The 230,686-nt window shown below is 63.1% G+C and carries 176 protein-coding genes, 1 tRNA gene, 1 other RNA gene, 43 pseudogenes and 2 other annotated features (2 of these 223 cut by a window edge); of the genes and pseudogenes, 78 read left to right on the forward strand and 143 right to left on the reverse strand.

Translation table 11 applies throughout. The features are described from left to right. The 4 genes and pseudogenes from A2G06_14030 to A2G06_14045 all read right to left on the reverse strand — a co-directional run. Positions 1-429, reverse strand: partial view of an ABC transporter gene (locus A2G06_14030; GenBank protein ID ANA41189.1) — the 5' portion only. It extends 390 nt beyond the left edge of the window; 429 of the gene's 819 nt are visible here — the first part of the coding sequence; it begins with the start codon at positions 427-429; its stop codon lies off the left edge, out of view. Between the two features lie 13 nt (positions 430-442). Then, positions 443-1,195 (reverse strand): ABC transporter ATP-binding protein, encoded by a 753-nt coding sequence (locus tag A2G06_14035; protein ID ANA41190.1) that lies wholly within the window; start codon positions 1,193-1,195, stop codon positions 443-445. Then, positions 1,186-2,144, reverse strand: a pseudogene (locus A2G06_14040) (zinc-binding protein). The gene A2G06_14035 and the pseudogene A2G06_14040 overlap by 10 nt, the downstream one beginning before the upstream one ends. Positions 2,145-2,147: 3 nt before the next feature. Then, complete coding sequence (locus tag A2G06_14045; protein ANA41191.1) at positions 2,148-2,567, reverse strand: transcriptional repressor; 420 nt, start codon at positions 2,565-2,567, stop codon at positions 2,148-2,150. A 178-nt stretch (positions 2,568-2,745) separates the two neighbouring features. Between A2G06_14045 and A2G06_14050 the strand changes: the two genes are divergently transcribed. Together A2G06_14050 and A2G06_14055 are read left to right on the forward strand one after the other, a co-directional pair. Further along, on the forward strand, positions 2,746-3,210 hold the full coding sequence (locus A2G06_14050) for a DNA-binding protein (GenBank protein ID ANA41698.1): 465 nt from the start codon (positions 2,746-2,748) through the stop codon (positions 3,208-3,210). 13 nt (positions 3,211-3,223) lie between these two features. After that, positions 3,224-4,594: a hypothetical protein gene (locus tag A2G06_14055; GenBank protein ANA41192.1), complete on the forward strand. Its 1,371-nt coding sequence runs from the start codon at positions 3,224-3,226 to the stop codon at positions 4,592-4,594. Positions 4,595-4,619: 25 nt separating this feature from the next. Here the strand turns inward: A2G06_14055 and A2G06_14060 are convergent, their stop codons facing one another. The 23 genes and pseudogenes from A2G06_14060 to A2G06_14170 form a co-directional block, all read right to left on the reverse strand. After that, a complete protein-coding gene (locus A2G06_14060) occupies positions 4,620-5,705 on the reverse strand; it encodes a threonine-phosphate decarboxylase (GenBank protein ANA41193.1) in 1,086 nt (361 codons plus the stop codon). After that, positions 5,702-6,664 carry an adenosylcobinamide-phosphate synthase gene (locus A2G06_14065; GenBank protein ANA41194.1) on the reverse strand — a complete coding sequence of 321 codons (963 nt, stop codon included), beginning with the start codon at positions 6,662-6,664 and terminating at the stop codon, positions 5,702-5,704. The genes A2G06_14060 and A2G06_14065 overlap by 4 nt, the downstream gene beginning before the upstream one ends. Then, positions 6,661-8,693, reverse strand: a pseudogene (locus A2G06_14070) (histidine kinase). Before A2G06_14070 ends, A2G06_14065 begins: the two are co-directional and overlap by 4 nt. 24 nt (positions 8,694-8,717) lie before the next feature. After that, positions 8,718-11,087 carry a cobalamin biosynthesis protein CobQ gene (locus tag A2G06_14075; protein ID ANA41195.1) on the reverse strand — a complete coding sequence of 790 codons (2,370 nt, stop codon included), beginning with the start codon at positions 11,085-11,087 and terminating at the stop codon, positions 8,718-8,720. A 13-nt stretch (positions 11,088-11,100) separates the two neighbouring features. Beyond that, positions 11,101-12,155, reverse strand: a pseudogene (locus A2G06_14080) (cobalt-precorrin 5A hydrolase). A gap of 30 nt (positions 12,156-12,185) precedes the next feature. Further along, entirely contained in the window at positions 12,186-12,980 is a 795-nt protein-coding gene (gene cbiF, locus A2G06_14085; GenBank protein ANA41196.1) for a cobalt-precorrin-4 C(11)-methyltransferase, read from the reverse strand. A gap of 30 nt (positions 12,981-13,010) precedes the next feature. Beyond that, positions 13,011-13,721, reverse strand: a complete 711-nt coding sequence (locus A2G06_14090; protein ID ANA41197.1) for a precorrin-2 C(20)-methyltransferase — start codon at positions 13,719-13,721, stop codon at positions 13,011-13,013. Beyond that, positions 13,718-14,935, reverse strand: coding sequence for a precorrin-6Y-methylase (locus tag A2G06_14095; GenBank protein ID ANA41198.1), 1,218 nt, complete (start codon positions 14,933-14,935; stop codon positions 13,718-13,720). The genes A2G06_14090 and A2G06_14095 overlap by 4 nt, the downstream gene beginning before the upstream one ends. A gap of 44 nt (positions 14,936-14,979) precedes the next feature. Beyond that, on the reverse strand, positions 14,980-16,068 hold the full coding sequence (locus A2G06_14100) for a cobalt-precorrin-6A synthase (GenBank protein ID ANA41699.1): 1,089 nt from the start codon (positions 16,066-16,068) through the stop codon (positions 14,980-14,982). A gap of 7 nt (positions 16,069-16,075) precedes the next feature. Next, a pseudogene (locus A2G06_14105) lies at positions 16,076-16,617 on the reverse strand (hypothetical protein). After that, positions 16,617-17,257, reverse strand: a pseudogene (locus tag A2G06_14110) (precorrin-8X methylmutase). Before A2G06_14110 ends, A2G06_14105 begins: the two co-directional pseudogenes overlap by 1 nt. Beyond that, positions 17,257-17,640, reverse strand: a complete 384-nt coding sequence (locus A2G06_14115) for a sirohydrochlorin cobaltochelatase (GenBank protein ID ANA41199.1) — start codon at positions 17,638-17,640, stop codon at positions 17,257-17,259. Before A2G06_14115 ends, A2G06_14110 begins: the two are co-directional and overlap by 1 nt. A 1-nt stretch (position 17,641) precedes the next feature. Next, positions 17,642-18,481 carry a cobalt transporter ATP-binding subunit gene (gene cbiO / locus A2G06_14120; protein ID ANA41200.1) on the reverse strand — a complete coding sequence of 280 codons (840 nt, stop codon included), beginning with the start codon at positions 18,479-18,481 and terminating at the stop codon, positions 17,642-17,644. Beyond that, the gene (locus A2G06_14125; protein ID ANA41201.1) at positions 18,478-19,233 is read right to left on the reverse strand and encodes a cobalt ECF transporter T component CbiQ; all 756 of its coding nucleotides are present in this window, start codon (positions 19,231-19,233) and stop codon (positions 18,478-18,480) included. Before A2G06_14125 ends, cbiO begins: the two co-directional genes overlap by 4 nt. Beyond that, a complete protein-coding gene (locus A2G06_14130; GenBank protein ID ANA41202.1) occupies positions 19,230-19,745 on the reverse strand; it encodes a hypothetical protein in 516 nt (171 codons plus the stop codon). The genes A2G06_14125 and A2G06_14130 overlap by 4 nt, the downstream gene beginning before the upstream one ends. Continuing rightward, complete coding sequence (locus tag A2G06_14135; GenBank protein ID ANA41203.1) at positions 19,732-20,772, reverse strand: cobalamin biosynthesis protein CbiM; 1,041 nt, start codon at positions 20,770-20,772, stop codon at positions 19,732-19,734. The genes A2G06_14130 and A2G06_14135 overlap by 14 nt, the downstream gene beginning before the upstream one ends. Positions 20,773-20,891: 119 nt before the next feature. After that, positions 20,892-21,087 (reverse strand) — a binding site (cobalamin riboswitch). After that, on the reverse strand, positions 21,080-22,387 hold the full coding sequence (locus tag A2G06_14140; GenBank protein ID ANA41204.1) for a thiamine biosynthesis protein ThiC: 1,308 nt from the start codon (positions 22,385-22,387) through the stop codon (positions 21,080-21,082). (Overlaps the previous feature by 8 nt.) After that, positions 22,384-23,778 carry a cobyrinic acid a,c-diamide synthase gene (locus tag A2G06_14145; protein ID ANA41205.1) on the reverse strand — a complete coding sequence of 465 codons (1,395 nt, stop codon included), beginning with the start codon at positions 23,776-23,778 and terminating at the stop codon, positions 22,384-22,386. The genes A2G06_14140 and A2G06_14145 overlap by 4 nt, the downstream gene beginning before the upstream one ends. Positions 23,779-23,781: 3 nt before the next feature. Further along, positions 23,782-24,384, reverse strand: a complete 603-nt coding sequence (locus tag A2G06_14150) for an alpha-ribazole phosphatase (protein ID ANA41206.1) — start codon at positions 24,382-24,384, stop codon at positions 23,782-23,784. A gap of 139 nt (positions 24,385-24,523) precedes the next feature. After that, entirely contained in the window at positions 24,524-25,264 is a 741-nt protein-coding gene (locus tag A2G06_14155; GenBank protein ANA41207.1) for an adenosylcobinamide-GDP ribazoletransferase, read from the reverse strand. After that, positions 25,261-26,317: pseudogene (locus A2G06_14160) on the reverse strand (nicotinate-nucleotide--dimethylbenzimidazole phosphoribosyltransferase). Before A2G06_14160 ends, A2G06_14155 begins: the two are co-directional and overlap by 4 nt. Before the next feature lie 35 nt (positions 26,318-26,352). Then, a complete protein-coding gene (locus A2G06_14165; protein ID ANA41700.1) occupies positions 26,353-26,871 on the reverse strand; it encodes an adenosylcobinamide kinase/adenosylcobinamide phosphate guanyltransferase in 519 nt (172 codons plus the stop codon). An 88-nt stretch (positions 26,872-26,959) separates the two neighbouring features. Continuing rightward, positions 26,960-27,183: a binding site (cobalamin riboswitch), on the reverse strand. A gap of 58 nt (positions 27,184-27,241) precedes the next feature. Continuing rightward, positions 27,242-27,861 (reverse strand): annotated as a pseudogene (locus A2G06_14170) (YihA family ribosome biogenesis GTP-binding protein). Positions 27,862-28,022: 161 nt separating this feature from the next. Between A2G06_14170 and A2G06_14175 the strand changes: the two are divergent. Continuing rightward, complete coding sequence (locus tag A2G06_14175) at positions 28,023-28,877, forward strand: HD family phosphohydrolase (GenBank protein ID ANA41208.1); 855 nt, start codon at positions 28,023-28,025, stop codon at positions 28,875-28,877. A 182-nt stretch (positions 28,878-29,059) separates the two neighbouring features. On the opposite strand, the gene A2G06_14180 is transcribed toward A2G06_14175, so the two are convergent. Beyond that, positions 29,060-29,434, reverse strand: coding sequence for a flagellin (locus A2G06_14180; protein ID ANA41209.1), 375 nt, complete (start codon positions 29,432-29,434; stop codon positions 29,060-29,062). A 632-nt stretch (positions 29,435-30,066) separates the two neighbouring features. Between A2G06_14180 and A2G06_14185 the strand changes: the two genes are divergently transcribed. From A2G06_14185 to A2G06_14255, 15 genes are all read left to right on the forward strand, one after another. Continuing rightward, entirely contained in the window at positions 30,067-31,290 is a 1,224-nt protein-coding gene (locus A2G06_14185) for an SAM-dependent methyltransferase (protein ID ANA41210.1), read from the forward strand. Then, positions 31,287-32,384, forward strand: coding sequence for an erythromycin biosynthesis sensory transduction protein eryC1 (locus A2G06_14190; GenBank protein ID ANA41211.1), 1,098 nt, complete (start codon positions 31,287-31,289; stop codon positions 32,382-32,384). The genes A2G06_14185 and A2G06_14190 overlap by 4 nt, the downstream gene beginning before the upstream one ends. A 7-nt stretch (positions 32,385-32,391) precedes the next feature. After that, positions 32,392-32,850, forward strand: coding sequence for a hypothetical protein (locus A2G06_14195; protein ANA41212.1), 459 nt, complete (start codon positions 32,392-32,394; stop codon positions 32,848-32,850). A gap of 20 nt (positions 32,851-32,870) precedes the next feature. Further along, positions 32,871-34,007 carry a hypothetical protein gene (locus A2G06_14200; protein ID ANA41213.1) on the forward strand — a complete coding sequence of 379 codons (1,137 nt, stop codon included), beginning with the start codon at positions 32,871-32,873 and terminating at the stop codon, positions 34,005-34,007. Positions 34,008-34,020: 13 nt separating this feature from the next. Further along, the gene (locus A2G06_14205) at positions 34,021-34,713 is read left to right on the forward strand and encodes a hypothetical protein (GenBank protein ANA41214.1); all 693 of its coding nucleotides are present in this window, start codon (positions 34,021-34,023) and stop codon (positions 34,711-34,713) included. Next, positions 34,710-35,828, forward strand: coding sequence for a pyridoxal-5'-phosphate-dependent protein (locus A2G06_14210; protein ANA41215.1), 1,119 nt, complete (start codon positions 34,710-34,712; stop codon positions 35,826-35,828). Before A2G06_14205 ends, A2G06_14210 begins: the two co-directional genes overlap by 4 nt. Positions 35,829-35,850: 22 nt before the next feature. Then, on the forward strand, positions 35,851-36,861 hold the full coding sequence (locus A2G06_14215) for a hypothetical protein (GenBank protein ID ANA41216.1): 1,011 nt from the start codon (positions 35,851-35,853) through the stop codon (positions 36,859-36,861). A gap of 5 nt (positions 36,862-36,866) precedes the next feature. Then, complete coding sequence (locus A2G06_14220; protein ANA41217.1) at positions 36,867-37,805, forward strand: nucleoside-diphosphate sugar epimerase; 939 nt, start codon at positions 36,867-36,869, stop codon at positions 37,803-37,805. Positions 37,806-37,844: 39 nt separating this feature from the next. Next, on the forward strand, positions 37,845-38,405 hold the full coding sequence (locus A2G06_14225) for a hypothetical protein (protein ID ANA41218.1): 561 nt from the start codon (positions 37,845-37,847) through the stop codon (positions 38,403-38,405). 49 nt (positions 38,406-38,454) lie between these two features. Continuing rightward, positions 38,455-43,833 (forward strand): hypothetical protein, encoded by a 5,379-nt coding sequence (locus tag A2G06_14230; protein ID ANA41219.1) that lies wholly within the window; start codon positions 38,455-38,457, stop codon positions 43,831-43,833. A gap of 568 nt (positions 43,834-44,401) precedes the next feature. Further along, complete coding sequence (locus tag A2G06_14235) at positions 44,402-45,724, forward strand: hypothetical protein (protein ANA41701.1); 1,323 nt, start codon at positions 44,402-44,404, stop codon at positions 45,722-45,724. Then, positions 45,721-47,274 carry a heptosyltransferase gene (locus A2G06_14240; protein ANA41220.1) on the forward strand — a complete coding sequence of 518 codons (1,554 nt, stop codon included), beginning with the start codon at positions 45,721-45,723 and terminating at the stop codon, positions 47,272-47,274. Before A2G06_14235 ends, A2G06_14240 begins: the two co-directional genes overlap by 4 nt. Before the next feature lie 64 nt (positions 47,275-47,338). Then, on the forward strand, positions 47,339-47,617 hold the full coding sequence (locus A2G06_14245; protein ANA41221.1) for a flagellar protein FlbD: 279 nt from the start codon (positions 47,339-47,341) through the stop codon (positions 47,615-47,617). A 20-nt stretch (positions 47,618-47,637) separates the two neighbouring features. Next, positions 47,638-48,402, forward strand: a complete 765-nt coding sequence (locus A2G06_14250) for a flagellar motor protein MotA (GenBank protein ANA41222.1) — start codon at positions 47,638-47,640, stop codon at positions 48,400-48,402. Between the two features lie 9 nt (positions 48,403-48,411). After that, positions 48,412-49,212 carry a flagellar basal body stator protein MotB gene (locus A2G06_14255; GenBank protein ID ANA41223.1) on the forward strand — a complete coding sequence of 267 codons (801 nt, stop codon included), beginning with the start codon at positions 48,412-48,414 and terminating at the stop codon, positions 49,210-49,212. Positions 49,213-49,290: 78 nt separating this feature from the next. Here A2G06_14255 and A2G06_14260 read toward each other — a convergent pair. The 26 genes and pseudogenes from A2G06_14260 to A2G06_14385 form a co-directional block, all read right to left on the reverse strand. Then, positions 49,291-52,685 (reverse strand): annotated as a pseudogene (locus A2G06_14260) (2-acyl-glycerophospho-ethanolamine acyltransferase). A gap of 16 nt (positions 52,686-52,701) precedes the next feature. Then, positions 52,702-53,679 carry a metal-dependent hydrolase gene (locus A2G06_14265; GenBank protein ID ANA41224.1) on the reverse strand — a complete coding sequence of 326 codons (978 nt, stop codon included), beginning with the start codon at positions 53,677-53,679 and terminating at the stop codon, positions 52,702-52,704. Between the two features lie 115 nt (positions 53,680-53,794). Further along, the gene (locus A2G06_14270) at positions 53,795-55,462 is read right to left on the reverse strand and encodes a hypothetical protein (protein ANA41225.1); all 1,668 of its coding nucleotides are present in this window, start codon (positions 55,460-55,462) and stop codon (positions 53,795-53,797) included. After that, positions 55,459-56,262, reverse strand: coding sequence for a pilus assembly protein PilZ (locus A2G06_14275; protein ANA41226.1), 804 nt, complete (start codon positions 56,260-56,262; stop codon positions 55,459-55,461). The genes A2G06_14270 and A2G06_14275 overlap by 4 nt, the downstream gene beginning before the upstream one ends. Positions 56,263-56,277: 15 nt before the next feature. Beyond that, positions 56,278-56,733 (reverse strand): hypothetical protein, encoded by a 456-nt coding sequence (locus A2G06_14280; GenBank protein ANA41227.1) that lies wholly within the window; start codon positions 56,731-56,733, stop codon positions 56,278-56,280. Between the two features lie 65 nt (positions 56,734-56,798). After that, on the reverse strand, positions 56,799-57,221 hold the full coding sequence (locus A2G06_14285) for a hypothetical protein (protein ANA41228.1): 423 nt from the start codon (positions 57,219-57,221) through the stop codon (positions 56,799-56,801). After that, positions 57,218-57,652: a flagellar export chaperone FliS gene (locus A2G06_14290; protein ANA41229.1), complete on the reverse strand. Its 435-nt coding sequence runs from the start codon at positions 57,650-57,652 to the stop codon at positions 57,218-57,220. The genes A2G06_14285 and A2G06_14290 overlap by 4 nt, the downstream gene beginning before the upstream one ends. A gap of 33 nt (positions 57,653-57,685) precedes the next feature. Continuing rightward, positions 57,686-59,095 (reverse strand): flagellar cap protein FliD, encoded by a 1,410-nt coding sequence (locus A2G06_14295; GenBank protein ANA41230.1) that lies wholly within the window; start codon positions 59,093-59,095, stop codon positions 57,686-57,688. Between the two features lie 362 nt (positions 59,096-59,457). Further along, entirely contained in the window at positions 59,458-60,288 is an 831-nt protein-coding gene (locus A2G06_14300; GenBank protein ANA41231.1) for a flagellin, read from the reverse strand. Positions 60,289-60,576: 288 nt separating this feature from the next. Next, positions 60,577-61,056 carry a flagellar assembly protein FliW gene (locus A2G06_14305; GenBank protein ANA41232.1) on the reverse strand — a complete coding sequence of 160 codons (480 nt, stop codon included), beginning with the start codon at positions 61,054-61,056 and terminating at the stop codon, positions 60,577-60,579. Positions 61,057-61,060: 4 nt separating this feature from the next. Then, positions 61,061-61,300, reverse strand: a complete 240-nt coding sequence (locus A2G06_14310) for a carbon storage regulator (GenBank protein ID ANA41233.1) — start codon at positions 61,298-61,300, stop codon at positions 61,061-61,063. A gap of 23 nt (positions 61,301-61,323) precedes the next feature. Then, positions 61,324-62,220: a flagellar biosynthesis protein FlgL gene (locus A2G06_14315; protein ANA41234.1), complete on the reverse strand. Its 897-nt coding sequence runs from the start codon at positions 62,218-62,220 to the stop codon at positions 61,324-61,326. Between the two features lie 9 nt (positions 62,221-62,229). Then, positions 62,230-63,663 (reverse strand): flagellar hook-associated protein FlgK, encoded by a 1,434-nt coding sequence (locus tag A2G06_14320; protein ANA41235.1) that lies wholly within the window; start codon positions 63,661-63,663, stop codon positions 62,230-62,232. A 1-nt stretch (position 63,664) separates the two neighbouring features. After that, the gene (locus tag A2G06_14325) at positions 63,665-64,156 is read right to left on the reverse strand and encodes a flagellar biosynthesis protein FlgN (GenBank protein ID ANA41702.1); all 492 of its coding nucleotides are present in this window, start codon (positions 64,154-64,156) and stop codon (positions 63,665-63,667) included. Positions 64,157-64,174: 18 nt separating this feature from the next. Next, positions 64,175-64,462, reverse strand: a complete 288-nt coding sequence (locus A2G06_14330; protein ID ANA41236.1) for a flagellar biosynthesis anti-sigma factor FlgM — start codon at positions 64,460-64,462, stop codon at positions 64,175-64,177. Positions 64,463-64,464: 2 nt separating this feature from the next. Then, positions 64,465-64,845, reverse strand: coding sequence for a flagellar biosynthesis protein FlgJ (locus A2G06_14335; GenBank protein ID ANA41237.1), 381 nt, complete (start codon positions 64,843-64,845; stop codon positions 64,465-64,467). A 140-nt stretch (positions 64,846-64,985) separates the two neighbouring features. Continuing rightward, a pseudogene (gene flgI / locus A2G06_14340) lies at positions 64,986-66,082 on the reverse strand (flagellar biosynthesis protein FlgA). 153 nt (positions 66,083-66,235) lie between these two features. Next, complete coding sequence (locus tag A2G06_14345; protein ID ANA41238.1) at positions 66,236-66,916, reverse strand: flagellar biosynthesis protein FlgH; 681 nt, start codon at positions 66,914-66,916, stop codon at positions 66,236-66,238. A gap of 100 nt (positions 66,917-67,016) precedes the next feature. Next, positions 67,017-67,693, reverse strand: a pseudogene (locus A2G06_14350) (flagellar biosynthesis protein FlgA). Between the two features lie 31 nt (positions 67,694-67,724). Next, a complete protein-coding gene (gene flgG / locus A2G06_14355; GenBank protein ID ANA41239.1) occupies positions 67,725-68,513 on the reverse strand; it encodes a flagellar basal-body rod protein FlgG in 789 nt (262 codons plus the stop codon). A 107-nt stretch (positions 68,514-68,620) separates the two neighbouring features. After that, positions 68,621-69,348, reverse strand: a pseudogene (locus tag A2G06_14360) (flagellar biosynthesis protein FlgG). A gap of 49 nt (positions 69,349-69,397) precedes the next feature. Continuing rightward, positions 69,398-70,150, reverse strand: a complete 753-nt coding sequence (locus A2G06_14365; protein ID ANA41240.1) for an RNA polymerase subunit sigma — start codon at positions 70,148-70,150, stop codon at positions 69,398-69,400. Beyond that, positions 70,147-71,075: pseudogene (locus tag A2G06_14370) on the reverse strand (flagellar synthesis regulator FleN). Before A2G06_14370 ends, A2G06_14365 begins: the two are co-directional and overlap by 4 nt. Further along, positions 71,072-72,433: a flagellar biosynthesis protein FlhF gene (locus A2G06_14375; protein ANA41241.1), complete on the reverse strand. Its 1,362-nt coding sequence runs from the start codon at positions 72,431-72,433 to the stop codon at positions 71,072-71,074. The pseudogene A2G06_14370 and the gene A2G06_14375 overlap by 4 nt, the downstream one beginning before the upstream one ends. Then, positions 72,423-74,511, reverse strand: a pseudogene (gene flhA / locus A2G06_14380) (EscV/YscV/HrcV family type III secretion system export apparatus protein). The gene A2G06_14375 and the pseudogene flhA overlap by 11 nt, the downstream one beginning before the upstream one ends. A gap of 421 nt (positions 74,512-74,932) precedes the next feature. Then, the gene (locus A2G06_14385) at positions 74,933-75,814 is read right to left on the reverse strand and encodes a radical SAM protein (GenBank protein ID ANA41242.1); all 882 of its coding nucleotides are present in this window, start codon (positions 75,812-75,814) and stop codon (positions 74,933-74,935) included. A 130-nt stretch (positions 75,815-75,944) separates the two neighbouring features. Between A2G06_14385 and A2G06_14390 the strand changes: the two genes are divergently transcribed. Then, positions 75,945-76,556 (forward strand): TetR family transcriptional regulator, encoded by a 612-nt coding sequence (locus A2G06_14390; protein ID ANA41243.1) that lies wholly within the window; start codon positions 75,945-75,947, stop codon positions 76,554-76,556. An 83-nt stretch (positions 76,557-76,639) separates the two neighbouring features. Then, positions 76,640-78,832, forward strand: coding sequence for a squalene-hopene cyclase (locus A2G06_14395; protein ANA41244.1), 2,193 nt, complete (start codon positions 76,640-76,642; stop codon positions 78,830-78,832). Between the two features lie 5 nt (positions 78,833-78,837). On the opposite strand, the gene A2G06_14400 is transcribed toward A2G06_14395, so the two are convergent. The 46 genes and pseudogenes from A2G06_14400 to rho form a co-directional block, all read right to left on the reverse strand. Beyond that, positions 78,838-80,511, reverse strand: coding sequence for a radical SAM protein (locus A2G06_14400; protein ID ANA41245.1), 1,674 nt, complete (start codon positions 80,509-80,511; stop codon positions 78,838-78,840). 158 nt (positions 80,512-80,669) lie between these two features. Next, positions 80,670-81,821: a cell division protein FtsZ gene (locus A2G06_14405; protein ANA41246.1), complete on the reverse strand. Its 1,152-nt coding sequence runs from the start codon at positions 81,819-81,821 to the stop codon at positions 80,670-80,672. A 51-nt stretch (positions 81,822-81,872) separates the two neighbouring features. Next, positions 81,873-83,107: pseudogene (locus A2G06_14410) on the reverse strand (cell division protein FtsA). A gap of 16 nt (positions 83,108-83,123) precedes the next feature. Further along, positions 83,124-83,953 (reverse strand): annotated as a pseudogene (locus A2G06_14415) (cell division protein FtsQ). Between the two features lie 11 nt (positions 83,954-83,964). Further along, positions 83,965-84,914: pseudogene (locus tag A2G06_14420) on the reverse strand (D-alanine--D-alanine ligase). Positions 84,915-84,943: 29 nt separating this feature from the next. Then, on the reverse strand, positions 84,944-85,846 hold the full coding sequence (locus A2G06_14425) for a UDP-N-acetylenolpyruvoylglucosamine reductase (GenBank protein ID ANA41247.1): 903 nt from the start codon (positions 85,844-85,846) through the stop codon (positions 84,944-84,946). Positions 85,847-85,864: 18 nt separating this feature from the next. Continuing rightward, positions 85,865-87,252, reverse strand: a pseudogene (gene murC, locus A2G06_14430) (UDP-N-acetylmuramate--L-alanine ligase). 2 nt (positions 87,253-87,254) lie between these two features. Further along, a complete protein-coding gene (locus A2G06_14435; GenBank protein ANA41248.1) occupies positions 87,255-88,349 on the reverse strand; it encodes a UDP-N-acetylglucosamine--N-acetylmuramyl-(pentapeptide) pyrophosphoryl-undecaprenol N-acetylglucosamine transferase in 1,095 nt (364 codons plus the stop codon). Beyond that, positions 88,346-89,467: a stage V sporulation protein E gene (locus A2G06_14440; protein ID ANA41249.1), complete on the reverse strand. Its 1,122-nt coding sequence runs from the start codon at positions 89,465-89,467 to the stop codon at positions 88,346-88,348. Before A2G06_14440 ends, A2G06_14435 begins: the two co-directional genes overlap by 4 nt. Then, the gene (locus tag A2G06_14445) at positions 89,464-90,822 is read right to left on the reverse strand and encodes a UDP-N-acetylmuramoylalanine--D-glutamate ligase (protein ANA41250.1); all 1,359 of its coding nucleotides are present in this window, start codon (positions 90,820-90,822) and stop codon (positions 89,464-89,466) included. The genes A2G06_14440 and A2G06_14445 overlap by 4 nt, the downstream gene beginning before the upstream one ends. A 1-nt stretch (position 90,823) precedes the next feature. Next, positions 90,824-91,900, reverse strand: coding sequence for a phospho-N-acetylmuramoyl-pentapeptide-transferase (gene mraY / locus A2G06_14450; protein ID ANA41251.1), 1,077 nt, complete (start codon positions 91,898-91,900; stop codon positions 90,824-90,826). Next, positions 91,900-93,311, reverse strand: a pseudogene (locus A2G06_14455) (UDP-N-acetylmuramoylalanyl-D-glutamyl-2, 6-diaminopimelate--D-alanyl-D-alanine ligase). Before A2G06_14455 ends, mraY begins: the two are co-directional and overlap by 1 nt. Positions 93,312-93,325: 14 nt before the next feature. After that, the gene (locus A2G06_14460) at positions 93,326-94,855 is read right to left on the reverse strand and encodes a UDP-N-acetylmuramoyl-L-alanyl-D-glutamate--2,6-diaminopimelate ligase (protein ANA41252.1); all 1,530 of its coding nucleotides are present in this window, start codon (positions 94,853-94,855) and stop codon (positions 93,326-93,328) included. Positions 94,856-94,887: 32 nt separating this feature from the next. Continuing rightward, on the reverse strand, positions 94,888-96,861 hold the full coding sequence (locus tag A2G06_14465) for a penicillin-binding protein (protein ANA41253.1): 1,974 nt from the start codon (positions 96,859-96,861) through the stop codon (positions 94,888-94,890). Continuing rightward, the gene (locus A2G06_14470) at positions 96,858-97,193 is read right to left on the reverse strand and encodes a cell division protein FtsL (GenBank protein ANA41254.1); all 336 of its coding nucleotides are present in this window, start codon (positions 97,191-97,193) and stop codon (positions 96,858-96,860) included. Before A2G06_14470 ends, A2G06_14465 begins: the two co-directional genes overlap by 4 nt. A 27-nt stretch (positions 97,194-97,220) precedes the next feature. Further along, on the reverse strand, positions 97,221-98,132 hold the full coding sequence (locus A2G06_14475) for a 16S rRNA (cytosine(1402)-N(4))-methyltransferase (GenBank protein ID ANA41703.1): 912 nt from the start codon (positions 98,130-98,132) through the stop codon (positions 97,221-97,223). A 27-nt stretch (positions 98,133-98,159) separates the two neighbouring features. Further along, positions 98,160-98,636, reverse strand: coding sequence for a cell division/cell wall cluster transcriptional repressor MraZ (locus A2G06_14480; protein ID ANA41255.1), 477 nt, complete (start codon positions 98,634-98,636; stop codon positions 98,160-98,162). 431 nt (positions 98,637-99,067) lie between these two features. Continuing rightward, positions 99,068-99,418, reverse strand: a complete 351-nt coding sequence (locus tag A2G06_14485; protein ID ANA41256.1) for a hypothetical protein — start codon at positions 99,416-99,418, stop codon at positions 99,068-99,070. A 34-nt stretch (positions 99,419-99,452) separates the two neighbouring features. Further along, positions 99,453-99,971 carry a hypothetical protein gene (locus A2G06_14490; GenBank protein ID ANA41704.1) on the reverse strand — a complete coding sequence of 173 codons (519 nt, stop codon included), beginning with the start codon at positions 99,969-99,971 and terminating at the stop codon, positions 99,453-99,455. 59 nt (positions 99,972-100,030) lie between these two features. Further along, positions 100,031-100,398, reverse strand: an RNA gene (gene rnpB / locus A2G06_14495) — RNase P RNA component class A. A 27-nt stretch (positions 100,399-100,425) separates the two neighbouring features. Beyond that, the gene (locus tag A2G06_14500) at positions 100,426-101,136 is read right to left on the reverse strand and encodes a hypothetical protein (protein ID ANA41257.1); all 711 of its coding nucleotides are present in this window, start codon (positions 101,134-101,136) and stop codon (positions 100,426-100,428) included. A 49-nt stretch (positions 101,137-101,185) separates the two neighbouring features. Beyond that, complete coding sequence (locus A2G06_14505) at positions 101,186-102,304, reverse strand: Nif3-like dinuclear metal center hexameric protein (protein ID ANA41258.1); 1,119 nt, start codon at positions 102,302-102,304, stop codon at positions 101,186-101,188. Positions 102,305-102,424: 120 nt separating this feature from the next. Further along, positions 102,425-102,501, reverse strand: a tRNA-Met gene (locus A2G06_14510). 81 nt (positions 102,502-102,582) lie between these two features. Then, positions 102,583-103,758 carry an RNA methyltransferase gene (locus A2G06_14515; GenBank protein ID ANA41259.1) on the reverse strand — a complete coding sequence of 392 codons (1,176 nt, stop codon included), beginning with the start codon at positions 103,756-103,758 and terminating at the stop codon, positions 102,583-102,585. A gap of 3 nt (positions 103,759-103,761) precedes the next feature. Continuing rightward, positions 103,762-104,588 (reverse strand): annotated as a pseudogene (locus A2G06_14520) (NAD-dependent deacetylase). A 35-nt stretch (positions 104,589-104,623) separates the two neighbouring features. Next, complete coding sequence (locus A2G06_14525) at positions 104,624-105,106, reverse strand: aminoacyl-tRNA deacylase (GenBank protein ID ANA41260.1); 483 nt, start codon at positions 105,104-105,106, stop codon at positions 104,624-104,626. Positions 105,107-105,214: 108 nt separating this feature from the next. After that, positions 105,215-106,948 (reverse strand): RNA polymerase subunit sigma-70, encoded by a 1,734-nt coding sequence (locus A2G06_14530; protein ANA41261.1) that lies wholly within the window; start codon positions 106,946-106,948, stop codon positions 105,215-105,217. A gap of 30 nt (positions 106,949-106,978) precedes the next feature. Further along, complete coding sequence (locus tag A2G06_14535) at positions 106,979-108,742, reverse strand: DNA primase (GenBank protein ID ANA41262.1); 1,764 nt, start codon at positions 108,740-108,742, stop codon at positions 106,979-106,981. Continuing rightward, positions 108,720-109,255 (reverse strand): annotated as a pseudogene (locus A2G06_14540) (colicin V production protein). The gene A2G06_14535 and the pseudogene A2G06_14540 overlap by 23 nt, the downstream one beginning before the upstream one ends. A 95-nt stretch (positions 109,256-109,350) precedes the next feature. Further along, entirely contained in the window at positions 109,351-109,791 is a 441-nt protein-coding gene (locus A2G06_14545; protein ID ANA41263.1) for a glutamyl-tRNA amidotransferase, read from the reverse strand. Positions 109,792-109,913: 122 nt separating this feature from the next. Beyond that, positions 109,914-110,111: a 30S ribosomal protein S21 gene (locus A2G06_14550; GenBank protein ID ANA41264.1), complete on the reverse strand. Its 198-nt coding sequence runs from the start codon at positions 110,109-110,111 to the stop codon at positions 109,914-109,916. Positions 110,112-110,254: 143 nt separating this feature from the next. Beyond that, entirely contained in the window at positions 110,255-110,584 is a 330-nt protein-coding gene (locus A2G06_14555) for a phosphoribosyl-ATP pyrophosphatase (protein ANA41265.1), read from the reverse strand. Further along, the gene (locus A2G06_14560; protein ID ANA41266.1) at positions 110,581-111,342 is read right to left on the reverse strand and encodes an imidazole glycerol phosphate synthase subunit HisF; all 762 of its coding nucleotides are present in this window, start codon (positions 111,340-111,342) and stop codon (positions 110,581-110,583) included. Before A2G06_14560 ends, A2G06_14555 begins: the two co-directional genes overlap by 4 nt. A gap of 1 nt (position 111,343) precedes the next feature. Continuing rightward, positions 111,344-112,078, reverse strand: a complete 735-nt coding sequence (locus A2G06_14565; GenBank protein ANA41267.1) for a 1-(5-phosphoribosyl)-5-((5-phosphoribosylamino)methylideneamino)imidazole-4-carboxamide isomerase — start codon at positions 112,076-112,078, stop codon at positions 111,344-111,346. A gap of 90 nt (positions 112,079-112,168) precedes the next feature. Beyond that, positions 112,169-112,801, reverse strand: a complete 633-nt coding sequence (hisH, locus tag A2G06_14570; GenBank protein ANA41268.1) for an imidazole glycerol phosphate synthase subunit HisH — start codon at positions 112,799-112,801, stop codon at positions 112,169-112,171. Between the two features lie 125 nt (positions 112,802-112,926). Beyond that, entirely contained in the window at positions 112,927-113,514 is a 588-nt protein-coding gene (gene hisB, locus A2G06_14575; GenBank protein ANA41269.1) for an imidazoleglycerol-phosphate dehydratase, read from the reverse strand. 24 nt (positions 113,515-113,538) lie between these two features. Further along, positions 113,539-114,591, reverse strand: a complete 1,053-nt coding sequence (locus A2G06_14580; protein ID ANA41270.1) for a histidinol-phosphate aminotransferase — start codon at positions 114,589-114,591, stop codon at positions 113,539-113,541. 22 nt (positions 114,592-114,613) lie between these two features. Next, positions 114,614-115,903, reverse strand: a complete 1,290-nt coding sequence (locus A2G06_14585) for a histidinol dehydrogenase (protein ANA41271.1) — start codon at positions 115,901-115,903, stop codon at positions 114,614-114,616. Then, complete coding sequence (locus A2G06_14590; GenBank protein ID ANA41272.1) at positions 115,900-116,538, reverse strand: ATP phosphoribosyltransferase; 639 nt, start codon at positions 116,536-116,538, stop codon at positions 115,900-115,902. Before A2G06_14590 ends, A2G06_14585 begins: the two co-directional genes overlap by 4 nt. A 67-nt stretch (positions 116,539-116,605) precedes the next feature. Continuing rightward, positions 116,606-117,859, reverse strand: coding sequence for a UDP-N-acetylglucosamine 1-carboxyvinyltransferase (locus A2G06_14595; protein ID ANA41273.1), 1,254 nt, complete (start codon positions 117,857-117,859; stop codon positions 116,606-116,608). A 55-nt stretch (positions 117,860-117,914) separates the two neighbouring features. Then, on the reverse strand, positions 117,915-118,769 hold the full coding sequence (locus A2G06_14600; GenBank protein ANA41274.1) for a protein-(glutamine-N5) methyltransferase, release factor-specific: 855 nt from the start codon (positions 118,767-118,769) through the stop codon (positions 117,915-117,917). Between the two features lie 25 nt (positions 118,770-118,794). Further along, positions 118,795-119,862, reverse strand: a complete 1,068-nt coding sequence (locus A2G06_14605) for a peptide chain release factor 1 (GenBank protein ANA41275.1) — start codon at positions 119,860-119,862, stop codon at positions 118,795-118,797. Positions 119,863-119,881: 19 nt separating this feature from the next. Further along, entirely contained in the window at positions 119,882-120,835 is a 954-nt protein-coding gene (locus A2G06_14610; GenBank protein ANA41276.1) for a hypothetical protein, read from the reverse strand. Then, a complete protein-coding gene (locus A2G06_14615; GenBank protein ID ANA41277.1) occupies positions 120,832-121,530 on the reverse strand; it encodes an FAD-dependent thymidylate synthase in 699 nt (232 codons plus the stop codon). The genes A2G06_14610 and A2G06_14615 overlap by 4 nt, the downstream gene beginning before the upstream one ends. Positions 121,531-121,620: 90 nt before the next feature. Further along, positions 121,621-121,818: a 50S ribosomal protein L31 gene (locus A2G06_14620; protein ANA41278.1), complete on the reverse strand. Its 198-nt coding sequence runs from the start codon at positions 121,816-121,818 to the stop codon at positions 121,621-121,623. A gap of 145 nt (positions 121,819-121,963) precedes the next feature. Then, complete coding sequence (gene rho / locus A2G06_14625) at positions 121,964-123,211, reverse strand: transcription termination factor Rho (protein ANA41279.1); 1,248 nt, start codon at positions 123,209-123,211, stop codon at positions 121,964-121,966. Between the two features lie 424 nt (positions 123,212-123,635). Here rho and A2G06_14630 point away from each other — a divergent pair, with 424 nt between their 5' ends. Next, positions 123,636-124,433, forward strand: a complete 798-nt coding sequence (locus tag A2G06_14630) for an IclR family transcriptional regulator (GenBank protein ANA41280.1) — start codon at positions 123,636-123,638, stop codon at positions 124,431-124,433. A gap of 28 nt (positions 124,434-124,461) precedes the next feature. Here the strand turns inward: A2G06_14630 and A2G06_14635 are convergent, their stop codons facing one another. From A2G06_14635 to A2G06_14665, 7 genes and pseudogenes are all read right to left on the reverse strand, one after another. Beyond that, positions 124,462-124,770 carry a hypothetical protein gene (locus A2G06_14635; protein ID ANA41281.1) on the reverse strand — a complete coding sequence of 103 codons (309 nt, stop codon included), beginning with the start codon at positions 124,768-124,770 and terminating at the stop codon, positions 124,462-124,464. Positions 124,771-124,784: 14 nt separating this feature from the next. Continuing rightward, positions 124,785-125,072: a hypothetical protein gene (locus tag A2G06_14640; GenBank protein ANA41282.1), complete on the reverse strand. Its 288-nt coding sequence runs from the start codon at positions 125,070-125,072 to the stop codon at positions 124,785-124,787. 73 nt (positions 125,073-125,145) lie between these two features. After that, positions 125,146-127,433, reverse strand: a pseudogene (locus A2G06_14645) (cell division protein FtsK). A gap of 2 nt (positions 127,434-127,435) precedes the next feature. After that, entirely contained in the window at positions 127,436-129,121 is a 1,686-nt protein-coding gene (locus A2G06_14650) for a ribonuclease J (protein ANA41283.1), read from the reverse strand. Positions 129,122-129,127: 6 nt separating this feature from the next. After that, positions 129,128-129,529, reverse strand: coding sequence for a hypothetical protein (locus A2G06_14655; GenBank protein ID ANA41284.1), 402 nt, complete (start codon positions 129,527-129,529; stop codon positions 129,128-129,130). Positions 129,530-129,535: 6 nt separating this feature from the next. Further along, positions 129,536-129,715, reverse strand: a complete 180-nt coding sequence (locus A2G06_14660) for a hypothetical protein (GenBank protein ID ANA41285.1) — start codon at positions 129,713-129,715, stop codon at positions 129,536-129,538. Between the two features lies 1 nt (position 129,716). Next, positions 129,717-130,419 (reverse strand): annotated as a pseudogene (locus tag A2G06_14665) (acyl-phosphate glycerol 3-phosphate acyltransferase). Between the two features lie 277 nt (positions 130,420-130,696). Here A2G06_14665 and A2G06_14670 point away from each other — a divergent pair. Continuing rightward, complete coding sequence (locus tag A2G06_14670) at positions 130,697-131,140, forward strand: single-stranded DNA-binding protein (GenBank protein ID ANA41286.1); 444 nt, start codon at positions 130,697-130,699, stop codon at positions 131,138-131,140. A gap of 100 nt (positions 131,141-131,240) precedes the next feature. On the opposite strand, the gene A2G06_14675 is transcribed toward A2G06_14670, so the two are convergent. The 4 genes and pseudogenes from A2G06_14675 to A2G06_14690 form a co-directional block, all read right to left on the reverse strand. After that, positions 131,241-132,149 (reverse strand): hypothetical protein, encoded by a 909-nt coding sequence (locus A2G06_14675; protein ANA41287.1) that lies wholly within the window; start codon positions 132,147-132,149, stop codon positions 131,241-131,243. Between the two features lie 347 nt (positions 132,150-132,496). Further along, a complete protein-coding gene (locus tag A2G06_14680; GenBank protein ANA41288.1) occupies positions 132,497-133,201 on the reverse strand; it encodes a disulfide oxidoreductase in 705 nt (234 codons plus the stop codon). Between the two features lie 11 nt (positions 133,202-133,212). Beyond that, positions 133,213-133,878: a thiol:disulfide interchange protein gene (locus A2G06_14685; protein ANA41289.1), complete on the reverse strand. Its 666-nt coding sequence runs from the start codon at positions 133,876-133,878 to the stop codon at positions 133,213-133,215. Between the two features lie 103 nt (positions 133,879-133,981). Further along, positions 133,982-135,789, reverse strand: a pseudogene (locus A2G06_14690) (aryl sulfotransferase). A 489-nt stretch (positions 135,790-136,278) separates the two neighbouring features. On the opposite strand from A2G06_14690, the gene A2G06_14695 reads away from it, so the two are divergent. Together A2G06_14695 and A2G06_14700 are read left to right on the forward strand one after the other, a co-directional pair. Beyond that, a complete protein-coding gene (locus A2G06_14695; protein ANA41705.1) occupies positions 136,279-138,015 on the forward strand; it encodes a histidine kinase in 1,737 nt (578 codons plus the stop codon). After that, positions 138,012-138,667: pseudogene (locus tag A2G06_14700) on the forward strand (histidine kinase). The gene A2G06_14695 and the pseudogene A2G06_14700 overlap by 4 nt, the downstream one beginning before the upstream one ends. A 237-nt stretch (positions 138,668-138,904) precedes the next feature. On the opposite strand, the gene A2G06_14705 reads toward A2G06_14700, so the two are convergent. The 3 genes and pseudogenes from A2G06_14705 to A2G06_14715 form a co-directional block, all read right to left on the reverse strand. Next, a complete protein-coding gene (locus tag A2G06_14705) occupies positions 138,905-139,642 on the reverse strand; it encodes a short-chain dehydrogenase (protein ANA41290.1) in 738 nt (245 codons plus the stop codon). A 210-nt stretch (positions 139,643-139,852) separates the two neighbouring features. Continuing rightward, a pseudogene (locus A2G06_14710) lies at positions 139,853-141,727 on the reverse strand (fusaric acid resistance protein). Then, on the reverse strand, positions 141,727-142,191 hold the full coding sequence (locus tag A2G06_14715; GenBank protein ID ANA41291.1) for a transcriptional regulator: 465 nt from the start codon (positions 142,189-142,191) through the stop codon (positions 141,727-141,729). Before A2G06_14715 ends, A2G06_14710 begins: the two are co-directional and overlap by 1 nt. 192 nt (positions 142,192-142,383) lie before the next feature. Here A2G06_14715 and A2G06_14720 point away from each other — a divergent pair, with 192 nt between their 5' ends. The 3 genes from A2G06_14720 (at position 142,384) to A2G06_14730 (ending at position 144,015) form a co-directional block, all read left to right on the forward strand. Continuing rightward, positions 142,384-142,494 carry a hypothetical protein gene (locus A2G06_14720; protein ID ANA41292.1) on the forward strand — a complete coding sequence of 37 codons (111 nt, stop codon included), beginning with the start codon at positions 142,384-142,386 and terminating at the stop codon, positions 142,492-142,494. Positions 142,495-142,557: 63 nt separating this feature from the next. Then, entirely contained in the window at positions 142,558-142,641 is an 84-nt protein-coding gene (locus A2G06_14725; protein ID ANA41706.1) for a hypothetical protein, read from the forward strand. Between the two features lie 15 nt (positions 142,642-142,656). Further along, positions 142,657-144,015: an MATE family efflux transporter gene (locus A2G06_14730; protein ID ANA41293.1), complete on the forward strand. Its 1,359-nt coding sequence runs from the start codon at positions 142,657-142,659 to the stop codon at positions 144,013-144,015. A gap of 44 nt (positions 144,016-144,059) precedes the next feature. Here A2G06_14730 and A2G06_14735 read toward each other — a convergent pair whose 3' ends face one another. The 4 genes and pseudogenes from A2G06_14735 to A2G06_14750 all read right to left on the reverse strand — a co-directional run bounded on the left by A2G06_14735 (position 144,060) and on the right by A2G06_14750 (position 151,468). Then, on the reverse strand, positions 144,060-144,722 hold the full coding sequence (locus A2G06_14735) for a hypothetical protein (protein ID ANA41294.1): 663 nt from the start codon (positions 144,720-144,722) through the stop codon (positions 144,060-144,062). A 79-nt stretch (positions 144,723-144,801) separates the two neighbouring features. Then, positions 144,802-148,328 (reverse strand): annotated as a pseudogene (locus A2G06_14740) (hypothetical protein). A 247-nt stretch (positions 148,329-148,575) separates the two neighbouring features. Beyond that, positions 148,576-148,860: a DNA-binding protein HU gene (locus A2G06_14745; GenBank protein ANA41295.1), complete on the reverse strand. Its 285-nt coding sequence runs from the start codon at positions 148,858-148,860 to the stop codon at positions 148,576-148,578. A 185-nt stretch (positions 148,861-149,045) separates the two neighbouring features. Then, positions 149,046-151,468, reverse strand: a pseudogene (locus A2G06_14750) (penicillin-binding protein). Between the two features lie 113 nt (positions 151,469-151,581). Between A2G06_14750 and A2G06_14755 the strand changes: the two are divergent. Further along, positions 151,582-152,622, forward strand: a complete 1,041-nt coding sequence (locus A2G06_14755) for a hypothetical protein (GenBank protein ANA41296.1) — start codon at positions 151,582-151,584, stop codon at positions 152,620-152,622. Positions 152,623-152,625: 3 nt separating this feature from the next. Here A2G06_14755 and A2G06_14760 read toward each other — a convergent pair. Further along, a pseudogene (locus A2G06_14760) lies at positions 152,626-153,107 on the reverse strand (signal peptidase II). A gap of 5 nt (positions 153,108-153,112) precedes the next feature. Then, positions 153,113-155,884 carry an isoleucine--tRNA ligase gene (gene ileS / locus A2G06_14765; GenBank protein ID ANA41297.1) on the reverse strand — a complete coding sequence of 924 codons (2,772 nt, stop codon included), beginning with the start codon at positions 155,882-155,884 and terminating at the stop codon, positions 153,113-153,115. A gap of 203 nt (positions 155,885-156,087) precedes the next feature. On the opposite strand from ileS, the gene A2G06_14770 reads away from it, so the two are divergent. Further along, positions 156,088-157,863, forward strand: coding sequence for a cytochrome C (locus tag A2G06_14770; GenBank protein ANA41298.1), 1,776 nt, complete (start codon positions 156,088-156,090; stop codon positions 157,861-157,863). Positions 157,864-157,889: 26 nt separating this feature from the next. Continuing rightward, the gene (locus A2G06_14775) at positions 157,890-159,344 is read left to right on the forward strand and encodes a hybrid sensor histidine kinase/response regulator (protein ID ANA41299.1); all 1,455 of its coding nucleotides are present in this window, start codon (positions 157,890-157,892) and stop codon (positions 159,342-159,344) included. Between the two features lie 7 nt (positions 159,345-159,351). Here A2G06_14775 and A2G06_14780 read toward each other — a convergent pair whose 3' ends face one another. From A2G06_14780 to A2G06_14795, 4 genes and pseudogenes are all read right to left on the reverse strand, one after another. Then, complete coding sequence (locus A2G06_14780) at positions 159,352-160,200, reverse strand: hypothetical protein (protein ID ANA41300.1); 849 nt, start codon at positions 160,198-160,200, stop codon at positions 159,352-159,354. 28 nt (positions 160,201-160,228) lie between these two features. Then, positions 160,229-162,300 (reverse strand): annotated as a pseudogene (locus tag A2G06_14785) (peptidase M1). A 107-nt stretch (positions 162,301-162,407) separates the two neighbouring features. Beyond that, positions 162,408-162,892, reverse strand: a pseudogene (locus A2G06_14790) (hypothetical protein). Between the two features lie 99 nt (positions 162,893-162,991). Continuing rightward, on the reverse strand, positions 162,992-164,011 hold the full coding sequence (locus A2G06_14795; protein ID ANA41301.1) for a 3-deoxy-7-phosphoheptulonate synthase: 1,020 nt from the start codon (positions 164,009-164,011) through the stop codon (positions 162,992-162,994). 416 nt (positions 164,012-164,427) lie between these two features. Between A2G06_14795 and A2G06_14800 the strand changes: the two are divergent. Both A2G06_14800 and A2G06_14805 read left to right on the forward strand, forming a co-directional pair. Then, positions 164,428-164,749: pseudogene (locus A2G06_14800) on the forward strand (hypothetical protein). 94 nt (positions 164,750-164,843) lie between these two features. Next, on the forward strand, positions 164,844-166,052 hold the full coding sequence (locus A2G06_14805; GenBank protein ID ANA41302.1) for an SAM-dependent methyltransferase: 1,209 nt from the start codon (positions 164,844-164,846) through the stop codon (positions 166,050-166,052). A gap of 131 nt (positions 166,053-166,183) precedes the next feature. On the opposite strand, the gene A2G06_14810 is transcribed toward A2G06_14805, so the two are convergent. The 10 genes and pseudogenes from A2G06_14810 to A2G06_14855 form a co-directional block, all read right to left on the reverse strand. Beyond that, positions 166,184-166,618: a molybdenum cofactor sulfurase gene (locus tag A2G06_14810; protein ID ANA41303.1), complete on the reverse strand. Its 435-nt coding sequence runs from the start codon at positions 166,616-166,618 to the stop codon at positions 166,184-166,186. A gap of 33 nt (positions 166,619-166,651) precedes the next feature. Beyond that, positions 166,652-167,632: a cyclic pyranopterin phosphate synthase MoaA gene (locus tag A2G06_14815; protein ANA41304.1), complete on the reverse strand. Its 981-nt coding sequence runs from the start codon at positions 167,630-167,632 to the stop codon at positions 166,652-166,654. 95 nt (positions 167,633-167,727) lie between these two features. After that, positions 167,728-168,831 (reverse strand): bifunctional molybdopterin-guanine dinucleotide biosynthesis protein MobA/MobB, encoded by a 1,104-nt coding sequence (locus tag A2G06_14820; protein ANA41305.1) that lies wholly within the window; start codon positions 168,829-168,831, stop codon positions 167,728-167,730. 32 nt (positions 168,832-168,863) lie between these two features. After that, a pseudogene (locus tag A2G06_14825) lies at positions 168,864-170,877 on the reverse strand (histidine kinase). Positions 170,878-171,015: 138 nt separating this feature from the next. Beyond that, positions 171,016-171,543: a hypothetical protein gene (locus A2G06_14830; protein ID ANA41306.1), complete on the reverse strand. Its 528-nt coding sequence runs from the start codon at positions 171,541-171,543 to the stop codon at positions 171,016-171,018. Between the two features lie 40 nt (positions 171,544-171,583). Continuing rightward, positions 171,584-172,266 (reverse strand): annotated as a pseudogene (locus tag A2G06_14835) (hypothetical protein). Positions 172,267-172,416: 150 nt separating this feature from the next. Beyond that, a pseudogene (locus tag A2G06_14840) lies at positions 172,417-172,871 on the reverse strand (histidine kinase). Between the two features lie 78 nt (positions 172,872-172,949). Further along, positions 172,950-173,957 (reverse strand): 4Fe-4S binding protein, encoded by a 1,008-nt coding sequence (locus A2G06_14845; protein ID ANA41307.1) that lies wholly within the window; start codon positions 173,955-173,957, stop codon positions 172,950-172,952. A 205-nt stretch (positions 173,958-174,162) separates the two neighbouring features. Further along, positions 174,163-175,629 carry a cytochrome C nitrite reductase gene (locus A2G06_14850; GenBank protein ID ANA41308.1) on the reverse strand — a complete coding sequence of 489 codons (1,467 nt, stop codon included), beginning with the start codon at positions 175,627-175,629 and terminating at the stop codon, positions 174,163-174,165. A 45-nt stretch (positions 175,630-175,674) separates the two neighbouring features. Then, positions 175,675-176,139: a cytochrome c nitrite reductase small subunit gene (locus A2G06_14855; protein ID ANA41309.1), complete on the reverse strand. Its 465-nt coding sequence runs from the start codon at positions 176,137-176,139 to the stop codon at positions 175,675-175,677. Between the two features lie 259 nt (positions 176,140-176,398). On the opposite strand from A2G06_14855, the gene A2G06_14860 reads away from it, so the two are divergent. Next, positions 176,399-177,514 carry a chemotaxis protein gene (locus tag A2G06_14860; GenBank protein ID ANA41310.1) on the forward strand — a complete coding sequence of 372 codons (1,116 nt, stop codon included), beginning with the start codon at positions 176,399-176,401 and terminating at the stop codon, positions 177,512-177,514. 158 nt (positions 177,515-177,672) lie between these two features. Then, positions 177,673-178,473: an alpha/beta hydrolase gene (locus tag A2G06_14865; protein ANA41311.1), complete on the forward strand. Its 801-nt coding sequence runs from the start codon at positions 177,673-177,675 to the stop codon at positions 178,471-178,473. A gap of 60 nt (positions 178,474-178,533) precedes the next feature. On the opposite strand, the gene cysM is transcribed toward A2G06_14865, so the two are convergent. After that, entirely contained in the window at positions 178,534-179,427 is an 894-nt protein-coding gene (gene cysM / locus A2G06_14870) for a cysteine synthase (GenBank protein ANA41312.1), read from the reverse strand. A 146-nt stretch (positions 179,428-179,573) separates the two neighbouring features. Here cysM and A2G06_14875 point away from each other — a divergent pair, with 146 nt between their 5' ends. From A2G06_14875 to A2G06_14895, 5 genes and pseudogenes are all read left to right on the forward strand, one after another. Further along, on the forward strand, positions 179,574-180,164 hold the full coding sequence (locus tag A2G06_14875) for a coenzyme A pyrophosphatase (protein ANA41313.1): 591 nt from the start codon (positions 179,574-179,576) through the stop codon (positions 180,162-180,164). A 5-nt stretch (positions 180,165-180,169) separates the two neighbouring features. Further along, on the forward strand, positions 180,170-180,922 hold the full coding sequence (locus A2G06_14880; protein ANA41707.1) for a pseudouridylate synthase: 753 nt from the start codon (positions 180,170-180,172) through the stop codon (positions 180,920-180,922). Between the two features lie 84 nt (positions 180,923-181,006). Beyond that, complete coding sequence (locus A2G06_14885) at positions 181,007-181,495, forward strand: peptide-methionine (S)-S-oxide reductase (protein ANA41314.1); 489 nt, start codon at positions 181,007-181,009, stop codon at positions 181,493-181,495. A 99-nt stretch (positions 181,496-181,594) separates the two neighbouring features. Further along, on the forward strand, positions 181,595-182,641 hold the full coding sequence (locus A2G06_14890; protein ANA41315.1) for an L-allo-threonine aldolase: 1,047 nt from the start codon (positions 181,595-181,597) through the stop codon (positions 182,639-182,641). Beyond that, a pseudogene (locus A2G06_14895) lies at positions 182,638-183,006 on the forward strand (NrdH-redoxin). Before A2G06_14890 ends, A2G06_14895 begins: the two are co-directional and overlap by 4 nt. 148 nt (positions 183,007-183,154) lie before the next feature. Here A2G06_14895 and A2G06_14900 read toward each other — a convergent pair. Further along, positions 183,155-183,355: a hypothetical protein gene (locus tag A2G06_14900; GenBank protein ID ANA41316.1), complete on the reverse strand. Its 201-nt coding sequence runs from the start codon at positions 183,353-183,355 to the stop codon at positions 183,155-183,157. Here A2G06_14900 and A2G06_14905 point away from each other — a divergent pair. From A2G06_14905 to A2G06_15015, 23 genes and pseudogenes are all read left to right on the forward strand, one after another. Continuing rightward, positions 183,354-184,037 (forward strand): type VI secretion system protein ImpK, encoded by a 684-nt coding sequence (locus A2G06_14905; GenBank protein ID ANA41317.1) that lies wholly within the window; start codon positions 183,354-183,356, stop codon positions 184,035-184,037. The two genes, A2G06_14900 and A2G06_14905, sit on opposite strands and share 2 nt — an antisense overlap. Before the next feature lies 1 nt (position 184,038). Then, entirely contained in the window at positions 184,039-187,506 is a 3,468-nt protein-coding gene (locus tag A2G06_14910) for a type VI secretion system protein ImpL (protein ID ANA41318.1), read from the forward strand. A gap of 49 nt (positions 187,507-187,555) precedes the next feature. Then, positions 187,556-189,925, forward strand: a complete 2,370-nt coding sequence (locus A2G06_14915; GenBank protein ID ANA41319.1) for a type VI secretion protein — start codon at positions 187,556-187,558, stop codon at positions 189,923-189,925. A 6-nt stretch (positions 189,926-189,931) separates the two neighbouring features. Next, a complete protein-coding gene (locus tag A2G06_14920) occupies positions 189,932-191,125 on the forward strand; it encodes a 3-oxoacyl-ACP synthase (protein ANA41320.1) in 1,194 nt (397 codons plus the stop codon). Next, on the forward strand, positions 191,125-191,793 hold the full coding sequence (locus tag A2G06_14925) for a hypothetical protein (GenBank protein ANA41321.1): 669 nt from the start codon (positions 191,125-191,127) through the stop codon (positions 191,791-191,793). The genes A2G06_14920 and A2G06_14925 overlap by 1 nt, the downstream gene beginning before the upstream one ends. Beyond that, complete coding sequence (locus A2G06_14930) at positions 191,790-192,818, forward strand: hypothetical protein (protein ANA41322.1); 1,029 nt, start codon at positions 191,790-191,792, stop codon at positions 192,816-192,818. Before A2G06_14925 ends, A2G06_14930 begins: the two co-directional genes overlap by 4 nt. A 15-nt stretch (positions 192,819-192,833) precedes the next feature. Beyond that, positions 192,834-194,449 (forward strand): annotated as a pseudogene (locus A2G06_14935) (hypothetical protein). Between the two features lie 101 nt (positions 194,450-194,550). Beyond that, positions 194,551-195,036, forward strand: a complete 486-nt coding sequence (locus tag A2G06_14940) for a type VI secretion protein (GenBank protein ANA41323.1) — start codon at positions 194,551-194,553, stop codon at positions 195,034-195,036. Between the two features lie 10 nt (positions 195,037-195,046). Next, positions 195,047-196,531, forward strand: a complete 1,485-nt coding sequence (locus A2G06_14945) for a type VI secretion protein (protein ANA41324.1) — start codon at positions 195,047-195,049, stop codon at positions 196,529-196,531. A gap of 81 nt (positions 196,532-196,612) precedes the next feature. Continuing rightward, a pseudogene (locus A2G06_14950) lies at positions 196,613-197,097 on the forward strand (type VI secretion protein). 132 nt (positions 197,098-197,229) lie between these two features. After that, positions 197,230-197,685 carry a hypothetical protein gene (locus A2G06_14955; GenBank protein ID ANA41325.1) on the forward strand — a complete coding sequence of 152 codons (456 nt, stop codon included), beginning with the start codon at positions 197,230-197,232 and terminating at the stop codon, positions 197,683-197,685. Between the two features lie 54 nt (positions 197,686-197,739). Continuing rightward, positions 197,740-198,657: a peptidoglycan-binding protein LysM gene (locus A2G06_14960; protein ID ANA41326.1), complete on the forward strand. Its 918-nt coding sequence runs from the start codon at positions 197,740-197,742 to the stop codon at positions 198,655-198,657. A 56-nt stretch (positions 198,658-198,713) separates the two neighbouring features. Next, positions 198,714-200,806: pseudogene (locus A2G06_14965) on the forward strand (type VI secretion protein). A 31-nt stretch (positions 200,807-200,837) separates the two neighbouring features. Next, the gene (locus tag A2G06_14970; GenBank protein ANA41327.1) at positions 200,838-201,338 is read left to right on the forward strand and encodes a hypothetical protein; all 501 of its coding nucleotides are present in this window, start codon (positions 200,838-200,840) and stop codon (positions 201,336-201,338) included. Between the two features lie 20 nt (positions 201,339-201,358). Further along, positions 201,359-202,612 (forward strand): hypothetical protein, encoded by a 1,254-nt coding sequence (locus A2G06_14975; protein ANA41708.1) that lies wholly within the window; start codon positions 201,359-201,361, stop codon positions 202,610-202,612. Further along, a complete protein-coding gene (locus A2G06_14980; GenBank protein ANA41328.1) occupies positions 202,609-203,652 on the forward strand; it encodes a 3-oxoacyl-ACP synthase in 1,044 nt (347 codons plus the stop codon). The genes A2G06_14975 and A2G06_14980 overlap by 4 nt, the downstream gene beginning before the upstream one ends. Positions 203,653-203,671: 19 nt before the next feature. Next, the gene (locus A2G06_14985; GenBank protein ANA41329.1) at positions 203,672-204,052 is read left to right on the forward strand and encodes a hypothetical protein; all 381 of its coding nucleotides are present in this window, start codon (positions 203,672-203,674) and stop codon (positions 204,050-204,052) included. A 51-nt stretch (positions 204,053-204,103) separates the two neighbouring features. Further along, the gene (locus A2G06_14990; GenBank protein ANA41330.1) at positions 204,104-204,481 is read left to right on the forward strand and encodes a hypothetical protein; all 378 of its coding nucleotides are present in this window, start codon (positions 204,104-204,106) and stop codon (positions 204,479-204,481) included. Next, entirely contained in the window at positions 204,478-206,361 is a 1,884-nt protein-coding gene (locus tag A2G06_14995; protein ID ANA41331.1) for a hypothetical protein, read from the forward strand. The genes A2G06_14990 and A2G06_14995 overlap by 4 nt, the downstream gene beginning before the upstream one ends. After that, positions 206,358-207,581, forward strand: coding sequence for a hypothetical protein (locus A2G06_15000; protein ID ANA41332.1), 1,224 nt, complete (start codon positions 206,358-206,360; stop codon positions 207,579-207,581). The genes A2G06_14995 and A2G06_15000 overlap by 4 nt, the downstream gene beginning before the upstream one ends. A 242-nt stretch (positions 207,582-207,823) precedes the next feature. After that, the gene (locus tag A2G06_15005; GenBank protein ID ANA41333.1) at positions 207,824-208,831 is read left to right on the forward strand and encodes a hypothetical protein; all 1,008 of its coding nucleotides are present in this window, start codon (positions 207,824-207,826) and stop codon (positions 208,829-208,831) included. Positions 208,832-208,976: 145 nt separating this feature from the next. Further along, positions 208,977-209,168 carry a ferredoxin gene (locus tag A2G06_15010; protein ANA41334.1) on the forward strand — a complete coding sequence of 64 codons (192 nt, stop codon included), beginning with the start codon at positions 208,977-208,979 and terminating at the stop codon, positions 209,166-209,168. 66 nt (positions 209,169-209,234) lie between these two features. Continuing rightward, positions 209,235-209,393: a Rubredoxin gene (locus tag A2G06_15015; GenBank protein ANA41335.1), complete on the forward strand. Its 159-nt coding sequence runs from the start codon at positions 209,235-209,237 to the stop codon at positions 209,391-209,393. A 51-nt stretch (positions 209,394-209,444) separates the two neighbouring features. Here the strand turns inward: A2G06_15015 and A2G06_15020 are convergent, their stop codons facing one another. Continuing rightward, complete coding sequence (locus A2G06_15020; protein ID ANA41336.1) at positions 209,445-209,630, reverse strand: hypothetical protein; 186 nt, start codon at positions 209,628-209,630, stop codon at positions 209,445-209,447. Positions 209,631-209,840: 210 nt separating this feature from the next. Here A2G06_15020 and tatA point away from each other — a divergent pair, with 210 nt between their 5' ends. Next, entirely contained in the window at positions 209,841-210,032 is a 192-nt protein-coding gene (gene tatA, locus A2G06_15025; GenBank protein ANA41337.1) for a preprotein translocase subunit SecA, read from the forward strand. A 122-nt stretch (positions 210,033-210,154) separates the two neighbouring features. On the opposite strand, the pseudogene A2G06_15030 reads toward tatA, so the two are convergent. Next, positions 210,155-212,067 (reverse strand): annotated as a pseudogene (locus A2G06_15030) (hypothetical protein). Positions 212,068-212,538: 471 nt separating this feature from the next. Between A2G06_15030 and A2G06_15035 the strand changes: the two are divergent. From A2G06_15035 to A2G06_15105, 15 genes and pseudogenes are all read left to right on the forward strand, one after another. Beyond that, entirely contained in the window at positions 212,539-212,985 is a 447-nt protein-coding gene (locus tag A2G06_15035; GenBank protein ID ANA41338.1) for a molecular chaperone, read from the forward strand. Further along, a pseudogene (locus tag A2G06_15040) lies at positions 212,985-215,443 on the forward strand (endopeptidase La). Before A2G06_15035 ends, A2G06_15040 begins: the two are co-directional and overlap by 1 nt. Continuing rightward, a pseudogene (locus A2G06_15045) lies at positions 215,440-216,425 on the forward strand (thiamine-phosphate kinase). Before A2G06_15040 ends, A2G06_15045 begins: the two co-directional pseudogenes overlap by 4 nt. Positions 216,426-216,504: 79 nt before the next feature. Then, on the forward strand, positions 216,505-217,395 hold the full coding sequence (locus A2G06_15050; GenBank protein ANA41339.1) for a chemotaxis protein CheR: 891 nt from the start codon (positions 216,505-216,507) through the stop codon (positions 217,393-217,395). Positions 217,396-217,454: 59 nt separating this feature from the next. Next, positions 217,455-218,741 carry a chemotaxis protein gene (locus A2G06_15055; protein ID ANA41340.1) on the forward strand — a complete coding sequence of 429 codons (1,287 nt, stop codon included), beginning with the start codon at positions 217,455-217,457 and terminating at the stop codon, positions 218,739-218,741. After that, positions 218,738-219,154, forward strand: a complete 417-nt coding sequence (locus A2G06_15060) for a chemotaxis protein CheW (GenBank protein ANA41341.1) — start codon at positions 218,738-218,740, stop codon at positions 219,152-219,154. The genes A2G06_15055 and A2G06_15060 overlap by 4 nt, the downstream gene beginning before the upstream one ends. Positions 219,155-219,169: 15 nt before the next feature. Next, the gene (locus A2G06_15065; protein ID ANA41342.1) at positions 219,170-219,535 is read left to right on the forward strand and encodes a histidine kinase; all 366 of its coding nucleotides are present in this window, start codon (positions 219,170-219,172) and stop codon (positions 219,533-219,535) included. Positions 219,536-219,537: 2 nt separating this feature from the next. Continuing rightward, positions 219,538-221,213 (forward strand): annotated as a pseudogene (locus A2G06_15070) (chemotaxis protein CheA). Beyond that, positions 221,210-221,824, forward strand: a complete 615-nt coding sequence (locus tag A2G06_15075; protein ANA41343.1) for a CheY-P-specific phosphatase CheC — start codon at positions 221,210-221,212, stop codon at positions 221,822-221,824. Before A2G06_15070 ends, A2G06_15075 begins: the two are co-directional and overlap by 4 nt. Then, positions 221,821-222,309: a chemoreceptor glutamine deamidase CheD gene (locus tag A2G06_15080; GenBank protein ANA41344.1), complete on the forward strand. Its 489-nt coding sequence runs from the start codon at positions 221,821-221,823 to the stop codon at positions 222,307-222,309. The genes A2G06_15075 and A2G06_15080 overlap by 4 nt, the downstream gene beginning before the upstream one ends. Before the next feature lie 38 nt (positions 222,310-222,347). After that, positions 222,348-223,160, forward strand: coding sequence for a hypothetical protein (locus A2G06_15085; protein ID ANA41345.1), 813 nt, complete (start codon positions 222,348-222,350; stop codon positions 223,158-223,160). Positions 223,161-223,253: 93 nt separating this feature from the next. After that, positions 223,254-223,982: a cell envelope biogenesis protein LolA gene (locus A2G06_15090; protein ID ANA41346.1), complete on the forward strand. Its 729-nt coding sequence runs from the start codon at positions 223,254-223,256 to the stop codon at positions 223,980-223,982. A 20-nt stretch (positions 223,983-224,002) separates the two neighbouring features. Further along, complete coding sequence (locus A2G06_15095) at positions 224,003-224,488, forward strand: YajQ family cyclic di-GMP-binding protein (GenBank protein ID ANA41347.1); 486 nt, start codon at positions 224,003-224,005, stop codon at positions 224,486-224,488. Between the two features lie 39 nt (positions 224,489-224,527). Then, positions 224,528-225,844 (forward strand): ribosomal protein S12 methylthiotransferase RimO, encoded by a 1,317-nt coding sequence (locus A2G06_15100; GenBank protein ANA41348.1) that lies wholly within the window; start codon positions 224,528-224,530, stop codon positions 225,842-225,844. A 193-nt stretch (positions 225,845-226,037) separates the two neighbouring features. Beyond that, positions 226,038-226,457, forward strand: a complete 420-nt coding sequence (locus A2G06_15105; protein ANA41349.1) for a molecular chaperone DnaK — start codon at positions 226,038-226,040, stop codon at positions 226,455-226,457. Positions 226,458-226,562: 105 nt separating this feature from the next. Here A2G06_15105 and A2G06_15110 read toward each other — a convergent pair. From A2G06_15110 to proA, 5 genes and pseudogenes are all read right to left on the reverse strand, one after another. Then, positions 226,563-228,103: pseudogene (locus A2G06_15110) on the reverse strand (2,3-bisphosphoglycerate-independent phosphoglycerate mutase). Positions 228,104-228,121: 18 nt separating this feature from the next. Further along, complete coding sequence (locus A2G06_15115; protein ID ANA41350.1) at positions 228,122-228,583, reverse strand: ribosomal RNA large subunit methyltransferase H; 462 nt, start codon at positions 228,581-228,583, stop codon at positions 228,122-228,124. 37 nt (positions 228,584-228,620) lie between these two features. Then, positions 228,621-229,016, reverse strand: coding sequence for a ribosome silencing factor RsfS (locus A2G06_15120; protein ID ANA41351.1), 396 nt, complete (start codon positions 229,014-229,016; stop codon positions 228,621-228,623). Next, positions 229,006-229,656 carry a nicotinate-nicotinamide nucleotide adenylyltransferase gene (locus A2G06_15125; protein ANA41352.1) on the reverse strand — a complete coding sequence of 217 codons (651 nt, stop codon included), beginning with the start codon at positions 229,654-229,656 and terminating at the stop codon, positions 229,006-229,008. The genes A2G06_15120 and A2G06_15125 overlap by 11 nt, the downstream gene beginning before the upstream one ends. Positions 229,657-229,687: 31 nt before the next feature. Further along, a protein-coding gene (gene proA / locus A2G06_15130; GenBank protein ANA41353.1) for a gamma-glutamyl-phosphate reductase crosses the window boundary here: on the reverse strand, positions 229,688-230,686 show its 3' portion. Its footprint extends 258 nt past the window's final position; the window shows 999 of its 1,257 coding nt (coding positions 259-1,257); its start codon lies beyond the right edge, outside the window; its stop codon occupies positions 229,688-229,690.

Raw genomic sequence — 230,686 nt, forward strand, 5'->3', positions numbered from 1 at the left:
GAGAACACCGGTCTGGACCAGCTCGAAGGGGCTGATGGAGAGGATGTTGCCGAAGAGGTAGCTGAACAGATCCACATTGAACCCGCCCGCCATGCTTGCCAACATGATGCCGGTGGCAATGCCCAGGGACGAGACGATGCCGATGGCGGCATCGCCGTAGATGCGGGCCCGCTCCGCCAGGCGCAGGATGCCCAGGGCCGAGAGGAGCACGCAGGGAACGGCGGCCAGGGCCGCGTGGACCGACGGCAGGCGGAAAAAGAGCGAAAGGGCCACGCTCCCGAAGGTCACGTGGGCAAGCCCGTCGCCGATCAGCGACAGGCGGCGCAGCACCAGGAAAATGCCCAGAATGGCGCAGAGCGCCGCGATAAGCGAGCCGGCGGCCATGGCCCGCAGGAGAAACCCGTACTGGAAGATGTCGAGAAACGTCATGGAAACCGCCCCCTCAGTGCCGGTGGCAGATGAGGTGCTGGGAGTGGATGCCGAAAAAGTCGGACATGGCCTGGGAGCCGCAGAATTCGTCGAACCCGCCGTAGAAGACCACCCGCTTGTCCAGGTAGAGGAAACGGGAGGCATGGCTGCCGATGGTGCCGCTGTCGTGGGTCACCAGAATGACGGTGGTGCCCCGGGAACGGTTCAGGTCGCGGATGGTCTGGTAAAAGCTCTCCCGCGTCTCCGGGTCCAGGGCCGTGGTCGGCTCGTCCAGGACCAGCAGCTCGGGTCCGCTGACCAGGGCCCGGGCCAGGAGCACCCGCTGCCGCAGCCCGCCGGACAGCTCTCCCACCAGCCGGTCCCGTATGGAATCGATTCCCATGAGTTCCAGGGCGTGGGTCACCGCAGCCCCGTCGCCGGAACGGGGGCGGCGGGGAAAACGGCGGCCCGCCAGCAGGCCGAGCCCCACCACCTCGGCCACGGTAGCCGGAAAGTGGGGGTTGAAATACTGGAGCCCCTGGGGAAGGTAGCCAACCCGCTGCCACTGGTCGAAACCGGCCAGGGGAGTGCCGAAGAGGCGAATCTCGCCCCGGTCGGGACGGGCGAGCCCCAGGATGCAGCGGATGAGGGTACTCTTCCCCGATCCGTTGGGCCCCACGATGCCGACGTAGTCCCCCGCCGCCACGGCAAAGGAGACGTCGGTCAGCGCCTCGGCCCCCTGGTATCCCAGCGTCACCCCCGTGACCGCAACCGCATCTACCGGCATTGAAGCCCCTTTCGCAGATTCTCCAGGTTCTTTTCCATGAGTGACATGAACGTGACCCCCCGCGCCAAGTCATCGCGGCTCACGGTGTGGGCGCCGTGGAGCGGCAGGATGGCCGCCCCCGTCTCCCGGGCGATGGTCTCCGCGGTGCGGGGATCGATGAGCTCCTCGGTATAGATGGTGCGGACCCCTTCCGCGCGGATCCGCTTCACCAGCGCCGCCAGCTTGGCCGGAGTCGGTTCCGCGTCGGCGGAGGCGGCAAAGGCGGCCTCGTAGCGCAGGCCGTAACGGTCGGCAAGGTAGCCGAAGGCGAAGTGACCCCCATGGACCACGACCCGCGAAGAACAGGACGCGAGCCCCCGGCGGTAGCGTTCGTCCAGATCGGCCAGCTTTGCCTTGTAGGCGGCGGCATTGGCCAGGTAGGCCTCCCGGTTGGCCGGGTCGCGCTCCGCCATCCCTGCGGCGATGTTGTCCACCATCCGCTGGGCGTTGGCGAAATCGAGCCAGAGGTGAGGGTCCATCCGCGCCTCATCGTGTTCCCCGTCGCGATGACCCCCATGGTCGTGATTCTCCGCGGCGGGAAGCAGGCGGGCGCCGCGGCTCGCATCCACCACCAGGGGTCCGCCCCCCCCGACCCCCTTGAGGATGTCCGCGGCCCAGGGCTCCATGATGCGGTTCGTATAGACGAAGACGCGCGCCCGGCTCACACGCACGATATCCTCGGGCCGGGGCTCGAAACTGTGGGGCTCCATCCCCGGCGGCAGGAGGAGCGTCACATCGGCCCGGTCGCCAGCCACGTTGCGGGCAAAATCATAGAGCGGGAAAAGCGTCGTCACCACCGACATGCCGGCGCGAGCCGCGGAGTCCCGCCGTCATCCCTTTTCGAGCATCCGACCAGAACGATCGCCAGGGCGCACGCCGCCCCCAGCGCCAGGATACGCACGCTTCCCATTTCTCATCCCTCCTGCTGCCGCGCCAGGCACTCGCGGCAATAGCCGTTGGCCTGGAAGATGTGCGACACGACCCGCCCGGCCACGAGTTTCTCCAGGTCCGGCAGGACGCAGACGTCAACGTCCTCCACCCGCCGGCACGAGAGGCAGACGAAGTGGTGGTGGTGCTCGCGGCGGTCGCAGTAATAGTAGTAGAGCTGCCGGTTCGGATGAATGATGGTGGTTATCACCCCGCCGGCGGCCAGTTCCTCCAGATTCCGGTAGACCGTGGGGAGCCCCACCCGGCCGAAACGGAGCTTGAGCTTGCGCCAGATTTCCTCGGGACTCGCATACCCCCCCTCCCCGGCAAGGATGTCGAGCACTGCACGCCGCTTGGGGGTGATACGGAGATTGAGGGTCCTGAGAAGATCGTCAAAGTGCTTCATGGATCAGGAGGTTTCCCGCCAAACAGAAATCATTTCCATTTAAAATACCCCCGTGCCGCTGTTTGTCAAGAGGGGAAATCCCTCCGTTGACTCGGGGAAACAGATGGGCTACAGTGCCCCTGTCGGTCGCGCCGGCGGGGATTCCGGGCGCGTGGATGCCGACGGAAAGCGAGGTCCCATGCTCATCGGCAGACTTCCCCACAAAGGTGACCTGCTGGGCGGGCTGACGGCCGCAGCCGTGGAGGGTGGCGTCAAGGCCGGCATCATTCAGGTCATCGGTTCCCTGGAGCGCGCAAGGCTCTCCTTCTACGACCAGTGGGCCCGGCGCTACCGGGAGTTTTCCCTCGACACCCCCCTGGAGATCGCGGCAGGGCTCGGCAATATCTCGCTCAAGGACGACACCCCCTTTGTCCACCTCCACCTTTCCCTGGCCGACCGGGAAGGAGCGATGACCGGAGGGCATGCCGTGGCAGGATGCACGGTCTTTGCCGCGGAATATGCCATTATCCCCCTCGCCGGCCCGCCGTTGGTGCGGGTGCACGACGAAACCACGGGCCTCTTCCTCTGGGAGCGGGAGCGCTACGGCTCCGGCCCCGCGTCGGAACTGCCTCCTGACATCCAGCGGGCCCTGTTCACTCCCTGACCCCCGATATTCCATGAGAACTGGCTACCATCGCACAACACCCCCGGACGAACAGGAGCTTGAACGCAGGCGGCGGGAGTTCCACGCCCTGGAGCGCCGCCTGTCCAGGCTGGAGCACGACCTGGAGGATCTAAGGGAAGAGATTCGGGAGTTCGAGCAGTTTTACGCCAACACGATGGCCGACCGGATCAGCGAACTGGACCAGTTGAAGGCCGAGCTGTCACGGGCCCGCCGACAGGCTGCCATGGCCGCGGGGGAAGACCGGACGGCTGGGGGCGAGCGAGCCGGGTTCCGCGAAGAGTGCCGGTTCGGGGAGCGCGGTGGGGAGACGGAAACGGAAATCCCCCGGGTAAAGCCCGTAACCGTGGAGTCGGGGCTCGGCGAAAGCCTGCGGGACGTGTACCGGCGGGTCGCCAAGGCGATCCATCCCGACCTGGCCGAAAACGACGAAAACCGGCGACTGCGGCAGAAGCTCATGGCCGAGGCGAACAGGGCCTACGCCGAGGAGGACCGGGTGACGCTCCACGCCATCATGGAGGAGTGGGAGGCCGGCCCAGAGATGGCCGTGGTCGTGGGAATGGCTGGGCAACTGGCGCTGGTGAACCGGCGAATCGCACGAGTGATCGGCCGGATCAGGGCAGTGGAGCGGGAAACGGCAACACTGCGCAACAGCGACATCTACCGCCTGGTCCAGCGGGTGCAGGAGGCCCGCTGGCGCGGGCGCGACATCATCGCCGAGATGGCGGCGAAACTGGATGCGGAAATCCTTGCCGCATGCCGGCAGTTGAACGAGGTCAGCCAGGTCAGCCCCCGGAGCGACACGCCGCCGGAGTCGGGCCACGCGGCCCAGGCGCCCCTGCGCACCGTCCGCTTCCCGGCCGATCGCAGCCTCGGCGTGCTCTACGTACGTGATCTGCACTCGGGGAGTTTCCTGGACTGGAAGCGCCTCGGCGAAGCCATGGGCGATGTGGCGGTCCCAACGGGCAAGGCCCTGCGCCTCGATGTGCGGGAGGGGAACACCGGCGACCTCGACCTGCTCGGCACCCTGGCGCCCCACGACCTCCAGGCCTGCTTCCTCTACGGCGCCGGCGACGACGACCTCACTCACCTGTTGAGGCTCATCGGCATCGAGGAAGTCTACCTCTACGGTGCCGGAATCTCCGGCAAAGGACTGGCCCACCTGCAGAAGCTGAAGGGACTGGAGCGCCTGTACCTCTACGACACCTCGGTCAGCGACGCAGGACTCATGGTCCTCAGGCACCTTCCCCGCCTCCGTTCCGTCACCCTCTGCAACGCCCCGGTCACCGAACAGGGCATCGACCGTCTGAAGCTCTCCCTTCCCGCCTGCCGGGTAGTGGTCCTCCGCAGCGGCGGCAAGGCCTGATTCCCGCACCCCTGCCTGTCCCCGCTCACATGGTCCGGGCAAGGACCGCGGCACAAGCCGCCAGAAGGCGCTCATTGTCGGCGCGCGACCGGACCGCGACCCGGAAGAAGCGGTCGCCCAGCCCCCGGAACGAGGAGCAGTCCCGGATCAGGATCCGTTGCCGCAGCAGGGCTGCGGCCAGCGCCGGCACCGGGGGTCCGGCCGTCAGTTCCGCCAGCAGGTAATTGGCCGCGGACGGATAGACCCGCACCCCGGGAATGGCGGCAAGCCCCGCCGCCAGAACCGCCCGCTCCTCTTCGATCAGCCTCCGCGTTCGTGCCGCGTACTCCCCATCCGCCAGGGTGGCGAGCCCCGCCGCCTGGGCCAGGGTGTTGACGCTCCAGGGGGCCCGCAGCTCCGCCAGCCGGGCCGCATCCTCCGGAGCCGCCACGGCGAAGCCGAGGCGCAGGCCGGGGATGGCGTGAAACTTGGTCAGGGAGCGGAGCACGACGCCACCCCCCTGGCGGGCCACATACCCCGTCACCGATTCCTCCTCCCGGAAGTCCATGAAGGCCTCGTCCACCACCAGAACGGTGCCGCGGGCTCGGCACAACCGGTGGATCGCGGCCATGTCGTCACGGGGGATGAGGCTGCCGGTGGGATTGCCCGGATTGGCCAGGACGAGGAGGTCCCACCCTTCGGCCAGCCGTTGGTCGAGGAGGGCCGGCGCCAGGGCGAACCCATCCTCCGGCGCCAGGTCCAGGTAGCCCACCTCCCAGCCGGCGCGGGCCAGGCTCCTGGCGTACTCCGAAAACGGCGGCGCCACCACCAGGCCCCGCCTGCCTCCCACGAGGCGCGGCACCAAGTAGATGAGCTCGGTGGAGCCGTTGGCGACACAGATGCACTCGGCCGGAAGCCCGTGGTGACGGGCCAGAGCCTCCCGCAGCTCGGCCGCCTGGCTGTCGGGATAGTGGACCAGCCGGTCGAAGGCCGCCGTCACCGCCTCCCGCACCCCCGGAGCCGGCCCCAGGGGATTGATGCTGGCGGAGAAATCCAGAAGATCCTCCGGCCGGAGGCCGAGTTCGCGGGCCACGGCGAAAACCGTGCCGCCATGATCGAAGGTGCTCGTCACGGTCGCTCCAGGAAAATGAGGTAACACAGCATGAACGCCGTCAGCAGTATCTCGGAGCCGTACATGAGCCGGACGGCGCCGCGCCATGCCGCGCGATCGAGGGGGTTCAGGGGATCGCCGATGGTCGGTTTCGCCACGGGCCGGCCACAGTAGACATTCATGCCGCCGAGGCGCACCCCAAGGGCTCCGGCCGCGGCCGCCTCGGGGATGCCGGCGTTGGGAGAGGAATGGTTGCGGCCGTCCCGGCGCATGATCCGCCAGGCGCCCGGCCCGGAAAGCCCCGCCAGCGGGGCGGACAGCACCATGAGCAGGCCGGTGATCCTGGCCGGCAGCAGGTTCACCAGATCGTCGAACCGTGCCGAAGCCCAGCCGAAACGGAGATATCGCTCGCTTTTGTATCCAACCATGGAATCGAGGGTGTTGACCGCCTTGTAGGCGAGCGCCAGCGGGGCACCGCCGACCATGAACCAGAACAGGGGCGCGATGACGCCGTCGGAGGTGTTTTCGGCCACGGTTTCCACGGCACCGCGCCAGATCTCCGGCTCGGCGAGCTCCGCAGTGTCGCGGCCGACGATGCGGGACAGGAAATGGCGAGCCCCGGCAAGATCACCGGCGGCCAGGGCGTCCGCCACGAGCTTTGACTCCCCGTGGAGCGACCGGGCAGCCAGGCAGGTCCAGCCCAACAGCGCCTCCACCACGAACCCGGCCACGGGGTGCACCAGCCCGGCGCCCAGGCCGAGCACCCAGGCGGTCCCCCCGGCGATCCCCACGGTCAGCACCAGCAGAATCACGCCGGCGGCCCGCTCGTTGGCCACCCGGCGGCGGAGTTGCCGTTCAAGGGAGGTCACGAGCCTGCCCACGGCCACCACCGGATGGGGGAGCCAGCGGGGATCGCCCAGCAGCCAGTCGAGAACAAGGGCGGCAAGGACCAGGAGGGCCGCCCGGTCGGGTCCGGTCACGCGCTCTCCTCCGGCCGCGGCGGCACAACCACCGGCAGCGGCGCCTCGTTGAGCGTAAAGAAGAACGTGGCGCCCCGATCCACGGCCCCATCGGCCAGGTGCGGCCGCCGTGCCGGCGGATCACCCGCGCCACGGTGGCGAGTCCGACGCCGGTTCCCGGGAACTGCTCAGCCCCATGCAGCCGGCTGAAGGGCCGGAAGAGGCGATTGATCTCCTCGGGATCGAAGCCCGCACCGTTGTCGCGGACAAAGTAAATCCGCCGCTCCCCCTCGTCCCGGGACCCGAACTCGATGACGGCCTCGTCCCTGAGGGCCGTGTACTTCCACGCGTTGCTGAGCAGGTTCTCCACCGCAAGACCCAGCAGGTCCGCATCCCCATCCACGGCCAGATCCCCCGTCACGTGGAAGGTCACCTTCCGTTGCGGCTCGGCGAACTGGAGATTATCTATCACGGTCCGGCCAATTTCCGCCATGTCCACCTGCTCGAAGCTCAGCTCCTGACAGGTGGCGCGGGCAAGGGCGAGCTGCGCGTCGACAAGGGTGTTCATCCTGGCCGCAGCGAACTCGATGGCCGTGAATAACTCCGCCAGCAACTCGCTCTCGGTGCCGTTGCATTCGGCGCGCGCCAGTTGCACGTAGCCGGTGATGCCCGACAGGGGTGTCCGAATATCGTGGCTCAGGGACGAACTGAATTGCCTCAGGTCCTCGTTCGCCTCTTCCAACTGAACGGTCCGCTCGTACACCCGCTGCTCCAGAAGCCGGGCGAACGAGTCCAGGTCCCGGCGGGACTCCTGCAGGCGTTCCACCATGGTGTTGAAGGAGACGGCAAGGGCACCCAGTTCGTCCGAGCGCCGGGCATCGAGCCGGTGGGAGAAGTCTCCTTCGGTAATGGCCGAAGTACCGTTCATGAGTGAATCCAGTGCCCGGAGAATGGATCGGCTCGTGCCGAGAATGAGGCTTACCGCCATCACGAGGAAGAGCGATACCGCCAGGACCCCCTGCCAGCGGGCCGCGGCGGTCAGGGTGAGCATCCGGGCGCTGCCCGAATCCAGCGACCGGGAAATGATGGGCATGAGCGTCTTGTACAGGACCGTTTCCATGCGGGAGTTGGCCAGGGCCACCGCCTCATGCCCGCGGCCCGCCTTTTTGAGCGCCACGGCCTGGTGCATGAGCCCGGTCAGTTCCTGGAAGCTCCGCGTGACGGTCTCGGCGTCCGTTAATGCCGTCGGGTCGCCCTGGCGCGCCAGCCGCCACATCTGCTGCCGGAAGTTCTCCAGGGCGTGGCCGGCCTGCCAGTCCAGCCGCGAGAGGTCGGTCTCGATGCCCTGGCGCTGGTTGAGCAGATACTTCATCAACTCCTTGAGCTGGCCGGTCACCTCGAACAGCAGGTGATTTGCGGCAAGGAAGCCATCCAGGGCCGCCTCGCCCCGCTCGATGTTCCGGGTCCCCTCCGCGGACATCCAGGGAATCCGCCCCACGGCCATCAGCAGATCGTGGAAGGCGACGTGCACCTCCACCGCCCCGTCATCGAGGGCCTTGTCCACGGGCAGGAGCACTTCCCGATCGAAATAGGGCTCGAGCCGGTCGCGGAACAATGCCATCGCCTCGGCGCCGCGGCCCGTGTCCTGGAGTTCAAAGAACCACTCGGCCGTGCGGACCCACGAGGCGTGGTGGTTCTGCACCATCTGGACCAGCCTCAGATCGTCATCCTCTCCGGTAACGCCCAGGGATTTCTGCGCCTTGATGGCATCGATCCAGACGGCAAGTGCCTCATCGGTCAACTTCCCGCCCTTGCGGAATTCATCCCGGGCAGCGGGATCGGAGATGGCCAGGTAGTCGACCACTTCCTTCATCTGCTGGATCATGCCGGCCCGGGCCAGGGCAATGCCCCTCAGGTATTCGACCGCCGGGATGAGATGGCGCACCCGCGTATGGACCTGGGCCGACGAATGGAACAGATATCCCACGAACACTGCGACGTGCAGCACGATCAAAATGATGACGGTTTGCACCTTCCGTTTGATGGTCACGGGAAATCTCCTCTGAAAAGACCACTACTCCGGCAACGTCCCGCCGAGGCCGCAGAGTTCCAGCATGCGGTCAATGTCCAAATGCTTCTCCAGGTGCGCGGCAAGCAAGTTGAAGGGATCGTCGCCCCCCTGCCCGGGCCGGCGCTCCGCCAGCCCCTTTGCCTTGCGCAGCCGGTTGAGGAACGAGGTACGGAACACGGCATTGTCGAAGATGCCGTGAAGATAGGTGCCGAACACCCGGCCGTCACTGGAGACGGCGCCGTCAAGCACCTCCACGGGCGCGCCGGAACGGCTCGTGATCCGGGCAAAGGGGCGGGCCGACGGACCGAGGATCGTCTCTCCCAGGTGGATTTCATAGCCGGCCAGCTCCCCCCGGCAGCGGGGCGCCACCAGAAACCCCGACGGCAGCAGTTCTGCCGCGGCCCGATGGGTGGACTTCTGCTCCAGCATCACCGTGACCACGTCCAGGAGCCCGAGCCCTTCGGCCTCGCGAATGTCCGACTCCACGGCGTGGGGATCGGCAACCCGCTTGCCGAGCATCTGGTACCCGCCGCAGATGCCGACGATGGGGCCGGTGAACGACTTGATCGCCGGGAACAGCCCCTGCTCCATGAGAAAGAAGAGATCGGCCGTGGTTGCCTTGCTCCCCGGGATAACGAGGAGATCGAGCCCCCGCAGGTGCTCTTCACCCTCCACGTACGTGAGCCGGACATCCGGCTCCGCCTCCAGGGCGTCGAAATCGGTGTAGTTGGAGATGCGCGACAGCTTCACCACGCCGATGTTCAGCCGCTCTGCCGCCGGATCCCGATCGCCGTTTTCCGCTTTCCGCTTTTCCAGGGCCACGCTGTCTTCCTCGGGGAGACGGAAGCCGCTGAAGCAGGGCACCACGCCCAAAACCGGCACACCGGTCCGCTCCTCGATGAAGCCGATGCCCGGCGCCAGGAGCGACGCATCGCCCCGGAACTTGTTGATGACCACGCCGGCGATCCGCTCGCGCTCAACCGGGTCAAGCAACTCCAGGGTGCCGACGATCTGGGCGAACACGCCGCCCCGGTCAATGTCTGCCACCAGCACGGCTTTGCAGCCGGCCATCTCCGCCACCTTCAGGTTGGCGATATCGTGACGCTTCAGGTTGATCTCGGCGATGCTGCCGGCCCCCTCGATCACCACCAGGTCGTGGGCGGCGGCGAGCCGCCCGAAGCTCTCGCGCACCTTTTCGAAGGCGCTGGGCTTGTAGTCGTTGTATTCCCGGACCGTCATGTTCCCCACCACCGCCCCCTGGACGATCACCTGGCTGCCGCAGTCGGTGGTCGGCTTCAGCAGTACGGGGTTCATGTCGGTGTGGGGCTCGATGCCGCAGGCCTCCGCCTGCACCGCCTGGGCCCGGCCGATCTCCCCGCCTTCCGGTGTAACGGCCGAGTTGAGGGCCATGTTCTGGGACTTGAACGGCGCCACGGAGAAGCCCCGGTTTTTCATGATGCGGCAGATACCGGCCGTAATGATCGACTTCCCCACGTCGGAGGCAGTGCCGACGATCATCAGGGACCGGGAATGTGAAATCGGGGACCGGGAATCCAGAATCCGAGACGGAGAATCTGCAACATGCCCATCGACTGAGTTCTTTTGCGTTTCCCCGGCCCCCGGCCCCTGGCCCCCGGTCCCGGCCTTGTAGCCCCGCGGCGTCACCATCCGGCCCTCCCGGTCCACGAAGGTGGCGGAGTTGCCGATGATGACCAGGGAAAACATGTCGATCTCATGGTCGAGCATTGCCGCCAGGGTGGTCACCACCCGGGACTCCCCCCCACGGCAGGCGTTGCGGACGATGCCCACCGGCGTGGTGGAGGCGCGGGCCGCCAGCAGGATCGTCCGTGCCTCCTCGATCTGCGTGACCCGCCCCTTGCTCCGGGGGTTGTAGAGGGCAACCACGAAATCGGCTGCCGCGGCGGCCACGAGCCGGCGCTCGATGGCATCCCAGGGGGTCAGGAGATCCGACAGGGAGATGACCGCAAAGTCGTGCATCAGCGGTGCGCCGAGGACGGAAGCCGCCGCCTGCACCGCCGACACCCCCGGCACCACCACGATCTCGGGAGGGGCCGTCATTGCTGCCGCAAGCTCCATGGCCAGGCCGGCCATGCCGTAGACCCCCGCGTCGCCGCTGGAGACGAGCGCCACGGTCTTCCCCGCAGCAGCGGCGTCCAGGGCCTCGCGGCAGCGGTCGACCTCCTTCATCATCCCCGAGGAGACAACCTCCTTGCCGTCAAGCAGTGGCTCGATGAACCCCAGGTAGGTTTTGTAGCCCACCACCACCTGGGCCCGCTCGATGGCTTCGGTGGCGTGGAACGTCATATGGTCGAGGTCGCCGGGACCGATCCCGACGACGTAGAGTATGGACATCACAAACCTCGTATCAGGCGATTTCAGCTATGGCCAGGGTCACGTTGCCGCTCTTGACCTTCTTGAGCAGAAGGCTCCCCCCGTTGGACGCGAGCACCGCCGACGGCTCGGCCACACCGGCGGCACCGATGGCCTCCAGGGCGTGGGCTGAAGGGGGCGACGGTACGGCCACGCCGTTCAACTCCTCGCTCTCGTAGAACCGGAGCTCGATGCCGTGGCGCGCGGCAAACCGGAGCAGCCCCTCTTCGCCGCGCTTGGCCATGGCCGAGCCGATGACCGCCACGCTCTTGAGGGCGAGAAAGAGGCGCTTGAACTGGACCGTGACGACCTCTTCGATCTCCTCGGCCGGGGTCCCGCTGTTACAGCCGATCCCCAGGGCCAGGTTCCGGGGGCGGAGGATCAGCAGGGCGTCGGACTGCGATTGGGGCGGCAGCCGGCGATTGGTGGCGAAGACGAATCCCTTGGCGCCACTCTGGAGGGCCTGCACAAAGGTATCGTGGAACGTGAGCCGAGCCTTGCCGCGGAAGTAGCTCCTGACCCGGTCCGTCGGGTCCACCACGGCGATTTCCTCCCCCTCCAGCACCAGGCGTTCAGCGTCTTGATACGGGAAAGGTCCTCGATGGCCCAGCCCGCCTCCTTGGCGAGCAGGTCGAAGGAGGGGAGGCCGTTTGCATCGGTGGCGGTGGTGATCACCTCGCGGGCCCCGGTGACGTGGGCGCAGCGGCAGGCCAGTTCGTTGGCCCCGCCCAGGTGGCCGGAAAGGAGCGACACGGCGAACCGCCCCCCTTCGTCCATGACCACCACTGCCGGATCCCTGTCCTTCGCCTCCAGGAGCGGCGCGATCATCCGCACCACGATGCCCGCCGCCATGATGAAGACGAAGCCCTTCACGTCCGGCCAGAGGCGCGCCACAAGCCCTTTCAAATCCCCGGCAAACGGCACGGCCCCCTTCCCGGCCTGGCCAGCGAACTTCTGGAGCACGTGGAGGTCAGCGGTGCCCAGTCCCTCCCGCAACTGGGCACCGAGCCGGGCACCGTTGCGGGTTATGGCGATGATGGCGATGCGCATGACGCCTGACCTCCTTTGCCGCGGGGAATGCTACGTGATAATCCCCGTGCGGAACTCGTGCGAGAATCCGCCGTCGTAGAGGAGCGACCGGGCCTTCAGCCCTTCCCGCCGCGCCTTCAGCACGTCCCCCACGAGGATGATCGCCTGTTTGCCGATGCCGGCGCTCCGCACCTTGTCGGCGACGTCGGCAAGGGTTCCCTCCACAGCCTGCTCGTCGGGCCAGGATGCCCGGGACACCACCGCCGCCGGAGTGGCCGGCGTGTAGGCCCCCTGGAGGAGTTCCGCCACCACCTGCTCGATCATGCCGACCGACAGGTAGATGACGAGCGTTGCCCCGATCCGGGCGATCTCCGCCAGCCGCTCCCGCTCGGGCACCGGGGTCCGACCGGCCAGCCGGGTGATGATGACCGTCTGGGACACCTCCGGCAGGGTCAGCTCCTGCTTCAGGGATGCCGCTGCGGCAAAGGCGCTCGTGACGCCGGGAACCACCCCGTAGCCGATGCCGAGCCGATCCAGTTCCGCCATCTGCTCCTGGATGGCCCCGTAGACGGAGGGGTCGCCGGTGTGGAGGCGCACGGCCCGCCGGCCGTCGGCCACGGCCCGGGCCAGGAGCGCCGTGGTCTCCTCCAGGGTCAGGGCGGCGGAGTCATGCACCTCGGCGTCGGGGGCGTAGGTGCGGACCAGTTCGCGGTCCACCAGACTCCCGGCATAGACCACCACCTGGGCCTCCCGCAGGAGCCGGGCACCCTTCACGGTGATCAGTTCGGCATCGCCGGGGCCGGCACCGACGAAGTGGACAATGGGGTTATCAGCGACAAATGACACGGGGGACAACCTTTCCAATGGCGTTCGGTGCTACTTCCTCACAATCAGCAGCGACAGGTAGTCGAGCTTCTCCCCCACGAGCCTCTCCAGATCGAACACCACCTCCTCGTCGGCGGAGCCGACCCGGCGCACGAAGACCCCGCACCGCTCCAGCCCCAGCTCCTTCAACAGGGCGTAGACCCGGTCGAAGACGCGGTTGACCTTCATGAGGACCACGGTGTCGTACCGGGCGAAGGTTTCGCGCAGTTCCGCATCCTCGTAGGTGGTGGGGAGGATGGCGATCCGCTCGGCAGCCATCCCCAGGGGTACACCGGCAACCGCGGCAGCGGCAGTAATGCTGGAAATTCCCGGTACGATCTCAACGGATAGTTCCGGATAGCGCTCCCGGAAGATGCGGTAGAGGTAGAGGAACGTGGAGTAGAGAAACGGATCGCCGATGGTTATGAACGCCACATCCCTGCCGTGCCGGACCCGCTCGGCCACCTGGGCGGCAGCCTCTTCCCAGAAGGCGTCGAGCCCCTCCTGGTCCTTGCGCATGGGAAAGACCAGGGGCAGCACCTCCTGGCGGGAGGGATCGATGAGATCCTCAACGATGGAGAGGGCATAGCTGGCGGCATCGGCGGCGCCGGTGGGGGCACAGATGACATCGGCCGAGCGGATGATCCGCTCGGCCTTCCGGGTCAGGAGTTCCGGGTCGCCGGGGCCGACCCCGACGGCGTAAATTTTGGCGAAACCGCTCATTCTTCGCCTTTCCATGCCGAGATGATGTAGACCGGGTTCTGGGCCTCGAACATCTTGTACTCGGTGAGCCCCCGGGTCTTGGCCACGTTGACGCACGCCACCTCCACCAGGTAGCCGTGGTCTTCCAGGAACTCCACCGCCTTGGTGAGGGTATCCAGGGTCACGGCGTTGAGGACGATGACCCCCTCGGGCTTGAGCCGGCGGTCCACGGCCTCGATGATCTCCTCCAGCATGCCGCCGGAGCCGCCGATGAAGACCCGGTCGGGGTCGGGCAGGTCATCGAGCCCCTCGGGGGCGAACGCCTCCACCAGCACCACGTTGCGGGCCACGAATTTCTTCAGGTTCTCCCGCAGGAAGGTCACGTACTGGGGATTGCGCTCCAGGGCGAAGAGCCGGCCGTTGGGCATGAGGTTGGACGCCTCGATGGATACCGAGCCGCTGCCCGCGCCGATGTCCCACATGACCAGGTCGTCCTGGAGCCGGAGCTTGGCCAGGGTGACGGCCCGCACCTCCTGCTTGGTGATCAGCTTCTTGGCCGTGGCGAACTCGTCGTCCGCGATGCCCATGACCGGGTACTGGGCCAGTTGGGGTTCCCACGCCTTCACGAGGATGAGGATGTTGAGTTCCGAGGCGGTAATGTCCAGCAGCCCCTTCACATCGGTGCGGGTGAACTTCTCGGCCGGCGTTCCCATGTCCTCGCAGAGCCACGCCTCGTACCCCTCGGCACCGCGCTCGATCAGTTCGCGGGCGATGGCTGCGGGGGTATTGACCTTGTCGGTGAGGACCGCCACCTTCTCGGCGGCCACGATCCGGTCCACGGCGGGCTTGAGACCCCGGCCGTGCACCGAGACGAAGATGGCGTCGTCCCAGGGCTCCTTGATCCGGGCGAAAGCGTATTGGACGCTCGTCACGTTGGGAAAGATCTCGATCCGGTCCTTGGAGAGATTGCGGAGCAGAAAGCGGGCGATGCCGAAAAAGTTGGGGTCCCCGGAGCCAAGGACGACAGTCCGCTTGTCGGTATTTTTCAGTTGCTCCAGAAGGATGGAGAGGTCGCCCAGTTCCTGCTTCTTCCCCTTGAACTCGGGAAAGGTGTCCAGGTGACGCCGGTGACCGATGAGAACCTCGGCCTCGTTGATGACTTCCAGGGCCTTGGAGCCGAACCCCTCCCACCCTTCGATGCCGGCGCCGACGAGATAGATTTTCTGATGAGGCATGGAGAAACCCCCTTTATGGCAAATTGCAGGACAGGGCGAATATTTTACCCGAAATATAGCACCGTTGAATCGTAGCCCGCCAGCAAAACCTTGATGCGCAGGGAAGGAGCCAGCAGCCGGGCCGCTTCCCGGGCCCGGCCGCAGACCAGCTCCATGAGGGCGGGGTCGTTGCCCGACGCCTCCAGCACCTGCCGGGCCGTGTTGGCGCCCACAACGAGCGGCGCCAGATGCGAGGCGGCAGGGGTGGCGTCAATCCATTCGGCCAGCAGCCGCAGGTCCAGCTCGGAGGAGGAAACATGGGTCTGCTCGTGGCCGCAGGCGATCTTCAGGAGCTTGGCAAACTGTCCCGCGAGAACCGCCTCCTCCACCCCCTTGCGCACACAGGCCCGGAGCGCGTATCCCACATGATCCCCCATCATCACATAGGCCTCTTCCGGCAAGGGTTTCCCGGCCAGGGCCCCCTGGGCCACCAGCTCGCTCGTCCGGCCGGTGGAGAGGACCAGGGTCCGGCAGCCGCAGGCCAGGGCCACGTCGATGGCGGCGTCGAGGGTGTCGGTCCAGGCCTTGGCCGAGATGGGCCGGACGATGCCGGTGGTGCCGAGGATGGAGAGCCCCCCCACGATGCCCAGCCGGGCATTGAGGGTCTTTTGCGCCAGTTCTTCGCCATTGGGAATGGAGACGGTGACCGTGAGGATCTGGGGAAGGCAGGCCACCGAGAACTCGGCCTTGACCGCCTCGGTGATCATGCGCATGGGCACGGGGTTGATGGCAGGCTCACCCACCGGCACGGCAAGCCCCGGCTTGGTCATCGTCCCCACCCCGCGGCCGCCGGTGACAAAGACCATGGTCCGGGCGGCGGGCCGGTTGAGGGGCTCGCGCCGGACGGTAACGTGGATTTCGGCGCCGTTGGTCACGTCCGGGTCGTCGCCGGCATCCTTCACCACGTGGCAGGTGGCCCAGGTTTCGGTAAACTCCTGGCCGTGGAGACGAAAGGCCACCCGTTCCCCCCGGGGGAGGACGATCTCGGCCTCGTCCGCCAGTTCCTGGCGCCGGAGCATCCGGGCCGCTCCGGCAGCAGCGGCAGCGGCGCAGGCACCGGTGGTGTAGCCGTGGCGAAGCTCCCGGCCGGACACGGCCACCCTACCCCAGGACCGCCGGCAGGGGAGCGCCCGACGCCAGCATGGCCAGGGCCCGTTCCCGCAGCTCGCCCTTGCCCAGCTCTTCCTTGCCCACCACTTCCTCCACGTCGATCCGCACGATAACGGTGATGGCCAGCTTTTCCTCCGGGTAGGAACCCCAGGTGCCGCCGGGCTGGTATTTGCGCATGAGAGCGTCCAAGGCCAGCACCTTCTCGGCCGGCTCCTCAACCAGCCGCGCCCTGCCCCGCATGATCACGCTGCGGTAGAGATACTCGGCCCGACAGGGGGTCTCCGTCGTTCCCTGCACATAGGCGATGGGCAGGTCCACCTCGAAGCAGACCCGGTCCTCGTGGCGGATATCGTCGAGCTTCTCCCTTCCAGGGCGCAGTGGAAATAGATCCGTCCCTCGTGCCAGGCAAAGTTGAGGGGCTTGATCCGGGGCCAGCCGTCGGCGCCCAGGGTGCCGAGCCGCCCCACGTGGCAGGTGTCGAGCATCCGGCGGATGACGCCGAAATCGGTGATTCGCTTGTTGGCTTTGCGCATTACCCCTCCAGAGCCAGGATGAGCAGGGCGTTCACCACCGCCGCCGCCACGTTGGACCCCCCCTTGCGCCCCCGGTTGGTAATGAAGGGGACTTCCGGGACCTCATGCTCCAGGGCCAGGAGCGCCTCCTTGCTCTCGGCGGCCCCAACGAACCCCACCGGCAAGCCCACCACCAGGTCGGGGCGCAGACCCTCCTCCCGCACCAGGCGGATCAGCTCGAAGAGGGCCGTGGGTGCGTTGCCGATGACGAAGATGCCGTTGCCCCGGTCCGACGCCCCCGCACGCAGAGCCAGGATGGAGCGGGTGATCCCCTGCTCCCGGGCCCGGCGCGCCACGTCGGGGTCGGCCACGAAACAGGAGACGGAGATGCCGAATCGCTCCAGGCGAGGCTTGGCAATGCCCGACAGGGCCATGGTGGTGTCGGTGACGATGCCTCTTCCCGCCTTGAGCGCGGCCAGGGCGCGCGGCACGGCGTCGGGGGAGAAGGCCATGCTCCGGCATAGTCGAAATCGGCGGAGGTATGGATGGCGCGGCGCACCACCGGCCACTGGTCCGGCCCCCAGGAGTGGGAGCCCGCTTCGGCATCGATGATCCGGAACGACTCGGCCTCGATCTCCTCGGGGCGGAGGTGGACCGACATCAGCGCCACCCCGTGGCGGCGAGGGCTTCGGCGATCCGGTCCGCCGCCACCTCGGCCAGCTTGCGGTGCACGCCCAGATGCCCTCCCATGGCGAACTCCACGGCAGGGTAACGGGTGCGGGCCTCGGCCATCTCCTCGGGGAGGTCCTCCTGCACGTGGGCACCCACGAAGAGGAAGTAGGGCATCAGCAGAACCCGCTCCGCGCCTTGGGCCACGCAGGCATCGATCCCCTGCTGGATGTTCGGCAGGTGCTGCTCCCGGAACGATACCTCCACGATCTCGAATCCGGTCATTTCCTTCACCATGACGGCAATCTCCCGCACGGCGCCGTTCGCCTCGGGGATGCGGCTGCCGTGGGCCATCAACAGTATAGCAGTCTTCATGTCAACTCCTTGTGGTTTCAATCAATTCCATGATGTCCCGCCGGGCCTCGCCGATGGTGAGAGGCGTGCGCCGGAACGGGACACCATCTTCGTGCTTCAGGCGGTGGATGAGCTCGGCTATGTGGGGAAGCCGCAGCTTGACGCTCTCCATCTCGGCCGGGGCGGTGAAGACCTCCTCGGGCGGCCCGCCGCGAACGATCCGCCCCCGACTCAGGATGTGGAGCCGGTGGAGAAACAGGGGCACCAGATCGACGCTGTGGGTCGCCATGACGATGGTCACCCCCTCCTGCCGGTTGAGCCGCGTAAGCAGCTCCATCATCCGGTACTCCCCCATGGGATCGAGGCCGGCGGTGGGTTCGTCCATGAGGAGCACCTCATGCCCCATGGCCAGGAGCCCGGCGATGCAGGCGCGCTTTTTCTGGCCGTAGCTCAGGTGATGGATCTGCTTGGCCGCGACCCCCGCCAGGTCCACGGCATCCAGGGCCCGCTCCACCCGCGCCTTGACCTCGGCCTCGGCAAATCCCATGTTGCGGGGGCCGAAGGCCACATCCTCGAAGACCGTGTGGGCGAACAACTGATCGTCCGGGTTCTGGAACACGAGCCCGACCGTGCGGTAGATATCCTTCGGCTGGAGGCTCCGCACATCCCGGCCGGCCAAGAGCACGCTGCCGTCGTACTCCCTGATCAGCCCGTCCATGATCTTGAGCAGCGTCGTCTTGCCCGAGCCGTTGGAGCCGAGGATACCGCAAAACTCTCCCCGCGCCACCTGGAAACGGATATCCGACAGGGCCACGGTGCCGTCGGGGTAGGCATAGGTCCTCAGGTCCACTGAAAACCTCACTGCATCCCCCAGAGGGTTCCCATGGCCACCACGAAGAGGGCGGACAGAACCACCTCGGCCGGCCGGAACGGACGGTGCCTGAACAGCGGCAGGTTCCCGTCGTACCCTCGCTGGACCATGGCGGTGGTAATGGTCTGGCTGTTGTCGAAGGCCTTGAGAACCAGGGCGCCGGCCAGGGTGCCGAAGGAGCGCATCCCCCGGCGCAGCCCGCTGTAGCCCAGGCGATTCCGCTGGGCCGCGTGGATCACCTGGGCGTCGTCCAAGAGCAGGAACAGGTAGCGCCAGGCGAACAGCGCCACCTCGATGAAGCTGCGCGGCACCCTCAGCCATGCCAGGGCAGCCATCAGGTCGGTGAACGAGGTGGAGAAGCCGACCGCCGATACAACCGACACGGCGGCGGCAATGCGGCCGGCGATGAGGAGCCCTTCCCGCAGCCCCTCCCGGTATGCGGTAAGCTCCAGCCAGGGCAACTGGAGCGTTAAAAGCGGCGTGCCGCCGCTGAAGAAGAGCTTGAGCAGGAGGACCACGACGGCGATGAAAGCCGGTTCCGCAAAGCGGAGCAGGATCAGGCGGAGCGGCACCCCCAGCGAGACGACGATCCCCAGGGAGAGGATCGCTGCCAGCAGCGGGAACAGACCGCCGGTACAGCTGATGACCATGACGAGCAGCGCCCCGGCCGTCAGGAGCTTGACCCGCGGGTCGAGCCGCGACAGGGGATGATCGGCCGGAGACGCGCTGAGGACGTGCTTCATTCGGCAATTCCCTCCGCCGCCATGTAGTCGCGGAGCCGGGTGGCATGATCGCGGTCGTCGTTGTTCAACGTCTGAAACACCTTGAGGGTCCAGGAGGGAGCCCGGCTTTCCATGGCCCGCTGGTAGTGGAGCTCGCCCGCCGACTCCTCAAGGACGAGGGCGGTCCGAAAGGCCTCCTCCCGGCTGGGAGGGGTCTGTTCGTAGCGGTCGAACAGGCTTTCCAGCTCCCGGTTCTTCTCCACCAGGGGTTCGAGGGATTCGGGCAGGAGCTCCCGGGGGAACCTCCCCTCGGGCAGGAAAAGACGGCGACCGTTTCGCAGGAGGTTCGCGTGATTCTCCTCCTCGATGGAGAGCGCCTGCCAGAACTCGCCGTCATCGGGGAAAAGGTCCTGGAACAGGGCGTAGAGCCGGGATGCGTTGAGCTCCAGCGCGATCGCCTCGTTCACGAGCCGCACCAGCTCTTCGATCTCGCGGTCAGTGCCCTGGACCCAGGAGGTTTCAAGTATTGTCATCGTACGTTCTCCGTTCCGCCACCAGCATACGCCAGAAATAGCCCGCCGCAAAGCCCCCGACCGTGCCGGCCAGCAGAAAAACGAAGAGAAGCAGGTCACCCTGGTCGGTATTGATGAGAGGGGCCCGCGGTTCGCGGCCGTGTTCCGCGGCAACCTTTTCCACCACGGTCTCGTCAACGCCCGGCCATTTTTCCGATGCGCGCGACGGTCCCGCCACAAGGAGCGAGGCGAGCAGGCAGAACAGCGCCAGCATGGCCACGGTTGCCCGGCGGGGACCGCCCCCCGGGCCACCGGCATCGACCACCCCCATTTTCGCCAGCAGATCGGGGCGCTTGCGGTGGAGCAGGACCACCATGCCGGCGGTCATGGCCCCTTCCAGCACGCCGAGGGGGAGCTGAGTCGGTACGAAGGCGGCAACGACCTTGAAAAACAGCGGGTAAAACGGCTCACTCCCGCGCACGCCCGAGGCCAGCTCCAGGGCAGTGGTCAGGTAAGTGGCCCAATCGGCCAGCAGCCCGGCGACAAAGGCGGCCACCGCAAGACCCGCGCCCAGCCGGCGCATCCCCCGGAAGACGAACCAGCCGGCAAAGGAGCCCGCCACCCCCATGGACACCACGTCGGCGCCGAGGGTCGAAATCCCGCCGTGGGCCAGAAAGAGGGCCTGGATGAGGAGCGCCACCGTGGTGATGACCACGCTGACCAGAGGTCCCACCAGGATCGCGGCGATCCCCGTGCCGCAGGGATGGGAGCAGGTACCGGCGGTGGGCACCGGGATCGGCATGCAGGAGATGATGAAGACCACCGCCGCCATGAGTCCCACCAGGGGCTTGAAGGAGAGATCATGGCGAGACAGCTCGTTCACCCGCCGTATGCCCAGGGCCAGAAAGGGTGCCGCCACGGCGAACCAGAGCGCCGCCCACCCCAGGGGGAGGATCCCCTCCGAGATGTGCATGGCGTGGGCGGGACCGGCCAGCAGCGTTGCGCCAAGGATTGCCGAACCGGCAGCATACAAGGTAATGCGTTTCATTGCGTGCTCCTTATGAAGTCATGTTCCGTCGCCGTTCTTGCCCTCGCGTGCCGGAACAACCTCATAGCCGCAGTGGATATGCTCTGCTCCCCATACAACCTCCCTTCCCCTCGGTCGGAGTGTGTTGTCGCCTTCCAGCCAGGTCTCCTGGCTCGGGGATCATCCCGTCTGCCGCGCCTTCCCGTCCCTTCGGACAGTGGCATCAATGCGGCAGCGGTCCCCCCTCACAGTTGCGGGGCAGCACCGGTATTGCACCGGTTTCCCTTACGCCGGAAGGATGCTTCTTCAGATTGAAACTGCCTGCGCTCTACACCTTGTCCCCCCGCAGATCGCCGGCAAACAGCCTGCCTGCCCCCCGGGAGGCGCAGAAGTCGCCGCACATGGTACAGGTGGCCTCGTCCTCGGGGGTGCGGCTGGCCCGGATCGCCCGGGCGTCCTCCGGATAGAGGGCCAGCTCGAACTGCCTCTGCCAGTCCAGGTCGCGACGGGCCTTGCTCATCTCCCGATCCCGCTCGCGCCCCTTGTCGGGGTACTTGTTCATGTCGCCGATGTAGGCGGCGACCCGGGCCGCCTTTACCCCCTGGCGGACGTCCTCTTCGTTGGGAAGGGCCAGGTGCTCGGCCGGGGTGATGTAGCAGATCAGGTCGGCGCCGAAGCGGCTCGACTGGGCCGCGCCAATGGCGGCGGTGATGTGGTCGAAGCCGGGAGCCACATCGGTGGAGATGGGCCCGAGCATGTAGTAGGGTGCGCCGCCGCTCATCCGCTTCTGGAGCTGGATGTTCCCCTCCACCTCGTCCAGGGGGACGTGGCCCGGCCCCTCCACCAGCATCTGGCAGCCCATCTCGCGCCCCATCTCGGCCAGTTCGCAGTTGATCAGCAGCTCCTGGATCTGGGCCCGGTCCGATGAATCGTGGATGGCGCCGGCCCGCAGGCCGTTGCCCAGGGAAAGGACCGTGTCGTATTTCTTCAGGATGCCGACCACCCGGTCGAACTGTTCGTAGAGGGGATTCTCGCGGCCGTTGGCCATCATCCAGCCCACCATGCTCACCCCTCCTTTGGAGACCAGGCCGCCATAGCGGTACCCCTGGCGACGGAGCCGCTCGATGGTGTAAAGGTTGATGCCGCAGTGGACCGCCATGAAGGCCATGCCGTCGGCGCACTGGCGCTCGATCAGGTCGAAGAGCATCTCCGGGTCGAGCCGGTTGGGGTCGCCGTATGTTCTCGCCGCCTCGCAGAAAGCCTGGTAGAGCGGGACGTTCCCCACCGGCAGGTCTACGGCCGCGATGACCTCGCGCCTGACCCGGTCCAGGTCGCCGCCCACGGACAGCTCCATGAGGGTATCGGCGCCGGACTCCCGGGCGGCCCGGGCCTTGCGCACCTCGGCCTCGTAGTCGACGATGTCCGAGGAGGTGCCGATGGAGGCATTCACCTTGGTCCGCAGTCCCTTGCCGATGCCGACCGCCTTTGGTGCGCGTACGTGGTTCCAGGGGATGACGACCTTCCCCTCGGCCACCATCAGGCGGACATACTCGGGGGAGACGTGCTCCTCCACGGCCACGGCCGCCATCTGGGGAGTGATGATGCCCTCGCGGGCCTGTTCGATCTGGGTTTTCACGCACTGCTCCTTGTGGCGTATGATCTGCAGCGTGCCACGAACGACGCGGCCAGTTCCGGGTTGCTCCCGAAGTGGAGGTGGACGTAGGAGGCAAGACAGTTGCGGTAACGGTATCCTTCCATCCCCAGGTCGACCGGGCCCCGGCGGACCCGGTAGGCCCGCTCCACGCCGGCGGGCATCTCTTCCATCTCCGAGTAGTGGAACTCGTGTCCCCGGGCTTGGGTGCCGGCGGGACCGATGATGGTGTCGACCGCCAGTTCCACCTCGCGATAGCCGAGGGCCTTGCGGCGGGGAAGCATCCGGGTGGCCACCGGGAATATCCCCACGAACTCGTGGAGCGATTCAGGCTCCCCGGCGCTGTCCGTAACCCCGCGCGTCAGGTAGATGAAACCGCCGCACTCGGCATAGACCGGCATCCCCTCGTCCACGGCCCGGGCCAGGGACTCCTTCATCCTGTTGTTGGCCGCCAGGGCATCGGCAAAGACCTCTGGGTAGCCGCCCGGCAGGTAGACCCCGGCCACGTCGTCCGGCAGGCGCTCGTCCCGCAGGGGGGAAAAGGTGACTATCTCGGCGCCGGCGCGGCGCAGCAGGCAGAGGTTGTCCTCGTAGACGAAGCAAAAGGCCTCGTCCCGGGCCACTGCCAGCCGCACCGGTCCCGCCGGGGTCCGGCAGGGAATCGGCTCCGCGCGGGGCACGGGCGCGTCCAGGGGGTTGGCCGCCCCCCAGAGCAGCCCCAGGTCCACCCGGTCGCGGATCACTTCCACCAGGTGATCCAGGAACTCATCCGACAGGGGATGCTCCTCAGCCGTGAAAAGCCCCAGGTGGCGCGCGGGGATGTGCAGCCCGTCGTCCCGGGGGATGCAGCCGAACACCTTCAGTTCCGGCAGGGCCTGGGCCATCGCCTCACGGAGGATGCGCTCGTGGCTGTCGCCGGCCACGTTATTGAAGATGACCCCGGCCACCCGCACCGAGGGGTCGAATTCGGCGAAACCCTTGAGGATGGCGGCGGCGCTGCGGGCCAGTCCCCGGGCGTCCACCACCAGAACCACCGGCGCGCCGGTCAGCCGGGCCACCTGGGCCGTGCTCCCCTCGTCGGCGGTCCCGCCGAACCCGTCGAAGAGTCCCATGACTCCCTCGATGATGGCCATGTCGGCGTTGAGGGCGTGGTGGGCAAAGGATGCCCGGACAAACTCGGGGGGACAGATCCAGCCGTCCAGGTTGGCCGAGGGGAGGCCCGTCACCAGCCGGTGGTAGCCCGGGTCGATGAAGTCGGGGCCCACCTTGAAGGGCGCCACGGTAAGGCCGCGCCGCCGGAAGCACTCCATGATGCCCACGGTGATGGTTGTCTTGCCGGAGCCGCTGTGCGGGGCGGCGATAACGATCGATTTCATGGTTTACCCGTTCACCAGCTTCACCACTGCACGGCCGTCCTCGAAGTAGTCGATGATGTTCATGCAGCAGTAGGTCTGCTCTATGGAAAAGAGGTTGGCCAGGGGCGCGCCGATGGCCTCCAGGAGAATGATCCGGTTCACGCCGCCGTGGGCCACCACCAGGACGTCTTCCCCCCGATGCCGCTCCACGATGGCATTGACCGCGGGCATGACCCGGGCCCGGACGTCCAGCAGGTTCTCCCCCCCCGGCACCCGGTAGCCTTCCAGGTCGTTGAGCCGCGCCTGCCACTGGTGGGGATAGCGGTCCTGGAGCTCCTGCCAGCTCTTCGCCTCCCATTCGCCCATGCAGATTTCCCGCAGTTCCGGGTGGCGCTGCGGCTGAACGTTCAGGTGGGCGGCCAGGGACTCGGCCCCCCAGACGCAGCGGGTAAGGTCGCTGGTATAGCAGGCGGCGATCCGAACCCCGTCGAACCGCTTGCGGAGCTCCAGATACTGGGCCTTGCCCCGCTCGGAGAGGCCCACGTCGTTGTGTCCGTTGTAGCGGGGGACGCCGGCCCCCTCCACTTCGCCGTGACGGATGAGATAGATGCGTGTTTTGCGTGTCATGTTCCGTTCCTGAGAGGGAAATATCCCTGTTGTTCGTAGTCGGGCAGCCTCACGGCATGCCCCTGTTTCATATTCCTGCGCGGGTGCTCCTGGGAAGGAATCACGGGGAGCATGGAAGGAACGCACCCGTACGGGACTGTCAGATCCGCTGCAAAGCCAGGATGGCCAGCAGGCAGAGGATCTCGTTCAGTTCGCTGGCACAGCCGATGACATCACCGGTGACCCCGCCGAGATGCCGGTGGAACCACCACCGGAACCCGCCGGTGAAGAGAACGGACGCGGCGAGTAGGGCCATGCCCGGCGGGCCAAGCAGCACCCAGGCTGCAACGGCCATGATCGTGCCGGCCGCCACCAGGTGGAACACCCCGGCTCCGGCGATGAAGGCGGCGCCGAGGCCGTCCTGCCGGGCGCGGTTGGCGCCCACGGTCATCTGCACCTGGGCGTAGCGGGCCACGGCGGGAAAAAGCAAGAGCGCCTGACGCTTCAAGTCGTCCGGCACCGCCAGGAGAGCCTGGTACTTGAGCGCCAGCCCGAGCACGAGCCCCACCACCCCCACGGCACCCACCCGGGAATCCTTCATGACTGCCAGGAAACGCTCCCTGCCGCCACGGGCCGCCAGCCCGTCGCAGACATCGGCCAGGCCGTCCAGGTGCAGCGCGCCGGTTACCCCGGCCAGCAGCGCCACCAGCAAAAGGTCGCTGACCGACCGCGGCAACACCGCCGCCAGGAGCATGTCGGCCCCGGCCAGCAGTGCTCCCAGGGTGAGCCCCGCCAGGGGGAAGAAGGCCATGGAGCGTCCCAGGGCACGTTCGTCCCAGCGCAGCCGGAACGGCAGCGGAACAACGGTCAGGAACTGAAGGGCGATGAAACAGAGTCTCAATAGTCCCCTTCCGCTACACCCGCTTCCTCGAAGGTGGCCATTTCCGTCAAAATCCTGACCCCAGCTTCGATGAGTCCCATGGCCAGGGCACCGCCGGTCCCCTCGCCGAGGCGCATCTGGAGGTCCAGGATCGGTGCGGCGCCGATGCGGTCGAGCATGGCCCGGTGCCCCACTTCCACCGACTGGTGGGCCGCAAAGAGGTAATCCCGCACATGGGGATTGAGCTCGCAGGCCACCAGAGCCCCGGCCGTGGAGATGAAGCCGTCCACCACCACGGGCAGCCGGTTTGCGGCGCAGCGAGGATCAGGCCGGCGATGCCGGCGATCTCCAGTCCTCCGACTTTTGCCAGCACATCGATGGGATCTTTCGGATCGGGTTGGTTCAGGGCCAGCCCCGCCTCGATGACCCGGACCTTGTTGGCAAGGGCCCCATCGCCGATGCCGGTCCCCCGGTGGGTCACCGCCGGGACCGGCAGCCCCGAGAACGCGGCGATGATGGCAGCCGACGGCGTGGTATTGCCGATGCCCATCTCGCCGGTGCCGACCAGGGCGACCCCCTCCTGCTTAGCCTCGTTCGCCAAGCCGATCCCCACCTCCAGGGCAGCCACCGCCTCCTCCCGGGTCATGGCCGGGCCCTGGGCGAAATTGCGGGTGCCCCGGGCAACCTTCCGGACGATGAGGCCGGGGGTGTCGCCGAAATCGTGATCGACCCCGATGTCGACCACCCGCACCTGGCTCCCACGTGGCGGGCGAGCACGTTGATCCCTGCACCGCCCTTCAGGAAGTTGTAGACCATCTGGGGGGTCACTTCCCGGGGAAAGGCCGACACGCCCTCGTCGGTCACGCCATGATCGCCGGCAAAGGTGAAGACCACCTTCTTCTCCGTATCGGGCGCAAGGCTGCCGGTGATGGCCGCCATACGCCGAGCGAACTCCTCCAGTCGTCCCAGGGAGCCGACGGGCTTGGTTTTGTTGTCGAGCCGCGCCTGGGCCTGGGCCATGAGTTCGGCATCTACGGGACATATTTTTGACAGGGCTTCGGTCAGCAGCGTCATGCAGTACCTCGTCTTTCAGGATTGTCTTTCAGGATTCATTTGAGGCGCAGCGGGAGTCCGCTGAACGTCACGTAGACTTCGTCGGCCGCGGCGGCGATCCGCTCGTTGGCCTCGCCGGCCAGGTCACGGAACTGCCGCGCCAGCCGGTTCTCCGGCACGATCCCCATGCCCACCTCGTTGGATACGATGATGAGCGGGGTCCGGAGGGAAGGGAATGTCCGCGTCAATGTTTCGACTTCATCGAGCACACGGGCTGGATCGTCCAGGGAAAAGAGGAGATTGGAGAGCCAGAGGGTGACGCAATCCACGAGAACCGCGGCAAACCGGCCGTCCTGGGCCGCCAGGGCCTCGGCCAGGGCCAGGGGTTCTTCGATGGTGGTCCAGGCATCGCCGCGGCGCGCCCGGTGCCGGGCGATCCGTTCGGCCATTTCCCCGTCGCCGGCAGAGCCGGTGGCCAGGTAGCCGAGGGGAGCACCCAACCGGGCCGCCAGTTCCTCGGCCAAGCGGCTTTTGCCGCTGCGGGCGCCGCCCGTTATGAAAATGATCTGTGCCATGAATGAAAAACCCCGCCTCCTGACAAGGGGGCGGGGCTCGAATACCGTGGCTGAATTGACGATGGCTTCGGCACCTCTTCCTCGGAGGCCGCTGCTCATGCGTTCGGGCAGGTTTCCTGGCTCACGGATCAATTTACTCGCCGCGCCTTCCCGGAAGAAGACGTATTTCACGCCTTCACATCAACAAGGACTCCAGTGGCATTGCTGCGGCTTTCATCACCGTTCACAGTTGCGGGACAGCAAGGGATTCTCACCCTTTTCCCTTTTACCTTCCACCGTGGGAGTGGAAGCACCTGAACGCTTGAAATATTCGATTGTTCAAAGACTTGTAGCAGAGCGGGCTGTAAAAGTCAACGCCCTTGGCGACCGGTCATTCCGGAGCGCCCTCCTCTGCCTGCGGGTGTTCTTCGGCCATGATCGCCTCGATCCGCGCCCAGATGGCGTCGCGTCCCTCGCGGGAAAGGGCGGAGAAGAAAGCCGTCTCGTCCGGGGCCAGGCCGAGAGTCCGGCTGATCAGGGCCGCCTGCTTGGCCCGCTCGTTCTTCGAGACCTTGTCGCACTTGGTGATGACCACCAGCACCGGGATGTCGTAGGCCCGCAGCCACTGGAGCATGAGCCGGTCCTCCTCGGCCGGCGTCCGGCGGACATCCACGATCAGCACCACGCAGGCGAGGCAGGAGCGTCCCGCAAGGTAGGTCTCGACCATGGGCCCCACTGCTTTTTCACCTCCGGCGGGACACGGGCGAACCCGTAGCCCGGAAGGTCAACCAGCATCAGGCCGCCATTCACCCGAAAGAAGTTGATGAGCTGGGTGCGCCCCGGCGTGGAACTGGTCCGGACCAGGCTCTTGCGGTTCACGAGCACGTTGATGAGTGACGATTTTCCGACATTGGATCGCCCCACAAAGGCGATCTCGGGAAGGTCGCCGGGCGGGTAGTGCTCAGGCCTCGTGCCGCTCGTGACAAATTCCGCGCTCGTGATATTCACCATGGATCCCCCTGAAATGCTGGCTGCCCGTGCGACAATAGCACCTCGGCCCTCCCAATGCAATCAGTGGCGACAACCGGTCGCACGTCACACTTTAGGCAAGGAAATTGCATGTTATTCTGAACATTTGTCGTCCGCAGATGCTTACCCCGAACAGGTGCCCCATGAACAAGGAACTGGAAACCCTCATTCTCTCCGCCGTGGACCTGCCGACCATCCCGCTCGTCGCCACCAAGGTCATCGAAATGATCGAGCAGGAGGACGTGACGATCGAGAAGATCGCCCAGGCGGTCTCAGCCGATCCAGCCGTAGCCGCACGCATCCTCAAACTCTCCAACTCGGCCTACTATGGCTGTCAGCGCCAGATCAACACCCTGTCCGGGGCGATCATGCTCCTGGGATTCAGGACCCTCAAGAGCCTGGTGGTGGCCGCGTCCCTCAAGCAGATCTGCAAACGCTTCGGCCTTACGGAGAAAATGCTCTGGGAGCATGCCGTGGGCGCCGCCATCGCCGCACGGATCATCAGCGCCAACGGCAAGTTCGTCAACGAAGAGACGGCGTTTCTGGCCGGGCTGTTCCACGACATCGGCAAGACCATCATGAACGACCTGGATCCTTCGAAATACCAGCAGGTAATGATGCGCTGCTACAATGAGGGGCTGCCGTTCGAGGGCGTGGAGCGGAGCATCTACTCCTTTTCCCATGCCGAGGTGGGAGCACTCGTCATCCGCAAGTGGAACTTCCCGGAGACCCTTTCCGCGGCGGTCATGCACCACCACGACTTTCCCAACCCAGGGCTGTCGGACCAGTACGAGCTTTTTCTGACCGCCACCACCTGCCTGGCAGACAAGTTCTGCAAGAAACTCGGCATCGGCGAGCGCCACCCGGACGACGAGCTCGATCTGGGAAAAACGCCGGAGGCGCATCTACTCGGCTACACGCCCGAGGCTCTCCAGCGTGACGTGACACTGTTCGCCCAGACTTACGAGGAGAACAAGAATTTTTTCATCAGCGACTGAGCGCTGCCGCGGGCAGGGGCATACCAGACACAAGAAGACGCGCGGCTCTCTGCCGCGCGTCTCTGTGTTTCAGTCAACACCCGATTATCGCGGCACCCAGCCGGCAGACGGAATGCACCACCCCGGCGCGCGCCCCGGCCCCCTGGCGGCACGTTGCCGCCACATGCGGCGATCAGCTCATATCAGGCCTTTTCCCGGATGATCAGCCCCTTGAGCTCGTCGAGGACTTTGGCGATCTTGAGGATTTCCTCGGCGGGAATCTGCCGGATCACCTCGCCGTTTTCCCGTGCCAGGACCTTGACGACCGTTCTGTTGGTGTCCTTGTCCACGGAAAATTCAAGATCGCGGCTGACCGACTCGATGAACGCATTGATCCGTTCAGCCGCCTCCTTGACCCGTTCCTCTTCGCTCTTGCCCTTGTCCTTCTCGGGCTCGCGGGTCTGCTCCACGGGCCGTTGAGCATGTTTCCCCTCTCCATCCTGCCGCGACTTGGCCACAATTGCCGGAACAACCGCAACCGCGGATGGTCCTGTCCCACTGGTGGCTTCGATATTCATGGCATCTCTCCCTGAGAATATAACACTCCCTATGACCACATATCGGAATGCCGCAGGGAAACTTTAGAAAAAAACGTCTAACCCGGGAAAAACCCTCTGCAGTCCCGGCATCCATGAAGCTGGACCGACACCCAATTCCATCTGTGAATTCCGCTTCTGGTTGAAAGCCCCCGGAAAGGCATGGACAATCGTGCGCGACTACGATTCGACCGCAGAGTGGTCATTGGACACCTTGGGACACTCACCAGGAACCTGTCAGGTCGAGATTGACGCTCGAGTTTCGGGAACGTCGCCGGTTGCCAGCTATAATGCATACAAAATATTGACACTACTTCTCTACCCAATTAACTGCAATCCCTTCGAGCGGTTATCGATGGTGCCATGCGAGGTCGGCTCCGTCGATGCCTGCACCATTACCCCGGCGACCACCGGCACCATCAATCATTTTTTTGACACCTCCTAACATCCCCCGCAACAGACATCCTGTCCAGTCAACAAAAATCACGTAATCTCTTAAAGCGAACGACAGTGCTTTTGGCTGCGCTTTTAGACACCAAGCCGACCACAGCGTACGGCACATCCATTGCATTACCCCACTCAGACCAATAGTTCCTCGAAGGAGAGCACATTTCATGACGACGTGCAGGATCTGCCAAGCCCATATCAGCCCCTTCATTTCGTACGGGCAGATGCCCATTGCGAACGGATTCCTTACGCCCCCTGATTTCGACGGAGAATACTTTTATGAAATGAAGGCGGCATTCTGCGAACAGTGTGGCATGGTGCAACTGGTCGACCAACCCGACCCAGAACAAATGTTCAATGAACACTACCACTTTTTCTCTGGCACATCGAAACTGATGGGTATCCACTTTAAGCAGTTCGCGGAACAGGTTATCGCCGACCGTCTGAAGGAGAAGAATGACCCGTTCGTTGTGGAGATTGGCAGTAATGACGGTATCATGCTGCAACACTTCGCCGTCAAGGGGATCAGGCACCTGGGCATCGAACCATCGGCCAACGTCGCCGCAGCGGCCCGTGAAAAGGGGATTCAGACCATCTGCCGTTTCTTCAATGAAGAGACTGCCCGGGATATCGTGAGAGAACACGGCCAAGCCGACGCGTTCCTGGCCGCCAACGTCATGTGCCACATCCCCTTTTTCCATTCGATCATCGCCGGCATCAAAATTCTCCTGAAGGATGACGGCATCGTCATGTTCGAAGACCCCTACCTGGGAGACGTAATCGAGAAAACGTCCTACGACCAGATCTACGATGAGCATGTTTTTCTCTTTTCCCTGAGATCCATCGGCTATGCCTTCGCGCAACACGGCCTTGAACTGGTGGACATCGAGCCCCAGACGACCCACGGCGGCTCCATGCGGTACGTCATCGCCCACAAGGGGGCGCGCCCCGTTTCTCCGGCAGTCCTCACCCAGCTTCGCAAAGAAGAGGAACTGGGGCTCCACAGACTCGAAACCTACGAGAGGTTCCGCCTGAACTGCGAAAAATCTCGCTCTGAGTTGAAATCGCTGCTGGAGCACCTGAAGGCGGAAGGAAAGCGGGTAGTGGGCTACGGTGCCACGTCCAAGAGCACGACCATCATCAACTACTGCGGCATCACCCCGGACCTGATCGAGTTCATCAGCGACACGACGCCGGCCAAGCAGGGGAAATTCACCCCCGGAGCCCATATCCCGGTCAGGCCATACGGAGACTTTGCAGCAAGGTATCCCGATTACGCTCTCCTGTTCGCCTGGAACCACAGTGTAGAGATCATGGCCAAGGAAGGCGACTTCCGAAGCGGCGGCGGCAAGTGGATCGTCTATGTCCCCCAGGTCAAGGTGATCGAATGATTCTCTGCGGGTATCCAAAGGCCCAGTACCTCGCTCACAAGGATGAAATCGACGGGGCAATCCGGTCGGTTTTGGACAAAGGGAGATACGTCCTCGGTGATGAAGTCCGCGCGTTCGAGTCAGAGTTCGCCGCATACGTCGGAGTGGACAAGGGGATAGGCGTCGGCAGCGGCACCGAGGCACTCCACCTCGCTCTTAAGGCATGCGGCGTCGGGCCAGGCGACGAAGTCGTCACCGTCTCCCACACAGCGGTCGCCACGGTCGCGGCCATTGAACTGGCCGGAGCAACCCCCGTTTGCGTTGACATTGAACCCGACACGTTCTGCATGAACCCTAACCTCCTAGAAGCGGCTATAACCCCCCAGACCAGGGCCGTGATCCCTGTCCATATCTATGGACAGCCCGCGAGCATCGAGCGAGTGGTCGACATCGCGAGGCGCCACAGCCTGCGGGTTATTGAGGACTGCGCCCAGGCCCACGGAGCGTCCTACGGCGGACGGAAGGCCGGCTCCTTCGGCGACATGGCCTGCTTCAGCTTCTATCCCACCAAGAACCTCGGTGCCCTAGGCGACGGCGGAATGGTAGTAACCGGCGATCCTGACCTGGCGCGCACGGCGAAACTGCTGCGGGAGTATGGCTGGGCAGATCGCTACGTGAGCGCGGTCAGCGGCTGGAACACGCGGCTGGATGAAATCCAGGCGGCGGTGCTCCGGGTGAAGTTACGCCACCTCGACGCCGACAATGACAGACGGCGGCAACTGGCGGCGGTCTACGACCGGGAGTTGCACGGCTCACACTTGATATTGCCCGAACCACGGCCGCAGGCACATCATGTCTATCACCTGTACGTGGTCCGCACCCCCCACCGGGACGAGTTGCTGCGACACCTTGACAGGGAAGGCATCAAGGCACTGGTCCACTATCCCGTCCCTGTCCACCTCCAGCCGGCATACGCGGGCCTGCACACTGCCCCGCTGCCGGAAACCGACCGCGCCGCCAGCCAGGTTCTCTCCCTGCCGATGTATCCCGAGCTCGGCGAGAGCGATGTCCTGAAAGTGACTGCGGCCATCAGCGAATTTGAACGGACGAGGTAGCACGCCAATGATTGACGGAGTCGTCATAAAAGAGCTAGTGACCCACACCGACGAACGCGGATTTTTCCGCGAGCTCATCCGGGTAACCGATGACTTTTTCGGCGAGGGGTTCGGCCAACTGAGCCACTCCCTCATGTATCAGGGAGTCGCGAAGGCTTGGCATATCCATAACACCCAGATCGACTGGTGGTATGTGGGGTGCGGCGTCCTCAAGGTGGCACTCCACGACAAAAGGCCGGATTCCCCCACGTGCGGCGAAACAATGGAGCTGTTCATGGGAGACAACCACCCCGCGCGCGTGCTTCGCATCCCGCCGGGAGTCGCCCACGGCTGCAAGTGCATCAGCGGTCCGGTCAGTCTGTTCTATGTCACTTCAACCATATACGACCAAAGCGAAGAGGGCAGGATTGCCCATAATGACGACGAGATAGGCTACGACTGGCAGGCCACGGCTTCGATTAAATGACCCCTGGAGGCTCAACAACCATGATCCTTGGTACCGTCAACGATTTTGCCGGCACGGAACGGACATACTACGCAAAAAACCTCAACTCGCTTTACAAACATCAGCCGCTACTCGCATCGAAAATTGCCGAGTTCAATGAAAGCGACGATATCTCGGTAACCAGCTCCAAGTCCGGCCACGCCATTCCGGTCTTCCGAGGCAAGGCGGTACATTCCCTCGAGAATCCCGTGGCTGAAAGCGAAGTAATCTCAAAGCAGGTGTTCTCGCAGTTTTCACAGGAGCGGATTCTGTTCTTCGGATTCGGTTTCGGCTACCACATTGTTCCCTTTGTACAAAGGGGGCTCTCTCCCATTGTCTACGAGCCCTCCCTCGCCTTGCTGAAACTGGCGTTCATGCACGTTGACCTGACACCCATCATCCCCTTTGTCACGTTCCACACGGGCACCCGGCTCCCCGATATTCCGCGGTCAACCCAGGTGTTCACCCACAATGTGCTGGCAGAACTGTTCCCCCAGGCTGCCGGCGCCCTGTCTGGAAAAGTCATAACCCACCAGCCTCCCCATACCGACGATGTTGACGAAGGGGTCTACTACGAGTCGTACCGCAATGTCACCTGCCTCAAGCACCCCTGCGACCTCGTCGCCTACCAGATGATCTTCTTTCTGGTCCGTCCGACGATTGTCCTGGAAATCGGCACCTGCCGCGGCGGCTCGGCCCTTCTCTTCGGGGATCTGCTCCGCATTCTGGGGGGCGACCGGCATCTCCATACTTACGACATCGTTGACGAGGGGGCGCCGGAACTGTTCGAGCATCCGAACGTCACCTTCCATCCAGGGGGCTGGAAGTCCTTCGATCCGGCAATCATCAAGCCCCATGACCGGGTGCTCGTCATTGAGGACTCCGCGCATACCTACGAAAACACCATCCAAGTGATGCACACCTTTGCCCCGTACGTTACCCCCAACTCTTACTTCATCGTCGAGGACGGAGCCGCCGGACTTACACGACCCGAATTCAACGGTGGCGCCATCAGGGCGATCGAAGAATTCATCAGCCAAAATCCCCAGTTCGAGGTTGACGACCGCTGGGAACACTTTTTCGGGACCGGCAACACCGGCTGCCTCAAAGGATTCCTGCGCCGGAAAGCTGGCGTCTGAGACAAGGGCGCCCATGAATGAGCATATCAACACGTTCCCCCGCCAGGTAATCCTCTATGGCGGAACAGGGCAGGCAAAGGTAATCCGCCCGATCATCGAACTCCATAGAGCGAGCGTGGTGGCAGTGTTCGACGACACGCCGGGGCTCGCGTCTCCTTTCCCCGATGTCCCAATCTACCGGGGATGGGAAGAGTTGCCTAACTGGCTCGTAGCGCGCGACCCGTATGAGATCGGCTTCTGTGTCACCATAGGTAACCCGCACGGCCGCGCCCGGCTGCGCATTCACGATCAGCTTGCCGCCTTGGGGCTTCAGCCGGTAACGGTCGTCCACCCCACCGCCTGGATCGCGGACAATGCGGAAATCGGCATCGGCTGCCAGATTCTCGCCGGAGCCATTGTCTGCGCCGAGGCCAAACTCGGGCGAGCCTGTATCGTCAACACCGGCGCCAGCGTCGACCATGAGGATATCCTGGAGGACGGAGCCGAGCTGGCTCCCGGCGCAACCCTATGCGGCATCGTCCACATGGGGGTAGCCTCGTGGGTCTGTGCGGGGGCAACCGTCCTGCCGCGCATATCCATCGGCGCCGATGCCATTGTCGGCGCGGGCGCGGTCGTCACAAGGGACGTCCCGCCAGCGACCACCGTGGTCGGCGTGCCGGCCAGACCAATCAGCAGAGCAGATCAACATCAAGGGGAAGATCAATGAACACCATCCATATGGCAGGGCCGTGGATAACCGAACTGGAGATCAAGACCGTCGAAGACGCCATGCGCAACGGCTGGTACGAGAACGCATACCACTACGTGGAGACGTTCCAGAAGGAGTTCGCGAAATACCATAATCGCAGGTACGGCATCATGACGCCGAACTGCACCACCTCGATACACCTGCTGCTCACCGCCCTGGGAATCACGGAGGGAGACGAGGTGATCGTACCCGAATGCACCTGGATTGCTTCGGCAGCGCCGATAACCTACCTCCGCGCGACCCCCGTCTTCTGCGACATCGATCCCGACGATTGGTGCCTCGATCCGGAGTCAGTGCGAAAGAGCATCACCCCCCGCACCAAGGCCATTATCGCCGTGGACCTTTTCGGCAACATGCCGCGGATGGACGAACTGGCGGCAATCGCCGACAGCCACGGGATTCTCCTTATCGAAGACGCTGCCGAGGCGCTCGGCTCCACCTACAAGGGAACCAGGGCCGGCAAATTCGGCATCGGGTCGGTGTTCAGCTTCCACCGTACCAAGACCCTCACCACCGGCGAGGGAGGAATGCTCCTGCTGGACGACGAGAAGCTCTACGAGCGCTGCATGGTTCTCCGTGACCATGGCCGCCGTGCCGGTGGCCCCGCCTACTTCAACTTCGAGGTTACCTACAAGTACATGCCCTTCAATGTCCAGGCAGCCCTCGGCTACGCCCAGTTCCAGCGGTTGGACGAACTGGTCGGGAGGAAAAGGGAGATCTTCAGAATGTACACGGAGCGGCTCGCCGGCATTGAGGATCTTCAGTTCAACGCCGAGCCCGATCACATCGTCAACAGCGTCTGGGTGACCGGAGTCGTGTTCGGCAAGAGCCACAACATGACCAAGCTTGATGCCATGAAAAAGCTCAACGAAGTCGGCATCCCGTCCCGGCCGTTCTTCTATCCCCTCTCTTCACTACCGGCATATCCCGGCTGCGAGGAGCGCTATCGGGAACGAAACCCCGTCTCCTATGACATATCGGTCCGCGGAATCAACCTGTCCTGCGCTATGAACCTAACGGAAGAACAGATCGACGCCATCTGCAACGGCATCCGGACGATCCTGGGCCGCTAAATCGCAACTGCGAGGACTCTCCATGAGCGCGAACCGCACCCTTACACTGCCGAGTCTGAAAAACAAGAAGGTGCTCATAACCGGCGGACTCGGCTTCATCGGCAGCAACCTTGCGCACAAATGCCTGGAGCTGGGCGCGGCGGTCACCATTTTCGACTGTCTTGACCCCAACTCCGGGGGTAATCTTTACAATATCAACGACATCAAGTCGGATATCGAGTTGCGACTGCACGACATCCTCAACTTCGACCGACTGGCGGAGTGCATTATTGATAAAGACATCCTTTTCAACTGCGCCGCCTCCACGTCTCACCCCTTTTCCATGCGGGAACCGTGGCTGAACCTGGATGCAAACAGCCGGGGCGTCATTAACCTGCTGGAGGCAGCCCGGCGCTACAACCGGACAATCCGTTTCATCCATATCGGCACCACGACCCAACTGGGGAAGCTTCACTATCAACCCGCGGATGAAAGCCACCCCGAATTCCCGACGGATATCTACTCGGCAAACAAGTGCGCTTCGGAAAAATATGCCCTCATATACTGGAGCGCCCATCGCATACCGATCACGGTGGTGAGACTACCGAACGTTTTCGGCCCCCGCGCCGCGATTCACAGCAGTGATTTCACCTTTAACAATTTTTTCGTCGGTCTTGCCCTCCAAAACAGAGAAATCACGGTGTATGGCGAAGGCAATCAGCTTCGGAATGTCCTGTATGTGAATGACGCCATCAATGCGCTCGTCTGCGCGGCCCAGAATGACAATGCGATCGGTGAGACATTTTTCGCGGTGGCTGATGATCATTACAGCGTCGCGCAGACTGCAAAGCTCACGGTTGAACACATCGGTTTGGGATCCGTGCGATTTATCGAATGGCCCAGGGACCGCCAATCCATCGAAATCGGCGATGCGGTCATCAGCAACCGTAAAATCCGCGAGACCCTCGACTGGGCGCCGGCGTACGATCTGGCCGCGGGGCTGGCGGAGACCCGGGACTATTTCGCATCCTGTCTGAATAACTACCTGAGGTAAGTGCCATGAAAATACTCGTCACCGGCGGTCTTGGCCACATCGGTTCGCAACTGATCCGAGAATTCCCCTCACTGCTGCCGAAAACCGACATTGTCATTATCGACAACCTTTCTACCCAACGGTACTGCTCCCTTTTCAGTCTGCCGGAAAATGGGAAGTACCGGTTTCTTGAAAAGGACGTCCTTACCTGCGACCTAGATGCTCTCCTGTCCGACGTCGACGTCGTGATCCACCTGGCAGCCATAACCGACGCTGCCAGCAGCTTCGACAACAAGGACAAAGTGGAGTTGGTGAATTACGACAGCACCGAGAGGATCGCCCGGGCCTGCGTCCGACAAAAGACTGCGATGATCTTTCTCTCCACCACCAGCGTCTACGGCACCCAAGCCGACGTGGTGGACGAGAACTGCTCCGTCGAAGAGCTCCAGCCCCAGAGCCCCTATGCCGAATCGAAACTGAAGGCGGAACTGATGCTGAAAGAATTGTCGAAAACTGAAGGGCTGCAGTTCGTGGCTCTGCGGTTCGGAACTATCTTCGGCATCTCTGCGGGCATGAGATTCCACACCGCCGTCAACAAATTCGTATGGCAGGCCTGCATGGGGAAACCGATCACCGTCTGGCGCACCGCCATGGACCAGAAGCGCCCCTACCTGGACCTTGGCGATGCTGTGCGCGCCCTGGCCTTTGTCATCAGAAACGGCCATTTCGACACAGAGACCTACAACGTGCTGACCATCAACGCCACCGTCAGGGAAATACTCGATGCCATCACCCCGCACGTTACCGACGTTGAGGTTGAACTGGTCGACACCAGGATCATGAACCAGCTCTCCTACAATGTTTCGAGGAAAAAGTTCGAGTCCCTTGGCTTCAGCTTCGAAGGCGGGCTGGCACAGGGTGTTGCCCAATCGATCGCCCTGCTGAGGCGGGCACGGTCTTTCTGAGTTATGACTATTTCTACTTTATGGGAGGCAGGCAGACCAATGAACGGCACTTCAACTCGGCTCTCAATCAACACCGGCACCATCAGAATCAATTTGGGGAGCGGCGTCGATTACCGGGAAGGGTATTTCAACATCGACTCCAACCCTGATGCCAAAACTGACTTCTGTATAAACTTCCTGCAGATCGACCGGATTTTCCAACCAGCAACCGTCTCCGAGATCCTGATGCTGCACTCGCTCAACTACCTGAATCTCTGGCAGGCCCGGGATCTCTTTGCCAAGGCTCACCGGCTACTCAAACCGGGCGGGAAGCTGGTGATCGAAACGGTAAACCTCGAAAACGCCATCCAGAAGATCCTGAGCAGTATCGGCAATTTCGACGAGTATCTCGAAGGGGTTCGCGCCCTGCATGCCTTTGGGGTCGACCAACTCCAGCGGAAGGAGGTTTATACCCCCAACGCCTTCAGCTGGACCCGCTGGCACCTTACGGGCGAGCTGAACAACGCCGGATTCGGATCCGTCCAGATTCTTCCGGCCCAAACCCATGTGCCGTGGCGCGACATGCGCATCGAGGCCCATAAGAACCAGGGATCGACTTAAACTAATACCATCCCTATCTACAATTTATTCGCCAGGACCTATATCGCCCATGAAATCAATTGCCACCAGCCCACGTATCCTGATTATCCTTTTCAACAACATGGGTTCCATCACTGCCCGTATCAGAGGGTTGATTTTCTCCGACCTCTTCAAGGAAATCGGATGGACCGTTGAATTCATCGACATCGAAGAGACGACCGAAGATCTGCTTGCAGAACGCGCCATTGGCTTCGACGCTGTCTATTTGCTGAAGATTCCGTACCTGAGCCTCATCTCCAAACTGCGGGCCAGGACAACTGCGAAGATTATCTTCGATCTGACAGACGCCCTCTGGATGCCCCATCATCGCTGGAACGGCTGGCAGGACCTTGAGGCGATCCTGACGGCGTCAGACGCGGTGTTCAGCGACAACGAATTCGTCGCATCCTATGGCAGAAGATACAACAGCAATGTTCACGTCATTCCGGCCTGCACCCAGGTGGAACGTTTCGCGGAGATCAGGAAAAACCTCGCGCCCAGGACCGACGACGATGTCGTGGCCGGCTGGGTAGGCACCGCCAGCACCATGACCGCCCTGGACGTGGTCCGTGACCCCCTGGAGCGCCTTTCCCTGAAATATCCGAAGCTCTCCCTCCGACTGCTGATCCTCGGGCTGTCGGATATGAATGCCCTGGCCGGGTTCAAGCATGCGCGCTACTCCGTCCTGCCGAACTATGACGAGGATCTGATGATCCGCGAAGTCCTCCGGATGGACATAGGCATCTTCCCCCCCCCCTGCGGCCTGGAAGACTATGCGATTCGCGGTCCGCTGAAGGCCCTGATTTACATGACGGGCGGGGTTGCACCGGTCTGCCAGAACGCCGGGGTCTGCTCGACACTGATTCAGGACGGCACAAACGGCATGCTCGCAAACAATGCCGACGAATGGGAGCGGAAACTGGAGGAGCTGATCGCGTCACCTGACCTCAGAAGGCGCATCGGCCGAAACGCCCTCCGCACCGTGGAACGGAACCATTCTCTCAGGGCCATATTCGAAAGGCTTGTGGCTGCGCTCAAGGGCGTTCTCGCTTCCACCCCCTCCGCCGGCACCTCCGTGGCATCGATCGACACGGCAGGGACTGCCCCCCGACACAGTTCCACCAGAAGGGACGCCAAGAAGGTTTTGATCGCCTGTAGCCATTTCTGGCCATCAATCGGCGGGATCGAGAACCGGCTGGAGCAGTTCAGTGCCGCCTTGGTCCGGGAGGGGTACGACGTATCAGTAATGACCCCGGATTTCCCCGGCAGAACCTCCGACACCCGCAACGGCGTCAGTATTTTGAGCATCGACGCCACAGCCGTGCGCAACGGGGTGCCGGAATGGCCCAATGCCGTGCGTAGCGCCGTGACTTCTGGCGACTACGATGCGTGCATACTGGTGCAGGACCCGTTGGGCACCATCCTCTGGAGCGTTGAGGGCGTTGTGCCGCCGCCATCCACACGACTGATACTCCAACCGATCATCAATGCTGACGGCTTTGGCAGGTGGAAAGACCATGCCGAGTTCAGAACCAGGCTCGCAGCAATCCTGAGAGGCGCGAATGTAGCGGTCGCCCTGACAAGATCAGGCCCTGACACGCAATTCATGCGATCTGAGGGGATTGCGCCTGCCTATCTCCCGAACGCTTCATCGGTTCCCGAACCGGCAGGTGATTTTCGTCAGTGCTACGGCATCCCCAAAGACCGTTTCATGGTCCTGCACGTGGCGAATCTTTACTGGGTTAAAAACCATTGCGGCCTTCTAGATGCTCTGAATGACCTTCCGGATTCCTGGCAACTTGTCATGGTCGGCAGGCCATCAGGAGAGCCAGACTGCGCCAAGGCGGTAAAGGACAAGCTGGCTCTGCGCCCTGAGGTCCTCTACATCCCCGGCCTCAGCCGCGAATGGGTATCGGCTGCCATGAAAGCGGCCGATGTAATCGTTCTCTCGTCATTCGGGGAGGGATCACCAAACACGATCCTCGAAGCAATGGCTCAAGGGAAACCCTGGATAGCGACCCCCCAGTGCGGGGCAGCAAACGACAATGCAGGCGGGATCATCAGCAATCTGGCAGACTTCAGGAGGCATCTTGCGGTGCTTCAATCTATGCCGGACGTACGGCGGGCGCTGGGAGAAATCGGTCGCTTGCACTGGCAGGAAAGCTACTCATGGGACACTGTCGTCAAGGGGTGGACCGACATTATCGAAACCGGCGCAACGGGGCGAACCTTTACTCTCCCCGAGAACATTGCTCACATGAACAGAACCTTGGTGGATAAAGTCATCTCCGCCGCAAGAGGGGTCACTCTCGCCACCAAATACGTCAACATCGGCATGATCACCTTCAATCGCCTAGAGTTCACCCGTCAGTCGATCGAATCAATCGTGCGGCACACCGATTTCCCCCATACCCTAACGGTAATCGACAACAACAGCCAGGACGGGACCCGGGAGTACCTGCTGGAACAGCACCGCAGGGGAATCATCAAGAACTTGGTGCTCCTCGACGAAAACGTGGGTGTCGCCAAGGCATCCAACCTGGCATGGAGCCTAGAGCCGGCAGCCGACTATTACCTGAAACTCGACAACGACATCATCATCCAGAAGACAGGATGGCTCTCACATCTGGTTGACGTGATCAGACGGGTGCCACAGCTAGGGGCTGTCGGGTACAATTTCGAGCCCACCAGCTACCCTCTCCATGAATTCAACGGCTGCCGGATCAGACTCAAAGAACCGGGCAACCTTGGTGGTGCCTGCATCCTGATTCCTAAGCGGACCGAAGAACTCCTGGGCAACTGGTGCGAGGATTACGGCCTCTATGGCGAAGAAGATGCAGATTACGGCTTCCGTATCCGTTGCGCTGGACTCCTCAACGCCTACATGGAGGACGAGGAGATCGGTTTCCACCTTCCCGCCGGCAAAGCGGCGGCCATCGACAGTGCCACCCTGGTGGCATTGGACGGACAGGAGGAAGACCTTCACGCCGATTACCGCAAGTGGAAGGATGAACTGCGCCGCAGGAACGTCCACGGTCCCTTCAAGCGAAATCTTGAGCGCTACGCCCGTGACTCGGCCACCCTTTTCCAGCCGTCGCGTTTCGCCAGGGAATGGCTGCAGGCACAAAAAAATACCGACGCCAAGGAGCAGGAGATGGCCATCTCATCGCAACCGTTCGTACCGGGCACCGCACCATCTGACACGGCAACGCCGCAGGTCTCCATCATCATCCCCCTCTACAACAAGGTGGAGTACACCAGGCAGTGCCTGGAGGCCCTGGCCCTCAATACGGAGCAGGCCCTGAACTACGAGGTCATCCTCGTGGACAACGCTTCGAGCGACGGCACCGCCGAGTACCTGCGCACCCTTTCGGGGGACGTGACCATCGTGACCAACCTGAAGAACCTGGGCTTTGCCAAGGCCTGCAACCAGGGGGGGCGGATCGCCCGGGGTCGGTGCCTGGTCTTCCTGAACAACGACACCATCCCCCATCCGGGGTGGCTCGCCGGGCTCCTCAGGGGCGCGGAGCAGGACGGCGCCGACATCGTGGGGGCCAGGCTCCTCTACCCCAACGGCCGGGCCCAGCATGCCGGGGTGGCCTTCAACGAGCAGTCCATCGGCTATCACATCTTCAACGGCTTCCCGGCCGACGCGCCGGCCGTCAACCGCAAGCGGTTCATGCAGTGCGTGACCGCCGCCTGCATGCTGGTGAAACAGGAGCTTTTCGCGGAACTCGGCGGCTTTGACGAAGGGTACGTGAACGGTTTCGAGGATGTGGATTTCTGCCTCCGGGCCGGGGAACGGGGCCGCCGCATCCTCTACGCCCCTGAAAGCGTCCTGATCCACTTCGAGGAGACCAGCGAGGGTCGCAAGGACCACGATACCCCAAACATCCGTCGCTTCCTGGCCCGCTGGGAAGGGAAGGTCCGCTGCGATCATCAGGATATCTACCGTTCCGAAGGGTACCGGGCCGAACGGCAGGCCGACGGCAGGCTGCGCATCTACCAGGCAGACGCGGCGCCTCCGCCGACTGCGGCATCGGCGGCTCCGCAGCAGATCACGCCGACACCGGCCACCGGGCCAGCGGCGACAACACCGTCCGTTTCGGGGCGGGAAAAGGCCCTTGCCCTCAAGGCAGAGGGACGGTACGTGGAGGCCATCGAGCATCTGGTCAAAATAGTGACGGCAGGTGACAACTCCGTGCTCGTCGATCTCGGCGACTGCCTGGCGAGCCTGGAAAAATACGACGACGCCCTGGCCCTTTACGAGGAAAGCCTTGCCCTGTGCCCCACCAACGGACGGGCACTGGTGGGGGTCGGAGTTGTCAGATATATGACACGGCGGATCGCCGAGGCGGCCGATGCCTTCAGCCGGGCACTGGAAGCCGACCCCGCCGACCCGAAGGCCCTTTGCGGCCTGGGCATGGCCCGCTGCGCCCAGGGAAGGAACGCGGAAGGGTTCGAGCTCTACGGCCGGGCGCTTGAGGCCGAGCCGGAGAACCTGACCGCGGTGCACGAATCGGTGAGGCTTGCCTATGAGCTGGGACGCTTCAGCGAGGCGGCCCGGCGGCTTGAGTCATACCTGCGCCATCACCCGGGCGACATCGACATCCTCTTTGCCTGTGCCGGACTCCTCCACATGGCCGGCAGGAACGCCGACGCCCGGAACGCCCTGGAGCGGCTGATGGTGTTCTCCCCCGAGTACAGCGGGGCCATGGAGTTGCTGGCGAAGCTGGAGAGTCGGGACCAGGAGCCGGGCGAAACAGCCACGGAAGCTGAAGCCCGCAGGCTCAAGGAAGACGGAAAGTACGAGGAGGCCCTGGCGGCCTTCTCCCGGGCCGCAGAAGCCGGCGATTCATCGGCCCTGGCCGACATGGGGGACTGCCTCGCCCAGGTGGGACGGCTCGACGAGGCGACCGCCCGGTACCTGGAAGCCCTGGATGCCGACGGAACCGACCTCAAGGCTCTGGTGGGGCTCGGGGTGGTATCGCTGGTCCAGGGGAAACAGGTGAAGGCTGTCACCTGGTTCAACAAAGCCCTCAAGGCGGACCCTGCCAACGCAAAGGCCCTCTGCGGCCTCGGAATGGTCCGGAACATGCAAAACAAGCATGACGAGGCCTTCGGCCTCTTTGCCCGGGCCATGGATACGGACCCCGAGGGGCTCACGGCCCTCCACGAGTTGATCCGGCTCTCCTATGCCACCGGCCGGTTCGACGAGGCGGGAGAACGGCTCGACCGGTACCTGATGCACCACCCGGCCGACCTGGACATGGTCTTTGCCCAGGCAGGCATCCGCTTCAAGGCGGGCCGCTACGCCGAGGCCCTGTCGAGCATCGAAACGGTGCTGCTCTTCGCCTCCGACTATGAAGGGGGGCGGGAATTGCGGGAAGCGATCACCCAAGCCATGTAGTTCTACGTTGTCATGGTTCCACCAGCGGCCCCCTTTACACCAGCAGAGACCACAGATAACGAAGCAGACGCAGGAAAGCGGAATTTTGGCCATGTCCCATTTCGAGAAGAACATAGCGGCCCTGCACCGCCGCAGTCCGCCCCTGGCCGAATGCCTTGAGGCCGTGGCGCCGGCCGGCGGTATCCATCTCGGCGAGGCCCGCAACGGCGAGCCCACTGCCCGTAGCGGCGACGTCTGGCTCCATTCCCCCTACAACCCCGGCCGGGAGGCCCAAGAGTGGGCCCGGGCCCAGGCGGAGCGGTTTTCCCCGGCCGAGCCCCTCACCGTGGTCGGCTTCGGCCTCGGCCATCACCTGCGGGAACTGGCAACCCTCGGCTTCGGCGGCACGGTTATCGAAAAAGACCCGGCGCTGCTGCGGGCGGCCCTGGAGGCGTCGGACCTGGTGACGGTTCTGGAGCGGTTCGAACTGGTGGCCGGGATCCCCGCCGACCTGATCCGCCGCCGCCACAACCGCCTCCTGCGGGGAAATACCACGGCCCATCCGGCCACGGTCCGGATCAGCCCGGATATGGCCACCCTTGCTCAGTACGCCGACGGATATGACCTAGCTGCCCGGGGGGGACTCAAAATCCTGCTGGTGAATCCCATCTACGGCGGCTCGCTGCCGGCGGCCCACCACGCGGCACGGGCCCTGCGGGCACTGGGGCACCAGGTGATCCCCTTCGAGAGCGAACGGCTGGCCGTGGCCATGGATTTCGGCAAGGAATTCATCTTCAACCAGAGCCGCCGGGCATTCCACGCCGGGATCACCTCGCTCCTCTCCCAGGCGGTTGAGCTGCGGGCCCGGGAAACCCGGCCCGACATGATCCTGGCCCTGGCCCAGGCGCCGCTCCTCCCCGAGACCATGAAACGGATCGAGGCCCGGGGAATCCCCACCGCTTTCTGGTTCGTGGAGGACTACCGGGTGCTCCCCTACTGGCGCGATTCAGCGCCGGCTGCGTCCTATTTCTTCGGCATCCAGACGGACAACTTCGCCGCCGAACTGGCCCGGGCCGGGGTTACCCGCTATGCCTACCTCCCCACCTGCGCCGACCCGTCGGTCCACCGGCCCATGGAACTGACCCCGGCCGAACGGGAAGAGTTCGGCAGCCCCCTCTCCTTCGTGGGGGCCGGCTACTACAACCGGCAGATATTCTTCAAGGGACTCACCGACTTCCCCTTCCGGATCTGGGGGAGCGACTGGCCCTTCCCGTCGCCCCTGGTCCCCTTCATCCAGCGGGGCGGCGCGCGAATCGACACGGAGACCACGGTCAAGATCTTCAATGCGTCAGCCGTGAACCTGAATCTCCACTCATCCACCACCTGCGACGGGGTGGTGCCCGACGGAGACTTCGTAAATCCCCGGACCTTCGAGCTGGCCGCCTGCGGAGCCTTCCAACTGGTGGACCGCCGCGCGCTCCTGCCGGAACTGTTCGACCAGGGAGAGTTGGAGACCTTCGGCAGTCTTGATGAGGCACGGGAAAGGATCAGCCGCTTCCTGGCCGATCCCGAGGCTCGACGGGAGGTTGCGGGACGCGGCATGGCCCGGGTCCTGGCCGAGCATACCTACGAACACCGCATGGCGGAACTGGTGGCCCTCATGACCGGAACCTTTCCCCACCTGGCCGAGCGGGTCCGGCAGCGGGCGGACCGGCGGGACGAGATCATGGCCGACCTGGACCGGCATCCCGGGCTCGGCGACCTGCTCGGCACGCTGCCCGACCAGCGCTGGTTCACCCTCAACGATGCACTCGGCACCATCGTGACCGGCCAGGGGAAACTTTCCCGGGCCGAAAAGCTGTTCCTCATGCTCCAGAACGTCGAGGTCCTCTGGGAGAAAATTCCGGAATGAAAGAGATCGCCCTTCTCGCCATAGCCCGGTACGGGGACCTGATCCAGACGACACCGCTGGTGCGGGCGCTGCGCCGCGCCCACCCCGGCGCCCGGATCACCGCCATCGTGGAGGACCGTTTCTGCGGCATCCTGCCGCTGCTCCCCGGCATCGACCGGACCATCGTCCTCAACAAGCAGGACATCGCCTGGGACATCGCCACCGGCGAATCGCCACTCGCCCCCTACCTCAAGATGGATGAGTTCGTGCGGAAGCTGGAGGAGGGGAGCTACGACCTGCTGGTCAACATCACCTGCTCGCGCCTCTCCGCCTTTTTCGCCTCCTGCGTCACGAGCCGGCGCCGCACCGGCATTTCGGCCGACGAGACAGGGGAGCGGAACATCGTGACCCTCTGGGGGCAGTACATCTTCAGTTGGTTCAACGACAACATCCGCAAATACAACGCCATCAACCTGGTGGATATCTTCACCCGGCTGGGCGAGGTCCCCCCCGACGGATGCCGGGTGGAACTGGTCGCCACGGAGAAGGGGGAGCGGTTCGCCGACGACTTCCTGAACCGGCACGGGCTCAAGGGACAACGCCTCGTGGGGCTGCAACTGGGAGCCAGCGAGGCGACCCGGATCTGGCCCGCCGAGCACTTCGCCCGCATCTCGGACCGGCTCCAGCGGGAGCTGGGGGTGCGGACCATCCTCTTCGGGGCTCCCGTGGAAAAACACCTGGCCGAGCAGGCCCTGGCCGCCATGGAGCTGCCGGCCGTGGACGCGGTGGGCGAAACCGGGATCGAAGAGCTCTACTCCCTGGTGGGGCGTTGTGCAGCCCTGGTCTCCAATGACACCGGCACCATGCACTTCGCCGCCGCGGCCGGTGTGCCCGCGGTCATGCTCTGCATTGGCCCGGCCTTTTTCCGCTGCACCGGCCCCTACGGCGAAGGGCACCTGGCGCTCCAGCCCGACCTGCCCTGCTCCCCCTGCCCCTACAGCCTGGTCTGCGCCGATCCGGTCTGCCGCGACACCATTTCTCCCAAGGCGGTCTTCTCGGCCTGCCGCATGGTCCTGGCCGGCTCCGGAGGATTGGGGAATGCCGATTTTGCCGGGGTGAGGGTCTACCGGAGTTCGTTTGCCCCCGACGGGTACCTGACATGGGATGGCCTGTTCAATGTGGACGCCCGGGACGAAGAGCAGGTCAAGCGGCGCGAAACCGCCTGGAAGGGATGCTTCGACGGAAGCGCGAAACGGTGCGGGGCGCCCGGCGACGAGACCCTGCGGACCTTCTGGGAGCTCACGGGACAGGGGATTGAAACGACAGAGGCCATCATCCGGGCGGCCCGGAAAAAGCCTCTGCCCGTGGACGAGATCCGGCGCCTCGGTGAGAAGGAGTCGGCCATCGAGGCGGAGGTGAAGCTCATGGGCTATCGCCACGGCCCCCTGGCCCCGGTCACCGAATTCCTGACCCTCATGCGCGAAAACATCACCGGCGAAGAATTGGAGCGGATCGCGCGCCAGACGCGCGCCCTCTACGAAACCGGGCGCTGTCTGGCGGCACTGCTGTAGCTAAAGTTTTCCGGCCCGCGGCCGAAACGATATCATAGCGGACCATTTTCGGGAGAGGTACCCCATGATCAGACTGACACGTCTCGACGGCGATGTTTTTTTCGTTAACCCGGATCTCATCGAGGCCATCGAGGAGACACCGGACACCCATGTCGTGCTTTCCAATGGCCGTCGCTACCTGGTCATCGAAAAGACCGACGCCATCGTCGCCCGCATCATCACGTTCAAGTCATCGGTCATGAAGCGGGCGCTCGGCGGCCACGGCCGCAAGTATCTCCGGCGTAAGACGGAGGGGAGCTACCTTCCCCGCTGCCCCCTGAAACCGGACCATAACACCGACTAACAGGAAAGGTCAGGCGACGTATGGACATAGCGACAATCATAGGCCTCGTCATGGGATTCGGGGCGGTGTTCGGCGGGGCGCTGCTGGAAGGTTTGCACCTGACCGCCCTCATCCAGCCCACGGCGGCCATCATCGTGCTCGGCGGCACCTTCGGGGCGGCGTTCGTCAGCTTCCCCATGAAAACGATCATTGGCGCGGCCAAGGATATCAAAAAGGTATTGATGCCGGCCCACAACGACCCCGAGCGGGTTATCAAGGACCTGATCGGCTACGCAGCCAAGGCCCGGCGCAATGGTCTCATATCCCTGGAACAGGAAGCCCAGAACGTGAAGGACCCCTTTACCAAGAAGGGCATCTCGCTCGTGGTGGACGGCATCGACCCCCAGAAACTGCGGGAAACCCTGGAAATCGAGGTTACCTACTACGAAGAACACTCCAAACAGAGCGCCGAGTTCTTCGAGGCGGCCGGCGGCTACGCCCCCACCATCGGTATCATCGGCGCCGTGCTCGGCCTCATCCACGTCATGGGCAACCTGTCGGACTCGTCCAAACTGGGGGCCGGCATCGCCGTGGCCTTCGTGGCGACCATTTACGGCCTCATGGTCGCCAACATCATCTGTCTTCCCTTCGGCACCAAGATCAAGCACGGCATCAAGGAAGAGCTCGTGTGCAAGAACATGATCATCGAGGGGCTCATCGCCATCCAGAATGGCGAAAACCCCCACTTCATCGAGCAGAAGCTCAAGGCGTTCCTCCAGCACGGCGCCGGCGACAAGAAGGGATAGCATTCCGTCATGGCCAAGCCGAAGAAGCATGAGAAAGAACCCAACCACGAGCGATGGCTCGTCTCCTACGCCGACTTCATCACCCTGCTGTTTGCCGTGTTCGTGACCCTCTACGCCATGGGGCAGTCGGACAAGGAAAAGATCGAGCAGGTCATGCAATCCATGCGGGAATCGTTCGGGTTCACCGCCGCCGGCTCGGCGCCGCGGCCCGCCGTCCTGGATTCGTCCGACCTGCGGGTCATGCCGTCCATCGCGCCGGACCTCAGCAACAAGGGACGGAGCCAGGGCAAGAATGCCGACGGCAAGGGGAGGATCCGGGCATCGGAGAAGGATTTCCAGGCCATCAAATCGTCCATCGAGGCGTATCTCATCAAGCAAGGAGCCCAGGACAAGGTCAATGTGGGCATAAACCGCCGGGGACTGGTGGTGAGCCTCAAGGAGGCGGGCTTCTTCGACTCGGGGAGCGCCATTGTCAAGGAAAGCGCCTATCCGCTCCTGGCCAAGGTTGCCGAGTCCCTGGCCGCCTACTCCAACCCGGTCCGGGTGGAGGGGCATACGGACACCATGCCGATCAGCTCGGCCCAGTTCCCCTCCAACTGGGAACTCTCCACGGCCCGCGCCACCAACATCGTCCACTACCTGACCCGTTCCTACGACTTCGATCCCGGCGCCATCTCAGCCGCCGGCTTCGGCGAATACCGCCCCATCGCCGACAACGGCACCACCGAAGGCCGCTCCAAGAACCGGCGGGTGGATATCGTCCTCCTCTCCGGCGAAGGGGAGCGGGGAGAACCGGAGAGGGTGCAGTAGCCCCCCTGCGGCCGCGTCTTTTTCCTTTTTTCCCCGTCAACACGACAACAGGCTCCGTGCGGGAGGAATCCGCACGGCTCAACCGCCCACCGCCGCCAGCGCGGCATCCCGCACTCCCCGCAGATCAAGCTTGCCGGTGCCGAGAACCGGCAGCGCCTCCACCGCCACGTAACAGTCCCGCGCCGGCTTCCAGAGATTGGGCAGCTCGCTCTCCGTCATGAACCGGTGGAGCGTTTCGGCATCCCCTGCATCGGGGGTGTAGACCACTACCAGCTTTTCCCCCCTTTTCTCATCAGGGACACCGGTCACCGCCACAAGACCCGCCCGGCCCAGGCGGGCATGGAGGGCATCCTCGGCCGCACCGTGGGGGACCATCTCTCCGGCTATCTTGCTGAAACGGGAAAGGCGGTCGGTGATGTGGAGAAAGCCGTGGTCGTCCAGGTACCCCAGGTCGCCGGTGACGTACCAGCCGTCGCGGATGACCCCGGCGGTCTTCTCCGGCTTGCCGAGGTAGCCGAGCATGACGTTGGGGCCCGTGACGAGGATCAGTCCCGTCACCCCTTCGGCAACCGGCTCAAAGGTTTCAGGCTCCACGATCTTCACCACCACGCCGGGGACGGGCAGCCCCACGCTCCCCTCCCGGAAACCGGCCTGGCGGACACCGTCGACCTCCACGTCGGGCAGTGACAGGGAGATGACCGGCGACAGTTCGGTGGCGCCGTATCCTTCCATGGGCCGGATGCCGAACTTCTCCTGGAAGCTGTCGGCCAGTTCAGGCTTCAGTTTCTCGGCCCCGGTGATGACGAGCCGCAGCGAGGCAAAGTCCTCCGGCCTTGCCCGACGGAGATAGGCCATCAGAAAGGTGGGGGTAGCGATGAGGAGCGTCGACCGCCGCTCCCGGACCGTTGCGGCAATGGTCTCGCCGTCCAGGGGATTGGTATGGTAGACCGCGGAAAAGCCGGAAAGAAGCGGCAGCCAGAGTGTAGCGGTGAAGCCCAGGGAGTGGAAGAACGGCAGGGCCGAGCAGATGTTGTCCCGCCGGGTGGCGCGAAAGACCATGCGGAGCGCCTCCAGGTTGGAGATGACGTTGTGGTGCGACAGCATCACCCCCTTGGGTTCGCCGGCGCTGCCCGAGGAGAAGATGACCGTGGCCGGCTGGTCGGCGCTGAATCCGGCCTGCCCGGCCAGCAGGCGCAGGGGCAGAAAGCGGGCCTTCAGGAACGCCAGTCGCTTGTGGCCGCCGGTCAGGCCGGCCAGGAGGTCCTCCACGTACAGGACTCCGGGCAGTTCCGGCAGCGAACCGAGCTTTTCCCGCAAGCGCCGGGAGGTTATGGTTACCCTGATGCCGCACTGGTCAAGAGATGAGCGTATGCCGTCGGCTGAAGCGGTGTAGTTGAGATTTACCGGTACGGTGCCATTGAGGGAGAGGGCGATGTTGACCAGGGCGCCCGCCACGGTGGGGGGCAGACAGATTCCTGCCATCTCCTGCCCGGCAGTGAAAGGCTTCAATGTGGCCGCCAGGGCGACGGCGCCGGCCAGGGCCCTGCCGTAGGTGAGTTCCCGGCCGCCGGTGTCGGCCACGGCGGGGCGGGACCAGTTCTCCCGGGCGGTCTCGGCGAAAAGCTCTCCCAGCGGCCGCCGCCGGGGCTTTCGGGTCTGGAACCAGGCGCAGGAGAGCTCCATCACGGCCCGGCGCACGTCGTGGGCACTGCTCCCCGCCCGGAGCGGCGCGCCGAAGAGGACCGTCACCCGGTAGGGAGAAGCGACGGGAAACGGGAGAGGAGCTTGCCGTGGGCATACGAGAGGATGCTCCCCCACGCACCGCCGATATAGACCGGGATGATGGGATGGTTCGTCCCCTTCACGATCCGCTCGAAGCCCCCCCTGAACTGGTTGAGCATGCCGTTGCGGGTAATGGCCCCCTCGGCGAAAATGCAGACCAGGTATCCCTCGTCCAGTGCCCGGCGGGCGTTCGCGATGAACTCCAGAAGACCCTTCCTGCCGTCCTTCGACGAGACCGGAATCACCCCCATCAGAGAGCAGAGCTGCTTCAGAAGAGGGGTACGGTAGATTTCCCGCTCCATGACAAAGCGGATCCGCCGCTGCTGCGTGGCGATGAGCAGAAGCGCGTCGAGCCAGGAAACGTGGTTGGCCACCAGGAGCGCTCCTCCCTCCACCGGCACGTGGCGGTCATCGATGACGGCAAGGCGGTAGCAGAGCCGCATGGCAACCAGGGCCACGAAGCGGAGCAGGAAATCGGGGAGCACCCGGAGCGTTACCAGGGTGAGCACAAGGGTGATGGCGCCCAGAACGCCGAAGCAACCGGCGGGCGAGATTCCCAGTGGCCCGGCGAGGACCCAGAGTAGTGCCGACGCAAGGAGCACGCCGACCCAACTGAGGAAGGTTGAGGCGGCAAGAACCTCCCCGCGCCGGTCGGCGGGAGCGCGGAGCTGGATGAAGGACTGGAGCGGCACGATGAAAAGCCCGGCACTCATCCCGAACAGGGTCACTGCGGCCAGGACGGAAGGGAGATGTGCCGGTAACGTTGCCAGCAGGAACGAGCAAAGGGCGAGCCCTGCGGCGCCGATGGGGACCACGCCGAATTCCACCGTACGCCCCGAGAGACGCCCCGCAAGCAACGAACCGGCGCCGATCCCCACGGCAGCGGCCACGAAGAGATAACCGCTCTGCTCCTCGGACAGGGCCAGGAGCTTCATGCCGTAGGGCAGAAGAGCAAGCTGGCAGAAGGCCCCCACAAACAGAAAGTAGGCCGCGCCAACCACCGCCAGCAGGAGATACCCGTCATGCCTCAGGCTCCGCAGGGTACGCCAGTAGGCGGCCGGAGAAAACGCCACCGGACGCTCCGGCGCGGCGGCGCGGGTCTCCGGCAGGGTGCGGGCCACCAGGTATCCGCACAGGGCCACTGCCACGCCGGCCAGCAGCGCAACGCCCTGGCGGCCGCCGGCCAGTTGAACCAGAAACGGAGCCAGGGCCGTCCCCCCCACGATGGCCAGGAACGACCACATCTCCAGGAGGCTGTTGGCCCGGGAGAGCTCCTCCCGCGCCACCAGTTCCGGCACCACCCCATATTTCGCAGGAGCAAAAAGGGCGCTGTGGGTGCCCAGCAGAAAGATCACCACTCCCAGCAGCAACGGGCTGGCAACCAGGAGGCCAGCCACGGCCAAAAGCGCGATCCCCACCTCCAGGACCTTCACCCGGACGATGATCCGCCCCTTGGGGAACCGGTCGGCAAGGGAACCGGCCAGGGCCGAAAAAAGGAGGAACGGGGCCACAAAGGCGGCGCTGCCGATGGCGGCCACGGTTGCCGCCCGTTCCTGGCCGAAATGGCCGATGAGGAAAAAGACGATGGTCAGCTTGATGACGTTGTCGTTCAGCGCCCCCAGGGCCTGGGCCAGATTGAGGCGGTTGAAGGCCGAAGGAAGCACGGCTGTTCCGGTGTCTGTGGAATTCATGGCAGCCTCGGTATCGTCAGACGGGTCGCAGCAGACCGGCCCCGTTGTGAAGAATCTGCTCGGGCATCCCCAATGCCAGCTTCAGGGCCACGTCCCGGTCCCAGGGGTTGCTGATGGCGGCCAGGCGCCGCGCCGAGCACGGACCGAGAGAGAAGAGGTGAAACCAGGGTGAGGCGAGTCCCGTGGCCGGCAGGGGCATATCGGTGCCGTACAGGAGCCGCCCATGCAGCTCCCGGTGCTTCAGGACCCATTGAAGGTGCCCCAGGCGGTTTATCTGGGTAAGGGATGAGATGTCGGCATGGAGGTTGGGGTAGGCCGCGAACAGGGCCAGAAGCCGGTGCCGGTTCCGTTGGCCGTCGCTCCTGCCGCTGGTGGCGCAGTGGGCGGCAATGACCTTCACCCCTTCATCGAGGGGGAGGCGGAGGCGGTTCGGGTCGGACAGCCTGCTATCCGACCGGGTGAACGACTGCTCTGCGCCGGTGTGGGTGAGCAGGGGCAACCCCAGTTCCGCAAGGCGCCGGTAAAAGGGTACCAGTCGCCGGTCCGCCGGATCGATCCCCTGGATTGAGGGAAGCCACTTGATCAGCACCGCGCCGTCGGCGGCCGCGGCATCGAGCCGGTCCAGGGCGTCGGGCCGCAGGGGATTGACGCTGGCGCCGAACAGGAGGTTGGGATATCTGCGGCACTGGCCGGCGAGGAAGTCATTGGGAATGAACAGCTCGGTCCGTGCCCGGTCCAGGCTTCCCCGGGAGTCGACGACGCCGTCCAGTGCCAGTACCACGGCGGTCTGGACCCGGGTCGAGGCTGCCAGCCGCTCCGCGAGACGGCGCAGGACCAGGCCGTCCCCTTCCCGTTCGAGCTCCGCATCGGTGATTCCGAAGGATGCCAGGTAGAACCGGTACCTCCAACTGTCCCTCAGGCTGGTCGAGACGAAGCAGCCGCTGCCGCCGGCTCCGACCCCGGCGGTATGACAGTGTATATCGATGACGCCCATGGATCCCCCACGGGATGGATTCCGGATTCCCCCCTCGTGCCGGGAGATGCCATGGCGTTTATGAACCACAATGCTCCGCAATGTCAACGGGCTACTGCGGCAACCTGCTCCCGGCCTAAGCCGGCCTGGCCGCCGCCCCGAGAACCTCTGCGATCATCTTCCGCATCCGGTGCCCGTAGGTGTGCTCGCCAAGCACCCTGCGCCGGGCACGTTCCGCGATCTCCCGCCGCAGCCCCTCCCGCTCCAGGTAACACTGGGCCGTTTCAGCCACGTCGCTGATCCCGTCGTAAAGCGCCACCTCATTCTCGGCAAAGAGCTCACCCAGGGCACCCTGCCGGTCGGTCAGGAGAAAACCGCCGCACAGGGGCACGTCAAAGACCCGCTGGTTGACGGTGTGGGGCATCTGGAGGCTGGTGGCGTTGACATTCACGGCGCTGGAGGCGTAGACCGCCGGGGTTTCCCTGAAGTAATTCACGTCGGGACGCGCGTCAATGGCGCTGCCGAACACCTTCCGCCATCCGTCCGGATCGCCGAAGAAGGTAAGCCCCAACGGGAGCAACTGACCCAGGAGCCTGGTCCGATAGGCGGAGGTGGCACTATGGAGCAGGTAGGCCCGGAAGAAAAGGCGGGCATCATCAGGCAGAAAACGGCCACCCTCGGCCACGAGCTGGTCGACAAGCTGCAACTGATCGCCCCGGGCGGCGATGATTCGTTCAACCGCTTCGCCGGCGAACGCCATGACCTGGGCCGTAACCGGAAACTTGACGGCCAGGCGGGCCAGAAAACCGCTCGCCAGCGAGTTTCCCACAAAGGACAATCCTGCGCTGAACCGTTCCTCCACGCGGGCGGCCCCGGCCAAGCGGACATCGGCTGCCAGGGGCAGGTGCGACACCCGGTATCCCTGCGCGGCCACCGCCGGCAGGTAGCTCTTTTCCCACAGGAAGACATGGCATCCGTCGGCAGGGGGCAATGCCTCGCCGTAAAGGATGAATTCCGGCGAGTCCACGAACCAGAGGGCGAGCGGGATGCCGAGCCGGCGCAGCATTTGCGCCGCAACGCCGCGCCGGTCGAGGCCGCGCATGTTGATGCTCAGCACCAGGTCTGGCCGCTCGCCGCGGAGCGCCTCGCCGAACAGCGATGCTTCGTCCCCTTCGCGCCCCCGGCAGTCCAGGACCACGACCCGGTGCCCCAGGGATTCGAGGCCGTGGATACACTCCCGCTGGACATAGTAGGCTTCGAAGGGGACGAGGATCGTCAGGGGGCGGCCCGCTGCCTGCGTCCGGTCCGCGGCGGGACCCGTCCGCCCCACGGTTGCGAGCAGGATGCGGTAGTGGTCGTACCAGGCAGGATGTGCCCGCAGCGAGGGGGGGTGAGGGACGACGTACAGCGCTGCGGCATCGAGCGCCTCAGGAACGGGCGGGAATCCGCCGCCGGGTGTGGAAGGCGTTACCACCTCGATCCGCCCGTTCCACCCCTGGCAGAGCCGGGCCGCGGCCAGTTCGGCCAGTTCCGGGTGCCGCTCCACGAGGATGACGCGGTTGACGTGCGGATTGTTCGCCAGGGACCGGGGCAGGTGGTAGCCGAGGCCGGTGCCGAGAAAAACGAGGACCGCGGCATCCACCGGTCCCGCAACAAAGGAGCCTGCCTCGCGGATCGGGTCGTAGAGGGAGTGGAGGCAGGTTTCGATGCCGTCCTCGCCCATGACCAGGGCCGTGGGGTGCCCCCTGCGGCCGGGCATGATCCGCACCCCGGAGGACGGAGCCTCCGGCTGCTCTGCGCTCACCGTCGTCCCCCGACCTGGATACGATCGCTTTTCGACATCAGCTCGCGACGCTGCTCGGAAAAAAGGTAGGAGATGACTGCTTCCCGGTCCTTGTCGCTGATGGTGATGAACCTCATGGAGAGGGAATAGTGGGTTCCCGCCTGGAGCGTAAGGGTGATCTCGGAGCAGCGCAGGGCCTCGGCCAGGACGCAGATCATCCGTGGCTGGGGATGCGGGAGAAAGAGGCTGACCAGCATGAGGGTCCCCGACGCCACCTCCTCGGAAACCCTGAATCTCATGCCGCCGCCGCTCAGGTTGGCCCGGGCGGATGGGATGTCGCGACCGTTCCAGTCCACGACCCGCCAGCTTGACCCCTCCTGGGCCATTGCCGGAGAGCGCCATGAGTCCATTCGCTCGTGAAGCCAGCGTTCCTGGGCCTCTTCGGGCGACATGCCCGGCAGCAGTTCGTAGCTGAAAGGGATCGAGACATCGAGACGGAAATATTCGCGGCGCTGCAGCTCGCGGACCCTTCCCGCGAGGCGGATGGCGAACTGCCGGTCGTCGCGCACCGTCTCGACCCGGCCGTCGCACCGGCAGAGGGCACCGCCGGTCCAGACGGAAACGGAAACCTCGGCACCCTCGCTGAGCATGCCGGCAGGCGGTTGCTCTGCACCGAACAGTTCGAGCCAGGCAAGGCTTCCCTTCAGCGAGGTAATGGCGGCAGTTCCGTCAAAGGACCCGACGTCGCCGAGCCGTACCGTGAGGTTGATCTTCTGGAGCTGCTCGAAGAACCGTCCGTACTCGGAGCCATCAGCGGACATGAAGGCACTCCTGGATCAACGGGCAGCCGTGTCACCGAGCGCGGCGAACAGCTCCCGCCATTGGCCCAGGTGAGGCGCGAGTTCGTATTCGAGGAGGTCGGCGATCAGGACCCAGTCCTTGCGCTGCTGGGCGGCCATGGTCTCCTGGAGGAGCGTGTTGAGTTGTCCCACGAAACGTTCCAGCGTCACGTCCCCGGCGGGGGTGGTGGAGAAGTCGACGCCGAGTACGAAGGCGACATCGGCAAGCGCTCTGATGAGCATGTCGAAGCCGCCCAGGAGTTCAATATAGTGATCCAGGGCCGGCCGGTCGTTGCCCGCCCTGAACAGACCGGCCGTGGCCAGCGTAAACCGCTGCAGTTCGGCAGCGTGCGAGGCCCCGTCATCAAGAACGGCCCGAACGAGCAACGCTCCGTCTTCCGTGGTCTGGCCGGGGGACGCCTGCCGCTTGTCAGCTTCAGCATAGGTATTCATCAAATGCCTCCTTGCACGTGGTGCTGTGCGCCCGGTGTCAAGCCGGCCCGCACGGCCGCCCGGTCTCAGGCGGTCCTGCTCATGTTGTGTCTCTCCTCGCGCCCCCCCTCGTAACTATGGAGGGCGCTTTTGCCCCGGGCAAGGGCCGACATCTCCTCGCCGAGAGTGACGAGACGCTCGCGGGCAAGGGCGATGACAAGGGAGTCGAGTTCGACGATTTTCTTGGTCGATTCCTCCTGAAGACGATGAAAGGACGACAGGAGCTGCTCGGCATCCCCGTGTCCACTCCCCTGCGAGGACAGGGCGGAAAGGCGGCCGTTGAAATCGTCCAGGGACGTCATGATGCGCTCGCGGCACGCCACTGCCTGCTCGAAATCCTCGGCGCTGTTGGTGTCGAAGTTGCGCAGCAGTGCCTCCGCCTCGGACAGAAGGAGATTGTAGAGTTCTTCGCCGCTGGCCAGTAATGCCGTCAGGTCCGCGGCCGTCATCGTGCCTGCCCCGCCACGTAACCCGGCTGATGGATCGACGGGGGCACGGCTTCACGCTCCCGCTTCCAGATGTCGATGGCCTCGACCCAGGTGTCGCGGAGCACGGTAAGGATCCTGATGGCGTTCTCCAGGGCCCGGGGCGAGTTGTTGATGTTGGCGTTGATGTACTCGTCGATGACGTAGATGTAAAGCTGCTCAAGGCGCTGGGTGATACCGCCGCCCACGTCGTGGTTGAGGGTATTCATCAGTTCGGAAACAATGGCCTGGGCCTTGCTGATGTATTTGCCCTTCCCCGCCAGGTCCTTCTTTTCCATCCGTTCGAGGGCGATCTTCGAGAAGTTGATGGCTCCGTCATAGAGCATGATCAGGATCTTTTCCGGGCTGGCAGTCCCGACCTGGGTGTTCTGGTACTGGTTGAAAGGGGTCAGCATTCCTGTTCCTCCTGGTTGTGACTCGCGCGGTCACTATGACCTGTACAGGTAATTGATGAGCGAATTTCCCTGCGTTGTGAGACTGCTGACAAGGGTCTCCATGGCGGTGAACTGCTTTTTCAAGGCCTCTTCCTTGCGCGCCATCCGCACTTCCATGGCCGCGATCTGGTCGTCGATGCTCTTGATGGTGTCGTTGAGCCCCCGCACCCGGCTCGAAATGATGCCGTTGGCCGTGGAGGACGGCCCCTCGTACGTGTGGGTAAAGCGGTCGATGGTTTTCCTGAATTGCTCGGCCACGCCATACTTCTCAGTGGCAAGGTTGGAGACACCGCCGTTTTTCGTGAAGAGCTCGACAACATCGTTGAAATTGCTTCCCAGGGCATCGGCAAGCTTGGTCGAATCGATGGCAAGGGTGCCGTTGGACCGATCGGTGGTGATGCCGATATCGGCCAGGGTGGAGTATTTGCCGGCAATTCCCGCCACGGGAGTGGTCAGGATGTTCTGGAGCTGCGTCTTCACGCTGCGCAGGGTCGAGTCCCCGGAGAGGACCCCTCCCTTCTTGGTGGTGGCATTGTACTCGGACTGCTTGTTGATCTGGGACATGGCCGCGTTGTAGGCGCCGACGAAGTCGTTGATCTTCTTGGTGACCCCGGATGTATCGTTCCCCACGGTAACCGTGGTGGTGGCTCCCCCCTCCTTGAGCAGGGTGAGTGACACGCCGGGGATCACGTCAGTGACGATGTTGGAGGTCTTGGTGATGGCAATGCCGTTTACGGAGAAACTGGCAGCCGCTCCCGCCTGATAGGCCGGGCCCGACTTGGTGATGGTAGGCGTGGCATAGGCGGTACCGCTGGCCGGGTCGCCGGTGAGGCCGGAGAAGTCAAGGGTGTAATTGTTCGTATCCTTGCCGGTGATGACGAGCCGGTAGGGATTCGCCGATCCGTCGTTGATGATCGACGCAGTCACGTTCGCGCCGGAGGCATTGATGGCAGAGGCGATCCCCTGGAGGGAGTTCTGGCCTTCGGCAATGGTGATGGGAGTGGCCACACCGCTAATGGTGAAGGTGCCGGTCTTGAAATTGAGCTCGTCTGCCGAGGCATACCCCTGATCAACCACCTGACGCTCGTTCTTTGCCAGGGAGTTTACCGTCAGGGTATAGCTGCCCGGCGATGCGATGCTGGACGACGTGGCCGTCGCGACCGTACTGTCCCCCACGGACGTGGTCTTGCCCATGAAGCCGGTGGCGGTATTCATGCCGGCAGCCAGTGTCTTGAATGAGTTCAGCAGGTTCGTGACCTGGTTGTAGACATCGATCTGGCTGTTGATCGTGCTCTTCTTGCTCTCCAGGATCCGCTCGGGAGCGCGCTCCAGATACATGAGCTGGGAAATGAGCGTATTTGAGTCCAGTCCCGTTGCCAATCCGCTAAACGATACGCTTGCCATGTGCGTTTCCTCCTCGGGAACCGGAGATGCAAAACCGGCTCCACCTTGAATCAGTACAATCAAAAAACGCTTCCGGAAAAGAAGCGCGGCGTTTTCAGGCCACGCAGCCCTTGGCCGGGTGCACTACCCAGCAGGGTGCCATCCCTGCATATACGTATCGACCTGATCGGGAAAAACTTTAGCGGCGAGAGACGGGAGTGTCAACGATTTGACCAAACCCGCAGTGGAGCGAGGCAGAGAGAGTCAGATTTTCGACCTTGAGAAACCGCGGGGAGAAACGGGGAGCACGATGCGCTCCGTCAATAAAGAAAGGGGAGAGGCATGTGCCTCCCCCCTTTGCATGACCTGAACTGCCAGTCGGATTAACGCAGGAGCGAAAGAGCCGACTGCGGGGTCTGGTTGGCCTGGGCCAGGATGGCGGTGCCGGCCTGGGTCAGGATCTGGGCGCGGGTCAGGGCTGCGGTCTCGGAAGCAACGTCAACGTCGCGGATCCGGGATTCTGCGGCGGAGAGGTTCTCCACCGACACCTGGAGGTTGTTGATGGTGGACTGGAGGCGGTTCTGGACCGCACCCAGGGTACCGCGGATGCCGGAGACGTTCTGGATGGCCGAGTCGATGGAGTCAAGGGCGGCCTTGGCGTTGGCACCATCGGTACCGGTGACGCTGGCGGTGCCAACGCCGATGGAGCTGGCGCCGGCAGCACTGATGGAGACGGAGATCACGTCATTGCTGGTATTGCGCGAACCAACCTGGAACGAGTAGGTGGCGGAGGTGCCGTCCAGAAGCTTGGAGCCGTTGAACTCGCTGGAGCTGGCAATCCGGTCGATCTCGCCCTTGAGGGCCTGGAACTCGGAGTCGATGTAGCCACGCTGCTCGGAAGAAACGGTGCCGGTAGCAGACTGGGTGGCGAGCTCCCTCATCCGGACCAGGATGTTGCTGACCTCGTTCAGAGCACCTTCAGCGGTCTGCACGAGAGACACGCCGTCGTTGGCGTTGCGGACGGCCTGGTTCATGGAGCGAATCTGAGCCCTCATGTTCTCGGAGATGGCCAGACCGGCGGCGTCGTCACCGGCGCGGTTGATCCGATAGCCGGACGAGAGGCGCTCAAGGGACTTGCCAAGGGACAACTGGGTGATGTTGAGGTTCCGCTGGGCGTTGATGGATGCGACGTTGGTGTTTACTGTGAGTGCCATGGTGTACTTCCTCCTTGAGTGTGATTCGGGGTTTCCTTACCCCTTGGGTGTGCAAGCCGAAAGCCATGACGTTGCCGGCGCCCAGCCGGGCCCGACGCGGGTGCCGTCCACGCCCTGCCTTTCAACTTTCATCTTCGGTCGACGTGCGAAGCGCCACCGTTTAGTTCACGTATCGGCGGCAGCCGGAAAAGCTTTAGAAAAAAATCGCGTGTCCCTTATTTTTTTCTCAAAAAGCAGTCGCTCCGCGCACAGCGGGAGGATTAGCCCAAATTACGCACCGTTGCCAAACTATGCCACAGAGACAGCGCCGGCCGCGCTCCCCGTGCCGGACGCCCTGCCCCTGGCGGCCTGATCAAAGAAGGGCTGTTTGGTGGTATACCTGCTCCCCTCCAGGACGATCTGCTTGGCAAGCATCCGCTTCGGGTTGAGCGCGATGGGCCCCTGGAGGTTGACCGTGATGTCGAAGGGGTCTGAGGCCATGGTCACGACCGCCAGCAGCAGCACCTCATCGCCGTCGTTCACGCAGAGCTTTTCGCTCTCTTCGGCGGTGAGCTTTACCGCGTAGTCCGGCGCGCACTCCTTGGTGTCCACCACCACGAAGGCCAATTCCGGGTTCTCCACCGACTGGAACCAGCAGAAGGGGGTTATGTTTTGTGGGGTGAGCAGGGCAAAGCGTTTCTCGGAGAATCCGAGCATCCCGTCGGGCATGGTGATGATTTTCGCCTCGTCGATGACTATCTCGCCGAAACGCGTGGTGGTCACGTTCACGTTCTTACTCCTTCCCGTCCGCGCCGAGGCAGGTTACCGCCTTCTCCAGGTCCGCCAGGTTCCACGAAGCGGCGATCTGGTTTTCGCGCTGAACCTTGAGGTAGATTTCCTCACGGTAAATGCGCAGGTCATTGGGAGCCTCGATGCCGAGCCGCACCTGGTTTCCCTTCATCTCCACCACCTTGATCCTGATGGAATCACCGATGGTGACTACTTCTCCCATTTTTCTGGTCAGTACTAACATACGCCCTCCTGGCGCCCTTCCCCCTACGAGAGGTAGTCAAGAAGTGAAACTTGCGAAATTTTCCCCGACGCCGCGATCGCCGCTTCAAAAGCCGTCTGCTGCTTGGTCAGGTCGCTGATGACCTGCATGAAATCCACGTCCTGCTTATCGGAGAGAACCTTTGTGAGGCTGAACTTCATCTCCTCGATGACGTTCTTCTGGCTTTCGAGCCGGTTCATGCGGGCGCCGAGATCGGTGCGGTTCGACAGGACCTGGGACAGGGCGGACTCCAGGTTCGGCAGTTCCGCCTGCACACCCGCCTGGTCGTTGGCACTCAGGGCCGTGATCAGGTTGTCGAACGTCCCGATGATGTCGGTACCGGTGGACCCCGGCGGAGTGCCGCCACGGAGCAGGTTGCCGCCCGAGTAGTTGATCGGCACGAAGGCGCCCCGGTCGATCTCGATGGTAATGCTGTCATCGGTGCCGTTGAACGCTCCCGCGGCATCGAAGGGAGGGGTGTCGTTCTTGAACCCTCCGAACACGTAGCGACCGTTGAGCTGGGTATTGCCGAGCTGAATGAGCTGGTTGCGCAACTGGATGATCTCGTTCATGCCCGATTCCCGGGCCTTGGCATCGCTGGTGGCGTTGGCCATCTGCACCGTCAGCTCCTTGGCCCGGGTGAGCACGTTCCCCATCTCGTCCATGGCCGCCTCGGTCATGGAGAGCCAGGAAATGCCGTTGGAGATATTGCGCGAATACTGATCCCCCGCCGCCATGAGCGACTTCATGTGGAGAATCTGCTGGGCCGTGACCGGATCGTCCCCCGGAGCGCTGATCTTCACGCCGGTGGATGCCTGCTGCTCCAGCTCCTCCATTCGCCGCCTGATCGTCTGGAGGCTGTTGAGGACCAGGTTTGCCGTGGTGTTTTGCGTTACTCTCATGGCGTTTTCCTATCGAACGAGTCCGAGGATGATGTCTATCATCTCGGTTCCCGTGTTGATGAGTTTCGCGGCCCCCTCGTAGGCCTTCTGGTACTTGATGAGGTTTGCCAGCTCCTCGTCGAGAGAGACCCCCGACTGGGATTCGCGCAGATTGTTCAACTGCTTCAGGACTCCCTCGGACAGCGCTGCGCTCCGCTCTGCATTCTGGACCGACACGCCCACCTTCCCCACCAGGGAGTTGTAGAAACCGCCCAGGGTCATGTTCCCGCCCGACAGGGGCAGGATCTTGTCGAACAGGGAAGCGATGTCCTTGGCATTGGTGTTGTTGCCGGTCCCCCCCACGGCGGGGTCGGCATTGGCGGCGGCGATGTCGTTGGTGTTGGTGATGGCGACGGATATCCCTCCCAGCCCGCTGTATCCCGCCATGGTCGCCGGCGTGGTGAAGAAGCCGATCCCCGTGGAGCCGGTGAGGCCGAAGCCGCTGGAGTGAACCGCGTTCACCTCGGTTGCCAGGGTATAGGCCAGCTCATCGAGGTCGGCCAGAAACCCGTTCACGAGAGAATCGCGGACCTGAAGCGTTCCCCCCATTTCCCCCTGGCTGTTCCCCGGCCCCCCTGCGATGGAACTGATGTCCACGGCGGTGGTGCCGCCGGGGGCGGTGGAGTAGATCCTGTAGAAGCCCGAATTGGCCGCATCGGGCTGCAGTGAAAGGACTGCCGCGTCTTTGCCCAGGACCAGCGGCTGACCGAGGGAGAGGCTCACGTTGAGGGTGCCGTCGGTCTGCTCCATATACGTGATGCCCACTTTTTCGGCGAGCTGACGCACCGCCAGATCCCGCTGGTCGCGCAGTTCATTGGCCCGGGCGCCCTGAATCTCTATCTGCTTGATCTGCTCGTTGAGGGAGGCAATCTTCCGCAGCTTGTCGTTGACGTTGGCGGTAATCCCTTCCAGGGACTGGTTTGCCTCGGTCCTGATGTCGTTGAGGTAGTTGTTGACCCGCTTGAACTGGTCCGCAAGCTGCTGCCCCCGCGCCAGGATCGCCTGCCGCTCGGGCTGGCCCTGGGGGTTGGCGGTCAGATCCTGCCAGGCGCCGAAAAAGTCCTGCAGCGACTTGCCCAGACCGTCGGTGGTGAACTCGTTGAAGAGTTGCTCGGCCCGCGTCATGGAGGCAAGCACCGTATCGCTCCACCCCTTGGTGGTGCTTTCGGACTTGAGTTGCGTCTGGAGGAAGTCGTCGTAGGCGCGCTGGATTTCAGCCACCCTTACCCCGTTGCCCAGGGGGAACCCCCGTTCCTGGGACACGGTGGCGGTGGTGAAAACGGTGGTCTGCTTCGAATAGCCGGGCGTGTTCACGTTGGTGATGTTCTCGCTGGTGACCTCAAGGGCGAGACGCTGCGCGGTGATGCCTGATTTGGCTATGTCGAGGAGGCTCAGGATACTCATGTCAGATCTCCTTCCGGAGAATGCCGCCGGAGGAGCGTTCCACCATGGAGCCGGAGTGGCCGTAGGTTTCGGCTACCGTGAGGCGGCTCTGGAAAAATGCCAGGGACCGTCCCACCCTGACCATGGAAGTCTCCAGCAGCCGCCGGTTGTCGGCAATCATGTCGCGGATTTCCCGGGCAAGGGTCGAGAGCCTGGCCTGGAGCCCGGCAAGTTCAGCCTTCTCGGGCGAGGGGGTTCCGGTCAGAAGGGGCGACAGGGTTGCCTCGCCCAGGCCTCTGGCGCGGGCTTCGTCGGCGATGACCTTGCGGCAGTCGTCATCAAGCTCTTCCATGCGTGCCACCACCTGCACCTTGTGCTCGACCGCGGCCTGGAGCCGCTCGGCCTGGAGCGCCACGATGCTCGCACGCTCCTCTTCCAGCAGCCTGACCATCTCTTCCATGCTCGCCCCCCGGGCGTTCAGAAGCTCAACAAGCCGTGACAGTCCTTTGTCCATCCCCTGCATCTCCTCTCCCTAAACGTTCTGTCCTATCATGCGCATCGCCACCGAGCGGGCATCGACCCGGTACGATCCTTCGGCCATCTGCTGCCTGATCTCCGCGACCCGCTCGGCACGGAACGACTCGCCGTTGCCGGCCGCCTCCTTCAGGCGGTCGATGGCCGGTTTGTCGATGGAGAGATCTACCCGCTCCGTCACCGGCGCCGCCTCGGCCCTGGCCGCGTGCCCCGCGCCCGCCTTCGGCGGTGCAGCGGGAGGCGCCCCCGCGCTGGAAAGGGATACGATATCGCTATCAATCAGCATAGCTATCGGGCACCGTTCTTTTCATCCGCGGCCGGCTTCGCCGCCGGCACTACGGAGGGTTGCGTCTCACGGGGCAGAATCTGCTGCTCGATGAGGGGGGCCAGGCCGAGCCCGCCCGACGCCGCACAGGCCGTGGCATACTCCTGGTCGAGCATGGAGCGGAATATCTCCTCCCCCCTGCCGCCGCCGGTGAGGTCGTCCTTGCCCACGGTGTCGCGCATGGACTTGAGCATCATGCCGATGAACACGGCTTCGAACTCCCGGGCAACCTTCTTTGCCGCCATCCGTTCCTGCTCGACCTTCCCGGCCCGGGAAGCCAGTTGCCGGGCGCGTGCCGTTTCGGCGTCAGCCATGAGAGTTTCGGTCGGCATACGTGTGTGCATGATTCACCTATCGGCCACCATCGGGAAAACTTTAGCCATACCGGCCCTGTCCAGATGACAGCATGTTATGTGCCAAACTGCACGAGAGGGCGCCCGCGGGCACCCTCTCGTGAAACGAATACCGTAGCCGGAGAAACGTGTCAGATGACCGACAGTTCCGCCTGCATGGCACCGGCAGCCTTGATTGCCTGGAGAATGCCGATCAGGTCCCGCGGCGTCACCCCCAGGGCGTTGAGGGCACGCACCACGTCGCCGATGCTGGCTCCCTCGCGCAGCACGGCCAGCCCGCCGCTCTCCTCGGAAACCTTGATGCCGGTGCGGGGCACCACCACGGTCTCGCCCGTGCGGCTCAGGGGCTGGGGTTGGGAAACCCTGGGCGCTCCTTGATCAGGAGGGTCAGGTTGCCGTGGGAGACCGCAACGGTGTCGATGCGGACATTCTCGCCGATGACGATGGTGCCGGTCCGCTCGTTCAGGACCACCTTTGCCGGGTTGTCGGGGCGCACCTCGAGGCGCTCCATGTCGGCGACGAATTCCACCACCCGCCCCTGATAGGCGTCGGGGAGGGAAATCATGACCGCCCCGGGGTCATTGCAGGTGGCCACGCCGGCCTTGAACTGCTCATTGACCGCCCGGGCGATGCGCGTGGCAGTGGTGAAATCCGGCTGGTGCAGATTGAGCCGCAGTTGCGACCGATCCGCCAGGACGTTTGGCAGTTCCCGCTCCACCAGTGCTCCGTTGGGAATCCGGCCGGCCGTGGGGTGATTTTTCTGGGCCGTTGCCGCCTGGCCGCCGTAGGAGAAGGAGTTGGTCAGCAGGCCCCCCTGGGCCACGGCGTAGACCTGGCCGTCGGCACCCGTGAGGGGGGTCATGAGCAGCGTGCCGCCGGCAAGGCTCTTGGCGTCGCCCAGGGATGAGACGAGCACGTCGACCCTGGTCCCCTGCTTGGAGAAGGGGGGAAGCTCGGCGGTCACCATGACCGCGGCCACGTTCTTCACCTTGATATCGTCGCGGTTCACGGTGATGCCCATCCGCTCCAGCACGTTGGTCAGGGACTGGACCGGAAACTTGGTCTGGTCGCTGTCGCCCGTGCCGTTCAGGCCCACGATGAGGCCGTAGCCGATGAGCTGGTTGTCCCGCACCCCGTCGAAGCTGGCGATGTCCTTGATCCTGATCGCCAGGGCCAACTGGGGAAGAGCCAGCAGAAGTGCCACTATGCAGATGATTTTTTTGGTCATGGTTTTTTCCAAATCGCTGTCAGTTCAGGAAACGCGATTTTTGTGCAAGGCCAAGGCGGCCGAGGATTCGCGCGGAGGCGTCCCCCTCGGTGCGCCGCACAAGCGAACCCGGAGACCAACGCCGGGATTGCGCAAAAGGCGCGTTTCCCTCCACTAGAAGGGCCAGATATAGTCCAGGATATTCATGAGCCACCCCGGCCGCTGCCGGTCGCTGATGACGCCGTTGCCGGTATAGGAGATCCGCGCGTCCGCGATCAGGGTCGAGCTGATGGTGTTGTCCGGCGACACGTCCCGGGGGCGGATGGTCCCCTGGAGCACCAGAATCTGGTCCTCGTTGTTCACCTTCACGTTACGCCGGCCTTCGATCAGAAAGTTGCCGTTGGGCAGGACATCGGTGATCTTGGCCGTCATGGTTGCCAGCAGGTTCTCCCGGCGGGTCGTGGCGCCGCTCCCCTCGTACTTGGAGTTGGTGCTGGCCCCGAGCAGGTTGTTGGGGTTGGCGTTGGTCAGCTTGCCGAAGAGGGTGGAACTCTTTTCCAGCCCCATGAGATAGGGGATGCTGGCCGACACCTCGGCCTTGCGCTCGGTGTCGGTGGTGGCCTCTTTGCTGGCGCTCGCCTGCTCGACGATCAGAACGGTGATGATGTCGCCCCGGTTGCGGGCCTTGTGGTCGACGGCAAGGCCCGCGGTGGACGCCTGCCAGATGGAGCCGTTGGCATAGGTGGGCGGGGCCGGCCGGAGCTGTTCGTCAAAGGTCGGAGTCCGCACCTCGGTCCTTTCCACGGTGCACCCGGCCAGGGCGAGACAGATTATTGACATGGCCAATCGTTTCACTGACGTATCTCCTCACTCCCTGTCAGGAAACGAGATTTTTTCGTCCTGACAAGCAAACCCGCAGCCTGACGCAGTCAGGGCGAAAAAGGCTCGCTTCCCCCTAGAAATCCACCTGCACGGTTCCCACATCGATCACCCGCGCCGGTATTTCCTTCAGTGACCCCATGTTCAGTACCCTGATGATGTCGCCCTCGGCGCCGTTGCCCCGGGCCTTGCCGGTGGCCGTGAGGCGCAGGGACGGACTTTCGGCGATGATGGTCACCAGTTGGCCGCTTTTCACCAGGGGCATCTTCTCAATGCTTGCGCCGCTCAGGGGGGTGTTGGCCCGGACCGCATTCTTGACGCGCTTGCCCACCACCTCGTCGATGCTCCGGTACACCCTGCCGTTGACCGAAGAGATGTCCCGCTTCTGTACCGTCACATCGTCGCTGGTGATGATATCCCCCCGCGCCAGGGGATGAGAGGCGACCACCGTATCGGCAAGGGCCTCCACCTCCACGGGGATGGAGATGTTCCGCTCCACCCGGTCGTTTACCCGGACAATAAGGGCCAGGTTTGCCTTCCCCCACCCTTCCCACCGGTTCGGCGCAGCACCTCGAAACCGACCTCGCCGGCAGGGAGCTTCAGGTCCCCCTGAAAGCCTACCGTGTTCTGCCGGACGAATTCGGTGATGGCCTCCTTCACCCGGGCGTTGGGTATGGTCTGGGTGGTCGGTACGGCAAAGGCCGCCGTCCCAACCGCCAGCACGAAAAAAGTGATCAGCGCAACGCTCCGCATATCTGCCCTTCCCGGTCCCTGGTCACCGCCTTTACCGCCGCAGGTTGTTGGCCTGCTGGAGCATGTCGTCGGCGGTCTGGACCGCCTTGGAGTTGACCTCGTAGGCCCGCTGGCCCACGATCATGTTGACCATCTCCTCCATGACGCTCACGTTGCTCATCTCCAGGAAGCCCTGGGCCAGGGTGCCGATGCCGTTCTGCCCCGGGGTGCCGGTGGTGGGAGTGCCCGAGGAATCCGACTCCTGGAAGAGGTTGCGCCCAAGGGCGGTAAGCCCCGACGGATTGGAGAAGGTGGCCAGTTGGATATTGCCGATATTGGTGGGCGAGGTCTGGCCCGCCTGGGTGACCGACACGGTGCCGTCATTGCCGATGCTGATGGAGGTGGCGTTGCTCGGCACCACCAGCTCGGGGAGCATGGGGTAGCCATCGGAGGTGACCACCCTGCCCTGGTCGTCGCGCTTGAAGGCGCCGGCGCGGGAGTAGGTCGTGGTGCCGTCGGGCATCTGGATCTGGAAGAAGCCGTCCCCTTCGATGGCGATATCGAGCTCATTGCCGGTCTGATTGATGTTCCCCTCGCTGAACAGCTTCGTCACCGCGGCCAGCTTGGCGCCGAGGCCGATCTGGATGCCGCTCGGCACCTGGGTCGAGCTCGTGGAGGGGGCGCCGGAGGTTTTCAGGTTCTGGTACATGAGATCCTGGAAATCGGCACGGCTCTTCTTGAAGCCCGTGGTGTTGACGTTGGCCAGGTTGTTGGCGACGACGTCGATGTTCGTCTGCTGGGCCTGCATCCCTGAGGCCGCCGTCCACAATGCTCTGATCATGTTTTTCTCCTTGTATTGTTCCTGTGCACTCCGTCAAGGCGCATTGCATGCGCCTTGACGAACGCGGTCCGCCCCTGGGGCTACAGGTTCTCGCTCGTCCCGGGTCCCTAGATTTTACCGACTTCGTTGGCTGCTTTGCCGGCCATATCGTCGTAGGCCTTGATCGCCTTCGAGCACATTTCAAAGAAACGCTGGGTCTCGATCAACTGCACCATCTCCTGGACGGCGCTCACGTTCGACAGCTCAAGGTATCCCTGGCGCACCGGTTCGCCCTGGACGGGCTGAGCCACGGTCTGGGGATCGGTGGGCGTGAAGAGGCGCTGCCGTTCTTCTGAAGAGCATAGGGTTTGGGGAAGTCGACCACCTCCAGGGTTCCCACCGGGCTGCCGTCCACCAGTATTTCCCCCCTGGCGTTGATCTCCACCCGGCTGCCGTTGATGACGATGGGGCCGCCGCCCGACACCTCGTAGCCGTCGGCGGTCACCAGCCTGCCCGTTGCGTCGAGCTTGAAGTTCCCCTGCCGGGTGTACGCCTTCCCTTCGGGGGTGTTGACCACGAAGAACCCATCGCCGTCGATGGCCAGATCGAACGTATTGCCGGTCTGGGAAACCGAACCGCGGGAATGGTCGGTGAAGAAAGCGGTTTCCGAGTAGACCGGCGCATCGGTTGCGCCGGCCCGGGGAACCGTGCCGGCCGCCTGGAGGAGGCTTTCAAAGGTCATCCGGTCCTTTTTGAAGCCGGGAGTGTTCACGTTGGCCAGGTTGTTGGAAAGGACATCGAGCCGCTTCATGGCTGCAATGTTTCCCGATAATGCCGAATAGATGCCGCTGTTCATAGGTTCTCCCTGGAAGGTTTTTCCGGTCCCCGCCCCCGGGTTCCGGTCGTTACCTCATGTTCTTCATCTTGGCCCGCAGCCGCACGATGGCCTGGCTGTGGAGCTGGGAAATGCGCGACTCCGACAGTTCCAGCACGGCGCCGATTTCCTTCAGGTTCAGCTCCTCGTAATAGTAGAGGGTAATGACCAGCCGCTCCTTCTCCGGAAGCGACTCAATGGACTCGGTGAGCGAATCGAGCATCTGGCGCGCCATGAGCTGGCTCTGGGGGTTCTCGATGGAGGTGTCGGCCAGGATGTCCAGAAGCCCGAAGGGGCTGCCGTCGTCGTCCTCCCAGGATTCGTTCAGACTGACGAAGGAGAGGAGGTGAATCTCCTCCAGCATCTGGTAATACTCGTCAACGCTCATCTTGAGGGCGGTGGCCACCTCTTCGCTGGTGGGATTGCGCCCCAACCGGTGCTCCAGGAGCACGAACTCCTTCTCCAGCTTCTTGAACTTGTCCCGCAGCGACCGGGTCAGCCAGTCCTGGGAACGGAGCTCATCGATGATGGTTCCCCGGATCCGCTGCTCGGCAAAGGTCTTGAACTGCACGCCGCGGGCCGGGTCGAAACGCTCTGCCGCGGTGATCAGACCGATGATCGCCGCGCTCATGAGATCTTCCTGGTCCAGGTGAGGGGGAAGCTGTGAGGCGATCCGCCCGACCAGGAATTTGACCAGCGGGAGATGGTTCACGATGAGTTCGTCGCGGGTCTGGGCCGCTGACCGCTGGGCTTCCTGCTCGTATGCCTTCAGCATGCAGTTCATAGGCTCTCCACCGGTGCGCCGAGGAAGCGCCGGAAAAAGAACTGGACGTTCCCCTTCACGCGCCGCTCGCCGCTGTTTTCAAGGATGCGCCGCGCCAGCGTGGTGAAGCAGCCGGCCGCAGCCGAATCGGGGCACAACTCCAGCACCGGTTTCTGGCTCTTCACCGCGTCCAGCACCGCATCGTCGCGCACCACGCATCCCAGGTAATCGAGAGAGATGTCAAGAAACCGGCTCGTCACGTTTGACAGTTTGGCAAACACCTGCAGGGCGTCGTCCGTATCCCGGGCCATGTTGACCAGAACCTTGAAGTAGCGTTCCGCATGGCGCGTCGCCAGGAGTTTGATCAGGGCATAGACGTCAGTGATGGAGGTCGGCTCGGGGGTCACCACCACCACGATTTCCTGGGAGGCGCTGTTGAAGTAGGTGACGTTGTCCGATATGCCCGCCTCGGTATCGATGATGAGGATGTCGAAATCCTCCTCCAGCGCGTCCAGCTCGTCCATGATCTTCACCCGCTCCTGGAGGCCGAGGGAGGTGAAGTCGGGCAGTCCCGATCCGGCCGGGATGACGCGAATGCCGCCGGGGCCCTCGGTAATGATCTCGTCCAGGCGCTTCTTGCCGGAGAAGACATCGTTCAGGGTATGATCGGGGGAAATGCCGATCAGCACGTCAATGTTGCCGAGCCCCAGGTCGCGTCGATGACCAGGACCTTTTTGCCGCGCCGGGCCAGGGCCAGGGCCAGGTTAACCACCACGTTGCTCTTGCCGACTCCGCCCTTGCCGCTGGTCACGGAGATGACCCGGACCCCCTTCTGGTTCTGGCCTTCGCCGGCAGAGGGTTTCGTGGCCTTGCGCTGCTTTTTCACGGAAGTGGCAAGCTGACGGAGGCTATCAGCCTGGTCACCGGTTGTTGCCGCGAGATTCATTGCTTACTCTCCCCCAAAACCAGCCCGGCGAGTCTGCCGGGAGTTGCAATTTCCAGATCTTCGGGCACCCGTTGCCCGGTGGTGAAGTAGGAAAGCGGAAACTTGGTCCGCAGATGGGCGTTGACGATGCTGCCGTAGCTCTCGCTCTCGTCCAGCTTGGTGAAGATCACGCGGGAAACCGGCAGGACGCCGAACCGCTCCACTATTTCCAGGACCTCCAGGTCCCTGGTGGTGGCTGCCAGGCAAAGATGAATCTCAATGGCGAAGCGCGATTCCAGAAACCCCTTGAGCTCTTCGATCTTCTCGCTGTCCTTGTGGCTGCGGCCGGCCGTATCGATCAGGATCAGCTCCTTGTCGGAGTGGAGCTCGATGGCCGCCTCCAGCTCCGCCGCGGTGGCAGCCACCTCCACCGGCACGCCCATGATGCGCGAGTAGGTCTTCAACTGCTCCACAGCCCCCACCCGGAAGTTGTCGATGGTGATCAGGGCGGCCCGGTGCCCTTCGCGCAGGGCATAGTGGGCGGCCAGCTTGGCTATGGTGGTCGTCTTGCCGACCCCTGTCGGCCCCACCAGGGCGATGATCCGCGGGCCGTTCTTTTTGACGGTCAGGGGGCCGGAGCACTTGATGGCGCTCTTGAATGCCTGGGGCAGGAACGAACGGATCGCCTCCACGGTTCCCCCCTTGCGGGCCTCCGGCTTCAGATGGTCCATGACGGCCCTGATGGCGCCCCGCTCGAGCCCCTTGCGATGGAGCTCGGTCACCACCACCCGCAGCGCAGCCTTGATGCCGCCGGATGCTTTTTCGGTCTCGGCCTGCGGAGCCTTGGCCGGCGCCGGGGCGGCCTCGGCTTTTTCGGCGGGTTGCTCCGCCCCCGCTTCCTTTGCGGCCAGGGTTTTGAAGAGGATCTTTTTCATCTCTTCCAGGTCCTGCCTGGGGATGGAGCGCGGATTGAACTCACGGGCCGCCGGGGCAGAGGCCTCGGCGGCAGCGGCACTTTCCTCGCGGCTTTGCGCCTCGGCGGCCTTGGCCTTGGCCTCCGCTTCCTGGCGCGTCATCTGCTCCACCTTCAGGCGCAGGTCTTTCAACTCCCGGGCCAGGGGGGCCAGCATGGAGTTCTCCAGCATCTCCTTGGCCGAGAGGTTCTGCTCCTGGGCCTCCCGGTAGGGATTGGGCACCGGCTGGCGCGGCTTCACCTCAAGGGCCGCCGTCACCTTGATCACGGGCTTGCTGAAGAAGCCGAGAAAGCCCTTCTTCCGCTCCTTCTTGGAAGAAATGATCATGGCGTCTGGCCCCAGTTCGGCCTTCACCATCTTGAGGGCCTCGGACATGTCCACCGCTTCGAAAGTCTTAACCAGCATTGAGCGTCACCACCCCTAACGATTGAATTTTTATGCCTGACGGCACCTCGTTGTGCGACAGAACCACCAGATTGGGCACGAACCGTTCCGTGAGCTTCTTGACATGTCGCCGGATGGATGGCGAAGCCAGTAGCACCGGCTGGGTTCCGATCTGGTTGAATTTTTCCATTTCCTGCCGGACCCCGGAGAGGATCAATTGGGCCGTATTGGGCTCGATGGCCAGATAGCTCCCCTGGTCCGACGGCTGGATCGCCTCGGCCACGACCTCCTCGACCCGGCGGTCGAGGCTGATGAGGCAGAGGGTGTCGTCGTCCCGCTTGTATTGCTCCACAATGGAGCGACCCAGGCCCTGGCGGACGAACTCGGTCAGGGTGTCAGGGTCCTTGGTGAGCCCGCCGTAGTCGGCCAGGGTCTCCAGCACGGTCCGCAGGTCGCGGATGGAAACCCCTTCCCGCAGCAGGTTCTTGACGACGCGCAGCACGGTCCCCAGGTTCAGGAGGTTCGGCACCAGTTCTTCAACAACCTTGGGGAAGGAGGCGGAGAGGTTGTCCAGCAGTTGCTGGAGCTCCTGACGGCCCACCATTTCGTAGGAATGCTTGCGGATGATCTCGCTGATGTGCGTGGCGATGATGGTGGTGCTGTCCACCACGGTGTAGCCCGCCAGTTGGGCCTGTTCCTTCAGCTCGGGCCTGATCCAGATGGCGGGGAGCCCGAAGACCGGCTCCGTGGTCCGGATGCCCTCGACCGGCATGGAAACGGCGCCAGAATCCATGGCCAGGTACTGCCCGGCCATCTCGCCGCCGCCGACCTTGGCCCCTTTGATGAGGATGTTGTACTCGTGGGGCTTGAGCTGCAGATTGTCGTGGATGTGGACCGGCGGCACCACGAACCCCATCTTCTGGGCATACTGGCGACGGATCGAGCGGATCCGCTCCAGCAACTCGCCCTCCTGAGCCGCATCCACCATGGGAACGAGGCCGTACCCGACCTCCAGCTCCAGCATGTCCAGGGGACGGATGGCGCCGGCCTGGTCGCCGGACTCGCCGGCCTCGGACGGTGCCGGCAGCGTCATGAGGTCGTCCTCCACCACCTGGGCGCTCTCCTTGGCCATCCGCCCCCCCATGTAGGCCGCTCCGGACAAAAGGAAGAAGGCCACATGGGGTAGCCCGGGGATGAGGCCGAAGGCGAAGAGAACGCCCGAGGAGACATAGAATGCCTTGGGATAGTTGAGGAACTGGCCCGAAATTTCGTGGCCGAAGTTCTTCTCGTCTGCCGAGCGGGTCACGATGATACCGGCGGCAGTGGAGATGATGAGTGCCGGGATCTGGGCCACGAGCCCCTCGCCGATGGTCAGCAGCGTGTAGTTCGAGAGGGCGGCCTCCAGGGGCATGCCGTTCTGCCAGACACCGATGATGAAGCCCCCAATGATGTTCACCAGCATGATCAGAATGCCGGCGACCGCGTCGCCACGCACGAACTTGCTGGCACCGTCCATGGAGCCGTAGAAATCGGCTTCGCGCGACACCCGCGACCGGCGGCGCCGGGCCTCTTTCTCGTTGATGAGCCCCGAGGACAGGTCCGCGTCGATGGCCATCTGCTTGCCGGGCATGGCATCCAGGGTGAAGCGGGCAGCCACCTCGGCCACCCTGCCGGCACCCTTGGTGATGACCACGAAATTGATGATGACCAGAATCAGGAAGATAACCGCGCCGACCACGTAGTTGCCCCCGACCACGAACTGGCCGAAGGCCTGATCACATGCCCGGCGGCATCGATCCCTTCGTTTCCGTGCAGGAGAATGAGCCGGGTACCGGCCACGTTCAGCGCCAGCCGGAAGAGCGTCGTCACCAGCAGCACAGACGGGAACACCGAAAAATCCAGGGGTTGCTGGGTGTAGAGGGCCACCAACAGAATCGCCAGCGCAATGGTTATGTTGGCGGCCAGGAACAGGTCCAGCAGAAACGCCGGCAACGGGATGATCATCAGGCCAGGACGCCGATGAGCGCCAGGGCCATATAGATATCCGAATTGCTTTTTACAGGCTGGAGTTCGACTGCGTCCGCCGCCATGTTGGCCATGAGAAAATCCTCTCGTAAAATCAGGCGCTTTTCGTGCGCACCACACTATCTGCAACCGTTGTGCCAGCCGACTGGAGAGGGAACAAAGCAACACCATCGGATTGAATCCGGCGGGCGGGGAATCTTTTTTCAGGGAAAGGGCTAAAGAATAGTGAGAGTTGACCGATACGGATCATGTGATGTCGTATCGACAGCTTTTTGAAACAGGCCCGTCAATGTTTTGACCCCCCCACCGAACAAGCCGATAAATCAGGAAAGCACTCCAAACCACCATACCCATCACAACAGATGAAAAAAAACGCCGCCCCGTTTCCGGGGAACGGCGTTTCCATGCAGAACAACAGTCAGAACGGTGCCACGGCGCGACAGCGGGTGGAGCAGTCGGCACCGTGCATGAGGACTGCCAAAGGAGGGACGAGTCTCAGTAGTATTCTTCGCCGTAGGCGGGAACCTCGTCGAGGAAGCCGGGCATCTTGTCGAGCCGCGCCAGGGCGGCATCCACCTCGGCAATGAGCCGCTGCCGGTCCTTGGGGTAGCTGCCGGCCAGCTCCAGGAAATTGGAGACATGGTTGGAGCGAAGAATCGTCCTGGCTGGCGCCAGATGGGCAAGAAGCTCCCGCGCCTCGTGCAGCAGCTCCCGCCGTGTGCACAGGTCGAGGGTGCGGATGAATTCGTCATTGTGGCGATGGAAGAGGGTGAGGAGAGAAAAATACTCGGGACTGACCCGGTTGATCCATTGCGCGGTTGCCCGGGCATGGTGGAGACTGCGACCTCGGCCGGCCAGCCCCAGGATGGCGGTCACCGAGAGCTTCATGCCCGCCTCCCGCGCCTTCAGGGCTTCCCGTGCCATTTCCTCGGCCGCAAACCCCTTGTTGGCCGCGTCCAGGGTCGCATCGTCCCCCGACTCCAGCCCGAAGTAGAGGATACGGAGCTTTTTCCCCCGCAGATGCCGGAGCTCCCCGACGCTCTTGGTGGCCAGGCTCCGGGGTGATGCGTAGGAGCCCACCCGCGTGAGATTCGGGAACACCGACGCCAGCCGGTCAAGGATGGTTGCGAGCCCGTCGAAGGGATAGACCAGGGCGTCGCCGTCGGCCAGGAATACCCGGTCCACCACGGGACGGTAGCGTGCCGGGATGCCGTGGATCTCGGCCAGAACCTCGGCCTCGGGCTTCAGACTGAACCGTTTCGTCTTGTACATGCCGCAAAAGGCGCAGTGGTTCTGGGAACAGCCGATGGTTATCTGGAAGATGAGACTGCGCGCCTCGCTCGGCGGACGAAACACGGGTTCGACATAGGTGGGCATGGTCACCTCCCCGTCACCCGAACGCCAGCCGATAGTCCCGGACCAATCCCCCTCTCCATCCAATCAACGCTTGACAGCACGCCAGTGATCCTCTATTTTGTGAAAAGTTTAGTTAACACTGTTAAGCATCATGACTTTACGAGAACGCAGACAAAAACACAAGGCTCTCTTTCGCCAGGAGATTCTCGACGCCGCCCGGGAACTGTTCTCCCAGATCGGGTACGAACGGTTCTCCATGCGTAAGCTTGCGGCCAAAATCGAGCACTCCCCCACAACCATCTACCTCTATTTCCGCGACAAGGACGACCTCCTCTATTCTCTCTGCGAAGAGTTGTTCGCCAAGCTGTTCCAGAGCTACCAGGACATCTCGAAGGGGCACAGCAGCCCATTGCAGGTGTTGCGGCTCTGTCTTTTGAGGTACATCGAGTTCGGGCTGGCAAATCCCGGCCACTACAAGGTCGCCTTCTTCACAAGCCCTGTCGTCTATGGTTCGCCAACGGAATTCCTGCAAAAGGACAGCATGGGACGGCGGACCTACTTCCATATCCTCCAGACCGTTGAAGGGGCCATGGCGGCTGCCGCGCTCCGCCCCATGAACGCAGCCCTTCTCGCACAGACATTATGGACCGCCGTCCATGGCGTCGTGACCTCGCGGATTTACACGGCTGACTTTCCCATGGTGGACGCTGCCCTTCAGGCAGAGACACTGGTGGACGGGCTGCTCGCCGGCTTTGGCACCTGAAAATTTTTTCACCACACCGTTTACACTGTTAACTGAAGATACCGTAGTTAATATTCTTGCCGCTCAAGGGAAAGGAGACTCGAATGGCAAAGGGAATACTCCACAAGTTTGCCGTAATAGCCGGCAACAAGAAGGCCGGGCGGCCGATTGAGGAAGAACGCACCACCATCGCACCCATAAAAGAGGTAACGGGAAAGGCCGTCCACTGCCGTCAGGCTGTCAAAAAGGCGGAGCAGTATCTCCTGGCGCTCCAGAACCCGGAGGGGTACTGGGTTTTCGAACTGGAGGCGGACGTTACGATACCGTCTGAGTACATCATGCTTCAGCGGTTCCTCGGCAGGGAGATTCCCCCGGAACTGGGGAAGCGGCTGGAGAACTATCTCCTGGACAGGCAACTGCCCGACGGAGGCTGGCCCCTCTACGCCGAGGACGGATTCGCCAACATCAGCGCCACGGTCAAGGCGTATCTCGCCCTCAAGGTGCTGGGGCACTCACCCCAGGCACCCCACATGATACGCGCGCGCCTCATGGTCCTCAGCCTCGGCGGCGCGGCCAGATGCAATGTGTTCACCCGTATCCTGCTGGCCCTGTTCGGCCAGATCCCCTGGCATACCCCGCCGGCAATGCCCGTGGAAATCGTGCTTCTCCCCCAGTGGTTTTTCTTCCATTTGAGCAAAGTATCCTACTGGTCGAGAACCGTCATTGTCCCTCTGCTGCTGCTCTACGCCAAACAGCCCGTGTGCCGGCTGCGGCCCGAGGAGGGGGTTCCCGAGCTGTTCAGCACGCCGCCCGACAAACTGCGCCACCTGGATGGCTTTCAACCGGGGCACTGGCGGAAAAACGCCTTCATCATCCTCGACCGCCTGCTCAAGCGTTTCAACCGGCACATTCCTTCCGCCCTGCACCGGAAAGCCATTGCCGAAGCAGAACAGTGGACCAGGTCCCACATGCAGGGCAGCGGCGGGATCGGCGCCATTTTCCCGGCCATGGCCTATGCGGTCATGGCCCTCCGCGTACTCGGCTGCGGGGAAGACGACCCTGACTATATCCGCGGACTGCAGGCCATCGACGACCTGCTCCAGCATCGCACTCCGCAGGAGGCAGATTCCCCCCGCCCGGACGGCGCGTGCATCGACAGCGGCATGTCTGCGGCTTTTGCCCTCACCCCCTCTGCCCACGCGGCAGCGGACGGCACAAGGAGCAGCAGCATCTGCCAGCCGTGCAATTCCCCGATCTGGGACACCTGCCTGAGCCTTTCGGCGCTCATGGAAGCGGGCATGCCGGCGAGCCACCCCGCGGCGAAACAGGCCGTTGAATGGCTCTTGTCACAGCAGATCCTCTCGCCCGGAGACTGGTCGCTGAAGGCTCCCGACCTGGAGGGGGGTGGATGGGCGTTCCAGTTCGAGAACACCCTCTATCCCGACCTGGACGACACATCGAAGGTCATCATGTCGCTTCTGCGGGCCGGCGCGCTGGAGAATGAGCTCTACCGCGACCGGATCGCCCGCGGCGTGAACTGGGTGCTCGGGATGCAGAGCAGTGACGGCGGATGGGCCGCCTTTGACATCGACAACAACCACCACTACCTGAACGACATCCCGTTCGCCGACCATGGGGCGCTCCTCGACCCGAGCACATCGGACCTGACGGGACGCTGCATCGAGCTCCTCTCCATGGTCGGTTTCGACAGGACGTTTCCGCCCATCGCGCGGGGGATCGGGTTCCTGCGCTCGGAGCAGGAAGAAAACGGCGCCTGGTTCGGCCGCTGGGGGGTGAACTACATCTACGGCACCTGGTCGGTGCTGTCCGGCCTCAGGCAGGCCGGTGAAGATATGCAGCAGCCCTATATCCGCAAGGCGGTGGGATGGCTTACGTCATGCCAGAACCACGATGGGGGATGGGGAGAGACCTGCTATTCCTACGACGATCCTTCGCTGGCCGGCAAGGGGGCGAGCACCCCGTCCCAGACCGCCTGGAGCCTCCTGGGGCTCATGGCCGCGGGAGAGGTCCACAGCCTGGCCGTCCGGCGGGGCGTGCGCTACCTGCTCGACCACCAGAATCAATGGGGAACCTGGGAGGAAAAGCATTTTACCGGTACCGGTTTCCCACGGGTCTTTTACCTGCGCTACCATGGGTACCGCCACTTCTTTCCCCTGTGGGCGCTCGGCGTCTATTCACGGCTCAGCTCAGGACAAAAGGCCTGTCAGGACGAACGTCGCCATGCATCACCCGGCGATCTCCATCTGCCTTGGCTGGAGAGGATCAAGAAACGATAGCGGCCTCACTGCCGAGGGAACGCCTCCAGATACTCCCGCCTGAGCCGGTCGACGCCGGCGCTGCCAATGACATCCCAGGGCAATGTTTCGTCAAGGGGAATGTTGCGGTAGACGAGCGAATCGGTGTCGACAGCGAACTTCCGGGCGGCCCGCTTCCAGCTCCCTAATTCGGCGGCCCGGAGCAGAAATGCGGAGAGCCGGCGGTCGCCCCGGGAGAGGAGTGTCTGCAGGTAGGCGTCCCTGGGGCTCTCGGCAATGAGCCGGACGTTTGACAGTTTCCTCACTGCCTGCTGGAGGTAGCTAAGCTTCTTCTCCAGAGAGGCCGTATCTTCCATGCCGCACCACTGGAACGGGGTAAACGGCTTGGGCACAAAGGGGTTAACCGAGAGGATGATCTCACCGAGGCGCCTGTTCTTCCGGGCCGCAGCGATGACCCGCTCGCGGATCTTCCCCACCAGGCGGACCATTTCCTCCAGGTCGTCAGTGGTCTCGGTGGGGAGCCCGATGATGAAGTAGAGCTTCAGGTTCAGGATATCGTGGCCGATCAGCAGGTCGCAGGCGGCGAGAATCTGCTCTTCGGTCAGGTTCTTGCGCACCAGGTCGCGCATCCGCTGGCTGCCCCCCTCCGGCGCCAGGGCCACCGTCTTGTGGCCGCTCGCCTTGAGCACCTCGATCATGTCGTCGTCGAGCCGGTCGATCCGCAGTGACGAAACCGACACCTTCCCTCCCTTCTCCAGGATGAACCGGCAGAGCTCGCCGATGTCCCGGTGGTCGGAGACCGCCGCGCCCACGAGGCCGATCTTCCCACGGCGGGCCAGCCCCGCCACGGCCTGGCGCTTCAGTTCGTCAAGGGAACGCTGGCGGTAGGGAAGGTAGATGAAACCGGCCGCACAGAAGCGGCACCCCCGGGGGCACCCCCGGGAGACCTCCATGAGATACATGTCGGAAAATTCCGTGTCCGGCGTCAAAATCTCGGACACGCTCTCCCGCCGGTCCGGTTCAGCCATCGGCAGCCGCTGCACCTGCCCCGGCGCGCCGCGAACCGCCCGGCGGCCGACCACGCGAACGCCGTCGTAGTTCAGGCCATAGCAGGAGGGCACATAGATTCCCGGCAGACGCGCGGCCCGGGCCAGGAAAGGCTCCCGCTCGACGATCCCCTCGTCCCGCACCAGTTCCAGCAACGGGGGCAGCAGCTCCTCCCCCTCCCCCACGCAGATCAGATCGAGAAAATCCGCCACCGGCTCGGGATTGAGGAACAGGGCCGCGCCTCCGGCCATAACGAGGGGATGGGAAGGGGTCCGCTCCGATGCCAGGGGCGGAATGCCGGCCAGGTCGAAGATGACCGGGATGTTCAGGTAGTCGCTTTCGAAGGAAACCGAAAAGGCAATGATATCGAAGGAGCCGAGGGGCTCCCCCGACTCCAGGGAGAGGAGCTTCGTATTGCTCCTGCGGTACTCCCGCAGATCGTCGGCATCGGGGAGAAAGGCCCGGTCACAGAGGATGTCGGGCTCTTCGTTCAGCAGCGCGTGGACCGCCTGGAACCCCAGGTTGCTCATCCCCACGGCATAGCGGTTGGGGTAGACCAGGCAGACGGTCAGCTTGCCGCCGCGCCGTTTGGGGGAAAAGCCTTCCTCCCGGCTCAGGAGACGGCGGTTTTTCTCGATGATTTTCCACGACATGGGGGATCAGGGTACCACGAAGGGAGAAGAGGGAAAAAGGAAAAAAAAGACCCGGCCCCCCTGGAGGGGGTAAATGGGGAGCCGGGGAATGAAAGCAGAGACCGGAACTGCTCCGGCGTGCCGCCTGCTGGCCGCGGCCAGCGCGCCGGAAGATGCTGCTAGTCGACGGACTTCCTCAGGAAGGTCGGGATGTCGTACTGATCCTCGTCGTCGATGAAAAACGCCTTCTGCCGCGAGAGCGAGGGCTCGCGGGTCTGCTGGTTGCGGACAAAGGTCGGGATGTCGCGGTTCACCTCGGCTTTGCCGAAGGGAGTGACGTTCTTCAGCTCCTGGCGGGCCTTCTCCATGTCGAAGCGGTCGCCGAAGCCGGTGGCAATGGCCGTCACCTTGAGCTGGTCGCCCAGGGTCTCGTCGATACTGACGCCGATGATGATGTTGGCGTCCTCGTGGACCTTCTCGTGGATGGACCGGTTCACCGCCTCGAACTCGTCCATGGTCATGGAGGAGGAACCGGCGATGTTCACCAGGACGCCCTTGGCGCCGGAGATGTCCACCTCTTCCAGCAACGGGCTGGAGATGGCGCGCAGGGCGGCTTCCACGGCCCGGTTCTCGCCGGAGGCGATGCCGATACCCATCATGGCCATGCCGCGCTCGCCCATGATCGCCTTCACGTCGGCGAAGTCCACGTTGATGAAGCCGCTGGTGGTGATCAGGTCCGAGATCCCCTGGACCGCCTGGCGGAGCACGTCGTCGGCCGGCTTGAAGGCGTCGATGATCGACATGGACTTGCCGGCCAGGCCGATGAGTCGGTCATTGGGGATGACGATGAGCGAATCCACGTGCTTCTTGAGCTCGCGAATCCCCTCTTCAGCCTTGGAAAGGCGCTGCTTGCCCTCGCGGGAAAAGGGCTTGGTCACCACACCCACGGTGAGTGCTCCCACTTCCTTGGCCACCTCGGCGATGACCGGAGCCGCCCCGGTACCGGTGCCGCCCCCCATGCCAGCGGCCACGAAGATCATGTCCGCACCCTTGAGGAGTTCCGCCACCTGCTCCCGGTCTTCCAGGGCCGCCTCGCGCCCCTGGGAGGGATCGGCACCCGCCCCGAGCCCCTTGGTGAGCTGACGCCCGATCTGGATCTTGGTGGGTGCCTTGGAGATGCGCAGGGCCTGCACATCCGTGTTGGCCACGAGAAAGTCAACCCCTCCGACCTGGCACTCAATCATGGTGTTGACTGCGTTTCCGCCGCTGCCGCCCACGCCGACAACCTTGATCTTTGCACACTGGTCAATGCTCTCATCGAATTCGAACATACCCTACCCCCTTGTTGGTCTAACTATGATGATGCACGTGAATGAACCGAATCAGAAGAATTCCCCGAACCACTCTTTCATCCGCCGCGTTACCCGCCGGAACATGTTCTCGTCGGTCTGGGCCGTGGGGAATTCGCGAATACCCACGTTCTTGCTCCCGTACACGACGAGTCCCACGCCCGTGGCGTAGACCGGCGAGTTGACCACGTCGGTGAGCCCGCCGATCTGCTGGGGCAGGCCCCGGCGCACGGCAGATTGAAGACCTGCTCGGCCAGCTCCGGCATCCCCTCCAGAATGGTGGTGCCGCCGGTGATGGCGACCCCGGAGGCGATGAGGTCCTCGAAACCGCTCTTGACGATCTCCCGGTTGACCAGGGTGAAGATCTCTTCCACCCGGGGCTCCAGGATCTCGGCCAGGAGCTGGCGGGAAAGGACCCTGGGCTTGCGGCCGCCCACGCTGGGCACCTCGATGGTTTCATCCTTGCCCACCAGGGATGCCATGCAGCAGCCGTACTTCTGCTTGATCTTCTCCGCCTCGGCCATGGGCGTGCGCAGCCCCACGGCGATGTCGTTGGTCAGGTGGTTGCCGCCCAGCGACAAGACCGCCGTGTGCTTGATGGCGCCGTCCACGAAAATGGCAATATCGGTGGTGCCGCCGCCGATATCGATGAGCGCCACCCCCAGTTCCTTTTCGTCTGCCGACAGGACCGACTCGGAGGCGGCGAGTTGCTCCAGGACTATGTCGGCCACGTCGAGCCCGGCGCGGTTGCAGGCCTTGATGATGTTCTGGGCGCTGGCCACGGCGCCGGTAACGATGTGGACCCGGGCCTCGAGCCGCACCCCGCTCATGCCGAGGGGCTCGCGGATGCCGTCCTGATCATCGATGATGAACTCCTGGGGAAGGATGTGGATCACTTCCCGGTCCATGGGAATGGCGATGGCCTTGGCCGCGTCGATGACCCGCTTCACGTCCTCGGAGCTCACCTCGCGGTTCTTGATGGCGATGACCCCCTGGGAGTTGATCCCCTTGATGTGGCCGCCGGCAATGCCGGCATAGACCGAGCGGATGTCGCAGCCGGCCATGAGTTCCGCCTCGGAGACCGCCTTCTTGATCGACTCGACGGTGCTCTCGATGTTGATCACGACCCCCTTGCGCATCCCCCGGGAGGGACTTGTGCCGATGCCGACGATGTCGATGCCGTCCTCGGTCACGTTGCCGACGATGGCGCAGATCTTCGTCGTGCCGATATCGAGCCCGACGATCAGATTATCCCTTCTTCCCGACATACCGTTCCCCCCCTTGCTAGCCTTTTTTCACTATGATCTTGTCCAGATAGTCGCAATCGATGTATTCCACCGCCGCCATGTGTTCCCTGAGCTCCCCGTAAATGCGGACGAAGCGGGCGAGCTTGGCCTCGTAGCCGCCGTTGCCCAGTCGGACCGGCACCCCGCCGGCCGCGGTAAAGAGCGTAAGGCCGAAGCCCTTGTCCAGGTGAATCTCAGATACGTCGGCAAGGGTGAACCCTTTACCCCTGCGCAACTGTTCCATGAGCGCCACGGTTCCCTTCAGGCTTCGCGGGTACCGACGGGGTCCCGCGCCAGGTCCTCCTCGGTGACTCCGGTGATAACCGGGTAATCGAGGCTGTCGCCCTGGGTGAGCGGCTTGAAGACCGTGCCGCCGGCATCCATGTAGTAGAGGAATCCCATGTTCACCACGGCCACCGGCACCCGCTCCACCACCTCGATGGCGAGGGTGTGGGGGAAATAGCGCCTGACCTGCACCTTGTCGATCCAAGGGTTCTTGGCCAACTGACTGCCGATGTCCTGCAGTCTCAGCCCGAGCATCGAATCTCCGGGACGGACTCCGGCCTGCGCGATCACATCGTCCCGCTTGAGGCGCTGAAGCTTCGAAACCTCGATCTCCCTCAGCGGCAGCGGCGCGAACTCCCACTGGGAGAGGTAGCGGTATCCACCATAGCAGATGCCTCCCGCCGTTGCCAGACCGGCCAGGCCGCAGACCAGCCGGCTCCCCCAGGTAATGAGAGGACGCCAGTTGATCGGCTTGCGCTCCCGCTTCACGCGGTTGCGGGTCTGGGCCGGCTTTATCCGTGTCTTGACGTGCAGATCGCGCATATGCCCCGCGCCTAGCTTCCGGCCCCTTCCCCCTTGATTTTCAGCGCTGCGGAAACCAGAATCCTCTCCACCAGGTCCTCGAAGCCGGTCCCGGCCTCCTTGAGGGCGATCTCGGGCAGAAGGCTCAAGGCGGTCATTCCCGGCAGGTGTTCACCTCCAGGAGATAACACTCGCCCCCTTCCGTCACGAGGAAATCGACTCTGCTGTAGCCGGAGCATCCCAGGGCGCGGTGGGCCGCTTCCCCCTCGGCCAGGAGCCTGCAGTGCAGTTCCGCCGGGAGTGCAGGCGGGCAGATGTGTTCGGCCTTGCCGGCGGTATACTTGGCCTCGAAGTCGTAGAACTCGTTCACGGGAACGATCTCGATGGCCCCCATGGCCCGGTCGTCCAGGATCCCGACCTGGATCTCACGCCCCTTGATGAAGCGCTCCACCAGGATATCGTCATCATGGCGGAAGGCGGTCTCCAGGGCATAAGGAAGCTCTTCCGGCGACTTCACGATGCTCACCCCCACCGATGACCCTTCCTGGGACGGCTTCACCACCACCGGGTAGCCGAATCCTTCCGCCACCGGGTCAACCGCCTCGCCCCGGCGCACGACCCGGTAGGGGGCGATCGTGAGCCCCCGGGCGGCGAAGACCTCTTTGGCGACGATCTTGTTCATGGCAAGGGCGCTGGCCAGGACTCCCGATCCGGTGTAGGGGATGCCCATGAGCTCCAGCAGTCCCTGGACGGTTCCGTCCTCCCCGTAGCGGCCGTGGAGGCAGATGAAGGCAACATCGATCCACTCCCGGACCAGGACCTGCGGGAGATCCCGGCCGACGTCCACAGGAACCGCGTCATATCCCCGGCTCTGGAGGGCCTTCAACACAGCGCCACCGCTGGCAAGGGACACTTCGCGCTCGGCCGAGAGCCCTCCCATAAGTACGCCTATCTTCCTGGTTTTCAACTCATCCCTCGTCATTGCCGCTCCGCGCGAGGCATCACAACCCCTTACTCATCACCGAAAATGTTGACTTCTTCTTCAAGAGCCGTGCCGCTTTTGAGCTTCACCGCCTCCTTGATGCGTGCTGCCAGGGCCAGGAAATCGGCGGCCGTGGCACCCCCCCGGTTGACCAGAAAGTTGGCGTGGACCTCGGACACCTGGGCTCCTCCCACCCGAGCCCCCCTGAGCCCCGCATCTTCGATCAGCCGCCAGGCCGCCTGACCGGGCGGGTTCTTGAAGAAAGACCCCGCATTGGGGAAGCCGACCTGTTGGCTGGCGGCCCGGTGGGCTCGGTACCCGTCGATCCGCTCGCCGATCCGCCGGGGATCGGCGGGATCGAGCACGAACGTGGCCCCGATGATGATTTCTCCCGGTTGCAGCCTGAGGTACCGGTAGCCGTAATCGAACAGTTCACGCACCTTGCGCTCGAAGCCCGCAGTGCCGATGGTCAGGATCTCTTCGACCCGGTCGAGAATGGCATTGCCGTGCGCGCCGGCATTCATGGCAAGGGCACCGCCGACGGTGCCGGGAATCCCACAGAGAAACTCCAGGCCGGCAAGGCCTTCGTCCCGGAGAAAGACCGTCAGCCTGCCATTGGCCACTCCGGCCCCCACCCCGGCCCGGTTTCCTTCGAGCCGCTCCAGGGTGGTCATGCGCGCCGGCGAAATCACGACGCCCCGAAAGCCTCCGTCGCGGATCAGGAGGTTGTAGCCCCCCCCCACTGCCAGCCAGGGAGTGCCGGTTTCGGCCAGAAGTGCCAGGAGCACCCGCATGTCGTCGGGGTCGGCCGGGGTGACGAAGAAGTCCGCCGGGCCGCCCACTTTCAGCGACGTATGGCGCGCCATGGGCTCGTCCCGGAGGATCTCCCCCCGCACTTCCGCCTCAAGCCGTGCCGCCAACCGATCGTTCAAAGAACCACTCCGGGCCCGCTAGGACTGCCGGGCTTCTTTCAGTTTCGCGAGGAACGCCTCGCCGGACTGCCAGATATTTCCCGCCCCCAGGTCAGCACGATGTCGCCGGGCTGCACGACCGTCAGCAGGTGCTCGGGAAGCACCTCCCGGTCGGCCACATAGGTCACGTCGCGCTGGCCGTGCTTGCGGATCTCCTCGGCCAGTCGCTCGGCCGACACACCTTCGATGGGGGCCTCGCCGGCCGGATAAACATCCGTCAGGACCAGCACGTCTGCGTCGTAGAAACAGGTGACGAACTCGGTGAACAGTTCCTTGGTCCGGCTGAACCGGTGGGGCTGGAACGCCACCACGAGCCGCCTCTCGGGCCAGCCGCTCTTGCCGGCAGCCAGGGTGGCCCGGATCTCCGCCGGATGGTGGCCGTAATCATCAACCACGGTGATGCCGTCCGTCTCTCCCTTTACCTGGAAACGCCGTCCTACCCCGCCGAACGTGGCGAACCCTTCCTGAATCTGTGGGAAGGGGACGTCCAGCTCCATGGCAACGGCGATACAGGCAAGGGCATTCAGCACGTTGTGGGCGCCGGGCATGGAGAAGGATACCTCACCCATGCGGTATCCCTTGTAGTGGGCCACAAAAGAAGTGGTCCCCCCTTCGAGCCGGATGTGGGTCGCACGGATGTCGGCCTGGGACGAAAGGCCATAGGTGACGAAGCGCTTCTTCACCCGCGGGAGGATCTCGGCGATGTTGCGGTCTTCCAGGCAGAGTACTGCCAGCCCGTAAAAGGGAATCTTGTTGATGAAGTCGACAAAGGTGTCCTTGATCTGATCGATCCCGCCGGTATAGAAGTCGAGGTGGTCGGCGTCGATATTGGTCACCACCGCAATCGTAGGCGAGAGCTTCAGGAACGAGCCGTCCGACTCGTCGGCTTCGGCCACCAGGAACTGGCCCTGGCCAAGCTTGGCGTTGGTGCCGAGGGTGTTGAGCTTGCCGCCGATGACGATGGTGGGATCGATGCCGCCGTGGGTAAGAACCGTCGCCACCATGGAGGTGGTGGTGGTCTTGCCGTGGGTGCCCGCGATGGCGATGCCGTACTTCATCCGCATCAGTTCCGCCAGCATCTCGGCCCGGGGGATCACCGGAATCATCCGCCGCTTGGCCTCGACCACCTCCGGGTTGTCGTCGCGGACCGCCGTGGAGGTGACCACCACGTCCACATCGGCCAGGTTCTCCCGGGCATGCCCGAAGCGGATTTCTCCCCCGAGCGAGGCGAGCCGGTCGGTGGTGTCGGACTGCTTCAGATCGGAGCCCGACACCTTGTACCCCAGGTTGAGGAGCACCTCGGCAATTCCGCTCATGCCGATGCCGCCGATGCCGACGAAGTGAATTTTCTCTATTTTACCGTACATGGTTACTCTTCTTTCCTTGTGCGTGCCACCATCTCGTCGACAATGGCCTGGGCCGCATCCAGCCGGGCAAGCCCCTGGGCCGCCTCGCCGACGGCCTTGAGCCGCGCCTGGTCGTCCATGAGGTCGCGGATCGCTTGTGCCAGCACCTTGCCTGAAAGTTCCTGCTCGATAATGACGAACCCGGCTCCCCGCTTGAGGAGCGATTCGGCGTTGCGGCGCTGGTGGTCGTCCACGGCGTGGGGATAGGGGATGAAGATGCAGGGCTTGCCGCAGGCGGTTACCTCGGCGATGGTGGTGGCCCCTGCCCGGCAGACGATCAGGTCTGCCCAGCGATAGGCATCGGCCATGGAATCGATGAAGGCCACTACGTCGGCTGCGAAGCCTTGCTCTTCATAGGCGGCGGTCACATCTTCCAGATCGTTCTCCCCGGTCTGGTGGGTGATCCGCAGCCTCTCCTTCATCTCCTTCAGGAAGGACAGAGCCTCGCCCATGGTCAGGTTGATCCGGTGGGCGCCGGCGCTCCCGCCGAAGACCAGGAGATGGAAGGCGTCATCGCCCCGCTCCCGGGGTTCGGCCAGGGCAACCTGCTGCAGGATCTGGCGGCGGAGCGGATTGCCGGTCAGGAGCGTCTTGTCCTCGGGAAAATACGTCCGCGACTCCTCGAGGGAGATGAATATCTTGTCTGCCACCTTGGCCAGCATCCGGTTGGTGAAGCCCGGGATGGCGTTCTGCTCGTGGATGAAACGCGGGATCTGCATCCCCCGCGCCGCCATCAGGGCGGGCGCCGAGGCATATCCGCCGACGCCGAGCACCAGGTCCGGACTGAACTCCTTCAGGATCTTGCGCGATTGGGCGTAGCCGTAGAGGAATTTGGCAAGCCCCTTGGCCCGGGCCAGACTCCCCTTGCCCCGGATGCCGGCCGCGGTGATGCATTCGAGCCGGTACCCTGTTTTGGGCAACACCCGCGCCTCGATCCCTTTCCAGGTCCCCACGAAGAGGACTTCGTTCCGTTTGTCGCGGGCGAGAAATTCCTCGGCCACCGCTATGCCCGGGAAGAGATGCCCGCCCGTTCCCCCTCCGGCTATCAGCAGCTTCATGGCGCCCCCTTGAGCCGCGTCGAGATATTGAGAAGGATCCCCACCGCGAACAGTGTCACTATCAATGAACTTCCTCCGTAGCTGATAAAGGGAAGCGCCAGGCCTTTGGTGGGCAGGAGCCCCGTCACCACCGCCATGTTGACGAACGCCTGGATCCCGAGCAGCGTGGCAATGCCGAATGCCAGGAACCGCCCGAAGGGCTCCTGGGCCATGAGCGCCACCCGGACGCCGCGCAGGACCAGCATGAGGAACATGGCGGCGATGACCGTCACGCCGATGAGCCCCAGCTCTTCGCCGGTGACCGACAGGATGAAGTCCGTGTGGGCCTCGGGAAGATAGAACATTTTCTGTTTGCCCTCGCCGAGCCCCTGGCCGAGCACCCCGCCGTTGCCGAAGGCAAGCCACGATTGGATGATCTGGAAGCCGGTATCGGTGGGGTCCTCCCACGGGTTGAGGTAGGCAAGGATGCGCCGGCGCCGGTAATCCACGTTCATGACGAGGAAGTAGAGAATCGGCAGAGCCACCATCCCCATGGCGATGATGTAGCGCGGCCGGGTCCCCGCCGCGAAGAGCATGATGATGGCCACCAGTCCCATGGTGAGGGCCGCGCCCAGGTCGTGCTGCTTGAGAAGGATCAGCAGGACGGCGGACAGGAGCACCATGTACGGGAGAAAGCCCGTGGAAAAAAATTTTACCTTATCCTGTTTTTTATCGAGCGAATAGGCCATGTAAACGATGAGTGCGATCTTTGCCAGCTCCGACGGCTGGAAATTGAATCCCGGCAGCCTGATCCACCGGGACGCCCCCTTGGCCGCTCCGCCGATTCCCGGGATGAAGACGAGAAACAGGAGAAAGAGGCAGCCCAACAGGATCGGGACGGCGTACTCGCGCCAGATGCGGTAGTCAATCCGCATGGCAACGGCCATGACGCCGAAGCCGAGGAGCGCGTAAACGCCCTGGCGCTTGAGAAAGTAGAACCCGTCGTGGAACTTCTTGGTAGCCACGACCGAGGAGGCCGAGTAGACCATCACCACCCCGAAGCAGGTGAGAGCCACCGCCATGAGGAGGATCACGAGGTCGTAGCGCTCGATCTCCCTTACGTTCAGGCCCAGGTTCACGGCGCGCCTCCCGGACTCAGCGCGTCCACGGCGGCGCGGAACCGCTGCGCCCGTTCTTCGTAATCGCGGAACATGTCAAAGCTGGAACAGGCGGGCGAGAAGAGGACCACTCCCCCCGGCAGCGTCAGGGAGGCGGCCAGTTCCACGGCCTCTTCCAGGGTCGCTGCCATGCGGGTGTCCGTGAGATGTCCCAGTTCGTGGGCCATCCGCTCCTTTGCCTCGCCGATCAGGATCATGTGCCGTACGCGCTCGGCCACGAGGCCGGCGAGGGGGGCATAGCTTCCCCCCTTGTCCTTGCCGCCGGCGATGAGGGTGATGTCGTTGAAGCTTGCCAGCGCCTTTTCCACGCTTCCCACATTGGTGGCCTTGCTGTCCTCGAAGTAGCGGACGCCGTTGAGTTCGCGCACCAGTTCCATCCGGTGGGGGAGTCCGCCGAACGCCTCAACGCATGCCAGCGCCCGTTCGGCATTGCATCCCAGAAGCAGCGCGGCGGCCAGGGATGCCATGATGTTCTCGATGTTGTGGACCCCGGTGACTCTGAAGCGGTCCGTGGGAAACCGCTCCTGGCGGCCGCCATGGCGGAAGGTGATGACCCCGTCCCGGCAGAATATCCCCTCGCTAAGCTCCCGTTGCCGGCTCATGGGGAACACTGCGGCGTGCGTCCTGCCGGCAAGCCCCGCCACGATCGGATCGTCCATGTTGAGGACCGCCCAGTCCGACGCGGTCTGGTTCTCGAAAATCCGGGCCTTGGCGTCGATATACTCCTGATAGGTGGCGTACCGGTCCAGGTGGTCCTCGGTGATGTTGAGGAGCACCGCGACCGTGGGCCGGAACGAGCGGATCCATTCAAGCTGGAAGGAGCTGATCTCAACCACCACCCGGTCCACTGTTGCCCCGGTCTCCACCAGTTCGATGAGCGGATTGCCGATGTTTCCCCCAACGAACGTCCGGAATCCGCATCCCGCGAAGAGTTCGCCCGTGAGGGTCGTGGTGGTCGTCTTGCCGTTGGTGCCCGTGATGGCCACCAGAGGCGCGGTGATGAACCGGGACGCAAGCTCGATCTCGGTAACGACCTCACGCCCGGCCCGCCGCGCCGCCTGGAGATAGGGGCTTTCCTGGGGCACGCCCGGGCTTACCACCACCGTTTCGGCCGCAGCGAAGTCAGCCTCGTCGTGGCGTCCCAGCACGTAGGTCACAGGGAGGCCGGCCAGTTGCTCCAGCGGACCGGCCAGGGCGGTCTCGTCCCGCAGGTCGGTCACGGTCACCCGTGCGCCCCGCGCGGCCAGGAAGCGGGCGACCGCCACCCCGGTCCGGGCGAGGCCCACAACGAGTATGTTCTTTCCTTCAAGGTCCATGCTATCTCAGCTTCAGCGTCGAAATGGCGACCAGTGCCAGAATGATGGTGATGATCCAGAACCTGACGATGATCTTCGGCTCCGCCACCCCTTTCAGTTCGAAGTGGTGGTGAATGGGGGCCATCCTGAATATCCGCTTGCCCCGATACTTGTACGATCCGACCTGAAAGATGACCGACAGGGCCTCCACCACGAAAATGCCGCCCACGATCACCAGCAGCATCTCCTGCTTGGTGATGACCGCCAGGATGCCGAGCCCGCCCCCCAGGGAAAGGGAGCCCACGTCGCCCATGAAGACCTCTGCGGGATAGGCGTTGTACCAGAGAAACCCGATACCGGCGCCCACCATGGCGCCGCAGAGGACCGCCAGCTCACCGGCTCCCGGCACGTAGGGAGTCTGGAGATAGCTGGAAAGTTTGGCATTGCCCGCGATGTAGGCAAAGAGCAGAAACGTGGCCGCATTGATGGCAACCGGCCCTATGGCGAGGCCGTCGAGACCGTCGGTCAGGTTCACGGCATTGCTCGCCCCCACGACAACCAGCATGCCGAAGGGGATGTAGAGGTACGACAGATCCGGATGCAGCCGCTTGAAGAAGGGCACCGAGAGATCCGTTGACATGCCGGCGACGAGGACGAGGAAGCAGACGGCGCCGCCCGCGATGAGCATCTGCCAGAACATCTTCTGCCGGGGCGAGAGCCCCTTGGTATCCTTTTCCACCACCTTTTTGTAATCGTCGGTGAAGCCGATAAGGCCGTAGCCGAGGATCACGAAAAGCGTTGTCCAGACGTACCGGTTCGTCAGGTCGGCCCAGAGAAGGGTCGGGATGGCTATGGATGAGAGGATGAGGATCCCCCCCATGGTGGGGGTGCCCGATTTTTTCAGGTGCGACTCGGGGCCGTCGGTGCGGATCACCTGACGGGCCTGGAGCGCCTCCAGCTTCCGGATGACCCACGGCCCCAGGATGAACGACACCACCAGGGCGGTGATGACGGCATAGATGGTCCGGAACGTCAGATATTTGAAGACGTTGAAGATCCGGAAATCGGCGGCCAGCGGATAGAGCAGATGGTAGAGCATTAGACGTGGCCCCCTTTGCCGCCGGAGGCGGCGAACGCATCCCTGATTCCCTCGGCTACCCGATCCATGGCCATGCCGCGGGAGCCCTTCACCAGAATCATCTCGCCCGTCGCAGCCGTCCGCCTCAGATCGGCAACGATCTCGCCATGGTCGGCCGCGATGGTCACGGTGCGCTCTTCAAGCCCCCCTTCGAGGCACCGGCGGCAACGGTCCCCGCCATGGCACCCAGCACGTAGAGCCGGTCCACGCACGTGGCAGCCAGCCGTCCCAATTGCCGATGGGCTTCTTCGGCCCCGGCGCCCAGTTCGAGCATGTCGCCCAGCACTGCCACGGCCCGGCCGCTCCCCTTGATCTCCCGCAAGGTGGTAAGGGCGGCGGCCATGGAGGCGGGGTTCGCGTTGTAGCTGTCGTCGATCAGCACCACATCCCCCACTTCCTCCAGGTTGAAGCGACGGGCATAGGGCATGAATTCGCCGAGTCCCCGGGCGATCTCGTCGGGCGCAACGCCGAGCACGCGGGCCGCTGCGGCAGCGGCCAGGGCATTGGCCACATTGTGACTGCCAAAGGCGTGCAGGGTAACGGTGACGCGGCCGCCGGGGAGCCGCAGCGTGAACCGCTGCCCTTTTTTCCCCATGTTCTCCACGTCTTCCGCGGTCACGTCGCCGCCCCTGAGCCCGAAAGAGACACGCTTCACCCCATCGGGGCTGGGGCAGCGGGCAATGAGCGGGTCATCGGCGTTATAAACGGCACAGGAGCCCGGCTCAAGCCTCAAAAAGAGCTCTCCCTTGGCCCGGGCAACCCCTTCCACGCTGCCAAGGGTTTCCAGGTGGGCCGGATAGGCATTGGTGATGACACCCACGGCAGGCCGGACGATCTCCGCAAGCCGGTCGATCTCCCCGAACTCGCTCATGCCTATCTCCAGCACCGCCCACCGGTGTGCCTCCGAGAGCCGGAACAGCATGCGGGGCACACCGATCAGGTTATTGAGGTTCCCCTCCGTCTTCAGCCCCTCGCCGGTCCGGGCCAGAATCGCGGCCAGCATTTCCTTGGTGGTGGTCTTGCCGTTGCTCCCGGTCACCGCCACCACGGGGATGTCAAACCGCCGGCGGTGGCATGCCGCCAGATCGCCCAGCGCCCGCAGCGTGTCGTCCACGGCAATGCAGGTCACATCGACCGGAAGCTGGCGCCCCGCCAGCCACTGCCGCTCAACCAGGGCCAGCCGCACTCCCCGGGCGCTTGCCGCGTCCAGGTAGTCGTGCCCGTCAAACCGCTCACCCCGCAGCGGGATGAAGAGATCACCGGGCTCCACGGTCCGCGAATCGGTGGAGACGCCAAAGGCTCCGGCTGTCTCGCCTCCCGCCACGATCTCCCCGCCCGTGGCCCCCAGTATGTCATCGAGCGTAAACAGCACGTCCCTGTCCAACCCTATTCTCCGCTGTCCGATGAACGGAATGCGGCGGCCGCCTCTTCGCGATCGTCAAAGTGGAACTTTTCCGTTCCGATGATCTGATAGTCCTCATGCCCTTTGCCCGCCAGGAGCACGATGTCGCCCGCCGCGGCAACCGTTGCGGCAAGCCGGATGGCGTCGCGCCGGGACACCAGCGAGGTGAACCCCTTGTCCACAAAGCCCCGGCCCAGTTCACGGGCATCGTATTCCCGCAGTCCCATGGGTCTGACGCCGGTCAGAACCTCCTCGATGATCGCCCTGGGCTCCTCGGTCCTTGGGTTGTCGGAAGTAACGATGGTCAGATGACTGTAGCGCCCGCTGATTTCCGCCATCACGGGCCGTTTGCCCCGGTCGCGGTCGCCGCCGCAGCCGAAGACGGTAATGATCCGCCCCGTGGTCAGCTCCGACACGGTCTTCAGGACATTTTCCAGGGCATCGCCCGTGTGGGCGTAGTCCACCAGCACCGTTAGGCCCCGTTCGTTGGGCACCCGCTCCAACCGCCCCGGAACCCGGACATCATCCTCGATCCCCCCCAGAATGGCGTCAAGAGGGAGTCCGAGGCCGACGCCCGCGGCAACGGCGGCGAGGATGTTGTACAGGTTGAACCGCCCCAGCAGGTGCGAGTGAAACGGGGCCGTCCCGAGCGGAGTGACAAGGGTCCCTGCAATGCCGTCCACGGAGAAGACGACGTTTTCGGCACGCACGGCCGCATCGGCGGCAAGCCCGTAGGAAACCACGGGCGCGGCGGAGGACTCGATCAGCCGGGCGCCGTAGGAGTCATCCCCGTTGATGGCGGCCGTGCGCCGCGGCTTGATCCCGTCGGGCGCCACAAGCTCCGTAAACAGCCGGGCCTTGCTGCCGAAATAGGACTCCATGTCCCGGTGATAGTCCAGATGGTCGCGGGTCAAATTCGTGAAGACCGCCACGTCGAAGCGGCAGCCGTCTACCCGCCGCTGCTCCAGGGCATGGGACGAGACCTCCATCACCACCGCCTTCGCCCCCTCGTCCACCAGCTCGCGGATTGTTGCCTGCAGTTCAACGGATTCCGGCGTGGTGTGGGGCGCGGGAACGAGCTTCGAGCCGAAGCGGTAGCTGATGGTTCCGAGCACTGCTGCCGGAATGCCTGCCCGGGCCATGATCGCCTCGACCAGATAGGTGGTGGTGGTCTTGCCGTTGGTGCCGGTGATGCCCACCACCGGCACGCCGTCAGTGGGCTGTCCGTAAAAGAGCGCCGCCATTCGCGACATGGCAAGGCGGGCATCCCTGACCCGGATCCATTCCATCTCGCCCGGCGCCCGCGCTTCGTCCTCCAGCACAACGGCGACCGCGCCCCGTTCGCGGGCAGCCGCAATGAAGTCATGCCCGTCGGACGCGACCCCTTTTAACGCGAAAAAGAGACCACCGGACCTCACCTGCCGTGAATCGCAGTAAAGTCCGTTGATCTCCCGCGTCAGATCGCCCCGTACCGCGATGGGATCAACAACCCGTGCCAGATCTTCTAGTCGCATGGTTCCTCGCCATTGAAGCGTAATTGCTGGCGTCATGCCGATGGTACGAACTTCACCCACACCTGATCCGACGGCCCAATCCGGTGTCCGGGACGCGGGCTTTGCTCGACGGCCCGACCGCTTCCCATGAGCCTCACGTTGAGCCCCCGCTCTTCCATGGCCTTGAGGGCCTGCCGCATGCTCATGCCTCGAAAGTTGGGCATCACTGCCCCTTCTCCTGCGTCGACGATCTCTCCTTCCGCGGCGGGAAGTTCGTCTTCCGCGTGCTGGCCTGCCTTTGCCTCGACCACCTTCGGCTTGCTCCTGACAATGCCGTCGGGCGGCACCTTCAGGTAGCAGAGGGACTGCAGTGCAATGGAACTGAAGGCGGGCGCCGCCACGACTCCGCCATAGGGGCTTGTCTTGGGCTCATCGATCATGACGAGGATGGTAAGCCGGGGCCGATCGGCCGGGACAAAACCGATGAATGAGGCTGTACGCTTGGTGAGCGAGTAGCCCCGCGTCACCGGGTCGACCTTCTGGGCCGTACCCGTCTTGCCCGCCACCCGAAATCCTTCCACTGCCGCGTTGGTGCCGGTCCCGCCCTCCACTGCCACCCCTTCCATCATGCGGGCCACGGACGTGGCTGTCGCCTCGGAGACCACCCGTCGCACCGGTTGCGGAGATGAACTCTTGATGACGTTGCCCTCGCTGTCGACGACCCGCTCAACCAGGTACGGCTTCATGAGGGTCCCGCCATTGGCGATGGCGGAAACGGCTGCCGCAAGCTGGATGGAACTGGCGGTCACCCCCTGGCCGAAGGAGACGGTGGCCAGATCGATGCCGTACCACTGGTTCCAGTCCCTGAGGGTTCCCCCTGTCTCTCCGGGGAGATCAATGCCGGTCCGCGCACCGAAGCCGAAATTCCGCAGGTATGAATAGAGCCTTGATGCACCGAGGCGGCTGCCGATCTTTGCGGACCCGATGTTGCTCGAATACTTCAGAATCTCCGGGATGCTCAGGCTCCCATACTTGTGGGTGTCGTGAATGGTCCGCCCGCCGATGGAGAAGCTGCCACCCTCGCAGTTGATCCAGTCGCCCGGCCTGATCACCTTTTCCTCAAGGGCCGAGGCGATGAGAAACACCTTGAAGGTGGATCCCGGCTCATAGCTGTCGGCCACAGCCCTGTTGCGCCACAGGGATGGATGATAGGCGCCGTGGGCGTTCAGATTGAACGTCGGGTAATTGGCCATGGCCAGGACCCGTCCGGTATGGGGGTCCATGACGACGGCGGTGCCGGCCCGGGCGCCGCTGCCGTCAACGGCCCGGGCAAGCTCCTTTTCGGCGATGTACTGGATGTTCTTGTCAAGGGTCAGAACGACATTGTGCCCCATGGCCCCGTTCTGGACCACAGTCCCCTTCAGCGCCACATCCCGGCCAAGGGCGTCCCGCTCGGTCACCAGATAACCGGTGCCGCCAAGGATGGTTGTGTCGTAGCGCCGTTCGATCCCCTCAAGCCCCTCAGGGTCCAGGCCGGTAAAACCGATGACATGGGCCGCCACTTCCGAGTTGGGGTAAAACCGTTTGGTTTCCTTGACGAAACCGATCCCATCAATATCCAGTGACCGGATTCTTTTCACCACATCGGGAGTCAACCGGCGCTGGAGCCAGACAAAGTTCCTGTTCCCCTGCAGCTTGCGGAGCAGGGTTTCTTTCGGAATGCCCAGAACCGGGGAGAGCCGCACCGCCGTCTCGTCCAGGTCAGCGATCGACTTGGGCTCGGCAAAGCAGGAATCCATCTCCACCGACACGGCAAGGGCCGAGCCGTTCGCGTCGTATATGGCCCCCCGGGCAGGCGTCAGGGGAACAATCTTCTGGTGCTGGCGGTCGGCAAGCTTGAGCAGGTGGTCGCGCTTGACCACCTGGAGATAGAAGGCGCGACAAACAACGAGAGAAAAAAAGAAAACGAAGAAACCGCCAATAAAGCGGATGCGCAGAGTTATCCATTTCTCCGCGTCATATCTCATTTCACAACAACCACCTGCTGATCCGTGGGAAGCGCCATGCCCAGCTCCCCCTTGGCCACGGCCTCGATCCGGGCCGGGGTCTTGAGGGAAGCCACTTCGAGCTTGAGGCGATTCTGCTCCTCCTGAGCCGTCTTGAGCTGACGAGCCACCTCGGCGACCTCCAGGTTCAGGTCAACGACGCGCACGCGGGACCAGACGTGAAAGACGGAGACAAGGGTCAACAGAACCAGCACCGCAAGAAGGTACGGGAACAGGTCGCCCCGCTGGGCGTACATCTCCTCCAGCTTCCTGGGAGCCGCAACCTTGCTGAATTCCGTCCGTGCCTGCGCCATCTCCGCCTCCTTCTGCATCCGCAAATACTACAGTTTTTCTGCCGCCCGCAGCTTGGCACTGCGCGCTCTCGGATTCTTTGCCACCTCTGCTTCACCCGCCATGACCGGCCGCCCCGTCAGGATGCGGAGTCGGGGAGCGCCGCCGCACACGCAGCGGGGAAGCTCCTTGGGGCAGGTGCACCCCTGGGCGTAACGGCGGAACATGGTTTTGACGATTCGATCCTCCAGCGAGTGGAAGGAGATCACCACCCCCCGCCCGCCGGGTCTCAGCAGTCCAAGGGCAGCCTCAAGCCCCCGCTCCAGGCTGCCGAGTTCGTCGTTCACCGCTATCCGAAGGGCCTGGAAGGTCCGGGTGGCCGGGTGAAGCCGCTCTTCCCAGGCTCCCCGCGGGATTGCCCCCTTGATGATGTCGACCAACTGGAGCGTTCGCTCGATTGGTCCGCCGGCCCGGGCCTTGACGATGAACGAGGCGATCCGCCGCGCCCATCGCTCTTCGCCATATTCTTTTATGATCCGGGCCAGCTCGTGTTCGCCCAGTCCGTTGACCAGGTCCGCGGCGGTGCCGGGTACCGAGGTATTCATCCGCATGTCGAGAGGCGCATCGGCCAGGAAACTGAACCCCCGCTCCGCCGTGTCCAGTTGGTGAGAGGAGACCCCCACATCAAGGAGAAATCCGTCGACACCGTCGACCTCCAACTCGGCCAGAATCCGACCCATCTCCGAGAAGTTGGCGGGGACCGGCCTGAATCGCTCGCCAAATGAAGCGAGTCGTTCACGGGCGGCCGCCAGAGCCGCAGGGTCCCGGTCAAACCCGATCAACATCCCGTCCGGGGCCGTTGCCTCGAGGATCAGCCGGGCATGCCCAGCCCCCCCCAGAGTCCCGTCCACATACACCCCGCCGGGGCGGGGGGATAAGTACTCCAGCACCTCGGCCGGCATGACCGGACGGTGCGAAAATGTCGCCACCTAGAGCCCCAACTCTGCCACCGTCTCGGAATCGGACGGGAAATTCTTCAGATCCTGAATCCGAACCTTCTCGCGCTCGGCCTGGCTCCAGACCTCAATCTTGTCCATCACGCCGATAAAAAGGATGTCCCGCTCAAGGGCGGCCCCTTTTCTCAGGTGGGGAGGGATCAGCAGGCGCCCCAGCTTGTCGGCGCAGCACTCAACCGCGGGGGAAATGATCGTCCGCATGATACTGTTGCGCTGGGCAGAGCTCAGTCCCCTGCTGGAACGGAAATGTTCCTCGAACTCCACCCACTTGGCATAGGGAAAAATCAGGAGACCGCTACTGAAGGCGCCTCCCCCCAGATCAACGGGCGCAGAGTTGGTTATCACGAAACGATCGTCACCATGAACGTCAACGAGAACCTCCCGGAATTTGGCCGGAAGACTCGTTCGTCCCTTGGCGTCAATGGTTGTCTCGTAGATTCCTCTGAACATATTCCCCGGCACACCTTGCCACGATTTACCACAATTTACCACTTAGTGCCAAAAACTATACCCGCCACCCCAAGGGTTGTCAAGGCAAATCTGGCCATTGCACAGGGGATTGTTTTAGTTCTATTTCAACCAGTTATCGCGTTCCCAGAACCGCCGGAAAGCTGAATTGCCCTCTCGGACGGCCGCGGATAAACAAGAGCCTCAGCGAACACCCCGGCCGATCATGCGGGTATGTCCCTATCCCCAAAAACCAATGGAATTCACGAACAGAATGTACCGTCTTTCGCCATCCCACCGGCATGCTGCAAACCTGCCGGCAGAGTGTCAAAGCGAGTTCAACGGACATGGGAACAGGACTTAGAAACAGGAGGGATGAATCCGGTTCACCACAACGGAGGGAGAAGAAAAAAAGGGGCGCAGCGCCCCTTGAGTTACTTATCCTTTTTCCGATCCAGCAGGGAGACGATTTTCGCCCCCTTCCCCTTGTCCGGCGGGTCGCCGGGAGGAGGCTCCGGCGACTGAGACGGGGTAACGGACTCCCGCGCCAGGGGCGACACGATTTTTTCCATCCGGATCGGTGTCCCGCCCATGGTGAAGGGAGTCCCGTTGATCTGGGCCTCCTCAAGTATCCAGGTATAGATTTCCAGGGGCACCGTGAGCACCAGGAGCTTGACCCGCCACCAACCGGGCTTCACATCGGGCGAAACATCTTCGATACGGGCGTAGAATCCCGGCTTGTTGTCTATGTGGACCAGAACGAGATCATTGATGGCGGTTGACATTGCCCCCCCCTTGCTCCGTTTCGAGAATGAAACCCTACAGAGGCCGCAGGCGATCGGCCTGCACCATGAGAAGCCCCTGCCTGGCGCGGGAACCGAGAAGCGCCTCAAACTCACCATAGAGGCGGCAAAGCTCCCGTTCGCGGCGATAGAACTCGTCAATCCGCTCCGGCTCCCACAGCCCTTCAACCCGCTCGCAGTTAAACGTTATGCAATTGAACGGTCGCAGGGCCGGCTGCATGAGGCAGCCTGCGTCACCGAGATAGGGGCAGAAGTCGCGGCCGAAGCGGGGCTCGAAAAGCTCGGCATTCGTTGATCGATAAATCAGCAGGTCCGCCACCGTAAAATGGTACTTTCCCCGCAGGCAGCACTCGCCGCCGCAGGAGGCACAGATCACCGAACTGCCCATTTCGTGGGCCAGGCGGTGCAACTCCTCCTTGGCCGCGCGAATGGCGCTCCCCTTCTCCCGGAGCATCGCCCTGACCGGCTGCGGGAGCCGGAGGTATTCGCCGGTGACCGCCGCCACCGCGGCATGCCAGACGTCCTGATCATTCATGAAGAGAGCCGGATTTTTCGAGTTTGTTGCGGCGAAGCCCGCATGGTCTGTAAAAAAACTGGCCGAAGCAGCCCATAAGCCGGGTTCTGTTCCCACCGCGGGTTACCCCTTGGCGGGCGATGACCATTCCTCTGGGACCGCCGTTACCGACGGCCTCAAGCAGCCAACCCGGAAGCACGGACGGGCCGTCCTTGACGCTTCCCTATTCGGCCTTGCTCCTGGTGGGGTTTACCTGGCATCCGGCGTCACCGCCGAACCCGGTGAGCTCTTACCTCACCCTTTCACCCTTACCCGCCTGAGCGGGCGGACTTCTCTCTGTGGCACTATCCCTGGGGTCGCCCCCGCTGGACGTTATCCAGCACCATGCCCTGTGGAGCCCGGACTTTCCTCCCCCCGCACGCGGAGAGCGGCCATCTGTTCTGCTTCGACCAAGCCGTTATTCGACAACCCTGCGTCAGGCGTCCTGACGCAACACCAGCATCCGCTGGCAATGGGGGCAGAGGACCAGGTCGTCCCCCCTGTAGAGCGAATTGTAAAGCTGGGGCGGCAGGTTCATGTTGCAGCCCGAGCAGTTACCGTTCCGGGCGACCACGAGAGCCACGCCCTGGCGACGGAGGCGCAGGGCTTCGTACCGCTTGAGCAGCGATGCCGGGATTCCCTTGGCCGTCTCGGCCTTGGCGGAGGCATCCGAGGCTATTTCCTGATCGAGACGCTCCAGGGCAGACGCAAGCTCTGCCTTGCGGTCTCCCAGGTTCTCCTCCAGGCTGTCAAGATCTCCCTCCCGGGCAGCGATATCGGCAGCCAATTGCTCGACCTGTCCCGTTTTCTGGATGAGTTGCTCCTCAAGCTCGCCCTTCTGCTTCTTGGCCGCCGTGATCTCTTTCAGGATCGCCTGGTACTCTTTCTGGGTCTTGATTTCCTTCTGCCGCGCCTCTGAGCGGACGATATTCTCATCCTCCGCGGCCAGATTCGCTTCAAGACCCCGCTTTTCCTCTTCGGCGACCGTCAGTTCGGACTTGACGCCGTCCACGGCGAGCCGCGCCTCTTCCACCTGCCGGTCCAACTCGGCGAGCTGATCGAGAAGCGCCTGCCGTTCTCCCTGGCGGCCGTCGATCTTCAGGTCAAGCTCCTGCAGTTCCTCAAGCAGCATCAGATTTTTGCGCAACACCAACCTCCCTCTGTTCTCCGTTAGTCAGTCTCCCGGAAGAAACCGTTTATCGCCAGACAAATGGGTCCCGCTCGCCATTGAACGCAACCACGTCAGCCTCGAACCCCTTCGGGACCAGATCAGCCGTCAGCCGTTCCGCAACGCCGGACACCATGATGGCCTCCGTGCCGAAATGTCCGGCATCCAGCAGTGCGATACCGAGAGCCTCCGCATCCCGTGCTTCATGATACTTCACATCCCCGGTCACGAATACGTCCGCACCCTGACGGTGGGCATCTCGCAACAGCGACATGCCGCTGCCGCCGCAGAGGGCAACCTTCTTCACCCGCCTCCCCGCGTCACCCACGAGCCGGACGCCGACAAGGTCCAGCTTTGCCTTCACGGCATCGGCAAAGGAAGCCAGCGTCGTCTCCTCCGCCAGATACCCGATCCTGCCGAGCCCCTGCGCAGCCCCGCGATTGAGTAGCGGGTAGAGATCAAAAGCGGGCTCCTCGTAGGGATGAGCCTTCAGGAGAGCCGTAAGCGCGGACGAAACCATCTCCTTGCGCACCAGAACCTCGATACGGGTCTCTGCCACCTGCTCCCTGACCCCGACTGCCCCCAGGAAGGGACGTGCCCCCTCAAGGGGACGAAATGTGCCGATACCACCGCTTCTGAACGAGCAGTCCCGGTAGTTGCCGACCGTGCCACTGAAGCGGAACAGGGCTTCGGACACCTGCTCTTCATGGCCCTGGGGCACAAAGACCGCAAGCTTGACCAGTTCTTCGGGCGCCGTCACCGACAGGGGCTGAGCAGAGCACATGCCGAGCCGCTGCGCCAGGAGGTCATTCATGCCGCCATCGGCGATATCGTAATTGGTATGGAGAGAGATGACGGCCAAGCCGCCTGAAATGGCCCGCAGCACGGTTGCCCCGGTCGGATCGTTGGCGGATATTCGCTTGAGGGGACGAAAGAGGAACGGATGGTGGGTGAGCAGGAGCTGACACCCGGCGGCAATGGCGGCATCCACGGCCTCCCGGGAGCCGTCCAGGGCGACCATGATCCGTGAAACGGCACAGGTCGGGTCCCCCACCATCAACCCCACGTTATCCCACTCTTCGGCAAGGACTGGTGGAGCAAATTTATTAATGATTCCGAGTATGTCAGAGACTTTTGGCGTCATCATCGAAGGCAAAAGAAAAAGAGTGCCACCGTTCGGCGTGCACTCTTTTTCGTCTGATCAGTTCCTGCGATCGTAATCGGAGCTCTCGGGGCATCCCCGCATCTTCCTACCTGGGTTGTCGGGTGGTGGGCCCACCAGGACTCGAACCTGGGACCGACCGGTTATGAGCCGGTTGCTCTAGCCAACTGAGCTATAGGCCCGAAAAGCGAACTTTAACTTTACGGCAAACCATGCAAGGCGTCAAGGGAATTGTTAATGCTGCCCGCGCGCCGATGCACCCGTCAATAGAGATCAAACCTCAGGAAGCGGCACTCAAGGGGACCGTTGAAGAGGACGATCCGCCGGGATGCCCTGAGCCCCACTGCCTTGGCCAACTCGGTCCCGCCGGTGAGAAGCCAGGCGGCATAGCCGGCGCAGCGCTGTTTCAGAACGTCGCCGATCTGGCGGTAGAGGCCCCGAAGCTCTTCCTCTTCGCCGAGCCGCCGGCCATAAGGCGGGTTAAAGAGGATAACGCCGGGAGCGGGAGGTGGTGCCAGATCCCGCATATCACCGGATGTAAAGGTGATGTGCTGTTCGACTCCAGCCCGCCGGGCATTGGCTGCGGCGATCGCAAGAAGGTCGGTCTGCTGGTCGCTCCCCAGGAGAGGGGCCGGCAGTGACGTGCGCTCCCCCTGGCGGGCCTCGGTTACAAGACGGCGCCAGAGTGAAGAGTCGAAGCCGGGCCAGTGCTGGAACCCGAAACGCTCCCGGATGAGGCCGGGCGCCCGGTTGAGAGCCTTGAGGGCCGCCTCCACGAGGATGGTGCCCGAGCCGCACATGGGGTCCAGGAGGGGAACGGTGCCGTCCCAGCCTGTAATCTCCACAAGGGCGGCGGCAAGGGTTTCCCGCAGCGGGGCCTCCCCCGCATCAGTCCGGTAGCCGCGCCGATCCAGACTGGCCCCGGAACTGTCGAGGCTCACGGTGCAGACGTTGCGGGCCAGATGAACATGAACCCCCAGGTCCGGCTGCCTCGGGTTCACGTTGGGCCGCCTGCCGTGGCGGTCGCGGATGGTGTCGACGATGGCGTCCTTGGCCTTGAGGGCCACGAACCCCGAATGGGTCAGGACCGAATCGCGAAGAGTGCTCTCTACTGCCAGGGTCATGTCGGGGGTAAGCCAGTCGTTCCACTGGATGGAGCGGACACCGTCGTACAGCCGCTGGGGTGAATCACAGGGGAACTGGGCAAGCGGCACGAGGATGCGGCTCGCGGTCCGCAACCAGAGATTGGCCCGGTAGCAGGCGGCAAGGTCGCCCGTGAAACGCACCCCTCCGCGCTCGATGGCCACCCCGCGGAAACCGAGGCTGCGCATCTCGGCGGCCAGGACGTCCTCGACCCCCTTGGCAGTGGTGGCGAAGAAGGCGTGCTCGCCCGAAAGGGGAGTGACTGCGGTACGTTTGCGTACAATGACCGACGACATGAATTACTCCAGACAGGATTTGATACCGGCAAGCCCTTCAAGAGCGCCGCATGCGAGAGAAATATGGGGGGCGCCGATCTGAGCCTCCCGGGGATTGATCCGGATTGCCACGGCCTGGTGGAGGGAGCCGACTTCCTCGGTCAGGTAGCGGATTGTGGGAATTGCCGTTCCCGCCCCCAGCTCCACCACCACCGCGCGCCGGCCTCGGGCATCAGCCAGGAACTCGTCGAAGTTCCGCTGCTGCCGGGCGGTCCGTCCGTTGATCCAGCCATAGTCCCCGAACATGAGGATGTTGGGCCGCGCCACGCCACCGCAGTGGATGCAGCGGGGAACGTGACCCGCCCGCATGGTCGACTCGTCAACGGGAATGGTTTCCCGGTTCTCCCAGATGGCCATGGTGCACGGCGTGGCGCACTGGAGATGATGAATGGAGCCGTGCACTTCCAGAATACGGTCTTCGGCAAACCCGGCCTGCTGGAACTGGCCGTCCACGTTGGAGGTCACCACGAAATGGTCGAGACCGTAGCGTTCGATCCATGCCCTGAGGATTCCGAACCCGGCGTGGGGGACCGTGGCGCGGTAGAGATTGGTCCGATGGCCGTAGAATCCCCAGCCAAAGGCCGGATCCCTCTCGAAGTGAGCCGGGTTGCAGCGCCGACAAAGGTGATGCCGAGCCGTTCATAGGGCGGATACGCCTTCCAGAAACCGCTATCACCCCGAAAGTCGGGCAGCCCCGAATCAACGCCCATGCCGGCCCCTGCCGTGATGACCAGCACTTCGGCCCGCTGCAGCGCTTCGGCAGCACGCAGGAATCGCTCACGCAGTTCCATGGATCACCTCCCGCGACACCCAGTTGCCCCGAACCTCAGATGGCCACCCGCACGAGGACGGGATCGAGCAGGCGGCACGCCTCGCGGGGGTCGAGTCCCACCAGATAGCCGCGCTTGCCGCCATTGATATATATCCTCGGCAGGCCGAGTATCGTCTCCTCCATATAGACCGGCATGGCATGCCGCGTACCAAAGGGCGAAGTCCCTCCTACCTGGTAGCCCGAATGCCGGTTTGCCGTGTCGGGGGAGCAGGGAGACACACTTTTGACACCCATGACCCGCGCCAGTTCCTTGGTGGAGACCTGCCGGTCGCCGTGCATCAGGACGATGAGCGGCCGTTTCGCCTCGTCTTCCATGATAAGCGTTTTCACCACGCAATGTTCGTCCACGTCGAGCTCCCGGGCGGAGACGGCTGTTCCGCCTTTTTCCTCATAGGCATACACGTGGTCCGTAAACGTTATACCTGCGGCCCGTAGTTGACGTATGGCCGGAGTAACCGGCGCCTTGTCCTTGGCCATTAAAGCCTCCCCGGTGCCGCCGGCCAGGGCCGGGCGGCTCGGCACAAAAACAGCGAGGCCGCGTCGGGTCTGACCGGCGCGGCCTCTGGTTTTTCCGGCACAGGCCGGCTACTCCACGAAGCTGCGAAGTTTTTTGGCCCGGCTCGGATGGCGGAGCTTGCGCAGGGCCTTGGCCTCGATCTGGCGAATCCGCTCCCGGGTCACCTCGAAGTCCTGCCCCACCTCCTCGAGGGTATGATCACTCTTCTCGCCGATGCCGAAACGCATCCGCAGAACCTTTTCCTCCCGGGGGGTAAGGGTGGCCAGCACGCGGGCGGTCTGTTCCGAAAGGTTGGCCTTGATGACCGCCTCCAGAGGCGAAACCACGCCCTTGTCCTCAATGAAATCCCCCAAGTGCGAATCTTCCTCTTCCCCGATGGGAGTTTCGAGGGAAATGGGCTCCTTGGCGATCTTGAGAACCTTGCGTACCTTGTCGAGGGGGAGATTCATCCGTTCGGCGATCTCCTCCGGCGACGGCTCGCGACCGATCTCCTGCACCAGTTGACGGCTGGTCCGGATCAGCTTGTTGATGGTCTCGATCATATGGACCGGAATCCTGATGGTGCGGGCCTGGTCGGCGATGGCCCGGGTAATGGCCTGCCGAATCCACCAGGTGGCATAGGTGGAAAACTTGTAGCCGCGCTGGTACTCGAACTTGTCCACGGCCTTCATGAGGCCGATGTTCCCCTCCTGAATCAGATCGAGGAACTGGAGGCCCCGGTTGGTGTACTTCTTGGCAATGGAGACCACGAGCCGCAGGTTCGCCTCCACCAGCTCCGACTTGGCCAGCTTCGACTTGGCTTCGCCCCGATCGATGGCCCTGAGGGCGTCGGAAAGCTCGCGGGCCTTGAATCCCGACTCATCCTCCACCTTCTTCAGCTTCTTCTCTGCGGAGCGCAACCTTTTCTCGTGCTTCTGGGCATCCTCCAGGGAAAGCTTGACCCCCTTCCCCACCGCTCCGCTGGCAGCGATCTCCTTGAGGATATCGGCGGAAATCCCCGCCTCCTTCTCGATGGCAACGATCTCGGCCATAATGGTATCCACTTTGGCCGACAATTCCTTGAGCCGTTGGGCGATCTTGGCGATGTGGCGATCCTTGAGGCGAAGCGCGGCAACCATCTCGGCGAGCTTCTCCTTCAACTCCTGGCGTCCAGCGGTCAGCTCCTCGCGGCGGGAGTCGGCAAGGCCTTCCTCATCCAGTTCGGCGTTCAGGGCGACCAAGCGGACATCGACGGCCGCAATCTCCTCCACCTGGGCGAGGAGTCGGGTCTTCTGCACATCCTCCTCGTCCTCCTCCAACTCCTCTTCCTCCACCTCTTTGCTGATCTCGGCGGCGCTGACCTGTCCCTTGAGGAGCTTGTCGCCGAGCGAAATAACCTCTTTTACCGTGATGGGGGTATTGAGGATAACGCCGGCGATATCCCGCTCCCCTTCCTCGATCCGTTTGGCGATTTCCACTTCCCCCTCACGGGTGAGCAGTGACACCGAGCCCATCTCGCGCAGATACATGCGCACCGGATCGCTTGTCCTGCCCAGAGCGCCCGGTTCGTACTCGAAATCTTCCTGCTCCCCCTCAACCTCTTCCTCTTCCTCCAGGTCGAGTTTCATCTTGGGGATTTTTACCTTCTGGGCCGAATCAACGATGTCAATATCCATCTCACCGAACATGCTCATCACGTCGTCGATCTGCTCGGATGAAATATCCGGGGGAAGAAGGTCGTTTACCTCGTCATAGGTGAGGAACCCCTTCTCCTTTCCCAGGTCGATGAGCTGCTTGACTTCGTCCGTGCTTTTCTTGGCCATCAAGTTCACCTCATTGCACACATGGTCTCTTTAAGATAACTGCGATTTCCTGTTTCGCAAGGCCTCTATCTCAGCGAGCAGTTCCCGGTACCGGGGGGTGTCCGGATCAGCCGCGGCCAGCTCTCTGGCCAGCTCCTTGAGCCGTTTGAGGCCACCCCGCTCCAGGGCCTGGCGGCACTGGTCAAAGGCCTTATGAACATCAACGTCCACAAGATGCTCGTCGTTGACGAGGAACGCCGCGATGCGTCCCTTTTCCTCAGGGGATGCAACCAGTTCGAGAAGCTCCCCCCAGTCGATCTCCGCCCGCCGACTGTGCCGCTCAAGTATGGCATCGGCAACGGGAGCAAGCTCGGGGCGGAAAAGCCCCGCGGCCTCACCGCGGCGGACCCGGTCCGCCACTTCACCGGATCGCGCCATGAGGGCAAGCAGCATCTCCTCGGGTCCCGCGCCGCGGGGCCGGCGCTCCGCTGGCGGGCGGAGGAGCGGGGCAGGGCGCGCTCCGGCGGTTCCGCCCGGCGTGCGCAGCAGGGAACGGACATCAATGCCCAGAACCCGCGCGATCTCCTTCACGTAAAGTTCCCGCTCGATGGGATTGACGAGCTTTGCCAGGCGAGGCGCCAGTTCGTCCGCCACCTTCACCTTTCCCTCCACCGTGCCCGCATTCACCTGCCCGAGCAGGTCGCGGAAGAGGAAGTCAAAGGCCGGCCGCGCCTTGGCGAGCCGTGCCCGAAAGGCGTCCGCCCCTTCCTTCTTGACGAAACTGTCCGGGTCTTCCCCCTGGGTCAACTCCACCACGTGGGCCGGGAAGTTCTCCGCGAGAAAGAGGTCGATCGCCCGCACGGTCGCCTTGCGCCCGGCACTATCCGCGTCGAACAGGGTGTAGGCTTTCCCGGCGTAGCGCCGCAGAAGCTTCACGTGACCTTCGGTCAGGGCCGTGCCGCAGGTGGCGACCACGTTCCGTACCCCGGCCTGATAGAGGGCGAGATGGTCGAAATACCCCTCAACGACAATGGCGCTGCCCTGCTCCCGCAGGGCGCCTTTTGCCAGGTGGACGCCGAAGAGCACATCGCTCTTGTGATAGATGGGCGACTCGGGCGAGTTAATGTATTTGGGCAGCGAGTCGTCCAGGACTCTGCCGCCAAATCCGATCGTGCGTCCGTGAATATCGGCAATTGCAAACAGGAGACGGTTGCGGAAGATGTCGAAGTAGCCGCCCCCCTCGCGCCGCCGCACGAGCCCCAGCCGCTCCGCCAGCTCCATGGAAACCTTGCGGTGCTGCAGGTGCCGTGAGAGATAATCCCACCGGTCCGGCGCGAACCCGAGACGGTACGCCTCGGACGTCTCCCGGTCCACACCGCGCGCTTCAAGATAGCGGCGAGCCGTGCCGGCCTCTTCGCTTCGTTCCAGGGACTCGCGATAGAGCCTGGCAGCCAGGTCCATGATCCCGTAGAGCTCTTCGCGTTCGTCCTGCCGCCGTTTCTCTGCCGCGGTAACGGGACGGTCCGCGATTTCGACGCCGACCCGCTTGCCCAGGAACTTGACCGCTTCGGGAAACGACAGCCCCTCCATCTTCATGACAAAGGTGATGGCATTCCCGCCAACGCCGCAACCGAAACAGTGAAAGATCCCCCGGGCCGGATTCACGTTGAAGGAGGGGGTCTTCTCGCCGTGGAACGGACAGAGTCCCTGGTAATTGGCACCCGATTTCCGGAGGCTCACATAATCCGAGACCACCTCAAGAATCGGCGCTCGCTCGCGGATCTCCCTGATCTTATCGTCGGGGATGTTTGACATCTTTAGCCCGTAGTTGCGGGGTCTGAGCTTCCGATCCGCGGCTTCCGCGCCACCCCTCGGCCATCCCTTTGCCGGCATCGATGAAGCCCGCGCCGTCACCGACCGGGCAAGCCATGCCCGGAGCCCCGCCGGCACAGGCGGCGCGCTGGCCAGGTAGAGAATGATACAGATGAGAAATGCACCTTCAAGCAGGCCAAACACGGCACCGCCAACCCGGTTCACCCCTCCGAGCAGCGTAATCGACATAACCACGGTGAGAAAATGGCCAAGGAGGTAAAAGAGAAGGGCAGCCCCCAGAAAAATGACGACAAACGCCACGGCGGACGAGATGCGGACGGGCAGGTGAATCATTGTGGCAATAACCCCGCCGACGGCGGGGTGGAAGGAGAATGCCGCCCATCCTCCAACCACAAATCCGAGCAGGGAGCACACCTCGCGGACGAGCCCCTTGAGAACCCCCTTGACGGCAAATGCCAGTACTACGCCCCAGAGCAGGATGTCGAGAAGGCCCATGTCATGCACCTGATTGGAATCAAAAGAAGAAGGGGCAATTCAGAGAATCGCCCCCAGGGTCTGATCGCGGAACTCAGAGACCGGAAAACGTTCGTCTAGGCAAGTTGTTCCTTGACGATGGCACTGACCAGCGATCCGTCAGCCCTGCCGGCCACGTGGGGCATGAGTGCCTTCATTACCCGTCCCATGTCTTTGACACTCTGGGCGCCGGTCTCTGTAATGACCGAGGCCACCAGCCCCTTGATCTCTTCCCGGGTGAGCTGTTGGGGAAGAAAGCCGAGCAGTACCCGAAGCTCCCGCTCCTCTTTTTCCACCAGATCGGTACGTCCGGCCTCGCCGAACATGCGGATCGATTCCCGGCGTTGCTTGACGAGGGATGAAACGACTTCTGTCACTTCTTGTTCGGAGAGTTCGCGCCGCGCCTCGATCTCGCGGTTTTTCACCGAAGAGCGAACGAGACGGATGGCGGACAGGCGAACCTCGTCCCTGGCCTTCATGGCCTCCTTCATCTCCTCGTTCAGGCGGTCCCTCAACATGGCAACTCCCCGGCTCACAACTCCATATCCGGCGCTGAAAGCGGCAAACGGACGCCCCACAATCCGGAGGCGTCCGTAACATCGCTCCATGCCGCATGGGCATACACGTAACGGCCTCAGCGCTAGTCCATCATCTTGCGCTGTTTTTTCATCGCACGCTTGCGCGCGGCAATGGCCTTTTTCTTTCTCTTGATACTCGGCTTCTCATAGTGCTCGCGCTTGCGGACCTCGGAGAGGATTCCCGCCTTTTCGCACTGCTTCTTGAACTTCTTCAGCGCGAGCTCGAATGATTCAGTTTCCTTGACCTTTACTCCCGGCATCCATGTTCCCCTCCCTCCTCTATGTAAATTCGCTGCAAATCTGAGCTGATAGAGTCAGACGACGAGCCGGTGAAATTTTTGCGAGAAGAGACATAATAACAGCGGAAGCGTCAATGTCAAGTTTTTATTCGAAGATCAAAGCACTATCGCCCGTTTCTGTTCGCCTTTTCAACGTGCCCGGAGGTGCCGAAACGGCGGCGGAGCTCATCGTACACATCCCTCGGGGCTATGTCGTAGTGGCCGAGAAGAATCAGGGTGTGAAAGAACAGATCGGCGGTCTCGTAAATGATTTCCTCCCGAATCCCCCCCTTGCCGGCAATAATGACTTCCGTCGCCTCTTCACCGATCTTCTTGAGGATCTTATCGATCCCCTTGTGAAGGAGTGACGCCGTATAGGAGCTCTCGGGCAAGGCGCCTTTCCGGTCGAGAATCACCTCGTAGACTGCCTGCAGGATGTCGTCGCGCTCGCTCATGGCCGGATTGGAACCCCCCGTTGGCGGAGATACTCCTTGGCCTCGCCAATGGTGTACTCCTTGTAGTGAAAGATGGATGCGGCAAGACAGGCACTGGCCCCTGCCTTGACGAAGCCGTCGTACAGATGCTCCAGGTTTCCCACCCCGCCGGAGGCGATGACCGGAATGGAGACCGCATCGACGATGGTGCGGGTCAGGGGGATATCGTAGCCGTCCTTGGTGCCGTCCCGGTCCATGCTGGTGAGGAGGATCTCGCCGGCACCGTACCCTTCCATCCGCCGGGCCCACTCCGACGCGTCGATGCCGGTGGGGTTGCGGCCACCGTGGGTGTAGACCTCCCAACGATTCTCGCCGGGAACCTGTCGGGCGTCGATGGCAACCACGGTGCACTGGGAACCGAAGCGCTCCGCAGCCTCTCGCACGAATTCTGGCCGGTGGACCGCGGCCGTGTTGATGGAGACCTTGTCGGCTCCGGCGTTGAGGAGATTGCGGATATCGTCCACAGTCCGCACTCCGCCCCCCACGGTGAGGGGCATGAAGACCCGCTCGGCGGTGCGGCGCACTACGTCGATGATGATGCTTCGCTCGTCGGATGAGGCGGTGATGTCGAGGAACGTGAGTTCATCGGCACCCTGGCGGTCATAGGCCTCCGCGATCTCCACCGGGTCGCCCGCGTCCCGCAGTTCCAGGAACTGGACCCCCTTGACGACCCGGCCGCCCTTCACGTCCAGGCACGGGATGATCCGCTTGGTCAGCATCTCAGGCGCCTCCCCGCTTCGTGAGCGCCACCGCCTCGGCCAGATTGATGGCCCCGGTGTAGACCGCCTTGCCGGTGATGACTCCGGCGATACCGCTCGCCTCGATGGCCATCAGGTTCTCGATATCCTTCAGGGACGACACCCCTCCGGAGGCGATGACCGGGATCGAGACCGCCTCGGCCAGAGCCCTGGTTGCCTCGATGTTCGGCCCCTGCATCATACCGTCCCGGGCGATGTCGGTGTAGATGATGGCGGCCACGCCGTAGCCCTCGAACCGCTGGGCCAGATCCACCGCCGTGACGCCGGTGACCTCGGCCCACCCCTGGACCGCGACCATGCCGTTTTTGGCATCGATCCCCACCACGATCCGACCGGGGAAGAGACGGCAGGCATCCTCCACCAGTTCGGGGTTCCGCTGGGCCGCAGTGCCGAGGATCACCCGGCCGATGCCGAGGGAAAGGTATGCCTCGATGGTGGGGATGTCCCGGATGCCGCCCCCCAACTGGGTGGGGATGGCAATGGCCTTGGCAATGGCCTCGATGGAGGCGCGGTTCTTGGGTTCGCCGGCAAAGGCGCCGTCCAGGTCGACAATGTGGAGCAACTCCGCCCCCTGGCGCACCCACTCCCGGGCCTGGTCGGCGGGGCTGTCGCAGAAAACGGTATCCTTCTCCATGAGCCCCTGTTCGAGGCGGACGCACTTTCCTTCCTTAAGGTCGATGGCGGGGATGACGATCATTCACTGAACCTTTCACCGTAGAGGCACGGAGACACGAAAAAAGGCCTATCAGGAGAATTACTCCGCTCCTCCGTGTCTCCGTGGTGGACTTTATGCTTTTGAACGCGCGAAATTTTCCAAAATGTGCACACCCACCGTCTGGGACTTCTCGGGGTGGAACTGGGTGGCGACGATGTTGTCCTTCCAGACGGCGGCGCAGAACTCGACGCCATAGGTACAGGTGGCGGCGATCACGCTCGTGTCGTCGGGCAGTACATAGTAGGAGTGAACGAAATAGACGTTGGCCCCGTCCTCCACCTCGGCAAAGGCCGGTGGACGGCGTTTGATGGAGAGCTGGTTCCATCCCATGTGGGGGACCTTGAGCTCCTCGCCTCCTTCGCGCATCCCTTCGGGAAAGCGGAGCACGTGCCCCGGAACGACGTTCAGCCCTTGGCAGAGGCCGAATTCCACGCTGTCGCTGAAGAGGAGTTGCATCCCGACACAGATGCCGAGGAAGGGGCGCCCGTCCCGAACCACCTTGAGGATCGGCTCCACGAACCCACCCTGCTCCAGATTGCGCATGCAGTCCCGGAAGGCGCCCACGCCGGGCAGGACGATCCTTTCCGCCTCCAGGACCACCTTCGGGTCGGCAGTAACAACCGCCTCGAAGCCCACCTTCTCGAACCCCTTCTGGACCGACCGGAGGTTTCCCATGCCGTAATCGATGATTGCGATCTTAGTCATAAAGGCCCTTTGCCATAAAGGTCACAGAGAAAACGCCGTACCGATCGGTACCTGGAGTTTTGTTCCGCCACTTAGATGAATTAGATAGATAGGGCGCTTCCCTGTGCCCCCTGTGGCAGAACGATCTAAAGCTTGCCCTTCGTTGACATGACCCCCTGAATCCGGGAGTCCACCTGGGTCGCCTGGTCCATGGCCCGGGCAAAGGCCTTGAAACACGCCTCGACGATGTGGTGGACATTGTCGCCGTACATGACGTTCAGATGGATCGTGGCACCCAGGTTATTAACCACGGCCTGGAAAAATTCCCGCACCAGTTCCACGTCGAACTCGCCAATCTTCACTTTGGGAAGTGACACGTGGTAGACGAGGTAGGGACGCCCCGAGATGTCCACCGTCACGCTGGCAAGGGTTTCGTCCATGGGGACCGTGGCCTGGCCGTAGCGCCGGACTCCTTTTTTATCGCCCAGAGACTCTTTCAACGCTTGGCCGAGGACGATACCGATATCCTCCACCGTATGGTGAAAGTCGATATCGATGTCCCCCGTGGCGTCCACCTGAAGGTTGAAGAATCCGTGACGGGCAAAGAGGTCGAGCATGTGATCGAGAAACGGCACCGAGGTGCAGACCTTCGCCTCGCCCGTGCCGTCTACATCAAGGGAGAGCTTGATCTGGGTTTCCTTGGTGACTCGTTCGATGGCAGCTTTCCGGGACATGAAACCCTCCTTGTGGGATCGAAGTTAGCCAATCTCTTTCAGAGCGGCGAGGGTCGCCTCCATCTCCTCCCGCGTGCCGATGGAAATCCTCATGCCATGGGCCAGGAGCGGGTCGGAGAAGTGGCGGACCAGGATCTTGCGGGCATAGAGGCCGTCGTAGACCCGTTTGCCGTTGCGGTCCGGCGGTGCGGCAAACACGAAGTTCCCCTGGGAGGGGATCACACCGTAGCCGAGCGCCCGGAGTTCAGCGGAAAACCACTCGCGGGTCTCGCGGATCAGGCGGGTGCACCCGGCAAAGTATGCCCGGTCCCGCAGGGAGGCCACGCAGGCGGCCTGGGCGAGACGGTCCAGGTTATAGTGATCGCGGATCTTGTCCAGGGCAGCAATCACCGCCGGACGGGCCACGGCGAAGCCGAGCCGCATGCCGGCCAGGGAGTAGCTCTTGGACAGGGTGCGGGTCACGACCACGTTCTCGTGCCGCCGAACCAGATCCAGGGCATCGCCGTCGGCAAAATCGGCATAGGCCTCGTCCACCACCAGGACCCCGGTGCAGCGGGTCGCCAGCTCCTCGACGTAAGCAAGGGGAAAGGCGAAGCCCAGCGGCGAATTGGGGGTGGTCAGGAAGAAGAGCCTTCCCTCGTAGCGGCCGGGAAAACCGGCAATGCGAAGGTCATCCGTGAGGCCGAAGGTCCGTACCCGTGCCCCCTGGATTTCGGCCAGGGTCGCGTAGTAGGAGTAGGAGGGATGCACGTAGCCGACCTCCTCCCCCTCGCCGGCAAAGGCCCGGATCAGGTTGTTGAGAACCTCGTCGGAGCCGTTGGCCATGATGACCCAGGCGGGATCGAAGCCGAACAGCTCGCCCACGGTCTCCCGCAGCACCTGGCTCGACGCGCTGGGATAGGTGCGCAGGAGCGCCCCGTCGTCCCCCAGCTCCGCCAGAATCGCCTTCACCACCTCGGGCGACGGCGGATAGGGGTTCTCGTTGGTGTTCAGCTTGATCCACGACGCCACGTCCGGGGGCTGATAGCCGGGCACGTAGCCTGCCATTGCGGCGATATTTGAGCGAAAGGGAAGCATGGCGTGCTCCTGTCGTTTCTCGTTATTTCAGGCGGATGCTCACTGACCTGCCGTGGGCCTCCAGACCTTCCAGTTCGGCGATCCTGACGATGTCGCGGCCCAGACGGTTCAACCCCGCCTCGCTGAAGTAGACGATGGAGGATTTCTTCACGAAATCGTCCACCGACAGGGGGGAGAAGAAACGAGCCGTGCCTCCGGTGGGCAGCGTATGGTTCGGGCCGGCCAGATAGTCGCCGGCCGCCTCGGGGGTGAAGTGGCCGAGGAAGATGGCACCGGCGTTTTTGATCCGCGGCAGGATCTCGAAGGGATTTGCCACGGCCAGTTCCAGGTGCTCCGGGGCGATCCGGTTCGAGAAGGCGATGGCCTCGTCCAGGCTCCCGGCCACGATGACGGCGCCGTAGGTCTCCCACGACGTGCGGGCGATGGTCTCCCGGGAGAGTTGCGCCACCTGCCGTTCCACCTCCGCCGCCACCTGCTCGCCGAAACCGCGGTCGGTGGTAATGAGGATGGATGAGGCGAGTTCGTCGTGCTCCGCCTGGGAAAGGAGGTCGGCGGCGATGTGGGCCGGGGTGCCGCTCCCGTCGTTGATGACGAGGATCTCGCTGGGGCCGGCGATCATATCGATCCCCGCCTGGCCGAAGACCAGTTTCTTGGCCGTGGCCACGTAGATGTTTCCCGGGCCGGTGATCTTGTCCACCCGGGGCACCGTGGCGGTGCCGTAAGCCAGAGCGGCCACCGCCTGGGCACCGCCCAGCCGGAAGATCCGGTCAACGCCGGAGAGCCGCGCCGCCACCAGAACGTGTGGGTTGATCTCTCCGCCGGGGGTCGGGGCCACCATGACGATCTCGCCGACGCCGGCCACCCGGGCCGGAACCGCATTCATGATGACGCTGGAAGGATAGCTCGCCTTGCCGCCGGGAACGTAGATCCCGACCCGCTCCAGGGGCGTCACCATCTGGCCGAGAAGGATGTCGGGCTCGGCGGTGGAGAGCCAGGTTTCCTGCTTCTGCTTCTCGTGGAAGCGGGCCACCCGCTCAACCGCCAGCTTGAGGGCGGCAACCTCCTCGTCCTTCACCTTGGCAAAGGCGTACTCGATCTCGTCCTCGGTCACCTGGAGAGCCGCAACGGAAGCGACCTCCAGCCGGTCGAAGCGCCGGGTGTACTCCAGGAGCGCCTCGTCTCCCCGTGCGCGGACATCGGCGATGATGTCGAGAACCACCTGCTCCACCTCGCGGCCGGTCTCCTCCCCCCGGGCGAGGATGGCGGCGAATTCCGCGTCAAAGTTCGTATCCCTGATGTCGAGGAATTTCATACGTGCTTCTCCAGCCCTTCGATGATCCCGGTAATCCGGGGATGCTTGGTCTTGAGGCTCGCCCGGTTGACGATGAGGCGCGTGGTGATCTCGGCGATGGTCTCAACCTCCACCAGGCCGTTCTGGCGCAGGGTCTCGCCGGTGGACACCAGGTCCACGATCCGCTCGGAAAGCCCGACCAGCGGAGCCAGCTCGATGGACCCGTAGAGCTTGATGATCTCCACCTGAACCCCCTTGCGGGCGAAATACTTCTCCGTCACGTTGGGATACTTGGTGGCGATCCGGATGTTGGTCCAACTGGAGGGGTCGTCGTCCAGGGCAAGTCCCGCCGGTTCGGCCACCATCATCCGGCAGTAGCCGAACTTCAGGTCCAGGGGCTCATAGAGGTCCTTTTCCTGCTCCATGAGAGTGTCCTTGCCGACGATGCCGAGGTCGGCGCAGCCGTACTCCACATACGTGGGGACATCGGTGGCCCGGACGATCATGTACCGCATCCGCTGCTCGTGATTTTCGAAGATGAGCTTTCGGGTGTTGGAGAGGAGCTCGTCGCAGTGGATTCCGATCTTGCCGAAGAGGGCTACCGAATCTTCCAGAATCCGCCCTTTGGGGATGGCGATGGTTATGTAGTCGGTCATAGCACGTCAGGGACCGGGGACCAGGGACCGGGGACCAGAAACGGCACCCTCTCCCCCTGCCGCCGGGTCACTCCTTTACACGTTGGATATCGGCACCGAGGCCGGCCAGTTTCTTTTCGATGGACTCGTATCCCCGGTCCAGGTGGTAGATACGGGAGATCTCGGTGGTATTGTCGGATGCCAGACCGGCAAGGATGAGCGATGCCGAGGCCCGGAGGTCCGTGGCCATGACCGGCGCGCCGGACAGCTTCTTCACCCCTTTCACGGTGGCGGTGTTCCCCTCAACCGTGATGTCGGCGCCGAAGCGCAGCAGCTCCGAGACGTGCATGAAGCGGTTCTCGAAGATGTTCTCGCTGATGACGCTCGCTCCGTCGGCCACGCACATGAGGGCCATGAACTGGGCCTGCATGTCGGTGGGGAAACCGGGATAGGGGCGGGTCTTGATGTTCACGGCCTTGGGACGGCGTGGCCCCTTCACCCGCACCACGTTATCACGATTGGTGATCTCCACGCCGGCATCCTGAAGTTTGAACACGAGCGCATCCAGGTGCTCCAGCTTCATGTTGCGGATCTTGATGTCGCCACCGGTGATGGCCGCCGCCACCATGAACGTGCCCGCTTCGATCCGGTCGGGCATGACGTCGTGGGCAACCGGCGCCAGCTCCTTCACCCCGGTGATCCGAACGGTGTCGGTGCCGGCACCGTCGATCCTTGCCCCCATCTTGATCAGGATCTCGGCCAGATCGATGATCTCGGGCTCCCGGGCGGCGTTTTCCAGAACCGTCTCTCCTGTGGCCAGGGCCGCCGCCATCATCAACTGCTCAGTGCCGCCCACGGTGGAAATGTCGAAGTTGATGCGGGCACCCTTGAGCTTTTTCGCCTTGGCCTCCACGTAGCCGTGCTCCAGCCGGATGTCGGCACCCAGGGCGGCAAGCCCCTTGAGGTGGAGGTTGATGGGACGGGCGCCGATGGCGCAGCCCCCGGGAAGGGAGACCCGTGCCCGGCCATGGCGAGCCAGCAGCGGCCCCAATACCAGTACCGACGCCCGCATGGTCTTCACGAGATCATAGGTGGCCTCCACGTTGTTCACGTGGGTCGTGTCGATCCGGACGATGTTGCCGTTTCCTTCCACCACGGCGCCCAGGGACTCCAGGACCTTGATGGTGGTATTGATGTCGCGCAGGAAAGGAACGTTACGGATCTCGTTGAGACCGGGGGCGAGGATGGTGGAGACGAAAATGGGGAGAGCCGCGTTCTTGGAGCCACTGACCGAGACCTCTCCGGTCAGTTTCTTTCCCCCTTTGATGATCAGCTTGTCCAATGGAATGCCTCTGTCGTGATAGTGTGTCGTGGCCGGGTCTGGCGCGAAAACCGGCCTACCCGATCCTTCCGCCGACCACCCGGTCGATGCCGGCGGGGTCTTGAGCGGTAAAACAGTCGCTGAAGCCGGCACGGGCGAACATGCCGAGCACTGCCTCCGCCTGGCCGATGCCCAGTTCGACCATGAGCCAGCCACCGGGATTCAGGTGCGCCGGGGCGGCCGGTACGATGAGCCGGTAGAAATCGAGGCCGTCGGCTCCTCCATCCAGTGCGGCACGGGGTTCGTACTCCCGAACCTCCGGCTGAAGCGCCTCCAGGTCGGCGGTGGGAATATAGGGGGGATTGGAGACGATCAGATCGAACCGCTGGTCCCCAAAGGGCTCGAACAGGGAGCCCTCGAAGAGGGTCACCCGCGCGCCGTGCCGTTCCACGTTCCGTTGGGCCAGGGCGAGGGCGCCGGGAGACTGCTCGACCCCCCACACCTGGGCGTGGGGAAGGTGCCTGGCCAGGGCCACGGCAATGCAGCCGCTGCCCACACCGATATCGAGCACCGTCGCGACGTGGGGGGCACGGCGGTGCGCCTCCTCCACGATCACCTCGGTGTCGTGCCGGGGGATGAGAACCGCCGGCGTCACGGCGAAATCGAGGCCGCAGAACTCCTGGGTGCCGAGGATGTACTGGAGCGGCTCCCGCTTGGCCCGGCGCGCCACGAGCCCGCGGCAGGCGGCAAGCTCCTCCGGGTTCAGGGGTTTGTCGAAATTGACGTAGAGCCCCACCCGATCGAGCCCCAGGGCGGCACTCAGGAGCCATTCGGTTTCCAGGCGAGCATTCTCGACCCCCTTTTCAGCCAGGTAGCCCCTGGTCCAGTCGAGAACCTTGCGAATCGTCCAGATTTCAGGCTTTTCCGCCATCTGCCGCCTCCGCTGTCCGGGCGGATCAGGCCGCTTCGGCCTGGGCCTTCAGGGCCTCCATCTGATAATGAGTCCGGAGCGCATCCACCACCTCGGCGATGTCTCCTTCCATGAGAGAGTCGAGGCGGTAGAGGGTGAGACCGATCCGGTGATCGGTCATCCGGCCCTGGGGGAAGTTGTAGGTACGGATCCGCTCGCTCCGGTCGCCGCTTCCCACCTGCTGTTTCCGGTCCGCGGCGATCCGTGCGTTCTGCTCCTGATGGAGACCGTCGAGGATCTTGGTCTTCAGTACCTTCATAGCCTTGGCCCGGTTCTTGATCTGGCTCCGTTCGTCCTGGCACTCCACCACGATCCCGGTGGGGATGTGGGTGATCCGGACCGCTGATTCGGTCTTGTTGACGTGCTGCCCGCCGGCCCCGGAGGCCCGGTAGACGTCGATCTTGAGATCGGCCGGGTTGATGTCCACCTCGATATCTTCGGCCTCGGGCAGAACCGCAACGGTGCAGGCGCTCGTGTGGATGCGCCCCTGAGCCTCGGTCTCCGGCACCCGTTGTACCCGGTGGGTCCCCGATTCGTACTTGAGCTTGGCAAATACCCCCTGCCCCTCGATGAGGGCCACGATCTCCTTGAAGCCCCCCCGCTCCGACTCCGAGGCGGACATGACCTCTACCTTCCAGCGGTTGCGCTCGGCAAAGCGGGAATACATCCGGAACAGGTCGCCCGCAAAGAGGGCCGATTCGTCACCGCCGGTGCCGGCGCGGATTTCCAGGATGACGTTGCGGTCGTCGTTTGGGTCCCTGGGCAGGAGAAGGAGCTTGATTTCCCCTTCAAGCTCCTCCTGCCGCCGCTCCAGCTCCTCCAGCTCGGCCTGGGCCATTTCCTTCATCTCAGGATCGGTCAGCAGCTCCCGGTTTCCCTCCATCTCCTCCAGCACCTTTTTGTACGTGCGATAGGACTCGATGAGCGGCGTCAGGTCGTTATGCTCCCGGGACAGCCTCCGGAATTCGGGCTGATTGCCGAGCACCGCGGGGTCGGCCAGCAACGATTCGAGTTCATGGTAACGTACTTCCAGCTCTTCTATCTTGTCGAACATTCACTGCGTCCTTTGTCGATTACACCACCAGACGGTCATCCCGGTAGCCGTCGTTCACTTCCAGGGCCTCGGTCATAGAGCGGATCGCCACCTCAACCTGGCTGTCGTCGGGTTCGCGCGTGGTGAGTCGCTGAAGCGCGAGGCCCGGGGCGATAATGAGCTTCACCAGTGGGTTCTGGTCATTTTTTGCGCTCCACTTGAGAAACTCGTAGGAAACCCCGGCGATGACAGGCAGCAGCACCACCCGGGCGCCTGCCTTCATCCAGAAGGGCCAGAGTTTGGGAATGAGCGAGAAGATGACGATGCTCACCAGCATGACGATGAGCAGAAAGCTCGTTCCGCACCGGGGGTGGAGGCGGCTGTATTTCTGCACCGTAGCCGCCGTCAGCTCATCGCCGGCCTCGAAGGCGTAGATGGTTTTGTGCTCGGCCCCGTGATACTGAAACACTCGCTCGATATCGCTCATGCGGGAGATGGAGACGATATAGAGGAGAAACACCACAACCCGGATGACACCGTCCACCAGGTTGAAAACGATATTGGACGAGCCGATGACCGGCACCAGAAGCTTGGTGAGATAGAGGGGCAGCACGAAAAAGAGCAGGATGCCGAAGCCGAGGGCAACCGCCATGGTTCCCCCCAGGGCCCAGGACGAAATCTCCTCCTTCTCCCCCTCTTCCTCCGCAATGGCCTCGTTGGCCGAGAAATTGAGCGCCTTGAGCCCCATGGCCAGCGAGGTAAAGAGCGCCACCGCCCCTCGGAGGACCGGCAACTTGACAACGGGATACCGTTCAGAGAGAGGGGGGACCTCCTCCCGCTTGACGGCAATATCGCCGCCCGGCCGGCGCACGGCAATGGCCATGGACCGGGGAGCACGCATCATCACCCCTTCCAACACGGCCTGCCCACCCACGTTGATCCGCTCGGCAACCAGGAGCATCTGCACCAGAAGCATTCTCAGCCGTTGCGTCATATGGACATCTCCCTGAAAAACCGTTTCACCTCCGCTGCTTTCCCGCAAGTCATGCTTCCTTCGGGGCAGGGGCCGGTCAGGCAGCCGGGACCGGCATCCCGGAAAATGGTGGGGGCAACGCCCTTCACGAGCCGCAGCATCTCCACCGCCAGCGCCCGGATCTCCCACTGGGCCCGCTCACAGCAGCGGAGGCAGAAAAAGTGAATGAGCTCACGGGCATTCATGGTCACTATGATCTTCGTCTCCGCGGCGTTGGGAAGGACGAACCGGGCATCCTCGGCGGGAACCCCGTCGTCCACCAGCGCCCGGTAGGCCTCGGCACAGGCCTGCATGGCCGTCTCGAACACCTGCCGGCGATTCTCCGTGGCGGACACGCTCCCGGGCACGACCCGGGGGAAGCCGTCACCGCGGAAGGTCACGTAGCGCTGGGACTGCTGGGAATAAGAGGCGATGCGGTGGCGCACGAGCTGATGGCTGGCGGCCCGGGAAATCCCCTCGATGCCGAAGGTGAACGATGCGTGCTCCAGCACCGACTGGTGCCCGAGCGACATGATCTTGTCGAGGAACGCCGTCACGTCCGAGGCGGAAAGCTTTTCCCGCAACTCATCGATGCCGACGGAGGCGTAGCAGAGCCGCGCCGCGAGCGCCACGGCGGCTTCAGGATCGGGAGTATGCCGGAGGAGGGCAATTTTCATACAATCGTCGCCAACCAGAGACTAAAAACAAAGGGGATTTCGCCCTGGACAAAATCCCCTTCCACTGGAACCGCATGGCCGGAGGCCATGTCACATGCCGTACTTCTTCCTGAAGCGCTCGACGCGACCGGCAGTGTCAACGAGCTTTTGCTTGCCGGTGAAGAATGGATGGCAGGCGGAGCAGATTTCAGTCGAAATCTCGGTTTTGGTGGAACGGGTCTGGAACGAGTTGCCACAGGCGCACTTGACCATCACGTCATTGTACTTCGGATGAATCCCTTCTTTCATATGGTCCTCCTTGCGGGGCATCGGCCCCGGCGTCATGAACACGTTTTATGTGCTGGAAAGATATGAATTTAGCACCCTGGTTTTATTTTTTCAAGGCTTTTTTGCCGACGCGGTCCGGGCTTGCGGTTGGCCGGCACCCGTGTCGCTACCTGCTCATGGAATCGAGAAACGCTTGGTTATCCTTGGTTTCGGAGAGCTTTTCCAGGAGGAACTCCATGCTGTCGACCACGTTCATGGGGTGGAGGACCTTGCGCAGGATCCAGATGCGATTGAGCGAGCTCTTCTCCACCAGCAACTCTTCCTTGCGGGTGCCGGACTTGTTGATGTCAATGGCCGGGAAGGTCCGCTTCTCCACCAGCTTGCGGTCCAGATGGACCTCCATGTTGCCGGTTCCCTTGAACTCTTCGAAGATGACCTCGTCCATCTTGCTGCCGGTATCCACCAGTGCCGACGCGATGATGGTCAGGGAGCCTCCCTCTTCGATATTGCGGGCCGCGCCGAAGAAGCGCTTGGGCTTCTGGAGGGCGTTGGCGTCCACCCCGCCGGTGAGAATCTTGCCGGAAGGCGGAAGCACCGTATTGTAAGCCCGGGCAAGACGGGTTATGGAGTCCAGGAGAATCACCACGTCGCGCTTGTGCTCCACAAGGCGCTTGGCCTTTTCGATGACCATCTCCGCCACCTGCACGTGGCGGGTGGCCGGTTCGTCAAAGGTGGAGGAGACCACCTCGCCCTTGACCGATCGCTGCATGTCGGTCACCTCTTCAGGCCGTTCGTCGATGAGCAGTACGATCAGATAGACTTCGGGATGATTTTCGGCAATGGAATTGGCGATGTTCTGGATGAGCATCGTCTTGCCGGTGCGCGGCGGCGCCACGATAAGCCCCCGCTGCCCCTTGCCGATGGGGGAGACGAGCTCCATGACGCGCATCGACATATTGTCCGGCGCGGTTTCGAGCTTGAGTTTTTTGTCGGGATACAGAGGCGTCAGGTTGTCGAACAGGATCTTGTCGCGAGCGACCTCGGGGGGCTCGAAGTTGACCGTTTCCACCTTGAGAAGGGCGAAATAACGCTCGCCTTCCTTGGGAGGACGGATCTGACCCGAAACGGTGTCGCCCGTATGGAGGTTGAAGCGGCGGATCTGCGACGGCGACACATAGATGTCATCGGGCCCCGGCAGGTAGTTGTAGTCGGGCGCCCTCAGGAAACCAAAGCCGTCGGGAAGGCATTCAAGAACTCCTTCGCCGAAGATCATGCCGTTCTTTTCGGTCTGGGCGTTGAGAATGGCGAAGATCAGGTCCTGCTTGCGCAGACTGGATGCGCCTTCAATGTTCAACCCCTTGGCAATGGCAGCCAGTTCGTTGATCTTCTTACCTTTAAGCTCCTGCAGGTTCATCGGCTCTCCTGTGCACGCGCATGAATCCGGGCGCATGCGAACGCTTTGCTGGACATGAGTATCAAAAGTGGGTATGTGGGCGCAATAAATGTGGGGAGGCGTTCCCTGGACGTTACTCTTTGTGAAGTATAGTGCGTATGCTGAAGTTCAGTATGAAACGTGAGACCGGCTGAGTGGTCCTGTCTCGAAATGAATTGCTGTGGGTATCTGCTGGGTCAATCGGCGGAGCGTGGTCGTACGGAATTCAATTAAACCGATTCCGTGGCATTTGTCAATAGCATTTATGCGCTCAATTACCTGTTGACGTAGACAGGACAGAGTCCTATAGTCCGAAGAATCAACGGTTTGGCACGGGCTCTCTCCCGCGCCCCTCCCCGGCCTCCGTGCCCGCAGGGAGGAATAATCCAACCAGAGGCGATCCACCGTGCAGAAAAAAGACAAGTCAGACTACATGATCCTGGCCGTTTCCCATGCGTTGGACCTGCTTGAGCAGTTTCATGCCGAGGACGCGGTCGAGTTGGGCGTCACGGAGATATCAAGAAGGCTCAAGCTTCATAAAAACAACGTATTCAGACTGCTGGCGACCCTCGAATCGCGCGGCTACGTGGAGCAGAACCCCTTAACCGGCAATTACCGCCTCGGCCTCAGGACTCTTGAGCTGCGCCAGTCAATGATCCGTCAGATGGCGCTGCTCCCCTACGCCAAGCCGGCCCTCGAAGAACTCGTGAAGGAATGCGACGAAACGGCTTATGTGGCCGTTCTCAAGGAGAATCTGAGCGTCTACCTCTACGGTGTGGAGAGCCACGCCACGGTCCGGGTCGTTTCGCGCCTCGGCTCGCGCCTGCCCGCCTACTGCACCGCCGCAGGCAAGGTCATGCTCGCGGGGCTTCCCGAAAACGACCTTGAGCGGTACCTCTCCCGGACGGAACTGGCCCCCTTCACCCCCAACACCATCATTGAGCGGGACAAGCTGCGGAACCACCTGAAAAAGGTGGCCGCCCAGGGGCATGCCATTGACAATGAAGAGTTGGAAATCGGCGTCCGCGGCGTAGCCGCCCCCATCCATGACTACCGGTCTGTGGTGGTCGGCGCGGTGATCATCTCGGGCCCTGCCATGCGCTTCACCGATGACCGGGTCCGCGACGAACTGACCCCCCTGGCGTGCCGGACATCCGAGGCCATCTCGGTCAAACTCGGGTATGCCGTGCCGGTGGGCCAGTGACGCCGCACCGTACCGCACCCAGTCCCCGTCACTCCCCGCTCCGTTGACCGACCCGCTTCCTGAGCACTATCTGGGCGACCATGTCGGCCAGGATCACGCCGGCAACCACGAGAAGCATCACACCGCTCCCCCGGTAATAGCCGTAACAGTTGAAAAACATGTACAGCGCGACCACCAGGCCGAGCATGCCGCGCATGCCGGCCGTGGAGTGCTCGGCGGCTTCCTCGTCGGGAGTGAAGTGACGCATGAGCGCCGGCGCCGCGTGGTAGCCCACGGCGGCGTCGGTGATGGTGAGCAGCAGGTTGATTACAAAAAGGGGCAGCAGGAATTTGTCCATGGAAGCAACGGCGCTCAGTCCGTATTGTGATAGAGGAGACGGTCAAGAAGCTGTTCATACTCGTCGAGCATCTTCCGGAGGGTACGCAACTCCTCGGGCGTGTAGACTGCGGGACCTTTGGCAATTTCCCGTTTGAGGCGCGCTATCCGCTGGTAAATGTCGTCCTTCCGGTCAGGGCAATTGTCCTGATAGAGAAGACAGGTGTCTTTCTCTTGTGCCGGGGCCGGTCCGTCAGCCGGCACGGCGGGAGCGGCGGACATCAGAAGCAGCAGGGCCAACCCGACGACCGTTCTGTAGCTCATGGGACACCTCCTTTTTCCGTCCGGCGAGTTCCGGGCACCTGCCGCGAAAACGGCTGCCGGCGGTTCCTGCCCGTTACAGCTTGTTGATGAACACTTCCCGCGGCTTGCTCGTGCCGTCCGAGGGGCCGACGATCCCTTCCTGCTCCATCCGCTCGATGATGCGGGCGGCGCGGTTATACCCGATCCGCAGCCGGCGCTGGACCATGGAAATTGATGCCTGGCGCGTTTCCGCCACGAGCCGCACGGCATCGTCGTAACGCTCGTCCACCAGATCCTCGCCGTCTTCGCCGTCCCCCTTGCCGCTGTCATCCTTCATCTCCAGAATCGACTTGTCGTAGACCGGCTTGCCCTGCTTCTTGAGGAAGTCGACCACCCGCTGGACCTCGGCGTCGGAGACGAAGGCGCCGTGAACCCGCTGCATCTTGGCGGTTCCGGGCGGCAGGAAGAGCATGTCGCCCATTCCCAGGAGGGCCTCGGCGCCAATGGTGTCGAGGATGGTGCGCGAGTCGATCTTGGAGGATACCTGGAACGATATCCGGGCCGGGAAGTTGGCCTTGATGAGGCCGGTGATGACGTCCACGGACGGCCGCTGGGTGGCGAGAATCAGGTGGATGCCCGCGGCCCGCGCCATCTGGGCGAGCCGCGCGATGGACTCCTCGATCTCCCTGCCGGCCACCATCATGAGGTCGGCCAGCTCATCCACGATGACGACGATATACGGCAGGTGACCGTGCTCCAGCTCGTCGTCCCTTGCCAGGAACTCCTCGATGGCGGCGGCCTCGTCGTCCGGGAGCTCCTCGGGCACCTCCTCCACAACCACGGTTTCCTGGGCCTTGAGCTCCTCGGCCTCCTTTTCCAGCTTCTCGATGGTCCGGTTGTAGGAATCGATATTGCGGACCCCCTTGTCGGCCATGAGGCGGTAACGGCGCCCCATCTCCTCCACGGCCCACTTGAGGGCGAGGGCGGCCTTCTTGGGGTTGGTGACCACCGGCAGGAGCAGGTGCGGAATTCCCTCGTAAATGGAGAGTTCCAGCATCTTGGGGTCCACCATGATGATCCGCACGTCCCGGGGGGTGGCGGTGTAGAGGAGCGACAGGATCATGGTGTTAACCGACACCGACTTGCCGCTGCCGGTGGCGCCGGCCACCAGCAGGTGCGGCATGCGGGCCAGATCGGCCACCACCGGCGCGCCGGCGATGTCCTTGCCGAGGGCCAGGGGCAGCTTGCACTTGCTGGCATGGAACTCTTCGCCGCTGAAGATCTCCCTGAGAAAGACCGTTTCCCGCTCCCGGTTCGGGATCTCGATCCCCACGACCCCCTTGCCGGGGATGGGGGCAACGATCCGGATGGAGAGCGACTGGAGCGCCATGGAGAGATCGTCGGACAGGGAGGCGATCCGGCTCACCTTGATGCCCGGGCCGGGCGCGAATTCATACATGGTGATGACCGGCCCCGGGCAGATCTCCACCACTTCGCCGTCGATGCCGAAGTCCTTGAGCTTCTTCTCCAGAAGCCGGGCGTTCATGGTGAGGATGTCCCGGTCGACCCTGCGCTCGGCCGCGGGCGGCGAATCGAGCAACGACAGGGGCGGAGTCCGGTGCTCACCCTCCATCTTGACAAAGTCGAAGGTCTCCTGGAGTGGTGCCTGCTTGGCGTCGTCCTTCTTTTTTTCCTTCTTGCGCACCGGTTCAGGCGGCGGCAGCGCAACATGGACGGGCTTGATCTCCGGCGCCTTTTTCTTCTCGGGCTTGTCCCCCGTGCCCATCAGTTGCCGGTTCAGCTCCTTCCGCTCCCGATGGCGCGTCCAGCGCTCCCTCAGGCTCCCTACCCACCAGTCGGCGAACAGGACGAAGGAGAACCGCGACAGCACCATGGCCGAGGCGGCCAGAAGCGGCAGGATGATCAGCAGTGCGCCGGTGATCCCGAAATAGGTCTTGAGGAACGAGGCGGTCTTGTACCCCACGGCGCCGCCCGTGAGAACCGGCTGGCCCAGGAACTCGGTCTTTGCCAGATTGAAGGCGAAGAGGGCCGCCAGCGATACCACGAGGGTGCCGAAGGCGACTCCCTTGTAGGCTTTCCAGCGAAGCTCCTTGAAACGCAGCAGCTTGTAGGAGAGAAAGAGGAGCCTGCCGGGATGGCGTAGGAGGCAAGGCCGAGCACCTGGAGCAGCAGGTCCGACAGATCCGCTCCCAGCCTGCCCCCGAAGTTGTGGAGCTGGCCTTCCGACGAGTAGGTGTTGAAGGACTGGTCCCCGGCGTTGAACGACAGGAGCGCGATGAGGATGAAAACTCCCAGGGCGCCCAGGGCCATGCCCTGGATCTCCTTTTTCAGTTTGTCCTTTTTATCGATCTGTTCGTCCATGCCTACATTTCCAGAATGACCGGCAGGATCACCGGTCGCCGTTCTATCGTTTTATTGAAGAAGCGTCTCAGAATACGTCGCACCTCCTGCTTGACCTCGCCCCACTCGCCCAGGGTTTCGATGTTCATGCCGGCCAGGAGGTCCAGGACGATCTTTTTCGTTTCGTCCAGATACTGCTGGCTTTCGTCCTCGAACACGAAGCCGCGGGAAACGATGTCCGGTCCGTAGATGACCTCGCCGGAAGCCTGGTTGATGGCGATGATCACCACCACCATGCCGTCCTCGGACAGGTGCTTGCGATCCTTGAGAACCACCTCGCCCACATCGCCGATCCCCTTGCCGTCGATGTAGACCCGTCCGCTCTCCACGGTGCCGGCGATCTCACCCCGGCCGTCGGCGAAGCGGATCACGTCGCCGTTCACCGCCACCAGACAGCGCTCCGCAGGCACGCCGACCCGCTGTGCCAGCCGGGCATGCTTGACCAGATGGCGGTATTCTCCGTGGACCGGCACGAAGTGGCGGGGCCGCGTGAGGTTGAGCATCAGCTTCAGCTCTTCCTGCGACGCATGGCCCGAGACATGGACCTCCGAGACCTTTTCGTGGAAGACCTCGGCCCCCCGGCGATAGAGATGGTTGATGAGGTCGGAGATGGTCTTTTCGTTGCCCGGGATGAACCGGGACGAAAGGATAACCGTGTCGCCGGCCTCCAGCTTGATCTGCTTGTGATCGTCCATGGCGATGCGTGCCAGCGAACTCATGGGTTCGCCCTGGGAGCCGGTGGTGATCATGCAGACCTGCTCCTTGGGAAGGTGCTGGAGTTCCTTCAGGTCGGTCAGGACCCCCTCCGGCATCCGCAGGTAGCCCAACTGCCGCGCGATGGCCACGTTCGCCACCATGGAACGCCCGTTGAGCAGCACCTTGCGGCCGCAGCGGACCGCCGCGTCCACCGCCTGCTGGACCCGGTGGATGTTGCTGGAGAAGGCGGCCACGATGATCCGCCCCTCGCAGCGGGGGAAAATTTCGTCAAAGGCCTCCCCCACCACCCGCTCGGAAAGGGTGTACCCCTCGCGCTCCACGTTGGTGGAGTCGGCCAGGAGCGCCAAAACCCCCTCGTCCCCGTAGCGGGAGAAGGTGGCCAGGTCGGTCAGTTCGCCGTCCACCGGGGTCTGATCGATCTTGAAGTCACCCGTATGGATCACCACCCCTTCCGGGGTCCGAATGGCCAGGGCGCAGCCGTCCACGATGGAGTGGGACACCCTGATGAACTCCACGGAGAAGCAGCCGAGCGTCACCACGTCGCGGGGTTTGACGACGTTCAGCTCCACCTCCCCCTCCAGGTCGAACTCCTTCAGTTTTTCCCGAATGAAGCCAAGGGTGAGGGCCGTGCCGTAGAGAGGGAGCGAGAGCTCCTGAAGAACGTAGGGAAGGGCGCCGATGTGGTCCTCGTGGCCGTGGGTGAGCAGAATGCCGCGCACCCGGCCGGCCCGTTCCCGCAGGTAGGCGATATCCGGGATGACCAGGTCGATGCCCAGCATCTGCGGCTCCGGGAACATGAGGCCGCAGTCGGCGACGATGATGTCTTCGCCGTGCTCGTAGGCCATCATGTTGAGGCCGATTTCGCCCAGCCCCCCCAGGGGGATGATGCGCAGCCCCCCATTATCCGTAATGTCAGCGGGTGCCGTGTCCATGGAGTCTCATCTCGGCCCGCCGCGTCCGGCGAGCATCGCAATCTTCATATCGCACCGGGCAATCCATTCGCGGCCCGGCTGAACGAGCCACGCGGCCGCGTAAAAGGAGCTGCGCAGTGCCCGGTAGGCAATGAGCGCCCGCTCCGTGTCGCCGACCTGCTCGAACCCGGCCCCGATCTCCCAGAGCCGGCGGGCCGATCTTTCCACATGGGGTCCCAGGGGGGTGTACATGTGGAGCGCCGCCTCATAGGCCGATACGGCAGCCATGACATCTCCCCGGCCCATGGCCTCTTCGCCTCGCAGAAACTGGGTGCGCTGCCGCCACAGGGTATTCCCGCCGATGAGCAGGAGCGAGATGAGGGCTATCGCTGTCACATTGGCAAGGACTGTTTTGATCTGTTCAGTCATGGCAGCCTATCCGAAAAAGTGCGGCACCACGGCCAGCAGAACGCCCATAAGGGCGGACACCACGCCGCCGAGCGCGGCAAGGGCAGCCGCCGCATCCCAGGGCCGCCGGAGCCGGTGGGCCGCCGGGAGCCCCCACGCCGTCGCCAGGAGGCCGCCACCGATGAGAACAAGGGACAAGGCGAACATCCTACCCCTCCAGCCCCGACTGAATGGCGGACCGCACCTGTTCCATGAGGGGCGTCCCCTTGAGGCGCCGGCACCGGAGGTCGGAATCGGGGTCCCGAACCGGACGGCGATCCTGGCACCCCGCACAAGCTTCACGGTATTGCGCGGGTTCACCTGCATGCTCCCGTTGATGGTGAACGGAACAATGGGCACCCCGGCCCGCTCGGCCAGGACAAATCCCCCCTTTTTGAACGGAAGGAGCGACCCGTCGGCGGTGCGGGTCCCTCGGGGAAGACGATGACGCTGGCCCCTGCCCTGATCCGTTTTGCCGCGGCATCGAGACTCCGCAGAGCCTTGCGGCCGTCGCTGCGGTCAATGGGGATGTAGCCCGCCCGTTGCATGGCCGCGCCGAACAGGGGGATACGGAAGAGCTCCTCCTTGGCGAGCCATGAGAAACGGCGCGGGATGGCCCGCGACAGGACGAGGATATCGAAGTTCCCCTGGTGGTTCCCCATGAAGATGACCGGTTCTCCCTGCGGGACATTCTCGGTTCCGCTCACTTCGAGGCGCACCCCGGCCATCATGAGGCCGATCCGGCTCCAGGCGAGGGCACAGCGGTGGGCAAAGCCGCCACTGGCATCCACCAGGCTCCCCACAAGGGCCGCAAAGCTGAAGACACCGGAGAGCGGAATAAAAAAGGCGAGGTAAATCAGTCCGTTAAGCATTGGTGGCTCCGGAAAAATATCCGGATAACCTTACTGTTTTTTGGCAGGGGAGTCAAACCAATATACGACCGGCGGAACCGGTCGAAAGCCCTTTGAACCTTCACCGGCGCAAATCCCCGGCCCGCGGGTACGGGGCCGCCACCCGCGAATTCCGCTACAGCGGCCTTCTGCCGGTCGCCCCAACAATCCATTGAACAAAGCGGGTGTTAGTGGTAGGGTACCCTCGTTCTTTCCACGCCTTGATCACCATCTTCATTTCCATATCAGGAGGTCGCATATGGCCAGTCTCAACAAAGTGATGCTCATCGGCAATCTCGGCAAGGACCCCGAGGTTCGCTACACGCCTGCCGGCACGGCAGTTGCCAGCTTCTCCCTCGCCACCAGCGAGAAATTCAAGAACAGGAACGGCGAATTCGAGGAAAAGACCGAATGGCACAACGTGGTCCTCTGGGGCCGCCAGGCCGAAATCGCCGGCGAATACCTGGCCAAGGGGCGGACCGTTTTCATCGAGGGGCGGCTCCAGACCCGCAAGTGGCAGGACAAGGACGGCCGCGACCGCTGGACCACCGAGGTGGTGGGCGAGCGGATGCAGATGCTCGGCGGCAAGGGCGAGGGGGGCGGCGGACGCGCAGGCGGACGCGGCGGCCAGGAGAGCGGCTTCGGCGGGGGCCCTGCCTATGACGAACCGGCCTTCAATCCGGATGATGACATTCCGTTCTGATGATCCCTGACAACAATTCGTGCAACAGAGCGAAAAGAGGCTGCAAGCATGACACCTTGCAGCCTCTTTTCACGTGATCCGGAAGAGGCGGCACGCCCCCTTAAAGCAGATCAAACACCTTGGTCAACCGGAGCTCGAAACGGAATCCGTCGGACGGGGCAGTCCCTTCGTACCAGCGGGCAAACGGAAACGTTGCCAACATCCCCACATTGATCCCCGCAGGCTTGTATTTGAACGCCATCTTCGGGCCGGCGTACCACTCATTTTTTGAATCCTTCTGCTTCACTCCACTTTTTTCGCTTTCGCCGTTCCACTCAAAGAGGGACTCGGCGCCAATATCGAAATAGTTGTTTACGGCATGGCTCCAGGAGGTGTTGCTGCGGAACCGGAGGGGCTTTCGATAATCATGGGAGCCCTCCGTAAAGGTGGCGATGGCGAGCTCCTGATCGAGGCGATGGGAGCCCAGGGCATAAGTGACCCCCACGCCGGCGGTGGCGCCCCATGCGTTATTGCCAATGCTGTCCAGGCTCTTGCTGCTGGCGTCCGTGGTCGGAACGACAAGTCCCACGTCGACAGCCACGCTGAGAGCGTCATTCCTGGATTGGTTCAGAAGCACCTTGTGCAGGGTCAGCGTGGTATCGCCGATCCAGTGCAACTCATCGGTTTTGCCCGTTGTCTTGTAATCTTTCTCGATGTAGTAGAGCGGCGTCGCCGTACGGATGTCGAGATCGGGCATGATGCCGTAGCGAAACTTCACGGTACCGAGGTTTTTGGTAAGCTTCACCTTCTCGTTGGCCTCACTGGCGCGATGACGCACACCATCACTCTCGGCGTACTGGTAGTTTAATACGGCGGCCAGCTTGCCCACCGGGAAATCAGAACCGGCCGGCCCGAAAACCGCCGCAGTCGGCCCAACGGGCTTGGGGACTGACACATCCGCGCCGGCAGGGTTGGCAACTGAACAGAACATCAACAGGCACATCGGGACAAGACGTTTCGCTCTCTTCACGCTACTCTCCTTTAACAGATCGTTGTGGCCCGATTCGGGGCTCGGGCGGTAATCACCGGCAACGGCAGTGCGGACCATCCGGCAGGTGCCGCTGGGAAGAGGCCGCGCAACCTTCTGCAAAGTCACCCGTGAAGAGACCCGTGGCCGGATATGCGTGCAGTTTCCACGCACAGGGCCACAAGGGCTTCCACGGCCAGCCGCATGGAGCTCCGGGGAGCGTGCGGCCCCACCGCTGCCTGATCAATCACAGTGGTGGCCGCACCCATCGTTGCTGGTTGTCTCTGGCGGGGGAATTTCCTCCCGGGCCGGCAGGCCGACCCGGGGGGATGGAGCCGCGATGACATCAGTCATCGTGCTTGGGTTGAATAGTTATGCGGCGATACTTCGTGGGTCTTGTGCTTGCGCCACAGGGTAAGCAGCCAGCATGCAGCGGCAACGGCGAGCACCAGCAGGCAGATGCCGAAGGTGATCAGGCAGGCCTGCGCCATGTTCATGAAATGCGAGGGCGGCCACAGGTACCAGCCATCCTGGTAGAAGTCGGTGATTGTTTTCTGCAGGTTGCTCAGCACAACGCCGTCAGGGATGATCGGGTTGTCGTAGCCGCAGTCGCCGGTCGGCTTGAACCATTCGGGGAACCACTTGTCCAGCGGCAGGTGAAACGGGAAGGTCGGCTCGGGATTGCATCCCTGCACGCCAAAGGGGTTGTCGCTGTGGGCTGCCTCGTGGATCTTGTTGAGCTTGAGGCTGTAGCCGATCCCCTGGATGGTCCCCCAGAAGGCCAGCGCGTATCCCACCAGCTTGAGGCCGATGTTTTTGGGGTAGATCGCCGCGATGATCCCGCCGAATGCCATGCAGAAGAAGGCGAACCGGATGTACACGCACTGCTCGCACGGCCTCATGTAGAGCCAGATCTGAAACACCGAGTGGGCCAGAATGACCATGAACAGACTCACTGCGGCCATCAGGATCCACAGAAACCGCTTGTCCTGCCAGCCGGCTATCGTTTGTATCGGGGCGGCCTTGAATGTGTTAAACATTTCCGTGGGCTTCACAACGCATCTCCTTATTTGCTCTTGAGTTCGTTGATGAGCTGCAGCATGGAATCGACGGAGGTGATCGATTTGGTCATGATCAGATACTTGCCGTTGACGACGAATGCGGGCACACCCTGGATCTTGGCGACTTCATAGGAGGCGTCCCACTCCTTCAGCAGCGCCTTGACCTTGGGGTCGTTCTTCTCTTTGTCGAATTCGGCTCTGGTCATGCCCACCGCATTGAGGCCCGTCTGCAGGTAGGCGTCAGGCCCCGCGTCCCAGCGCTCCTTCTTGTCATGGTAGGCGTTGTAGTAGGCCATCTTGGCCTTTTTCAGGAGCGACTTCTCGCTGTAAAGGTCTTTGTCCTTCAGCCCGTTCTTCTGATCCCTGACCAGCAGGACGGCAAACAGTTCGCTTCCTTGCGGGCCATACTTGCCCTTTGTCTTAAGGTGAAACGGCCTGAATTGAAGATCAGCCGGCAACCGGGGCACCACCTTGGGGGTCACCTGCTTGTCATACTTGTAGCAGAAGGGGCAGTCGTAGCTGAAAACCTTGATCAGGGTGTTCTTCGCGTTGGGAATCGGCTTTTTCAGCGTGACGTAGTCGCTCCCTTCGCTGAAGGCAAAACAGGTGCTGGCCATAAACGCAACGAGAGCGAGACTTTTGACCAGTTTTTTCGCTATGTTCCCGTACATTTGATTTCTCCTTGTGATTCCGCTTCGTTAGTGGGATTAACTTTCCATACAGGCTGCCCGCGAAGGAGCGGCCAGCTCCGTTGCGGGCAGCCTGTATGCTGTCTTAGTACTGGAAGAGAGTTTCAGGCTTTACCAGGTGGCTGCGGTAGTAGACCGCGGGCTTTTTGTCGTTGGACAGGACGAGTTCCACCTTCACCTCACCGGTCTTCGGATCGACTTCGTTGATAATCCCCTTGGTGCGCTCCGGGGACAACAGGTGGACGTTGCCGCTCAGCATCCAGTAGGTACCTTCTCGGGGTCATACTTGACGTTGGAAGTCACCGCGCTGTACCAGTCCCACCCGCGATCCTTGCCGAACTGCCATGTCTGCTGGACGGTCATATTTTTCTCGTCGATCTTGTACTCAACGGCCCTGGACCATTTGTCGCGGGGAATGGCCGGCTGCTCATGGCCGCGGCCATCGCCGTTATCGAACACGCTGATGGTGGCGTACTGCGCGTTGTTCTCACCCCGCTCGCTCAGCCACGCGGTGTGCTGGGTAAATGACCAGTCGAATTCCGTGTTGTTGCAGGTGGCACCCGAGCAGTCGAGCTTGTTCCCTTTGCTGTCGACCGGGGTCAGCACCTTGGCCGACATATCCTTTGTCCAGCCGACATTGGGGGCCAGAATCCATTTGACCTGCTTGTCGCGCCCGACCTTGACGATGCCCTGGTGGCGCATGGAGAGAATGATCGAGTCGTCCTTCTTGTCGTAGCTGATACTGTTGATGTGCGCCCAGTTGCGGCCGGCACCGGTGGATGTGTTGTCGCCGAACGGTATGTCCTCTTTCACCTCGACCGGGTGTTCGGCGCTCATGTCGATGTTCAGGCAGACGGCCCGGGCATCAAGACCGACGATCAGGTCCTTGCGGAACTGGTTCTTACCCATGATTGCGATCAGGTCCCACTCTTCCACCACGCGCCCCCCGTCATCCACTTCAATGACGTGGTCCCGGACGGTATGCGCCACCTCCTTGGTGCCGGGAATACTGTAGTTGGTCTTGGCCACGCGGAGCAGCATGTGGCCGTTGGGCATGGGGAGCACTTCGTGGCTCAGGTCGATGTAGCCGCGCGGAAGCTTGCGGACATAGGCCTGCTCGCCCATGAGGGTGTAACGGAAGTACTTCTGGGCCATGCCGAACACCAAGTCGCCGTTGGGCATCTGGTGCATGCTCATGATGCGCCCCTGATCGTCGATGGAGCGGCCATACTTGTCGTAGAACTGCTCACTGTCGAAGAACCACCGGATCTCGCCCTTTGTGTCAACCATGTAGAGCTCTGCCGGTTCCAGCCATTCGCCCGCGCCGTGCACTTTATGGTCGGGACGTGCCCAGGCCCATTCCTTGCTGTCCGCGTTTCCCATCATGGTCAGCATGTAGAGGCGACCCTCAAAGCCTTTGACCGCCTTTGCCGAGTCGACTTTCGGCTTGACCTCGTAGCGCCCCTCCTGCATGCGTGCGGTGAAGGGGTTGGTTCTTATCTTGTAGATAGTGCTTACCTTTTTGCCGTCCAGGGTGTAGTCGACCTTGACCTGATTGACATAATCGTCATAGAGGCCGAATACGGGAATGCCGTCGTGGTTCAGCAACGCCCCCTCCGACACCGGATAGGAGATGTCGACCCCCCCACCCGGTTTTCCCAGAACCGTGACCGTGATGTTTTTGGGATCCTTCCCTTCCCGCTCGATGATAGCGGTCAGTGGTGCGACCTTGTACGGGTTGACGATAACCTTGCCAAGCTCCCCCTGGGTTTCTTTCTTGCGTTCGAAGACGGCCGCGTGCCCCTCGGGAACATAGACCGCTGAAATCCCCGTGAGCAAGACTGCGCCCAATGCGGCAGAAGAAACCACTCCTCGCAAAACGTTCTTGACCATGTGAACCTCCGTGCCCTTTCGTTTTTGCCTACCAACCACAAGCTTATCCGTTCACCACACGCACCTTTGTAGTTTATTTAACTAAACCGTAGACAACATGTCAAGCCATTTTTTTACTTATTTATTTTATTGCCGACCAAACTAAACTTACATTAAAACGGCACGACATGGGACAGGGACAGAGTACGCCCCTTTTACTGAATCGGGCAGCGCTCGGCTCCCAGGGGGATAAACGAAATACGCGATTGACGGGGGAGGCTGTCGGCAATCTGCCGGGAGAATTTCCTTGGCGTGGTGTTTACATCCAACAGGTAATGGAGTAAACTTTTTAGTTGGATTTTAGCGTGAAACAAATTCCCTGGTTTACTCTATTGCCACGGAATCGGTCGCTGAAACGGCATTACGTTGCAACAGCAACCGGAAACGAGACACCAGCGAGGCTGGGAATCGGGGGAGGAGGAGCCCTTGCCCGACGGGGACGCCAAACACATGATCAAAACCATCGAAGGCAACAAAAACAGGATCATCACCGTCACGTTCATCCTGCTGTTCGGGATGTTCTGCTTCTTTTCCCTGGCAGACCTGCATAAACGCATGTCGGACTACCGCTTTTTCGCCACCAAGATAAACGCCATCATCCAGAAGACCTATGTCAGCGAGACGTCCTACCTTAACCTGCGCATGATCAATTACGTCACCGCGATCATAGATGAACGTGGCGTGACCAATCTCATCAAAGACAGGGACAGATCAGGGCTCAAAAAGATATTCGACCCGGTGTACTGGGATTTTGCCAAAAGATTCGTGCCTGTCATATCGCTGGTCATTGTCGATTCGGAGCAACATATTCTGTACCAGAAGCTGGACACGGCCCTGAAGATGCACGCAACCGGGCTCAAGTCCACTACCCTGGAAGCCGCCATAAAAGACAGAAAGCCCGCTTACGGATTTGAGACGGATGCCTTCCCCCTGCACTACAGCATATCGGTGCCCGTGCTGGACAAGACGACAAACAGGGTGGCGGGAGCGATCGAGGTGGGGATAAATCCAGCCTGGTTCCACTTCAAGTTGCGCTGGTTCCTGGACAACATAAAAACCGCCATAGTCGTTAAAAACAAATCTCTTGACCAGGAGACAGCCTATTCATCCCTTCCCGACGAATATGCCTTCATCGTCAACCAGGACCTGCGCAAGAACGACATCAGATTTTTCGAGTCAATACTGCGAAGAATAATCATGTCGAAGGATATCCTCGACTTGAAGGTCGGGGATCGCTACTACATCATCAGCACATCCCCCCTCCTTCTTACCCATCACAAGGAGGAAGCCGGCAGGCTCCTGGTCGCCTACGACATGACCGAGTTCAGAAACCGGCAATGGGGCTATATTTATGTCTGGCTCATCTTCTTTGCCAGCACCGCCTGCCTGATGCTCCTCGTGAGCTTCATCGGCTTCCGGAAGTATGAGCGGATCATCACCGACCAGGGCAAAAAGCTGGCCCATCGCTCCAAGCAGTGCGCCCTGGGAGAGATGCTCAGCTATATCGGCCATCAATGGCGGCAACCCCTCAACACACTGTCGCTCACGGTTCAGAACATCGAACTGCAGAACCGGCTCGGAAAGCTCGACGGCCCCATGCTCGAGAAGCAGGTCGCTCTGGCCAACAGGAACATCGAATACCTGACCCAGGTCATCGAGGACTGGCGGTCGCTCCTTATATCGGGAACTACCCGCCAGGTCATAGATCTGGCAGATTCGGTCAATCGCGCAATCGGCATTGTTGCGCCGGCCCTCGAGAGCTGCCGGATCCACGTGGACAATCGCATCACCGGCTCCACAAAAACTCTGGGCTTCGTCAATGACTTGGTACAGCTCACCGTAAACATTCTTCTGAACGCAAAGGACGCCTTGGCCACCCGTGAGGGAGCGCGGATCATTCAACTCTCCACCAGCGAAGAAGGCGACATCGTCACCGTCACGTTCCAGGACAGCGGGGGGGGAATCCCGGAGAGATTGCTTGAAAAGGTTTTCGAAGCCTACCTAACCACCAAGGATGATCTTGCCGGCACGGGCCTGGGGCTGTACCTCTGCCGGCAAATCGCCGAAAACCTTGACAGCGGGAAGGTCTGGGCGGAGAATCGCGAATTCGAAGTGGACGGCACCCGCCTTTTCGGCGCCTGCATCTCTCTGCAGTTCAAAAAATTATCCGAAGGAGTACCGGTTTGAACGTTGACGCGCTGAAAACCATGCAGGTAGTCTGTGTTGATGATGAGCAGGAAGCCCTTGAGCAGATGCACCTGGCACTGAACAGTTTCTGCAAGACCACCGTCTGCGTCAGCAGCACGGAGAAGGCCCTCCTGGCAATCGACGAACTCCGGCCGGACATTGTGCTCACCGACGTACGGATGCCCGGGGCCTCTGGTCTCGATCTGCTGGAGTCCGTGAAAAAGAAACATCCTTCCATTGCCGTCATCATCGTCTCGGCCCATTCCGAATCGGAATACCTGCTGGATGCCATCCGGCTCAAGGCTGACGGCTATCTGCTGAAGCCCCTCAATCTCTACGAGATGCTCGAGCTCCTCTCGAGCATAGCCACTCAAAAAACGATGAAAAAGGAACTGGACCACAAGAACTTCCTGCTGAGCCTCCTCAACTCCATCGGCGGCAAGCGGGTTCAGATCATCGAGTACATAATCAGCCACCTGGATGACGACCTCATGTTCCACGGCACCTATGACGAGGTGGCGGAAGCCTCAGCGCCAGCAAGCCGACAGTGGTCAACGCATTCCAGATCCTCATGGAGAATAATGTACTGACCCGCGTGAAAAACGGTGTCTACAAGATGAACACGAGCATCATCGGGAACAATGGCCACTAGCCCTCTACCCGTGCAGGACTCCATGCGGGAAGTGAAGTCCGCTGCCGTTCCTGCCGGCAGCTCCTGGGGTTCCTCTTGGGCTAGTGGCGGGTTCCCGGTCTTTTCGGCGTGTAGCGTCGAACTTCACGCCGGCCGAGTCCCCGCAGACGTACACGACTGGCCGGCCATCTTCGGGCTTAGAGAAGCAAAAGTCCCGGCATAGTCTTGCCGTATAGTTCTCCCTCGCCGCCCCCGGAACTACCCTCCGACCATTGCCCCGAAATCCCTCTCCACCTGCCGGGGATCCTTCTCAAGCATGGCATGGACATGCCGAGACATGGGATCGGGAAAGATGTACTCGTCCCCCATCTCCACACCTGCGAGAATAGCGGCGGCAACCTCGTCCGGTGTCGCCTTGGGCATCTCCTGCCCTGCTGTCATTTTGGTGTCGACCGGACCGGGGTAGACGCCGATCACCCGGATGCCCCGGGGCGCCAGCTCGGCACGGAGCCCCTGCAGCAACGAGTGCCCCGCGGCCTTTGATGCGCAGTAAGTCCCGTTGACAGGGAGATTGACCAGGCCGATGATGGAACAGACGTTCACGATGGCTCCTCCGCCTCTGGAGGCCAGCACTGGCGCAAACTCCCGGCACATGGCCAAGGTGCCGAAATAGTTGACCTCCATCTCCAGACGGGCGTCCTCCATGGCGCTGGAGCCCATGAACCCCACACAGCGGTTTATGCCGGCGTTATTCATGACCAGGTCCACGTCACGACACTGCTCCGCCGCCCCACGTACGCTGGCGGACTGGGTCACGTCCAGCTGGAGCGCCACCACCCTGCCATCTCCGCCCTGGACCAGGTCTGCCACCGTGTCGGTGCTTCGGGCAGCGGCGTAGACCTTGGCAACACCCTCGCCCAGCAATGCCCTGACCAGAGCTCCGCCGATGCCGCCGTTGGCACCGGTAACCATAACCGTTTTACCTTTGATATCCATAATGACTCCTTTCGTGGTGCGCAGTAACAATGCCTCCAAGGCATGCTTTCATCAGGGACCCCAACTGCCAGAGAAAGTCCTCGTCGAACCCCTTGAACCTCAGACAGGGCATCGAACGCTCAGATCTTCCCAACAGGTTCCATTAATCCGGTGACGAACCGATTCACCGTGCTGACCTTCGGCATGGCCCCCTTCTGAGAAACCCTGCCAAAGGGCCGCGTAGAGGGGAGTGGAAGCCGTTGTCAGTGCCAGTGCGATGTTTTCTCCCCGTCGGGCGGAATCTGCCAGTGCATGGAGCGCCTCGCGGATGACGCCGGCGACCGGCGTCCGGCCACCTTGTTCCCGCGACGCCTGGAGCCGCACGATGCACTTCCCCATGGCCAGGGCCGCGAGCCCCCCCTCCACAACCGCAAGGTGGTCGGCATCATATCTCGTGGCCATGGAAGCCATCCGCATCACCCGGTGATGCATGCGCGCCCGCAACCGTTCCTTCGCCACAGGGGCCTCCGCCGCCGCCAGGAGCCGCAAGTCATCCACGATGGCCTTCAACAGGGAACGGAGCCGAATCGCGGGATTGATCGGGACCAGGTACCGGTAGGCAATCCAGGCGCTCCCCACTCCCATTATCATCGCCACCGCGCCGAGGGCGAGGTCGGCGGGGAGAACGGCAATGGGGACTCCCGGCTGGGTGACGAAGATGAAAAAGAGCGTGGCGTCGGTGGCGCCGATGGCTGTTCGCCGGTACGACATGGCAAGGACGCCAAGCAGGACGAAGGGGGCGATGGCTGCGCCCATGACCAGCGGATCGGTTACCCCGGCAAGGAGTGCCACCCGGCAGACAACGGCGGCTGCCGAACCGATGGCCGCTCCGCAGAAAATCTGTCCCACAAAGTGGGCGGGATGCTCCTTGGTGGAAAAGATGCTGATCATGATCCCTATGGCCATGAGCATCAGGGGTCCCTTTGCCCAGCCGGTGAGTGCCCAGGTGCCCCCCACCACCCAGATGGTCCCGAAGGCGCGAAGCGCCGCCCGGCGGGCCTCCCGCCAATCCCGATGATGAATGAACAGGTTCGCTGGCTGCGGGGCGAAGGGGCCGGCCATGGTGCCGTCGCCGGCCAAAACGGGCCGGAGCGAGGCGACAATGTCGTTCAGGGATTCCCCCAACAGGGGGAGGTGCGTTTGTACCTCGGCCGCTGCCGCCGCCATTTCGGCGGTGCAGTTTACCGTTGTCGGGCTTTCCAGCCCGCGGGCGGCCTCATCCAGGCGCCGACCGAGCTGATCCCGCCAGCAGTCCTGGCGGCGGTCTCCATCATCGTGCCGGGAAAGCCCTTCCCCTGCCAGCCGCCCTACTGCCAGGAGGGAGAGAAGCGCCGCGATGAGTCCCTGGGCGTGGCGCTTCTGCTTCTTGAGCCGCAACGATCCGGCCCCGGCCGCGTCCAGGAGTTCCTCGACCTCCGCAATTCCGATGAGGATATCCTGCTCCCGCCGTGCCAACGCATACACCCGCCCCTGGCGCAGCAGCAGCGCCAGCCACGCGATGCTGTCCGCCGCAATCCGACGCAGGCGGCTTTCAAGACCGTCGCCGGACTGGCGGGGGGTGAAGAGGGCGGTCACCGCCGTTGACACGATGATGCCGACAACGATGCAGGCGACCCTCCCGAAGGCGATGCCCACGAGGTGGGGAGGGTTCTGGTAGGCGCTCATGGCCACCACCACGCAGGTACACGCCGCCATCATGAAGGCGTAGGAGCGCAGGCCGTACAGGAGGTTACCGACCCCCACGCACGCGGCGACCCAGAAGGAAAGCGCCATGGCAAGCACTAGGGGGGAATCCGTGGAGAGAAGGAGCAGGAGCCCCGCCGCGGAGCCGATGACCGTCCCGACCAAGCGGTAAAAGCTCTTCTCGAACAGGAGGCCCCGGGTCGGCTGGATAACGATGAGGGCCGTCATGGCTGCCCAGTAGGGGTTCTCCAGCTTCAGGTGCACGGCGACCGCCAGCGCCGCGAGGGCAGCAGCCGTTCCCCGGCCGGCACTGACCAGATGGGGCCAGTGTTGGTCGATGAAGCGGCGGATGACGCCTGACATCACCGTTTTCCCCTCCGCCGGGCATCACCCACCGTGGACTCCAGGCGCCCGATGACCTCCGCCACCCGGGCGATATCATCATCACTGAAGGGACTGAGGAGATCGTCTTCAAGGGTCGTCACCGTTGCCCGGATCCGGGTCACGACCTCTCGCCCCTCGGGGGTCAGGCGCAGGAGCTTTGCCCGGCGATCCGCAGCATCCTCCGACCGCTCGACAAACCCCTTGGCGACAAGGGTGTCGAGGAGCCGAACGAGGGAGGGGCCCTCGATACCGACGGCTGCCGCCAGATCCTTCTGGCGGCAGCCGTCACCGAGGAAATCGAGATGCAAGAGGGGGCGCCACGTGGCGTCGGTCAGCCCCGCAGACTGGAACTGGGCGTCGAGGATCTGACGCCACCGCCGCGTCAGGAGCCCGAGGCGGTACATGAGGGTGCTGCGGTCGATTGTCGCGTCAAATATGGTCATACACAATTAATAGCATACTATTTATTTGTCTGCGATTTATTTTCGGTATTCTCGCACTACCCTGTAATCACCCCCGGCGATTCCCTGTCGGGACAATACCCCTCTTTTCCAAAAAGCGCTTGCAAATCACCGGGTAGAACCGCATAGTTCCCATGCTCGGACATGAAGGTTCACGGAAAAGGAGCGATGGCCATGAAGATTCGCAAAAAGATTCTCGATTTCGAGTACGAAGAGGTTCTCGATGCCCGGACCCGGGAGTTGATCCGGGTCGGCTGCGCCGTGGCGGTGGGGTGCCCCACCTGACTGAAGAAACACTTCGCGGCCGCGAAGGAAGCCGGCGCCACGGACGCCGAACTGAAGGAGGCCCTGGCCTACGGGATCATCGCACCATCGGGGCGGGCCAAGAATTTCGTGCTGAACATGGCCGGGGAACTGGAACTCGGCGACTGACGGCGAGGGAAAAGAATGACGAGGAGAGGGTTCAGGGCACGGTACGCAAGGGAACGGAGCAAACGCGTCTCCATCCGCCGCAACGTAATGAACCTGTCGCTGCCGGTGCTCCTTTCCTCGCTCTTCCAGCGGCTCGTGGCCATCGTCGACATCTTTCTCGTGGGCGGGTTGGGAGCCGCGGCCATTGCCGCCACGGGGCTCGGCCAGCTCCTGGTCTTCGTGACAATGACCGTGTTCTGGGGGCTTGCCACCGGCACCACGGTAGTGATCGCCCACCTGCGAGGAGCGGGACAGCGCCGGGAAGCGCGGCGGGCAGCCTTTGCGGCGTGTCTCGCCTGCGCCGGCATGACGGCGGCGGCCTCCGCGCTCGGCTGGTGCTTCAGCGACGACCTGGCCGCGTTCCTCGGTGCCCGGGACGACGTGCTCCACCTGGCAGCCGGCTATACCCGGCTGGTCTTCCTCTATCTGGCCTTTACCACGGGCCTCAACATCCTTTCGGCCATCATGCACGGCATCGGCAACACCCGCACGCCCATGCAGGCCATTATCCTGGTCAACATTCTCCACGTGCTCATCGCCTGGCCCCTCATCTACGGCAAGCTCGGCCTCCCCGCCCTGGGGGTCACCGGCGCGGCCATCGCCATCAACGCTTCCGAGGCCATCGGCTTTCTCTACCTGCTGGTGCAAGCCCTGAGGCTGGATTACATCCGCATCGGCCGACCCGACACGGGACTCATGGGCCGCATCTGGCGGGTGGGGTGGCCCGTTGCCCTGGAGCGGATTGCCCAGCAGGGGGGGCAGCTCTTCTACTCCAAGTTCATCATCGGCTACGGCACTGCCGCCTACGCAGCCCACCAGATCGGGCTCTCCATCGAATCCCTGTCATTCATGCCGGGTGCGGGCATGGGAATCGCCGCCGCCACCCTCATGGGGCAGGCCCTGGGGGCAAAAAAATACCGCCGGGCGCGGATCAGCCATCGTGAGGCCCTGCGTCTGGCGGTCATTGTCATGGGGACCATGGCGGCCGTGTTCCTGACCGTGCCCGGACCGCTCATCGGGCTCTTCACCCGGGACCCGGCGGTCATCGAAAACGGCATTGTGTTCCTGCGGCTGGTGGCCTTCGCCCAGGTGCCGCTGGCCATCTCCTTCGTCTATGCCGGGAGCCTGCGCGGCACCGGCGACACCTTCTACGTCTTCCTGGTCACCCTCGGCGTCATGTGGGGGGTGCGGGTCTTTCTCTCATGGGTGGCGTCCGACTGGCTCCACCTTTCCCTCTACGCCGTCTGGGGCGTCTTCGTGATCGACTGGTACGTGCGGGCCGCCGCCTTCTGGTGGCGGTACCGCCGGCGGGACCTGCACGCGGTCATCATCTGACCTGAAACGGGCTCGGCACGGGATTGCGAAGAGCCGCCCGTTCCCTACTTCTGCACCCACCTGCCGTTCTGGAGCTTTATCCACCACCCCGGCCGGGCCTCCTCCCGCCTGGTGTCGGCATAGGTCGCCGCCGCCTTGGGGAGCACCTGGCCAAGGGCCTGCTTGGATTCCTTCTGCTTGTTGAGCCTGATGATCGCCCGGGCCATGCCGGTAATGACGGTCTTGCGGTTGTCGTTCTCGGCCTTGACCACCGCGTCGTCGCCGGGAGCCGCCTTTGCCGCGTCCCTCATGGTCACGAGCCCCTGATTGGTCTCGCCCACGACCCCCTGCGCCCGGAGCTGGTCGAGCTTGGGCAGGCGCGCCCGCATCTCGTCATAGGCCTTGAGCACCTCAGGCATGCTGGACAGCTCCACGGCCAACTGATCCGCATAATCGTCGGCTGCCCAGGCTTCGGTCACCAGCGACAGGGACGGCAGGCTGTTCCACAGGCGGCTCTGGGGCTTGTCCGCCGGCGGCTGCCCCTCGGCCGGCTTCCGGTCGGGCGCGGGCTTCTGCTCCCCCTCCCGTCCCAGGAGCATGTCGTCCAGCGACTTGTAGGCCTCCTTGACGGCCTTTTCGGGAAAATAGACATTCACGGTAATGATGGCGCAGGCGGCCAGAAGGCCGCAGAGCCCCAACAGGGTTCCGGTGAAAAGCTTCCTGATCATCGTGTCCTCCTTGCTGAGTAGCTATCGTGCACTATACCACATGAAGCCCCGATTGGAAGGCCTGCGCCGGCGAGTGGCATCAATCGCGCCACTGAAACTCCATCTCCGCCGGCTTTTCGGCCGGTGCCGGCTCCCCGGCCACCGCCTTGCCCCGGGTGGCCGCCTCCTTGATGGCGCCGAACAGGTGCGTCAGGGCAATCCGGTTCTGGACCGGGGCGACCGAAACGCTCAGGTCCTTGATGCCGAAGATATTCGTATGGGCCAGGTCCAGGGTCGTGAAGGTGAGATACCCGTTCTCCAGGTAGGCGCTGATTTCGCCCCGGTCATAGGGACGGTCGTCGCGGAAAAAGAACCCGCGCAGCTTTTTCCCGGCCAGGCGCTGGAGGAATTCACGGGAAAGAAGCATGCGCTCGCGCGTCGACTCCCAAGCCCAGAGGTCGGTGAAGCCGGTGAGCCCATCCATTCCGGCCCCTTGGCCGTGGAGGCTGAGCAGACCGTCGACCCGGCCGGAAACGTATCCGCGGATCTTGGGAACCGCATCGCAAAGCCGCGCAAGGCTCAGGTCATGGACCAGGATATCAGCTCCGTAGGCGATGCCTCCCCGGACCGTCACGAACCCTTTCCCCAGCAGTTGTCCCTCGTAGAGCCCCGACCGGAGCGAACCGATTTCCAGGGTGCCGTTGCCGGCCCGCAGCCCCAGGGCCGTCTGCCCCAACTCCAGGGGACCGAAGCGGATCTTACCCACGGTGAGGGTATGATCCCATGCCGCCTGCGGCCGAAGCATCTCCAGCAGGCGGGCAAAATTCTCCCGGCTGAAACTCAGCTCCTGGCGGGAACGCTTGGCGGCCTCGGCAGCCGTCCGGAGCGAAAAGGGAATCGTGCCGCCAACCCCGCTGACATCGAGTTTCTGGGACGGGAAATCGAAGCGGACGCCGGAGAGCGTCGCGGTCCCGTCCACGCTGCCGGCCTTTCCCGCCAGCGCCACCTCGGCGGAGACTGCCACGTCCCCCTCCAGGGTTGCCTCCTGAACCGGCCGAGGCAGAACATTGACCAGGGGGTCCACCAGGGCCGTGAGAGGGGTGCGCGGCAGCGTTACGGAGAATGTCCCTGTCCGCTCCGGCGAGCGGAACCGATCCATGCTGCCCGTAATGCGGACGGAGGCACCTTTCCCCAGAACGGCCACCGCCTCGCGCAGGTCGAGCCGCTCTCCGGCCACCCGGGCCGCCACCCGGGCCTCCGCGCCGGACAGGAGCCGCTTGCCCCCCGTCCCGTCCAGGGCCATGCCGGCTAGCCGTGCTTCGAGCCCGCAGCGCAGCCCTGAGCTCCCCGCGAAGCCGCCGTCAACACTGATGGTGGCCTCCCCCCCGGCCACTGCGGGAATCCGGCCGGTGGCGGGCACGAACGGGGCGATGGCAGCCAGCCTCGCCTGCCGAAGCGAACCGGAGAACCGGAGGTCTTCCAACGGGGCACGGGCGGGAAAATCGATCCGGGCGCTTAGTGCCCCGCCAAGCAGGTGCCCCGCCACCACCGCTTCCCCCTTCTCCCGGCCGAGCGCGAACCTGACCGAGGGCGCGCCGATGGGCTTCCCCTGCACCGTCAGGTGCGCCGCTGACCCGCTCCCTTCCACTTCCGGCCAGCCCGGCGTGCCCCCATGATAGGTTCCCCGGATGGATGCATTGATTCCTCCGGCACCTCCTGTGCCGTGAGTCACCGATCCCTCCGTCACCTCCAGGGTAAAGGGGTGGACCATCCCTGCCGGTGCGTCCGGCAGCCGGGCCACCACCAGCCGGGCCGTACCGGCGGTGGGGCCGAAGCGGAAGCGGGGGGCGTCAAGCACCAGTGAGCGGCCGTCAAGCCTGAACGGAGCCGCCACCTCTCCCTGGCGGCCGCCGTAGGAGGCACCGTCGAGCAGAAGTGTGCCGGCCACGGACGCGACGCCCCGGTGCCAGGCAAAACGGGCACGCAGGTCACCCTTTCCGAGAGTGGCCGGCTTCCCCTTGATCGACAGGGCTGCGCCGTTCACAGCCGCAGCGAGTTCGCCGGCAAAAGGACCGCGCACGCCGCCCGCCAGATCCAGGGAAAGCGCAGCGGTGCCGCGCTCGGGGCGCAGGCCATAGGGTTCCAGCCGGGTGGCGGCAAGCGTGAGGGATGAGGAAGGGATCCGCAGAGAGAGCTGGAGTGGCTGCGCCGCCGTCGGCCTGAACCACCCGCCCCCCTCCAGCGGGATTCCCATGAACCGGCAGGACATGCCGGCAACCCGTACCGCCGTCGGCTTGAAGCGCGAGGACACCTCCGCTTCGAATGGAATGCGGAGCCCATCGACCATGACGTCTCCTGCTGCCCGGGGCGAGAGCAGTTGGCCGGACACGCGCCACCCCCCGGCCGCAGGAGAAACGGAAACCGTGCCGCCCACGTCCCGGGCGACGATCTTCGTGCCCATTGCCAGGGTCCCGCCGCTCAGCGCCACGGCACCGTCAACGCCGGTTACCCCCCGGGCTCGGTCGCCGACAACCCGTAGTCCCCGCGTCCGGAGCATCCCCGCCGTGACGATGCGCGTGCCGGACGCCGGCAGGAAACGTCTCAACCGGGCCAGATCCACCTCGTCAAGGGCCAACCGGGCGTCAAAACGCCCCTCGCGCCGCGCCTGCTCCACGGTGCCGGTCAGCCGGGCCGTGAAGAAATCGCTCAGGGCCAGATCCAGGCGGTCGAGCACGGCGCGGTCCTCCCGCATGTCATAGGAGGCCGCTGCCTGGAGCTTGCCGGCCAGCGTGACCATCTGCCCCCGGACCCTGAGCGCGCCATTCTGCACCGTCCCGCCTCCATCGATGCGGATCACGCCTTCCCGCAATTGAGCCCGCACAGCCAGGGAACCGCGTGCTGCGGAGAGGTCCAGAACCCGGCCATTGAGCCGCGGCAAAAGGGGTGACAGGGCCATGGACGGGGCAGAGAGGGCAAGGTCGAAGGAAGGGTGGGGCCCATGCGGCCGCTTCCCGTCAGGCTGAACCGGTTTCCGGCGACGTCGGCAAAGGCGAGTTCAAGCCGGGACTCGGTCGTCCCCTGCGTCGACAGGTCGCGCAGACGCAGATCGATCCCTTCCATGCGATGGCCTTCGACGGCCAGGCTGCCCCGGCGCACCACGACTTCTCCGATGCGGGTATCCGGGGCAGGTTTTTTCCCCTTCATCCCCGTTGCCAGCCGCGCCAGATTCCAGGTACCGGACCGGTCTCGCACCAGGGTAAGGCGTACTCCGTCCAGAACGATGCGGTGCAGGGCCCGCTCCCCGCTGATGAGGGCTCCCCAATGGGGAACAACGGTAACGGCATCGGCTGATGCAAGGGTGCCGGCGGGAAATCCCGCAGGATTGCCGATGGCGATGCCGCGGGCGGCAATGCCCATGCCCGAGGTATGGAGCGCGGTAATGGTAACGGGACAGCCGAGGGTCCGGGAAAGCAGGCGGGACAGGTGGCGTGCGGCCAGGGGAGATGCCAGATAGAGCTCCGCCAGGAAGGGGAGCAGGAGGCAGAGGATGAGTACCGTGACCACCGCCATTGCCATGCGGCGGCCGCCCCGGCGCCGTGGTGTCTCCATCTGGTCGGAATGCGGCATTGGACTGTCTCCCTCCGAAGGAGACTGTACCCGGGAAGCGCCGCCCTGGCAAGGGGGTCAGGGAAAAGAGAGGATCAGGGACATTGGTGCGGCTGAGGTCCGGTCAACGATGGCGTGAAGACGGGAGCGATCTCCCGAACCATCCGTTGCGGAACTGTTCAAAAATGAAAAAGCCCCGCAATAAGGGGGCTTTTTCATCCTCTGTGAAGGGAGAACCCGTACCGTCTGGAATGACGGCGTGCCGCAGCTACTTCTTCTTGCCGGCAACCGCGTCCTTGAGGGCCTTGCCCGGACGGAACTTGGGAACCTTGGCGGCAGCGATCTTGATCTCCTTGCCGGTCTGGGGGTTACGGCCGGTGCGCGCCTTGCGGGTGGACACCTCGAAGCTGCCGAAACCGACCAAGGTCACTTTGTCACCCTTCTTAAGGGCGTCGCTGACGGCGCTGATAACGGCGCCAACGGCCTTGTCCGCGGCCGCCTTTGTCAGGTTGGCAGATTTCGCTACGGCATCCACAAGTTCAGCTTTGGTCATGGTCAACCCTCCTTTGTTGGTAATTCTGGCAGATACTATAGACAGAAATTTCCACTTTGCAAGGGATTTATTTTCGCAAACTTCATTTTTTTATCGGCGGAAACCCTTACCGTATCAGGTTTTTTGGCCCCATGGCACCCGCAACGCCAGCACTGGCGCGGACCCACTATACCAACATATTGATATTACTGCAATTTAGGCGAGACATCCTCAGAAGATTCACCATCGTAAGCGGTCGGCTCGGTGCCTGCAATGAAGCATTCCTGCACGGCCCCATCGCTGCCCTCGCGGACCAGCCGGCCGGTGCGGGGATTGATGGTGGCAAAGGTAACGTTGGGAGGCGTCTCGAAGGCGCGGGAAGGAATTCCGGCCACTGCCCGCCGCATGAATTCGGTCCAGATGGGGGCCGCAGCCTGTCCACCCGACCCGCCCGCCCCCAGGGAGCGCTCCTGGTCGTAACCGACCCAGACCCCGGTCACCAGTTGGGGAATATACCCCACGAACCATGCATCCTTCATGTCGTTGGTGGTTCCGGTCTTGCCGGCCACCGGGCGGCCGACGGCCCGGGCCCGCTGGCCGGTACCGCTCTGGACAACGCTTTCCATGAGATTCGTCATGATGTAGGCGGTTTCAGGCGCAATCACCGGTACCGCCGTTGTCGCCGAGCCCCCGGCCATGACCGGAGGAGCGGGCGGCACGTCGAGGGGGGACGACTCGGCCGACGTCATGACGGAGAATGTCGGAATGACCGGCGGCGCCGTTTCCTCAAGTGTCCGCCCCTCTGCATCCTCCACTTTGGTAATGAAGTAGGGAGTGGTCCGATAGCCGCCCGATGCGAACACCGCATAGGCAGAGGTCAGTTCCAGGGGGGTGAGGCTGGAAGAGCCCAGGGCCAAGGTCAGGTTGGCCGAAAGGGGAGACGTTATGCCCAGCTTCTTGGCGTACTCGATGGCATAGTCCACGCCGATCTGCTCCAGGATCTTGACGCTCACCACGTTGATGGAGTTGGTGAGGGCCTCCCGCATGGTCACGTTGCCCCGGTAGATGTTGTCGTAGTTTTTGGGTTTCCAGGCCTTTTCCTTGCCGCTTTCGTACTCCACCGGCGAGTCGTCGAAGATGGTGGCGGGGGTAATCCCCTTATCCAGGCAGCGGCATAGATGATCGGCTTGAACGCGGAGCCGGGATTCCGCTTTGCCTGCAATGCCCGGTTGAACTGGCTTTTGCGGAAGTCGTACCCCCCGACCATGGCCTTGACCGCACCGGAGAGAGGATCCAGCGCCACCACTGCCGCCTGGGCCTCGGGCTCCTGATCAAGGGCGAAGACGGCCCCTTTCCTGTCCGCGTCGGGGGTGACGACCGATACGAGGATCACGCTGCCGAGCGACAGGAATTTACCCTTCACCTCCTGCTTGCCCCAGGCGCTCACCAACTGCACCTTGCCGGCCCAGGCCATATTCTTGCGCGAGAGAGTGCCGGTCCGGTCGCCGACCCTCACGGTCACATCCCCCCGGGCAGAGTCCACGGCGGTGACCACCCCCTGGTAGGTGACGCCCTGCTTGAGGGAAACGGTATCGATGCCGTCTTCCACCTTATCGCAGAACGCAGCGACCGCGGACTCGGCCAGATAGGCCGTTGCACCGCGGAATCCCTGCCGTTTGTCCACGTTCTTGAGGCCGTTCACCACCGCTTCATAGGCCGCCTTCTGCATCTCGGCGTTCATGGTGGTGTAAACCCGCAGCCCTTCCTTGTAAAGCTGCTCCTCACCGTAGCGCTCTTCCAGGGCGATCCGGATATGTTCCAGGAAATAGGCGGACTGCTCGCTGTTGACCTTCTTCATGGACTGGATGACGATGGGAGTGGCCCGGGCATGATCAGCCTCGGCCTGGGTGATGTACCCTTCCTTTACCATCCGTTCAAGGACATAGGCCTGGCGCTCCCGCGCCCGGTCAAGATGCTTGATGGGGGAATAGGCGTTGGGGGCCTTGGGCAGGCCTGCGAGCATGGCCATTTCGGCCAGGTTCAGTTGCTCGACGTTCTTGCCGAAGTAGGTCTCCGCCGCCACCTGGACGCCGTACGAACCGGCACCCAGATAAATCTGGTTCAGATAGATATAGAGGATATCGTCCTTGGCAAGCCGCTCCTCCATCCGTTTGGCGAGAATCGCTCCTTGAGCTTGCGGGCATAGCTCTTCTCGGGGGTAAGGAGCATCGATTTTCCCCATGGAAATGAGGTTCTTCACCGCGGCACGGACAATGCCCAGGTAGTCCAGCCCCTTGTGCTGGTAGAAGTTGGAATCCTCGGCCGCCACAAAGGCCTGGACGAGCCGGCGAGGCAGCTTCTCCACCGGCACCACTGTCCGTCGCTCCAGGTAGAACTCTCCCACCAGACTCCCGCCGTCGCCGAACACCTGGGAAACGATGGGAGGCTTGTAATCGGCCAGCCGGTCCACCTTCGGGAGGGTCGCCATGAGAAAGAACAGATATCCCGCCAGCGCGAGCAGGGCCGTCACCGCAAGACATAGCGAAGTTATGACAACAATTTTCAATGGACTTTTGCCCCGTCGACGGTTTATGTTCCGGGGACCGGGATTCTGCCTGCCGACTGTCATTGAACGCCACCACATTCCCTGATTTGAAGATGTTGAACCCGTAACTTGTCACCTTAGCGCAGAGCCATCGGGCAGTTCAAGAAGATTATGGCAAAGGAGGATGAACAGGAGCCATGAACAGAAAACTCGCGTTTCAGCACTCCCTGGTCGTATGCATCGGCATCCTTGCAGGAGCCGCCGCCCTCTCCACAGCCCTCGGCGCCACGGCCCGCGCGGCGGAGATCGTTCCGTTCAGAACCATCAACATGAGCCCCCTGGCGCTCATCCATCCCGCCCCAGCGGCCGGAAGCGCCCGCCTGCTCGCGCCACGGGAGACAGAGGTAACGCTGATTGCCGATGCCGCCAACAACTTCGCCGTCGACAGTACCGCCAACGAATCGGTCCACCTGGACGGCGAAACCTACCGTGTGGCGCTGGACCTTCGCTACGGCGTGACCCCCTGGTTCGAAGCGGGCATCCAGGTTCCCTTCATCGGCACATCAGGCGGGGCTCTGGACAGCTTTGTGGAAGGATTTCACAAGGTGTTCGACTTCAACAACGGTGACCGGGACAAGTATCCGCAGGACGAACTGCTCTTCAGCTACCATCGTGACGGGACAGAACGGCTCCACTACGACGACGGCGGCTTCGGCATCGGCGACGTCAGGCTCAATGCGGCGGTACGGCTTCATGAGGGAACGGGTGAGTCGCGGACGTCGCTGGCCCTGCGCGGCTCGCTCAAGCTTCCCACGGGGGAGAGCGGCAGGCTGCGGGGAAGCGGCGGGACCGACTTTGCCCTCTGGCTCACGGGCAGCACCGATCTGCCGGTGGGGGAATGGGGGCACCTGACCTTTTTCGGTGCCGGCGGGGGCATGGTGATGGGGGATGGGGACGTCCTGGCCGACCAGCAGCGGAACGCGGCGGGATTCGGCACCCTCGGCTTCGGCTGGAGCCCCGCTTCCTGGATCGCCCTGAAGGTCCAGGGGGATTGGCACTCCGCCTTCTACCGCGCATCCGGCCTCCGGGAGCTGAGGACCGACACCATCACCATCACCAGCGGCGGCACCATCGCCTTCTCGGACCGGACCGCCCTTGATATCGGAGTGGTGGAGGATGCAAGCGTCAAGACGGCGCCGGACGTGGTGTTCCATCTGGCACTGTCGCACCGGTTCTGAGCCTCAGGGGGCCGTGCGCCGCTCCTCCCGGATCATGTCGATGGCAAGGAGCGCCACCCCCACGCAGATGGCCGAATCAGCCACGTTGAATGCGGGCCAGTGATACGTCTTCCAGTAGACGTCCAGGAAATCGATCACCTCGCCGAGCCTGACCCGGTCGATGAGGTTGCCGAGGCGCCCGAGAAGATGAGCGCGAGCGCGGCGGCCGCCAGGTGCTGGTCGTCCCGGAGCTTGCGGAAGGTAACAGCTATCACCCCTAGGGCCACCACCGACACCAGGATGAAGAAGGGGAGCCGGTAGGAAAAATCCGCCAGAAAGCTGAACGCGGCCCCCCGATTCCGCAGGTAGGTGATGCTGAACAATCCGTCGATCACAGGAATCGACTGGTAAAGATCCATGGTGCGGTCGACGAGGACCTTCGTCGCCTGATCGAGAACGAGGGAGCCCAGCACCACTGCATTGAAGATGCGACAGGTCGGCTTCATACAGTCTACTTGACCGCCGCCGCGCACTTCGGGCACAGGGTCGGATGCTCACTGTCGCCGCCGATCCCCTCGTCGTAGTGCCAGCAGCGCTCACACTTCTCACCAGGCGCGGCACCGACACCGATCCTGAGCCCGCTTACCCCTTCCGCTGCCGGGTAGTCGCCGGCCCCTTCCTCCACCAGATCCACCCGGGAAACGATGAAAATCGTGGCCAGTTCTCCGGCGTACTCCTGCAGGAACGACAGCAGCCCGGGCTCGGCCGCCAGCGTCACTGCCGCGTCCAGGGAGTGACCGATGGTCTTCTGCACCCGGGCCTGCTCCAGGGCCTTGGACACATCGCCCCGCACCGCCATGATCCGGGTCCACCGCTCCACCAGAGACTCATCCTTCCACTCGGGGCGGAACTCGGGGAAGGTTGCCAGGTGGACACTGGATTCTGACCTCTTCGGCATGTACCCCCACACCTCGTCGGCCGTGAAGGAAAGAACCGGGGCCATGAGCGTGACCAGAGATTCGAGCACCAGGTACATGACGCTCTGGGCGCTGCGGCGTTCCGGGGCATCCTTCCTGCTCGTGTAGCGCTCCTTGATGATGTCCAGATAGAAGGCGCTCATCTCCACGGTGCAGAAGCCGTTCACCGCGTGGTAGAGAATGTGGAACTCGTACTCGTTGTAGGCGGCGGCGACCTTTTCCTTCAGCACCTCGAGCTGGTGCAGGGCCCACCGGTCCAGTTCGGTCATCCGGTCGTAGGGGACCATGTCCACGTCCGGGTCGAAGTCGTTCAGGTTCCCCAGCAGGTAGCGGCAGGTATTGCGGATGCGGCGGTAGGCCTCGGCCAGGCGGGTCAGGATCTCCTGTGAAATCCTGACGTCGTCCCGGTAGTCCTGGGCGGCCACCCAGAGCCGGAGGATCTCGGCGCCGTATTTCTTGATCACTTCCTCCGGGGCCACCACGTTCCCCACCGATTTGCTCATCTTCCGGCCGGAGCCGTCCACCACGAAGCCGTGGGTGAGCACCTCCCGGTACGGCGCAACCCCGCGGGTGCCGACGGAAGCCAGAAGCGACGAATGGAACCAGCCCCGGTGCTGATCGCTCCCCTCCAGATACATGTTGGCCGGCGAGCCCAGTTCGGGGCGGTTTTCCAGAACCGCGGCGTGGGAAACGCCGGAGTCGAACCAGACATCCAGAATGTCCATTTCCTTTTCGAACGCACTCTTGCCGCACTGGGGGCAGACCGTCCCCGGCGGGAGAAGCTCGGCGGCCTCTTTCTCATACCAGAGGTCGGCCCCTCCCTCCATGAAGAGATCGGCCACGTGATGCATGGTCTTGCCGTCGGCCAGGATCTCGCCGCACTCGGTGCAGTAGAAGGCGGTGATGGGAACACCCCAGGAACGCTGGCGGGAGATGCACCAGTCGGGACGGTTCTCGATCATGCCGTGAATCCGCTCCCGCCCCCACTTGGGCACCCAGGATACCCGGTCGATCTCCGTGAGGGCCTTCTGCCGCAGGTCGTTCTTCTCCATGGAGATGAACCACTGCTCCGTGGCCCGGAAGATAATCGGCTTCTTGCACCGCCAGCAGTGTGGGTAGGAGTGCTCCACGCTCCCCTGGCCCACCAGCGCACCCACTTCCCGGAGCTTCTCCATGACTGCGGCATTGGCGTCAAACACGAACATACCGCCGAAGAATTCCAGGCTCTGGATATAGCGGCCCCGGTTGTCAACCGGGTTATAGATATCGAGCCCCTCCACCAGGGCCAGCTCGTAGTCTTCCTGGCCGTGGCCGGGCGCGGTGTGGACGCAGCCGGTACCCGCGTCCAGGGTCACGTGCTCACCCAGCAGGACGATGGAATCCCGGTCGTAGAAGGGGTGCTTGCACCGCTTCCGGTACAGGATATCCGCCCGGAAGGTGGCGATCACGTTTCCTTGCACGCCAGTGGCAGCCATGAAGGCGTCCTTCAGCCCCTCGGCCACCACGAGCACCTCGCCGCCGGTCTCCAGGGCCACGTATTCCAGCTCCGGATGAAGGGCAACGGCCAGGTTGGCGGGAATAGTCCAGGGAGTGGTGGTCCAGATGACCAGCGACACCCTCTTTCCGGCCAGTGCCGGCACGGCGGTGCTGATATCGTCCTGGAGCAGAAACTTCACGTAGATGGAGGGGGAAGTCTTGTCGGCATACTCCACCTCGGCCTCCGCCAGGGCCGTGACGCAGGAGGAGCACCAGTGGACCGGCTTTTTCCCCTTGTAGAGGCCGCCGTTCTCGGCAAAGCGGGCCAGTTCCCGGGCAGTGATCCCCTCGTAATCGTAACTCATGGTGAGGTAGGGGCGATCCCAGTCGCCCAGGACCCCGAGCCGCTCGAATTCCACCCGCTGGACATGCACGAACTTTTCGGCATACTCCCGGCATTGCTTGCGCATCTGGAGCTTGGTGGTCTCGTGCTTTTTCGACCCCAGGTTCTTCTCCACCTGGAGCTCGATGGGCAGGCCGTGGCAGTCCCAGCCCGGTACATAGGGGGCGTCGAACCCCTGCATCCGTTTGCTCTTGAGGATGATATCCTTGAGGATCTTGTTGAGGGCGTGGCCGATGTGGATATGGCCGTTGGCGTAGGGAGGCCCGTCGTGGAGGACGTACCGCGGCTTGCCCTTGCCCGCTTCGGCGATCGTGCCGTACAGGTCGCCCCGCTGCCACGCGGCGAGGATCTCCGGCTCCCGCTGGGGAAGGTTGGCCTTCATGGGGAAATCGGTGACCGGCAGGTTGAGGGTGCTCTTGTAATCCATGGGTTCCTCCACGTTCGGATATGCGCGCCCCGCCGCAGCGGGAAAACGTCTAACGCTACTCACAAACCGTCGAAAAGTCAAGCATTGGTACCGGAGAGCGAAACCCTGCGGCCGCCCCGTTGACCGCGAGAGGTAGTAAAGATAGAATGGTGATACGTGTGGCCGGTCCGTCGTTTTTGTGCGGTATGGATGGAGGTTAGCGGATGCTCAGACTGTTGGCGGGGATTATCGCGCTGGCTGTCCCCGTGGTCGCGGCAACCGGTGGAACGGCTACTGCTGCCGCGCCTCCCGCCGCCGGGTCGGGATGCGTCGGCTGCCACGGCAACGCCTCGACCATGAAGGAACTGGGCTACCCCCACTTCACCGTCACCCCTCAAGAGGTCCTGGCCCAGACCGGCATGCCGGCTGACTGCCACCTCTGCCACGGCGGGAGCCCCGATGCCGTGGTGAAGGACAAGGCCCACGCCGGCATGGGACGGCTCGTGGCAGTGCGGAAAAAGGGGCTCACCGGAGAGACGGTCGAGCGAAAGCACCCCCTTTCCCTGGGCAGCAACCCCATGGAGCGGATCAAGCTCATGACCGACAAGGCCGGCCGCGCCGCACCGGACCAGAGCGTGAGCATCATCCTGTGGCAGGACAAGCGCATCGACACCCTGTCCCAGGACTTCGGGCGCATGGAGAAGAGTTGCGGAGCCTGCCACGCGCGGCAGTTTGCCGAGTTCACCAGGAGCACCATGGCCCGCAACGGCAAGCAGAGCGCCTACCGCACCTGGACGGACCGGAAGCGGGGCCCCCACAACTGCGGGGCCTGGTTCGGCGACAATCATGAAGCCATCGCCGCAAATACGGCGGCCCCCTTCGACCGGGCCACCAACGCACTCAACCAGCGCCAGTGCAATACCTGCCACGTGGGGTGTCTCGACTGCCACTACGATCCCCAGCCCGCGGACCCCGCCGACCCGAAAAAGGGAATGCACGGCTTCCGCAGGACTCCCCGGCCCGAAAGCTGCTACGGCGGCGGCAGGGGGCAGACCTGCCACGCGGGCCCCGAGGAACGGCGGCGGGGGGCGGGCTATTTCGGCGGCGTCTATGCCAACCCGGAGGGGGCGGCTCCGGACGTCCACCTGCAGGCCAAGGTCACCTGCCTCGACTGCCACGAGTCGAGCCGCAACGGCAACGGACTGACCCACGCCATGGTGAAGCGCCAGGCAACCTGCGACCGGTGCCACGGAACCATCGTGGCCAGTCACGGGACATCCGTTCATCGCACCCTCACCTGCGAGGCCTGCCACGTGCGGAATGTGGGCGGCTACCAGGGGACCTACTGGGGGCCTGGAATCCTGGGGGGAACCGGCACGCCGTTCTTCAAGTACAAGGAATACTACGGAATCATGGACGATCCGATCCTGATCCGCGACCAGAAAGGGCGGTGGATTCCGGTAAAGCCTTACCCCATGGCCGTGATGAACGTGAAGGGCGCCGGACTCAAACCCGGCCTCCACTGGCGCTGGCCCGCCACGCTGCCCGACCTGGAGCGGACCGGCGATGCCTACGGCTACGTGGGCCTCGTGGGAGGTCTGCCGGAAAACAACAAGGCGCTCCTCTGGATCCAGATGGACAAGGTCTCCCACAAGTACGGCCAGCCCCGGCCGTGCGACTCGTGCCACGGCACTGCCGACGGCGCCCAGCGCCGGGAGGTGAGCTGGGAGTTCACCGACGCCGGAGCCCTTCCTTTCAGCGGCAGCCATACGGTGGTGGCCGATGCCAGGGGGCTCGCCATCCACAACATATCGACACCGGAACGGATCGAGACGACCGCGGGCACGGCCGTCTCCAGTTTTGCACCCTGGTTCTACCTGAAGAACGCCTGGACCATTCCGGGCGACTTCTCCCTGCCGGCCATCGGGGATCGCACCCGGTACGAGCGGCTCAGGGACAACCGCGACCAAGCCCGTAACGCCGGCATCATTCACCGCTGACCGCCACGACGGTCAACGAGGACCCCATGACCACACCGACACCCATTCGCATGCTGATCCTGGAAGATTCCGAGGACGACCTCCTGCTTCTGCTGCGCGAGGTGCGCCGCGGGGGAATCGATCCCGCCTACGAGCGCGCCGACAGCGCCGAAGGGCTTCACCGTGCCCTTGACGCCGGGGAGTGGGACGTCATTGTCTCGGATTACAACATGCCCCAGTTCGGGGCGCTTCCCGCCCTGAACATCGTCAAGGAGCGGGGCCTGGACGTTCCATTCATCATCGTATCGGGCAAGATCGGCGAGGATCTGGCCGTTGCCGCCATGAAGGCTGGAGCCCACGACTACCTCATGAAGGGCAACCTTTCCCGCCTCGTCCCGGCCATCGAGCGGGAACTGCGCGAGGCGGACGAACGCCGGCGCCGGCGCCAGGCCGAAGAGGCCATGCACGCCCAGTTCAACCAGATCAGCACCATCTTCGACTCTCTCAACGCCCTGGTCTACGTCGTTGACATGAACACCTACGAGTTGCTCTACCTGAACAAGTTCGGCGCCCAGCTCTTCGGAGACGCGTGGGAAGGCCGGACCTGCCACGACGTGCTCCAGGGGGGCAGGGCCACCCCCTGCGACTTCTGCACCAACGACAAGCTGATCATGGACGGCAAAGCGCTCCCGCCCTACATCTGGGAGTACCAGAACAGCATCAGCAGCCGCTGGTACCAATGCATCGACAAGGCCATCCGCTGGACCGACGGACGCATGGTCCGGATGGAGATCGCCATTGACATCACCGAGCGCAAAGAGATGGAACGGATGAAGGATGAAATGATCTCGGCAGTCAGTCACGAGATGCATACCCCCCTCACCGCCATGATGGGCTTTACGGAGTTCCTGCTGGAGAACGAGGTGGACCGGGACCTTCAGAAAAATTACCTGCGGACCATCTACCGGGAGACCGAGCGGCTCAACGAGCTCATCACCAACTTCCTGCAGCTCCAGCGGCTCAAGGCGAGCATGGTCAAGTTCCGGATAACGCCGATTGCCGTCGGCCTGCTGGTGGCGGATGTCGTCTCGCTCTACGCCGCCGCCTCCAAGAAGCACCGGATTGTGGTCGACTGCCCCCCTGACCTGCCGCCGGTGCGGGGGAACGAGGAGCAGCTCTACCAGGCCATTTCCAACCTGGTGTCCAACGCCATCAAGTACTCACCCGACGGGGGCGACGTGACCATCGGCGCCAGCGCCACCGCCGACATCGTAACGCTCTGGGTCAGGGACCAGGGGATAGGAATCTCTCCAGAATTCCAGGAAAAAATTTTCGAGCGCTTCTTCCGGGTCGACAACAGCGACCGGCGCAAGGTGGGCGGCGCAGGCCTGGGCCTGACCCTCGTGCGGGAAATCGTGGCCACCCACGGCGGCCGGGCCTGGGTGGAGAGCGCGCCGGGCAAAGGAAGCACCTTCTTCATCTCCCTGCCGGCCATGACGTGAGCCGGCGTCAGTGCGACAGCCAGAGGTAGTCGGCGTCCTCCACGGAGATCGACCCGTTCTGAACCACCGGATCGGGAAGAACCACCCTGCTGGCGAGACCGGGCTTTTCCCGGTCGACCTGGACCGGCATCCCCCCCCGCACGGCATGCCCGCTGCCGGTGATGACCACAACGGTCCGGCCGGGGTTGTTCTTCAGATACTCGACCAGGTGATAGGCCATGGACTTGTTCCAGAGCATCTGGGCCTCGCAGAAGTTCTTGAAGGTCTTGGCGCTGGTATCGTGATCCGAGTAGGAACGCCGGATCATGGCCATGTACGCAGCATCCACGTCACAGGTGATACTGGGGGGGAGCTTACGGCGCTCCTCGCGCGACAGGGACTCGAACCCCTGGCGGGCAACCTTGCGGGTTACCTCCCGGGGGACGTTGAGGCCCACGAGAGGGATGCGCCTGTCCCGGGCAAACAGCAGGATGTCGCCATAGAGGGCCCAGGGGAAGTTCCAGTTTTTCAGGTAGATCCGTTGAAATGACGCCGGATCGGTTTCCCCCGCCACCCAACGGTCCAGTTCATCCTGGCTTTCGTAGGTGAACATCTCCATGGCAATGGCCAGCGGCACGCCGGCCCGATGGAGCTCGCGGACAATCCTGAGCTGAAGGTCATGGTGATAGGGATTGTCATGGGTCTCCCCCACATAGATCACCTTGCCCCCCTTCAGATCCCGCATCATCTCCTCGAAGCCGATCTCCCTCCGATCCATGAGCCGCACGATCAGATCATGGCTGAAGCAGGTGCGTGCCACCACCGCAGTGAGGACCAGCACCAGCGCAATCCCGGCGAATGTTCCCAATCGCTTCATGCTTCCTCCCGAATGACGTCGCGCCATCCTATCTGTCAACCTGCCGGTCAAACGTTACCACGCTGGTTTCGCTGAGCGCCGGGGGAGCTTCCTTCACCCGGTTGTTCCCGCCCGAGAAGACGAGCACCCCGTAGCGCCCGTAATGGGTGATCTTGAGGCTGCCGCCCCGGCGGCGGCCGGGGAGAGGGAATGGAGGAACGCCGTTACCCGGCCCGGCGCGTCGGGCCGGGTGGCGACCGCGAAGAGCATGTCGCCGGCTCCGGCATAGGTCGTGCCGTCCACGGCAAAGGCGCCGGCAGACGCTGAAACGCCGTGGGGCAGCGGCGACCGGATACCAGTCGTCCCGGGGACGCCGCAAAAAAGAATGTCGCGACCGGCCAGGGCCGCGGCATCGACCTGGTCCTGCCGGATCAGCGGAGCCTCCGCCTGATCGAGGGAACGGAGAAGAAGCGCCAGGGTATCCCTGTCAGCACCGCAGCCGGGTGCCGTTACGACCGTCAGGGCCGTGCTCCCCTTGATCCTGTTCACCGTTGCCGGGAGTTCCTCCGGCGACAGGAGGCGAAAGGTATCCGCCTCGGGATCGAGCGTAACCCGCTCGGGCGGCCCGCTCACGGCAACCGTAAAGCCGGTGCGCCCGCCCGTCGTCTCCACCAGGCTGTCCCGGGACGTGCCGCCGGCGTCCACCCGCGCCCGCACCCGCCCAGGAAACGCATCGCCCTCCTGCCGGACCACCCCGCTCACGAGCCAGCCGTCCCCAACCTGCCGCCGCTTCACCTCGGCCAGGGCGAGACGTGGGCCGCCGGTCCGTTCGAGCCACGGGTTCATGAACGAAACCATGTCGCGGCCCGAGGCGCGGGAAAAGGCCAGGGCGAAATCGTCCCATGATGCCGCCTTGAACCGGAACTCCCGAAACACTTGCCTGAGTGCGCCGAAAAAGGCATCGTCACCAATTTCCCGGCGGACCATGTGGAACAGCATGGCTCCCTTGCCGTAGCCGATGGCACGGGAGGCCGGATCGACCCGTCCCAGGAATCGCCGCAGCGGAAAATCCTCTCCGGCGGGTACCAGCGAAGCATAGTCTGCCAGGAGGCGGTAGCGGTAGTCACGCCCATCCCGGGCCGATTTCCGCTCCTCCAGCAGGTGGTCCGCCAGATAGGTGACGAGCCCCTCGGACCAGTTGCCGCGGTCGTAGGCCACCAGCACTCCGTTGCCCCACCAGCAGTGGGCTATCTCGTGGGGGAGGCTCGTATGGACGATGAAGGGAAGCCGGATGACCGTGCCGCCGATGAGGGTGTAGGACGGGAAGCCGTAACCGGTGGGAAAGAAGTTCTCCACCACGGCGAACTTCTCAAAGGGATAGGGGCCGAATTTCTCCGCGTAGAACCGGAGGTAGCCGGCGGACGCCTCCAGATAGCGGTCGGCGAGCGCCGCGTTTTCGGGGTAGAGATACGTGTAGAGAGGGATGCCGTCCACGTTCCGTTCGGCGACCACGTAAGCGCCGGCCGACAGCGAGAGGGCCTCGGCGGGGTGCTCCTCCTCCCAGACCGAAGTGGTGACGCCCCCGGCCGTTGCCCTGGCCGCGCGCCGACCGGCGGTCACGGCCTCGATGCCTTCGGGGGCTCTGACGGTGACGATTCGGCTGCCCGGCGGCGCCGTCGGTTCCGGATACCAGCCCGCGCCGCTGCCGAGATAGGTCCCCCGCTCGGCAACCACGGCGCTCACCCCGTAGGAGGGGTCCTCCGTCACCACCGGCCGCTCCGGGGCCGGATCATTGAATATGCAACGGTAGGCAACCGTCACCCGCCGCTCGCCGGTGCCTACGGGCAGATTCAGCCGGAGCGCCCCGCCCTCCCTGCGGAAAGGGATGTCGCGGCCGTCCAGGCGCACGGCTTCGAGCCGGGCCGAGCCGTTGAGGGCAAGGCTGAGCTCCCCGGCAGCGCCGGGTGCGAGATGCAGGGTGCTTTCACCGACGACGAGATGCTGCGGCGGCACGAGCAGCACGGCAATCTCCTGCCGGACGACGCGCACTTCTCCCCGTGCCGAACAGGCCACAAGGAGCATGGCGACCAGGATGGCCGAAAGGGCGATGTAAGGTTTCATGGTGAACAACTATACCATCAAACCGCCCGATACCAAGGGCTGCCCCGGAAGCCCGCCCCGCCGCATGACCGGAGCCGCGGGGCGGGGCGACATTCCTCCCGGATCAGCTACTGTCCGGCGTTCCCCTCCCGCTTCACATAACGGTATGTTGTCCGCTTTTCACCCGCCAGGCAAGGATATCGGCCCGCGCCGCCTTCCAGACGCCGTCCTCCCGAACGAGGCGGATGGCCCGCGTCACGTGGTCGGTGCCGCCCGGTCCTCCCTCCAGGCCGAAGGTGGCCCGAACGGAGACGGAATCAGTGCCGCGCACCGTCACCCGGACCTCCTGCATCTTCTCCCAACAGCACGCCGGGCGGCGCGAGGCTCCGGCAAGGCGACGAGCAAATGCTTCGCGACTCCCGCCACCGGTGATGCTCGTCCGTTCGTAGAGGGCGTCGTAGTTGCCGTCGCGCCAGAGATCGAGGATCGACTCCAGGGCCAGCCGAGCCTCCGATTCGGCAACCGGCGCCGCCTGCCGAGCCGGCCGAGCCGCGAAGGCGTGAGTGGCCGCGAGCAGGGCCGTCAGAAACAGTGTCAGTCGAACGAGCGTCATGTAATCCCTCCATGGATTAATATTTTCTCACCATAACGAATCTCCCGCCTCCCCGCAACCCCTTTCCCGACCCGGCATGGGACAGGCGGCTGCTCGTCGCTACAGTCGCCTGCCCACGGACTCCGCCACGAGCCGCAGCTTCGCCATGAGCGCGTCGAATTTCTTCGGCTTGAGCGACTGGGGTCCGTCGGACGACGCTCGCTCGGGATCGGGATGCACCTCGATCATGAGGCCGTCCGCGCCGGCGGCAACAGCGGCCAGGGCCATGGGTGCCACGTAGTGATAGTTTCCGGTGCCATGGGAAGGATCGGCAATAACAGGCAGATGGGTCATCTGCTTCAACACCGGGATGGCCGAGAGATCCAGGGTGTTGCGGGTGGCGGTTTCGAAGGTGCGGATGCCGCGCTCGCAGAGGATAACCGACTGGTTCCCTTCGCTCATGACATACTCGGCGCTCATGAGGAATTCCTGGATGGTCATGGACATGCCCCGCTTGAGGAGCACTGGGCGCCGGAGCTGCCCCACCTTCTTGAGCAGGGCGAAGTTCTGGGCATTGCGGGCTCCGATCTGGAGAATGTCGGAGTACTCGGCCACCAGTTCAGCCGTCTCGGGATTGACCACCTCGGTCACGATGGGGAGGCCCGTCTCTTCGCGCGCCTTGGCCAGCAGCTTGAGCCCCTCCTCTTCGAGTCCCTGGAAGGAGTAGGGAGAGGTGCGCGGCTTGAATGCTCCGCCCCGCAGCACCTGGGCTCCGGCCGCCTTTACCGCCTTTGCCGTCTCGATGATCATGGTCTCTCCCTCGACCGAACAGGGCCCGGCCATGACAATGACTTCGGGTCCGCCGATGACCACGGTATCCGTAATGGCGACAACGCTCGGCTCGGGCTTCACCTCCCTTGATGCCAGTTTGTACGGCTTCAGGATCGGCACCACGCTCTCCACGCCGTGCATGGACTCGATGCCCTGAAGGACCAGCTTGCCCCGCTCGTCCCCCACGGCCCCGATCACGTCCCGCGTGGTGCCATGGATGACGTGGGGATTGTAGCCCAGCTCGCTGATCCGCCTGATTACCTCGTCCCGGTCTTTTTTTGCCGCTCCCGCTTTCATGACGATGATCATCCCTTCCTCCCGTGGTTTCCCGAAAGACAAAAAGGCCGGAGGATTTCTCCCCCGGCCCAGTGGTGCTGCAGTATTGGTCTTGAAAACTGAAAAGCCGGGGGTGGTTTCCTGTCCACCCTCGGCTTCCGGTTTAGTGTATGGTGTGTGCTTCCCCTACGACAAACCCCTACCCTGGGCAGACGGCCTAAAATAAAAGCCGTACCAAAAGTAAACGTTCTCGTAGAAATAGAGGCCCGAATTCATCATAGATCGTATAGTTGCCGATCCGGCCGGATATTGTCAAGCATTAATTCGCAACGGATACGCCATTGGTTCGATTTCTGCTTTTATTCTTCCCAGTGCTTCGACGCGACACGGCACCAACGCATTTTCAACCAGTTACCCACAAGCCGAACAAGACTCCCGCGGCTGGAACCATGGCCGAGACAGCCGGTGGTTATAGGCAAGGCATCCCGGACAACGGCAGAACCTTCGACAGCACCACCAGCGAGGCGCCGCTGCGCTTCACCATTGGCAAGAACGAGATTTTCCCCGCCCTGGGGCTCTCAATCATCGGCATGCGGCCGGGCGAGGCCAGGAGCATCCTGGTCGCCGCCGCAGACGCCCATGGCCCGCGCCGGGCGGATCATGCTTGTGGTGGAGGTGACCGGCGCCCATGTAGTTCTGGATGGGAATCATCCCCTGGCCGGCTGCGGCCTGACCTTTGCGCTCCGGCTCCACGGAATCGAAAACGCCTGAGCGGGCCATGGTCCGGCAACGGCAACCGTTCGATTAATTCGTTGCCCGCGGCCGGTAGCTGTGTTAACAGTTTCACCGGAACAAGGAGAAGACGATGGGAGCTCTACGCTGCGTCGTCGGCCCTGAATCGGTGCGGATGCTGGAGTTGGGGCATCCCTGGATCATCGCCGACGCCTATACGAAAAAGTGGCCCGCCGGATCGGCCGGCGACCTGGTGGAACTGGTGGATGCCTCGGGGCGCTTCCTCGCAACGGCCCTCCTGGACCCGGGCGAGCGCATTGTGGCGCGGGTGCTGGGAGGAAAAGGATTCCGCCTGGGGGAAAGGTGGCTGGCACAGCGGCTGGAAGACGCCCTGGAGCTGCGGCGGTCCCATGTCCCCCTTGAGGAGACCGATGCCTACCGGCTCGTGAACGGCGAAGGGGACGGTCTGCCGGGCATCACGGTGGACCGCTACGGCGACTACCTGATGGTTCAGCTTTACTGCGGGGGGTGGCGGCCGCACCTGCCGGAACTGACCCGGGTGCTGGCCGGGGCCCTGAAACCGGCCGGCATTTATGAAAAAACCCGCCCCCGCAACACGCGGGAGCTGGAAGCGGTGAGCGACACCAAGCGTTACGGGCGGCTCCTGGCCGGCGCCGCCGCACCGCCACGGCTAGCGGTGCGGGAAAACGGCCTGACCTTCCTGGTCGAACTGGAGCGGGGCCTGAACACCGGCCTGTTCCTGGACCAGCGCGCCAACCGCGGCCAGTTGATGGCCCGGACAGCCGGCAAGCGGGTGCTCAATCTCTTCGCCTATACCGGCGCCTTTTCCGTGGCAGCCGCGGCGGGCGGAGCGAGCCGCGTGACAAGCGTGGATGCCTCTCCCACCTACACCGACTGGGCAAAGGCCCATTTTGAGGCAAACCGCCTCAATCCCAAGCGCCACGAATTCATTGTGGGCGACTGCATGGACACCCTGGCGGAACTCGCCCGCCGGCAGGAGCGTTTCGACATCGTCCTGATGGACCCCCCTTCCTTCTCAACCACGTCGAAAAGCCGCTTCACCACGCGCGGCGGCACCTCGGACCTTGTTGCCGCTTCGCTTCCCCTGCTGGCGGAAGGGGGGCTCCTGATCACCTCCTCCAACCACCAGAAGGTGGATGTGGCCGACTACCTCAAGGAATTGCGCCGTGGAGCGCTCCAGGCGGGCAGCACCGTGCGGGTGATCTCCCTGGCCGGCCAGCCTGAAGATTTCCCCTACCCGGTCACCTTCCCCGAAGGGCGCTATCTGAAATATGTGGTCAGTGTCAAGGGGAAGACGTAACGGGTACGTTACGTCCCGTGGGTATCCCTGAAAGGCGGGGAAAGAGAACCGGCGGATGCAGGAGCGGCAGGACACGTGGAGAGGTTTCACCGCGAAGGGAATTACGGGCGGGAACTGGCCGGTAGGTAATGCTAGGGCACCCGGACGATGCCATCCCCCGGTTTCACCGCTCCTCCCGTCAGGACCCGGGCAAAAATGCCTTCCTTGGGCATGACGCAGTCGCCGGCCTGATAGTAGATGGCACAGCGGGTGTGGCACTCCTTGCCGATCTGGGTCACTTCGAGGAGCGTCTCCCCCACCGTCAAACGCGCACCCACCGGTAGCGCCGGCAGGTCGATCCCCTCGGTGGTGATGTTCTCGGCAAAATCGCCGTTATCCACGTCGAGCCCCAGAGCCCGCATCTTGTCGATGCTCTCCTTGGCCAGAAGGCTCACCTGGCGGTGCCAGTCGCCGGCATGGGCGTCGCCCGCAATGCCGTGGTTCTCCCGCAACTCCACGCCCGCCACCGGCGTCTTGCGCTCCCCCTTGTTCCTGCTGATACAGACGGCAACTACTCTCGCTGACATGAGACCCTCCCGCTTGTGGTGCTTCCGGCACTGTTATCCGCCGATCTTCGCCATGGAAAACGCCTGGTGCTCCGCCTTGCGCGCGCTCATGCCGTGGCGCTCGGGCTTGACCCCCACGATCCGCCGCAGTGCCTCCTGGAGGATAATCGGGTCGCCGGTGTCGAGAAACGGACGCAGGTCGAACCCTTCATCCGAGAAGAGACAGCTCTTGGCCATGCCGGTCGAGGTGACCCTGACGCGGTTGCAGTCGCCGCAAAAATGCCCGGAAACGGCGGTTATCACGCCAAGTGTCCCGGCAGCGCCCCGGATCCGGAAGTCCCTGGACGGTCCGGCACAGGCCCCTTTCTCCACCGGCTCAAGCTCGTACGATGCGGAGATCCGGTCGAGGATTTCCCGGCCCGGCACGGTCAGGGACTGCCAGTTGTTCTCCCGCGTGGCCGGCATGTACTCGATGAAACGCACCGTGCAGGGACGGTCCATGGTGAGGCGGGCAAAATCAGCCACTTCACCGTCATTGATACCGCGCATGACCACCATATTGATTTTGGGAGGAGGAAAACCGGCCGCATCGGCGGCGGCAATGCCGTCGAACACCCGTTGCAGCTCGCCGGTCCTGGTGATGGCCCGGAACGTGTCAGCCCTGAGCGAGTCAAGGCTGATGTTGAGCCGCTGGACACCCGCGCTCCGGAGATCGGCCGCCATTTCCGGCAGCAAGAGGCCATTGGTGGTGAGGACCAGATGCCGAAGCCCCTCAATGGCGGCAATACGGGCCAGGAACGGAACGATTCCCTTGCGGACCAGGGGCTCGCCGCCGGTGATCCGGATCTTTTCGATGCCTATGGCAACGGCGGCCCGGGCAATGCGGAAGAGGTCCTCGTAGGAAAGGATGTCGCCATGGGCGAGCTTTTCCACCCCCTCGGCCGGCATGCAGTAGCTGCAGCGGAGATTGCACCGGTCGGTGACCGAGAGGCGGAGATAGTTGATGCGGCGGCCGAAGCTGTCAATGAGTTCCATGGGAAATCCAGGCGGAAAGATACGGTGTTGCATTTTTGTCACTATAACAGAATGACCCGTGACAGAGGAGAGTGTATACGAAACCGTCAACGCCGTTACTTCAGAAATCGCTCCTCCACGAAGTCGGTCACCTGCTTCGGATCGTTCAGATCCAGGACCGGCACGTCCAGTTCCAGGGGCTCGTCGCTCGCCACCGCCAGCAGGGTCGGGTCATGCTGCTCACCGCGGCAGAGCAGCGTCGGGCTCCGCTCCCGGCGGTGGACCTCGATCTTGGGAAGGCCGCTCTTCTTGAACCCCTCGGTGATGATGATGTCCACATCGCCGAAGTAGGTGGCGATCAACTCCTCGATGGGGGGGGATGCCTCGTGCTTCTTCACCACGGCCAGCTTTTCGGGCGAAGAGATGAGCATGGTGTCCGCCCCGGCCGCGGTAAACCGATAGCTGTCCTTGCCCGGGTGATCGATATCGAAGCGGTGGGCGTCGTGCTTGATGGCGCCGACCCGGTAACCGCGGGACTTCAACTCGGCGATGACCTTCTCCAGAAGCGTGGTTTTGCCGGTCCCGGACTTTGCCACGAACGATACGGTCTTGGCCATTGGTGCCTCCTCCAGATGCCTGATGTGCTCGAACTCGGACGGCGTATTGACATTGACGAACGTCCGTTCCGGGGCAGCGAGACCGGCCAGTTCCGCCATGGCCACCCGGCGGGTCCGCACCTCGGGGTAGAAATCGTAGATTCGGCAGTTCCCCTGCCGCAGCATCCGCTCCACCGCCGGAAGACAGCCCGTGCCGTACACGGCGAAGAGGGGTTCGAGCCCTCCGCCGGTGACCGGCACCACCACGTCGTAACCCGGCCGCAGGGAGCAAAGGTGCGCGATTACCCGGGAATCGGGCCACGGCACGTCACATGCCGCAACGAACACGTACGGCGTTCCGGCCCGGGCGAGGCCCGCGTGGAGCCCGCCCAGGGCGCTGCCGGGGTGGATATCGGAGATCACCTCCATGCCGAGTTCCCGGAAGCGCTCCCCCCGGTCGCCCACCAGCACGGTCCGGGCAAAGACCCGGCGGAAGGCGTCGATCGCCCGCGCCACGAGAGGCGCGCCACCCAGGGGGAGGAGAGCCTTGTCCCGTCCCATGCGGCGGCTCCGGCCGCCCACGAGGATCACGCCGGTCACGTCGGTGAGGAGAGGATTGTCCATGAGCGGATTGTACGGGGGAAACGGACGAAGAGTCAAAGGGCGATGTAGAACACGGCGCCCCGGCCCTCTTCGGCTTGGGCCCAGATCCGCCCGCCGTGGCGGGTCACGATCCGGTACACCGTGGCCAGGCCGATGCCGGTCCCCTCGAATTCACCGTCCCGATGGAGCCGTTGGAAGGGCCGGAACAACTTGTCGGCATACCGCATGTCAAAGCCGGTGCCATTGTCCCGGATGAAACAGGCGGAAACGCCGCCTACCTCTGCCGTGCCGAACTCGATGAGCGCCACGCAGCGCGTGCCGGTATATTTCCAGGCGTTGCCCAGCAGGTTTTCCAGGGCAATCCGCAGCAGTTGCCGGTCTCCCCGGACAGTAACGCCGGCGGCAATGGCAAACTCCACCGCGCGGCCCGGCTCCCGCTGTTGCAGTTCCCCCGCCACTTCGCCCGCCAGGCGCTCAGGTCGATCTCCTCCCATGCCAGGTCGCGGCGGGTTACCCGGTAGAGGGCGAGCAGATCGTCGATCAACTCACCCATCCGCACCGCTGCCGCGCCGATCCGGGAGAAGTAGGCGGGAGCCGGCAGAGGGAGCCGGTCGCCGCACTCCTCACGGATGACCGCACAGTAGCCGTTGATGGCCCGGAGCGGTGCCTGGAGGTCGTGGGCCACGGTGTAGCAGAACGCCTCCAACTCCTGGTTGGCGACCTCCAGCAGGGCGGCCTGCCGCTGTTCCCGGGCCAAGTGCTCGGCGTTGTGGATGCTGATGCCGATCACCGGCGCAATCCCCATGAGGAGGCTCAGGTCGCTCTGGAGCAACGGCCTGCCGGTGCGGTTCGTGTCCACCGCCAGCACGCCGAGGGATTGCCCCTCGCAGACGATGGGGCAACTGATGAAGGAGCGAATGTCCAGCCGGCGTCCCACCTCCCGGTGCAGCGGCGGGATGAGGTGGCCGATCTCGTCGAGGTCGTTCACCAGGAACGGCTTCTGGTCGAGAAACGAGGCGGCCACGACGCCGCGGGGGCCGATGCCGTCCAGCGCAATGGGCGTATCGTGGATGACCCGCCGACCTGCCTCGTCGAACCCGAAGCTGGCCAGCACCCTGAGCGTGCTTCCGTCGGCATCGGCCATCATGATCACGCCCCGGTCGTAGTCGAGCCGCTTCTCCAGCAACGCGGCAATACTGGTCAGGATCTGCCCGATGTCGCTCTTGCTGCTGACCACCTGCCCGATTTCGCTCACTAACAGCGCGTTGTCGCTGTTTGACTGACACTGGCCGAGCAGTTTGTCGGCAGAGTCCCGCAGGGTGTCGAGGGTGGCACTCAAATCCTTGTTCTCGGCGCGCTCGGCGGCAAGAAAGAGGAGCAGAATCAGGGGGATGACCACTGCCGCCACAGGGGGGAACAGAGAGGGGCTCAGGAGAAGGGTGGCAAGCCCGAGAACCGAGCCGCCGAGAAGCCCCCAGCGTCGCCCCGTCCGCCAGAGGTCGGCGCGACCCCTGGGCCAGGAAATCACGTAGCGGCAGATCTCACCGCCCCGGAAGATGCACTCGGGATGTTCGATCTCCGGGAGACGCCGGCTGAAGATGAGGACAAGTGCTTCGAGGAATCCCATGCGGTTGGCGCATTGGTACGGCCGCTCACTCACCCCCGGCCGGAAGCGAACCGAGACCTCGATCCGGTTATCCCCCATCTTCCGGGACTCGAACGTCGATGACCGGGTAAAAAAGGCTGCCGCACGATTGAGGAGGGCATAGCCGCGGGCAGGCCCCACCAGCCCGAGGATGTACTGCCGTACCAGGCCGAGCGCCTCGGGTGATGCGGCGAAACGGCCCGCTTCCCGCGCGATGTCGGGGGTGCCGGTCATCCGCGCGAGTGCCTCGTAAAAGCGGTCCGCCTGCTGCTGGGTGAACCAGTGGCCGGGGTCCGCGACCTCGTGTACCGACATGCCGGCATGGCTGAGCACGTCATCGGCCGAACGTGGGGATACCGTTGTGCGAGGAGCTTCAGATAGGTATCGAAGATCCTGCTGTTATAGAGGGGCGGGCTGTCCATCGATGATGCGCAACTCCGAAAACGCCGGCGGCTGATGGCGGGAGGAACGGCAGGGTGTTACGGTCGAGCTTACCGGAACCGGGGTATGCGGGCAAGCTTATTTTCCCGGCGCGGACAGCGTTCCCCGGACCGGCTTCCCTACCACCACTGCTCCGGATAGTGCCGGTGCTGGACGATATTGTTGGTGAACAGGGCCACTGTCAGCAGGATCAGCGCGCCGGTCAACACCGGGTCCACGAGAAAGGAGAGCCCCGCGTGCCCCTGGACGCCGATCAGGGCAGTGGCGCCACCGGGTGGATGGATGGTGCGGGTGAGGTACATGAGGAGGGTAGCCGCCCCCACTGCCAGGGCGACGGCAACGGGACCGGACCCGAGCCAGGCCGTCACCGCCACCGCGGCAACGGCGGAAACCAAGTGTCCCCCCACCAGGTTGCGGGGCTGGGCGAAGGGAGATTCGGCGGCCCCGAACAAAAGCACCGCCGATGCGCCGAAGGAGCCGATCAGCAGGGGATGGCCCGCCATGCGGGTCACCGCCATGATGGCAAGGACCCCTGCCATCCCGCTCACACACCCCCACAGGGCGTATTTGAACGACAGGGGAGGACGCTCCCTGTTCCTCCCCTGCCCTTTCATCTTGCCGGGTAACCGGGTGATCCGTTTTTTCAAGCGCGCACGGCCTCCATGCCTGGATCAATGAACGGCGCGATCAGTGGCCGTGGCTCGCATGGGCATCGCCGTGGCCGTGGGGCGCCTTCGTCCCGTCCGGGCCGCCGTGGTGGGGGCGTGCCCCTCCGGGCCGCCGTGGTGGGCGGCGTGCCCCTCCGCGTCCCGATGGAGGCGCTCCACGTAGTGGGTGTACTCCACGTAGGCCGCCACGTACTTCCGGCCGGCGGCCACGCTCTCGTCCTTGTGTTTCTTCGCCTCGGCAACCCGGTCGAAGCGCTCGCGGATACCGGCGGCAACCGCATCGGTGACGATCTTTACGAGTTCGGCCGATGAACCCGACGCCAGGGCGCTGTCGGCCGCCGCCACCGCGGGCTCCACCGTCCCGGCGGGCTTGAGTCCGGTAAAGGGTGCTCCTTCCGCGGCCCGGTGGACCTTCACGAGAGAGGTGAAAAAGCGGTGCTCGGCCGCCTCCTTCGCCTTTGCTCCCTTCTTCGCCGCTGCCACGGTTTCCCTGAAGGAACTGCGAATCTTTGCTTCATCCTTCTCCCTAACCCACTTGAGGACCGGGGTTACGTCGTTCTTCTCCAGGGCGATGCGGGCATCCTGGACGACCGGGCCGTCCAGGGTATCACAGTGGGCCCGGGCACTGCCGGCGGACAGGGTGACCCCGGCGGAGAGAAGGGCCAGATAAAGGGCGGGGATAACGATGGTCTTCTTGTTCATGGTTCAGGTTCTCCTTTACGTGGTTGTAATGGGTGGAGACTGCCTCACTCCCTTTTCCAGAGCAGGGCGGCCGCCGCAACGAGCCCCCAGCAGAGGGCCTGTCCTGCGATGAAATACTCCATGCCGTTCTTTTCCTTTCACGCCAAAGCGCTACCGGCCGGGCCGGTCGGTGCCGCAGCACCGTTCCAGCTCAGCCAGGCGCTCTTTCATATCCTTTTCCTTCAGCCAGCGTTCGGTCACGTCACGAATCACGGCGCCGCTGCCGGCCATGTCACCGGCTCCGTCGCGCACGAGCGCCATGGAAAACTCGGTGGACAGGCGGCTGCCGTCGGCGCGCAGGGCCGGTGCCGTGAGCAGCTTGGTGCCGTAGCGGGTCGTGCCTGTGTCCATGACCCGGCGGTACCCCTCCCAGTGCCGGGCCCGGAGATTCTCGGGGATGATGAGGTCCAGGGACTGCCCCACCGCGTCGGCTGCGGCAAAGCCGAACATCCGTTCGGCCCCGGGCTCCAGAGCCGGATGATCCCTTCCCGGTCGGCATAGACAACGGCATCGGGAACTCCCTCGGCAACCAGGCGATACAGGACATCGTTCGTATCGTCAGCCATGCGACACCTCCTGTTCTTCCATGTTTGATGATATACAGTACCCCGTCGTGGACGGGGGTCAAGCCCCTCGCATCCTCCTCAGTGGCTCAGGTACGGCACCATGGGGATGAGCTGCCGGTAGTCCTCATAGGCAAGTGAGCTCTGCCAGGTGCCGGTGGCCATGCCGGTGCCGATGCCGGCGGCGAAGAGGAGCACCACCACGGCAGGAAACACCCATGCCGGGAGCGGCCGTCGCCAGAGGGGCGGCGCCATGCGGAGCACCTCCCGCTGGGGACAGTTGGCCACGCAGGTGAGACAGCCAGTGCATTCGGCGGAGCGAATCGTCTCGCGCTCGTGGACCGGAAGCCCGGACGGGCAGGCCCTGGAGCAGTTGCGGCAGCCGGTGCAGCCGGCAGCGTCGCGCCGGATCTTGAAGGGGCTCAGGAAGCTCGCCACCCCCAGCAGCGCGCCGTAGGGGCAGAGATAGCGGCACCAGGCGTTTTTGTAGATGAGCGACAGCGCCGTGAGCACGGCGAGGACCGTTATCGTGGTGCCCGACATCCTGGTGAAGAAGTGGAGCATCTTCACGTCGCTCACGGCCCAGTAGGGGGTATCGAGAAAGGCCGCCAGGGCAAAGGCCGGCATGTCGATCAGGATGATCTTGACGAAAAAGATGAGCAGCAGGTACTTCGCCCCCCGCAGGACCCAATCGAGCCGGGGCCAGACCCGGAAATTGCGGCCAAAGAGCCGTTGTCCCAGCTTCCAGGCCGCCTCCGACAGGGTCCCAACCGGGCAGAGCCAGGAGCAGAACGACTTCTTCGCCACAAGGCTCATGCCCACGATGGTGAGGAAGATGACCAGGGCTGCCGGGTGGACCGGGTTGATGGTGCCGGTGGCGAGCCAGAGCTTGGTGCTGGCCAGGGCGCCGATGGGCAGGAACCCTTCCACGCCCGGCGGGCGGGAAACAAGCGGGGTTGCGCCGCCGGTCTCGAAGTGGCGGACAAAGACGCCGAAGCGGATGCCCATGACGACGACCCAGGCGAAGAAGCCCCACTGGACAAGGGCGCGCCAGAAGGGAATGCGTATGGGGAGATGGCTAACTTTCATGACATACCTCGATAAACCTGAACAAGCGGCTACCCACAGAGGGCACAGAGGCTACGGAAAGAAAACGCTGGATTGCGGTCAACTCCTGAAACAAGCCGGGCTGTCGTCACAATGCAGATGAGATTCCGGGGGTTGCGTTCCTCGACGTTTTCCTCTGGGCCCTCCGTGGTTATGCTTGGCTGCTTATGTTGGATTACATTGTGAGTTACTTTGCCGCCAGGGGATCCTTGATCTCGTGCTCGGGCTTGAACATGAGCTTTTTCACCCCACGGTTGTTCGTGTACTTGGCCAGTTCCAGGTCGACTTTCAGGGGAACCGTCACCCCGGCCTTGGTCAGGGCCTGCCGCAGGAGCGCCTCGGCCTTGCCCGCGTGGGAGTTGGCGTCGCCCGTGATCCGCAGGGCCTCGGTGGGGTTGTGGAACCCGACCGAGTTCTCGGCGCCGATGAAGACCACCCGGTAGAACGCCTCCTCGTAGTGATCCCTGGCCTGGTCATAGAGGGCCTTGTCGATCTGCTTCCCTTCGGCCCGGGCCTTGTGGGTCATTTCGAAGAGCTTGGCCGCGGTGGCGGTGGCGTATCCGGCCCGGATGAACTGGGACATGGTCCGGTCCTGGATGGCGTAGACCTGGTTGCGGAGCCATTCGGGGCTCTCGGCATGGCACTGCTGGCACGCCTTGAGATCGTTCTTCAGGGGGCTCATGACCCGGTGATCGGAAACCTTGCGGGTGCCCACCTTGGTGTAGGGCATGTGGCAGTCGCTGCAGGCGACCCCCGCCTGCCAGTGAACACTGTTGTTGGAGAAGAGCTCGAACTCGGGGTGGCGGATGAAGGCGAGTTTGAAGCCGGTTACCCCTTGGGTCCACTCGCCGTGTGCCGGGTTGCTCCGCAGTTTTGCGATGATGTTCTCGATGGTAATGCCGCCATAGGTGCTGCCGTCCCAGGGGAAGAACACATCGGTCGACTTCATGGTCTCGTCCTTGGGAATGCTGTAGGTGACGTGGCACTGGGCACAGACCAGGGTCCGCTTCTCCTGGGTGGAGAGCTTCGCCTGATCCACGCCGAGCTTCTCCAGGGCCTTGCCGAGGGTGAAGCCCCGCGAAATCTTCAGGGACAGGTCATCGTTGTTGTGGCAGTCGATGCAGGCCACGCCCAGCATCTGGTGCTCCTTGGGGATCTGGGCATGGACTTCCTGGTAGGGCTTGGAGAAGTAGTCTTTGCCGAGGCGCTGCTGCAGGGCCGGCGCATAGGGGGTCTTGCAGGTGAGGCAGGAGCCTCCCGCCTTGACCCGCCCCGGGTCAACCTCGAACTGGTCCCGCACCATGTGGGCATGGCCCCTGGGCTCCTTGTACTCCACGCCGAATCCCCAACCGTTGTAGAGGAGCGCCAGGAAGGGGAACTCGTCCAGCTTGTCGTAGAAGACGCCGTCGTCGTCATACCCTTTCTTGTACCGGCTCTTACCCGCCACGGTGGGCTCTTCGGTCTTTTTCCAGAGATCGTAGTGGACCGGGTAGGCCTTCCCCCATTCGGCCGGGTCGATGGTGCCGTCGGGGATGACGGCCCTGCCGGCCTGTTCCACCTTCTTGGGGGCACAGCCGGCTCCGGCCGCCGCCACCACTGCCGTTGCGGCCAGGGCAGTGACAGCGGCCCAACGCTTCATGCTTTTCTTATTCATATCGCTCTCCTCTCCTGCGGTAAGTGCATGTTCTGTGGCGACCCGTCACCGGGTGGCCATGGCGCCGGTCAGCTTGTGCCGCAACTGCCGGTGGCAGCCCCAGCACTGGCGGGTCCGGTCCATGGTGGTCACCGTTGCCTCGTGGCACCGGACACAGTTCTGCTGGACGACTTTTGCCCCATGGGACGACAGCGTGATGGGGTCGGGGACATGGCCCGAATAGAAGGCCACCACATCCTTCATGCCGTCGATGGACTTCCAGACGTAGTGCGCCACCGGATTGCCGTTGGGAAGATGGCAGTCCACGCACCTGATCCTCCGGTGGGCGCCGGCGTGGCTCCAAGCCTCGTGCTGCTCGCCCATCACGTGACACCCGGCGCAGAATGCCGGCGACTCCGAGTGCTCCAGCAGGCGGGGCGGGCCCACCAGCGCGAACGCCGCCATCGCCGCTCCCGCAATACCGACGACGAGCGTGGTTGCCAGGACCTGTCGTGACAATGAGATTCCCATTCCATTCTCCTATCGAGTGCGGCGCCCCGGTCGGCCTGCCGCGAGTGCCTGCGGTTGATAGTTAGAATACAAATCATTGGCGCGGATTGTTTGACTCAAGTCAACACCTCGAACATTCATCCCCATCGGCAGGCAACCTCGCCGCAGAGCGCAAAAAAATGCGCCTCTGCCATAAAGAATCTGCCGCTGTTGCCGATGTAGATTAATAGTGGTTCAGTGCCGAACCGCACGAGGGTTTCCGTCCAAAGGAGGTACTACCGTGTTTTTTGCATCGGGAATAAAGAAACAGTTGGAGGAAAAGGACGCCGAACTGGATGTGCTCAAGCAGATGCTTGAAAACGTGAAGAACATTGTAATGCTCTGCGATGCGACCCCTGAAAACACTATTTTTTACATGAACAAGGCGGCGCGGGAGCTGATGTCGAAGTACCGCGCCGAACTGAATGCCGGACTGCGCGGGGCCGATGTGGCCGGCGCCATGAGCCACTCCATCCACCAGTTCCACAAAGACCCGAACCGCGTGCGCATGATCCTGGGCAAACCGGGCGAGATGCCCCATTCGGCCGAGATCCCCATCGGGGGGATAACGCTCCGCACCACGGCCTTCCCTATCTGGGACAAGAAGAATCCCGGCAGGGTCAAATGCTACATGGCATGCTGGGACGACATCACCGCCGAAAAGGAAGTGGACGAGCGCAACCATCAGGAACTGCAGCGCAAGGAATATCTGGAGGAGCGGGTGGCCCAGATCGCCACGGCCATGGAAGAGATGAGCATGACCGTGACCGAGGTGGCCCGCAACACCTCGAACGCCTCGGACTCGGCGGTCCAGGTGGCCCAGAACGCCCACGAGGGGCAGGAAATCGTCAACCGGTCGGTCCAGGAGATGCAGAAGGTGGCCCAGATCGTCCGCGATTCAGCCGCCATCGTCGACTCCCTGGGGGGCAAGTCGGAGAAGATCGGCGAGATCATCAACGTCATCAACGAAATTGCCGACCAGACCAACCTCCTGGCCCTCAACGCCGCCATCGAGGCGGCTCGCGCCGGCGAACAGGGGCGCGGCTTCGCCGTAGTGGCCGACGAGGTCCGCAACCTGGCAGTCAAGACCATGAACTCCACCAAGCAGATCAACGCCATGGTGGCCGAAATCCAGCGGGAAACCCGCCAGGCCGTGGGTTCCATCGAAAACGCCAAGCAGGAGGCCGAAGTGAGCGAAAGCCTCTCGCTCCAGGCGGAATCGTCGCTGGTGACCATCGTTCAGGCCATCGAGGAGATCAAGAACGTCATCACCCAGATCGCCACCGCCTCCGAGGAGCAGGCAGCCACCGCCTCGGTCATTGCCGGCAATCTGGAGGAAATCTCGCGCAACGGCTGACCCTCCGTCCGCCCTTCATCCCAAAACGTACGCAACTGCCTGCAATAGCCCGCTTCTGCGGGCTTTTTTTTGCTTTCCCATCGGGGTTGTTGCCCCACGGCGCCGCATGGTATATGGTTTTCCCATTGATCCAATGACGATTGAAAGGAGACTCCTCCATGCAGGCTCTCGTGAACGGCATCTCCCTCGCCTATGACGACCAGGGCAGCGGTCCGCCCCTGATCCTGATCCACGGCTTTCCCCTGCAGAGAAAGATGTGGCATCCCCAGATCCAGGCAGTGACCGGCGCCGGGTTTCGCCTCGTGACCCCCGACCTGCGGGGCTTCGGCGAATCGGATGCCCCGGACGGCCCTTACTCCATGGAGATCTTTGCCGACGACATCGTGGCGCTCATGGATCATCTGGCGATCGGCCAGGCGGTCATCGGCGGCATGTCCATGGGGGGCTACGTCCTCATGAACCTGTTGGATCGCTACCCGGAGCGGGTTGCCGGGGCGTGCTTCATCGTGACCCGGGCGCCGGCCGACGACGAGGCGGGCAAGGCCCGGCGGCTGCACCTGGCCCAGGAGGTGATGAAGTTCGGGCCTCAACTGGTGGCGGACGCGTTTGTGGAGGTACTCTTTGCCGAGCAGAACCTCACGGAGCGGCCGAAACTGGTTGAGGAGGTCTACGGATGGATGAGCGCCACCGATTCGCGGGGGCTTGCGGGCGGGCTCCTGGCCATGCGGGAGCGCACGGACTACGGCGCGCTTCTGGACCGGTTCCGGGTGCCGGCACTGGCCATCGGGGCCGATGGTGACCGGGCCATTCCGGCCGAATTCTCCCGGGCCATTGCCGCCGGCGTTCCGGGGTGCCGGCTCTGCATCGTGCCCGAGGCGGGGCACCTGGCCAACCTGGAGCATCCGGGGGCCTTCAACGACTGCCTGCTGGAATTCCTCACCTCGCTCGGCAATTGGTAGCGGACATGAAAAAGCCCGTGGGATGCGGGCTTGGGGTGGGACATCAGGCGCATGGACCTCTCAGGGGGGGCACTTGCCGCAAACCGACCGGAACAGGACCGTGCTGAGATAGCGGTCTCCCCGGTCCGGCAGGAGCACCACGATGGTGCTGCCAGCCGGGGCATCCCGCGCCACCTGGACGGCGCCCGCCACGGCGGCGCCGCTGGACATCCCCACGAAAAGGCCCTCGCGGGCGGCCAGCTCACGGGCCGTGTCAAAGGCCGGCTCGTCATGGACCGTCAGCTTCAGGTCCAGGGCCTCGGGGTGGTAGATGGGAGGCACGATGGCTTCCTGCATGTTCTTGAGCCCCTGCACCTTGTGACCCAGCCGGGGCTCCACCCCCACGATGCGCACGGAAGGCTTCTTCTCCCGGAAATAGCGGCTCGTTCCCATCAGGGTGCCGCCCGTCCCCATGCCGGCCACGAAGAAGTCGACGGCGCCGCCTGTGTCGCGGAAAATCTCCGGCGCAGTGGTCTCGTAGTGGGCCAGGGGATTGTTGGGATTGGCATACTGGTTGGGCATATAGTAGCGGTCCGGCTCCTCCTCCAGGATGCGGTGGGCCAGCCGGATGGCACCGTCGGTGGCCTCGTCGTGGGGAGAGAGGACCAACTCGGCGCCATAGGCCTCCAGCACGGCGCGCCGTTCCAGGCTCACGCAGGCGGGCATCACGAGCTTGACCCGGTATCCCTTGACCGTGCCGAGCATGGCCAGGGCGATGCCGGTGTTGCCGGAGGTCGGCTCCAGGATGGTCTTCTCCGGCACCAACTCGCCGGACTCCTCCGCCTTGGCAAGCATGTAGAGAGCCGGACGGTCCTTGACGGAACCGCCCACGTTGTTCCCCTCCAACTTGGCCAGGATGCGGACCCGCGGATTCGGGTTCAGGTGTCGCAGCTCAACGAGGGGGGTGATGCCGATGCTGCCGGCAAGCGAAAGGGGGGATGCTCCATGGCAGGATTCCTCTAAACGGAAAAAAGGTGCTTAATGCCCTTTCATGCTATACGAACATGCCGTAAAAAACAACATTCGCGAGCCACCCCGGCCTTTGCCCCCAGGAAATCCCCATGACGAACCCGACCCTTGACGAGATCGAACGCACCCTGAAGGACGCCGGAGGGGAAAACCGGCCGGCCGCCCCTGCCTATACCCCTGCAGCCGTGGCACTGATCCTGCGCCGGGACGCCAGCGGGGTGTCGGTCCTCTTCATCGAGCGCTCCCCCCACGATGGCGATCCCTGGTCCGGCGACCTGGGGTTTCCGGGCGGCAAGGTGGAGGCGGGCGATGCCGGTCCCCGCGCCGCCGCCGAACGGGAAACCCGGGAGGAACTGGGCGTCGACCTGGCCTCGGCCCGCCTGCTGGGCCGGCTTGCCGACATCGAGGGGGCCCACCTGCCGATCCGGGTGTCCTGCTTCGTCTACGGCGTGACCGGAGCGTTTTCCCTTCATCCGGGCGGCGAGGTCCGCGACGCCTTCTGGGTCTCCCTGGAGGCACTGTGCGATCCCGCCCGCCACGTGACCGCGCCGGTCCGCTTCGGCGGCGAACTCTTCGAGCGGCCGGCCATCATCCTTCCCGTGTCAGGGAAACCGGTCCTGTGGGGGATCACCTACCGGCTCGTGATGCAGCTCCTGGCCCTCCTCGGCAAGGCGCGGGGATGAGCGCCGTGGAGATCCTCTTTCGCGACGACTACTTGGTGGCCGTGCACAAGCCGGCCGGGCTCCTGGTGCACCGCAGCCCCATCGACCGCCATGAGACCCGCTTCGCTCTCCAGGAGGTGCGCGACCTCCTCGGCTGCCGGGTCTATCCCGTTCACCGCCTCGACAAGCCCACCTCCGGCGTCCTGGTGTTCGCCCTGGACCCGGCAACGGCCCGCTCGCTCGGTGATGCCTTTGCCGGCGGACTGGCGGACAAGACCTACCTGGCGGTCACCCGGGGGATTGTTCCGCCGGAGGGAATCATCGACCATCCCCTGAGCGCAGAACCGGATCGGCTGGACAGTGCGAAGAGCTCACCGGCAGCGCCTCAGCCGGCGGTAACCGCCTTCCGGCGACTCGCTGAAGCGGAACTGCCCGTGGCAACGGGGCGCCATGCCACCTCCCGCTACTCGCTCGCGGAGCTCAGCCCCCGCACCGGCCGCCGCCACCGGTTGCGGCGCCACATGAAGCACATCTTTCACCCGATCATCGGCGACACCACCTACGGCGAAGGGCGCCACAACCGATTCTTCCGGCAAGAGCTCGGCTGCGGCCGGCTCCTGCTCCACGCCGCGGAGCTCTCGCTCCCCCATCCCGCAAGCGGTGAAATCCTGACCATTGCCGCCCCGCCGGACCGGGAACTTGCCCGCCTTCTGGACCGCCTCGGCTGGCTGGCTGCGGCGACCGGTCGCAGGCGGCCGGTCGAACCCGCGCCGCCTTGATTTTTACCCCGGCGGCGCATATGGTACGCGCAGGGACAACAATCGCGCACTGTGTTACTCTTTTCAGGCAGGGAGGTGCATGTCATGGGAGAGAATGCGAATCTTGAGAAGGCCACCTTCGGTGCCGGCTGTTTCTGGCATGTGGAAGAAGAATTCCGCCGCGTGCCCGGGGTTGTTTCCACCCTGGCGGGATACATGGGGGGATGGAAGGAGCACCCCACCTATGAAGAGGTCTGCTCCAAGGCCACCGGCCACGCCGAGGTGGTGGAGGTGACCTTCGACCCCGCTGCCGTCACCTATGACCACCTGCTGCGGGTCTTCTGGGACTGCCACGACCCGACCCAGCTCAACCGGCAGGGCCCCGACATCGGCACCAACTACCGCTCCGTCATCTTTTACCACTCGCCGGACCAGGAGCGGGCGGCCCGGGCATCCCTGGAGCACGAGCAGCGCTCCGGGCGCCATTCCCGCCCCATTGTCACCGAGATCGTTCCGGCTGCCACCTTCTGGTGGGCCGAGGAATACCACCAGCACTACCTGGAAAAGCGGGGCAGCGGCAGTTGCCGCTGGTAGGCCGGGGCCCGGCGGGGCCTCCACGAGCCCGGAGCGGAGCTCCCGCCCACGGGCAAATGATCCGGCACACGCACACTATCCCCATCCCACGAGGATCCCATGAACATCATTGACCTGCGCAGCGACACCGTTACCCGGCCGAGCCCTGCCATGCGCGCCGCCATGGCGGGAGCCGAGGTGGGGGACGACGTCTACGGCGAAGACCCGACCGTGAACCGGCTGGAGGAACTGGGCGCCGCGACGCTCGGCACGGAAGCGGCCCTGTTCACCGCCAGCGGCACCCAGGCCAACCTCCTGGCCCTCCTGGCCCACTGCCGGCGGGGTGACGAATACATCGCCGGCCAGACCGCCCACTGCTATCGCTACGAAGGGGGCGGGGCCGCCGCCCTGGGGGGTATCCAGCCCCAGCCCCTGGAGGTGGAACCCGACGGGACCCTCGATCTCTCAGCCGTGGCCGCCGCCATCAAGCCGGACGACATCCACTTCGCCCGCACCCGGCTCCTCTGCCTGGAAAACACCCATGCCGGACGGGTTCTTCCCCTGGACTACCTGGCACGCGCCAGACAACTCTGCAACGAGCAGGGCCTTGGCCTGCACATGGACGGCGCCCGCATCTTCAATGCCGCCGTAACGCTCGGCGTACCGGTCCGCGAGATCGCCGGCCACGTGGATTCGGTGTCGGTCTGCCTCTCCAAGGGGCTCGGCGCCCCGGTGGGGTCGCTGCTCTGCGGGAGCAGGGAGTTCGTCGCCACGGCCCGCCGATGGCGCAAGGCGGTCGGAGGAGGCATGCGCCAGGCCGGCATCCTGGCGGCCGCCGGCATCCTGGCCCTGACCGGAAACGTGGACCGGCTCGCCGAGGACCATGCCAACGCCCGCCGCCTGGCCGAGGGGTTGGCCGCCATCCCGGGGCTGGCCCTCGACCCGGCCCAGGTCCAGACCAATATGATATTCCTCTGCCTTCCTCTCCACACGGCGGACCGGCTCGCCTCGTTTCTCAACGAGCGGGGCATCCTCATCTCCGGCCGGGAAAGTATCCGTCTCGTCACCCACCTGGACGTGACATCTTCGGACATAGAGCGGGTTCTCGCGGCATTCGGCGCATTCTTCGCCGGCCACGGCGGGATGCACCCGGGAGCGCCGTCATGACGGTCCGCAGCCTCGCCGCCATGCTTGTCCTTGCCGCTACCGCGTCGCTCACGCCGGCACTGCTTCATTCCGCCCCGGACAAGCCCGGCCGGACAGCCGAATCCCGCTACCCCTCAGTGGTCGTCTTCGTGGGCGAAGGCTGACTCTACTGCGATGCGGTGGAAAGGTTTTTCACCGGGAAGGGCATCCCCTACGTCTGTCGCGACATCCGCCGCGACCGCGCCGCGTTCCGGGAGTGGCGCGAGCGCTACGGCGGCGACATCGTGCCCATGGTAGTCCTCGACGGAGGAAAGAAGGTCATCGACGGCTGCGACATCCCCGCCATTGAGCGAGCCATGGCGGACATCCTCTCCCCTGCGCCGTGAGCATCCCCCTCGTGCCGTACACAGCGGCAGCTCCCCAACCCCCTGTTACTTGGTAAAATGCCCAAAGTTTTTTATTGACTTTTAATGTGTATCCTTTTACCATGCCGGCGATTTTCATGACAGAGGAGACCGGCCCCATTCCCACCCGCTAGGACGGCGGCCCGCGCGATTCACCGGAATCCAGACCTTTCCTGGCATTTCCCATCACAGCGAACGGCAACTCACGGCAGTCGGCGTACTCCACGGCACTGCCCTGGTTCCGCGATCCGTCATACCCACCGGTGCCGGTTTCGCCCCTGTCTTCGGACGCCTGCATCACCTGCGACCGACAGAGAGGATCTTCATCCATGCATCTGACCGATTGCTTCACAGACGTTATGGCCTACCTGAACCACTCCCTCAGGACCATTGCGGTCCGGCAGCCCCCCTACGGAGAAATCCGCGGCGAAATCGAACGGTTCATGGCGGCGGCGGATGCCGCGGCCCGCAGCGAAGGGCTCGACCGGGAGGAATTCGACCTGGCGCGTTTCGCCGTCTGCGCCTGGATCGACGAGTCGATTCTCTCCTCGGCATGGGAAGAAAAAAATACCTGGCTGAAGGAGCAACTCCAGCGCATCCACTACGCCACCACCGACGCGGGGGAGGAATTCTTCACCAGGCTCACGGCGCTCGGGCTCAATCAGCGGGAGGTGCGGGAGGTGTTCTACCTCTGCCTGGCCCTCGGATTCGCCGGCAAGTACTGCAAACCTGGCGACGAGTACCATCTGGAACAGTTGAAGACCGCCCAGTTGAAACTGCTCATGGGCAGCTCGGTGGGCCTGCCACCCCTGGAACGGACCGAACTCTTTCCCGAGGCGTGGCCCGCCGGACCGCCACCGGCAGCCATCCGGCCCGGGCGCGGAACCGGAAACCGGGCGCTCGCGGCAGCCGTGGCGGCTGCGCCGGTGGTTCTGCTCCTGATCCTGTTCCTTGCCTACCGCTTCACGCTCTCGGGCGTGGGGGACACGTTCCTGAGGACGGTACCGTACTGATATGAACGAACGAATGGTGAAATCACTGAAATGGCTGCTGCTGGCGGGTGTCGCCCTGCTCACGATATTCCTGATGGCCGGGATCGTCCTGGCGCTCGACTGGCCCTGGTGGGTGGCCCTCTGCCTGCTGCTGCTCCTCGCCGGCATCGCAGTCGGGGCCATGCTGCTGCGGTCCGTACTGCTGCGGCGCCGGGAGCGGCACTTCGTCAGGGAGGTTATCGAGCAGGAACAAGGCGGACTCAACTCCTTGTCCGACGGGGGCCGGCAGCACCTGGACCAGCTCGCCGATCAGTGGAAGGAAGGGGTGGGAGCCCTCAGAAGCTCGCACCTCAGGCGACGGGGAAACCCCCTCTACGTGCTTCCCTGGTACCTGGTCATCGGCGAAAGCGGCTCCGGCAAGAGCACGAGCCTTGCCAGCGCCCGGCTCGCCTCTCCCTTCACCGATGCCCGGCGGGCCGCCGGTGATGCCGGTACGCGCAACTGCGACTGGTGGTTCTTTGAAGAGTCCGTCGTGCTCGACACCGCAGGCCGCTACGCCGTACCGGTCAATGGGGACCGGGACCGGGACGAATGGCAGAAGCTCCTGGCACTGCTGGTCAGGCACCGGAGGCGCGAACCCCTGAACGGCCTCGTCCTGACCGTGGCCGCAGACCGCCTCCTTTCCGGCGGACAGGAGGAAAACGCCGAGGATGGGCGGACCATGCGCCGCCGGGTGGATGAACTGATGCGCGCCCTGGGGGTGCGGGTACCGGTTTACGTGCTCGTAACCAAGTGCGACCTTGTCGAAGGGATGAACTGCTTCGCCGAGCTTCTGCCGGAAAAGGCGCTGCGCCAGCCCATGGGCATGATCAACCGCGATCTGACCGCCGACGTGGGCTCATTCACGGCCAAGGCGCTGGAAACGGTAACCGAACGGCTCAGGAGCCTCAGGCTCCAGATTCTCCACCGGCCCGAGGCCCGTGACGCGGCGCCGGCTCTCGCCTTTTTCCCCGAGGAGTTCGCAGGGCTCCGCGAGGGGCTCACCGCGTTCATGGAGGGGACGTTCCGCGAAAACCCCTACCAGGAAACCCCGCTGCTGCGGGGGGTGTTCTTCGCCAGCGGCCGGCAGACCGGCAGCCCCCGCTCCCGGTTCAGCGAAACACTGGGCACCATTGCCGGGCCACGGCTGCTCCCCGACACCAACCGCGGCATCTTCCTCCACGACTTCTTTGCCCGGGTCCTTCCCGCCGACCGGGCACTCCTGGCCCCGACGCACCGGGCCGTCCAGTGGCGCGCCGTCACCGGCAACCTGGGGATCCTCTCCTGGCTGCTGCTGGGTCTGGCCCTGTGTGGCCTCCTGTCCTTTTCCTTCGTGAAGAACATGGCCACCATCCGCGAGGTATCGCGCCAGTTCGAACGGACACCTCCCCTCAGCGCGGATCCGGTGAATAACCTCCTGGTTCTTGAGAGCATCCGCCAGGGGATTCTGCGCGTGGAAGAACGGAACCGCGCCTGGTGGGCGCCCCGGCTCGGGCTTAATGAAAGCCGGCGGGTGGAAGCCGTCCTCAAGGACAAGTTCTGCAGCCAGTTCCGGGACGGCTTTCTCGCCCCCTATGACCGCCACCTGGCCGAAGGGGTGAACGGTCTCTCCGCTGCCACGCAGGACGAACTCTTTGCCCGGTACGCCATCCACCTGGCGCGACGGATCAACATCCTTACCGCCAGCCGGGCAGGCAGGGGACTCGATGATCTGCGCGCCCTCCCCCAGCCGGCGTCCCTCTCGTTCATGGCCGCTGAAACCCCGTCGGTCGCCGACGCGCACAAGCGGTTCGGAGAGCTCTATCTCCACTATCTTGCATGGCGATCCGACTCTCCCGATGTGGCCCGCGAGGCGGCCCAGCTCCAGGGCTGGCTCAGACGGTCCCTCGCGCTCAAGGACGGCAGCCTCTCCTGGCTCGCCCCCTGGGTCGACCGCCATGGAGGGCTGTCACCCGTAACCCTGGCGGAATTCTGGGGAGGAGGCGTGCCGGCGCCGGATGAACCGACGATCGCCCCGTCCTTCACCGGCAAGGGCAAAGACCGGATCGACAGCCTCATGCGCGAGCTGGAAACCGCGGTGGGCGACTCCCGCCTTCTGGCAAAGGCACGGGAAGGATTCACCCCCTGGCACCGGACCCGGTGCATCCAGGTGTGGCAGGAATTCGCGGCCTCATTCCCCCGCGGCGCCGAGAGACTGCGGGGCAGCGGGGAGTGGCAGCAGACCGCAGCACGGATGGCCACCGGGCACGGTCCGTACTTCGCGTTCATCAACCGGATGTCCCAGGAACTGCATCCCCTGGCGGGCACGGCAGAAATCCCTTCTTTTGCGGCACAGCTCTTCGCATTCCAGGTTGCGCGGGCCGGAGGCGCCGTCTCCGCGCCCGATACGGCAACCCACGTCACCGGAGAAAGCCGTCGCCTCATGGCCTCCATCCGCAGGAGGCTGGGAAACGAGGCTGCGGCCAGCGCCATTGATCCGCCCCCCATGGCTGCGCACAACTGGCAGGAATACCAGACGGCCCTGGCGGCCATCGCTCCGGCCGCATCATCGCGGCAGCAGGCCTTCCAACTGGCATCCCAGACCTTCACCGATGATCCCGCCACGGGGAAAACCCCCTTCCATGCAGCCTGGAATGCAGCCGCACGGCTGAAGCGGGATATCGCCGGCGCCGGTGCCGACGACGCCCTCTGGCGCCTCGTCACCGGTCCCCTCGATTTCCTCTGGGGATACGTCAGGCGCGAAGCCGGCTGCCAACTCCAGACCCTCTGGGAGGAGCAGGTCCTCGCCCCCACCCTGGGCATGCCCCCCCAACAGGCGGGCCCGATGCTGCTGGGCCCCGACGGCCTTGCCTGGCGCTTCGTGAAGGGCCCGGCCGCCCCCTTTGTCCGGGGCACGGCAGCGGGGTATGCCCCCCGGCAGACACTGGGCGGGGCGCTGCCGCTGGAGGGATCCCTCTTCGCCTTTTTGGGCAAAGGGGCACAGCTCAATGCCATGACATCCGGCCGGCAGTCAAACTACACCGTAGCAATCAAGGGACTTCCCACCGACGCGAACCCCGAGGCCCGGATCAAGCCGCACGGCACGAGACTGGAGCTCCAGTGCGCCGGGCAAGCCCAGGCTCTCGTAAACCAGAACTTTCCCGTGGGCAAGACCTTCTACTGGTCGCCCGACAGTTGCGGCGACGTGATCTTCCAGATCGAGGCGGGCGACCAGGTGCTCACAAAACGATATGCCGGACCCCAGGCATTCCCGGACTTCCTCCGTGAGTTCGCCAGCGGGCATCGCACGTTTGCGGCCGGTGAGTTCCCGGGCGAGAAAGACGCGCTGGCGCGCATGGGGATCACCTCCATCCGGGCAAGCTACCAGTTCATCGGCAGCCAGCAGGTGATCAGGCAGGGCGGCGCCATGGCCGGAGCCACGGCGCCACGGATGATCGCCCGGTGCTGGTAGGGGCACCCATTCTGCGGTTTGTATCGCGGGAGAACAAGGAGCTGAACTGATGCCCTCCGTTGATCCGTCCTGGCGCTGGGCCGCCTTCGGCAAGCATCCTGCCGCAGCCGACTACTTTCGGCTCGGTGAGGATTCTCCCTTTGTCGAGGGATTGGCCACGTGGGTGGAGAGCGGGTACCGCCATCTCATCAGCCGGCGCGAAGCGGCATTGCCGTTCTGCTCCTGGCGCTTCTGGTCCCGGGGATTCGGCCGGGATGCCCTTGTCATTGGAGTGGTCCGGCTTTCCAGCGACAGCCTAGGCCGCCCCTATCCGCTGCTCATCATGGGGAGCGGCCCCCTTGAGGGATGGGAAGAGCAGTGGGATCTGCTCCCTTTTGCCTGTGAACCGTCATGGTGCCAGATCGAGTATCTGGCGACGCACACCTTTGATGATCTGAAGCACATGGGCGAAGGGCTCCAAAGGGTGCGGCCCCCCGGATCGGATTGGGACGGCCTGGCGGAACGACGCCGCGGCCTGAACCGGCTCGGCTCTCCCCTTGATCCCTATGCATCCTTCCTGGACATCCCCCGTCTCAAACAACTGGTCGCCGGGCATGCCGGCCGGGAAGAGTTCTCCGTCAAGCTCGACCGGAGGCCGGTGCATGACAAAATCACCCTGGTAAGCCTTTGGCACCTCCTGACCAAGAGGACCGTCAAAGGAATCCCCCACGCCCTTTTCATGGGCGGCAACCTGGAGCATTCCTTTCTCGCCTCCTTCCGGCGGGCCCTGGCTCCGGGAGATTTTCTCCACCTCTGGTCCGCGCCGGACACAGGAGGGTGGCATGCCAGCATCGGAACGGAGCACGCCTTGGACATTGCATCTATCGGAAAAGAACCGATATGCCCCGAACGGCCGGCCGGCGAGGACATTCGCTATGATCCCCTCTTTGACGCACTCCAGGCAGAGGTTGACAAGCTCACTTCGCCCGCCGCTGCCGGTACCGTCGACTGGGAACGGGTGGTACGCATGGCAGCCGACATCCTCGCCACCCGGTCCAAGGACCTCCTCGTGGCGAGCTACCTGGCGGTGGGGCTCGTCCAGACCCGCGGGGGAGACGGCCTCGCTCTGGGGCTCACCGTCTGGCGCGATCTCCTGGAGCGGTTCTGGTGCACCCTCTACCCCACCCGCACACGGGGGCGCCAACGATCGGTGGAGTGGTGGCTGGATCGGACCGCGATCGCCCTGCATCATCAGGGAAACCGGTCCCTTCCCCCTGAACAGCACGGCATTGTGCTGGAAACTCTTGGCGCCATAGACCGCTTTCTGGGAGAGCGCCTGGAGGATGCCCCGTCCCTTACGAAACTGAGGCAACTACTGGCGGACATGGCGCCGGAAGGCGGAGAAGGAACGGCCCCCGAAGCCGTGGTTGCTACGCCGGCTCAAGCCGAGGCTCCCGCCGCTGGCCTATTCGCGCCGCCCCGTCAAACCGCCGCCCCCGCCGTGGAGCCTCCCTGCCAGGCGATTGCCACTGGCTCCTCCCTTCAGATGCTGGAGGAAGCGCTTCGCCAGGTGGGGGAGGCGGCCGGCGCCCTCATCCAGCAGGATCCCGCGGCCCCCGTATCCTATCGGCTCTCCCGCCTTGCCGCCTGGGGGAAGGTAACCGAGCTCCCGCCGTCGATAAACGGACGAACCCGAATCCCTCCTCCCGAGCGGCAGGTGCTGGCCCTTCTCCAGGAACTGGCCAGCCACGGAGACGGCGAGGCGCTCCTGAAGGCGGCTGAGGCGCGGCTTCCCCAGTTCATCTTCTGGCTCGATCTGAGCCGGCTCACCGCCAAGGCTCTCTCCCGCCTCGGCGACCGCTTTGCCGCCGCCCGCGAAGCGGTCTGCGCGGAGACGGCTGCCTTTGTGGGGCGACTTCCGGCCCTCCCTGACCTGGCCTTTGCCGACGGCACTCCCTTTGCCACCCCGGAAACCCGCCAGTGGCTCACGGGGCTCGCGCAGCGCGGGGCATCCGTTGCCGGCTGTCCTGCTGTGGGCCATAACAACGGTCGCGCCGCGGCCATTGCCCGGGAGGTGGAAGAGGCCCAGGCTCTTATTCGGGACGGCAAACTCCTGGAGGCGGTGGAGCGGTTCCAGAAACAACTCGGCAACGGCGCCTCCCGCAAGGAGAAGCTCCACTGGCGTCTCGCCCTGGCCCAACTCCTCGTGAACACCAATCGGGCCAAGCTGGCGCTCCCCCATTTGGAGCAGGTCGTGGCGGACATCGGGGCCTTCGGCCTCGAAGAGTACGACCCGGTCCTGGCCCTGCGGGGGCTGAAGCTCGCCTGGGCCGGCTTCGATTCCCAGACCGAGCCCCGCTTCAAGGAAAAGGCCGCCGATGCCCTCCACCGGATCGCCCGCCTCGATCCGGTGGAGATGGTGCGACTGACGAAGGGGTAGATAACGATGGAACGGGATTGCGAATCGATTGCTGGCGGAAAAGGCTCCAAAACCGGGGCCCAAAAATCCGGAACCGGTGAGCGGATCGCCGTGACCGGTTTCGGTCTCGTGACCCCCATGGGATTTACGCCCTGGCGCTCCGTGTCAGCCGTAATCCGCAGCCGCAGCCACTTCGCCTGGCACGAAACGGTTCTGGTGGCCGACGCCCCCGACGGCACAGCCCTGCGTGGTGCGACGATCAGCCGGGTTTCGGGGAAAGACGTGCGGTTCGGCCTGACCGGGAGCGAGCGAAGTCTGGCGCTCCTGGCACCGGCGCTCCGGGAGGCCGCCAGCGGCCTTTCACCCTCCCCTGGCGACGCGGTGCCGGCATGGATCATCAATGGGATCCCTTCGGAAGAAGTCGGGGCAATTCCCTGTCCGGCGGACATTCTTCCCCCCCTCTCTCCGATGGAGCATCTACCGGTTGGCCGGGAGGCAGGCTCCGGACGCTGCCTCTTTCTTGACCGGGTAGCCGAGGCGGCGAAGGCTCTCGGAGAGGGGAGATGTCCGCGAGCGCTCATCGCCGCCGTCGACTCCCTCTGCTTCCTGCCGGTGCTCGAAGAACTCCTGGCGGCCGGCAGGCTTCTGAGCGGGCCCAACCCCGAGGGGATCATCCCCGGAGAGGCGGCCGGAGCCATCCTCCTGGAGCGGGAAGAGTCGGCACGGAAGCGGGGCGCTCCCATCTACGCGTTCGTCTCATCATGGGGCCACGGCATTGATCCCGCTCCCCGCACCGGAGGCCATCCCGCGCAGGCACGGGGGCTCACCGAAGCGTTCATACAAGCCTTCGACGGACTTCCTTGCCCCGGTGAAGAGATCGGGCTGGTTGTCGCCGACCTGAACGGCGAACGGCAGCGTGCACTGGGATGGGCCGTAGCCGAAGAACGGGTTTTCGGCCCCTCACACCGGGAGCGGCAACTGTGGCTCCCCGCCTTCTCCGTCGGGGAATGCGGCGCGGCCCTCGGCGTGGTGCAGACCGTCGTCGCCGTCGCAGCTCTTGCCAAGGACCTCGCCAACGGGGAGCAGGTCGCCCTCTGCTCCTCCGACGACGGAGGAGAGACGCGGGTACTCTGTCTCGAGCGGGGAGACTTCACCGATCGCCATGCCCTTAACCGGTGGCGGCGGGAACAGCAGGCGAAAACGAACGAAAGAGTAACCTGATGGGAGCAACGCTTGTCGTCAACGGCCAGACCGTCGTCCACAAGGAAAGCGGCGGCGTAGTCACTACCACCGACGTCTGCAAGACGCCGGTGGGAAACGCCGTGGTGCCAATTCCCTACACCAACGTCGCCCGGTCGGTCGATGTGGCAAACGGCAGCAGTACCGTGGCCGTGGACGGCCACCCGGTCATGCTGAAGGATTCGGTCTTCAGCCGCAGCAGCGGAGATGAGCCGGGCTCCCTCGGCGGCGTCGCCTCCGGGGTCACCGGCGGCAAGGCGAAGTTCGTCAACTTCTCGAACAACGTCTTCTTCGAAGGACGCCCGGTCTGCCGCCGTCTCGACCCCATGGTCAGCAACCTCTCCGGCACGGGGAACACCCCGCCGGCGCCTCTGATGCAGGAGAATATAGCCGTGGCGGCCGACGATCACCAGGGGCACCGGATACCGTTCACCTTCTCCTTCAGGCATCCGGACCTGAAAAGCGGCAGGGTCGAATTCCCCTCATTCACCGCCCGGCACGCCATGGAGGGAACGACCGGTCCGGGGGACGACCCCGACGGCTACTGCGACGACGTCCACCTCGCCGACGCGCCGGGGGCCTACGACCTGAGGTTCGTCGACTTCGAGCGCGAACGGAAGAGACTCCCCCGCGAGGAGACCACCACATGACCATATCCGCCACCCTGCGCAGGGCGCTCCTCTTCCTGCTCATCACGCCGATCGTCACCCTGCTTGCCTGCACGAGCAGCGAAGGGACGCAGAAAAAAAACACGCAACCCACGACTGACAAAGGAGTCCCACGGATGACCACCTACCCCATCGGAAGATTCGCCATCGATGTGCCGGCGGAGATGAAGCTGGTTCACCAGTGGCAGAGGCTCCGCTACGCGGAGATCGAAGAGTTTGCCTGGCCCGGCAGCGTTCCCCGCGCACAGGCCCGTGACGAGGCATGGAAGAGGCGCCTGGCAGAGATCGGCAAACTCACGCCACCCAAAGGAAAGGAGCGGGTGATCATCGAGACCCGCGAGTTTCCCGGTGTTGGGACGTGGGCGCGGGGGGTGTTTTATTACGGGGACAATTGGGCTGATGATGAAGGATATTGGCTGATATTCGCTGACTCGGGAACAAGCGGGATATGGCTCACGTATCACGGCTTGACTGATGCTAAACAGGAGATGCTGACCTGGTTGCTTGAAATCGCCAGATCCTACCAGTCCCGTCGCTTCGGCGATCTCAAACTCCCCCCTGGCAACTGGTTCTATACCGAACGTGGTGCCATCAATCTCCCCTACCTGGAGCAGGAAACGGCCGCCGCCCGGTTCGAGGGGCACCCGCTGGGGTTGGAGATCGACATCGAGACAACGGAGACGCACAAGGTAGAAGAAGCCGGTCTCATCAAAAAGACCATGGCCGCCATGGCGACAGGATTCGCAACTGGTTTGAATATCGACAAAATCCGCTCCAGGAAAAAGACTGTTGCCGGCCTCGACGGAGAAGAAGAAGTTCTCAGAATGAACGATGGCAACAAAACCGTCTTGAACTTCGCATGGGAATACCGGGGAAGAAAGGATTCCGGAGAGTATCCGGAGATACGCATTACCATGGACAGCGCTGATGGCAAACTGGAGCAAAAGCTCCAGGTCTGGGACGCAGTGCTTAACTCGCTGAAACCGATGTATGGAACCGGCAGATAACGGGGAGAACGACGGGTGAGCATCTCCTCGGAAATCAACCAGATCGACATCAAGTGGTGGGAGCTGTTCGACACCATACGGGGTCTCAGGACCGAGGCGCAGAACCGGATCGTCATCGAGCGGGAGGTGATCCCGATCATCTTCATCCCCGGCATCATGGGAAGCCGACTGAAGTTCGCCAAGGGCAAGAAGCAAGGGACGAGAGCATGGGACCCCGACTCTTCTGGCTTCATGTTTTTGAATTACGGCAGATTCGACGTTTCCGCAAAGAAAAAGAAGACCCTCGTCGTCGGCCCGGGGTTCGATCCCGACTACCTGGAGGTCGACACCGACAACCCGAAGCTCGACAAAAGTTTTCTGCGACGCTACCCCGGCGCCGACAAACGGGGCTGGGGCGGGGTCATGTGGGGGAGTTACGGACCGATCCTGCGGGCACTTCACGATCACCAATGGGAGGAGCCGGTGGGACACTGTTTCGAGTTCCCGGTCCACGCCTTCGGCTACAACTGGACCGCCTCAAATCTGGAGGCAGGCAGGAAGCTGAAGGAGTATATCGGTGCCACCATCGACCACTATGCCAAAGGATTGAAGGACGAAGCGGGGCGCCCCCTGGAACGCCTCTGCACTCGGGTGATCCTCGTGACCCACTCCATGGGAGGCTCGTGGCCCGGTCCGCCTGCGTGCTCCACGGTGCCGCAGAAAAAGTGCTCGGGGTCGTCCACGGCGTGCAGCCGGCCACCGGCTCACCCGCCGCCTACTGGCGGATGAAAGCCGGGTTCGAGCGCCCTGCCGGCGGACCCCGCAAGAGCATCTGGGACTGGTTTCTCAATCCCGTGAAGATGTTCGAGCGGCTGGCCAAGGGGTATGCCTCGGCCTGGATCCTCGGTACCGACGGTGAGGAGGTGACGGCGCTCTTGGGGAACATGCCGGGGGGGCTGCAACTGCTGCCGAACAAGGAGTACCGGGACAATAGCGGCAGCCGGCAGTGGCTCGCCTACCCAGGGGCCGACGGCCGGCCCCTGAGCCTTCCTCGAAGCAACCCCTATGAGGATATCTACCGCGTCCGAGACAACGTACCCTGGCGGATGGTGAACCCGGACTGGCTTGATCCGGGTGAAAAAACAGATTCAATTAGACCAGGAAAAAGAAGTCCGTGGACATTCTATCAACGCTATCTCTCTCAAGCCGAAGAATTCCACGACAACCTCGGCTCCCGGGTCCACGACGACACGATCCAGTTCTACTCCACCACCCTCGACTCACCGGACCGGATCGTTTATACCCGCGAACCCCACGTGCATTCTACGCCCCACCAGTTCAGGAACAAGGGGGCATTCCGGGCCTATGTGGACAGTAACGACGAAATACGGGACACCTCCGCAGGAGCAACGGCGGTGGTCGCCCTGGAGCCCTTCTCCGGCACCGGCGACGGCACCGTCCCCGATTCGTCGGGCAAGGCCCTCAAGGTTCCCACGGCACGGATCGGTCGGGATTCGCCCGCCGATTTCTTTTCCATCGATCACCAGAGGATCTATGGGGCAGATCCGGCGAAGAAGATCGTCTTCACAACCGTCTGGAACCTGGCGATCAAGCGGATCGAGGAACAGGTGGGGGGGCCGGCCGAGGATTGAAGGCAGGCTGAACCAGTACGGTTGACAGAAGGGTAAAGCTGAATTCAACGGGATACACGCCACGGACGGCACGTTCCCATCACACACAAAAGGAGAATTACATGTCGAATGAAGCATCCGTAGCACCGAAGGAACGGGTGAACATCGTCTACCGTCCCGCCGATGGCGAAGGGCGCGAGGAAGTGGAGCTTCCCCTTAAAATCCTGGTGTTAGGGGACTTTACCGGGCAACCGGACGAGCGGCCCGTGGAGAAGCGGGACCCGGTGCCCGTGGACAAAGAAAACTTCAACGAGGTAATGAAGGCCCAGGGAATCATGCTGAACATCGCCGTCTCCAACCGGCTTTACGATGCACCCGACGAGGAGCTGCCGGTAAAGCTGAGGATAGAATCTCTGAGGGATTTTGGCCCGGAGGCCATCGTGGAGCAGGTGCCGGAGATGAAACGCCTGTTGGAGCTGCGCGAGGCACTGCGGGCGCTAAAGGCCCCACTCTCCAACATCCCGGATTTCCGGAGGAAAATCCAGGAACTGGTCGTTGACGACATCGCCCGCGCCAAGCTAATGGCCGAAATAGGGATCGAAGGATAAGGAGGAGAGAATGAGCACAGAGATGAACGGAACGGCTCCCCTCCAGGAGCAGAGTGCGTCCGACACGTCGCTCCTGGAGGATATCGTCCGGGTCACTAAACTTCAACCGACCGACGAGGCTTACTCTATCACCAGAAAAGGGGTCGAGGCCCTCATGGCCCAGCTCCTGGAGCCGGGAACCGAAGCCCCGAAGGTATCCAAAGCAGTGCTCGACGACATGCTCGCCGAGATCGACCGCAAGCTCTCCCTCCAGATGGACGAGATCCTTCACCATCCCCAGTTCCAGGAACTGGAATCATGCTGGCGGTCGCTCCACTTCCTGGTGGATCGGACCGACTTCAGGGAAAACAACCGGATCGAGCTCCTGAACGCCACCAAGGAGGAACTGCTTGACGACTTCGAAGACGCTCCCGAGGTGGCCAAATCGGGCCTCTACAAGACCGTTTACTCCGCCGAGTACGGTCAGTTCGGCGGCAAGCCGTTCGGAGCGATCATCGGCAACTACGACTTCGGCCCGGGTCCCCAGGACATCAAACTCCTCCAGAACCTGGCTGCCGTGGCCGGGATGGCCCACGCCCCCTTCATGGCCGCCGCATCACCCCAGTTCTTCGGCTGCGATGACTTCACCGCCCTGCCGAACCTGAAAGACATCACGTCGATCCTCGAAGGCCCCCAGTACGCCAAGTGGCAAGCGTTCCGCGAGAGCGAAGATGCCCGCTACGTGGGACTGGCCCTGCCCCGCTTCCTCCTGCGACTCCCCTACGGCGAGGCCACCAGGCCGGCCAAGTGTTTCAACTACGAAGAGCAGGTCTCCGACAGCCACGACCGCTACTGCTGGGGCAACGCAGCCTTCGCCTTCGCCACCCGGCTCACCGAGAGCTTTGCCAACTTCCGCTGGTGCGCCAACATCATCGGTCCCCAGGGTGGCGGAACGGTGCATGACCTGCCGCTCCACCAGTACCAGGCAATGGGAGCCATCCAGACCAAGATCCCCACCGAGGTGCTCATCAGCGAGCGCCGCGAATTCGAACTGGCCGAAGAAGGATTCGTCGCCCTTACCATGCGAAAAGGCAGTGACAATGCCGCCTTCTTTTCTGCGAACTCGGTCCAGAAGCCGAAATCCTTCGGCAACTCCAAGGAGGGAAAAGAGGCCGAGCTCAACTACAAGCTGGGGCTCCAGCTCCCCTATATGTTCATCGTCAGCCGCCTCGCCCACTACCTGAAGGTGATCCAGCGAGAGCACATCGGCACGTGGAAGGAACGGGGTGATCTGGAGAATGAGCTCAATCTGTGGATTCGTCAGTACGTCTCAGAGATGGATAACCCCATGCCCGGCGTTCGCAGTCGCCGCCCCCTGCGCCAGGCCGAAGTGACCGTTGAGGACGTCCCGGGTGAGCCGGGCTGGTACCGGGTGGGCCTCAAGGTCACCCCTCACTTCAAGTACATGGGGGCATACTTCACGCTGTCACTGGTGGGGAAACTGGATAAAGAGTAGGGACGCGACAGAATCGGAGCCGGTGCCTGCAATGCGGACCATCAGGGGCCGCAATTTAACATCACAAGGAGGTAGCAGCAGATGGCAATGCCCGCCCACATGACCCTGACTGGAGAAAAACAGGGGAAAATCGACGGTTCCTGCGAACTGCAGGGGCGCGAAAACACTATCCAGCTTTACGAAATGAAGCACGACATCCACATGCCGCGCAATCCCCATGACGGCCTGCCCACCGGCAAGCGCGTCCATGGCCCCCTGTCGATCGTCAAGATGTTCGACAAGAGTTCGCCGAAACTCTATCAGGCCCTCTGCACCGGAGAGCACATGAAAAACGTGCAGATCAAGTGGTACCGGATCAACAAGCAGGGACTGGAAGAGCACTACTTCACCACCACCCTTGAGGATGCCATCGTGGTCGAGATGAAACCCTACATGCCCATGACGCTTCTTCCCGACAATGAGCCTACGGCCATATGGAAGAGGTGGCATTCTCCTACAAGAAGATCAAGTGGACCTGGGAGCCCAACGGTATCGAGGCCGAGGATTCCTGGAGCGTGCCCAAGTAGTTATTTTCTGATGGTATGCCCTCCCCGGCGACGGGGAGGGTGCATTATCAGATAATCTCAACATTGCAAGACTATTAGCATGACATGGCGTGTGCATTACCCGAAGATGGCAAAACAATTACGAGGTAGCAAATGAGATTCTGTGGCGTGTGTGTAGCTATCTATATGCTACTGCTCGGGGCTATCTCGGCCCACGCTGACCAGCAGGTGACTTTTTCTGCCACAAAGCACGAGCGAGAGAGAAAAATCGTTAAGGCACTGTTGAAGAAAGAGATCCGGGAGGCAAAGACCCTCTCGAAAGAACCTGTTCAGATCGACATTGCACTGGCCGACCTTAATCACGACGGTACGCGTGAGATTCTGGCATATGTGCGACAATATCCCTATTTTTGCGGCACTGAAGGGTGCTGGTTCGTGATTTTTAGGCAAGAAGGCCGAACATGGCGTAACATACTTCAGTTGATAATTCAGGAAAATGTCAGTCTATCCACCGTTTCAACATCCGATTTTGTTGATCTGATTGTGGAAGACAAGTCAGTCTGGAGTTGTCGTGGTGCCAAATACGGCTTCTCGCATAAACGTCCATGATTCATTCAATAACATGATACCGAACAGTAACAATTTCCATTGAGGGCGTATGCCGTGAGTAAGACGTTTGAGGATTTTTTGACTGCTTTGGCACAGAAAGAGTCGAGCAGGAGATATGACATCGAAAACTACAGTGGCTATTTGGGTAAGTACCAAATGGGAGAGTATGCCCTGATCGATGCGGGATATTATCTCCACGATGGAACGGGCGCCAGGAAAAATGCAGAAGGCAAATACGTTGACAACGATTGGATCGGTCACTGGACGGGACGGAAAGGCGTTAAGAGCAAGGTGGATTTTCTCTCTGCCCCTGAAGCCCAGGAAGACGCAATCCGGCACCACGTGGCCAACCTCTGGAAACAAATCAAAGCGTTGCATCTGGATTTGTACGAGAGCACAACGGTCAACGGGATCGTTATCACGAAATCGGGAATGATCGGAGGAGCCTATCTGAAGGGGGTCGGAGGGCTGAAAAGTTATCTCAAATCTGCAGGCCGCAACATTCCGAAAGATGGAAACGGCACGTCCATTGAACACTATGTGTCAACGTTTGGTGGCTATGATATTGAGAGCATTCTGAAGGATGCACGCGGAGCAACCGACAACGCAGAGAATCATCGAGCAATGACCACAGTTGGTCAATCCCGATCGAAGACTAAATTGGCGAAAAAGCATGTTGGAAACGGGGGCAACGCTCAACATTACGTTGTAAGGCCCGGAGATACCCTGTCTAGAATTTCCCGCATGCATAACCTCTCAGTGGCCGAAATACTTACGGTTAATCCCTCAATAACCGACAGGAACCGAATAGCTGTCGGACAGAAGGTGGTAATCCCTTCGCACAAAGCTGCCAGTCACAGTTACGGCAAGACACCCTATGCGCCTGCATCACATTCTCAAGTTGGATCAACACCTCGGCAACCGTGGTGGGGAGAAACATTTGTCGGAGGATTCCGCAAGAGATGGAACTGAAGGGGTCATCGCCACCGCCTCTCTGAGCAATTCGTAAGTTTCACGAGGAAAACGCCATGACAATCCAAAAGGCCGCGGCAAGCCTTCTTTCTCAGGGCTCAACATCAAGCTTTCAGTTCGAGATTCCCGCCACAAGGTACTTACTGTCGGTAGCGGGATTCACCGTCGACGAGCGTATATCCCATCCCTATGACATCCACCTCACCCTGGCAACCCAAAACAATGTAGCGCTCGACGAGGTGATCGACAAGGAAGCCGTGCTTTCCGTAGATCATCAGGGTGGAACGCGCTATTTCCACGGTGTTGTCCGGGAATTCACCTCTCTCGGAACGGATGGCGGCTACGATCTCTATCACGCCCACATTGTGCCGGCCCTGTGGTTTCTTTCGCTGGAGCAGGATTGCCGTGTTTTCCAGTTCAAGAACGTTCAGGACATAGTCGCCGAAATCCTCGAAGAGAGCAATATCACCAGTGACCGCTACCGCTTTGCACTCTCCAGGGAGGACCGCCTGCGCAAATTCTGCGTCCAGTACCGGGAAACGGACCTGAACTTTGTCTCGCGACTTCTCGAAGAGGAGGGAATCTTCTACTTTTTCGAGCACTACGAAGACAAGCACGTCATCGTCTTTTCCGACACCAACTCAGGCTATCTCTACATGCCCGGCAAGCGCCAGATCCCCTTCAACACCAATGACGGCATGGTGCCCGGAAAGGAGAGCGTCTTCGACTTCATCTACTCGCGCCGCGTTCGTCCCGGCAAGGTGTCACAGCGCGATTATTATTACAAGCACACGAACCTCGACTTGACCACCCAGCGGCAGGGAAAGGCGTCCGCTCAGCGGGAGGTCTACGACTTCCCCGGCAATTACTTCAATGAGGAACGAGGCACCTATCTGGCCAACGTCCGCCTGGAGCGCTTGCTGGTGCTCGGCGAGACCGCAGAAGGGCAGAGTTCGTGCCCCCGCATGATGCCGGGACACGAGTGGGAACTTTCCGGCCACGATTATGCCGGGAAGTATCTGCCGGTGGCAGTAATCCATCACGCGCTCAGCCCCAGGTGCTTGGCGAGCATGCCGGAGATGGCGGCTTTCGCTACGACAACGAATTTATCGCCGTGCCGGCCACCGTAACGGTCCGCCCCCAGATCGTCGCCGACAGGCCTGTCATCGTCGGACTTCAGACTGCTGTCGTTACCGGCTCGTCCGGCGAGGAAATCCACGCCGACCCCGACGGCTACCTGCGGGTGAAAGTGCAGTTCCCCTGGGACCGGCGCGGCCGGAAGGATGGTAGGACCTCATGCTGGGTCAGGGTCGGCCAGCCCTGGGGAGGCGGCGGATGGGGAACCCAGTTTCTGCCCCGTGTTGGAGACGAGGTGCTTGTCACGTTCCTTGAGGGAGACCCCGACCGCCCCATGGTAATCGGCAGTGCGTACAACTCCGAAAATCAGCCACCGTACGCTTTGCCCGCCAGCAAAACCCAGAGCGGCATCCGCACCCGCAGCTACCCAAACGGCGGCACGGACAATTTCCATGAACTCCGCTTCGAGGACAAGAAGGGAAGCGAGGAGATCTACCTGCAGAGCGAAAAGGACTGGAACATTCTGGTTAAGAACGACAAGGGGCAGACTGTCGGGCGGGACGAGAGCCTGACCGTCGGCAACAACCGCTCGAAAACAGTGGGGGTGGATCAGAGCGAGAGTGTCGGTGTCAACAAGTCCATCCAGGTAGGGGCAAACCACAACGAAAGCATCGGCGCCAACATGACTCTGAGCGTAGGCGGTTTCAAGAATGAGACTGTCGGCATAAATTCACTCGAAACAATCGGCGGCGCAAAGGAGATAGCCATTGGCGGCCTCTACCAAGTTGCGGTAGGCGGCGTCATGAACGAGACGGTTGCCGGCGCCAAGACGGAAGAAGTCGGACTGGCAAAAGCGGTGTTCGTCGGCAACAACATGAGTGAGAACGTAAAAGGTGACAGAACCACCAATACAAACGGCAACTACACGGAAACCATCAGCGCCAAATATTACGCCAAAGCTAACGAATATGTCATCGAGGCGTCCAAAATCACGCTTAAGGCCGGTTCTTCATCCATTGTCATGGATGGGAGCAGCATAACGATCAAGGCGAGCAAAATTTTCCAGAATTGAACCCAGGGCCACGGGATATGCGGAGAATGATGTGAGAAAAAAGGCTTCAGCTATTTCGTTTGGAATTAACAGCACCCTGTCGGAAGGGTTTCGCGTCGGCCGCATCGTTTCCGCAGCCGACAACAGGTTTATCGTCGATTACCCGGAGAACTCTCTGGGTCCCATCGCCGCCCGGCTCACGACCTCGGTGAAAAACCGGCTTCTGGACACGGGCAACCCGGCAGGGAAAGAAATCCTCCTGGCATTTGAGAACAACGATCCCGGAAAGCCGATCATTGTCGACACAATGTACTCACTACTTGATGAGATCGCCGATGCGACAGCGGCCGAAACTGCGAAGACAGTTCCGAACGAAGTGATTGTCGACGGGGCGCGGATCACGTTTGATGCCCGGGAAGAAATCGAGCTCAAATGCGGAAAAGCCAGTATCGTTCTCACCAGCGCCGGCAAGGTGATCATCAAGGGTGCCTACCTGCTCAGCCAGTCTTCTGGTGAGAACAGGATCAAAGGCGCGTCCGTTGGAATCAATTGAATTATCACACCCCTCAACAGATGAATCCAACAATATCATCCATATTGCACCAACTTGCCGCAGAGGCAGCGTTTCTTTGGCATCTTCGAGGTGGCATCCTGCAATCTCCTCATTTTTCTCTGAGTGACCTCGAACGTTTCGATGAACGACTTGAAGCACAGGTCGATGGCTTACGGGTGGGTGGCGACGCGTCCTGGGAGATATGCCGATCTGCGCTTGCGGGCGACACGGTCGAAGGACTCTTCGCCCCGGCGGTATTGGCCTTCGAAAGCGGCAACAGTGAGCATCTTCAGCAGGTCATGAATGCGATGGGGACGGATCGGGAGAAGGCCCGCACCGTCATTTCCGCACTGGGGTGGCTTCCCTACGAACAGGCCAGGCCGCGCATAGAGCAGCTACTGGCAGAAGAATCGCCCGTTCATCGCTACATCGGCATGGCGGCTTGCGCCATCCACCGGCACGATCCGGGCCCGCAGTTGACAAGAGCCGTGAACGATACCTCCCCGTTATTGATGGCCCGCGGGCTCCGTGCATACGGGGAGTTGGGCAGGGGCTGCGAACTTAATGATTTCAGGCTGCAAGAATACTTGACGGACCACGACGACGAAATCCGCTTTTCCGCCGCATGGTCCGCGTCCCTTGCAGGCATTGGCACAGCCGTCGGCGTGCTGAGAGGTTTCGTCGCATCCTCATCCCGATATGCCGAGAAAGCCCTGAACGTTTCCGTGCGGTGCATGCGCCCCGAAAGCGCACGTGCCTGGCAACGAGAGCTCGCTCAATCGTCTGAAACGATCAGATTTGCTGCGATAGGCGCGGGGGCTCTGGGTGATCCGTCCCTTGTTCCGTGGCTCATCGACCGGATGGATACGCCGACGATCGCACGAGTGGCGGGGGAAGCGCTCACCATGATAACCGGCATCGATATCGAGCTCGAAGAACTGGCAGGCACACGGCCCGAAGGCTTCAATGCCGGCCCCACCGATGATCCGAAGGATCTCAATGTGGCGATGGATGCCGATGAAAACCTCCCCTGGCCCGATGCCGACCTGGTTGCCGCATGGTGGGGCAAGAATAAAGGCCGTTTTCAAAGCGGAACCCGTCACTTTCTCGGGAAGCCGGTCTCGCCTGAACATCTCCGGCTGGCTCTCAAAACGGGCCTTCAGCGTCAGCGTGCGGCCGCCGCCCTTGAGCTGGCGCGGATGAATCCTGGACGACCGATGTTTGAAGTGCGGGCACCAGCGGCCAGACAGCGCAAAGAGGTTGCGGCCATATGAGAACGCTGGCGATTACCGGGGCAAGCTGCGTTACTGCCGTAGGGCATGACGGCCCCCCGACGGCGGCGTCAGTCAGGGCGGGAATCTCCCGCTTTGCCGAGTACGACGACTATCGGGACGAAAACGACAACCCTATCACCGTGGCGCGGATCAGGGGGATTCATGACAGCTGGGATACACCTCAGCGGATGGCCGGTGTCGCCGCTCTTTGCCTTGAAAAGCTCCTTGATGAGTATTTTCGGCAAGACCCGCGCAGGCCTTCACAGATCCATCTCTTCCTTGGAGTAGCCTCCGAAGAACGGCCCGGTCCGCGCTATGAAGAAAGCAGCCTGTTTCCGTTGCGCGGGATAATCGGGAAATGGACGGACAAACCCGGCCTTCAGGCTATCCCCCGGGGAAACGCATCCATGATGTACTCCCTTGAACAAGCCAGCCGCCTGATCGATAGCAATCCCGACGCGGTGTGTATCGTCGGCGGAGTTGATTCCTTGCTAAGAACCTCGACCCTGAATTGGTTCGAGAAGGACTGCCGCCTCAAATCCGCAAGCTATGGCCGTCACCAGGGGCTCATTGCCGGAGAGGCGGTCGGGTTCATGGTCATTGAGAACCGAGCCGGAGCAAAGCAGTCAGGCAAGCCGATCCTCGGGAGTATTGCGGGACTTGGGCTGGCAGTAGAACCCGCGCCGCGGGCATCGAGCTCCCTCGGACGAAACAGCGGGCTGACCGAGGCCTGCCATGCCGCCCTGAGCGGGGTGCAAGAAAAGGCGATCCGTGCGGTGTTCAGCGACCTCAATGGTGAAAATTCCCGAGCCAGGGAATGGGGCATGGCCGAAATGCGCTGTTTCGACAAACTGGATGAAAGCAGGCGGCTCTGGACGCCGGCTAACTGCTACGGCGACATCGGCGCCGCCAGCGGCGTGGTCTTGGCAAGTATTGCCATGCAAGGGCTTGTTCGTGGATGGTTGCAATCGCCGATACTGGTGACCTGCTCCGATGACCATGGGCCATGCGGTGCTTTGGTATTGGAGAGCGAGAAATAGAACCCCCAAGGAGACGGTAGTGGGAAAATCAACGGTTTTCGTTAACAAACAGGGAATGAGCAACAAAGGGAGTGGAGCTGTTGTCGTAAGCGGCCCGGATGTCTGTCTTACCCCGATGGGCAATACAGTCGTACCGATACCCTATACCAACGTCGCCAGATCGGCCAGTCTCGCCGATGGCACAAAGACGGTGAAGATCGACGGCACCATGGGCGCAATCGACGGGTGCTGCTACAAAAAAAGCAGTGGTGATGAGCCTGGCAGTAAAAAAGGAGTTGGGTCGGGCACGATACAGGACAAGGCCGAGTTCATCAACTACTCATTCGATGTCAAGATTGAGGGGAAAGGGGCATGCCGCAACTCCGATCCCATGACGCAGAACAATAAAAACGCCATGTAAGCACGAGGTTTCCTCGGCCGCATCGCCACAGTTTTCGGGAGAGCACAAATCATGGGAGTGAACAACGATTCCAATGCCGGGCAGTCGAGCGGCGAGCAGAAAGTTGTGCCCGATAAACGGACCTTTCGCCTTAAGGTGGTCGAGTATCTTTCGTGGGACACATATGATGAGAACAGCCGGACTTTCAAACTCGGTCACGAAGACAACAAACCCATCGGCGGCAGAGTAGTCAAAATCAAGATGCCGGACGGCAGCATCGTGGAAAAGTCTACCGACGAAAAGGGAATAATTGAACTGACTGATCAGGACGCCAATGTAACGTTCGAGGTCATCTTCGAACCGGAAGAAGCCGCCCTTAACAACAAATACACCCTTTTCTACAACCGGACGGCTGTAGTGCAAACCAAACGCCCTGGGGACACCCCGTGACAGACGCCAGCCACAAGGGAATCGAGCAAAACGATCCCAAGGGAAAGGTTCTCCAGCACGTCAAGCCCGACATGATGTGTGGCGAGATCCACACTATCAGCATGTACCAGCCGACCGTCATTGTCGATTCCCACATGCACATTCAGAGCGGACGCTGTGCCCCCTTGCAGTTCGTCAGGGACCAGGGGCCGGGCCCAGTGGCCATGCTGCAGACGGTGACCTCCGCCTCCCGGGGATGGATAGAAGGGAGCGGCCTGACCCTTGGCGCCATCTTTACGGCCTTGTTCGAGCCTGTCTGGGCTCCAGTGCGGGCCGTATCCCAGTTGCTCGGCAATTCCCCTCTCAATCCTGATGAAGGCATCCTGCAGGCCTCACCCTTAATTGATCTGGTAGCACAGCAGAAGAAAAAAACCATCGAGGTTGCCGAAGGCTTCATACTGGAGCGCGAGAAGGTTCTAACCAACTATTTCATGGAGGAAGCCCTTTACAAGGATGCCCCCCACCTCATCTTCACCAGCGTAGTCATGACCATGGACATGGAGTACTGCCATATTGACGGCTACTTCGGTCTCAGGGTCTACAACCCCCTCTATAAAAATCGAGAAGACATCGAGGCGAACAAGCCCTGCGCCTACTGGACGCCGCAGCATGGCGAGTGGGTAAAGGCCCCGCGCGATAATAGCGTCTATGTAAGGCGGGACAAGCAGGCGAATACCTCTGAAAAGCACATGACGCCGGAGGAGTTTGATACATACCAGGAAGAGGCACAGATAGAGGGAATAACCGGCTCCTACCTGGATGACAAAGGCAATGCCCGAGAGGTGAAAATCGTCGCCGCGCCGGTGCTGATGCCGGACGCGGAAACCGTTCTCTACGAGAACTGGATGAAGCAGCTGCAATACACCGAGCTTGCCGTCGTGAAATATCCACTCAAGCTTCTCCCCATGTACCACTTCGATCCGCGCCGCTGGCATCTGGAGAAAAACGCCACCGAGGTGCTCGACAAGGTTGGAGACAGGGGGATCTACCTGGGGTTCAAGATGTACACCGCCCAGGGGCATCGTCCGTGGGATCCGCGGCTGCCGATTCTGAAGGATTTCTACGCCAAATGCTGCCTGCGCGGCATCCCCATCTTGAACCACTGCACCCCGAAAGGGGCTGCCGCCTACGAACGAGATGAATACTTCGATTTCGAACACCCCCTCGACGGGGAGAACGACCGGAAACAGAAGCAAGACAAAAGGTCGGGCTACTTCAGCAGGCATTTCGCCTCCCCCCAGGCCTGGAAGGAACTGCTGGACGGAGGCGCTGAACTGGTGGATGGACGGATGCACGTATCGTTTAAAAACCTGTACCTCTGCCTGGCCCACTTCGGCGGGCCTACCGACCTGGGCATGGAATGGAACCGCCAAATCATTGAGATGATCGAAAGCGGGGAATACCCCAACTTCTACACCGACATCTCGTCATCATTCGCCGACAGCGGATTTCGAAAGAATTTCAAAGCCATCATCCGGAAGCACCCCAAAATCAAAGACCGCATCCTGTTCGGCACCGACTGGTACATGACCTTTGTCTACAGCTTCCCTTTCGTGGGCAAGAATCTGTGGGACTACTGCACGGAGACCAAGAAGTTCCTGGATGATTTCGACACCAGCCTCTGGCCGGCCTTCACCCAATATAACCCCTACCGCTTCTATCGGCTGGATCAGCAGATTGGACGGATTGCGGAGAACATCATTGAGATGCGGGCGAAAGATAAGAAGATTTTAGAAGTGCTCGATGAACTCGAGGAGTATCAAATCAATGAAATTCGTAGAGAAGTTGCCTGGATCAAGTTTGCCAATCACGGCCATGTAATATTCAAGGAGACACCATGAAATACTTGAAATGGCTATATTTTACTTTGATCAGCATCATCTTGTTTTCCACAAATGCGATCGCTCATGGAGGTAGTCAAATGGAACCCTCTTATCTGTACGAAATACAAGACTTCACATCTGCGCAGTCTCTCGAACCCCTAATTTTCACGATTGGTGGTGGCCTATTCGGCGGCTACCGCAACGTTTCTGTCTTTCCAGTGCCTTTTGATAATGCTGTGGGAAGCAACGACATGGGCAACGCCATTACCATCATCTCCTTTCCCAAGGGGAAAATCGATTACGACCGCTACTTCCGCAATGCCGCGGACGACATGAGCGGCGGTGGAGAGTTTGTTTCGCAAACCGCCAAGGATATCCTGGGCTACGGCCAGGTTCGGCGTTTCCTGTTGTTTGACTTCAAAAAGAAACTGCACCGGGAGTACCGCATAGTGTTTCCAATTACACAATACATTGAAAAAATCGCTTTAGCCGATTCAGAACGCAAACGGTTTCTGTTTGAAATAGAATCGCAGAAGCGTAATGCCAAAGAACCATTCGATTCAAACAACTTTTTACAATTGATTGATTTGAGTGATGATAAGCACAAGGTAATAAAGGAAGTATTTAAGCCGGCTGGTACAATATGGACAACTACGAAAGAGAGAGTATTTCTGTACCGTATCTTAGAAAAGAAACTTCAAGTTTTCGACATGAAGCTGGAGGTGGCCCACCATCCGCTGGAGGATGCTCTAAAGCAGTATAAAGACAAAATTGATTTTTCACGAATATATGTTCATCCCCAATTCCCCTTTGCTATTCTTCGCGGGAAAAAAGGGGCCGTCTATATTGGTTGGGAAAAGAAAAATATACCAGTGCCACATTTGTTGACAAGTGGTGCATCGCAGTTTGTTATCTCGCCAGATGGTCAATGGGTCGTTTTCAAATATGAACGCACAGGTGCTGCCAAGACCTACCTCATGCCTGTCTCCGAAAAATACCCTCATTACCTGGGTTCCCCCATCCTGCTGGCAGATACGTATTTCGATGAAGGAAAATTCGCCTGGACCACCAACCCGACCGGTTTTGTCGGTTCAAGACTTGACAAGATCTACCACTGGGATTTGGAAAACCGGGACTTTCCCGAAAAGGGCACGATGTCGTTCCACGACTACATCGTTAAGAACGATCTGGAAAAGCTGACCAGAGAGAAGAAGCAGGGACTTGGGAACAAGCATTGAATGCAGCGACAAGACATTGGCGTATCGTGCGATGGTCCAGGCGTATTGCCGCGTGATGACTGTTTCAACAGCCTGCTGCGATATCAACGAGGTAAAGAGAATGGCAAAGACGTTGCCGCTCATCCTGTCCCCTGGTGATCAGCCTGCTCCGGATTATTACGGCCGGTACACCGACCCATCTGCGGTTGGCGGAAATTGCTGTGGATGCTCTGCAGCATAACGATTAGAAAGAGACAGACCGGATGGACCTCCTCAACTCCACCCCCTTCGCCGCCACCCCGCTCTTTCTCTCCGATCGCCACGGCGCCGAAACGCTCCTTGTCATCGTCAAGGGAACGTGGCGGATCAATCGGGACGGAACCCTCTCCGTGGCGGAAGAGCAGGTGCCAGTCCGCTTCGAGCCTCTCTACTCCGACGATCCCGCCTCATCGAGCCTCATCCACGACACCGACATCACACTGGAGAAGCCCGGCACCGACTGCATCCTCCTCGGCCACGCCTGGGCGCCAAAGGTGGGAGTCGAGTCGGTGGATGTGACCTTCGCCGTGGGGCCGGTGCGAAAGACGGTGCGGGTCTTCGGCGAACGGATCTGGATGAAGTGCCTGGGAATGGTGTCGATGTCGAGGGCTGCTCCGTTCGAGAAGATTCCCCTCGTCTGGGAACTGGCCTTCGGAGGGGCGGACGCGACCTGGCCTGACCCGAAAAACCATGAGTTCTGCCTCGAAAATCCGGTGGGAAGGGGCATTCTGGCGAAAAGAACGAAACAGGAGATCGACGGTCTTCGCCTTCCCAACCTGGAAGACCCGACGCATCCCATAAGAAAGACCGACGACCGTCCCCGGCCCATGGGGTTCGGGCCGATTCCGCCCCACTGGCAGCCTCGGGCGAAGTACGCCGGCACCTATGACGATCACTGGCGAAAGTACGTGAACCCCCTCCCGCCGGAGGATATGGATTCGTGCTTCCACTCGTCCGCAGCACCGGGCCTCATGTCAAACCGACACCTGTCGGGCACGGAACAGGTGCTTGTCGCAAACGCCTCGCGCAACGGCAGGCTGGAATTTACCCTGCCCGGCATCGCACCCCGCGTCTCGGTGGCGATCGGAGCCACGGCCCATGAACTGAAGATGCAACTCGATACGCTCATGGTCGAGCCGGACGAGGAGCGCCTTGTCCTTGTGTGGCGCGGAAGACACAACGTGCATGGGAGGCTTCACAGCCTGAAAAGTGTGGGCATCGGGATAAGATGAAAGGGTCCGTAACTCAGGGCCGCCTCTGACTTGCTGCGAGGGCGTGCAGAGGGGAAATCCCGGCAAATGACACGGCTGCGCCGCCATTGACAGCGGTTGTTCCACTGCTACAATGGAGTCCATTCGATACACAAGGAGGCTTCACATGGCACGAATACCGACGGTTGATCAGGATTCATGCATCAGTTGCGGGCTCTGCGTAGCGACCTGTCCGGGAGTGTTCCGGTTCAACGAGGACGGCAAGTCGGAGGTCTATGATCCCAACGGGGCCGGCGAGCAGGAAATCCAGCAGGCCATCGACGGGTGCCCGGTTCAGTGCATCAGTTGGAAGGGATAGCCATCAACCACGGTCCGGAGAGATGGAGAAAAAATCCCTCTCCGGCTGGAAAGGAGACCACGGTCCATGGAACGTTGGAGATGTACCATCTGCCAGTACGAATATGACCCCACGGCGGGAGACCCGGAAAACGGCATCAATCCCGGCACACCCTTCGAGGAGTTGCCCGATGATTGGGTCTGCCCCATCTGCGGAGCGGGCAAGGACTTGTTCGAGCCGGTCTGACCGGCGGCTCCCCCTGTCACCGCCACATGAGCCTCCCGCACGGGAGGCTGTTCATTTTTTTGCCGCGTGGCCGGATTCTTTGATGATGTCTATCTGCGAGCTGCCCTTGACCACCCGTACCCGCCAAACAAGGCCGCAGTCGCCACACTCCTTCACTGGCGACTCTTCCGAGCTGAACCCTTCCGAATGCATGTCTATCTGCACCGCTGTCCTGCTGCCGCAATGGGGACACTTCATCGTTTTCTCCTTTCGCCCGGACGCCGTTGGCCGACGATCTCGCCATGAGTGAAATCCGGCGGTCTGCACTAAATGGTTATACAGTATAGCAGCAAACAGAGGAAATGTAAGGCCGGCCGCCGGATGCCTGCTCCACGGTGGTTGCGCTTGATTTTTCGCCGGCCGGATGCGATACTCGCTGACAACTCTATAGTTTTTGGAGGTTAGCGTATGTTCGGATTCGGCATGCCTGAGCTTATCGTGATTCTGATTATCGTGCTGGTGGTATTCGGCGCGGGACGGCTGCCGGAAATAGGCGGCGCACTCGGCAAGAGCATCCGCAATTTCAAGAAGGCGTCTGAAGGGAAAGAAGAGATCGAGATCAAGCCCCAGAAGAAAGATGAACCGAAAAAAGACGCCTGATCCGCCCGGGATACACGAAAAGGGGCCGGCTATTCGCCGGCCCCTTTTCGTTATGCATCAGATTTCATCCCGCTGCGCCGGACGTTTTTCCACGACACCTACGGCGAAACCGGCCCACAAATTTATTTGCCGCTCTTTTTCTTCGCGCTCGACGAGCCCGTTTTCGTCGACTTCTTTTTAGTTGTGCTCCCCTTGGCAGCGCTTTTCTTGGTTGTCTTCTTCTTGGAAGCGGCGGACTTGTGCCCTTTGGACCCTTTTTTCTTCACGTACCGCTTTGGTTCCGGGCTCAGTTCATCCTTGATGTTGCTGAGAAGAACCGCCGTCTCCTCCATGCCCGGGTCGGCCTTTTTGGCCGCTTCCAGGGCTTCCTTGGCCTCGGTGAGCTTGCCGGTTTTCAGGTAGATGCGGCCCAGGGCATTGAGGGCCTTTGCGTGGTCGTCCTTGAGTTCGGTCGCTTTCCGGTAGCTTACCTCGGCTGAATCGTAATCCTTGCGGAATTCATGGATGAGTCCGAGCTTGTAGTGGCTCATGGCGTCGTTGGGAGCCAATTCGACCCCTTCCTGGAGGAGGGGGACCAGTTCGTCGTATTTCTTCTCCTTGACGTAAATGGCCGTCAGAATGTTGCGGGCCTCGGCATCGTCCTTTTTGATGCGGAGCACCTCGCGATACTGCCTAGTTGCATCGTCCATCTGGTTCAACTTGCGGTAGACGGCGGCAAGCTCCCGGTGGGCCTCCAGATTGTCCGGGTCGAGCTTGAGCGCCTCGCTGTAAGAGGTGATGGCATCCTTGGTATTCTTCGACGCCATGAAACCACGGGCAAGCTTGAGATGAAGGACAGGGTTGCTGTCGCCCCGCTTGAGGAGTTCGCGATACTGCTCGATGGCCTGGGCATGGCTGCCGCGCAGGGTGTAGATATCGGCCAGCCGCCGGCGGGCGTCACCGTGCTCGGCCGAAAGCCGCACCGCCTGTTTGTACTCCACCACGGCCTCGTCGATGAGCCCCTTGCGCTCGTAGATGATGCGAGATTGTAATGATTAGCGGCATTGCCGGGCTTCAGCCGGAGGAGCTCGCGGTAGGACGCCACGGCATCATCGTCGAGACCCGCGGCCGACTGGGCGCCGGCCAGCTTTTGCAGCACCTCGACGGATCCGGGCCGCTCTTTCAGGGCAGCCCGGTACTCCTCCACAGCCTTGGCGAACTCCTTGGCAACCATCCGCTCATCGCCGCGGCGGAGGTATTCTTCGGGCAGGACGCCCCGTTGGCGCCCGGAGAGGGTGTATTCGTAGTCTGCGGCCTTGCGGTCACCCAGCTTTTCATATGCTTCTGCCAGGAGGAGGTGGATGCCGCGGCTGCCGGGATTGGCCAGTTGGGCCTGCTTGAGCTCCTGGACCGCGCCTTCGGTGCGACCGTCGGCCAGATAGATGGATGCGAGGGCGAGCCGGGCATTTTCATTGGCCGGCGCAACGGTGAGGGCCTTTTTCAGCTCCTTCTCCGCCTCTTCTTTCCTGCCGGCCTGCCGGTAGACCTCTGCAAGCTCGACGCGAACCGCCGGATCATTGGGAAGCGTGCGCATGGCTTCAGCGTAATGATAAAGGGCCAGGGAGTGGAGAGATCGTTCGGCGAATATCTTGCCGAGCCCCCGGTGATATCGGGGGTCTGAGTCTGCGGCAAGGGCGCGGGTCAGTTCCACCACGGCCTCGTCCGTGGAACCCTTGGCCAGCAGGGCCAGGCCGAGACTGCCCTGGGCATCGGGGAACGAGGGGTCCATCCGGAGCGCTTCGCGGTATTCCGTTACCGCCTGGTCGAAGCGTTTCTCGCGCTCGGCCTGGAATCCCTTGACGAAATGGCCGGCAGCGCCGTCGGAGCAATAGTCGAGGATTCGTTTTTCAGTGTTTGTGCGGACGTCTTCGTCCTGGTCCGAGAGTGATTTGACGAGCCTCTTCGCTTCCCAGCACCGCTCCTGGGCGGCAGCTTCTCCCCCCAGCGCGGTCGCGGCCGCCAGGGAAAGGGCGAAGAGCGTAAGGTATTTTTTCACAAAGGTCCTCCCAGAGTGGTTTGCTGCGAACCAGCCGCGGCGGGAGATTCGCAAGGGTCGGTGCCTGCGGGCAGGCCTGGGCCGGAACGGATAATGCGGGCATCGTCGGGAGACGGAAACCGTAGGGGTGCTCCGGGCGGATACGGCACGCGGCGTGAGCTATGGCGCCGCAGACCCCGCGGGAGGGAGAAGGCAGCCACCGGAGCGACAGGGTCCGGACGGGAAGGGGCGGTACGGACATTGTTCCAGCCAGAATTGACAACGGGCGGATTATACACAGGCGACTGTCAAATTTCAAATCATTGTCGTGCAACCCCAGGTGGCAAGCCGAGTTATGCGGACTTTCGCTGTCGGGCTCCGGTGGGTATTACCTTGACTTCACGGCTAAAGATGATTAAATCTTCAAAAGCCGGAAGGGTGGGCACGAAGATGCGCCCCCTCTTCCGGCCTTTCTGAACTCGCGGGGTGAACATGGCCGCATCTCCCAAGGATCCGCTCGACTGGGCAGCACTGCTGCAGCTCCAGATGGACGAGGCGTTCGACCTCATTCTTCGCTCGGAAGCCGGCGGCGGCGAATGCGATCTTTCGCCGCCCGTCGATATTTTCGAGACGCCGGACGCCTTTTCCGTGGAGTTCGACCTTCCCGGCACCGACCCCGCCGACCTGTCGCTGAAGCTCTGCTGCAACATGCTGATCCTTGAAGGGGTGAAGCGGGACGATTCCCGCGAGGGGGCCAGCTATCTCTGCCTGGAGCGCCGGTTCGGGCGCTTCTGCCGTGCCGTCGAAATCCCGCCGACGGTTGACGTGAACGCTGTCCGCGCCGACTACCGCCGCGGCGTACTGACGGTGACCTTTCCCCGCCTCAGCGACCGGCGGAAGGTCATGCGGGATATACCGATCATACAAGGAGACAACTGATGGATGACCATAAACAGGAAAACGAAGAGCTTAAAATACCGGACGTGCTGCCCCTGCTGCCGGTTCGGGACGTTGTGGTCTATCCCTACATGATTCTTCCGCTTTTCGTGGGCAGGGAAATTTCGATCAGCGCCGTGGACCAGGCGCTTGCCAAGGACCGGCTCATCTTCCTGGCCACGCAGAAGGAGATCGGCGACGAGGATCCGCCCCCCGAGGGGATCTACCCCGTGGGAACCGTGGCGATGATCATGCGGATGCTCAAGCTGCCGGACGGCCGGGTCAAAATTCTCGTCCAGGGCCTCGCCAAGGGGCGGATCACCTCGTTCGTAGAATCAAAGCCCTACTACTCCGTGGCCATCGAACGGGTGGTCGAGCCGACCCCTCCCGAAGAGTCCCTGGAGGTGGAGGCCCTCATGCGGGCCGTGAAGGAGCAGCTCACCAAGATCGTCTCCCTCGGCAAGCCCGTGTCGCCCGAGGTGCTCGTCATCGTCGAGAACATGCAGGAGCCCGGCAGCCTCGCCGACCTGGTCGCCAGCAACATCGGCCTCAGGGTTGAAGAAGCCCAGAAGCTCCTGGAAATCATCGACCGGTGGAGCGCCTCCAGCGGGTGAACGAACTCCTGAGCAAGGAGCACGAGCTCCTGGACATGCAGGCTAAGATCCAGACCGCCGCCAAGGAGGAGATGGGCAAAAGCCAGCGCGAATATTTCCTGCGCGAGCAGTTGCGGGCCATCCAGCAGGAACTGGGCGAAACCGATGCCCGATCCGAGGAAATCGTGGAGTTGCGCAAGGCCATCGAGCAGGCCAAGATGCCTCCGCCCGTCGAGAAGGAGGCCCTCAAGCAACTGGGACGCCTGGAGCAGATGCACCCGGAGGCCGCCGAAGCGGGGATGCTCAGAACCTACCTCGACTGGATGGTGGAACTCCCCTGGAGCACCTCGACCCGCGATATCCTCGACATCAAGCGGGCGCGGAAGATCCTGGACGAGGACCATTACTACCTGGACAAGATCAAGGAGCGGATTCTCGAATTCCTGGCAGTGCGCAAACTCCGCAAGAAGATGAAGGGACCGATCCTTTGCTTCGTGGGCCCTCCCGGGGTCGGCAAGACCTCCCTCGGCAAGTCCATTGCCCGGGCCCTGGGCAGGAAGTTCGTGCGCATCTCCCTCGGGGGCGTGCGGGACGAGGCCGAGATACGGGGACACCGGCGCACCTACGTGGGAGCGCTGCCGGGGCGGATCATCCAGGGACTCAAGCAGGCGGGTTCCAACAACCCGGTCTTCATGCTCGACGAACTCGACAAACTCGGCGCCGATTTCAGGGGCGACCCCTCTTCGGCGCTCCTGGAGGTGCTCGATCCGGAACAGAACCATATGTTCTCGGATCACTACATCAACCTCCCCTTCAACCTGTCCAACGTGATGTTCATCGCCACCGCGAACCAGTACGACACCATTCCGGGGCCGCTGCTGGATCGGATGGAGATGATCAACCTGTCGGGCTACACCGAGGAAGAGAAGCTGGAGATCGCCAAACGGTATCTCATCCCGCGCCAGACCAAAGAGAACGGGATTACCGGCAAACACATCAGCTTTACCGACGACGCGCTCCGCACCATCATCGCCAAATACACCCGCGAAGCCGGGCTGCGGAACCTGGAGAGGGAAATCGGCAGCGTCTGCCGCAAGGTGGCACGCAAGATAGCCGAGGGAGAGGAGAAACTCTACCGCATCACCCCCGCCATGGTGGCCAAGTACCTCGGTCCGGCCAAGTATCTGCGCGAAGTGGAGATGGAGCACAACGACGTGGGTGTGGTTACCGGCCTTGCCTGGACGCCGGTGGGAGGAGAGGTCCTCTTCGTGGAAGCGACCATCATGAAGGGCAAGGGGGGGCTCACCCTCACGGGACACCTGGGAGACGTGATGAAGGAGTCGGTCCAGGCGGCCCTGTCCTACATCCGCTCCAAGGCAAAGGAACTCCATCTGCCTGAGGATTTCCTGGCCGGGGTCGACATCCACGTTCACGTGCCGGCTGGCGCCATTCCCAAGGACGGCCCCTCTGCCGGCATCACCATGGCAACCGCCCTGGTCTCGGCCCTGACCCGCGTGCCGGTGCGCAAGGATGTGGCCATGACAGGCGAGATCACCCTGCGGGGCAAGGTACTTCCCATCGGCGGGCTCAAGGAGAAGATGCTGGCCGCCATCCGGGCGGGGATCACCACCATCGTCATCCCCGAGCAGAACGTCAAGGACCTGGACGAGGTGCCCAAGCCCATCCTCAAAAAGGTCACGGTGGTGTCCGCCAAGGTTATCGACGACGTGCTGAAGGTGGCCCTGGAAAGCTATCCGCCGCCGCCACCCGCCGCCACCGAGGGGAAACCGGCCGCAAAGGCGCGCACCGCTCCGCGCCGCGGCATCGCGGGCCCCACCAAGGCCACTGCCGCCGGGGCCAAGGGGTGAGGCTCGGCGAGATCGGTGAATTCGGCCTTATCGGCAGAATTGCCGGCAAAGTAGCCGCCGGTGCCGGGGTTCGCCTCGGCATCGGCGACGACGCTGCCGTTACCGAAACGGAAGCGGGGCGCCTCCTGCTGTCCACCGCCGACATGCTCGTTGAGGGGATCCACTTTGACCTCTCCTTCACCGACCCTTTCCGGCTCGGCCGCAAATCCCTGGCGGTCAATGTATCCGACATTGCCGCCATGGGGGGACACCCTCGCCATGCCCTGCTCTGCCTTGCCATTCCGGCCGATCTGCCGGTTGAATTTCTCGACCGCTTCGCCGACGGCGTCATCTCCCTGGCAGAAGAATTCGGCGTCACCCTTATCGGCGGCGATACCTGCCGCTCTTCCTCCGGGCTTGTCATCTCCATCACCCTCCACGGCGAACAGATCCCCGCGCGAATCATCCCGCGCAGCGGGGCACGGCCGGGCGACGACCTGTTCGTCACCGGCACCGTCGGGGATTCGGCCCTGGGGCTCGAACTGCTGCGCCGGGGCGAGCGGTCGGGCCATGCCGTGGAACGCCACCTCAACCCCACCCCCCGCGTCTCCGCCGGCCTGAGCCTGGCCGAATCGGGCATGGCCTCGGCCATGATCGACGTGAGTGACGGCGTCCTTGCCGATCTGGGGCACATCCTGACCGGCTCGGGGGTCGGCGCACGCATCGACGCATCCCTCATCCCCCTGTCACCCTATTTCAGCCAACGGGCGCCGACGTGGCACCCGCCCCCCTCTCGCTGGCACTGACGGGAGGCGAAGACTACGAACTCCTCTTCACCGCGGCCCCGGGACGGACGGCCCAGGTGGAGGCGCTTCTGGCGGCGAGCGGCGTCACCGCGACCCGGATCGGTGCCATCGTTGCCGGGTCGGACGTCACAGTCACCGCAGCAGACGGCTCTCTTATCCCGCCGGGGCGCCGCGGCTTCAACCATTTCGCGCCGTAATCCCGGCGTCGGACCGGCTGCATCCCGCACCGCCGCTGGAACACTTCTTGCTAATTGCCAGGAAGACGGGGCAAACTGCATGATGAACTGGCACATGAACGAGCACAGACGGGTGACCATCCCCACCGAGGAACCGGCCGGCGGCTTTTCGGACACGGCATTCTCACGCATACGCGACATCCTCTGCGCAAGGCGAAACTTTGACATCGCCAGCTACAAGGACAAATACATCAAGCGCCGGATCTCCATCCGGATCAGGGCGACCCGGGCGGCAACGGCCGACCACTACTGCGATCTGCTCCAACGGAGCGAAGAAGAGCTGGACCTGCTGGTCAAGGGGCTTACCATTCACGTGAGCCAGTTCTTCCGCAACCGATCCACCTTTGAAAAACTCGGCACCGAGGTATTCCCCGCGCTTTTTGCCCGGCTGCGGGCCGAAGGGCGGGACCGCCTGACCCTGTGGAGCGCCGGATGCGCCGGCGGCGAGGAGCCGTTCACCCTGGCCCTCATCCTGGCGGAACGATTTGCGAAGGAGTTGGAAGAATTCAAGGTTTCCATCGTAGCGACCGATATAGATGATGGGATCCTTGAAGCGGCGCAGCGGGGGACGTACGGGCACGAACGCCTCCAGGAAGCCCCAGCCCACCTGCTTGACCGCCATTTCTGCCGCAACGGCGACAAATACTGCCTCAGTCCCGCCATCCGCGGGATGGTGGAGTTCCGCCGCGGAGACCTCTTCGATACCGGAAACCACGTGGAGAGCGATCTGATCCTCTGCCGCAACGTCCTCATCTACTTTGAACGGCAGGAGCAGGAACGCATTCTTCTGGGGCTCGCCAATGCCCTTAACCAGGGAGGCATCCTGATCCTCGGCAAGGCCGAAACCCTTGTGGGAGAGCTGCGGCGACGATTCGGGACCATCTGCCCGGTGGAACGGATTTACACGAAGAACCGCTTTTCGGTATACTAACAGCCGTGATGTCCTTCCGACAACGCACGGCTGCGGTGCCGTCGACCAGTGGAGCGAGTATGCGCATCCCCCTTGGCTACAAGTTCATCCTCGGATTCGTGGTGGTCGTGGCCGCAGTGGCGTTTGTTCCCACCGGCATCCGCCTCCTCGGCTATGCGCCCGAGATCACCCATATCCTGACCTACGTCGTGGCCATGACCATCGGCCTGATTCTCGGCTGGATCTTCTCGCGGGGAGTCGCGCGCAACATGGGACTGCTGACCGAATCGGCCGAGGCCATCAGCCGCGGCGACCTGACCAGGGACGTGGCGCTCCCGCCCGGACGCTTCCCCGATGAGACGGGTGACCTGGGTGATTCCATCAACATGATGGTCGACAGCCTCCGGGAACTGGTGGGGCACATCCGGACCACGGCCGGGAAGGTTGCCGCCTCTGCCAGCACCTTGTCCGATTCGGCGATCGAGGTGAACTCATCCTCCGAGGAGGTGGCCCAGGCCGTGGAGCAGATCGCCCGGGGCGCGGGCACCCAGGCGGAGATGGTGGAGCGGAGCTCCCGCATCATCCATGAAATGGCCATCTCCGTGGAACTGGTGTCGAAGCGGGCACGGGAATCGGCAAAGGCGGCCCAGGAAACGAGCCGCACAGCCCGGCGGGGCCAAAAACTGGCCAACGACTCGCTGGAGCGGATGACCAGTTTCTTCGGCAAGGTTGAGGAGAGCAGCGCCCAGTTCCTCTCGTTCAACGCCCGCCTCCAGCAGGTGGGCAAGATTGCCGACTTCATCGCCGAGATCGCCCGCCAGACCAATCTCCTGGCCCTCAACGCCTCCATCGAGGCGGCCCGGGCCGGCGAGTACGGCAAGGGGTTCGCCGTGGTTGCGGACGAGGTCCGGAAATTGGCGGACGGCACCGGCAAATCCGCGGCTCACATCACGGAGCTCATTGCCGCGGTGCGCGAAGAAAGCCGCCGCGTCCAACAACTCATCGAAGAAAGCTCCCGCGACATCGGCGAAGGGAAGCGCAACGTGGACATCACGGCCGGCGCCTTCCAGGACATTCTCTCCAACGCCCTGGAAACGGAGCGAAGGGCGGGCAGCATCGCCGACCTCTCCCACATCCAGACCGACGGAGCGCAGAAGATGGTCACTGCCGTTGACGAAATCGCCCGCGTTGCCGAAGACAACGCCGCCGCCACCGAGGAGGTGTCGGCCGCCTCCGAGCAGCAGGCAATCGCCATGCACGAGATGACCGTGGCCGCCCGCGAACTGGCCGACCTGGCCGGAGCCCTCATGGGAGTGGTGGAGCGCTTCACCCTCCCCCGCGCCGAGGGCGGTACCAGGACCCCGTGAGCGGCCGGATGGGCCGCTATGTCATCTTTGCGGCGGCAGGCCGCAAACTGGCCCTCCCCCTGGACAAGACGGCAGAGGTGCTGGAAGGCGTTGCCACCCATCCGGTGCCGGCGGTCCCGCCGCTGCTCGGCAGGGCATTGAACGTGCACGGAAGAATCATGCCGGTCCTGGACCTGGCGACGTTCCTCCGTGGAGGGGCGATCGAGCGGAACCATACGATTCTTGTGCTCAACCGCCAGGTGGCCGACCTGGCCCTGCTGGTGGAAGGACCGGTAACCATCGTGAGCGCGGAGGAAAGCGCCCGGTTTCCGAGTGAACATCCGCGGTTCGAGGGATACCTCGAGATTGCCGGCAAGCGGACCGGCATCCTGTCGGCCGACAGACTGATCAAGGAAGTTGAAGGGATTTTGTGACTGTTACGGAGGCTCATGGCCAAAAGAGTAATGATCGTGGATGACGCACTGTTCATGCGCAACATGCTGCGGGGCATACTTGAGGATGCGGGGTACGACGTGGTCGCCGAGGCTTCGGACGGCGCGGAGGCGGTGGTGACGTTCCGTGACGTGCGCCCCGACGTCGTTACCCTCGACATCATCATGCCCGTGAAAAACGGTATTGAGGCCCTGCGCGAAATCATGGCCATCGATCCCAAGGCCCGCGTGGTCATCTGCAGCGCGGTCGGCCAGGAGAGCCTCGTGGACAAGGCCCGGAGCGTGGGGGCGAAAGACTTCATCCTCAAGCCGTTCAATCCGGAGCGGGTCAAGGATGTGATGAAGCAGGTGGCCGAGGGCTAGGCATGGACATGTCCCAGTACCGGGACCTCTTCGTTGCCGAGGCCCGGGAACACCTGGAGCGCCTGGGCGAGGGGGTGCTGGCCCTGGAAAAGGACCCGGCCAACGGCGAACGCCTCGACTCGCTCTTCCGCACCGCCCATTCCATCAAAGGCATGGCGGGCTCCATGGGATATGACGGCATAGCCGACCTTTCCCACTGCATGGAAGATCTGATGGACCGCGTCCGCAGGGGTCGGATTCCCTTCGGACGGAACATCGCCGATCTGCTGCTGGCCGGCGCGGACCTGCTGGGACGAATGGTGGAAGACGTGGCCGGCGGCGGGAACGGCGCCCTCGGCGCGACAGACCTCTGCACCAGACTCGCCCGGGTTGCGGGGCAGGCGGTCGATCCGGCCGCCGCAGAGGCACCCTCCTCCGTGCAGCCATCCGACCAGCAGCCGGAGCCGGCACGCCGCGACGAAAGCGACGGGACGCGAACCGTCCGTATCCGGTCAGAGCTTCTCGATCGATTTGTCAGCATCACCGGCGAACTGGTCACCGGCAAGAACCGGATCATGGAACTGGCGGCCGGCCTCGACTCCGAACCGTTGCGGGATGCGGCAACTGAACTGTCGAAACTGGTCCGGGACCTGCAACACGAGGTCATGTCGGCCAGAATGATGCCCTTTGGCACCATCTGCGACCGTTTTCCCCGCATGGTGCGGGACCTGGCCCGCCGCAGCGGGAAAGAGGCGACGCTGGTCATTGACGGCAAGGACCAGGAACTGGACCGCGGCATCCTGGAAATTCTCCCCGACCCTCTGCTCCATGCCTTGCGCAATGCCGTCGATCATGGCATCGAGTCGCCAGAGGAACGGACGGCGGCCGGCAAGGGGACGGAGGGACGGATCGTCCTGTCGGTTCGCAGGGGAAAAGGCTATCTGGACGTGACGGTGACGGACGACGGACGGGGCATGGACCCGGCCGCCCTGGCCGACGCTGCCCTGGCCAAGGGAATCATTACCCCCGGGGAGGCGGCGGAGCTCAGCCGGCCGGAAGCATTGATGCTCGTCTGCCGGCCGGGCTTTTCAACGGCCAGGAGCGTCACCGAGGTATCCGGCAGAGGGGTGGGGATGGATGCCGTGCAGGCCGCCGTGAGTCGGGCGGGTGGCAGCCTGTTCATCCAGTCCGAGCGGGGCCGGGGCAGCAGGATCACCCTTCGGCTTCCCCTGAGCGTGGCGATCATCCAGGTACTCCTGGTTGGCTGCGGCCCGCTGACCGTGGCGGTCCCGGTCAACGCCGTGCGCCGGACCATCGAGCTGGACCGGCGGCTCCAGCGCATCGAAGATGGGAGGGCTGTTTTCGATCTGGCGGGGAAACCCTGCCGCTGGTTGACCTGGGCCTGCTCGTGGGGACCGGGCCGACGGCCGGCGGGGAGCTCTCGCCCGTTCTGGCGGCCGACGTGGCCGGACGCACGGTGGGATTCTCAGTGGACCGTTTTTTCGGACAGGCAGAGGTATTCGCCAAGCCGCTCGGCACGCCGCTCAGCCGTGCCAGAGGGCTTGCGGGAGGAGCTATACTGGGGGACGGTCGGGTCATCTTCATCCTCGACCTCCCCTATCTTGTCGACGGGGCCACCAGCCGGCGCCGCGTCTCCATGCACCCTGACGGTGCGCACAAAGGGGGAACGACCGCATGAAATTCGATGCATTGACCGAAGAGCACCTGGACGCTCTCAAGGAAGTCAGCAACATCGGCGTGGCTCACGCTGCCACTGCCCTTTCCCAGCTCATCGGCAAGGGGATCACTCTCCAGGTGCCCAAGGTCCACCTCTTGAAGATCACCGAGGTTCCCGAGGCGTTCGGCGGAGCCGAGCGGATCGTTGTCGGAATCTATCTCCAGATGCTCGGCGACGCCCGGGGCAACATCCTCATCGTCCTGCCCCGGGAGAGCGCCCTCAAGCTCCTTTCCCGGCTTCTCCCCCGCGAAAAGAGCGAAGGGTCCCTCCTCACCGAACTGGAAATATCGGCGCTCAAGGAAGTGGGGAATATCCTGGCCTCGGCCTATCTCAACGCCCTGGGCGCTCTCATGCGCAAGACCCTGATTCCTTCGGTACCGGTCCTTTCCTTCGACATGGCAGGTGCGGTCATCGACTACGTGCTCATCGAACTGGGCGAAGTGGGCGACCTGGCTCTCATGGTGGAAACCGAATTCTTCGGCGAAGAAGAGAAAATCGGCGGCCAGTTCTTCCTACTCCCCGACCCCGAATCTCTCAGGATCATCCTCGATGCCATCGGGGTAAAACTTTGAGCCGGATCGTCAGCGTCGGCATATCGGAATTCAAGATTGCCTCGGCCCCGACGATCCTCATGACCTACGGCCTCGGCTCCTGCGTCGGCATTGCGCTCCACGATCCAGTTGCGCTCACCGGCGGGCTCGCCCACACCCTCCTTCCCGCTCCGGTCCGTGGGATGGACACCATGGTCAAATCAGCAAAATTCAGTTGTTGGGCGGTTGACCTGATGGTTGATGAGCTCATTAAATGCGGTTGCGTCACTGAGCGTCTTGTGGCAAAATTGGCGGGCGGCGCGACCATGTTCGAACCACAGCACCGCACCACCCACAGCGGCATTGGCGAGCGTAACGTGACCGCGGCCAGGGAGGCCCTCGACCGGCGCGGCATCCCTCTGGTGGCATCGGACACCGGCGACGATTACGGCCGGAGCCTGGAATTCGACACGGTCACTGGAATCATCACGGTACGGGCGCTGCAGCGCCCCATCAAGCGCATGTGATCGCACGGCCGAGCGCCGGCAGGCAACGGGGAGGTGACATGAAGGGGCTCAGACTCCTGGCGGCGATCCTGGCGGTCGCCCTGCTTCCATTGACGGCCATGGCCGCGCCAGGCACGGTGAATGTCGGGCTTCAGGACGTGATCGATACCGTGGAAAAAACCTTCAGGCCCGACCGTGCCACGGGACAGCCTCCCCTCGTGTCGGTGACGGCCGATTTTTTCCAGCGCTCGACCCTGGCGGCCCAGAACCGCGAGATGAGGGCCGACGGCCAGATGTTCTTCAGGCCCGCCACGAGCCGGGAGCCGCTCATGTTCCGGTTCGACTACTTCCGCCCCCTGAGACACGAGATCGTCAGCAATGGCCGGACCCTCTGGACCTATCTCCCCGAAAACCGGCAGGTCATCGTGAGCGATGTTTCGCCGGTCTTCAACCCCTACACCTTCGATCCGGAGCGCAATCAGGCATCCAACTTCCTCCAGGGGCTCGGCCGGATATCCAAGGATTTCCTCATCGTCTTCTCTCCCCAGGGGAGGGACATCGGGGGCAATTACGTGCTGGAACTGACGCCACGCCGGGCAACGGCAACCATCGCCAGGCTCTCCATGGCGGTCAGCGGCGAGGCGGTGGCAAACTATGTGCGCAGCGGCAGGAGAATTGCCGACAGCATTGCCTCCCTCGGCCGCCAGGAGTGGACGTTTCCCATCCTCTCCACCACCATGGTGGACCACCAGGGAAACACCACGATCATCGAATTCAGCAACGCCCGGACGAACATCCTCCTGAGCGAGTCGCTCTTCACCTTCGCCATACCGCCGGGAGTCCAGGTGGTCCGACCGCCCCGGGGGCGTTGACCCCTAATCTGACTCCGGCGAGGGCGGTGTGACATATGCCGCCCTCGTCCCTTTTTGATCGCTTCATCCTTTGAACAGAACGAGGACCAGGACATGACTCTGCCGCGCATACTATTACTGCTTGCCGTTACCCTGCTTCTGGGGACGGGCGTCGCCACGGCGGCACCGTCAGCCCCCCTGGCCGACGTAGTGGCCACCCTTGAACAGGGATACGCATCCCTCAGGGACCTGCAGGCCTCCTTTGCCCAGCGGACCGAAATGGCGGCGGTCAAGCGGGCCCAGACCGGCTCCGGCGAACTGTTCATCCGCAAGGGGGCCGGCGACCGGGCGCTCTTTCGCTTCAACTACGCCAAGCCGTCCCAGCAGATCGTCTCCGACGGCAAGACAGTCTGGTACTATCTGCCCGAGAACCGGCAGGTCATGACCATGGATGCCTCTGCCCTGTTTGCGGGCGGCGGCGGGGTCGCCCTTTCCTACCTGACCGGCATCGGCCAGATATCGCGCGACTTCACCGTGACCTTTGCGGGCAATGGACGCGACGCCAAAGGAAACCACGTCCTAGACCTGGTGCCCAAAAAGCAGGGCCAGGCCTTTGCCCGGCTCCAGCTCACCGTTTCGGCCAGGGCAGTCGAGGAGTACCAACGGGCGGGCAAAGCCACGGTGCCCTTTCCCATCGTTTCATCCGTTGTGGTTGACCAGATGGGGAGCCGCACGTCCTTCGAATTCTCGAAAATACGGGTGAACCGTGGGTTGGCCGGTTCTCTCTTTACATTCAAGGCTCCTGCTGGCGTTGAGGTAATCCAGGCACCGGGGGTCAAATAACATTATCCAGGGAGGAAACCATGCCCTCATTCGACATCGTTTCGAAGGTGGAAATGCAGGAGATCGACAACGCGGTGAACCAGACCGTAAAAGAGATTTCACAGCGCTACGACTTCAAGGGAAGCAAGTGCGAGATCACGCTGGAAAAGGACGCCATCAAGCTGCTGGCCGACGATGACTACAAGCTCAAGGCGGTGGTCGACATTCTCCAATCCAAGTGCATCAAGCGGGGGATATCACTCAAGTCGCTCCAGTACGGCAATGTGGAGCCGGCGTCCGGCGGCATGGTGCGGCAGGCGGTCGATATCCAGCAGGGTATCTCCAAGGAGAAGGGAAAGGACATCATTGCCGTTGTCAAGGAGTCCAAGCTCAAGGTCCAGGCGCAGATCCAGGATGACCAGGTGCGGGTGACCGGCAAGAACCGCGACGACCTCCAGGAGGTCATCCGGCTGCTCAAGGGCAAGGATGTGGGGGTGGAGCTCCAGTTCGTCAATTTCAGGGATTAACAAGGGGATTCAGTGAGTAACGCAAAAGAAAAAGTCAGCATGGTCAGCCTCGGCTGCCCCAAGAACCTGGTGGACGCAGAGGTGATGCTCGGCCGCCTGGCAAAGGACCGCTACGAAATCACCACCGACGAGCGCGAGGCGGACATCATCATCGTCAACACCTGTTCCTTCATCAAAGAGGCGAAACAGGAGAGCATCGACACGATTCTCGACCTGGCCGACCGGAAACAGGACGGCCGCTGCCGGCTCCTCATCGTGACCGGCTGCCTCCCCCAGCGCTACCAGGAAGAGCTGGCCAGGGAGCTGCCCGAGGTGGACATCTTCGTGGGCACCGGCGACTATCCCCGCATCGCGGAGATCATCGAGGAGAAGAGCTCGCGGCCGGAGCAGTTGCGTTACATCGGCGACCCCAACTTCGTGTTCGACGAAAGCCTCACGCGCCTCAACTCGTCCCCGGCCTACACCGCCTACCTGAAGATCGCCGAGGGGTGCTCCAACTGCTGCTCCTACTGCGTGATCCCGTCGCTGCGGGGGGCATTCCGCTCCCGCCCCCTGGAGAGCGTGCTGGCCGAAGCCCGTTCACTGGTGGCCGGCGGAGCCCGGGAGATCAACCTGATCGCCCAGGACATCACCACCTACGGCCGTGACCTTCCCGGCGCCCCCTCCCTGGAGACCCTCATCCGCGAGCTGGCAGCCATTGACGGCCTCGCCTGGATCAGGCTCCTTTACGCCTATCCCGACGGCATTACCGACGGCCTGATCCAGGTCATCAAAAACGAACCAAAGGTCTGCAAGTACCTGGACCTGCCCATCCAGCACATCAGCGACCCGATCCTCAAGCGGATGAACCGCCGCAGCACCGAGCCCCAGATCCGGGAGCTCGTGGCCAGGCTGCGGGAAGAGATCCCGGAGATCGCGCTCCGCACCTCCCTTATCGTCGGATTCCCCGGCGAAACGGAAGAGGATTTCCGCACGCTCCTCCATTTCGTTGAAGAGGCTCAGTTCGACCGCCTCGGCGTGTTCTGCTATTCACGCGAAGAGGGAACCCCGGCCGCGGAGATGCCCGACCAGGTCTCCGAGCGGGTCAAGCGCGAGCGCTACAAGAAGCTCATGAAGGCCCAGGCGCGGGTATCCTTCAAGCGGAACCGCCGGCTCATCGACACGGAAGAACAGGTCATTGTGGAAGGATACAGCGAGGAAACCGAGCTCCTCCTGAAGGGACGCTCCTCCCGCCAGGCGCCCGACATCGACGGACAGGTCTACATCACCGCTGGCAACGCCAACGTGGGGGACATCGTGCGTCTTCGGATCACCGATTCCTCCGACTACGACCTCATCGGCGAGATCATCTCCTGACCCTGCCTCCCGCGGACCGGCGGATGAGTTCCGACCGGTCCGCGTCCTTCAACCTTCACGCGGCATTTTCCCCGTATACTCACTGTCAACGGCCTCCTCGGCATCCAGGCCCGCTTTTTGCTTGACTTCAAAAAAGTTTTCGGTATGATTTCGTGGCTCTTGAGGCCGGAAAATCAGCAGAGGGAGATAGTAAATGACTGGAAAATCTGAGGAAATGAAGGCTCTACTCGTCAAGCTCAAGGACGAGACCCTTCAGGAGATACACAAGGCGATGCGCAGCGGCTCCGAGAATGCAGGGGGCGAGCCCACGGGCGACATCTACGACCAGGCGTCCAGCGAGCGCGACAGGGAACTGGGGCTGCTCCTGACCGACCGGGAGCGGGACAAACTGCGCAAAATCGACGAAGCCCTCTTGAAGATCAATGACGGAGAATACGGCATCTGCGAGGAGTGCGAGGAAGAGATTCCCCTGGGACGCCTCAAGGTCATGCCTTTTGCCCGCTACTGCGTCAAGTGCCAATCGGACATCGAAAAGATCCAGGCCCAGACCCGCCGTTTCGAGGAAGAGCGGGCCTACCGCGAGATCGCCTTCGGCGAAGAAGAAGAGGCCTGACAGCCTCTTGAGAGGGCAGAAGACAAAGGGCGCTGCCGGCAATGCCGGCAGCGCCCTTTTTTGTCGTCTCTGACCTGAATGAAAGTCAAAATACCGTCGCCGCCGTCACTCGGCAGCGGCCAGCAGGCTTTTCCCCGTCATCTCCGGCGGCTGCGGAATCCCCAGCAACTCAAGCATGGTCGGCGCAATGTCGGCCAGGGTACCGGGCCGCAGCCGCGCCCCCTTCCGGGAGTCGTCCACCAGGATGAGCGGTACCCGTTCGTTGGTATGGGCGGTGTGGGGGCCGCCGTTCTCGTCCACCATCATCTCGGCGTTGCGTGGTCGGCAGTTACGATCAGCGCACCCCCCTTCTCCAGCACCGTTGCCGCCACGCGGCCCACGCACTCGTCAACCGTCTCGATGGCGCGCACCGCGGCATCGAGGATACCAGTGTGCCCTACCATGTCGGCATTGGCGAAATTGACCACCACCACATCGTCCACTTCCTCGTTGATCCGCTTCAGCAGCGCGTCGGTCACGAGCGGGGCGCTCATTTCCGGCTTCTGGTCGTAGGTGGCCACCTCCTTGGGAGAGGGGATCAGGATCCGCTCCTCGCCGGGAAACGGCTCTTCCACGCCGCCGTTGAAGAAGAACGTGACATGGGCATACTTCTCGGTTTCGGCGATCCGCAGTTGCCGTAGCCCGGCCCGGCTCACCACCTGGCCCAGGATGTTGGCGAGGCTTTCGGGGGGGTAGGCCACGGGGAGTGGAAAGGTGGCATCGTACTCGGTGAGGCAGACATAGGAGGCGAGGCGGGGCCACGGTGAACGTTCGAAACCGGCGAAGGCGGGGTCCGTGAGTGACCGGGTGATCTCCCGAGCCCGGTCAGCGCGGAAGTTGAAGCAGATGAAGCCGTCCCCGTCGGCGAGAAGCCCCACGGGCTTGCCGTTAGGGGCGATGACGGCAGGGTCCATGAACTCGTCCGTGACACCGGCGCCGTAGCTCGCCTCGATGGCCGCAGCCGAGTCCGGACGATGCGCCCCCTCACCCTTGACAATGGCGTTGTAGGCCCGCTCCACCCGCTCCCAGCGATTATCCCGGTCCATGGCCCAGTAGCGCCCCATGACCGTGGCGACCCTACCGAAGCCGATCCGGCCGATCTCCGCCTCCAGCTCGGCCAGGTAGCCCGCACCGCTGCTGGGCGGGGTGTCGCGGCCGTCCAGGAAGGCATGAACGAACACCTCCTTCACCCCCTGGCGCCGGGCCAGCTCGATGAGGGCATAGAGGTGCGTGTTATGGGAGTGGACCCCCCCGTCGGAGAGGAGCCCGCCCAGGTGCAGTCTGCCGCCGGCGGCCCTGACGCGGGCCATGCAGTCCAGGAGCACAGGATTGGTGAAGAAGTCGCCGTCGCCGATCGCCTTGGTGATGCGAGTCAGGTCCTGGTAGACCACGCGGCCGGCGCCGATGTTCAGATGGCCCACTTCCGAGTTCCCCATTTGGCCGTCGGGAAGCCCCACGGCCATGCCCGAGGTCTCCATTTCCACCGAGGGATACTCGGCCATGAGGCGGTCCATGACCGGGGTTCGGCCGATGGCTACGGCATTATTGGAAGGGTCGGGATTGATCCCCCACCCATCGAGGATCATGAGCACGAGCGGTCTGGGCATTGCTCCTCCGTGACAGGATTAGTGATGATAGGGTTCGTTGCCGATGATGGTGAAGGCCCGGTAGATCTGCTCCAGCAGCACCACCCGGACCATCTGGTGGGTAAAGGTCATCCGCGACAGGGCGATGACCCGGTCGGCCCGGCGCCTGAACCCGTCGGTGAAGCCATAGGCCCCGCCGATGGCGAAGGCCAGCTCGGGTACCGCCGTGTCCCGGCAGCGGGAGATGTAGGCGGCGAATTCCGGCGAAGTGAGCTGATCGCCCCGCTCATCCAGGAGGATCAGGCGGGAGGTGCGGGGAACGAGCTTGTCGAGCCGTTCGCACTCCCGGGCGCGCATGGCCTCGGCCGCGGCACCTTTCTCATCCCGCGCCTCGCCGATCTCCAGGGGGGCATAGCGCCTCACCCGGCCGGCATATTCGTCAATGCCGCACCGGATCCACTCCTCCTGGGTCTTGCCGACCCAGAGCACGCGCAGTTTCACGGTGCTCCGGCCCCGGCCGGCGCGAAGAGGGCGAGGATCACTCCCCTCCCCCTTCCTTCCCTTCCCACAGGTACTCCTCGGGAATCGCCACCTGCCCGGCGGCGGACCAGAGGCCGTCCAGATCGTAGTAGGAGCGCAGTTCCTCCCGGAAGATGTGAACGATCACGTCGCCGTAGTCGATCACGATCCAGTTCCCTTCCCGCAGCCCCTCCATATCGAGGACCTTGCCGTACTTCTTGAGCCCCTTCTTGACCGAATCGGCAATGGCCTGGGCCTGCTTGTCCGAACGGCCCGTGGCAAGCACCAGATAGTCGGCAATGGACGATATCCGGCCGATCTCGAGTACCTTCACATCAAGTGCCTTCTTGTCGAGGGCGAAACGGGCGCACTGGAGCGCGCGCTCGAGGGGGGTGAGCGTGGGTTTATCCGTCATGGGCATAGATCCTTTGTTCGTTGATGTAGCGCTCCACCGCCTCCGGGACCAGGTACCTGATCGACCTGCCGAGGCGGGCGAGTCCGCGGATGGAACGGGACGAGATGTCGAGGGGGACGCCGGCCAGCCAGTAGACCGAGTATCCCGAGCGATGGGCGAGCCGTTTTTCCGCGGGATAATAGCAGAATTGCGCTGTTATGGCAACCGGCAGTGCCGCGAGCAGGTCCGCCGCTTCGGCTCCGGGGCGGGCCGCCACCACCAGGTTGCAGGAGGCGAAGATCGCCTCGTAGTCGTACCAGGAGCCAATGTCGAGGAACGAGTCGCTGCCGATGATGAAAAAGAATTCGTCCCCCGGATGCTCCTTCTTGAGGGCCCGGATCGTGTCGATGGAATAGGACGCGCCCGGTCGGCGCCCCTCCATGTCCGACACGGCAAAGGCGGGGTTGTCCGCCGTGGCGAGCCGCACCATGGCACAGCGCGTCTCGAAGGGGACTTCCCCCTCCATGGCCTTGTGGGGCGGGGACGCTGCCGGGATGAACAGGACCCGGTCCAGGGCAAAGGTGTCCCGCACCTCCTCCGCGATGCGGAGGTGAGCCAGGTGCACCGGGTTGAACGTGCCGCCGAGAATGCCCGTTTTCATCCCGTGCCGGCCTCCGGGTCCCTGCCCCCGCTCACTGCCTTACCTGTCCGTCGCCGTAGACGATGAACTTGGTCGTTGTCAGATCCTCCAGCCCCATGGGGCCGAAGGAATGGAGCTTGGTGGTGGAGATACCGATCTCGGCGCCGAGCCCCAACTGGTTGCCGTCGGCAAAGCGGGTGGAGGCATTGACCAGCACCGTGCTGGAGTTCACCTCCCGGATGAAGCGCTGGGCATTGTGATAGTCGCAGGTGACAATGGCCTCGGTGTGGAGCGAGCCGTAACGGTTGATGTGGGCCACGGCCTCGTCCAGGTCGTCCACCACCCGGACCGCCAGGATCAGCTCCAGGTACTCGGCATGCCAGTCGTCCTCGGTGGCCTTTTGGGCCTGGGGTGCGAACTGACGCACGCAGTCGTCGCCACGCAGTTCCACCTTCAGCTCGGTGAGGGATTCGGCAATGCGGGGAATAAAGGTCTCCGCGATGTCCTTGTGCACCAGGAGCGTTTCCAGGGCATTGCAGACCCCGGGCCGCTGGACCTTGCCGTTGACGATGATCTTTTCCGCCATGTCGAAATCGGCATCCGCATCCACGAAGACGTGGCAGACACCCTTGTAGTGCTTGATGACCGGGATGCGCGAATTCTCGACCACGAAGCGGATCAGGCTTTCGCCTCCCCGCGGAATGATCAGGTCGATGAACTCCTCCTGCTTGAGCATTTCCAGGACCCCTTCCCGCTCGGGGAAGGGAACGACCGACAGGGCCGCGCCGGGGATGCCCGCCCGGTTCAGCTCTTCCCCGAGAATGCGGGCGATGGCCAGGTTGGAGTGGATCGCCTCGGAGCCGCCCCGCAGGATGACGCTGTTGCCGCTCTTGAGGCAGAGGGCCGCGGCATCGGCGGTGACGTTGGGGCGCGCCTCGTAGATGATCCCGATGACCCCCAGGGGAATCCGCATCTTGCCCACGCGGAGGCCATTGGGGCGGGTCCACATCCGCGTCACCTCCCCCACCGGGTCGGGGAGGGCCGCCACTTC

Source organism: Geobacter anodireducens (assembly GCA_001628815.1).
In the GTDB taxonomy this organism is placed as follows: Bacteria; Desulfobacterota; Desulfuromonadia; order Geobacterales; family Geobacteraceae; genus Geobacter; species Geobacter anodireducens.

Excerpts from the sequence above, each read along its gene's own strand:
- A2G06_14035 (ANA41190.1), bottom strand. The coding sequence starts at position 1,195 with ATGCCGGTAGATGCGGTTGCGGTCACGGGGGTGACGCTGGGATACCAG.
- A2G06_14045 (ANA41191.1), bottom strand. The coding sequence starts at position 2,567 with ATGAAGCACTTTGACGATCTTCTCAGGACCCTCAATCTCCGTATCACC.
- A2G06_14050 (ANA41698.1), top strand. The coding sequence starts at position 2,746 with ATGCTCATCGGCAGACTTCCCCACAAAGGTGACCTGCTGGGCGGGCTG.
- A2G06_14055 (ANA41192.1), top strand. The coding sequence starts at position 3,224 with ATGAGAACTGGCTACCATCGCACAACACCCCCGGACGAACAGGAGCTT.
- A2G06_14075 (ANA41195.1), bottom strand. The coding sequence starts at position 11,087 with ATGTCCATACTCTACGTCGTCGGGATCGGTCCCGGCGACCTCGACCAT.
- A2G06_14090 (ANA41197.1), bottom strand. The coding sequence starts at position 13,721 with ATGAGCGGTTTCGCCAAAATTTACGCCGTCGGGGTCGGCCCCGGCGAC.
- A2G06_14095 (ANA41198.1), bottom strand. The coding sequence starts at position 14,935 with ATGCCTCATCAGAAAATCTATCTCGTCGGCGCCGGCATCGAAGGGTGG.
- A2G06_14115 (ANA41199.1), bottom strand. The coding sequence starts at position 17,640 with ATGAAGACTGCTATACTGTTGATGGCCCACGGCAGCCGCATCCCCGAG.
- A2G06_14125 (ANA41201.1), bottom strand. The coding sequence starts at position 19,233 with ATGAAGCACGTCCTCAGCGCGTCTCCGGCCGATCATCCCCTGTCGCGG.
- A2G06_14130 (ANA41202.1), bottom strand. The coding sequence starts at position 19,745 with ATGACAATACTTGAAACCTCCTGGGTCCAGGGCACTGACCGCGAGATC.
- A2G06_14135 (ANA41203.1), bottom strand. The coding sequence starts at position 20,772 with ATGAAACGCATTACCTTGTATGCTGCCGGTTCGGCAATCCTTGGCGCA.
- A2G06_14145 (ANA41205.1), bottom strand. The coding sequence starts at position 23,778 with ATGAAATCGATCGTTATCGCCGCCCCGCACAGCGGCTCCGGCAAGACA.
- A2G06_14150 (ANA41206.1), bottom strand. The coding sequence starts at position 24,384 with ATGACACGCAAAACACGCATCTATCTCATCCGTCACGGCGAAGTGGAG.
- A2G06_14165 (ANA41700.1), bottom strand. The coding sequence starts at position 26,871 with ATGGCACAGATCATTTTCATAACGGGCGGCGCCCGCAGCGGCAAAAGC.
- A2G06_14175 (ANA41208.1), top strand. The coding sequence starts at position 28,023 with ATGAACAAGGAACTGGAAACCCTCATTCTCTCCGCCGTGGACCTGCCG.
- A2G06_14180 (ANA41209.1), bottom strand. The coding sequence starts at position 29,434 with ATGAATATCGAAGCCACCAGTGGGACAGGACCATCCGCGGTTGCGGTT.
- A2G06_14185 (ANA41210.1), top strand. The coding sequence starts at position 30,067 with ATGACGACGTGCAGGATCTGCCAAGCCCATATCAGCCCCTTCATTTCG.
- A2G06_14190 (ANA41211.1), top strand. The coding sequence starts at position 31,287 with ATGATTCTCTGCGGGTATCCAAAGGCCCAGTACCTCGCTCACAAGGAT.
- A2G06_14195 (ANA41212.1), top strand. The coding sequence starts at position 32,392 with ATGATTGACGGAGTCGTCATAAAAGAGCTAGTGACCCACACCGACGAA.
- A2G06_14200 (ANA41213.1), top strand. The coding sequence starts at position 32,871 with ATGATCCTTGGTACCGTCAACGATTTTGCCGGCACGGAACGGACATAC.
- A2G06_14205 (ANA41214.1), top strand. The coding sequence starts at position 34,021 with ATGAATGAGCATATCAACACGTTCCCCCGCCAGGTAATCCTCTATGGC.
- A2G06_14210 (ANA41215.1), top strand. The coding sequence starts at position 34,710 with ATGAACACCATCCATATGGCAGGGCCGTGGATAACCGAACTGGAGATC.
- A2G06_14215 (ANA41216.1), top strand. The coding sequence starts at position 35,851 with ATGAGCGCGAACCGCACCCTTACACTGCCGAGTCTGAAAAACAAGAAG.
- A2G06_14220 (ANA41217.1), top strand. The coding sequence starts at position 36,867 with ATGAAAATACTCGTCACCGGCGGTCTTGGCCACATCGGTTCGCAACTG.
- A2G06_14225 (ANA41218.1), top strand. The coding sequence starts at position 37,845 with ATGAACGGCACTTCAACTCGGCTCTCAATCAACACCGGCACCATCAGA.
- A2G06_14230 (ANA41219.1), top strand. The coding sequence starts at position 38,455 with ATGAAATCAATTGCCACCAGCCCACGTATCCTGATTATCCTTTTCAAC.
- A2G06_14235 (ANA41701.1), top strand. The coding sequence starts at position 44,402 with ATGGCCACCCTTGCTCAGTACGCCGACGGATATGACCTAGCTGCCCGG.
- A2G06_14240 (ANA41220.1), top strand. The coding sequence starts at position 45,721 with ATGAAAGAGATCGCCCTTCTCGCCATAGCCCGGTACGGGGACCTGATC.
- A2G06_14245 (ANA41221.1), top strand. The coding sequence starts at position 47,339 with ATGATCAGACTGACACGTCTCGACGGCGATGTTTTTTTCGTTAACCCG.
- A2G06_14250 (ANA41222.1), top strand. The coding sequence starts at position 47,638 with ATGGACATAGCGACAATCATAGGCCTCGTCATGGGATTCGGGGCGGTG.
- A2G06_14255 (ANA41223.1), top strand. The coding sequence starts at position 48,412 with ATGGCCAAGCCGAAGAAGCATGAGAAAGAACCCAACCACGAGCGATGG.
- A2G06_14265 (ANA41224.1), bottom strand. The coding sequence starts at position 53,679 with ATGGGCGTCATCGATATACACTGTCATACCGCCGGGGTCGGAGCCGGC.
- A2G06_14275 (ANA41226.1), bottom strand. The coding sequence starts at position 56,262 with ATGTCCGCTGATGGCTCCGAGTACGGACGGTTCTTCGAGCAGCTCCAG.
- A2G06_14280 (ANA41227.1), bottom strand. The coding sequence starts at position 56,733 with ATGAATACCTATGCTGAAGCTGACAAGCGGCAGGCGTCCCCCGGCCAG.
- A2G06_14285 (ANA41228.1), bottom strand. The coding sequence starts at position 57,221 with ATGACGGCCGCGGACCTGACGGCATTACTGGCCAGCGGCGAAGAACTC.
- A2G06_14290 (ANA41229.1), bottom strand. The coding sequence starts at position 57,652 with ATGCTGACCCCTTTCAACCAGTACCAGAACACCCAGGTCGGGACTGCC.
- A2G06_14295 (ANA41230.1), bottom strand. The coding sequence starts at position 59,095 with ATGGCAAGCGTATCGTTTAGCGGATTGGCAACGGGACTGGACTCAAAT.
- A2G06_14300 (ANA41231.1), bottom strand. The coding sequence starts at position 60,288 with ATGGCACTCACAGTAAACACCAACGTCGCATCCATCAACGCCCAGCGG.
- A2G06_14310 (ANA41233.1), bottom strand. The coding sequence starts at position 61,300 with ATGTTAGTACTGACCAGAAAAATGGGAGAAGTAGTCACCATCGGTGAT.
- A2G06_14315 (ANA41234.1), bottom strand. The coding sequence starts at position 62,220 with ATGAGAGTAACGCAAAACACCACGGCAAACCTGGTCCTCAACAGCCTC.
- A2G06_14320 (ANA41235.1), bottom strand. The coding sequence starts at position 63,663 with ATGAGTATCCTGAGCCTCCTCGACATAGCCAAATCAGGCATCACCGCG.
- A2G06_14325 (ANA41702.1), bottom strand. The coding sequence starts at position 64,156 with ATGGACAAAGGACTGTCACGGCTTGTTGAGCTTCTGAACGCCCGGGGG.
- A2G06_14330 (ANA41236.1), bottom strand. The coding sequence starts at position 64,462 with ATGCTGATTGATAGCGATATCGTATCCCTTTCCAGCGCGGGGGCGCCT.
- A2G06_14335 (ANA41237.1), bottom strand. The coding sequence starts at position 64,845 with ATGCACACACGTATGCCGACCGAAACTCTCATGGCTGACGCCGAAACG.
- flgG (ANA41239.1), bottom strand. The coding sequence starts at position 68,513 with ATGATCAGAGCATTGTGGACGGCGGCCTCAGGGATGCAGGCCCAGCAG.
- A2G06_14365 (ANA41240.1), bottom strand. The coding sequence starts at position 70,150 with ATGAACTGCATGCTGAAGGCATACGAGCAGGAAGCCCAGCGGTCAGCG.
- A2G06_14375 (ANA41241.1), bottom strand. The coding sequence starts at position 72,433 with ATGCTGGTTAAGACTTTCGAAGCGGTGGACATGTCCGAGGCCCTCAAG.
- A2G06_14385 (ANA41242.1), bottom strand. The coding sequence starts at position 75,814 with ATGCCCACCTATGTCGAACCCGTGTTTCGTCCGCCGAGCGAGGCGCGC.
- A2G06_14390 (ANA41243.1), top strand. The coding sequence starts at position 75,945 with ATGACTTTACGAGAACGCAGACAAAAACACAAGGCTCTCTTTCGCCAG.
- A2G06_14395 (ANA41244.1), top strand. The coding sequence starts at position 76,640 with ATGGCAAAGGGAATACTCCACAAGTTTGCCGTAATAGCCGGCAACAAG.
- A2G06_14400 (ANA41245.1), bottom strand. The coding sequence starts at position 80,511 with ATGTCGTGGAAAATCATCGAGAAAAACCGCCGTCTCCTGAGCCGGGAG.
- A2G06_14405 (ANA41246.1), bottom strand. The coding sequence starts at position 81,821 with ATGTTCGAATTCGATGAGAGCATTGACCAGTGTGCAAAGATCAAGGTT.
- A2G06_14435 (ANA41248.1), bottom strand. The coding sequence starts at position 88,349 with ATGAAGCTGCTGATAGCCGGAGGGGGAACGGGCGGGCATCTCTTCCCG.
- A2G06_14445 (ANA41250.1), bottom strand. The coding sequence starts at position 90,822 with ATGGACCTTGAAGGAAAGAACATACTCGTTGTGGGCCTCGCCCGGACC.
- mraY (ANA41251.1), bottom strand. The coding sequence starts at position 91,900 with ATGCTCTACCATCTGCTCTATCCGCTGGCCGCCGATTTCCGGATCTTC.
- A2G06_14460 (ANA41252.1), bottom strand. The coding sequence starts at position 94,855 with ATGCGACTAGAAGATCTGGCACGGGTTGTTGATCCCATCGCGGTACGG.
- A2G06_14465 (ANA41253.1), bottom strand. The coding sequence starts at position 96,861 with ATGAGATATGACGCGGAGAAATGGATAACTCTGCGCATCCGCTTTATT.
- A2G06_14470 (ANA41254.1), bottom strand. The coding sequence starts at position 97,193 with ATGGCGCAGGCACGGACGGAATTCAGCAAGGTTGCGGCTCCCAGGAAG.
- A2G06_14475 (ANA41703.1), bottom strand. The coding sequence starts at position 98,132 with ATGCCGGCCGAGGTGCTGGAGTACTTATCCCCCCGCCCCGGCGGGGTG.
- A2G06_14480 (ANA41255.1), bottom strand. The coding sequence starts at position 98,636 with ATGTTCAGAGGAATCTACGAGACAACCATTGACGCCAAGGGACGAACG.
- A2G06_14485 (ANA41256.1), bottom strand. The coding sequence starts at position 99,418 with ATGTCAACCGCCATCAATGATCTCGTTCTGGTCCACATAGACAACAAG.
- A2G06_14490 (ANA41704.1), bottom strand. The coding sequence starts at position 99,971 with ATGAATGATCAGGACGTCTGGCATGCCGCGGTGGCGGCGGTCACCGGC.
- A2G06_14505 (ANA41258.1), bottom strand. The coding sequence starts at position 102,304 with ATGATGACGCCAAAAGTCTCTGACATACTCGGAATCATTAATAAATTT.
- A2G06_14515 (ANA41259.1), bottom strand. The coding sequence starts at position 103,758 with ATGTCGTCGGTCATTGTACGCAAACGTACCGCAGTCACTCCCCTTTCG.
- A2G06_14525 (ANA41260.1), bottom strand. The coding sequence starts at position 105,106 with ATGGCCAAGGACAAGGCGCCGGTTACTCCGGCCATACGTCAACTACGG.
- A2G06_14530 (ANA41261.1), bottom strand. The coding sequence starts at position 106,948 with ATGGCCAAGAAAAGCACGGACGAAGTCAAGCAGCTCATCGACCTGGGA.
- A2G06_14535 (ANA41262.1), bottom strand. The coding sequence starts at position 108,742 with ATGTCAAACATCCCCGACGATAAGATCAGGGAGATCCGCGAGCGAGCG.
- A2G06_14545 (ANA41263.1), bottom strand. The coding sequence starts at position 109,791 with ATGTTGAGGGACCGCCTGAACGAGGAGATGAAGGAGGCCATGAAGGCC.
- A2G06_14550 (ANA41264.1), bottom strand. The coding sequence starts at position 110,111 with ATGCCGGGAGTAAAGGTCAAGGAAACTGAATCATTCGAGCTCGCGCTG.
- A2G06_14555 (ANA41265.1), bottom strand. The coding sequence starts at position 110,584 with ATGAGCGAGCGCGACGACATCCTGCAGGCAGTCTACGAGGTGATTCTC.
- A2G06_14560 (ANA41266.1), bottom strand. The coding sequence starts at position 111,342 with ATGCTGACCAAGCGGATCATCCCGTGCCTGGACGTGAAGGGCGGCCGG.
- A2G06_14565 (ANA41267.1), bottom strand. The coding sequence starts at position 112,078 with ATGATCGTCATCCCCGCCATCGACCTTAAGGAAGGAAAGTGCGTCCGC.
- hisH (ANA41268.1), bottom strand. The coding sequence starts at position 112,801 with ATGACTAAGATCGCAATCATCGATTACGGCATGGGAAACCTCCGGTCG.
- hisB (ANA41269.1), bottom strand. The coding sequence starts at position 113,514 with ATGTCCCGGAAAGCTGCCATCGAACGAGTCACCAAGGAAACCCAGATC.
- A2G06_14580 (ANA41270.1), bottom strand. The coding sequence starts at position 114,591 with ATGCTTCCCTTTCGCTCAAATATCGCCGCAATGGCAGGCTACGTGCCC.
- A2G06_14585 (ANA41271.1), bottom strand. The coding sequence starts at position 115,903 with ATGAAATTCCTCGACATCAGGGATACGAACTTTGACGCGGAATTCGCC.
- A2G06_14590 (ANA41272.1), bottom strand. The coding sequence starts at position 116,538 with ATGACCGACTACATAACCATCGCCATCCCCAAAGGGCGGATTCTGGAA.
- A2G06_14600 (ANA41274.1), bottom strand. The coding sequence starts at position 118,769 with ATGGCGGAAAAGCCTGAAATCTGGACGATTCGCAAGGTTCTCGACTGG.
- A2G06_14605 (ANA41275.1), bottom strand. The coding sequence starts at position 119,862 with ATGTTCGACAAGATAGAAGAGCTGGAAGTACGTTACCATGAACTCGAA.
- A2G06_14610 (ANA41276.1), bottom strand. The coding sequence starts at position 120,835 with ATGACGCAACGGCTGAGAATGCTTCTGGTGCAGATGCTCCTGGTTGCC.
- A2G06_14615 (ANA41277.1), bottom strand. The coding sequence starts at position 121,530 with ATGAAAATTGCCCTCCTCCGGCATACTCCCGATCCTGAAGCCGCCGTG.
- A2G06_14620 (ANA41278.1), bottom strand. The coding sequence starts at position 121,818 with ATGAAAGAAGGGATTCATCCGAAGTACAATGACGTGATGGTCAAGTGC.
- rho (ANA41279.1), bottom strand. The coding sequence starts at position 123,211 with ATGAACCTGCAGGAGCTTAAAGGTAAGAAGATCAACGAACTGGCTGCC.
- A2G06_14635 (ANA41281.1), bottom strand. The coding sequence starts at position 124,770 with ATGGACAAATTCCTGCTGCCCCTTTTTGTAATCAACCTGCTGCTCACC.
- A2G06_14640 (ANA41282.1), bottom strand. The coding sequence starts at position 125,072 with ATGAGCTACAGAACGGTCGTCGGGTTGGCCCTGCTGCTTCTGATGTCC.
- A2G06_14650 (ANA41283.1), bottom strand. The coding sequence starts at position 129,121 with ATGGACACGGCACCCGCTGACATTACGGATAATGGGGGGCTGCGCATC.
- A2G06_14655 (ANA41284.1), bottom strand. The coding sequence starts at position 129,529 with ATGACTGAACAGATCAAAACAGTCCTTGCCAATGTGACAGCGATAGCC.
- A2G06_14660 (ANA41285.1), bottom strand. The coding sequence starts at position 129,715 with ATGTTCGCCTTGTCCCTTGTTCTCATCGGTGGCGGCCTCCTGGCGACG.
- A2G06_14670 (ANA41286.1), top strand. The coding sequence starts at position 130,697 with ATGGCCAGTCTCAACAAAGTGATGCTCATCGGCAATCTCGGCAAGGAC.
- A2G06_14685 (ANA41289.1), bottom strand. The coding sequence starts at position 133,878 with ATGTACGGGAACATAGCGAAAAAACTGGTCAAAAGTCTCGCTCTCGTT.
- A2G06_14695 (ANA41705.1), top strand. The coding sequence starts at position 136,279 with ATGATCAAAACCATCGAAGGCAACAAAAACAGGATCATCACCGTCACG.
- A2G06_14705 (ANA41290.1), bottom strand. The coding sequence starts at position 139,642 with ATGGATATCAAAGGTAAAACGGTTATGGTTACCGGTGCCAACGGCGGC.
- A2G06_14715 (ANA41291.1), bottom strand. The coding sequence starts at position 142,191 with ATGACCATATTTGACGCGACAATCGACCGCAGCACCCTCATGTACCGC.
- A2G06_14720 (ANA41292.1), top strand. The coding sequence starts at position 142,384 with ATGAAGATTCGCAAAAAGATTCTCGATTTCGAGTACGAAGAGGTTCTC.
- A2G06_14730 (ANA41293.1), top strand. The coding sequence starts at position 142,657 with ATGACGAGGAGAGGGTTCAGGGCACGGTACGCAAGGGAACGGAGCAAA.
- A2G06_14735 (ANA41294.1), bottom strand. The coding sequence starts at position 144,722 with ATGATCAGGAAGCTTTTCACCGGAACCCTGTTGGGGCTCTGCGGCCTT.
- A2G06_14745 (ANA41295.1), bottom strand. The coding sequence starts at position 148,860 with ATGACCAAAGCTGAACTTGTGGATGCCGTAGCGAAATCTGCCAACCTG.
- A2G06_14755 (ANA41296.1), top strand. The coding sequence starts at position 151,582 with ATGAACAGAAAACTCGCGTTTCAGCACTCCCTGGTCGTATGCATCGGC.
- ileS (ANA41297.1), bottom strand. The coding sequence starts at position 155,884 with ATGGATTACAAGAGCACCCTCAACCTGCCGGTCACCGATTTCCCCATG.
- A2G06_14770 (ANA41298.1), top strand. The coding sequence starts at position 156,088 with ATGCTCAGACTGTTGGCGGGGATTATCGCGCTGGCTGTCCCCGTGGTC.
- A2G06_14775 (ANA41299.1), top strand. The coding sequence starts at position 157,890 with ATGACCACACCGACACCCATTCGCATGCTGATCCTGGAAGATTCCGAG.
- A2G06_14780 (ANA41300.1), bottom strand. The coding sequence starts at position 160,200 with ATGAAGCGATTGGGAACATTCGCCGGGATTGCGCTGGTGCTGGTCCTC.
- A2G06_14795 (ANA41301.1), bottom strand. The coding sequence starts at position 164,011 with ATGATCATCGTCATGAAAGCGGGAGCGGCAAAAAAAGACCGGGACGAG.
- A2G06_14805 (ANA41302.1), top strand. The coding sequence starts at position 164,844 with ATGGGAGCTCTACGCTGCGTCGTCGGCCCTGAATCGGTGCGGATGCTG.
- A2G06_14810 (ANA41303.1), bottom strand. The coding sequence starts at position 166,618 with ATGTCAGCGAGAGTAGTTGCCGTCTGTATCAGCAGGAACAAGGGGGAG.
- A2G06_14815 (ANA41304.1), bottom strand. The coding sequence starts at position 167,632 with ATGGAACTCATTGACAGCTTCGGCCGCCGCATCAACTATCTCCGCCTC.
- A2G06_14820 (ANA41305.1), bottom strand. The coding sequence starts at position 168,831 with ATGGACAATCCTCTCCTCACCGACGTGACCGGCGTGATCCTCGTGGGC.
- A2G06_14845 (ANA41307.1), bottom strand. The coding sequence starts at position 173,957 with ATGAAAGTTAGCCATCTCCCCATACGCATTCCCTTCTGGCGCGCCCTT.
- A2G06_14850 (ANA41308.1), bottom strand. The coding sequence starts at position 175,629 with ATGAATAAGAAAAGCATGAAGCGTTGGGCCGCTGTCACTGCCCTGGCC.
- A2G06_14855 (ANA41309.1), bottom strand. The coding sequence starts at position 176,139 with ATGGGAATCTCATTGTCACGACAGGTCCTGGCAACCACGCTCGTCGTC.
- A2G06_14865 (ANA41311.1), top strand. The coding sequence starts at position 177,673 with ATGCAGGCTCTCGTGAACGGCATCTCCCTCGCCTATGACGACCAGGGC.
- A2G06_14875 (ANA41313.1), top strand. The coding sequence starts at position 179,574 with ATGACGAACCCGACCCTTGACGAGATCGAACGCACCCTGAAGGACGCC.
- A2G06_14885 (ANA41314.1), top strand. The coding sequence starts at position 181,007 with ATGGGAGAGAATGCGAATCTTGAGAAGGCCACCTTCGGTGCCGGCTGT.
- A2G06_14890 (ANA41315.1), top strand. The coding sequence starts at position 181,595 with ATGAACATCATTGACCTGCGCAGCGACACCGTTACCCGGCCGAGCCCT.
- A2G06_14905 (ANA41317.1), top strand. The coding sequence starts at position 183,354 with ATGCATCTGACCGATTGCTTCACAGACGTTATGGCCTACCTGAACCAC.
- A2G06_14900 (ANA41316.1), bottom strand. The coding sequence starts at position 183,355 with ATGGATGAAGATCCTCTCTGTCGGTCGCAGGTGATGCAGGCGTCCGAA.
- A2G06_14910 (ANA41318.1), top strand. The coding sequence starts at position 184,039 with ATGAACGAACGAATGGTGAAATCACTGAAATGGCTGCTGCTGGCGGGT.
- A2G06_14915 (ANA41319.1), top strand. The coding sequence starts at position 187,556 with ATGCCCTCCGTTGATCCGTCCTGGCGCTGGGCCGCCTTCGGCAAGCAT.
- A2G06_14920 (ANA41320.1), top strand. The coding sequence starts at position 189,932 with ATGGAACGGGATTGCGAATCGATTGCTGGCGGAAAAGGCTCCAAAACC.
- A2G06_14925 (ANA41321.1), top strand. The coding sequence starts at position 191,125 with ATGGGAGCAACGCTTGTCGTCAACGGCCAGACCGTCGTCCACAAGGAA.
- A2G06_14930 (ANA41322.1), top strand. The coding sequence starts at position 191,790 with ATGACCATATCCGCCACCCTGCGCAGGGCGCTCCTCTTCCTGCTCATC.
- A2G06_14940 (ANA41323.1), top strand. The coding sequence starts at position 194,551 with ATGTCGAATGAAGCATCCGTAGCACCGAAGGAACGGGTGAACATCGTC.
- A2G06_14945 (ANA41324.1), top strand. The coding sequence starts at position 195,047 with ATGAGCACAGAGATGAACGGAACGGCTCCCCTCCAGGAGCAGAGTGCG.
- A2G06_14955 (ANA41325.1), top strand. The coding sequence starts at position 197,230 with ATGAGATTCTGTGGCGTGTGTGTAGCTATCTATATGCTACTGCTCGGG.
- A2G06_14975 (ANA41708.1), top strand. The coding sequence starts at position 201,359 with ATGAATCCAACAATATCATCCATATTGCACCAACTTGCCGCAGAGGCA.
- A2G06_14980 (ANA41328.1), top strand. The coding sequence starts at position 202,609 with ATGAGAACGCTGGCGATTACCGGGGCAAGCTGCGTTACTGCCGTAGGG.
- A2G06_14990 (ANA41330.1), top strand. The coding sequence starts at position 204,104 with ATGGGAGTGAACAACGATTCCAATGCCGGGCAGTCGAGCGGCGAGCAG.
- A2G06_15000 (ANA41332.1), top strand. The coding sequence starts at position 206,358 with ATGAAATACTTGAAATGGCTATATTTTACTTTGATCAGCATCATCTTG.
- A2G06_15005 (ANA41333.1), top strand. The coding sequence starts at position 207,824 with ATGGACCTCCTCAACTCCACCCCCTTCGCCGCCACCCCGCTCTTTCTC.
- A2G06_15010 (ANA41334.1), top strand. The coding sequence starts at position 208,977 with ATGGCACGAATACCGACGGTTGATCAGGATTCATGCATCAGTTGCGGG.
- A2G06_15015 (ANA41335.1), top strand. The coding sequence starts at position 209,235 with ATGGAACGTTGGAGATGTACCATCTGCCAGTACGAATATGACCCCACG.
- A2G06_15020 (ANA41336.1), bottom strand. The coding sequence starts at position 209,630 with ATGAAGTGTCCCCATTGCGGCAGCAGGACAGCGGTGCAGATAGACATG.
- tatA (ANA41337.1), top strand. The coding sequence starts at position 209,841 with ATGTTCGGATTCGGCATGCCTGAGCTTATCGTGATTCTGATTATCGTG.
- A2G06_15035 (ANA41338.1), top strand. The coding sequence starts at position 212,539 with ATGGCCGCATCTCCCAAGGATCCGCTCGACTGGGCAGCACTGCTGCAG.
- A2G06_15050 (ANA41339.1), top strand. The coding sequence starts at position 216,505 with ATGATGAACTGGCACATGAACGAGCACAGACGGGTGACCATCCCCACC.
- A2G06_15055 (ANA41340.1), top strand. The coding sequence starts at position 217,455 with ATGCGCATCCCCCTTGGCTACAAGTTCATCCTCGGATTCGTGGTGGTC.
- A2G06_15065 (ANA41342.1), top strand. The coding sequence starts at position 219,170 with ATGGCCAAAAGAGTAATGATCGTGGATGACGCACTGTTCATGCGCAAC.
- A2G06_15075 (ANA41343.1), top strand. The coding sequence starts at position 221,210 with ATGAAATTCGATGCATTGACCGAAGAGCACCTGGACGCTCTCAAGGAA.
- A2G06_15085 (ANA41345.1), top strand. The coding sequence starts at position 222,348 with ATGAAGGGGCTCAGACTCCTGGCGGCGATCCTGGCGGTCGCCCTGCTT.
- A2G06_15090 (ANA41346.1), top strand. The coding sequence starts at position 223,254 with ATGACTCTGCCGCGCATACTATTACTGCTTGCCGTTACCCTGCTTCTG.
- A2G06_15095 (ANA41347.1), top strand. The coding sequence starts at position 224,003 with ATGCCCTCATTCGACATCGTTTCGAAGGTGGAAATGCAGGAGATCGAC.
- A2G06_15100 (ANA41348.1), top strand. The coding sequence starts at position 224,528 with ATGGTCAGCCTCGGCTGCCCCAAGAACCTGGTGGACGCAGAGGTGATG.
- A2G06_15105 (ANA41349.1), top strand. The coding sequence starts at position 226,038 with ATGACTGGAAAATCTGAGGAAATGAAGGCTCTACTCGTCAAGCTCAAG.
- A2G06_15120 (ANA41351.1), bottom strand. The coding sequence starts at position 229,016 with ATGACGGATAAACCCACGCTCACCCCCCTCGAGCGCGCGCTCCAGTGC.
- A2G06_15125 (ANA41352.1), bottom strand. The coding sequence starts at position 229,656 with ATGAAAACGGGCATTCTCGGCGGCACGTTCAACCCGGTGCACCTGGCT.